The sequence below is a fragment of the Streptomyces lancefieldiae genome, from assembly GCF_031845825.1.
Classification (GTDB): Bacteria; Actinomycetota; Actinomycetes; order Streptomycetales; family Streptomycetaceae; genus Streptomyces; species Streptomyces lancefieldiae.
Map to the genome: position 1 here is coordinate 1 of NZ_JAVRFH010000008.1, position 226685 is coordinate 226685.

209 protein-coding genes, 1 tRNA gene, 1 rRNA gene, 5 pseudogenes and 1 riboswitch (1 of these 217 running past the window's edge) are annotated in these 226685 nt (G+C 72.1%); of the genes and pseudogenes, 93 read left to right on the plus strand and 123 right to left on the minus strand.

Annotation, left to right across the window (positions count from 1 at the left end; translation table 11 throughout):
* From RM812_RS10100 to RM812_RS10115, 4 genes and pseudogenes are all read right to left on the minus strand, one after another.
* Positions 1-92, minus strand: a 16S ribosomal RNA gene (locus RM812_RS10100); the annotation flags it as partial.
* 529 nt (positions 93-621) lie between these two features.
* Positions 622-765: pseudogene (locus RM812_RS10105) on the minus strand (DNA-3-methyladenine glycosylase); the annotation flags it as partial.
* Entirely contained in the window at positions 752-1363 is a 612-nt protein-coding gene (locus RM812_RS10110; protein WP_311572096.1) for a DNA-3-methyladenine glycosylase, read from the minus strand. The pseudogene RM812_RS10105 and the gene RM812_RS10110, both read right to left, overlap by 14 nt.
* Positions 1364-1392: 29 nt before the next feature.
* Positions 1393-1533, minus strand: a pseudogene (locus tag RM812_RS10115) (DNA-3-methyladenine glycosylase); the annotation flags it as partial.
* 147 nt (positions 1534-1680) lie between these two features.
* Between RM812_RS10115 and RM812_RS10120 the strand changes: the two are divergent.
* The 3 genes from RM812_RS10120 (at position 1681) to RM812_RS10130 (ending at position 3757) form a co-directional block, all read left to right on the plus strand.
* Positions 1681-2463: a sporulation protein gene (locus tag RM812_RS10120; RefSeq protein WP_311572097.1), complete on the plus strand. Its 783-nt coding sequence runs from the start codon at positions 1681-1683 to the stop codon at positions 2461-2463.
* Between the two features lie 49 nt (positions 2464-2512).
* Complete coding sequence (locus tag RM812_RS10125; RefSeq protein ID WP_311572098.1) at positions 2513-3052, plus strand: YbhB/YbcL family Raf kinase inhibitor-like protein; 540 nt, start codon at positions 2513-2515, stop codon at positions 3050-3052.
* Positions 3053-3250: 198 nt separating this feature from the next.
* Positions 3251-3757 carry an HNH endonuclease gene (locus RM812_RS10130; RefSeq protein ID WP_311572099.1) on the plus strand — a complete coding sequence of 169 codons (507 nt, stop codon included), beginning with the start codon at positions 3251-3253 and terminating at the stop codon, positions 3755-3757.
* Positions 3758-3890: 133 nt separating this feature from the next.
* On the opposite strand, the gene RM812_RS10135 is transcribed toward RM812_RS10130, so the two are convergent.
* From RM812_RS10135 to RM812_RS10145, 3 genes are all read right to left on the minus strand, one after another.
* Positions 3891-4844 (minus strand): SPFH domain-containing protein, encoded by a 954-nt coding sequence (locus RM812_RS10135; protein WP_311572100.1) that lies wholly within the window; start codon positions 4842-4844, stop codon positions 3891-3893.
* Between the two features lie 155 nt (positions 4845-4999).
* The gene (locus RM812_RS10140) at positions 5000-5431 is read right to left on the minus strand and encodes an NfeD family protein (RefSeq protein ID WP_311572101.1); all 432 of its coding nucleotides are present in this window, start codon (positions 5429-5431) and stop codon (positions 5000-5002) included.
* A gap of 53 nt (positions 5432-5484) precedes the next feature.
* Entirely contained in the window at positions 5485-6282 is a 798-nt protein-coding gene (locus tag RM812_RS10145; RefSeq protein WP_311572102.1) for an ABC transporter ATP-binding protein, read from the minus strand.
* Positions 6283-6434: 152 nt separating this feature from the next.
* Between RM812_RS10145 and RM812_RS10150 the strand changes: the two genes are divergently transcribed.
* On the plus strand, positions 6435-7214 hold the full coding sequence (locus RM812_RS10150; RefSeq protein ID WP_311572103.1) for a hypothetical protein: 780 nt from the start codon (positions 6435-6437) through the stop codon (positions 7212-7214).
* 314 nt (positions 7215-7528) lie between these two features.
* Here the strand turns inward: RM812_RS10150 and chpE are convergent, their stop codons facing one another.
* The 3 genes from chpE to RM812_RS10165 form a co-directional block, all read right to left on the minus strand.
* Complete coding sequence (chpE, locus tag RM812_RS10155; protein ID WP_311572104.1) at positions 7529-7774, minus strand: chaplin ChpE; 246 nt, start codon at positions 7772-7774, stop codon at positions 7529-7531.
* 166 nt (positions 7775-7940) lie between these two features.
* Positions 7941-8582, minus strand: coding sequence for a response regulator transcription factor (locus tag RM812_RS10160; RefSeq protein WP_311572105.1), 642 nt, complete (start codon positions 8580-8582; stop codon positions 7941-7943).
* On the minus strand, positions 8575-9720 hold the full coding sequence (locus RM812_RS10165) for a GAF domain-containing sensor histidine kinase (protein ID WP_311572106.1): 1146 nt from the start codon (positions 9718-9720) through the stop codon (positions 8575-8577). The genes RM812_RS10160 and RM812_RS10165 overlap by 8 nt, the downstream gene beginning before the upstream one ends.
* A 218-nt stretch (positions 9721-9938) precedes the next feature.
* Between RM812_RS10165 and RM812_RS10170 the strand changes: the two genes are divergently transcribed.
* From RM812_RS10170 to RM812_RS10180, 3 genes are all read left to right on the plus strand, one after another.
* Positions 9939-10637, plus strand: coding sequence for an SDR family NAD(P)-dependent oxidoreductase (locus RM812_RS10170; RefSeq protein WP_311572107.1), 699 nt, complete (start codon positions 9939-9941; stop codon positions 10635-10637).
* Complete coding sequence (locus tag RM812_RS10175) at positions 10634-11791, plus strand: S-adenosylmethionine:tRNA ribosyltransferase-isomerase (protein WP_311572108.1); 1158 nt, start codon at positions 10634-10636, stop codon at positions 11789-11791. The genes RM812_RS10170 and RM812_RS10175 overlap by 4 nt, the downstream gene beginning before the upstream one ends.
* Before the next feature lie 352 nt (positions 11792-12143).
* Positions 12144-12857 (plus strand): transglycosylase SLT domain-containing protein, encoded by a 714-nt coding sequence (locus RM812_RS10180; protein ID WP_311572109.1) that lies wholly within the window; start codon positions 12144-12146, stop codon positions 12855-12857.
* Positions 12858-12978: 121 nt separating this feature from the next.
* On the opposite strand, the gene RM812_RS10185 is transcribed toward RM812_RS10180, so the two are convergent.
* The gene (locus tag RM812_RS10185; protein ID WP_311572110.1) at positions 12979-15573 is read right to left on the minus strand and encodes an ABC transporter ATP-binding protein/permease; all 2595 of its coding nucleotides are present in this window, start codon (positions 15571-15573) and stop codon (positions 12979-12981) included.
* A 241-nt stretch (positions 15574-15814) separates the two neighbouring features.
* Between RM812_RS10185 and RM812_RS10190 the strand changes: the two genes are divergently transcribed.
* Entirely contained in the window at positions 15815-18013 is a 2199-nt protein-coding gene (locus RM812_RS10190; protein WP_311572111.1) for a streptophobe family protein, read from the plus strand.
* An 82-nt stretch (positions 18014-18095) separates the two neighbouring features.
* A complete protein-coding gene (gene serB / locus RM812_RS10195; RefSeq protein WP_311572112.1) occupies positions 18096-19340 on the plus strand; it encodes a phosphoserine phosphatase SerB in 1245 nt (414 codons plus the stop codon).
* 140 nt (positions 19341-19480) lie between these two features.
* Here the strand turns inward: serB and RM812_RS10200 are convergent, their stop codons facing one another.
* The 4 genes from RM812_RS10200 to RM812_RS10215 form a co-directional block, all read right to left on the minus strand.
* Positions 19481-19999 carry a SixA phosphatase family protein gene (locus tag RM812_RS10200; RefSeq protein ID WP_311572113.1) on the minus strand — a complete coding sequence of 173 codons (519 nt, stop codon included), beginning with the start codon at positions 19997-19999 and terminating at the stop codon, positions 19481-19483.
* Between the two features lie 122 nt (positions 20000-20121).
* Positions 20122-20328: a hypothetical protein gene (locus tag RM812_RS10205; protein WP_311572114.1), complete on the minus strand. Its 207-nt coding sequence runs from the start codon at positions 20326-20328 to the stop codon at positions 20122-20124.
* Positions 20329-20520: 192 nt separating this feature from the next.
* Complete coding sequence (locus tag RM812_RS10210) at positions 20521-20637, minus strand: SGM_5486 family transporter-associated protein (protein WP_311572115.1); 117 nt, start codon at positions 20635-20637, stop codon at positions 20521-20523.
* 34 nt (positions 20638-20671) lie between these two features.
* Positions 20672-22075 (minus strand): CynX/NimT family MFS transporter, encoded by a 1404-nt coding sequence (locus tag RM812_RS10215; protein WP_311572116.1) that lies wholly within the window; start codon positions 22073-22075, stop codon positions 20672-20674.
* 70 nt (positions 22076-22145) lie between these two features.
* Here RM812_RS10215 and RM812_RS10220 point away from each other — a divergent pair, with 70 nt between their 5' ends.
* The gene (locus RM812_RS10220; protein ID WP_311572117.1) at positions 22146-22838 is read left to right on the plus strand and encodes a FadR/GntR family transcriptional regulator; all 693 of its coding nucleotides are present in this window, start codon (positions 22146-22148) and stop codon (positions 22836-22838) included.
* 103 nt (positions 22839-22941) lie between these two features.
* Here the strand turns inward: RM812_RS10220 and fabI are convergent, their stop codons facing one another.
* A complete protein-coding gene (gene fabI / locus RM812_RS10225) occupies positions 22942-23709 on the minus strand; it encodes an enoyl-ACP reductase FabI (RefSeq protein WP_311572118.1) in 768 nt (255 codons plus the stop codon).
* Positions 23710-23714: 5 nt separating this feature from the next.
* Entirely contained in the window at positions 23715-24419 is a 705-nt protein-coding gene (gene fabG, locus RM812_RS10230) for a 3-oxoacyl-[acyl-carrier-protein] reductase (RefSeq protein ID WP_311572119.1), read from the minus strand.
* A 275-nt stretch (positions 24420-24694) separates the two neighbouring features.
* Between fabG and RM812_RS10235 the strand changes: the two genes are divergently transcribed.
* The 3 genes from RM812_RS10235 to tyrS all read left to right on the plus strand — a co-directional run bounded on the left by RM812_RS10235 (position 24695) and on the right by tyrS (position 28940).
* Complete coding sequence (locus tag RM812_RS10235; RefSeq protein ID WP_311572120.1) at positions 24695-26218, plus strand: TldD/PmbA family protein; 1524 nt, start codon at positions 24695-24697, stop codon at positions 26216-26218.
* Positions 26215-27609: a metallopeptidase TldD-related protein gene (locus tag RM812_RS10240; protein WP_311572121.1), complete on the plus strand. Its 1395-nt coding sequence runs from the start codon at positions 26215-26217 to the stop codon at positions 27607-27609. The genes RM812_RS10235 and RM812_RS10240 overlap by 4 nt, the downstream gene beginning before the upstream one ends.
* Positions 27610-27671: 62 nt before the next feature.
* On the plus strand, positions 27672-28940 hold the full coding sequence (tyrS, locus tag RM812_RS10245; RefSeq protein WP_311572122.1) for a tyrosine--tRNA ligase: 1269 nt from the start codon (positions 27672-27674) through the stop codon (positions 28938-28940).
* 78 nt (positions 28941-29018) lie between these two features.
* Here the strand turns inward: tyrS and RM812_RS10250 are convergent, their stop codons facing one another.
* Positions 29019-29300 carry a GlsB/YeaQ/YmgE family stress response membrane protein gene (locus RM812_RS10250; protein WP_311572123.1) on the minus strand — a complete coding sequence of 94 codons (282 nt, stop codon included), beginning with the start codon at positions 29298-29300 and terminating at the stop codon, positions 29019-29021.
* A 259-nt stretch (positions 29301-29559) separates the two neighbouring features.
* Here RM812_RS10250 and RM812_RS10255 point away from each other — a divergent pair, with 259 nt between their 5' ends.
* Together RM812_RS10255 and RM812_RS10260 are read left to right on the plus strand one after the other, a co-directional pair.
* The gene (locus RM812_RS10255; protein WP_311572124.1) at positions 29560-29958 is read left to right on the plus strand and encodes a DUF3099 domain-containing protein; all 399 of its coding nucleotides are present in this window, start codon (positions 29560-29562) and stop codon (positions 29956-29958) included.
* Between the two features lie 210 nt (positions 29959-30168).
* Entirely contained in the window at positions 30169-30411 is a 243-nt protein-coding gene (locus tag RM812_RS10260) for a hypothetical protein (protein WP_311572125.1), read from the plus strand.
* A gap of 93 nt (positions 30412-30504) precedes the next feature.
* On the opposite strand, the gene moaA is transcribed toward RM812_RS10260, so the two are convergent.
* The 3 genes from moaA to RM812_RS10275 form a co-directional block, all read right to left on the minus strand.
* A complete protein-coding gene (gene moaA, locus RM812_RS10265) occupies positions 30505-31494 on the minus strand; it encodes a GTP 3',8-cyclase MoaA (RefSeq protein ID WP_311572126.1) in 990 nt (329 codons plus the stop codon).
* Positions 31495-31673: 179 nt separating this feature from the next.
* Positions 31674-33311, minus strand: a complete 1638-nt coding sequence (locus RM812_RS10270; protein WP_311572127.1) for a solute symporter family protein — start codon at positions 33309-33311, stop codon at positions 31674-31676.
* The gene (locus tag RM812_RS10275; protein WP_311572128.1) at positions 33308-33664 is read right to left on the minus strand and encodes a DUF485 domain-containing protein; all 357 of its coding nucleotides are present in this window, start codon (positions 33662-33664) and stop codon (positions 33308-33310) included. Before RM812_RS10275 ends, RM812_RS10270 begins: the two co-directional genes overlap by 4 nt.
* 265 nt (positions 33665-33929) lie before the next feature.
* Here RM812_RS10275 and RM812_RS10280 point away from each other — a divergent pair, with 265 nt between their 5' ends.
* The 3 genes from RM812_RS10280 to RM812_RS10290 all read left to right on the plus strand — a co-directional run bounded on the left by RM812_RS10280 (position 33930) and on the right by RM812_RS10290 (position 38616).
* Entirely contained in the window at positions 33930-35474 is a 1545-nt protein-coding gene (locus tag RM812_RS10280) for a S8 family peptidase (RefSeq protein WP_311572129.1), read from the plus strand.
* Between the two features lie 53 nt (positions 35475-35527).
* The gene (locus RM812_RS10285) at positions 35528-37051 is read left to right on the plus strand and encodes a S8 family peptidase (RefSeq protein WP_311572130.1); all 1524 of its coding nucleotides are present in this window, start codon (positions 35528-35530) and stop codon (positions 37049-37051) included.
* Positions 37052-37224: 173 nt separating this feature from the next.
* Complete coding sequence (locus RM812_RS10290; RefSeq protein WP_311572131.1) at positions 37225-38616, plus strand: CoA transferase; 1392 nt, start codon at positions 37225-37227, stop codon at positions 38614-38616.
* 170 nt (positions 38617-38786) lie between these two features.
* On the opposite strand, the gene RM812_RS10295 is transcribed toward RM812_RS10290, so the two are convergent.
* Positions 38787-39434 carry a TetR/AcrR family transcriptional regulator gene (locus tag RM812_RS10295; RefSeq protein WP_311572132.1) on the minus strand — a complete coding sequence of 216 codons (648 nt, stop codon included), beginning with the start codon at positions 39432-39434 and terminating at the stop codon, positions 38787-38789.
* 127 nt (positions 39435-39561) lie between these two features.
* Between RM812_RS10295 and RM812_RS10300 the strand changes: the two genes are divergently transcribed.
* From RM812_RS10300 to RM812_RS10330, 7 genes are all read left to right on the plus strand, one after another.
* Positions 39562-41007: an amidase gene (locus RM812_RS10300; protein ID WP_311572133.1), complete on the plus strand. Its 1446-nt coding sequence runs from the start codon at positions 39562-39564 to the stop codon at positions 41005-41007.
* Positions 41008-41127: 120 nt separating this feature from the next.
* Complete coding sequence (locus RM812_RS10305) at positions 41128-42135, plus strand: CopD family protein (protein WP_394816438.1); 1008 nt, start codon at positions 41128-41130, stop codon at positions 42133-42135.
* 284 nt (positions 42136-42419) lie between these two features.
* Positions 42420-43406: a DEDDh family exonuclease gene (locus tag RM812_RS10310; RefSeq protein WP_311572134.1), complete on the plus strand. Its 987-nt coding sequence runs from the start codon at positions 42420-42422 to the stop codon at positions 43404-43406.
* An 89-nt stretch (positions 43407-43495) separates the two neighbouring features.
* The gene (locus tag RM812_RS10315) at positions 43496-43729 is read left to right on the plus strand and encodes a hypothetical protein (RefSeq protein WP_071528763.1); all 234 of its coding nucleotides are present in this window, start codon (positions 43496-43498) and stop codon (positions 43727-43729) included.
* Between the two features lie 149 nt (positions 43730-43878).
* Positions 43879-44670: an SURF1 family cytochrome oxidase biogenesis protein gene (locus RM812_RS10320; protein ID WP_311572135.1), complete on the plus strand. Its 792-nt coding sequence runs from the start codon at positions 43879-43881 to the stop codon at positions 44668-44670.
* Positions 44671-44792: 122 nt separating this feature from the next.
* Positions 44793-46580, plus strand: coding sequence for a glycoside hydrolase family 15 protein (locus RM812_RS10325; protein ID WP_311572136.1), 1788 nt, complete (start codon positions 44793-44795; stop codon positions 46578-46580).
* 5 nt (positions 46581-46585) lie between these two features.
* Positions 46586-47341 (plus strand): SDR family oxidoreductase, encoded by a 756-nt coding sequence (locus tag RM812_RS10330; RefSeq protein WP_311572137.1) that lies wholly within the window; start codon positions 46586-46588, stop codon positions 47339-47341.
* A gap of 224 nt (positions 47342-47565) precedes the next feature.
* On the opposite strand, the gene amaP is transcribed toward RM812_RS10330, so the two are convergent.
* Genes amaP through RM812_RS10355 form a run of 5 tightly spaced genes read right to left on the minus strand, consistent with a single transcriptional unit; the run spans position 47566 to position 49903 of the window.
* Positions 47566-48153: an alkaline shock response membrane anchor protein AmaP gene (gene amaP / locus RM812_RS10335; RefSeq protein ID WP_311572138.1), complete on the minus strand. Its 588-nt coding sequence runs from the start codon at positions 48151-48153 to the stop codon at positions 47566-47568.
* Positions 48150-48803 (minus strand): DUF6286 domain-containing protein, encoded by a 654-nt coding sequence (locus RM812_RS10340; protein WP_311572139.1) that lies wholly within the window; start codon positions 48801-48803, stop codon positions 48150-48152. The genes amaP and RM812_RS10340 overlap by 4 nt, the downstream gene beginning before the upstream one ends.
* The gene (locus tag RM812_RS10345; protein ID WP_311572140.1) at positions 48800-49183 is read right to left on the minus strand and encodes a hypothetical protein; all 384 of its coding nucleotides are present in this window, start codon (positions 49181-49183) and stop codon (positions 48800-48802) included. Before RM812_RS10345 ends, RM812_RS10340 begins: the two co-directional genes overlap by 4 nt.
* Positions 49180-49365 (minus strand): hypothetical protein, encoded by a 186-nt coding sequence (locus RM812_RS10350; RefSeq protein WP_311572141.1) that lies wholly within the window; start codon positions 49363-49365, stop codon positions 49180-49182. The genes RM812_RS10345 and RM812_RS10350 overlap by 4 nt, the downstream gene beginning before the upstream one ends.
* A 55-nt stretch (positions 49366-49420) precedes the next feature.
* Positions 49421-49903, minus strand: coding sequence for an Asp23/Gls24 family envelope stress response protein (locus tag RM812_RS10355; protein WP_311572142.1), 483 nt, complete (start codon positions 49901-49903; stop codon positions 49421-49423).
* Positions 49904-49989: 86 nt separating this feature from the next.
* On the opposite strand from RM812_RS10355, the gene RM812_RS10360 reads away from it, so the two are divergent.
* Positions 49990-50742, plus strand: coding sequence for a nucleopolyhedrovirus P10 family protein (locus tag RM812_RS10360; RefSeq protein WP_311572143.1), 753 nt, complete (start codon positions 49990-49992; stop codon positions 50740-50742).
* A gap of 25 nt (positions 50743-50767) precedes the next feature.
* Here RM812_RS10360 and RM812_RS10365 read toward each other — a convergent pair whose 3' ends face one another.
* From RM812_RS10365 to RM812_RS10375, 3 genes are all read right to left on the minus strand, one after another.
* Positions 50768-51571 (minus strand): enoyl-CoA hydratase/isomerase family protein, encoded by an 804-nt coding sequence (locus RM812_RS10365; RefSeq protein WP_311572144.1) that lies wholly within the window; start codon positions 51569-51571, stop codon positions 50768-50770.
* A 158-nt stretch (positions 51572-51729) separates the two neighbouring features.
* Complete coding sequence (locus tag RM812_RS10370) at positions 51730-51951, minus strand: helix-turn-helix domain-containing protein (protein ID WP_003976983.1); 222 nt, start codon at positions 51949-51951, stop codon at positions 51730-51732.
* A gap of 334 nt (positions 51952-52285) precedes the next feature.
* A complete protein-coding gene (locus RM812_RS10375; protein WP_311572145.1) occupies positions 52286-53884 on the minus strand; it encodes an ABC-F family ATP-binding cassette domain-containing protein in 1599 nt (532 codons plus the stop codon).
* 300 nt (positions 53885-54184) lie between these two features.
* On the opposite strand from RM812_RS10375, the gene RM812_RS10380 reads away from it, so the two are divergent.
* Positions 54185-54598 carry a VOC family protein gene (locus RM812_RS10380; RefSeq protein WP_311572146.1) on the plus strand — a complete coding sequence of 138 codons (414 nt, stop codon included), beginning with the start codon at positions 54185-54187 and terminating at the stop codon, positions 54596-54598.
* A 34-nt stretch (positions 54599-54632) separates the two neighbouring features.
* Here RM812_RS10380 and RM812_RS10385 read toward each other — a convergent pair whose 3' ends face one another.
* From RM812_RS10385 to RM812_RS10395, 3 genes are all read right to left on the minus strand, one after another.
* Positions 54633-55940: a hypothetical protein gene (locus RM812_RS10385; protein ID WP_394816439.1), complete on the minus strand. Its 1308-nt coding sequence runs from the start codon at positions 55938-55940 to the stop codon at positions 54633-54635.
* Positions 55941-56259: 319 nt separating this feature from the next.
* Positions 56260-57387 (minus strand): alpha/beta hydrolase, encoded by a 1128-nt coding sequence (locus RM812_RS10390; protein WP_311572148.1) that lies wholly within the window; start codon positions 57385-57387, stop codon positions 56260-56262.
* A 759-nt stretch (positions 57388-58146) separates the two neighbouring features.
* Positions 58147-58818, minus strand: a complete 672-nt coding sequence (locus tag RM812_RS10395) for a class II aldolase/adducin family protein (RefSeq protein WP_311572149.1) — start codon at positions 58816-58818, stop codon at positions 58147-58149.
* Positions 58819-59021: 203 nt separating this feature from the next.
* On the opposite strand from RM812_RS10395, the gene RM812_RS10400 reads away from it, so the two are divergent.
* From RM812_RS10400 to cobI, 9 genes are all read left to right on the plus strand, one after another.
* Positions 59022-60293 carry an inorganic phosphate transporter gene (locus tag RM812_RS10400; protein WP_311572150.1) on the plus strand — a complete coding sequence of 424 codons (1272 nt, stop codon included), beginning with the start codon at positions 59022-59024 and terminating at the stop codon, positions 60291-60293.
* 33 nt (positions 60294-60326) lie between these two features.
* Positions 60327-60548, plus strand: coding sequence for a hypothetical protein (locus tag RM812_RS10405; RefSeq protein WP_311572151.1), 222 nt, complete (start codon positions 60327-60329; stop codon positions 60546-60548).
* Positions 60549-60687: 139 nt separating this feature from the next.
* Positions 60688-60828: riboswitch (cobalamin riboswitch) on the plus strand.
* Positions 60829-60930: 102 nt separating this feature from the next.
* A complete protein-coding gene (locus RM812_RS10410; RefSeq protein ID WP_311572152.1) occupies positions 60931-61896 on the plus strand; it encodes a cobalamin biosynthesis protein in 966 nt (321 codons plus the stop codon).
* A complete protein-coding gene (locus RM812_RS10415) occupies positions 61893-63401 on the plus strand; it encodes a cobyric acid synthase (RefSeq protein ID WP_311572153.1) in 1509 nt (502 codons plus the stop codon). The genes RM812_RS10410 and RM812_RS10415 overlap by 4 nt, the downstream gene beginning before the upstream one ends.
* Positions 63398-67054 (plus strand): cobaltochelatase subunit CobN, encoded by a 3657-nt coding sequence (gene cobN, locus RM812_RS10420; RefSeq protein ID WP_311572154.1) that lies wholly within the window; start codon positions 63398-63400, stop codon positions 67052-67054. Before RM812_RS10415 ends, cobN begins: the two co-directional genes overlap by 4 nt.
* Positions 67051-69057: a putative cobaltochelatase gene (locus RM812_RS10425; protein WP_311572155.1), complete on the plus strand. Its 2007-nt coding sequence runs from the start codon at positions 67051-67053 to the stop codon at positions 69055-69057. Before cobN ends, RM812_RS10425 begins: the two co-directional genes overlap by 4 nt.
* The gene (gene cobO, locus RM812_RS10430) at positions 69057-69656 is read left to right on the plus strand and encodes a cob(I)yrinic acid a,c-diamide adenosyltransferase (protein ID WP_311572156.1); all 600 of its coding nucleotides are present in this window, start codon (positions 69057-69059) and stop codon (positions 69654-69656) included. The genes RM812_RS10425 and cobO overlap by 1 nt, the downstream gene beginning before the upstream one ends.
* Positions 69653-71059, plus strand: coding sequence for a cobyrinate a,c-diamide synthase (locus RM812_RS10435; RefSeq protein WP_394816440.1), 1407 nt, complete (start codon positions 69653-69655; stop codon positions 71057-71059). Before cobO ends, RM812_RS10435 begins: the two co-directional genes overlap by 4 nt.
* Positions 71056-71805: a precorrin-2 C(20)-methyltransferase gene (gene cobI / locus RM812_RS10440; protein WP_311572158.1), complete on the plus strand. Its 750-nt coding sequence runs from the start codon at positions 71056-71058 to the stop codon at positions 71803-71805. The genes RM812_RS10435 and cobI overlap by 4 nt, the downstream gene beginning before the upstream one ends.
* Positions 71806-71825: 20 nt before the next feature.
* Here cobI and RM812_RS10445 read toward each other — a convergent pair whose 3' ends face one another.
* On the minus strand, positions 71826-72554 hold the full coding sequence (locus RM812_RS10445) for a ZIP family metal transporter (protein WP_311572159.1): 729 nt from the start codon (positions 72552-72554) through the stop codon (positions 71826-71828).
* An 86-nt stretch (positions 72555-72640) separates the two neighbouring features.
* Here RM812_RS10445 and cobM point away from each other — a divergent pair, with 86 nt between their 5' ends.
* The 6 genes from cobM to cobC are packed head-to-tail and all read left to right on the plus strand — an operon-like array spanning position 72641 to position 78961.
* The gene (gene cobM / locus RM812_RS10450) at positions 72641-73492 is read left to right on the plus strand and encodes a precorrin-4 C(11)-methyltransferase (protein ID WP_311572160.1); all 852 of its coding nucleotides are present in this window, start codon (positions 72641-72643) and stop codon (positions 73490-73492) included.
* The gene (gene cbiE / locus RM812_RS10455; RefSeq protein WP_311572161.1) at positions 73489-74721 is read left to right on the plus strand and encodes a precorrin-6y C5,15-methyltransferase (decarboxylating) subunit CbiE; all 1233 of its coding nucleotides are present in this window, start codon (positions 73489-73491) and stop codon (positions 74719-74721) included. The genes cobM and cbiE overlap by 4 nt, the downstream gene beginning before the upstream one ends.
* Positions 74718-76400, plus strand: a complete 1683-nt coding sequence (gene cobJ, locus RM812_RS10460) for a precorrin-3B C(17)-methyltransferase (protein WP_311572162.1) — start codon at positions 74718-74720, stop codon at positions 76398-76400. The genes cbiE and cobJ overlap by 4 nt, the downstream gene beginning before the upstream one ends.
* Entirely contained in the window at positions 76397-76981 is a 585-nt protein-coding gene (locus tag RM812_RS10465) for a precorrin-8X methylmutase (protein ID WP_311572163.1), read from the plus strand. Before cobJ ends, RM812_RS10465 begins: the two co-directional genes overlap by 4 nt.
* Entirely contained in the window at positions 76978-77895 is a 918-nt protein-coding gene (locus RM812_RS10470) for a sirohydrochlorin chelatase (RefSeq protein ID WP_311572164.1), read from the plus strand. Before RM812_RS10465 ends, RM812_RS10470 begins: the two co-directional genes overlap by 4 nt.
* Positions 77867-78961 carry an Rv2231c family pyridoxal phosphate-dependent protein CobC gene (gene cobC, locus RM812_RS10475; RefSeq protein WP_311572165.1) on the plus strand — a complete coding sequence of 365 codons (1095 nt, stop codon included), beginning with the start codon at positions 77867-77869 and terminating at the stop codon, positions 78959-78961. Before RM812_RS10470 ends, cobC begins: the two co-directional genes overlap by 29 nt.
* 151 nt (positions 78962-79112) lie before the next feature.
* Here the strand turns inward: cobC and RM812_RS10480 are convergent, their stop codons facing one another.
* The 3 genes from RM812_RS10480 to RM812_RS10490 form a co-directional block, all read right to left on the minus strand.
* Positions 79113-80090, minus strand: a complete 978-nt coding sequence (locus RM812_RS10480) for an SCO1860 family LAETG-anchored protein (protein WP_311572166.1) — start codon at positions 80088-80090, stop codon at positions 79113-79115.
* Between the two features lie 186 nt (positions 80091-80276).
* Positions 80277-81374: an amidohydrolase family protein gene (locus RM812_RS10485; RefSeq protein ID WP_311572167.1), complete on the minus strand. Its 1098-nt coding sequence runs from the start codon at positions 81372-81374 to the stop codon at positions 80277-80279.
* The gene (locus RM812_RS10490; protein WP_311572168.1) at positions 81371-81892 is read right to left on the minus strand and encodes a hypothetical protein; all 522 of its coding nucleotides are present in this window, start codon (positions 81890-81892) and stop codon (positions 81371-81373) included. Before RM812_RS10490 ends, RM812_RS10485 begins: the two co-directional genes overlap by 4 nt.
* A gap of 168 nt (positions 81893-82060) precedes the next feature.
* On the opposite strand from RM812_RS10490, the gene RM812_RS10495 reads away from it, so the two are divergent.
* The 5 genes from RM812_RS10495 (at position 82061) to thpD (ending at position 86838) form a co-directional block, all read left to right on the plus strand.
* Positions 82061-83191, plus strand: a complete 1131-nt coding sequence (locus RM812_RS10495) for a pyridoxal-phosphate-dependent aminotransferase family protein (protein WP_311572324.1) — start codon at positions 82061-82063, stop codon at positions 83189-83191.
* A 328-nt stretch (positions 83192-83519) separates the two neighbouring features.
* Positions 83520-84035: a diaminobutyrate acetyltransferase gene (ectA, locus tag RM812_RS10500; RefSeq protein ID WP_311572169.1), complete on the plus strand. Its 516-nt coding sequence runs from the start codon at positions 83520-83522 to the stop codon at positions 84033-84035.
* A gap of 136 nt (positions 84036-84171) precedes the next feature.
* Entirely contained in the window at positions 84172-85443 is a 1272-nt protein-coding gene (gene ectB / locus RM812_RS10505; protein ID WP_311572170.1) for a diaminobutyrate--2-oxoglutarate transaminase, read from the plus strand.
* 90 nt (positions 85444-85533) lie between these two features.
* Positions 85534-85932, plus strand: coding sequence for an ectoine synthase (locus tag RM812_RS10510; RefSeq protein WP_043374438.1), 399 nt, complete (start codon positions 85534-85536; stop codon positions 85930-85932).
* Positions 85933-85938: 6 nt separating this feature from the next.
* Positions 85939-86838: an ectoine hydroxylase gene (thpD, locus tag RM812_RS10515; protein ID WP_311572172.1), complete on the plus strand. Its 900-nt coding sequence runs from the start codon at positions 85939-85941 to the stop codon at positions 86836-86838.
* Positions 86839-86957: 119 nt separating this feature from the next.
* Here thpD and RM812_RS10520 read toward each other — a convergent pair whose 3' ends face one another.
* From RM812_RS10520 to RM812_RS10535, 4 genes are all read right to left on the minus strand, one after another.
* On the minus strand, positions 86958-88043 hold the full coding sequence (locus RM812_RS10520; protein ID WP_311572173.1) for an aminotransferase class V-fold PLP-dependent enzyme: 1086 nt from the start codon (positions 88041-88043) through the stop codon (positions 86958-86960).
* 60 nt (positions 88044-88103) lie between these two features.
* A complete protein-coding gene (locus RM812_RS10525) occupies positions 88104-88823 on the minus strand; it encodes a DsbA family oxidoreductase (RefSeq protein ID WP_311572174.1) in 720 nt (239 codons plus the stop codon).
* Positions 88824-88899: 76 nt separating this feature from the next.
* Positions 88900-89403: a GNAT family N-acetyltransferase gene (locus tag RM812_RS10530; RefSeq protein ID WP_311572175.1), complete on the minus strand. Its 504-nt coding sequence runs from the start codon at positions 89401-89403 to the stop codon at positions 88900-88902.
* Positions 89404-89628: 225 nt separating this feature from the next.
* Positions 89629-91158 carry an aldehyde dehydrogenase (NADP(+)) gene (locus RM812_RS10535; protein ID WP_311572176.1) on the minus strand — a complete coding sequence of 510 codons (1530 nt, stop codon included), beginning with the start codon at positions 91156-91158 and terminating at the stop codon, positions 89629-89631.
* A 141-nt stretch (positions 91159-91299) separates the two neighbouring features.
* Between RM812_RS10535 and RM812_RS10540 the strand changes: the two genes are divergently transcribed.
* The 7 genes and pseudogenes from RM812_RS10540 to RM812_RS10570 form a co-directional block, all read left to right on the plus strand.
* Positions 91300-92073 carry an IclR family transcriptional regulator gene (locus RM812_RS10540; RefSeq protein WP_217144721.1) on the plus strand — a complete coding sequence of 258 codons (774 nt, stop codon included), beginning with the start codon at positions 91300-91302 and terminating at the stop codon, positions 92071-92073.
* Positions 92074-92076: 3 nt separating this feature from the next.
* Positions 92077-92547 (plus strand): GNAT family N-acetyltransferase, encoded by a 471-nt coding sequence (locus tag RM812_RS10545; RefSeq protein ID WP_311572177.1) that lies wholly within the window; start codon positions 92077-92079, stop codon positions 92545-92547.
* Between the two features lie 98 nt (positions 92548-92645).
* The gene (locus tag RM812_RS10550) at positions 92646-94100 is read left to right on the plus strand and encodes a peptidoglycan D,D-transpeptidase FtsI family protein (protein WP_311572178.1); all 1455 of its coding nucleotides are present in this window, start codon (positions 92646-92648) and stop codon (positions 94098-94100) included.
* Between the two features lie 150 nt (positions 94101-94250).
* A complete protein-coding gene (locus RM812_RS10555) occupies positions 94251-94817 on the plus strand; it encodes a SigE family RNA polymerase sigma factor (protein ID WP_311572179.1) in 567 nt (188 codons plus the stop codon).
* Positions 94814-95656, plus strand: coding sequence for a hypothetical protein (locus RM812_RS10560; RefSeq protein ID WP_311572180.1), 843 nt, complete (start codon positions 94814-94816; stop codon positions 95654-95656). The genes RM812_RS10555 and RM812_RS10560 overlap by 4 nt, the downstream gene beginning before the upstream one ends.
* 86 nt (positions 95657-95742) lie before the next feature.
* Positions 95743-96576 (plus strand): pectate lyase, encoded by an 834-nt coding sequence (locus tag RM812_RS10565; RefSeq protein WP_311572181.1) that lies wholly within the window; start codon positions 95743-95745, stop codon positions 96574-96576.
* Between the two features lie 264 nt (positions 96577-96840).
* Positions 96841-98163, plus strand: a pseudogene (locus RM812_RS10570) (glycoside hydrolase family 43 protein); the annotation flags it as partial.
* Positions 98164-98175: 12 nt separating this feature from the next.
* Here the strand turns inward: RM812_RS10570 and RM812_RS10575 are convergent.
* From RM812_RS10575 to RM812_RS10650, 16 genes and pseudogenes are all read right to left on the minus strand, one after another.
* Positions 98176-99300 carry a dienelactone hydrolase family protein gene (locus tag RM812_RS10575; protein WP_311572182.1) on the minus strand — a complete coding sequence of 375 codons (1125 nt, stop codon included), beginning with the start codon at positions 99298-99300 and terminating at the stop codon, positions 98176-98178.
* Positions 99287-100411 carry a pectinesterase family protein gene (locus tag RM812_RS10580; protein WP_311572183.1) on the minus strand — a complete coding sequence of 375 codons (1125 nt, stop codon included), beginning with the start codon at positions 100409-100411 and terminating at the stop codon, positions 99287-99289. Before RM812_RS10580 ends, RM812_RS10575 begins: the two co-directional genes overlap by 14 nt.
* Before the next feature lie 76 nt (positions 100412-100487).
* The gene (locus RM812_RS10585) at positions 100488-101834 is read right to left on the minus strand and encodes a pectate lyase family protein (protein WP_311572184.1); all 1347 of its coding nucleotides are present in this window, start codon (positions 101832-101834) and stop codon (positions 100488-100490) included.
* Positions 101835-101867: 33 nt separating this feature from the next.
* Complete coding sequence (locus RM812_RS10590) at positions 101868-102668, minus strand: rhamnogalacturonan acetylesterase (protein ID WP_311572185.1); 801 nt, start codon at positions 102666-102668, stop codon at positions 101868-101870.
* A gap of 109 nt (positions 102669-102777) precedes the next feature.
* Complete coding sequence (locus RM812_RS10595; RefSeq protein WP_311572186.1) at positions 102778-104142, minus strand: ABC transporter substrate-binding protein; 1365 nt, start codon at positions 104140-104142, stop codon at positions 102778-102780.
* Between the two features lie 67 nt (positions 104143-104209).
* Positions 104210-105262: pseudogene (locus RM812_RS10600) on the minus strand (pectate lyase family protein); the annotation flags it as partial.
* Positions 105263-105295: 33 nt separating this feature from the next.
* Positions 105296-106813, minus strand: a complete 1518-nt coding sequence (locus RM812_RS10605; RefSeq protein ID WP_311572187.1) for a glycoside hydrolase family 43 protein — start codon at positions 106811-106813, stop codon at positions 105296-105298.
* Positions 106810-107655 carry a DUF6807 domain-containing protein gene (locus RM812_RS10610; protein ID WP_311572188.1) on the minus strand — a complete coding sequence of 282 codons (846 nt, stop codon included), beginning with the start codon at positions 107653-107655 and terminating at the stop codon, positions 106810-106812. Before RM812_RS10610 ends, RM812_RS10605 begins: the two co-directional genes overlap by 4 nt.
* Positions 107652-108812 carry a Gfo/Idh/MocA family protein gene (locus RM812_RS10615; protein ID WP_311572189.1) on the minus strand — a complete coding sequence of 387 codons (1161 nt, stop codon included), beginning with the start codon at positions 108810-108812 and terminating at the stop codon, positions 107652-107654. The genes RM812_RS10610 and RM812_RS10615 overlap by 4 nt, the downstream gene beginning before the upstream one ends.
* Positions 108809-110107 carry a pectate lyase family protein gene (locus tag RM812_RS10620; RefSeq protein WP_311572190.1) on the minus strand — a complete coding sequence of 433 codons (1299 nt, stop codon included), beginning with the start codon at positions 110105-110107 and terminating at the stop codon, positions 108809-108811. The genes RM812_RS10615 and RM812_RS10620 overlap by 4 nt, the downstream gene beginning before the upstream one ends.
* Entirely contained in the window at positions 110104-111000 is an 897-nt protein-coding gene (locus RM812_RS10625) for a carbohydrate ABC transporter permease (RefSeq protein WP_311572191.1), read from the minus strand. Before RM812_RS10625 ends, RM812_RS10620 begins: the two co-directional genes overlap by 4 nt.
* A complete protein-coding gene (locus RM812_RS10630) occupies positions 110997-111932 on the minus strand; it encodes a carbohydrate ABC transporter permease (protein ID WP_311572192.1) in 936 nt (311 codons plus the stop codon). The genes RM812_RS10625 and RM812_RS10630 overlap by 4 nt, the downstream gene beginning before the upstream one ends.
* A 102-nt stretch (positions 111933-112034) precedes the next feature.
* Positions 112035-113774 (minus strand): L-arabinonate dehydratase, encoded by a 1740-nt coding sequence (gene araD, locus RM812_RS10635; RefSeq protein ID WP_311572193.1) that lies wholly within the window; start codon positions 113772-113774, stop codon positions 112035-112037.
* Positions 113771-114679 (minus strand): dihydrodipicolinate synthase family protein, encoded by a 909-nt coding sequence (locus RM812_RS10640; RefSeq protein ID WP_311572194.1) that lies wholly within the window; start codon positions 114677-114679, stop codon positions 113771-113773. Before RM812_RS10640 ends, araD begins: the two co-directional genes overlap by 4 nt.
* Positions 114676-115377: a GntR family transcriptional regulator gene (locus RM812_RS10645; protein WP_311572195.1), complete on the minus strand. Its 702-nt coding sequence runs from the start codon at positions 115375-115377 to the stop codon at positions 114676-114678. Before RM812_RS10645 ends, RM812_RS10640 begins: the two co-directional genes overlap by 4 nt.
* A 204-nt stretch (positions 115378-115581) precedes the next feature.
* Complete coding sequence (locus tag RM812_RS10650) at positions 115582-116193, minus strand: TIGR03086 family metal-binding protein (protein WP_311572196.1); 612 nt, start codon at positions 116191-116193, stop codon at positions 115582-115584.
* A gap of 140 nt (positions 116194-116333) precedes the next feature.
* On the opposite strand from RM812_RS10650, the gene RM812_RS10655 reads away from it, so the two are divergent.
* Positions 116334-117599, plus strand: a complete 1266-nt coding sequence (locus RM812_RS10655; RefSeq protein WP_311572197.1) for an MFS transporter — start codon at positions 116334-116336, stop codon at positions 117597-117599.
* A 49-nt stretch (positions 117600-117648) separates the two neighbouring features.
* Here RM812_RS10655 and RM812_RS10660 read toward each other — a convergent pair whose 3' ends face one another.
* Together RM812_RS10660 and RM812_RS10665 are read right to left on the minus strand one after the other, a co-directional pair.
* Positions 117649-118815 carry a hypothetical protein gene (locus tag RM812_RS10660; RefSeq protein WP_311572198.1) on the minus strand — a complete coding sequence of 389 codons (1167 nt, stop codon included), beginning with the start codon at positions 118813-118815 and terminating at the stop codon, positions 117649-117651.
* Positions 118812-119768: a 5-dehydro-4-deoxyglucarate dehydratase gene (locus tag RM812_RS10665; RefSeq protein WP_311572199.1), complete on the minus strand. Its 957-nt coding sequence runs from the start codon at positions 119766-119768 to the stop codon at positions 118812-118814. The genes RM812_RS10660 and RM812_RS10665 overlap by 4 nt, the downstream gene beginning before the upstream one ends.
* A 193-nt stretch (positions 119769-119961) precedes the next feature.
* Between RM812_RS10665 and RM812_RS10670 the strand changes: the two genes are divergently transcribed.
* The 7 genes from RM812_RS10670 (at position 119962) to RM812_RS10700 (ending at position 127422) form a co-directional block, all read left to right on the plus strand.
* A complete protein-coding gene (locus tag RM812_RS10670; protein WP_311572200.1) occupies positions 119962-120771 on the plus strand; it encodes an NAD-dependent epimerase/dehydratase family protein in 810 nt (269 codons plus the stop codon).
* A 261-nt stretch (positions 120772-121032) separates the two neighbouring features.
* On the plus strand, positions 121033-121803 hold the full coding sequence (locus tag RM812_RS10675) for a DeoR/GlpR family DNA-binding transcription regulator (protein ID WP_311572201.1): 771 nt from the start codon (positions 121033-121035) through the stop codon (positions 121801-121803).
* Positions 121804-121880: 77 nt separating this feature from the next.
* Positions 121881-123251, plus strand: a complete 1371-nt coding sequence (locus RM812_RS10680; protein WP_311572202.1) for an ABC transporter substrate-binding protein — start codon at positions 121881-121883, stop codon at positions 123249-123251.
* Positions 123248-124192 (plus strand): carbohydrate ABC transporter permease, encoded by a 945-nt coding sequence (locus tag RM812_RS10685; RefSeq protein WP_311572203.1) that lies wholly within the window; start codon positions 123248-123250, stop codon positions 124190-124192. Before RM812_RS10680 ends, RM812_RS10685 begins: the two co-directional genes overlap by 4 nt.
* On the plus strand, positions 124189-125037 hold the full coding sequence (locus tag RM812_RS10690) for a carbohydrate ABC transporter permease (protein ID WP_311572204.1): 849 nt from the start codon (positions 124189-124191) through the stop codon (positions 125035-125037). Before RM812_RS10685 ends, RM812_RS10690 begins: the two co-directional genes overlap by 4 nt.
* On the plus strand, positions 125034-126023 hold the full coding sequence (locus RM812_RS10695) for a zinc-dependent alcohol dehydrogenase family protein (protein WP_311572205.1): 990 nt from the start codon (positions 125034-125036) through the stop codon (positions 126021-126023). Before RM812_RS10690 ends, RM812_RS10695 begins: the two co-directional genes overlap by 4 nt.
* A 190-nt stretch (positions 126024-126213) precedes the next feature.
* Complete coding sequence (locus tag RM812_RS10700) at positions 126214-127422, plus strand: TerD family protein (RefSeq protein WP_311572206.1); 1209 nt, start codon at positions 126214-126216, stop codon at positions 127420-127422.
* A 58-nt stretch (positions 127423-127480) separates the two neighbouring features.
* Here RM812_RS10700 and RM812_RS10705 read toward each other — a convergent pair whose 3' ends face one another.
* The 5 genes from RM812_RS10705 to RM812_RS10725 form a co-directional block, all read right to left on the minus strand.
* On the minus strand, positions 127481-128050 hold the full coding sequence (locus RM812_RS10705; protein WP_311572207.1) for a TetR/AcrR family transcriptional regulator: 570 nt from the start codon (positions 128048-128050) through the stop codon (positions 127481-127483).
* 102 nt (positions 128051-128152) lie between these two features.
* Positions 128153-129736, minus strand: coding sequence for a TROVE domain-containing protein (locus RM812_RS10710; protein WP_311572208.1), 1584 nt, complete (start codon positions 129734-129736; stop codon positions 128153-128155).
* A 359-nt stretch (positions 129737-130095) separates the two neighbouring features.
* Positions 130096-130165 (minus strand) — tRNA-Ile (locus RM812_RS10715).
* A 45-nt stretch (positions 130166-130210) separates the two neighbouring features.
* Positions 130211-131689 carry an alkaline phosphatase PhoX gene (locus RM812_RS10720; protein ID WP_311572209.1) on the minus strand — a complete coding sequence of 493 codons (1479 nt, stop codon included), beginning with the start codon at positions 131687-131689 and terminating at the stop codon, positions 130211-130213.
* A 328-nt stretch (positions 131690-132017) separates the two neighbouring features.
* Entirely contained in the window at positions 132018-133445 is a 1428-nt protein-coding gene (locus RM812_RS10725; protein WP_311572210.1) for a hypothetical protein, read from the minus strand.
* Positions 133446-133755: 310 nt separating this feature from the next.
* Between RM812_RS10725 and RM812_RS10730 the strand changes: the two genes are divergently transcribed.
* Complete coding sequence (locus RM812_RS10730) at positions 133756-135582, plus strand: endonuclease/exonuclease/phosphatase family protein (protein ID WP_311572211.1); 1827 nt, start codon at positions 133756-133758, stop codon at positions 135580-135582.
* A 22-nt stretch (positions 135583-135604) separates the two neighbouring features.
* Here RM812_RS10730 and RM812_RS10735 read toward each other — a convergent pair whose 3' ends face one another.
* From RM812_RS10735 to RM812_RS10745, 3 genes are all read right to left on the minus strand, one after another.
* Positions 135605-136309 carry an antibiotic biosynthesis monooxygenase gene (locus RM812_RS10735; RefSeq protein WP_311572212.1) on the minus strand — a complete coding sequence of 235 codons (705 nt, stop codon included), beginning with the start codon at positions 136307-136309 and terminating at the stop codon, positions 135605-135607.
* 143 nt (positions 136310-136452) lie between these two features.
* Positions 136453-136980 (minus strand): DUF3618 domain-containing protein, encoded by a 528-nt coding sequence (locus RM812_RS10740; protein WP_311572213.1) that lies wholly within the window; start codon positions 136978-136980, stop codon positions 136453-136455.
* Positions 136977-137396, minus strand: coding sequence for a phage holin family protein (locus RM812_RS10745; RefSeq protein ID WP_311572214.1), 420 nt, complete (start codon positions 137394-137396; stop codon positions 136977-136979). The genes RM812_RS10740 and RM812_RS10745 overlap by 4 nt, the downstream gene beginning before the upstream one ends.
* 169 nt (positions 137397-137565) lie before the next feature.
* Here RM812_RS10745 and dapA point away from each other — a divergent pair, with 169 nt between their 5' ends.
* Positions 137566-138483 (plus strand): 4-hydroxy-tetrahydrodipicolinate synthase, encoded by a 918-nt coding sequence (gene dapA / locus RM812_RS10750; protein WP_311572215.1) that lies wholly within the window; start codon positions 137566-137568, stop codon positions 138481-138483.
* Here dapA and RM812_RS10755 read toward each other — a convergent pair.
* The 12 genes from RM812_RS10755 to RM812_RS10810 form a co-directional block, all read right to left on the minus strand.
* Complete coding sequence (locus RM812_RS10755) at positions 138468-138698, minus strand: hypothetical protein (RefSeq protein WP_311572216.1); 231 nt, start codon at positions 138696-138698, stop codon at positions 138468-138470. The genes dapA and RM812_RS10755 overlap by 16 nt on opposite strands.
* Before the next feature lie 209 nt (positions 138699-138907).
* Positions 138908-139897, minus strand: a complete 990-nt coding sequence (gene dapD / locus RM812_RS10760) for a 2,3,4,5-tetrahydropyridine-2,6-dicarboxylate N-succinyltransferase (RefSeq protein ID WP_311572217.1) — start codon at positions 139895-139897, stop codon at positions 138908-138910.
* 110 nt (positions 139898-140007) lie between these two features.
* Complete coding sequence (locus tag RM812_RS10765) at positions 140008-140553, minus strand: TetR/AcrR family transcriptional regulator (protein ID WP_311572218.1); 546 nt, start codon at positions 140551-140553, stop codon at positions 140008-140010.
* A complete protein-coding gene (locus tag RM812_RS10770) occupies positions 140553-140873 on the minus strand; it encodes a DMT family transporter (RefSeq protein WP_311572219.1) in 321 nt (106 codons plus the stop codon). The genes RM812_RS10765 and RM812_RS10770 overlap by 1 nt, the downstream gene beginning before the upstream one ends.
* Positions 140874-140957: 84 nt before the next feature.
* Positions 140958-141290: a metal-sulfur cluster assembly factor gene (locus RM812_RS10775; RefSeq protein WP_311572220.1), complete on the minus strand. Its 333-nt coding sequence runs from the start codon at positions 141288-141290 to the stop codon at positions 140958-140960.
* Entirely contained in the window at positions 141287-141757 is a 471-nt protein-coding gene (gene sufU / locus RM812_RS10780) for a Fe-S cluster assembly sulfur transfer protein SufU (RefSeq protein ID WP_311572221.1), read from the minus strand. The genes RM812_RS10775 and sufU overlap by 4 nt, the downstream gene beginning before the upstream one ends.
* 17 nt (positions 141758-141774) lie before the next feature.
* Positions 141775-143031, minus strand: a complete 1257-nt coding sequence (locus RM812_RS10785; RefSeq protein WP_311572222.1) for a cysteine desulfurase — start codon at positions 143029-143031, stop codon at positions 141775-141777.
* Positions 143028-143819: a Fe-S cluster assembly ATPase SufC gene (sufC, locus tag RM812_RS10790; protein WP_311572223.1), complete on the minus strand. Its 792-nt coding sequence runs from the start codon at positions 143817-143819 to the stop codon at positions 143028-143030. Before sufC ends, RM812_RS10785 begins: the two co-directional genes overlap by 4 nt.
* 7 nt (positions 143820-143826) lie before the next feature.
* The gene (locus RM812_RS10795; RefSeq protein ID WP_311572224.1) at positions 143827-144144 is read right to left on the minus strand and encodes a non-heme iron oxygenase ferredoxin subunit; all 318 of its coding nucleotides are present in this window, start codon (positions 144142-144144) and stop codon (positions 143827-143829) included.
* A complete protein-coding gene (sufD, locus tag RM812_RS10800) occupies positions 144141-145325 on the minus strand; it encodes a Fe-S cluster assembly protein SufD (RefSeq protein WP_311572225.1) in 1185 nt (394 codons plus the stop codon). The genes RM812_RS10795 and sufD overlap by 4 nt, the downstream gene beginning before the upstream one ends.
* 60 nt (positions 145326-145385) lie before the next feature.
* Positions 145386-146807: a Fe-S cluster assembly protein SufB gene (gene sufB / locus RM812_RS10805; protein ID WP_311572226.1), complete on the minus strand. Its 1422-nt coding sequence runs from the start codon at positions 146805-146807 to the stop codon at positions 145386-145388.
* Positions 146804-147562, minus strand: coding sequence for a helix-turn-helix transcriptional regulator (locus RM812_RS10810; RefSeq protein WP_311572227.1), 759 nt, complete (start codon positions 147560-147562; stop codon positions 146804-146806). Before RM812_RS10810 ends, sufB begins: the two co-directional genes overlap by 4 nt.
* A 160-nt stretch (positions 147563-147722) precedes the next feature.
* On the opposite strand from RM812_RS10810, the gene RM812_RS10815 reads away from it, so the two are divergent.
* The 4 genes from RM812_RS10815 to RM812_RS10830 all read left to right on the plus strand — a co-directional run bounded on the left by RM812_RS10815 (position 147723) and on the right by RM812_RS10830 (position 151654).
* On the plus strand, positions 147723-148511 hold the full coding sequence (locus tag RM812_RS10815) for an aminoglycoside N(3)-acetyltransferase (protein WP_311572228.1): 789 nt from the start codon (positions 147723-147725) through the stop codon (positions 148509-148511).
* A gap of 353 nt (positions 148512-148864) precedes the next feature.
* Positions 148865-149788: an ABC transporter ATP-binding protein gene (locus RM812_RS10820; protein ID WP_311572229.1), complete on the plus strand. Its 924-nt coding sequence runs from the start codon at positions 148865-148867 to the stop codon at positions 149786-149788.
* Entirely contained in the window at positions 149785-150561 is a 777-nt protein-coding gene (locus RM812_RS10825; RefSeq protein WP_311572230.1) for an ABC transporter permease, read from the plus strand. Before RM812_RS10820 ends, RM812_RS10825 begins: the two co-directional genes overlap by 4 nt.
* Positions 150562-150583: 22 nt before the next feature.
* The gene (locus RM812_RS10830; RefSeq protein ID WP_311572325.1) at positions 150584-151654 is read left to right on the plus strand and encodes a COX15/CtaA family protein; all 1071 of its coding nucleotides are present in this window, start codon (positions 150584-150586) and stop codon (positions 151652-151654) included.
* Here the strand turns inward: RM812_RS10830 and RM812_RS10835 are convergent.
* The 4 genes from RM812_RS10835 to RM812_RS10850 form a co-directional block, all read right to left on the minus strand.
* Positions 151609-152346 carry a nucleotidyltransferase domain-containing protein gene (locus tag RM812_RS10835; RefSeq protein ID WP_311572231.1) on the minus strand — a complete coding sequence of 246 codons (738 nt, stop codon included), beginning with the start codon at positions 152344-152346 and terminating at the stop codon, positions 151609-151611. The two genes, RM812_RS10830 and RM812_RS10835, sit on opposite strands and share 46 nt — an antisense overlap.
* A 111-nt stretch (positions 152347-152457) precedes the next feature.
* Positions 152458-153564: an amidohydrolase family protein gene (locus RM812_RS10840; protein WP_311572232.1), complete on the minus strand. Its 1107-nt coding sequence runs from the start codon at positions 153562-153564 to the stop codon at positions 152458-152460.
* A 67-nt stretch (positions 153565-153631) separates the two neighbouring features.
* On the minus strand, positions 153632-153976 hold the full coding sequence (locus RM812_RS10845; protein WP_311572233.1) for a hypothetical protein: 345 nt from the start codon (positions 153974-153976) through the stop codon (positions 153632-153634).
* Positions 153977-154062: 86 nt separating this feature from the next.
* Positions 154063-155016 carry a heme o synthase gene (locus tag RM812_RS10850; protein ID WP_311572326.1) on the minus strand — a complete coding sequence of 318 codons (954 nt, stop codon included), beginning with the start codon at positions 155014-155016 and terminating at the stop codon, positions 154063-154065.
* Positions 155017-155392: 376 nt separating this feature from the next.
* Between RM812_RS10850 and tkt the strand changes: the two genes are divergently transcribed.
* The 5 genes from tkt to pgl are packed head-to-tail and all read left to right on the plus strand — an operon-like array spanning position 155393 to position 162003.
* Complete coding sequence (gene tkt / locus RM812_RS10855; RefSeq protein WP_311572234.1) at positions 155393-157495, plus strand: transketolase; 2103 nt, start codon at positions 155393-155395, stop codon at positions 157493-157495.
* A 34-nt stretch (positions 157496-157529) separates the two neighbouring features.
* A complete protein-coding gene (gene tal, locus RM812_RS10860) occupies positions 157530-158648 on the plus strand; it encodes a transaldolase (RefSeq protein WP_311572235.1) in 1119 nt (372 codons plus the stop codon).
* A 3-nt stretch (positions 158649-158651) separates the two neighbouring features.
* Positions 158652-160175 carry a glucose-6-phosphate dehydrogenase gene (zwf, locus tag RM812_RS10865; RefSeq protein WP_311572236.1) on the plus strand — a complete coding sequence of 508 codons (1524 nt, stop codon included), beginning with the start codon at positions 158652-158654 and terminating at the stop codon, positions 160173-160175.
* Entirely contained in the window at positions 160172-161224 is a 1053-nt protein-coding gene (opcA, locus tag RM812_RS10870) for a glucose-6-phosphate dehydrogenase assembly protein OpcA (RefSeq protein WP_311572237.1), read from the plus strand. The genes zwf and opcA overlap by 4 nt, the downstream gene beginning before the upstream one ends.
* A complete protein-coding gene (pgl, locus tag RM812_RS10875; protein ID WP_394816441.1) occupies positions 161221-162003 on the plus strand; it encodes a 6-phosphogluconolactonase in 783 nt (260 codons plus the stop codon). The genes opcA and pgl overlap by 4 nt, the downstream gene beginning before the upstream one ends.
* Positions 162004-162117: 114 nt before the next feature.
* Here the strand turns inward: pgl and RM812_RS10880 are convergent, their stop codons facing one another.
* The 12 genes from RM812_RS10880 to uvrC all read right to left on the minus strand — a co-directional run bounded on the left by RM812_RS10880 (position 162118) and on the right by uvrC (position 177616).
* The gene (locus tag RM812_RS10880; RefSeq protein ID WP_311572238.1) at positions 162118-163104 is read right to left on the minus strand and encodes a hypothetical protein; all 987 of its coding nucleotides are present in this window, start codon (positions 163102-163104) and stop codon (positions 162118-162120) included.
* Positions 163105-163190: 86 nt separating this feature from the next.
* The gene (gene pgi, locus RM812_RS10885) at positions 163191-164843 is read right to left on the minus strand and encodes a glucose-6-phosphate isomerase (RefSeq protein WP_311572239.1); all 1653 of its coding nucleotides are present in this window, start codon (positions 164841-164843) and stop codon (positions 163191-163193) included.
* A 185-nt stretch (positions 164844-165028) separates the two neighbouring features.
* Positions 165029-165364, minus strand: a complete 336-nt coding sequence (locus tag RM812_RS10890; protein ID WP_003976875.1) for an RNA polymerase-binding protein RbpA — start codon at positions 165362-165364, stop codon at positions 165029-165031.
* Positions 165365-165564: 200 nt separating this feature from the next.
* Complete coding sequence (gene secG / locus RM812_RS10895; protein WP_311572240.1) at positions 165565-165795, minus strand: preprotein translocase subunit SecG; 231 nt, start codon at positions 165793-165795, stop codon at positions 165565-165567.
* A gap of 107 nt (positions 165796-165902) precedes the next feature.
* The gene (gene tpiA, locus RM812_RS10900; RefSeq protein ID WP_311572241.1) at positions 165903-166679 is read right to left on the minus strand and encodes a triose-phosphate isomerase; all 777 of its coding nucleotides are present in this window, start codon (positions 166677-166679) and stop codon (positions 165903-165905) included.
* A gap of 5 nt (positions 166680-166684) precedes the next feature.
* Positions 166685-167896 carry a phosphoglycerate kinase gene (locus tag RM812_RS10905; RefSeq protein ID WP_311572242.1) on the minus strand — a complete coding sequence of 404 codons (1212 nt, stop codon included), beginning with the start codon at positions 167894-167896 and terminating at the stop codon, positions 166685-166687.
* Positions 167897-168038: 142 nt separating this feature from the next.
* Complete coding sequence (gene gap, locus RM812_RS10910) at positions 168039-169046, minus strand: type I glyceraldehyde-3-phosphate dehydrogenase (RefSeq protein ID WP_311572243.1); 1008 nt, start codon at positions 169044-169046, stop codon at positions 168039-168041.
* 227 nt (positions 169047-169273) lie between these two features.
* Positions 169274-172234 (minus strand): M14 family metallopeptidase, encoded by a 2961-nt coding sequence (locus RM812_RS10915; protein WP_311572244.1) that lies wholly within the window; start codon positions 172232-172234, stop codon positions 169274-169276.
* 207 nt (positions 172235-172441) lie between these two features.
* The gene (whiA, locus tag RM812_RS10920; protein ID WP_311572245.1) at positions 172442-173431 is read right to left on the minus strand and encodes a DNA-binding protein WhiA; all 990 of its coding nucleotides are present in this window, start codon (positions 173429-173431) and stop codon (positions 172442-172444) included.
* Complete coding sequence (locus tag RM812_RS10925; RefSeq protein ID WP_311572246.1) at positions 173422-174513, minus strand: gluconeogenesis factor YvcK family protein; 1092 nt, start codon at positions 174511-174513, stop codon at positions 173422-173424. The genes whiA and RM812_RS10925 overlap by 10 nt, the downstream gene beginning before the upstream one ends.
* A complete protein-coding gene (gene rapZ / locus RM812_RS10930) occupies positions 174510-175526 on the minus strand; it encodes an RNase adapter RapZ (protein ID WP_311572247.1) in 1017 nt (338 codons plus the stop codon). Before rapZ ends, RM812_RS10925 begins: the two co-directional genes overlap by 4 nt.
* The gene (gene uvrC / locus RM812_RS10935; protein WP_311572248.1) at positions 175523-177616 is read right to left on the minus strand and encodes an excinuclease ABC subunit UvrC; all 2094 of its coding nucleotides are present in this window, start codon (positions 177614-177616) and stop codon (positions 175523-175525) included. Before uvrC ends, rapZ begins: the two co-directional genes overlap by 4 nt.
* 534 nt (positions 177617-178150) lie before the next feature.
* On the opposite strand from uvrC, the gene RM812_RS10940 reads away from it, so the two are divergent.
* Positions 178151-179101: a hypothetical protein gene (locus RM812_RS10940; protein WP_311572249.1), complete on the plus strand. Its 951-nt coding sequence runs from the start codon at positions 178151-178153 to the stop codon at positions 179099-179101.
* 51 nt (positions 179102-179152) lie between these two features.
* Here RM812_RS10940 and RM812_RS10945 read toward each other — a convergent pair whose 3' ends face one another.
* Positions 179153-179578: a Rieske (2Fe-2S) protein gene (locus RM812_RS10945; RefSeq protein WP_311572250.1), complete on the minus strand. Its 426-nt coding sequence runs from the start codon at positions 179576-179578 to the stop codon at positions 179153-179155.
* A gap of 239 nt (positions 179579-179817) precedes the next feature.
* On the opposite strand from RM812_RS10945, the gene RM812_RS10950 reads away from it, so the two are divergent.
* Positions 179818-180909 (plus strand): LacI family DNA-binding transcriptional regulator, encoded by a 1092-nt coding sequence (locus RM812_RS10950; protein WP_311572251.1) that lies wholly within the window; start codon positions 179818-179820, stop codon positions 180907-180909.
* On the plus strand, positions 180906-181814 hold the full coding sequence (locus RM812_RS10955) for a carbohydrate kinase family protein (protein ID WP_311572252.1): 909 nt from the start codon (positions 180906-180908) through the stop codon (positions 181812-181814). The genes RM812_RS10950 and RM812_RS10955 overlap by 4 nt, the downstream gene beginning before the upstream one ends.
* Positions 181815-182011: 197 nt before the next feature.
* Here RM812_RS10955 and uvrA read toward each other — a convergent pair whose 3' ends face one another.
* Positions 182012-185071, minus strand: a complete 3060-nt coding sequence (gene uvrA / locus RM812_RS10960) for an excinuclease ABC subunit UvrA (RefSeq protein ID WP_311572253.1) — start codon at positions 185069-185071, stop codon at positions 182012-182014.
* A gap of 223 nt (positions 185072-185294) precedes the next feature.
* On the opposite strand from uvrA, the gene RM812_RS10965 reads away from it, so the two are divergent.
* Positions 185295-185981 (plus strand): maleylpyruvate isomerase family mycothiol-dependent enzyme, encoded by a 687-nt coding sequence (locus RM812_RS10965; RefSeq protein ID WP_311572254.1) that lies wholly within the window; start codon positions 185295-185297, stop codon positions 185979-185981.
* 40 nt (positions 185982-186021) lie between these two features.
* Positions 186022-186678: an MBL fold metallo-hydrolase gene (locus RM812_RS10970; protein WP_311572255.1), complete on the plus strand. Its 657-nt coding sequence runs from the start codon at positions 186022-186024 to the stop codon at positions 186676-186678.
* A gap of 82 nt (positions 186679-186760) precedes the next feature.
* Here the strand turns inward: RM812_RS10970 and aroQ are convergent, their stop codons facing one another.
* The 7 genes from aroQ to RM812_RS11005 all read right to left on the minus strand — a co-directional run bounded on the left by aroQ (position 186761) and on the right by RM812_RS11005 (position 195829).
* Positions 186761-187234, minus strand: a complete 474-nt coding sequence (gene aroQ, locus RM812_RS10975) for a type II 3-dehydroquinate dehydratase (protein ID WP_311572256.1) — start codon at positions 187232-187234, stop codon at positions 186761-186763.
* Positions 187235-187412: 178 nt separating this feature from the next.
* Positions 187413-188513 (minus strand): calcium:proton antiporter, encoded by a 1101-nt coding sequence (locus RM812_RS10980; protein ID WP_311572257.1) that lies wholly within the window; start codon positions 188511-188513, stop codon positions 187413-187415.
* Positions 188514-188652: 139 nt separating this feature from the next.
* Positions 188653-189651, minus strand: a complete 999-nt coding sequence (locus RM812_RS10985) for a TerC/Alx family metal homeostasis membrane protein (protein ID WP_311572258.1) — start codon at positions 189649-189651, stop codon at positions 188653-188655.
* Between the two features lie 254 nt (positions 189652-189905).
* Positions 189906-191945, minus strand: coding sequence for a TerD family protein (locus RM812_RS10990; protein ID WP_311572259.1), 2040 nt, complete (start codon positions 191943-191945; stop codon positions 189906-189908).
* A 94-nt stretch (positions 191946-192039) separates the two neighbouring features.
* Positions 192040-192618 (minus strand): TerD family protein, encoded by a 579-nt coding sequence (locus RM812_RS10995; RefSeq protein ID WP_311572260.1) that lies wholly within the window; start codon positions 192616-192618, stop codon positions 192040-192042.
* A 141-nt stretch (positions 192619-192759) separates the two neighbouring features.
* Complete coding sequence (gene uvrB / locus RM812_RS11000) at positions 192760-194910, minus strand: excinuclease ABC subunit UvrB (RefSeq protein WP_311572261.1); 2151 nt, start codon at positions 194908-194910, stop codon at positions 192760-192762.
* A 40-nt stretch (positions 194911-194950) separates the two neighbouring features.
* Positions 194951-195829 carry an MHYT domain-containing protein gene (locus RM812_RS11005; protein ID WP_311572262.1) on the minus strand — a complete coding sequence of 293 codons (879 nt, stop codon included), beginning with the start codon at positions 195827-195829 and terminating at the stop codon, positions 194951-194953.
* A 291-nt stretch (positions 195830-196120) separates the two neighbouring features.
* On the opposite strand from RM812_RS11005, the gene RM812_RS11010 reads away from it, so the two are divergent.
* Both RM812_RS11010 and RM812_RS11015 read left to right on the plus strand, forming a co-directional pair.
* On the plus strand, positions 196121-197017 hold the full coding sequence (locus RM812_RS11010; protein WP_311572263.1) for a glycerophosphodiester phosphodiesterase: 897 nt from the start codon (positions 196121-196123) through the stop codon (positions 197015-197017).
* 80 nt (positions 197018-197097) lie between these two features.
* The gene (locus RM812_RS11015) at positions 197098-197652 is read left to right on the plus strand and encodes a methylated-DNA--[protein]-cysteine S-methyltransferase (protein WP_311572264.1); all 555 of its coding nucleotides are present in this window, start codon (positions 197098-197100) and stop codon (positions 197650-197652) included.
* Between the two features lie 27 nt (positions 197653-197679).
* On the opposite strand, the gene RM812_RS11020 is transcribed toward RM812_RS11015, so the two are convergent.
* Positions 197680-198108 (minus strand): VOC family protein, encoded by a 429-nt coding sequence (locus tag RM812_RS11020; protein WP_311572265.1) that lies wholly within the window; start codon positions 198106-198108, stop codon positions 197680-197682.
* A gap of 121 nt (positions 198109-198229) precedes the next feature.
* Between RM812_RS11020 and RM812_RS11025 the strand changes: the two genes are divergently transcribed.
* Complete coding sequence (locus RM812_RS11025; protein WP_311572266.1) at positions 198230-199138, plus strand: pseudouridine-5'-phosphate glycosidase; 909 nt, start codon at positions 198230-198232, stop codon at positions 199136-199138.
* Positions 199135-200052 carry a carbohydrate kinase family protein gene (locus RM812_RS11030; RefSeq protein ID WP_311572267.1) on the plus strand — a complete coding sequence of 306 codons (918 nt, stop codon included), beginning with the start codon at positions 199135-199137 and terminating at the stop codon, positions 200050-200052. Before RM812_RS11025 ends, RM812_RS11030 begins: the two co-directional genes overlap by 4 nt.
* A 75-nt stretch (positions 200053-200127) precedes the next feature.
* Here RM812_RS11030 and RM812_RS11035 read toward each other — a convergent pair.
* Positions 200128-200238, minus strand: a pseudogene (locus RM812_RS11035) (SAM-dependent methyltransferase); the annotation flags it as partial.
* 217 nt (positions 200239-200455) lie between these two features.
* Here RM812_RS11035 and RM812_RS11040 point away from each other — a divergent pair.
* A complete protein-coding gene (locus tag RM812_RS11040; RefSeq protein WP_311572268.1) occupies positions 200456-201583 on the plus strand; it encodes a magnesium and cobalt transport protein CorA in 1128 nt (375 codons plus the stop codon).
* 61 nt (positions 201584-201644) lie between these two features.
* Here RM812_RS11040 and RM812_RS11045 read toward each other — a convergent pair whose 3' ends face one another.
* Positions 201645-202277: a nucleoside/nucleotide kinase family protein gene (locus RM812_RS11045; protein ID WP_311572269.1), complete on the minus strand. Its 633-nt coding sequence runs from the start codon at positions 202275-202277 to the stop codon at positions 201645-201647.
* A 163-nt stretch (positions 202278-202440) separates the two neighbouring features.
* Between RM812_RS11045 and RM812_RS11050 the strand changes: the two genes are divergently transcribed.
* Positions 202441-202920 (plus strand): anthrone oxygenase family protein, encoded by a 480-nt coding sequence (locus RM812_RS11050; RefSeq protein ID WP_311572270.1) that lies wholly within the window; start codon positions 202441-202443, stop codon positions 202918-202920.
* Positions 202921-203089: 169 nt separating this feature from the next.
* On the plus strand, positions 203090-204580 hold the full coding sequence (locus RM812_RS11055; protein ID WP_311572271.1) for a glutamate synthase subunit beta: 1491 nt from the start codon (positions 203090-203092) through the stop codon (positions 204578-204580).
* Between the two features lie 82 nt (positions 204581-204662).
* Here the strand turns inward: RM812_RS11055 and RM812_RS11060 are convergent, their stop codons facing one another.
* The 3 genes from RM812_RS11060 to RM812_RS11070 all read right to left on the minus strand — a co-directional run bounded on the left by RM812_RS11060 (position 204663) and on the right by RM812_RS11070 (position 206694).
* Positions 204663-205466 carry an SAM-dependent methyltransferase gene (locus RM812_RS11060; RefSeq protein ID WP_311572272.1) on the minus strand — a complete coding sequence of 268 codons (804 nt, stop codon included), beginning with the start codon at positions 205464-205466 and terminating at the stop codon, positions 204663-204665.
* A 91-nt stretch (positions 205467-205557) separates the two neighbouring features.
* A complete protein-coding gene (locus tag RM812_RS11065) occupies positions 205558-205833 on the minus strand; it encodes a DUF397 domain-containing protein (protein ID WP_311572273.1) in 276 nt (91 codons plus the stop codon).
* A complete protein-coding gene (locus tag RM812_RS11070) occupies positions 205834-206694 on the minus strand; it encodes a helix-turn-helix domain-containing protein (protein ID WP_311572274.1) in 861 nt (286 codons plus the stop codon). It lies immediately after the preceding gene.
* A gap of 222 nt (positions 206695-206916) precedes the next feature.
* On the opposite strand from RM812_RS11070, the gene RM812_RS11075 reads away from it, so the two are divergent.
* Together RM812_RS11075 and RM812_RS11080 are read left to right on the plus strand one after the other, a co-directional pair.
* Positions 206917-207570, plus strand: coding sequence for an ATP-binding protein (locus RM812_RS11075; RefSeq protein ID WP_311572275.1), 654 nt, complete (start codon positions 206917-206919; stop codon positions 207568-207570).
* Complete coding sequence (locus RM812_RS11080; RefSeq protein WP_311572276.1) at positions 207561-208001, plus strand: hypothetical protein; 441 nt, start codon at positions 207561-207563, stop codon at positions 207999-208001. The genes RM812_RS11075 and RM812_RS11080 overlap by 10 nt, the downstream gene beginning before the upstream one ends.
* Before the next feature lie 126 nt (positions 208002-208127).
* Here RM812_RS11080 and RM812_RS11085 read toward each other — a convergent pair whose 3' ends face one another.
* The 5 genes from RM812_RS11085 to RM812_RS11105 form a co-directional block, all read right to left on the minus strand.
* Positions 208128-208310, minus strand: a complete 183-nt coding sequence (locus RM812_RS11085) for a hypothetical protein (RefSeq protein WP_311572277.1) — start codon at positions 208308-208310, stop codon at positions 208128-208130.
* Between the two features lie 155 nt (positions 208311-208465).
* Positions 208466-209155, minus strand: coding sequence for a DUF899 domain-containing protein (locus RM812_RS11090; RefSeq protein ID WP_311572278.1), 690 nt, complete (start codon positions 209153-209155; stop codon positions 208466-208468).
* A 129-nt stretch (positions 209156-209284) separates the two neighbouring features.
* Positions 209285-210670, minus strand: coding sequence for an amidohydrolase (locus RM812_RS11095; protein ID WP_311572279.1), 1386 nt, complete (start codon positions 210668-210670; stop codon positions 209285-209287).
* A 52-nt stretch (positions 210671-210722) separates the two neighbouring features.
* Positions 210723-212615, minus strand: a complete 1893-nt coding sequence (locus RM812_RS11100) for an FUSC family protein (RefSeq protein WP_311572280.1) — start codon at positions 212613-212615, stop codon at positions 210723-210725.
* A gap of 277 nt (positions 212616-212892) precedes the next feature.
* Positions 212893-213669, minus strand: a complete 777-nt coding sequence (locus RM812_RS11105; protein WP_311572281.1) for a nucleotidyltransferase domain-containing protein — start codon at positions 213667-213669, stop codon at positions 212893-212895.
* A 149-nt stretch (positions 213670-213818) separates the two neighbouring features.
* Between RM812_RS11105 and RM812_RS11110 the strand changes: the two genes are divergently transcribed.
* Positions 213819-214256, plus strand: coding sequence for a RidA family protein (locus tag RM812_RS11110; protein WP_311572282.1), 438 nt, complete (start codon positions 213819-213821; stop codon positions 214254-214256).
* Positions 214253-214729 (plus strand): GNAT family N-acetyltransferase, encoded by a 477-nt coding sequence (locus RM812_RS11115; RefSeq protein ID WP_311572283.1) that lies wholly within the window; start codon positions 214253-214255, stop codon positions 214727-214729. Before RM812_RS11110 ends, RM812_RS11115 begins: the two co-directional genes overlap by 4 nt.
* A 116-nt stretch (positions 214730-214845) precedes the next feature.
* Here the strand turns inward: RM812_RS11115 and RM812_RS11120 are convergent, their stop codons facing one another.
* Positions 214846-215559, minus strand: a complete 714-nt coding sequence (locus tag RM812_RS11120) for a uracil-DNA glycosylase (protein ID WP_311572284.1) — start codon at positions 215557-215559, stop codon at positions 214846-214848.
* Between the two features lie 180 nt (positions 215560-215739).
* Between RM812_RS11120 and RM812_RS11125 the strand changes: the two genes are divergently transcribed.
* The gene (locus tag RM812_RS11125; protein WP_311572285.1) at positions 215740-216291 is read left to right on the plus strand and encodes an RNA-binding S4 domain-containing protein; all 552 of its coding nucleotides are present in this window, start codon (positions 215740-215742) and stop codon (positions 216289-216291) included.
* Between the two features lie 40 nt (positions 216292-216331).
* On the opposite strand, the gene RM812_RS11130 is transcribed toward RM812_RS11125, so the two are convergent.
* Together RM812_RS11130 and RM812_RS11135 are read right to left on the minus strand one after the other, a co-directional pair.
* Entirely contained in the window at positions 216332-216799 is a 468-nt protein-coding gene (locus RM812_RS11130) for a DoxX family protein (RefSeq protein ID WP_311572286.1), read from the minus strand.
* A 113-nt stretch (positions 216800-216912) separates the two neighbouring features.
* Positions 216913-217593: a class I SAM-dependent methyltransferase gene (locus RM812_RS11135; protein ID WP_311572287.1), complete on the minus strand. Its 681-nt coding sequence runs from the start codon at positions 217591-217593 to the stop codon at positions 216913-216915.
* A 152-nt stretch (positions 217594-217745) separates the two neighbouring features.
* Between RM812_RS11135 and RM812_RS11140 the strand changes: the two genes are divergently transcribed.
* Positions 217746-218003 carry a DUF6343 family protein gene (locus tag RM812_RS11140; protein WP_311572288.1) on the plus strand — a complete coding sequence of 86 codons (258 nt, stop codon included), beginning with the start codon at positions 217746-217748 and terminating at the stop codon, positions 218001-218003.
* 70 nt (positions 218004-218073) lie between these two features.
* On the opposite strand, the gene RM812_RS11145 is transcribed toward RM812_RS11140, so the two are convergent.
* The 4 genes from RM812_RS11145 to rpsA form a co-directional block, all read right to left on the minus strand.
* Complete coding sequence (locus RM812_RS11145; RefSeq protein WP_311572289.1) at positions 218074-218454, minus strand: tetratricopeptide repeat protein; 381 nt, start codon at positions 218452-218454, stop codon at positions 218074-218076.
* Between the two features lie 90 nt (positions 218455-218544).
* Complete coding sequence (gene coaE, locus RM812_RS11150; protein ID WP_311572290.1) at positions 218545-219150, minus strand: dephospho-CoA kinase; 606 nt, start codon at positions 219148-219150, stop codon at positions 218545-218547.
* Between the two features lie 58 nt (positions 219151-219208).
* Positions 219209-220147 (minus strand): PAC2 family protein, encoded by a 939-nt coding sequence (locus RM812_RS11155; RefSeq protein ID WP_311572291.1) that lies wholly within the window; start codon positions 220145-220147, stop codon positions 219209-219211.
* 188 nt (positions 220148-220335) lie between these two features.
* Positions 220336-221835, minus strand: a complete 1500-nt coding sequence (gene rpsA / locus RM812_RS11160; protein ID WP_311572292.1) for a 30S ribosomal protein S1 — start codon at positions 221833-221835, stop codon at positions 220336-220338.
* 317 nt (positions 221836-222152) lie between these two features.
* On the opposite strand from rpsA, the gene RM812_RS11165 reads away from it, so the two are divergent.
* Together RM812_RS11165 and hrpB are read left to right on the plus strand one after the other, a co-directional pair.
* Entirely contained in the window at positions 222153-223034 is an 882-nt protein-coding gene (locus tag RM812_RS11165) for a class I SAM-dependent methyltransferase (RefSeq protein ID WP_311572293.1), read from the plus strand.
* 79 nt (positions 223035-223113) lie between these two features.
* Positions 223114-225654 carry an ATP-dependent helicase HrpB gene (gene hrpB, locus RM812_RS11170; protein WP_311572294.1) on the plus strand — a complete coding sequence of 847 codons (2541 nt, stop codon included), beginning with the start codon at positions 223114-223116 and terminating at the stop codon, positions 225652-225654.
* An 85-nt stretch (positions 225655-225739) separates the two neighbouring features.
* Here the strand turns inward: hrpB and RM812_RS11175 are convergent, their stop codons facing one another.
* Positions 225740-226685: the 3' portion of a lytic transglycosylase domain-containing protein gene (locus tag RM812_RS11175; RefSeq protein WP_311572295.1), read on the minus strand. It continues 815 nt past the right edge of the window; 946 of the gene's 1761 nt are visible here — the last part of the coding sequence; its start codon lies beyond the right edge, outside the window — the gene reads right to left on this strand; the stop codon is at positions 225740-225742.

Consider the following 226685-nt stretch of genomic DNA (forward strand, 5'->3'; position numbering starts at 1 on the left):
CTAATCCCCACCGAAGTGGTTCATCGTTCGACTTGCATGTGTTAAGCACGCCGCCAGCGTTCGTCCTGAGCCAGGATCAAACTCTCCGTGAATGCTTGCCGGTAATCCGGCGTACACCACGAGAGCGGAACAGTCGGAGGAATGATCCGACCGTTCACAGCGTCCTCGCTGTGTTTTTTCAAAGGAACCTCGTCCCGACCGTGCGGCCGGAGACGGGGTATCAACATATCTGGCGTTGACTTTTGGCACGCTGTTGAGTTCTCAAGGAACGGACGCTTCCTTTGTACTCACCCGATTCTCTCGGGCTTTCCTCCGGGCGCTTCCCTTCGGCCTTGCGTTTCCGACTCTATCAGATCCTTTTCCGATCCGATTCCCTGTCGGCGGGATTTGCCGTGGCCTCCGGGCTTTCGTCCGTTGGCCTTTCGACATTCACTACGTTAGCCGATTTCTCCTGGGACTCATAATCGAGTCCCTCGAGTTCGAATTCAGGCATGCGGGCACGCCGAAATCGTTCCCGCTGAGGGGAAGTCGTAGGTAGTGGGTTGGCCGCTTCCGGCTGCAGGCGATTGCCGTACCCGGGTCAAGCGGCTCGGGCCACGTTACGCGTTCCCCAGGGGAGAGTCAACTTCGACGCCGCCTCGGCACATGGGCTCGATACGGGCTGACCGTCGGGTCGTCGGCGACCCGGTAACGCCATGGATGGACGCCGCCCTCGCCGGCCACGCCGGTGCGCGGGCCGTTGCGTACCCGGTCAGGCTCCGGCGGACGGTTTGGCTCTCGGGCTCAGTCGGTACGCCGAGACCGTCGGATCACCGGCGAGGTAGAACCGGTGCTGCCAGTCGTGGGCCTTGCTCACGCCTACCCGAGGTCCAACCTGGATGAGCGCGGCAGGTGCAGACTCGCCCTCGGACAACATGACCGAGGTACCTGTCAGGAGGTCTGCGCCGTTGTGCTCGCCCGTGATGCCGAGTGCCTGACAGAAGTTCCCCGGACCTCGGGCAAGGCGTGGACTCTCGACCTTCTCCCCTCGCCGCTTGCGTGCCAGGTCTTCCCCCTCGATGACCCTGCCTGCCCGGATGAGGACAGCCGAGGCGATGCCGTCCGTCCCCGTGACGACGTTGGCGCACCAGTGGAGACCGTGGGACCGGTAGACGTACAGGTGTCCTGCGGGTCCGAACATGACGGCGTTACGGGGTGTCCGGCCTCGGTAGGCATGGGAGGCCGGGTCAGCCGTACCGGAGTACGCCTCGGTCTCCGTGATGGCGATGCTCACGGTTCCCTCGGGGGTCTTGCAGGTAAGGACGCTCCCGAGCAGCTTGGGGGCGACCTCTTCAGCAGGATGAGCGAGAAGATCAACATTCATGCCGACTGCCCTGACATGCCGTAGGCCTCGACCTCCGTCAGACGGAGGGCGAGCGGACCGTCCGGGGTGTCGCGTACCAGGACGCGGCCCAGGCGGTCGGGGGCGACATCGAGGATGGGGCGGTCGAAGATGTCCCTGGAGAGGGGCGTACGGTCGGGGCTCGCGAACATGCCGTCCGAGCCTAACGCAGGCGGGCCCGCGCGCGGGGCGGGCAGGGGGCGTCCGCCTCGCCGGGGTGGGGGACACGGAACCGGCTACGGCCGAATCGCGTTTGTAGGGATCAAGGGTTCACACGCAAAGCCTGAAGAGGGAGAGACATGGCGTTCAAGAAGCTGCTCGCGAGCCTGGGAGCCGGCGGGGCCTCGGTCGAGACCGTGCTGAGCGAGGACAACGTCGTGCCGGGCGGCGTCGTCCAGGGCGAGGTGCGGATCCAGGGCGGGTCCGTGGACCAGCAGATCGAGGCGCTGTCGGTCGGGCTGCAGGCCAAGGTCGAGGTGGAGAGCGGGGACCAGGAGTACAAGCAGGACATCGAGTTCACGAAGGTGCGGCTCGGTGGTGCCTTCGAGCTGAAGGCCGGCGCCGTGCACGCGGTGCCGTTCGGGCTGGAGATCCCCTGGGAGACGCCGGTCACGATGATCGACGGGCAGGCGCTGCGCGGGATGAACATCGGCGTCACCACGGAGCTGGAGATCGCGCGTGCCGTGGACTCCGGGGACCTGGACCCGATCAACGTGCACCCGCTGCCGGCGCAGAAGGCCATCCTGGACGCGTTCATCCAGCTGGGCTTCCGCTTCAAGAGCGCGGACATGGAGCGGGGGCACATCCGGGGCACGCGGCAGAAGCTGCCCTTCTACCAGGAGATCGAGTTCCTCCCTCCGCAGCAGTACCGGGGGCTGAACCAGGTCGAGCTGAGCTTCGTGGCCGACGCGCAGGCGATGGACGTCGTGCTGGAGATGGACAAGAAGCCGGGGCTGTTCAGCGAGGGCAGCGACACCTTCCGCTCCTTCAAGGTGGGGCTGAACGACTACCAGGGCACCGACTGGACGGCGTACCTCAATCAGTGGCTGTCCGAGGTCGGCAGCAAGCGGAACTGGTTCTAGGGGATCTAGGCTCGGTCGTCTCTGCACCAGACGATCAGGAGGTACCGAGGTGACCGAGCTCAAGCGGCGACCGCTCCCGCATGACTTCCACCCGCCCGTGCCGTCGTTCACGGTCACGAGCGAGGACGTCCAGGAGGGGGCGACACTCAAGGACGCTCAGGTCCACGCGGCCGGCAACACCTCTCCGCATCTGCGATGGGAGGGCTTCCCCGCCGAGACCAAGAGCTTCGCCGTGACGTGCTACGACCCGGACGCCCCGACGGGCAGCGGGTTCTGGCACTGGGTGGTGTTCGACATCCCTGCCTCGGTGACGGAGCTGCCCGCGGGTGCGGGCAGCGGCAGGTTCGAGGGGCTGCCCGAGGGCGCCGTACAGGCGCGCAACGACTACGGCAGCAAGGACTTCGGCGGTGCCGCCCCGCCGGCCGGCGACGGGCCGCACCGGTATGTGTTCACGGTGTACGCCGTGGACCAGGAGAAGCTGGGGCCGGACGCGGAGGCCACCCCGGCGTTCGTCGGCTTCAACCTGCGGTTCCACGCGATCGCGCGGGCCCAGGTGATCGGTGAGTACGAGGTGCCCGCCGAGGGCTGAGTGTTCCCGTCGTTCATGGAACGTTTGCCCGCGCCTGGTCTTGGAATGGATCAGGGGCGGGCATTTTTGTTTCCGGGGGCTACGGGGGCGCACCCCCGTAGGAGCAGCAGATATTGCGTTGTCCATCTCGGCGTGCCCGGCCAGAGTTGATCCCAGCCCGCCACGGGGTGGGCCGGTGCACACGGGAGGTGGGCTGGTATGCGGGACACGCTGGTACTGAACGCGAGCTTCGAGCCGTTGTCGACGGTGACGCTGAATCGAGCCGTCGTTCTGGTGCTCCAGGACAAGGCCGTCGTCGAGCAGGCCCACCCCGAACTGCGGATGCGCGGAGCCGCGCTCGACATACCGGCGCCCCGGGTGATCAGGCTGTGCCAGTACGTGCGGGTGCCCTTCCGAAGACGCGCCCCGTGGTCGAGGCGGGGGGTGCTGGTCCGGGACCGGCACCGGTGTGCGTACTGCGGGCGGCGGGCGACGACCGTGGACCACGTGGTGCCGCGGTCGCACGGCGGGCAGGACACGTGGCTGAACACGGTGGCGTCCTGCGCGGAGGACAATCACCGCAAGGCGAACCGGACGCCTGAGCAGGCCGGCATGCCGCTGCTGCGGAAGCCGTTCGAACCGACGCCGGCCGATGCGATGTTGCTGGCACTGGCCCGGGACGACCTTGAGGCGCTGCCGGAGTGGTTGGCGTTGGACGCCGCGTAGAGCGTCTGCCGGGTTCGTTTGCCGTTCGGCTCACGGTCGTATGTGGCTGGTCGCGCCCACGCGGCGGAGCCCCGTGTCGACACAGCCCCGCGCCCCCCGAGAGGGGCGCGGGGAACGTCGTTTCCGGGGTCCGTCAGTCGATGCTCGGCTTTTCGCGGCGCTCCTGGGCCGGGACGCTGGCGCCGCCGTTGCCGGAACCCGAACCGCCGCCCATGCCGCCGAAGTTGCCCATGGCACCGGACAGGCCCTTGAGGGCGTCGCCGATCTCGCTGGGGACGATCCAGAGCTTGTTGGCGTCGCCCTCGGCGATCTTCGGGAGCATCTGCAGGTACTGGTAGGAGAGCAGCTTCTGGTCGGGGTCGCCGGCGTGGATGGCCTCGAAGACCGTACGGACGGCCTGGGCCTCGCCCTCGGCGCGCAGGGCGGCGGCCTTGGCCTCGCCCTCGGCGCGCAGGATCTGGGACTGCTTCTCGCCCTCGGCGCGCAGGATCTCGGACTGCCGGACACCTTCGGCCTGGAGGATCGCGGCGCGCTTGTCACGGTCGGCGCGCATCTGCTTCTCCATCGAGTCCTGGATGGAGGTGGGCGGTTCGATGGCCTTGAGCTCGACGCGGTTGACGCGGATGCCCCACTTGCCGGTCGCCTCGTCGAGGACGCCGCGCAGGGCCGCGTTGATCTCCTCGCGGGAGGTCAGGGTGCGCTCCAGGTCCATGCCACCGATGATGTTGCGCAGGGTGGTGACGGTGAGCTGCTCGATGGCCTGGATGTAGCTGGCGACCTCGTACGTGGCGGCGCGGGCGTCGGTCACCTGGTAGTAGATGACGGTGTCGATGTTGACGACCAGGTTGTCCTGGGTGATGACCGGCTGCGGCGGGAAGGGGACGACCTGTTCGCGCAGGTCGATGCGGTTGCGGATGGTGTCGATGAACGGGACCACGATGTTGAGGCCCGCGTTCAGCGTCCGCGTGTAGCGGCCGAAGCGCTCGACGATGGCCGCGCTGGCCTGTGGGATGACCTGGATGGTCTTGATCAGGGCGATGAAGACCAACACCACCAGGATGATCAAGACGATGATGACCGGTTCCATCGTGGTTGTCCGTCCCCTTCTCCGCCTCGGCGCTCTGGCAGATCCTATTGACCCTGACGACTGCTGATCTTACGGCTGTTGAGGATCTTGCTGGTCGAGTCTGACAGACCGTCGCACGCCTCGGGGGGCGTTCGGTCCACTTGCGTCCGGCGAGGTCACATGACGATGGCCGTGGCTCCCTCGATGTCGACGACGTCCACTTCCTCGCCCGCCTCGTAGGCGCGACCGGTGTCGAGTGCGCGTGCCGACCAGACCTCCCCGGCGAGCTTGACCCGTCCGCCGGTGCCGTCGACCCGTTCCAGTACGACGGCCTGTCTGCCCTTCAGGGCGTCCACGCCGGTGGCGAGTTGGGGCCGTTGGGAGCGGTGCCGGGCGGCGATGGGCCGTACGACGGCGATGAGGGCGACCGAGACGATGGCGAAGACGAGTACCTGGACGACGAGGTCCGCGCCGAACCCGGAGGCGACGGCGGCGGCGACCGCGCCGACAGCGAGCATCCCGAACTCCGGCATCGCGGTCACGACGAGCGGGATCCCGAGCGCTGCCGCGGCGACGAGCCACCACACCCATGCGTCGATGTCGTTCACGTGGTCATGGTAGGTCCGTGACACGTGCCGGGGACAGGGCGCACAGGGGGCGGTCAGGACAGGGGGAGCCCCTGGGCGGTCCAGCGGTCGCCGACCTGCTCCACGACGAGCGGGAGGCCGAAGCAGAGGGACAGGTTGCGGGAGGTGAGCTCGAGCTCCAGCGGGCCTGCCGCGAGGACCTTGCCCTGACGGATCATCAGGACGTGGGTGAAGCCGGGGGCGATCTCCTCGACATGGTGGGTCACCATGATCATCGAGGGGGCGATCGGGTCGCGCGCGAGGCGGCCGAGGCGGCGGACCAGGTCTTCGCGGCCGCCGAGGTCGAGGCCGGCGGCCGGCTCGTCCAGGAGCAGCAGCTCGGGGTCGGTCATCAGGGCGCGGGCGATCAGCGTGCGCTTGCGCTCGCCCTCGGAGAGGGTGCCGAACTTCCGGTCGAGGTACTCGGTCATGCCGAGGCGGTCGAGGAAGGCGCGGGCGCGCTGCTCGTCGATGTCCTCGTAGTCCTCGTGCCAGCCCGCCGTCATGCCGTACGCGGCGGTCAGCACGGTCTGCAGGACCGTCTGGCGCTTGGGCAGCTTCTCGGCCATGGCGATGCCGGCCATGCCGATGCGCGGGCGCAGTTCGAAGACGTCGGTCCCGGGGGTGCCGAGGGTCTCGCCGAGGATGGTGGCGGTTCCGTTGCTGGGGTAGAGGTAGCTGGACGCGACATTGAGGAGGGTGGTCTTGCCGGCTCCGTTGGGGCCGAGGATCACCCAGCGCTCGCCCTCCTTGACCGACCAGGAGACCTGGTCCACGAGAGCCCGGCCCTCGCGGACCACGGATACGTCCTGAAGCTCCAGAACATCGCTCATGAGCGCGTTGTCTCCCCTTGCAGTGTGGCCGGTCTCGGCTGTCGCGTACGCCTGTGGCTCGGGCCGCCGCGCCGGTGGGCGCAGGCCCTCCAGGAAATCTACGCCACCGGTCGGCTTCACTGTTCCATCGGTCCGGTCCTTAGGGTGGGGGCATGCTCTCGGAACCACGCGCAGGGCGCCTTGCCGCCTGGGGAAATGCCCTTATTGCCGGAATGGTCTCGCCGGATGACGCCGCGATCGCGATCGTCGGCGAGGACGCGGTGCACCGGGTGGAGGGGCTGCCGGGCGAATCGTCGCCGGTCGGCCTCACCTTGGCACTGGGGCGCCTGCGGGCGCTCGGGGCGACCGGGCTGCGGGTCGCTCTGCCCGCGCCGGGGCACCCCCTGGGGCTGAGCGGGCCGCCGGACTTCAACGCGCGGGCGCTGGAGGCGGAGGAGGCCGTGATCTGTCACGGTGCCGCGCTCGGGCTGGTGCCGGAGGTGTACGAGGCCGGGCCCGAGGGAGACGTGCACGTCGAGGTCGTCTGGCACTGCCTGCCGGTGCGGGAGGCGCCACCGGCGGACGTGCCCTCGCTCGGGGAGGCGGAGCGGGAGCTGGCGGAGGCGCTCCGGGACGCGACGGAGGTGCTGACGCGGTTGGACGTCGCCGGGTCGGGGCCGGTGGCGGAGGCGGCGGTCGCGGCGTACCGGGCGCGGGCGGAGCGGGGACGGGAGGTGCTGGCGCCGGGGTATCCGCCGCGGGCGGTGCGGGTGCTGGAGCTGGCGCAGCGGGTGGGGGCGTTGGTCTCACTGGCGTATGAGAACGGGCACGGAGGTGCGGTGAGCGCGTCCGAGATGGCGGCGCGGGGGGATGCGTTGCGGCCGGTGGAGCGGACGGCTCGGCGGGCGCAGGTCGCGGCGTACAACTCCGTTGTGGAGGAGCGGGAGCGGTGACGTCCCTTGCTGGGGGTGCGGTGACGTTGCCCGGTGGGTGCGGTGCGTTGGTGTGGCCGGGGGTGGGTCGCGCGGCCCTGCGCTGACGGGGTGCCTCCCCCACTCTCGGCTGCGCTCGAGCGGGGGGAACCCCCACCGCCCACCCGTGCCGCCCTGGGGGTACCTCCCAGGCCGTTCAGGCACTGGGGAGGCACGACTGCCCGCAGCTGGGGCGACATGCGACTGTCTGCGGCTGTGCGGGGTGCAGGTGGGCGACGACCGGCCTCCCGGGTGGGGCCGGGAGGCCGGGGGTCGTCGTGGCCGGGTGGCCTCGGTCAGCGGTTGATGCCGAGGTTGCCGAAGGCCGGGTTCAGGACACCGATGACGTTGACGCTGTTGCCGACGGCGTTCACCGGGATGTGGACCGGTACCTGGACGACGTTGCCGGAGGCGACGCCCGGGGAACCGATGGCCTCGCCGTGGGCGTGGGAGCCCTCGGTGGCGGAGGCCATGCCCGCGCCGGCGGCGATCAGCCCGCCGGCCACCATCGTCACGGCCGCTGCCTTCTTCAGGTTCTTCACTTGCAGACCCTCCCTAGCGATTGCCGCGGCAGTCGCCGCGGCACGCACTGGAGAACGGCCGGACCCGGCGGAGGATGCGCCGTATGGGGGACATTCCCACGACAGTATGAATCTCGGATCGGAGGGGAACCCTCCGGGTTGCCGCCGCGTACAGGGACGGCCGGTCTCAGCCGGTCACTCCGTGGCGTACGGCCCACAGGGCGGCCTGGGTGCGGTCCGCGAGGTCGAGTTTCATCAGGATGTTCGAGACGTGGGTCTTCACGGTCTTCTCGGAGAGCACCAGGGAACGGGCGATCTCCCGGTTGGAGCGGCCGTCCGCTATCAGGCCCAGCACTTCCCGCTCCCGCTCCGTGAGGGAACCGGCTCTCCCCTGCCCGGAGTTGCTCTCCTCCTGGGACAGCAGGGCGCCCGCGACCTCCGGCTGGAGCAGGATGTGGCCCGCGTGGACGGAGCGGATGGCACCGGCCAGCGCGTCGGGGTCGACGTCCTTGTAGACGTAGCCGGCCGCGCCCGCTCGCAGGGCCGGGATCACCGTGCGCTGCTCGGTGAAGCTGGTGACGATCAGCACACGCGCGCGGTTGTCCAGCTCCCGGAGTCTGCGCAGCGCCTCGACGCCGTCCATGCCCGGCATCTTGACGTCCATGAGGATCACGTCGGGCGTCAGCTCCTCGGCGCGGTCGACCCCCTCGGCGCCGTCCGCGGCCTCACCGACCACCTCGATGTCGTCCTGCACCTCCAGGAAGGTGCGCAGGCCCCGGCGGACCACTTGGTGGTCGTCGACGAGCAGCACCCTGATTGCGTCAGCCACCGGGGACCTCCATCTCGATCGTGGTGCCCTTGCCGGGCGCCGATTCCACGGTCAGCTTGCCGCCGACGCCGTTCGCCCGGTCCCGCATGGAGACCAGGCCCAGGTGGCGTCCCGCGCGGCGCACCGTGCGCGGGTCGAAGCCGGTGCCGTCGTCGGTGACGCGCAGCACGGCTCCGGCGCCGCGCCGGTGCAGGGTCACGTCGACGTGCTCCGCCGCGGCGTGGCGCAGGGCGTTGTGCAGCGCCTCCTGGGCGACGCGCAGCACCGCCTCCTCCTGGGCGGCTGGCAGGGCCTTGACCCCGTGGCCGGTGAAGGTCACGTGTGCGCTGTGGGCGCGGTCGAGGACCTGGATCTGGGTGCGGAGGGTGGCGACGAGGCCGTCCTCGTCCAGGGCGGCGGGCCGCAGCTCGACGACGGCGGCGCGCAGCTCGTCGGTGGCCTCCGCGGCGAGCGCGGCGACCTGCTGCAGCTCGCCCTTGGCGCGCACGGGGTCGCGGTCGACCAGGGTGGCGGCGGCCTGGGCGGTCAGGCGCAGCGAGAAGAGCTTCTGGCTGACCGCGTCGTGCAGCTCGTGGGCGAGGCGGGAGCGTTCCTCGGCGATGGTCAGCTCGCGGCTGCGTTCGTACAGGCGGGCGTTGGTGAGGGCGATCGCGGCGTGCTGGGCGAGGATGCCCAGCAGTTCCTCGTCGTCCGTGGTGAAGCCGCAGCCGCCCTCGGGCTTCACACAGTTCTTGTTGGCGAGGAAGAGGGCGCCCATCACCTCGTCGCCGTCGCGGATCGGCAGCCCCAGGAAGTCGACCAGGTCGGGGTGGGCGGACGGCCAGCCCCCGAAACGGGGGTCCTTGCGGACGTCGGCCAGGCGCTCGGGCGTGGCCTCCTGGAGCATCGCGGCGAGGATGCCGTGCTGGCGGGGCAGGGGGCCGATGGCCTTCCACTGCTCGTCGCTGACGCCGTCCACCACGAACTGGGCGAAGCCGCCGTGGTCGTCGGGGACGCCGAGCGCCGCGTACTGCGCGTCGAGCAGCTCGCGGGCCGAGGCGACGATCGTCTTGAGGACGTCGCGCACCTCGAGGTGTCTGCTCATGGCCAGCAGCGCGGAACTCACCGCGGCGAGGCCGGTCCGGGGGCCGTGACTCATGTCCTCACGGTACCGGCGGGGCGCGAGGGCGGGATCGGCCCTGTGACCGCCGCCGCCTAGGGCGGTGGGCCTAGGACCGAGGTCCCGCCCGTCGGTCCTAGGGCGAAGGGCCCCGCACGGTTGGGGCCCGTGCCCGAGGCGGCCGGCGCGGCCCCGTTCCTACGTTGAGGATCACGCCGCTCCGGTCGGGCGGCGCGGACGACGAGAGGACGTGCGTCATGCCGGTTGCGATCATCACCGGGGCTTCGAAGGGACTGGGGCGGGCGGTCGCCGAGGCCCTGGCGGCGCGGGGCTGGGACCTGGTGCTCGACGCCAGGACCCCGGAGGTGCTCAAGGGGACGGCGGCGGCGCTGGAGGAGTACGGCACACGCGTGACGGCGCTGCCGGGGGACGTCACGGACGCCGGGCACCGGGCCGCTCTGGTGGCGGCCGCCCGTCGGCTCGGTGGGGTGGACCTGCTGGTCAGCAATGCGAGCGCGCTGGGCGCGGAGCCGCTGGTGCGACTGGAGGAACTGTCGCCGGCCGGCCTGCGGAGGGCGCTGGAGGTGAACGTGGTGGCCGCGCTCGGTCTGGTGCAGGAGGCGCTGCCGCTGCTGCACGCGGCTCCGGCGGGCGCGGTGCTGACGGTGAGCTCGGACGCCGCGGCCGAGGCGTACGAGACGTGGGGCGGTTACGGGGCGTCCAAGGCGGCCCTGGACCAGCTGGCAGCGGTGCTGGCCGCCGAGGAACCGGGGCTGCGGGTCTGGGCGGTCGATCCCGGGGACATGGCCACGGACCTGTACGCGGCGGCCGTACCGGACGACGACGATCCGCGGCCCGATCCGGTGAGTGTCGTTCCGGCGTTGCTGAGGCTGTTGGACGAGCGGCCGGCCAGCGGGCGCTACGGGGCTCCGGCGCTGCTGGAGGGGCGGCGATGACGCCGGGCCCGCACGTCCCCGAGGAGCTGTCGGCCCGGGTGCCGGTCGAGCAGCGGGGCCCCGGGCTGGACCGGGACGACGTACGGCTGCTGGTGTCGCGGGGCTCCGAGGTGTCGCACCACCGGTTCGGGGAGCTGCCGGGGCTGCTGCGGGCCGGTGATCTGCTGATCGTCAACACCTCCCCCACGCTGGCCGCCGCCGTGGACGGGTGGGTCGGGCACGCGCGCGTGGTGGTGCACTTCTCCACGCGCGGGGACGACGGCAGGTGGGCGGTGGAGTTGCGGGACCCGGACGGGAGGGGCACCACGCGCGCGCGTGCGGAGGTGAGGGGGAGCACGCGCGCGCGTGCGGGAGGAGGGGGAGGGACCACGCGTACGCGGGCGGAAGCCGGGCGCGGAGCGCTTCGGGCGCCGGGCGGCGGTGGGAGACCGGCGGGAGGGCCGAAGGGGACCCAGGTGCGGCTGCCGGAGGGCGCGCGGCTGGTGCTGGAGGAGCCGTTGAGTGCGCGTGGGGAGCGGTTGTGGTGGGCGCGGGTGTCGGGGACGGAGGTGCCCGCGGTGCTGCGCGGGCACGGGCGGCCCATTCGCTACTCCTATACGGAACGGGATCAGCCGCTGTCCGTGTACCAGACGGTGTTCGCTCTGCCGTCGGCCGACGGGTCGGGCAGCGCGGAGATGCCGAGCGCGGGGCGGCCCTTCACCGCGCGGATGGTGGCGGAACTGGTGAGCCGGGGGGTGCAGTTCGCGCCGGTGACGCTGCACACGGGGGTGGCTTCCGCCGAGGCGCACGAGCCGCCGTATCCGGAGCGGTTCTGCGTGCCGGAGGCGTCGGCGCGGTTGATCAACGCCGCGAGGGCAGCGGGGAGGCGGGTGGTGGCCGTGGGGACGACGGCCGTGCGGGCGGCGGAGTCGGCGGCCGGCGCCGACGGGGTCGTACGGGCCCGGGCGGGGTGGACCGATCTGGTCGTGACTCCGCAGCGCGGGGTGCGGGTGGTGGACGGGCTGCTGACGGGGCTGCACGAGCCCGAGGCCTCGCATCTGCTGATGCTGGAGGCGGTGGCGGGGCGGGCCGCGATCGACCGCGGGTACGAGGCGGCGGTGCGTGAGCGCTACCTGTGGCACGAGTTCGGGGACGTCCATCTCCTCCTGCCGTGAAAGAGCCCCGTTCAGCCCCTCACCCATCGCGTTGCTTCAGCAACTATCGGTGAGATGGATGCGGGAGCGATGTGAGCCCGCGCATAGGGCGCACGTCACGTACGAAGGGGGGTAGGAGACCGACCCGTCCGTTTTGAGCGGGGCAGATAGACCGATCTGCCCCGTTTTACCCTTCCCTGATCCACTATCCGGGATCGTACGTCACACCTTTGCCTCCGGATTTTGCGGCCGCTAAGAATTGCTCTCGTCGCTCAGCGCCGTGGGCATCCCCCGCGGCGTTTGTGCCGGAAGCACCACCTGTCCCCACCGGACGAGAGCGACCTCCGCGCTACACGAAGAGGTCTATCCCGCCATGCTCAAGAACATCCTTTCCCGTGGTCCCAGTCGTTCCCTGAACCGCACCCACAAGGTCGCGATAGCCGGTGTCGGCACGCTCGGCGCAGCCGCCGTCGCCTTCACCGCCGTCCCGGCCAGCGGCCACACGACCACGAGCGAGGCCGCTCCCACGGCCAAGGTGGCGTACAGCACCAAGCCGATCCAGGACGTGCACGCCGGCGTCACCGGCCACCTCGCCGGTGCCGACCAGAAGGTCGCCTCCATCGAGGCGAAGAAGGAGGCGGCCGCCAAGACCGCCGCCGCGAAGACGGCCGCCGCCGAGAAGGCCGCGCAGCAGCGTGCGGCCAAGGAGAGCGTGAGCCGCTCCGCCCAGCGTGTCGAGGTCAAGCAGGTCTCGACGAAGAGCTACGCCAACAACCTCGACGGCTGGATCCGCGAGGCCCGGGCCATCATGGCCAAGCACGACATCCCGGGCAGCTACAGCGGCATCCACCGCAACATCATCCGGGAGTCCTCCGGCAACCCGACGGCCATCAACGACTGGGACATCAACGCCATCAACGGCATCCCGTCGAAGGGCCTGCTCCAGGTGATCCCGCCGACGTTCAAGGCCTACCACGTGCCCGGTACGTCCTGGGACATCTACGACCCGGTAGCCAACATCGCCGCCGCCTGCAACTACGCCGCGGACAAGTACGGCTCCATGGACAACGTCAACAGCGCGTACTGAGGTCGGCGCGGACCTCTTCACGCCGACGTTCGACCGAACGCCGAACGCCGAACGCCGAAGGGCGGCACCCTCTGACGGGTGCCGCCCTTCGGGGCGTACGGCGCGGTGTGTCCGGCCACGGCTACTTGCGCATGACCTCGGGCTCGTGGCGGCGCAGGAAGCGGGCCACGAAGAAGCCGCAGATCACGCCGAGGGCGATCAGGGCGGCCATGTCGAGCCCCCAGGCGCCGACGGAGTGCTCCCACAGCGGGTCCGTCCCGGCGCCCGCCTCGGGTGGGCTGACCTTGTTGAAGTCCAGCGTGGCGCCCGCGGCGGCGACCGCCCAGCGTGACGGCATCAGGTACGAGAACTGGTTGACGCCGACCGCGTCGTTCAGGGCGAAGAGGCAGCCGGTGAAGACGACCTGGATGATCGCGAACATGACCAGCAGCGGCATGGTCTTCTCCGCGGTCTTCACCAGCGCCGAGATGATCAGGCCGAACATCATCGAGGTGAAGCCCAGCGCCATGATCGGCAGGGAGAGCTCGATCAGCGTGGCACTGCCGAGGATCAGGCCCTCCTGCGGGATCTCCCGGCTGGCGAAGCCGATCACGCCGACCAGCAGCCCCTGGAAGACCGTGATCATGCCGAGGACGAAGACCTTGGACATCAGGTACGCGGAGCGCGACAGCCCGGTCGCGCGCTCCCGCTCGTAGATGACCCGTTCCTTGATCAGCTCGCGGACGGAGTTCGCGGCGCCGGCGAAGCAGGCGCCGACCGCGAGGATCAGCAGGACCGTGGTGGCGGTGCCGTTCGGGATGATCCGGCCGGTCTTCGGGTTGGCCGGGTTGGGCAGCAGGCCCTTGTCCGCGTCGATGAGCAGGCTCACCGCGCCGAGCACGGCCGGCAGGATCACCATCAGGGCGAGGAAGCCCTTGTCGGAGACGATCACCGAGACGTAGCGCCGCACCAGCGTCATGAACTGCGACATCCAGCCCTGCGGCTTCGGCGGCTTCATCGCCTGCATCGGCGGGACCTGTACGGCCTGCGGCGCGACGGCGTCGATGTCCGCGGCGTACATCTGGTAGTGCTGCGAGCCCTTCCAGCGGCCCGCCCAGTCGTAGTCGCGGTAGTTCTCGAAGGCGGAGAAGACGTCGGCCCAGGTGTCGTAGCCGAAGAAGTTCAGCGCCTCCTCGGGCGGGCCGAAGTAGGCGACCGAGCCGCCCGGCGCCATCACCAGCAGCTTGTCGCAGATCGCCAGCTCGGCCACCGAGTGGGTGACGACGAGGACGGTGCGGCCGTCGTCGGCGAGGCCGCGCAGCAGCTGCATGACGTCGCGGTCCATGCCCGGGTCGAGGCCGGAGGTCGGCTCGTCCAGGAAGATCAGCGACGGCTTGGTCAGCAGCTCCAGGGCGACGGACACGCGCTTGCGCTGGCCGCCGGACAGGGAGGTGACCTTCTTGTCCTTGTGGATGTCGAGCTTGAGCTCGCGCAGCACCTCGTCGATGCGGGCGTCGCGCTCGGCGCCGGTGGTGTCGGCCGGGAAGCGGAGCTTGGCCGCGTACTTCAGGGCCTTCTTGACGGTCAACTCCTTGTGCAGGATGTCGTCCTGCGGGACCAGACCGATGCGCTGGCGCAGCTCGGCGAACTGCTTGTAGAGGTTCCGGTTGTCGTAGAGGACCTCGCCCTGGTCCGCCGGCCGGTAACCGGTCAGGGCCTTGAGCAGGGTCGACTTTCCGGAGCCGGACGGGCCGATGACCGCGATCAGCGACTTCTCGGGCACACCGAAGGAGACGTCCTTCAGGATCTGCTTGCCGCCGTCGACCGTCACGGTCAGGTGCCGGGCGGAGAAGGAGACCTCACCGGTGTCGACGAACTCCTCGAGCCGGTCGCCGACGATCTGGAACGTCGAGTGGCCGACGCCCACGATGTCGGTGGGACCGAGCAGTTGGGAGCCGCCCTTGGCGATCGGCTGACCGTTGACGTACGTGCCGTTGTGGGAGCCCAGGTCGCGGATCTCCATGCGGCCGTCGGGCGTCGCGTGGAACTCCGCGTGGTTGCGGGAGACCTGGAGGTCGGAGACGACCAGGTCGTTCTCCAGGGCGCGGCCGATGCGCATCACGCGGCCGAGCGAGAACTGGTGGAACGTGGTCGGGCTGCGGTCGCCGTGGACCGGCGGCGCCCCCGCCGCGCCACCGGGTCCCTGCTGCTGGGGGAAGTGCGGTGCGCCGTGCTGCGGCTGCTGCGGTTGCTGCTGCCAGCCGGCCTGCTGCGGCACCTGCTGTTGCGGCACCACCTGCTGGTGCGGCTGCTGATGCGGTTGCGGCTGCTGCGGCACCTGCTGCTGCGGCTCCTGGGCGGGTGCCTGCTGGGCCCAGCCGGCGTTCGCGCCCTGCGCGGCGTACGGCTGCTGAGGCTGGGCCTGCGGCGTGCCGGAGGCGGCCTCGGCGGCCGTCAGGTTCACGCGCGGTCCGTCGGTCGCGTTGCCCAGGTTCAGCACCGTTCCGGCACCGAGCTCCACCTGCTGGATCCGCTGCCCGTGCACGAACGTGCCGTTGGTGCTGCCGTGGTCCTCGACGACCCAACTGCGGCCGTTGAAACTGATCGTGGCATGCCGCCAGGACACCCTGGCGTCGTCGAAGACAAGCTCCCCCTGCGGATCGCGTCCGAGCGCGTAAGACCGGGACGGATCGAGCGTCCAGGTCCGTCCATTAGATTCCAGTACGAGTTCCGGCACTCCATGCCCCACTGAGTTGTCCCCCGATTTACCCCCGTCGCGGGGAGTCTAGGGATGTCGAACATCGGGGGGAACTATTTCAGGCTCGGCCCCCTGACCGAAAGTCGGGCCTTGTGAAAACCGCGTAGGCGCCCACCGGCCGTTCCCGTTGACGGGGTTGAAACCTGCCCGGAGAGTGGTAATCCACGCGAGAGGGGACATGCGCGGCAACGCCGCCGCGCCGCGGATCGGGGGGTCTGCCATGAGCGCGTCCACGAGCGTCGGAACCGGGGGGTTCGGCACCAGGGTGCCGTGGGGCGACGTCCTGATGTCCGCGATCGCCTCCGTGAGCTGGGCGTTGACCGGGATGGCGGGAACGGCGGCGCTCGGTCTGCGCCTGCTGGACGCGGACGAGGCGGGCTCGTCGGGGCCGATGACCGCGGCGGTCGTGGCCCTCGGGGCGGGAGGTTCGGTCACGCCGGCCGGGGACGCGTCCGCGTTCGGGCTGAAGGGGGCTCAGGCGCACACCGCCCTCGAGATCACGCCACTGGGCGTCGGGCTGGTCGGTGCCCTGCTCCTGTCGTTCTTCTTCCTGCGGTCACTGCGCGCCGCCGGAGTCGTGGTCGCGCCCGCCGAACTCCTCGCGCGTGCGGGCTCGGTCGTCGCCCTGTTCGTGGCGATGCTGGGCGGACTGGCCTGGGCGGGGCACGACGTCGTCGCGATCGACGGCGGCTCGCTCGGGCTCGGGGACCTGCCCGGAGGCGGAGGCGGAGGCGCAGGGGACGGGAGCGGAGGGCACGGGGACGGGAGCGGAGGGCACGGGGACGGGAGCGGAGGTCTCGAGATTCCGGGACTCGGTGATGTGGGGGACATCGGTGGGCTGCTGCCCGACCGGATCGGTGACCTCGTCGACGCCGAGGCCGCCGTCGGCTTCACCGTCGACACCGCGCCGACACTGCTGGGCGGGCTGGCCTGGTCCGCCGGGGTCCTGCTGATCGCGCTGCTCGCCTCGCGCCGCACTCCCCTGCCGCGTGGGTGCGCGGCCGTGCACCGGGTGGTGCGGCCGGTCGTGTCCGCCCTCGTCACGGTGGCGCTGACGGCCGTGGCGGCCGGCTGGGCGGCGGCGGCGTACGCGGCGATCGGCGACGACCACCCCCGGCGGATCGCGGGAGCGGCGCTGCTGGGGGCGCCGAACGGCGTCTGGCTGGGTGTGCCGATCGGCCTGTTCGTGCCGTGGGACGGGCAGGCCACCGGTGAGCTGGTCCGGGTTCTCCCGGATCCGCTGGACGAACTGCTGAGCGCCGGCGCCGGTGAGCCGGTCACCCTGGCGCGGCTGGCGGCGTTGGACGGGCGGGTGTGGCTGCTGGGGGTGGCGGCGGCACTGCTCATGCTGCTGGCCGGGGTGCTGACCGCGGTGCGGACGCCGGTGGCACGGGACGAGGGGGGCCCGTACGGATTCGCGGGGCGGTGTGCGCTGCGGCTGGGCCTGGCGACCGCGCTGGCGCTGCCGCTGCTGGCCCGGCTGGCGGAGGTGTCCGTGGATGCCTCGCTCTCGGTGCTCGGCGTCGACGTGTTCGGGGCGGGCATCGACCTGCGCGGGCACCTCGGCACGGCGCTGCTGCTGGGTGCCGTGTGGGGCGCGGGCGCGGGGGGTGCCGGGGCGTTGCTCGCACGGGCGAGCGGGGCGGCGGGCCGATGGGCGACGCCGTTGGCACGGAGTGCAACCGGGGTGGCGGGGGGTGGGGTCGGGGGCATGGGCGCGGGCGCGGGCATGGACATGGGCACGGACTCGGGCATGGGCTCGGACTCGGGCATGGACTCGGACTCGGGCATGGACTCGGACTCGGGCACGAGTGCGGGTTCAGGCCATACGTCGGGGGACGAGCCGTGTCCCGGGCCGTACCGGCCGGGCTCGCCGTACCGTCCGCCCGACCCCGGTACCAATCCGTACCTGCGGCTGCCGCAAGGGGCGCGGGAACCGGAGGACGCGCCGCCCGGCCGTCCGGGGGCACCGCCCGGTGCGGGGCAGGCGCGGGCGGCGGGGAGCGGGCGCCACTCCCCCGGAACCCGGCCGCCCGGCGGCACGGGGCCTCGCCGGGACGGCACGGGACATCGGCCCGATGACGACCACGGCGACGCCGGACGGCGAACCGACGACGCAGGACCGCGACACGACGACGCAGGACCGCGACACGACGACACGGGACAGCGACACGAGGACGCGGGACAGCGATCCGAGGACGCGGGACAGCGATCCGAGGACGACACGTACGACGACCTGCACGGCGCCCCCACGGTGGCCGGACCGCTGGAGCCGCCTCCGGGAGCGCCGCGGCGGCCTCCACGACCCGGAGAAGGAGAAGGGCCCGGGAGCCGGCCCTCGCCCCGCTGGGGCGAAGGCCCGCCGCCCCCGCCTCCCCCGCCACCGGCGCCGCCCCGGCGCCCCAGGGGCGGACAGTGACCCAGCCGGGTCCGCGGGCCCGTGTCCGTCAGGCGGACCTCGGGCGCGAAAGGCACGGGGTGCCGGATACGGTTGGAACACCATGAGCGCTTCGCAGACCTCTGACGTTCCCACTCTTCTCGTCAAGATCTTCGGCAAGGACCGGCCCGGCATCACGGCCGGCCTGTTCGACACCCTCGCCGCCTACTCCGTCGACGTCGTCGACATCGAGCAGGTCGTCACCCGCGGCCGGATTGTGCTGTGCGCGCTCGTGACCGAGCCGCCCCGGGGCCTGGAGGGCGATCTGCGAGCGACCGTCCACAGCTGGGCGGAGTCACTGAAGCTGCAGGCGGAGATCATCTCCGGCATCGGCGACAACCGGCCGCGCGGTGTCGGCCGCTCCCTGGTCACGGTGCTCGGCCACCCCCTCACCGCCGAGGCGACCGCCGCCATAGCGGCCCGGATCACCGAGTCCGGCAGCAACATCGACCGTATCTTCCGGCTGGCCAAGTACCCGGTGACCGCCGTCGAGTTCGCGGTGTCCGGTGTGGAGACCGAGCCACTGCGCACCGCGCTGGCCACCGAGGCCGCGGCGCTCGGCGTGGACGTCGCGGTCGTCGCGGCCGGGCTGCACCGGCGGGCGCAGCGCCTGGTCGTGATGGACGTGGACTCCACGCTGATCCAGGACGAGGTGATCGAGCTCTTCGCCGCGCACGCCGGCTGCGAGGACGAGGTCGCCGAGGTGACCGCCGCCGCGATGCGCGGGGAGCTGGACTTCGAGCAGTCGCTGCACGCGCGGGTGGCGCTGTTGGAGGGGCTGGACGCCTCGGTGGTGGAGAAGGTGCGCGGCGAGGTCCGGTTGACGCCGGGTGCCCGCACCCTGATCCGTACGCTCAAGCGGCTCGGCTACCAGGTGGGGGTCGTCTCCGGCGGCTTCACCCAGGTCACCGACGACCTGAAGGAGCGGCTGGGGCTGGACTTCGCCCAGGCCAACACGCTGGAGATAATCGACGGCAGGCTGACCGGCCGGGTCACCGGGGAGATAGTGGACCGGGCGGGCAAGGCGCGGCTGCTGCGTCGGTTCGCCGCGGAGGCGGGCGTGCCGCTGTCCCAGACCGTGGCGATCGGTGACGGCGCCAATGACCTGGACATGCTGAACGCGGCGGGGCTCGGGGTCGCCTTCAACGCCAAGCCGGTGGTGCGCGAGGCCGCGCACACCGCGGTGAACGTGCCCTTCCTGGACACGGTGCTGTACCTGCTGGGGATCACCCGCGAGGAGGTCGAGGCGGCGGACACGCTGGACGAGGGCCTCGGCGACGGCCTCGGCACGCACCTCGACCGGCTCTGACCCACCCGCTACCCGGCGGCCGACGCCCGGTGGGGCACGGACGCCCCGGCACTGCAGGGCCCGGATCGCACGGGTACCGGGCCCTGTCGCCTGGTGGCGCGCCCCGGAATGCCCGGAGCCGCCTGGGGGTGGGGGGCGGATCAGTCCGTCGGTGCCCAGTAGTCGACCAGGGAGGCCCTGCCGGGCTCCACGTCCTTCCAGGAGCCCGTGAAGGACAGGACGGCGAAGGCGGCGGTCGGGAACCCGCGGCGGCCCATCCGCTCGCGGACGTGGTCCTCGGCCGAGCCGGCCAGGATCTCGGCGAGTCCCTCCATGCCCGGGTTGTGGCCGATCACCAGCACGTTCCGCAGGTCGTCGGGGGTCTCGTTGAGCACGGCGATCAGCTCGCCGGGCGAGGCCTCGTAGATCCGCTCCTCATAGACGGTTTTCGGTCGCTGCGGGAACTCCTGGACGGCGAGCTTCCAGGTCTCGCGGGTCCGGGTCGCGGTGGAGCACAGGGCCTGGTCGAAGGGGATGCCGGTATCCGCCAGCCGGCGTCCGGCCTCGGCGGCGTCATGGCGGCCCCGGTCGGCGAGCGGCCGTTCATGGTCGTTCACCTGTGGCCAGTCGGCTTTCGCATGCCGGAAGAGAACAATCCTGCGGGGTTCTGCGACGCTCATGGCATCCAGCTTCGCATGAAACAGGCCACGGGGCGCAGGGAGTTGACATGCGGATTCACCGGCGGGAAGAGCGGTCGGGGATCCGTCCGTAACCCCGCGCCCCGGCTTCCGGTGCTCCCGCCTCAGCGCGCTATGAGCTGCTGCAGCCACTCCAGGAGGTGGGTGATCGCGGGATCGTCGGCTGCCGCATGGGCGTCCGCGGGGTTGAGTATCAGCAGGAGCAGGGCGACGAAGGCGAGCGCGGGCAGAGCGAGGGCCCACCAGGGCAGCCGGGTGTCGACGCCTCCCCGGGGCGCCTGGAGAGGCCGGGTGTGGGTAGGGGCCGACATGAGTGCCTCCGCTGGTCTTCGGGCGTCTCCGGCCCGTGCTCCGCGGCCCGCCTGTCGCGGGCACATCTCGAAGCTACGGAATCCGCGGCCCTCAACCCATCCGGAAGTCCACCCACTTGACCCTGACCCTCGCCCCCTAGGGGATGGGGGGTTAACCCCACCATCCCCACCATCGGACGGAGGCGGACGGGATCACGGCGAGGCGATCGTCGCGACGATGCCGATGATCACGAAGATGGCGAGGAAGGAACCGAAGACGATCATCATCTTCTTCTGGCCCTGCTGGGGGTTCGGGTCGAGGACTGGCATGCGCCAAGTCTCGCATCCGTCGCCCGCGCCACGGTCAGCGGGCCGCTTCCTCTTCCACCGTTCGGTCGCGTCCCGCCAGGAAGCCCACCACCATCTGCGGCACCATCAGGGCGCTCATCAGCGTGATCGGCAGGCCCCAGCCGCCGCTGTGCTGGTAGAGCACGCCCACCAGGAGCGGACCCGGGATGGAGATCAGGTAGCCGGTGCTCTGCGCGAAGGCGGACAGCTGGGCGACACCCGTACCCGTCCGGGCCCGCATCCCGACCATGGTCAGCGCGAGCGGGAAGGCGCAGTTGGAGACGCCGAGCAGCACGGCCCAGACCCAGGCGCCGCCGGCCGGGGCGAAGTACAGGCCGGCGTATCCGGCGAGCCCGCACACGCCCAGTACCAGCACGATCGGCCCCTGGTGCGGCAGTCGCGTCGCCACGCGCGGGATGACGAAGGCCAGCGGCACGCCCATCACCATGATGACGGCCAGCAGCAGTCCGGCGGTACCGGCGGACACGCCGGCGTCCCGGTAGATCTGGGCCATCCAGCCCATGGTGATGTAGGCGGCGGTGGCCTGGAGGCCGAAGAAGACGGCGAGCGCCCAGGCCGTACGGCTGCGGGTGATCCGCAGCACGGGCTGCTCGGCGGGCCGCTCCGCCGGCCGGCCCTCGGGCCCGGTCGCGGGCGCGGCGGCGTCGGAGGCGTCCCGCGCGGACGACGGCGGCGTGGACGACGGCGGCGTGGGCGGCGCCTTGCGGTCCCGTACGAACGGGATCCACGGCAGTACGGCGGCCGCCGCAAGCGCGGCCCACACCGCGAGGCCGGGCTGCCAGTCGCCGCCCAGGGCGTTCGTCACGGGCACGGTCGCCGCGGCGGCGATCGAGGTACCGAAGGCGAGGGCCATCGAGTACAGGCCGGTCATGGAGCCGACCCGGTCGGGGAAGAACCGCTTGACGATGACCGGCATCAGGACGTTGCTGACCGCGATGCCCATCAGCGCGAGGGCACTGGCGGCCAGGAAACCGGCCGTTCCGCCGGCGTACGGGCGTATCAGCAGGCCCGCGGTGATGGCCACCATGCCCGCGCAGACCACCGCGCCCGGTCCGAAGCGGCGGGCGAGCCGCGGGGCGGCGACACCGAAGACGGCGAAGCAGAGCGGGGGTACGGAGGTGAGCAGTCCGGCGACGCCGCCGCTCATGCCGAGCCCGTCGCGGACCTCTTCCAGGAGCGCGCCCAGGCTCGTGATGGCGGGGCGCAGGTTGAGCGCGGCCAGGACGATGCCGACGAGGAGCAGGCGGGTCGTCCACGCCGTCCACGCGCGCGTGCCGGGCGCCCCGGGCGCCTCGTCGGACACCGGGGCGCCGTGCGCGGCCGACTCGCCGAGGGCCGCGGACTTCGGGGTTTCCGTCCGAATCTCCGTCCGGGTTTCGTCACTCATGAGACCCATCATAGAATCATAGGATGATTGGTTGTCCATGATCGTCCATGACTGGTTGTCCACTCACGTGCGAAGGTGAGCCATGCCACTGAGCCATCCCCGCCGCTCGGCACTGTCCGAGCAGGTCATCGCCTCGCTGCGGCAGCAGATCACCTCGGGCGAGTGGCCGGTCGGCTCCCGCATCCCCACCGAGCCCGAGCTGGTCGAACAGCTCGGGGTCGCCCGGAACACCGTCCGTGAGGCGGTTCGCGCGCTGGCCCACAACGGCCTGCTCGACATCCGCCAGGGCTCCGGCACGTACGTGGTGGCGACCAGCGAGCTGGCGGGTGTGATGCAGCGCCGGTTCGCCGAGGCCGACCCACGGCACATCGCCGAGCTGCGCTCCACCCTGGAGTCCGCCGCCGCCCGGCTCGCGGCCGAGCGGCGCACGGAGAAGGACCTCAAGCAGCTCGACGCGCTGCTGGTGCGCCGTGCGGAGGTCTGGGAGACGGGCGACACGGAGGCGTTCGTGACGGCGGACGCGACGTTCCACCTGGCCGTCGTGGCCGCCTCCCACAACGACGTGATGACCGCGATGTACGCGGATCTGGGCGAGGTGATGCGGGACTGGCTGCGCGAGGACGTCGGCACCGAGCTGACGCCCGGGACGCACATGGACCACACACGGCTGGTCGACGCCATCCGCGCGGGTGACGCGGAGACGGCCGGGCAGGAGGCGGCCGGCTATCCGTTCCTGTGCCGGCCGGGCCGGACCGGTTCCCCCGGGCGCGGCTGACCCAGGTCGCCCGGTCTCCTTCCGGCGCCGAACGGGTGACACGCCAAGGGCCCGCGTCCGGGACGGACACGGGCCCTTGGACTCCGCTCGCTCAGGCGCGCGGTCAGGCGCCGATGGCGTGCAGACCACCGTCGACGTGGACGATCTCGCCCGTGGTCTTCGGGAACCAGTCGCTCAGCAGCGCGACGACACCGCGACCGGCCGGCTCCGGGTCCTTCAGGTCCCACTCCAGCGGGGAGCGGCTGTCCCACACGGAGGCGAGCTCGGAGAAGCCCGGGATGGACTTGGCGGCCATGGAGCCGAGCGGGCCCGCCGAGACCAGGTTGCAGCGGATGTTCTGCTTGCCCAGGTCACGGGCCATGTACCGGCTGGTGGCCTCCAGGGCGGCCTTGGCCGGGCCCATCCAGTCGTACTGCGGCCAGGCGAACTGCGCGTCGAAGGTGAGGCCGACGACCGAGCCGCCGTTCTGCATCAGCGGCAGGCAGGCCATGGTCAGCGACTTCAGGGAGTACGCCGAGACGTGCATGGCCGTGGCGACCGACTCGAACGGCGTGTTCAGGAAGTTGCCGCCGAGCGCGTCCTGCGGCGCGAAGCCGATGGAGTGCACGACGCCGTCGAGGCCGCCGAGCTCCTCGCCGACGATGTCGGCCAGTCGCCCGAGGTGCTCGTCGTTGGTGACGTCGAGCTCGATGACCTTGGTGGGCTTCGGCAGCTTCTTGGCGATGCGCTCGGTCAGCGTGGGCCGCGGGAACGCGGTCAGGATGACCTCGGCGCCCTGCTCCTGGGCGAGCTTCGCCGTGTGGAAGGCGATGGACGCCTCCGTCAGCACACCGGTGATCAGGACGCGCTTGCCCTCGAGAATTCCGCTCATGGTGATCAGTGACCCATTCCCAGTCCGCCGTCAACGGGAATGACGGCTCCAGTGATGTACGAGGCGTCGTCCGAGGCGAGGAACCGCACCGTCGCGGCGATCTCCTCGGGCTGCGCGTACCGGCCGAGCGGCACCTGCGACACGATGCCCGCCCGCTGCTCGTCGGTGAGCACCTGGGTCATGGCGGTGTCGACGAAGCCGGGCGCGACGACGTTGAAGGTGATGTTGCGCGAGCCCAGCTCACGGGCGAGGGAGCGCGCGAAGCCGACCAGCCCGGCCTTGGAGGCGGCGTAGTTCGCCTGACCCGCGGAGCCGAGCAGTCCGACCACCGACGAGATCAGCACGACGCGGCCCTTCTTGGCGCGCAGCATGCCGCGGTTGGCGCGCTTGACGACCCGGAAGGTGCCGGTGAGGTTGGTGTCGAGGACGGAGGTGAAGTCCTCCTCGGACATGCGCATCAGCAGCTGGTCCTTGGTGACGCCGGCGTTGGCGACCAGGACCTCGACGGGGCCGTGGGCTTCCTCGATCTCCTTGTAGGCCTGCTCCACCTGCTCGCTGTCGGTGATGTCGCACTTGACGGCGAGGAAGCCCTCCGGCGGCTCGCCCGAGCGGTATGTGATCGCGACCTTGTCGCCGGCGTCGACGAAGGCGCGGGCGATGGCGAGGCCGATGCCCCGGTTGCCTCCGGTGACGAGAACCGAGCGGCTCAACGGATCACCCTTTCGATTGCGTTCTGGTACCCGCCCGAACACCCGGTTTTCAGGCGGCGATGACAGGCGGCTTCCTCGAAAACCTATCGGTCCCCGCCCGTCCGCAAAGAATGGGGCACCCACAGTGGCTTACGGGACTCACTGTTGGATCCCTACAGAAATGGGCACGGCCCAGCCGGAAAGGTGTGGTCCCCGTCCGGCCCGACGCGACATGATGCGGCGCAGCCCCCGGTGTCGCTGCAGACGACCGGTCACGTCGACAGGAAGAGACACAGGTGCCTCACAGCATCGACGAAGCCTTCACGGCACTCCCCCTACGCGCCCTCGCCGACGCCGCCCTCGCCCGCGCGCGGGCGCTCGGTGCCGAGCACGCGGACTTCCGGCTCGAGCGGATCCGCAACGCGTCCTGGCGTCTGCGGGACGCCAGGCCCGCCGGGTCCTCGGACACCACCGACCTCGGGTACGCGGTGCGCGTGGTGCACGGCGGCACGTGGGGCTTCGCGTCCGGTGTGGACCTCAGCCTCGACGCCGCCGCCAAGGTCGCCTCGCAGGCGGTGGCGATGGCCAAGCTGTCCGCGCAGGTGATCCGGGCCGCCGGGTCCGACGAGCGGGTGGAGCTGGCCGGCGAGCCCGTGCACGCCGACCGGACGTGGGTCTCGTCGTACGAGATCGATCCGTTCACCGTGCCCGCCGAGGAGAAGTCGGCCCTGCTGGCCGACTGGAGCGCGCGGCTGCTGGCGGCCGACGGGGTCGACCACGTGGACGCCTCGCTGCTCACCGTGCACGAGAACAAGTTCTACGCCGACACCGCCGGAACCGTGACCACGCAGCAGCGGGTGCGGCTGCATCCCGTGCTCACCGCGGTGTCGGTGGACGACTCCAGCGGTGAGTTCGACTCCATGCGCACCCTGGCACCGCCGGCCGGGCGCGGCTGGGAGTACCTGAGGGGCACCGGCTGGGACTGGGACGCCGAGCTGGCCGAGATCCCGGAGCTGCTGGCCGAGAAGATGCGCGCGCCGAGCGTCGAGGCCGGGCTGTACGACCTGGTCGTCGACCCGTCGAACCTGTGGCTGACCATCCACGAGTCCATCGGGCACGCGACGGAGCTGGACCGGGCGCTCGGTTACGAGGCCGCCTACGCCGGGACCTCCTTCGCGACCTTCGACCGGCTCGGCAAGCTGCGCTACGGCTCGGAGCTGATGAACGTCACCGGCGACCGCACCGCCGAGCACGGCCTCGCGACCATCGGGTACGACGACGAGGGCGTCGAGGGGCAGTCCTGGGACCTGGTCAAGGACGGCACGCTGGTCGGCTACCAGCTCGACCGGCGGATCGCGAAGCTCACCGGGTTCGAGCGGTCCAACGGGTGCGCGTACGCCGACTCCCCCGCCCATGTGCCCGTGCAGCGCATGGCCAACGTGTCGCTGCGACCGGATCCCGGCGGCCTGTCGACGGAGGATCTGATCGGGGGCGTGGACCGGGGGGTCTACGTCGTCGGGGACCGGTCCTGGTCCATCGACATGCAGCGCTACAACTTCCAGTTCACCGGGCAGCGGTTCTTCCGGATCGAGAACGGGCGGCTCGCCGGGCAGCTGCGGGACGTGGCCTACCAGGCGACGACCACCGACTTCTGGGGGTCCATGGCGGCCGTCGGCGGCCCGCAGACGTACGTCCTGGGCGGTGCCTTCAACTGCGGCAAGGCCCAGCCGGGACAGGTCGCGGCCGTCTCCCACGGCTGCCCGTCCGCCCTCTTCAAGGGAGTCAACATCCTCAACACCACGCAGGAGGCGGGTCGATGAGCGCGCGCACGAGCAAGCCGCACGAGATCGTCGAGCGGGCGCTGGAGCTGTCCCGGGCGGACGGGTGTGTGGTGATCGCCGACGAGGAGTCCACCGCCAACCTGCGCTGGGCGGGCAACGCGCTCACCACCAACGGCGTCACGCGCGGGCGCACCCTCACCGTCGTCGCCACCGTCGACGGCCGGGAGGGCACGTCGTCCGGGGTCGTCTCGCGCTCGGCCGTGACCGTGGAGGAGCTGGAGCCCCTGGTGCGCGCCGCCGAGGCCGCCGCGCGGGGCGCCGGACCGGCCGAGGACGCCCAGCCGCTGGTCACGGGCGTCCCGGTCTCGCCCGACTTCACCGACGCGCCCGCCGAGACGTCGTCGGCCGTGTTCGCCGACTTCGCCCCGGCCCTCGGGGAGGCGTTCGCACGCGCGCGTACGGGCGGACGGGAGCTGTACGGCTTCGCCAACCACGAGATGACCTCGACGTACGTGGGGACGTCCACCGGGCTGCGGCTGCGGCACGACCAGCCCAACGGGACGCTGGAGGTGAACGCCAAGTCGCCGGACCGCACCCGCTCGGCGTGGGCGGGGCGTTCCACGCGGGACTTCAAGGACGTCGACCCGGCGGCGCTCGACGCCGAGCTGGCCGTGCGTCTCGGCTGGGCCCGGCGGCGGGTGGAGCTGCCCGCCGGACGGTACGAGACGCTGCTGCCGCCGACGGCGGTCGCGGACCTGCTGATCTACCAGCTCTGGTCGGCCTCGGGGCGGGACGCGGCCGAGGGGCGCACGGTGTTCTCGAAGCCGGGCGGCGGCACCCGCCTCGGCGAGCGGCTCGGCGAGCTGCCGCTGACCCTGCGCAGCGATCCGCACGAGCCGGGCCTGGAGAGCGCGCCCTTCGTGATCGCGCACGCCTCCGGCGGTGACCAGTCGGTGTTCGACAACGGGCTGCCGGTGGCCGCGACCGACTGGATCCGCGCGGGCGAGCTGAACCGGCTGACGACCACCCGGCACAGTGCCTCACTGACCGGGCTGCCGGTGGCGCCGGCGATCGGCAACCTCGTCCTGGACGGCGGCACCGACCGCTCGCTGGAGGAGATGGTGGCCGGCACCGGGCGCGGGCTGCTGCTGACCTGCCTGTGGTACATCCGCGAGGTCGACCCGGCGACGCTGCTGCTGACCGGGCTGACCCGGGACGGCGTCTATCTCGTCGAGAACGGCGAGGTCGTCGGCGAGGTGAACAACTTCCGGTTCAACGAGTCGCCGGTGGGTCTGCTGGGCCGGGCCACGGAGGCCGGGCGCACCGAGAAGACCCTGCCCAGGGAGTGGGGCGACTGGTTCACCAGGGCGGCGATGCCCGCGCTGCGCGTTCCCGATTTCAATATGAGCTCTGTCAGTCAGGGCGTATAACCTCGTAGTCGGCTGTCACCCGACTGCCCGAAGATCATGAGCAAGTAGGAGACACGAGAACCGTGACGGACATCGTCGACGAGCTGAAGTGGCGCGGGCTGTTCGCCCAGTCCACCGACGAGGACGCTTTGCGCAAGGCTCTCGCGGACGGTCCCGTCACGTTCTATTGCGGTTTCGACCCGACCGCGCCGTCCCTGCACGTGGGGCACCTGGTGCAGGTGCTCACCGTGCGCCGGCTCCAGCAGGCCGGTCACCGGCCGCTGGCGCTGGTCGGCGGCGCGACGGGCCAGATCGGCGACCCGCGCCCGACCGCGGAGCGCACGCTGAACTCGCCGGAGACCGTCGCGGGCTGGGTCGAGCGGCTGCGCGGCCAGATCGAGCCGTTCCTGTCGTTCGAGGGCGAGAACGCGGCCGTGATGGTCAACAACCTCGACTGGACCGCGAACCTGTCGGCGATCGAGTTCCTGCGGGACATCGGCAAGCACTTCCGCGTCAACAAGATGCTGACCAAGGACTCCGTCGCCCGCCGTCTGGAGTCCTCCGAGGGCATCAGCTACACGGAGTTCAGCTACCAGCTGCTCCAGGCGATGGACTTCCTCCAGCTCTACCGGAGGTACGGCTGCACGATGCAGCAGGGCGGCAGCGACCAGTGGGGCAACCTCACGGCCGGGCTGGACCTGCTGCACCGGCTGGAGCCGGACGCCGGCGTCCACGCCTACGCGACGCCGTTGATGACCAAGGCGGACGGCACCAAGTTCGGCAAGACCGAGGGCGGCGCCGTCTGGCTCGACCCGGAGATGACGACGCCGTACGCGTTCTACCAGTTCTGGCTGAACGTGGACGACCGCGACATCTCGACGTACATGCGCATCCTGTCCTTCCGGTCCCGCGAGGAGCTGGAGGAGCTGGAGCGGCAGACCGAGGAGCGTCCGCAGGCCCGGGCCGCGCAGCGCGCGCTGGCCGAGGAGCTGACGACGCTGGTGCACGGCGCCGACCAGACGGCCGCCGTGATCGCCGCGTCCAAGGCCCTCTTCGGCCAGGGCGACCTCGCGGAGCTGGACGAGAGGACGCTGGCCGCGGCCCTCTCCGAGGTGCCGCACGTCAGGGTCACCGAGCTCGGCCCGGTCGTGGACCTGTTCGCGGAGGTCGGCCTGGTGGCCAGCAAGTCCGCCGCGCGCCGCACGGTGAAGGAGGGCGGCGCCTACGTGAACAACACCAAGGTCGCCGGCGAGGACGCGGTCCCCGCCGAGGAGGACCTGCTGCACGGGCGCTGGCTGGTGCTGCGCCGCGGCAAGAAGAACCTGGCCGCGGTGGAGCTCACGGGGGCCTGAGCATCCGCGGGAGGGGGCGGTCTCCGGTGCCGTGCGGTGCCGGAGGCCCGCCCCTTCGCCGTACGCGTCCCGGGCCCGTCAGGCCCGTTCGCGCCGCCTGTTGCCCCGCACCGCCATGTAGGCCGCGTCGCCGACGCCCACGATGATGATCGCGGCCACGAGCTGGAAGATGTGCCGCATCCAGTCGATGCCGCGGGTCGCCTCCACCCCGACCGCCCGTGCGATCGCGTTGCCGGCGATGGCGCCGAGCATGCCGAAGATGGTGGTCAGCCACAGGGGGCTGTGCTGCTTCCCGGGGATGACCGCCTTGGCGATCAGACCGAGCACGAAACCTACGATGATCGCCCACAACCAGCCCATGGCTGCCTCCTCATACGGCTTACGCGAGCATTGGAGCCAGTTTTCGGCCGTACGGCGTATGGCGCATGCCGGGTACGACCGAACGGGTCACCGGCCTGCGCGGTGCGGCGCACGCCGTGCGCGCGGAACACGGGTGCCCCCGGTCTCGTGGGCGGCGCAGGAGCGGCGTAACGTGGAGTGTTGTCCGGGACCGGAGTCCCCGAGCGGCCGCGGACGGAAGCGGGGCGGGGAGTCCGATGCGGGCGGATGGTGGAACCAGATGCGGAAGCTGAGTGCCGGCGGCAATGCCGAGGTGTTCCGGATCACCGGGGCCCGGGCGGGTCTCCATGACGATGTGCGCGGGCGGCAGCGCCGGTACATCATCTCGATGTCGATCCGTACGGTGTCGGTGGTCCTCGCGGCCTGCCTGTGGAACGTGGAACGGCACGTCGCGATCGTGGCCCTGATCCTCGGGGCGGCCCTGCCCTACATCGCCGTCGTGATCGCCAACGCCGGGCGCGAGAACGCGCCATCGTTGCCGTCGACTTTCGTGACGGTGCCGACGCCGCCGATGATCATGCCGTCGCGCGCCGAGGACGGTTCCGCGGAATCCGTCCCGGAGGACGCCGTGTCCCATCCGGCGCCGGGCGCGGCAGGTGAGCCGCGCGCTCGCTCGTGATCGCGGAGCCCTCGTGGGGGCGGGCGTCGATTCCGCGCCAGGTCCAAGAACTGCTCAGATGAATCATGTTGTTCCGGTGCCGGGCGATGGGTGACCCGTGACATACTTCGTACGCGCTCCGCATCCCCCGTCGGAGCGACGGACCGACGCCGGGCAGCTCCCCCCGTGGCTGCCCGGCGTCGCCTTTTTCCGCGGTTGTGAGACGAACCTGTGAGTGACGAGAACACCCCGACCTGCTCCGCCAAGGGCTGCCGCTCCGCCGCCGTGTGGGTGCTGGCGTGGAACAACCCGAAGATCCACACGCCGGAGCGCCGCAAGACGTGGACCGCGTGCGAGGAGCACCGGGAGCATCTGTCCCAGTTCCTCGGCGTGCGGGGCTTCCTGAAGGACGTGGTCCCGCTGGCCGACTGGGAGTCCGCCGGGAGCTCCGGGAGCGCCCAGGGGCCTGTCTGACCATTCCCGTCGTCCGCCCGGAGGGCGGGCCGCGCGGCATCCGGAGCGTGCGTGCCGGGCGCCGCGCGGCAGGCGGGAATGGTCAGACAGGCCCTAACCTCCGATCGCCGACATCGGCCGGTCGGGCTGCACGAAGGACGGGTCGTCGAGGCCGGCGCCGGCCTTCTTGCCCCACATGGCCAGCCGCCAGATGCGGGCGATCTCCTCGTCGGGAGCGTCGGAGCGCAGGGCGGCGCGCAGGTCGGTCTCCTCGGTGGCGAACAGGCAGGTGCGGACCTGGCCGTCGGCGGTCAGGCGGGTGCGGTCGCAGGCCGAGCAGAACGGGCGGGTGACGGAGGCGATGACGCCGACGCGGTGCGGCCCGCCGTCCACGAGCCAGCGCTCGGCGGGGGCCGAGCCGCGCTCCTCGGAGCCCTCGGCACTGAGCTCGAAACGGGTGCGCAGCGAGGCGAGGATGTCACCGGCGGTGACCATGCCCTCGCGCTTCCAGCCGTGCTGGGCGTCCAGGGGCATCTGCTCGATGAAGCGCAGCTCGTACTCGTGCTCGACGGCCCAGGCGAGCAGGTCGGGGGCCTCGTCGTCGTTGAGCCCCGGCATCAGGACGCTGTTGACCTTCACGGGGGTCAGGCCGGCCTCACGGGCGGCCTGAAGGCCTTCCAGGACGTCCTTGTGGCGGTCGCGGCGGGTGAGGGTCTTGAAGACGTCCGGGCGCAGCGTGTCCAGCGAGACGTTGACCCGGTCCAGGCCCGCCGCCTTCAGAGCGCTCGCCGTGCGCCTCAGGCCGATGCCGTTGGTCGTGAGGGACATCTGGGGGCGCGGCTCGAGGGCGGCGACGCGCTCGACGATGCCGACCAGGCCGGGGCGCAGCAGCGGCTCCCCGCCGGTGAAGCGGACCTCCTCGATGCCGAGCGAGGTGACCGCTATGCCGATCAGGCGGACGATCTCGTCGTCCGTGAGCAGGTCGGGCTTGGCCAGCCACTGCAGGCCCTCTTCGGGCATGCAGTAGGTGCAGCGCAGGTTGCAGCGGTCGGTGAGCGAGACCCTCAGGTCGGTGGCCACTCGGCCGTAGGTGTCGATGAGCACGTGGGCCCCCTCCCTCGACGCGGATCGGAGGAGCGCTTCCCTCCTCCGACACCTGCGAGCCTACGTGACCGGTCCGACAACGGCAGCGGCCCGATCCCACGACGCGGGACGCGGCCGCGTCGTAGGGATCTACGAGCGGCCGCGTGCCCGGTGGCGCGGTGCGTGGCGCGGGGTGCGGCTCAGTGCGCTCCGGTGCCGGTCAGGGACCGCACCTCGAGCTCCGCGTACTTGGCCTTGTCGGGCTCCTCCTTGGACAGGACCGTGCCCAGCCAGCCCATCAGGAAGCCGAACGGGATGGAGATGATGCCCGGGTTCTTCAGCGGGAACCAGGCGAAGTCGACGTCGGGGAACATCGCCTTCGGGTCGCCGGAGACCACGGGCGAGAAGAGCACCAGGCCGACGGCGACGATCAGACCGCCGTAGATCGACCACAGGGCGCCCTGGGTGGTGAACCGCTTCCAGAACAGGCTGTACAGGATGGTCGGCAGGTTGGCGGAGGCGGCGACCGCGAAGGCCAGGGCGACCAGGCCGGCCACGTTCAGGTCGCGGGCGAGGGCACCGAGCGCGATGGAGACGATGCCGATGAAGACGGTCGCCCAGCGGGCCGCCTTCATCTCCTCCTTGTCGGTCGCCCGGCCCCTGCGGATGACGTTGGCGTAGATGTCGTGCGCGAAGGAGGACGACGAGGCGAGGGTGAGGCCGGCGACCACGGCGAGGATGGTCGCGAAGGCGACCGCCGAGATGGTGGCGAGCAGGATCGCGCCCCAGGCCGAGTCGACGCCGCCGACGTGCAGGGCGAGCAGCGGCGCGGCCGTGTTGCCGGACGGGTTGGACGCGATGATCTCGTCCTGCCCGATGAGCGCGGCGGCGCCGAAGCCGAGCGCGATGGTCATCAGGTAGAAGGCGCCGATGATGCCGATCGCCCAGTTGACGGACTTACGGGCGGCCTTGGCGTTGGGCACCGTGTAGAAGCGGATCAGGATGTGCGGCAGGCCGGCCGTGCCGAGTACCAGGGCGATGCCCAGGGAGATGAAGTCCAGCTTGGAGGTGCCGGTGGCGCCGTACTGGAGGCCGGGCTCCAGGAAGGCCGAGCCCTTGCCGCTGTTCTCGGCGGCCGTGCCGAGCAGGTCGGAGATGTTGAAGTCGAACTTCAGCAGCACCAGGAAGGTGATCAGGATGGTGCCGCCGATCAGCAGCACGGCCTTGACCATCTGGACCCAGGTGGTGCCCTTCATGCCGCCGATGGTGACGTACACGATCATCAGGACGCCGACGAGGGCGACGATGAGGATCTTGCCCGCGTCGGAGGTGATGCCGAGCAGCAGCGAGACGAGGACGCCCGCGCCCGCCATCTGGGCCAGCAGGTAGAAGATCGAGACGACGATCGTGGAGGTGCCGGCGGCGGTGCGCACCGGGCGCTGGCGCATGCGGTACGCGAGGACGTCGCCCATCGTGTAGCGGCCGGAGTTCCTGAGCGGCTCGGCGACCAGGAGCAGCGCGACCAGCCAGGCGACCAGGAAGCCGATGGAGTACAGGAAGCCGTCGTAGCCGAAGAGGGCGATCGCGCCGGCGATGCCGAGGAAGGACGCGGCCGACATGTAGTCGCCGGAGACGGCGAGTCCGTTCTGGAAGGCGCTGAACTGGCGCCCGCCGGCGTAGAAGTCGGCGGCGTCCTTGGTCTGGCGGCCCGCCCAGACGGTGATGACGAGCGTCGCGACGACGAAGACCGCGAAGAGCGTGATGATGAGCGGCCGGTGCTCGCTGGCCTCGTTGGCGGCGAGATCGGCGGCGAGGAAGGTGTGCTGTGCGGAGCTCATGCGCCGCCCTCCATCCGGGACTTGATGGCCTCGGCCTTGGGGTCGAGCTTCGCGGCGGCGTGCCGCGAGTACCACCAGGCGATGAGGAACGTGGTGACGAACTGGGCGAGTCCGAAGACGAGCGCGACGTTGATGTTGCCGAACAGCTTGGTGCCCATGAAGCCGCCGGCGTAGTTCGACAGCATCACGTACAGCAGGTACCAGGCGACGAACGCGATCGTCAGCGGGAAGGCGAAGGAGCGGAAGGAGCGGCGCAGTTCGGCGAACTCAGCGCTCTGCTGCACTTCGGAGAACTCCTGGGCGGACGGAAGTGGGCGTTCCTCTTTCGAGGGGGGCGGGGCGTCGGTGGCCACGGAGTCTCCTCGTACGACGGACATGACGGCTTGGACCTCGGTGTTCTCACGGGGGCCTGATCGTGCTCGGGCTCCCTGTCCAACGACACGGCGCCTCGGGGGGACCGGTTCAACCCCGGGGGCACTTTCCGAAGTCACTCGCGGCGGGTCATTGCTGGCCAGTGACTTCGGGAGATAGCTTCGCCCTGCACCACTGCGTCATGTACCTGCCCGAGCAGCACCTGTGCCTCGGGCCGGTCTCGTTTCCGGATGATGTGGAGACCCCATGGTTCATCTGCGTTCCAGACGGCGGCTCGCCCTCGCCGTACCGGTCGTGCTCTCGCTGACCGCGTCGCTGGGCTTCCTGCCGGCCGCCGCCTCGGCCGCTCCACGCGCGCAATCCGCTGCAGAGGCCGCGCAGGCCGACGCCGCGGACGCGCCCGGCCTGGCGTACGTCGTCAACACGAGGACGGACCGACGCACGATCGCGTCGGTGAAGCGGGCGATAGCCGAGGCCGGCGGCGAGGTGGTGGCCGCGTACGAGAAGATCGGCGTGCTCGTCGTCCACTCGGCCGATGCGGGCTTCGGCCCGGAGATACGCAAGGTCCCCGGAGTGCAGTCGGCGGGCGCGACCCGCACCGCGCCGCTGACCGCCGCGGGGACGACGGACGAGGGCGCCGCCGAGCCGCTCTCCGCCGAGCAGGCCGCGAGGACCGCGAAGGCCTCCGCGGCCACGGGGGCCGGCGAGCCGCTGGAGGCGGACCAGTGGGACCTGCGCGCGATAGGCGCCGACAAGGCCGCCAAGATCAACCCCGGCAGCTCCGAGGTCACCGTCGCCGTCATCGACACCGGCGTCGACGACACCCACCCCGACCTCGCCCCGAACTTCTCCGCATCCCAGTCCGCCAACTGCGTCGGCGGCAAGGCGGACACCAGCGAGGGCGCCTGGCGGCCGTACACCGCCGAGGACTACCACGGCACCCATGTGGCCGGCGAGATAGCCGCCGCCCGCAACGGCATCGGCGTCGCCGGTGTCGCGCCGGGCGTGAAGGTGTCGAGCATCAAGGTCAGCGACCCGGACAACGGGCTCTTCTACCCCGAGAACGTCGTGTGCGCGTTCGTGTTCGCCGCCGACCACGGCGTGGAGATCACGAACAACAGCTACTACGTGGACCCGTGGCTGTACAACTGCATGGACGACCCCGACCAGCGCGCGATCGTCGACGCGGTCAACCGGGCCCAGTTGTACGCCCAGCGCAAGGGCACCCTGCACCTCGCCTCCGCGGGCAACTCCAACCACGACCTGGACTCCGACGCGATCGTCGACGACTCCAGCCCCGACGACTCCACACCGGTGACGCGGACCATCGACCCGCACGAGTGCTTCGACGTGCCGACCCAACTGCCGGGCATCGTCACCGTCAGCGCGACGGGCGTGGACAAGGAGAAGTCGTACTACTCCTCGTACGGCCGGGGTGTCGTCGACATCGCGGCACCGGGCGGCGACCGGCGCTACCAGATCCCGGACACGCCGTCGAAGGACGGCCGCATCCTGTCGACGATGCCGAACAACGAGTACGCCTACCTCCAGGGCACGTCCATGGCCTCGCCGCACGCCGCCGGTGTCGCCGCGCTGCTCAAGTCGAAGTACCGGCACGCCTCTCCCGCCACGCTGCAGGCGCTGCTGAAGGCCCAGGCGGACAACCCGGGCTGCCCGGCCTCCTACGACCAGGACGGCGACGGCGCGCAGGACGCGACGTGCGAGGGCGGCAAGCGCGTCAACGGCTTCTACGGCTTCGGCATCGTCAACGCGCTGCGCGCGGTGAAGTGACCGGCGCAGACGGCTTCTTCGGTCCCCTCTCGAACCCACTGGAGACATCGCACATGACAGCGTCCCACCCGCGTCACCGCCGCGCCCTCGCGATCCCGGCCGGCATGGCCGTGGCCGCGTCCCTGGCGTTCCTGCCGGGCGTCCCGGCCTCCGCCGCCGAGCCGGCTCTCCCGGCCACGGCCACGGCCGACGCGTCCTCGCTCAGCTACGTCGTCAACGTCCGTTCCGGACACGGCGTCCCGGCGCAGGTGAAGCGGGCGATAGCCAAGGCCGGCGGCACGATCGTGACGTCGTACGACCGGATCGGCGTGATCGTCGTCCACTCGTCGAACCCCGACTTCGCCAAGACCGTGCGCACGGTGCGCGGCGTGCAGTCGGCCGGTGCCACCCGTACCGCGCCGCTGCCCTCGGCCGCGACGACCGACACGGGCGCGCCGCAGGTGCTCAGCGGCCGGGAACTCGCCGCCGCCGAGGCCGCCGAGGGACAGGACCCGCTGGAGTCCCTCCAGTGGGACCTGCCCGCCATCAAGGCAGACAAGGCGCACGAGAAGTCGCTGGGCAGCAGCAAGGTGACCGTCGCGGTGATCGACACCGGCGTCGACGACACGCACCCGGACATCGCGCCGAACTTCGACCGGCAGGCGTCGGTCAACTGCGTGGCGGGCAAGCCGGACACCACCGACGGCGCCTGGCGGCCGAGCGCGGCGGAGAGCCCGCACGGCACCCACGTGGCCGGGGAGATCGCCGCCGCCAAGAACGGTGTCGGCATGACCGGCGTGGCGCCGGGGGTCAAGGTCGCGGGCATCAAGGTGTCCAACCCCGACGGCTTCTTCTACACCGAGGCCGTGGTCTGCGGCTTCATGTGGGCGGCCGAGCACGGCGTCGACGTGACCAACAACAGCTACTACACCGACCCCTGGTACTTCAACTGCAAGAACGACCCGGACCAGAAGGCGCTCGTCGAGGCCGTCTCCCGGGCCTCGCGGTACGCGGAGAAGAAGGGCGCGGTCAACGTCGCCGCGGCCGGCAACGAGAACTACGACCTCGCGGCCGACGAGATCACCGATCCGGTCTCCCCGAACGACTCCACGCCCTCGGACCGGGTGATCGACCCGTCCGAGTGCTACGACATACCGACCCAGCTGCCGGGTGTCGTCACGGTCGCGTCCACCGGCGCGAAGGGCCTCAAGTCGTCCTTCTCCAACCACGGTCTGGGCGTCATCGACATCGCCGCGCCCGGCGGCGACTCGACGGCCTACCAGACGCCGGCGCCGCCGGCCACCAGCGGGCTGATCCTGGGCACGCTGCCCGGCGGCAAGTGGGGCTACATGGCCGGTACGTCGATGGCGTCGCCGCACGCCGCGGGTGTCGCGGCCCTGATCAAGTCGACGCACCCGCACGCCTCCCCCGCCATGGTCAAGGCCCTGCTGTACGCCCAGGCCGACGCCACGCCGTGCACCAAGCCGTACGACATCGACGGCGACGGCAAGGTCGACGCGGTGTGCGAGGGTTCGAAGAACCGCAACGGCTTCTACGGCTGGGGCATGGTCGACGCGCTGGACGCGGTGTCCCGGTGACCGGTGCCCTGGTGACTGGTGCCTGATGAACACCACGCGCGCGTGAAGCGGGCCGGGGCGGTCGACCGGCCCGCTTCACGCGTACGGGCACGGGACGGGCGCGGGACAGGCGCGGGTATGTCGTGATCTTCGTCATGCCGCGCTGATCCGGCCGATGGCGCATAGTGCCTCCCATGGAAGGCATCGAGGACGTGTGGTCCGCGCTGGGGGGTGACCCCTCGCTGGTTTTCCGGGTGTCGGTGGTCTCACGTTCCGGGGCACTCGACGCGCGGCTTCCGGTACGGGAGTCGGCGCGTGCCTGCGTCGCCGCGTGTGCGCTGGCCGCGGCCGAGCTGGGGGCACGGCGGGCCGGGCTCGCGGAGGTGCCCGGGGTGCGGGTGGACGACGGGGCGGTCGCCGCGGCCTTCACCAGTGAACGGCACCTGCGGGTCGACGGGCGGGAGCCGGTGTCGTTCGCGCCGCTGTCGCGGCTGTGGCGGACGGCCGACGGATGGGTGCGGACGCACGCGAACTACCCGCACCACCGGGAACAGCTGCTGGGCGCGCTGAAGGTGCCTCAGGACGTGGCCGCGGTGGAGTCGGTACTCGCCGAGCGGTCCGCTCCGGAGGTCGAGGAGACCGTGTACGCGGCCGGCGGACTGGCCGTGGCGCTACGGACGCCCGAGCAGTGGGCGGCGTCCGCGCAGGGCGGCGCGGTGGCCCGGCTCCCGTTGGTGGAGCGCGGGCGGCTGGACGCGTCCCCCGCGCGCGTGTTCCCGTCGGTCTCCTCGTCCTCCGCGTCTCCCCTGCCGCCCATGGGCGGGGTGCGCGTCCTGGACCTGACCCGGGTCATCGCGGGCCCGGTCGCCACCCGCACGCTCGCCCTGCTGGGCGCGGACGTGCTGCGCGTGGATCCGCCGGGGCTGCCCGAACTCGCCGACCAGCAGGCCGACACGGGCTTCGGGAAGCGGTCCGCGACGCTGGACCTGACGGCCGACAGGGAGACGTTCGAGGCGCTGCTCGGCGCGGCCGACGTCGTCGTCACCGGGTACCGGCCGGGCGCGCTGGACCGGTTCGGGCTGTCCCCCGAGGCGCTCGCCGGACGCCGGCCGGGGCTGGTCGTGGCGCAGCTGTCGGCGTGGGGTGCCCAAGGGCCGTGGGCCGGGCGGCGCGGCTTCGACAGCCTGGTGCAGGTGGCCACCGGGATCGCCGTCCTCGAGGGGACGGCCGGGCGGCCGGGCGCGCTGCCCGCGCAGGCCCTCGACCACGGCACCGGCTATCTGCTGGCGGCCGGGGTGCTGCGGGCGCTGACCGAGCAGTCGTACGAGGGCGGCAGCCGGTACGTCCGGTTGGCGCTGGCACGGACCGCGGCCTGGCTGACGACCGGGCTCCGGCCGGACGAGGCCGGCGCCGCCGACGACGCCGGTGATACGGCGTACGCGGGGCCGGAGCCCTGGCTCGCCGAGCGGGACAGCAGGCTGGGACGGCTGCGGTACGCCCTGCCGCCGGTCTCCTTCACGGGCGGCCCGGCCGACTGGGTCCGGCCACCGGGTCCCTGGGGCGCGGACGCGGCACGGTGGACGTGACGTGCCGCTCATCGCCTCGGGGATCGAGGAGCCGTCGGGGCACCGGAATGCAGCACTGAGGACCAGGACCAGGACCTGGACCTCGCCGGGCGCCGCTGCCGGGCCGGGCCGCCCTGGGCGATGACCGACGCCGAACACGGGCAGCCCGATACGCCTGTCACTTCTTCGCCTCACCCGGCCCGCTCTGCACGGGGGCTCAAGGTGGTGTGAGGAGGCCGGGCCGGTTGCTCCCAGAGGCCGGCCAGGTGTGCGTGGAGGACGTCGTGTGCCTCGTGCGAGGTGAGGTGGCCGATGAGGACGTGCGAGGTGAGGCCGTCCGCGAGGGCGAGGAGGGTACGGGCCTCGCGTTGTGCATCGAGGGGCACGGCGCGGCCGACGCCCTCGCCCGCTTCCGAGATGAGGCGGGTGAACGTCTCCTGCAGGAGTGCGTAGTTCGCCTTCAGCGTCCTTGCGAGCACCTTGCTGACAGTCGCCTGCGCGACGAAGGCGAGCCAGACCCTGGCCTCGGCGCGGTGCTCCTCCTGGAGCAACGAGATCTCGGTGGCCGCGTGCCCCAGGGCGGTACCGGCCGACTGGGCCGGGCTCCTGACGAGGCGGGCTTGTACGCGCTCCATGATCCGCTCACTGATGTGCTCGAGAGCGAACACGAGCATCCCTTCCTTGGTGCGAAAGCACCGCTGCACGGCGCCCATCGACACCTGCGCGCGGGCCGCGACGTCGCGGAGGGTCACCCCCTCCAGCCCGCGTTCGTCGGCAAGGTGACAGACGGCCTCGGCGATGAGGCGGCGTCGGCCCACGTGATCCACCTGCCTGGGCACGCCCGGTCGCCTCCTTGTTTCGCAGCGCTCTGGTCTCCCGGCACTTTATGCGATGCGCACGTATCGGTTCCAGGGTACGGTCGTTTCCGATGCAAGCGCATCGAAACGTGGACGGGGAGGAAGAGCCATGCAGGACGCCCTGTGGAAGATGCCGGCCGCCGCGCAGGCGGAGGCCGTGCGCAGCGCACGGGTCTCGGCTGTCGAACTGGTCGACAGTCACCTGGATCGGATCGCCGAGATCAACCCTCGGATGAACGCGGTCACGCAGCTCCTGGCGGACCGCGCACGTGAGGCCGCGGCGCGGACGGACCGTCGGCGGGCAGCCGGGGAAACGCTGGGATCACTCGCGGGCGTGCCCTTCACCGTGAAGGAGAGCACCGCCGTCGAAGGCGTGCCGACCACGTTCGGCACGGAGCGGTTCCGCGATCTGGTGGCATCGGCCGACGCACCCCCGGTGGCACGGCTGCGCGCGGCCGGGGCCATCCCCATCGGGCACAGCAACATCCCCACCATGATCCTGGCGGGGATGCACACGCGCAGCGAGCTGTTCGGCGACACGGTCAATCCGTGGGACAGCAGCAGGACCCCGGGCGGCTCCAGCGGGGGCGACGCGGTGGCCGTCGCCACGGGCATGGCGGCGCTCGGGCTCGGCAACGACTCCGGCGGGTCGGTGCGCATCCCGGCCCAATTCTGCGGTGTGGCCGGGCTCAAGCCGTCCACGGGCCGGTTCCCCGCCGACCACCGCGTTCTCGGCCCGGACGATCCCGGCCCGGCGTCCCAGATGCTGGTCACCGACGGCCCGCTGGCCCGGAGCGTGGGCGATCTCCGGCTTGCTTACGAAGTGCTGGCCGGGACCGATCCGCGAGACCCACGCGCCGTGCCGGTGCCCGTCTACGGGGAAAGGCTCCCCGGACGCGTGAAGGTCGCGGTCGTGGTGGACCCCGGCGGGCACGGCGTCCACCCCACGGTTCGCGGAGCCATCGTCACCGCGGCCGACGCCCTGCGTGACGCCGGGTACGACGCGCGCGAGGTGGAGGACGTGCCGCGGATGGACGAGGCCCTCGCGGCCTACGGCCGGATCACCGTGACCGAGTTCGCCCCGACCTGGCCGGTGGTGCGCAAACTGCTCGGCAGAGGCGGGGACCGCTACATCGAGATGATGATGGAGCAGACCCCGCCCGCAAGCGCGGACGAGTTCATGAAGTTGATGGGCACCTGGATGAACATCCGCCGCTCATGGGCCGAATTCCTGGACGCATACCCGCTCTTGCTCGGCCCGGTCTTCACGGAGCCACCGGTCGAGCCGGGGCTGGAGTCGCGTGACGGATCCGGGAGGGACCGGGTCGGCTCGGGAATGCGGCTGTGCACCGTGACCAGCTTCGTGGGCGTACCCGGTGTGGCCGTACCGACCGGGATGGTCGACGGACTCCCCTGCGGTGTGCAGATCGTCGGGCGCGCGTTCCGGGAGGACCTCTGCCTGGGCGCGGCCCAGGCGATCGAGGACCGGCTCGGAGTTCTCACACCGGTCGACCCCCGCGTGGGAGGCCGGGTCGATCGATCCCCCGGGTCATAGAGGGCGCGCACCATCGGCGCCCTCTTGGAGGTGGGGTCATGTCCCCATGTACGGAATGCCGGACCGCCAGTTGTTTTCCGGAACTTGCCCGGATCTGGAGGAGCTGGTGAAGATCTCCGGGTGACCTTGACAAGACGCCTGTCCCGGACCGCCGACACCGGACGGCACGCGCGGCCCTCCGGTACCGGCCGAACCGTGGCCGTCCTGGTGCTGGTGGTGCTGGCCGCGCTGATACCCGTCCTCGGCCCGTCCCCCGCGCTGCAGGGCACCGGGGAGGCGAAGGCACCCGGCACCGGCGGCATCGCCCTGCTGCGCACGGTGCTCTTCGCGGCGCTGAGCGTCCCGGTCGGCGAGCTCTTCGTGAACCGGCTCGCCCGGACGCTCCCCGACGCTCCGGGGGACCGGCCCCGCAGCTGGTCACCGTACGCGGCCGTCGCCGGGTTCCTCGCCTCACTGGGTCTGGCGTCGGTCGTCGCCACGGGCAATCTGGTCCCGGACGGTCTCGCCGCGATCGACGTCGGCGGCCTCTACGAGACCCGTGACGGCAAGCTCGCGCTGCTGGAGGTCAACGCGTTCCTCGCGGCCGGCCTGTGCGCCACCTCGCGCCGGCCGGGACTGCAGGTCTGGCCGTTGGCCGCCGTGATCGTCGCGGAGGCGCTGCGCGCGCACCCCACGACCGAGTACAGCCCGCTGATCGGCTCCGGTCTGACCCTCGTCCATCTGACGTGCGCTTCGCTGTGGGTGGGCGGGCTGCTGTACGCGCTGCGGATCCTGCGGCGGTGGCGGGGCGCCGCGGCGGGCCCGGCCCTGCTGGGGCTCTACGCGCGCGTGGCGGTCGTTCTGCTCGCGGCCATCACGGCGACCGGGGTGTGCAGCTCGCTGCGCCGGATGCCTCCGGGCACGCTCCTGGACCAGCTGACGGACACGGCGTACGGGCGGGTCCTGCTCGCCAAGGTGATCCTGGTGGCCGCCGTCGCCGCTCTCGCCCTGTGGGCCAGGATCCGGCTGGGCCGCGCGGCCGACCCGCTGGCCGCCTGCTCGCCCGCGCGCGCGGAGGTGGTCGTCCTGGGGGTGGTGGTCGCGGTCTCCGGACTGCTGACGGCGCTTCCGGTGCCGATCCGGTGGTGAGCAGGCGACGTGACCGACAGAGAGCATCCCGGGTCGCGTGCCACGGGTCGATTCGCTCGTTCGGGGGCGATCCGACCTCCACGCGCGCGTGGCCTCGGGCGCGTCCCGACGGGTCGGCCGGGAACGGGCAAACCGGACAACATTCCGCCCCGCCCGGTGCGGTCAACCCGGGCTCAGGTGTTCGGGCCGTCGCCCTGCGGAAGTTGACGCGGTGACCGGCCGCCGGGCGCGACGGGGCACCTGGCGGACCGTGCTGTCAGTCGCGGCCCGTATCCTCATGGACCATGCTCGAAGACCGCACGACCGCAGCGTCGTCCGCCACGGTGTGGCCGGCCGCGTATCCACAGGGGTACGCGGTCGTTGACGTGGAGACCACCGGCCTGGCCCGCGACGACCGCATCATCTCCGCGGCCGTCTACCGGCTGGACGCCCGCGGCGAGGTCGAGGACCACTGGTACACGCTGGTCGATCCGGAGCGGGCCCCGGGCCCGGTGTGGATACACGGCCTGACGAGCGAGGTGCTCCGGGGAGCACCTCGCTTCCCGGACATCGCCGAGGAGTTCGCGGCCCGGCTCGACGGGCGCGTGCTCGTCGCGCACAACGCCGTCTTCGACTGGCAGATGATCGCCCGCGAGTACGCACGCGCGAAGCGCGAGGCGCCGGTGCGTCAGCGGCTGTGCACCATCGCGCTCTCCAAGGCACTGTCGCTTCCGCTGCCCAACCACAAGCTGGAGTCGCTGGCCGCGCACTTCGGCGTCGTACAGCAGCGGGCGCACCACGCGCTGGACGACGCGCGCGTGCTGGCGGAGGCGTTCCGGCCGAGCCTGCTCGCCGCGGCGGCGGGCGGCGTACGGCTGCCGCTGCACGAGTGCCGGCCGCTGACCGAGTGGACGGACCGGCCCGCGCCCCGGATCGGGCAGCAGGCGGGCTACGGCGGTCACCGGCAGAGCAGTTGGCGCCCCTCCCGCAAAAGGCCCGCATGCCCCTATCCCAACCCGGGCCGGTATGAAGAGGGCAAACGCCTCAAACAGGGTATGCGGGTCGCCTTCTCGGGGGACACCTCCGTCGAACGGGATCTGCTGGAGGACCGCGCCGCCGAGGCCGGGCTGCACGTCGCCACCAGCCTGTCCCGGCTGACCAGCCTGCTGGTCACCAACGACCCGGACTCCGGCACGTCCAAGGTGGTCAAGGCCCGCCAGTTCGGCACTCCGGTGGTGGACGAGGCGGCGTTCGGACAGCTGCTCGCGGACGTCGAGCCCGCGGACGGCTGAGCCGCGGTGAGCCGTACGGACGGGTGATTCCGGGCGACTCGCCCGGCGCCCGCTCGCCCGCGTCGCGGCGACGGCTCACCCTGTGGCGCATGGCGACATGCGAAGTCTGCGGCAACAACTACGGAATGACCTTCGAGGTCCACGCCCAGGGAGCGGTGCACGTCTTCGACTGCTTCTCCTGCGCGATCCACCGGATGGCCCCCATCTGTGAGCACTGCCGGGTGCAGATCATCGGGCAGGGCGTCGAGGTCGAGGGCCACTGGTACTGCGGCGCCCACTGCGCCCGCGCCGAGGGAAGGGCGGGGATCGTCGACAAGGTCTGAGGCCACGCGTGACCACCGGGCGAAGCCGCCGTTGACCACCGCGCCGCCGCGGCAACGACGTCGAACGTGCTCCCCGCCGACGCGGGGATACGGCCCCCAGCGGGACCCCTCCCCCGCTGGAGCCGATCCCCGCAAGGTACCGTCGTGGGGTGTACCGCTTCCTGTTGTCCCGCCAGTGGGTGATCCTCACCCTCGTGGCGCTCGCGCTCATCCCGACGATGATCGAGTTGGGCTTCTGGCAGCTGCACCGCCACGAGCACAGGGTCGCGCTGAACAAGGTGATCGCCGACTCGTTGGCGGCGGAGCCGGTGCCTGCCGAGTCCATGACCTCGCCGGGAGCGGAGGTGGAGGACGAGGACCTCTACCGCCGGGTGACGGCGAAGGGCCGCTTCGACCCGGCCGACGAGGTCGTCGTACGCCGCCGCACCAACGCGGACGACAGGGTCGGCTACCACGTCCTGACCCCCTTCGTCCTCGACGACGGCAAGGTCCTGATGGTCAACCGGGGCTGGATCCCGTCGAACGGCGCGAGCCAGACCGCGTTCCCTGAGATCCCGGCGCCCCCGAAGGGCGAGATCACCGTCACCGGCCGGCTGATGCCCGACCAGACGACCGAGGACAGCGGCATCAAGAACGTCGAGGGCCTGCCGGACCGCCAGGTCATGCTGATCAACAGCGAGCAGCAGGCCGAGCGGCTCGGCAAGCAGGTCCTCGGCGGCTACGTCGAGCTGACCTCCCCGAAGCCGCAGGGCGACACGCCCGAGCTGATCGCGGCCCCCGACCACGACAGCATCGGCAACCACATGGCGTACGCCGTCCAGTGGTGGCTCTTCTCCGCGGGCGTCCCGATCGGGTGGTTCGTCCTGGCCCGCCGCGAGGCGCGGGACCGGGTGACGGAGGACGAGGGGGAGACCGCGGAGGCGGAGCCCGCGGCGGTGTAGCCCGCGGCGGTGCGGTCGGCAGTGGTGCGGCCCGCGGTGGTGCGGCCGGGACGGGGCCGGACGGGCGTCGGCCGCGCAAGGGGATCCGATTGTTCCGCCCCCGGTCGGGAAGACGGAAATCCGTGCACCCCCGCATCGAGGACTACGCGCTCATCGGCGACCAGCAGACCGCGGCCCTGGTCGGCACGGACGGTTCCGTGGACTGGCTCTGCCTGCCCCGCTTCGACTCCGCCGCCTGCTTCGCCAAGCTCCTCGGCGACGAGGACAACGGACACTGGCGCATCGCCCCCAAGGGCGCCGAGCGCTGCACACGGCGTGCCTACCGGCCCGACACCCTCGTCCTGGACACCGAGTGGGAGACCGAGGACGGCTCGGTGCGGGTCACCGACCTGATGCCCCAGCGCGACCGCGCCCCGGACCTCGTGCGCGTCGTGGAAGGTCTGAGCGGTGAGGTCACCGTGCACAGCGTGCTCCGGTTGCGCTTCGACTACGGCTCGGTCGTCCCGTGGATGCGCAGGGCCGACGGGCACCATGTGGCCGTCGCCGGACCGGACTCGGCGTGGCTGCGCAGCGAACCCGAGGTGCGCAGCTGGGGCCGGGACTTCGCGACCCACGCTGAGTTCACGATCGCCGCGGGCGAGAAGGTCGCGTTCGTGCTCACCTGGCACCCCTCGCACGAGCCGCGCCCGCCGCTGATCGATCCGTACGTCGCGCTGGAGCACAGCGTCGAGGACTGGCGGGCCTGGGCCGCCCACTGCCGCTACGACGGTCCCTGTCGGGACGCCGTCGTCCGCTCCCTGATCACCCTGAAGGCGCTCACCTACAAGCCCACCGGCGGCATCGTGGCCGCTCCCACCACCTCACTGCCCGAGGAACCGGGTGGCGTGCGCAACTGGGACTACCGCTTCTGCTGGCTGCGCGACTCCACCCTCACCCTGGGCGCCCTGCTGGCGGCCGGGTACCTGGAGGAGGCCGAGGCCTGGCGCGACTGGCTGCTGCGCGCGGTCGCGGGCAGTCCGGAGGACCTGCAGATCATGTACGGCCTCGCCGGCGAACGGCGGCTGCCCGAGTTCGAGCTGCCGTGGCTGTCCGGTTTCGACGAGTCGACGCCGGTGCGGGTCGGCAACGACGCGGTGAACCAGCTCCAGCTGGACGTGTACGGCGAGGTCATGGACTCGCTGTCGCTGGCCCGGCTGGCGGGCATGCACCCCCAGCCGCAGATGTGGGAGCTGCAGTGCGCCCTGATGGACTTCCTGACAACGGCGTGGCGGCAGCCCGACGAGGGGCTGTGGGAGGTGCGCGGCGGACGTCGGCAGTTCGTGCACTCGAAGGTGATGACGTGGGTCGCCCTGGACCGGGCGGTGCACACGCTGGAGGAGCATCCCGAGCTGGGCGGCGGTGACCCGGACGGCTGGCGCGCGCTGCGCGAGGAGGTGCACCGCGAGGTGTGCGAGAAGGGCTACGACCCGGACCGCAACACCTTCACCCAGTCCTACGGTTCGCGGGAGCTGGACGCCTCTCTGCTGTTCATCCCGCGCGTGGGATTCCTCCCACCGGACGACCCGCGGGTCGTCGGCACGGTCGACGCGATCGGCGAGGAGCTGACCCGGGGCGGCCTGGTGCGCCGCTACAGCACGGAAGGGGACCCGGTCGACGGGTTGCCGGGCAGCGAGGGGACGTTCCTGGTGTGCTCGTTCTGGTACGCGGACGCGCTGCACGCGACCGGCCGGACGAAGGAGGCCAGGGAGCTCTTCGAGCGGCTGGCGGGGCTCGCCAACGACGTGGGGCTGCTCGCCGAGGAGTACGACCCGGCGGCCGGCCGTCAGCTCGGCAACTTCCCGCAGGCGTTCAGCCACATCGGACTGGTGAACACGGCCCTCGCCCTGTTCGGGGACGAGGGGGCAGGATAGGGGCCATGGATCTTGGACTGAAGGACCGGGTGTACGTCGTCACGGGAGCCACCCGGGGCCTGGGCAACGCCGCCGCGCGCGAGCTGGTCGCCGACGGGGCGAGGGTGGTCGTCACGGGACGGAACGAGAAGAGCGTCGCCGACGCGGCGGCCGCGCTGGGGCCGGACGCCGTCGGGGTGGCCGCCGACAACGCCGACCCCGAGGCCGCCGGCCGGCTGATCGCGACGGCCCGTGAGCGCTTCGGCCGCTTCGACGGCGTCCTGATCAGTGTGGGCGGGCCGCCGCCCGGCTTCGTCGCCGACAACACGGACGAGCAGTGGCAGGCGGCGTTCGAGTCGGTGTTCCTCGGCGCGGTGCGGCTGGCCCGGGCGGCGGCGGCCGAGCTGGTGGACGGCGGCGTGATCGGCTTCGTGCTGTCGGGTTCGGTGCACGAGCCGATCCCGGGCCTGACCATCTCCAACGGCCTGCGGCCGGGGCTGGCCGGCTTCGCCAAGTCCCTCGCCGACGAGCTGGGTCCGCGCGGCATCCGTGTCGTCGGCCTGCTGCCGGGCCGCGTCGACACCGACCGCGTGCGCGAGCTGGACGGCATGTCCGCCGACCCGGAGGCGACCAGGGCGGCGGCCGAGTCCCGCATCCCGCTGCGCCGCTACGGTGCCCCGGAGGAGTTCGGCCGGGCGGCGGCGTTCCTGCTGTCCCCCGCGGCGTCGTACGTGACGGGCGTGATGCTGCCGGTGGACGGCGGGGTCCGGCACGGCTTCTAGGCCTGTCGGCGTGCCGGGCGCAGAGCCTCGTACGGGATGTACTCGGCTCTGCGCCCGGTGCGGCGAGAGTGCGTGCATGGCGTCGCGAGGCAGGCGGGAATGGTCAGGCAGGCCCCAGGCCGACGGCCGCTGACGTCCCGCCGACGACCCGGCGACGTCCGGCGATCGGGCTCCCGGCTGTTCGGCCACCCGCGGCGGGAGCCCGGCGGCCTCGCCGCCCGGAGTCAGCCGACCCGCTCCGCCCGGTGCCGCACGCCGTGGAGGCGGACCTCCGCCGGGAGCGCCGTGAGGCGCGCCGAGTCGCGGGCGTGGGTCAGGGCGCGGGTGGTGAGGTCGTCCAGGGCGGTGCCGGGGTCTACGTGCGGGGCCAGCAGCAGCCGGACACGGGCCGCCGGTGTGGTGCGGCGGCCGGTGAGCCGGACCTTGGCCCGTTCGACCCCGTCCACCCGGCCCGCCTCCTGGCCGAGGACGCCCTCCAGGGCGCGGCCGCGCAGCACCGCGCCCTCCCCGTCGCCGGTGTCGACGAGGACCTCGGCGAGCCGGCGGCGGCGCACCACGGCGACCAGCCACCACAGGGCGAGCAGCAGCAGGACGGCGAGTACGGCGATGACGACCGGCCACCACCAGCCGGCGTCCCGCCACCGGGTCCGCTCGGCGTCGCCGAGGAGCACGTCGTGCGGCCCGTCGTGCAGCCACCAGGAGGGCGCAAAGGCGCCGAACCCGACGGCGAGCACGGCGCCGCCGAGGACGAGCAGGACCAGGCCCACGAGCCCCAGCAGCACACGGTCGGCGGTCCTGAGCACCCCCCTCACCCCTTCCGTCCGGGCCGCGCCACCCGCACCGACACGGCGGGCGGCCGGGCCAGCCCCAGCCCGCGCACCGCGTCGTCGAGCACGACGTCCAGATCGGCTCGTACGTCGTCCGGTTCCCGGAAGTGCGCCAGCGCGCGCACCCGGGCCTTCCTGCGGCGCATCCGCACCCGCGCCGACCGCACCCCGGCGACCTCCATGGCCCGGTCGCGCAGCACCGTGGCGGCGGCCTTCCGGTGGAGTCCCGCGCGTACGTCCGGGTGGGTGCGCCGCATCGGCAGCAGCTTCCGCAGGCCGGGAGTCAGGGCCAGCGCGAGCAGCCAGAGCCCGAGGGCCGCGACGACGCCCGCGCCGACCCGCACCCAGGTGTCGTCGAGGGGGCGTTCGGCGAGCTGCCCGGCCAGCTCCCGGCGCCATCCGAGGGCGGACCGGCCGGCGCGCACGGCGACGACGTCGTAGAGGAAGGCGCCCGCGAGGAGCAGGAGCAGCAGCGCGACGGTGCCCGCGGGGACGCGGCGCGCGGACCAGAAGCGGCCGGCCGGTCCGGTCCCGGCGCCGGACGCGGAGGGTGGCGGGGGACCGGCGCCGGCCGCCTCCTTCTCCAGGACGGGCAGCCGCCCGGTGCCGCCTTCGGTGTCCCGGGGCTCGCTCATCGCGTCCTCCCCTGTCTCGCGTCGTATTCCGCCGCCAGGTGCAGCCGCTCCACGTGGACGGCGACCTCCGGCACCGCCATGCCCACCAGTCCGCGCACCCGGTGGACGACTTGGTGACGCACCTGTCCGCACCGGGCGCCGACGTCGCAGGGGTAGTCGAGTTCGAGATGGACCCGGACGTGGGCGGTGTCGTGGTGGACGACCACGGTGGCGTACGGGCGCGCGGCGTCCGGGTGGAGCGCGCCGACCGCCTCGAGCGCCGCCCGGGCGGCGACCTTGGCGACGACCCGGTCGGCGATCCGGGTGGCGCCTCGCTCGCCCGGCGGCACGACGGTCCGGGGTTCGAGGAGCTCCCCGGCCCCACCGCTCACGCCGGTCACCGCCGCCGGTCGTCGCGGGTGCGGAAGAAGTCACCGAAGTCCATGTCCCCCTCCAGCAACCGGCCGACGACGAACCCGACGGCTCCCAGCGCGGCGACCAGCAGGAAGGCGCCGAACCCGCCGAAGTACCCGGCGAAACCCAGCGCCATGCCGGCGATCATGCCGACCACGGCCATGCTCATTGGTGCGCTCCCGTCACTCAGTACGCGCGGTCAGTACCCGCGGTCCGTGCTCGCGTCACTTGATCCGAGGCTCCGGCTCCTCGTCCTCCTCGTCGGGCAGCTTCACGTCGCTCACCGCGATGTTGACCTCGACGACCTCGAGGCCGGTCATGCGCTCCACCGCGGACACCACGTTCTCCCGTACGTCCCGGGCCACGTCGGCGATCGACACGCCGTACTCGACGACGATCTCCAGATCGAGCGCGGTCTGCTTCTCGCCGACCTCGGCCTTCACCCCGCGCGTCACCGACTTGGCGCCGCCGGGCACCCGGTCGCGCACGGCGCCGAAGGTGCGTGCCATGCCGCTGCCCATGGCGTGCACACCGACGACGTCGCGTGCGGCCATACCGGTGATCTTCTCCACGACGCCGTCGGCGATGGTGGTACGTCCCCGGGTCCCGGGGTCGCCGCCGCCGCGCCGTACCGTCTGCGCCCTGACCGTCCCGGCGGACTCCGCCGTGTCCTGCCCGGTCCGGTGGCTCTCCGTCATGTCACTCATCGCGGTACGTCCTTCCGGTGGTCGTCCTGCCACCACCGTAAGTCGGGTTGCGCCGTCGCGCGCCGGGGATGGGGCAGGCTGGGGGAATGACGACGGCGGACCGGTGGACGCGGACGGTGCGGGAGCAGTTGGGGCTCGGCAGACTTCTGCCGCTGGGCGGTCCGGGTGACGGCGCGTGGATCGCCGAGCGGGCGGCGCGTGAGGTACTGCTCGCCGCGGCCCGGGGGGTGGCGGGCGTACGTCCGAAGGAACTGCGCATCGCGCTCGCCGATCCCGGTGGGGCGTACGAGCCGGCCGTGCCGCCGCCACCGAGCGCCCTGCCGCCCGGCCCGCTGCGGGTGACGGCCGACTTCGCGGCGACGCTGGCGGAACCGCTGCCGGCGACGGCCGCCCGGCTGCGGGCGGCGCTGGCGACGGCGACGCGGCGGCTCGGTCTGACGGTGACGGACGTGGATCTACGGGCGACGGATCTGCTGGAGACGGCCTCGGCCCCGGAGTCGGGCACGGCTTCGGAAACGGGCACGGCTCCGGAGGCGGCCACCGGCGGCGGGCCGCGGCCTTCCCCGGCCGTCGACCGGAAGAACGGGGACGAGGGCCGCGCGGCCGACGCCGCGCTGGCGGTGGTGGGCGTGGCCCGGCTGACGGACGTGCTGGGCCGCCCGGTCGACGTCACGGAGTCGTCGCTGGAGTCGGCACTGCCGCGCCGCCATGTCCGGGTGGAGCTGGCGGTGGACGCGGACCACCGGGCCGTGGAGGTGGCCCGGCAGGTCCGCGTGGCGGTCTCGGGCGCCCTGGCCGACCGTCCGTCCGTGGCGGTACTGGTGACGGCGGTCGGCTGAGGCGTCTGCGGCCGCGGCGCCCGGGTTACTCCCCGAGTCCGGCCAGGTCGCGCAGCCGGCGCGCCTGCGCCGCCCGCTCGGCGGCCCGCTGGGCCTCGTGGTCCCGGCCCTGGGCGCCCTGGAGCAGCGCCTTGGTCTCGACGACCGCGTCGCGCGGCGCGGCCAGGACCGCCGAGGCCAGGTCCCGTACGGCGCCGTCGAGCTGGTCCGCGGGCACGGCGAGGTTGGCCAGCCCGGTGCTCACCGCCTCCTCGGCCATGACGAAACGCCCGGTCGCGCAGATCTCCAGCGCGCGGGCGTATCCGACCAGGGACACCAGAGGGTGTGTGCCGGTCAGGTCCGGGACGAGGCCGAGGCTGGTCTCGCGCATGGCGAACTGCACGTCGTCCGCGACGACCCGCAGGTCACAGGCGAGGGCCAGCTGGAAGCCCGCCCCGATGGCGTGTCCCTGCACGGCGGCGATCGACAGGATGTCGCTGCGTCGCCACCAGGTGAACGCCTCCTGGTACTCGGCGATGGTCGCGTCCAGCTCGGCGTCGCCGCCCCGTGCGAGGTCGAGGAACGACGGTTCGCCGTCGAAGCCCTCGGGCGTGAACGCCTGCCGGTCGAGCCCGGCGGAGAACGACTTGCCCTCGGCCCGCAGGACGACGATCCGGGCGGAGCCCGGCAGCAGCCGGCCGGCCTCGGTGAGCGCCCGCCACAGAGCGGGGCTCTGGGCGTTGCGCTTGGCCGGGTTGGTCAGCGTCACCGTGGCGATCGCGTCGTCGACGGTGAGCCGCACGCCGTCCTTGTCGAGTGCGGGACCAGGGTCGTGAGCGGGCGAAGCCATGGGGCGCCTCCGAGGGGTGCGGTCGTCGTCCCCGCCGTGCGCACGCTGTTGCGCCGTACGACGGCGAAGCTAAGTGACTGCACAGTAACCACCCGGACGGTTGGACGACCGGCCGGGTGACCACCTTCACCTTCGGAGTCGAGAAGCCACCCGGGGCGTCAGGCCGATGTGGCCTTTTTGCCCCGGGTCGCCCCGCCACGCCCTCGCAGCGTGACACCCGACTCACTGAGCATGCGGTGCACGAAGCCATACGAGCGGCCGGTTTCCTCGGCCAACGCCCGGATGCTCGCACCGGCGTCGTACTTCTTCTTCAGGTCTGCCGCGAGCTTGTCGCGCGCGGCGCCGGTCACCCGGCTGCCCTTCTTCAGAGTCTCGGCCACCCGTGCCTCCTCATGGGAAGTGCGCTCTGGTCTCCTCATGATCACCCCTTGAGGGCTTCATGGCCACCCATTCGGCAAGGTCGATGAGACAAGCTTGTGACGACAGGAGCGAGTCCCCACATACGGAATCTGCCATTCCGGAGGATCGCGTCCGTACGGCCGAACGAGTTCCTTCGAGAAGTTCCAGGTCAGAAAGGTGTCGCGGCCGAGCCTTCGCAAAGGAGGGCTCGGCCGCGAAATCGATGTAGGACACACCTCTTGATGAGGAGATCTCACACAGATGGGGGATCACGGATCGGCCGAATGATCCATACACAGTGGATCATTCGTTCGATCAAGCAAGGGCGACGAGATCCGCGTAGTCGGCGCCCCACAGGTCCTCGACACCGTCCGGAAGCAGAATGATCCGCTCCGGCTGGAGCGCCTCGACGGCGCCCTCGTCGTGGGTGACCAGAACGACCGCGCCCTTGTAGGTGCGCAGCGCGCCGAGGATCTCCTCCCGGCTGGCGGGGTCGAGGTTGTTGGTCGGCTCGTCGAGCAGCAGCACGTTCGCCGAGGACACCACGAGGGTGGCCAGCGCGAGGCGGGTCTTCTCGCCGCCGGACAGGACACCGGCGGGCTTGTCGACGTCGTCACCGGAGAACAGGAACGAGCCGAGTGTCTTGCGCACCTCGACCAGGTCCAGGTCGGGGGCGGCCGAGCGCATGTTCTCCAGGACCGTGCGCTCCGGGTCCAGGGTCTCGTGCTCCTGCGCGTAGTAGCCGAGCTTGAGGCCGTGGCCCTCGATGACCCGGCCGGTGTCGGGCTTCTCGGCGCCGCCGAGGAGGCGGAGCAGGGTGGTCTTGCCCGCGCCGTTGAGGCCGAGGATGACGACGCGGGAGCCCTTGTCGATGGCCAGGTCGACGTCGGTGAAGATCTCCAGTGAGCCGTACGACTTCGACAGGCCCTCCGCCATCAGCGGGGTCTTGCCGCACGGGGACGGCTCGGGGAAGCGCAGCTTGGCGACCTTGTCGGACTTCCGCTCGGCCTCCAGGCCGGCCAGCAGCTTGTCCGCCCGGCGGGCCATGTTCTGCGCGGCGACGGTCTTGGTGGCCTTGGCGCGCATCTTGTCGGCCTGCGAGTGCAGCGCGGAGGCCTTCTTCTCCGCGTTCTGCCGCTCGCGCTTGCGGCGCTTCTCGTCCGCCTCGCGCTGCTGCTGGTACAGCTTCCAGCCCATGTTGTAGACGTCGATCTGGGCGCGGTTGGCGTCCAGGTAGAACACCTTGTTCACGACCGTCTCGACCAGGTCGACGTCGTGGGAGATGACGATGAATCCGCCGCGGTAGGTCTTGAGGTAGTCGCGCAACCAGATGATCGAGTCGGCGTCGAGGTGGTTGGTCGGCTCGTCGAGCAGCAGGGTGTCGGCGTCCGAGAACAGGATCCGGGCCAGCTCGATACGGCGGCGCTGACCGCCGGAGAGCGTGTGCAGGGGCTGGCCGAGCACCCGGTCGGGCAGGTTGAGCGCGGCGGCGATGGTGGCGGCCTCGGCCTCGGCGGCGTATCCGCCCTTGGTGAGGAACTCGGTCTCCTGGCGCTCGTACTGCCTGAGCGCCTTCTCGCGGGTGGACCCCTGGCCGTTGGCGATGCGCTGCTCGTTGTCGCGCATCTTGCGGATCAGGACGTCCAGGCCGCGCGCGGAGAGGATGCGGTCGCGGGCGAGCACGTCGAGGTCGCCGGTGCGCGGGTCCTGCGGCAGGTAGCCGACCTCGCCGGAGCGGGTGACGGTGCCGCCCGCGGGCATGCCCTCGCCGGCCAGGACCTTGGTGAGGGTGGTCTTTCCCGCGCCATTGCGGCCGACCAGGCCGATGCGGTCGCCCTTGGCGACGCGGAAGGTGGCGCTTTCGATGAGGACGCGGGCACCGGCGCGCAGCTCGATGCCGGAGGCGGAGATCACGGTCAGACTCCTGGGCGGGTGGGGTGGCGGGGTGGGCGGCTGGAGGACGTTCCCGCCGTCTAATGCGCGAGGAGAATGGCCATGGGAGCCAGTCTAACGGGGCCGTGCAAGCACTTTTCCCGGGTTCCCGTCTTCACGGTCCCCTGTTCGGCAATCGTGTGTTCGAAAGCGCGGGTCCGGGGCGTTGTCAGTGGGCGGTGCGATGCTGGGCGCCAGGGTCGGATTCCGGGATCCCCCGGGCTCCGGGGGGTCTTCTCGGCATCCGGCCCTTCGACACCGGCTCACAAAGGAGTGATCGGCATGGCAGGCATGGACGGCGGCCGCCCGAGCGTCTACCCGACACTGCTGTACGCGGACGCCAAGGCGGCGGTCCGGCAGCTCACCCAGGCCTTCGGCTTCAAGGAACTGGCCGTGTACGAGGGCGAGGACGGCTCGGTGGCCCACGCCGAGCTGGCCCAGGGCAACGGCGCGATCATGCTCGGCTCGAAGGGCACCGGCAGCCGCTTCGCCGAGGCGATGAAGAACGCCGGCACGACGGGGGTCTACGTCGTCGTGGCCGACGTCGACGCCCATCACCGGCGGGCCGTGGAACACGGTGCGGAGATCCTCATGCCTCCGACGGACCAGGACTACGGCTCGCGCGACTACATGGCCCGGGACCTGGAGGGCAACGTCTGGAGCTTCGGGACGTACGCGCCGGAGGTACGGGGGTAGCCTCCGGCGGTTCGGCCGTCGGGGTCGGCCCGGGTCAGCTGCCTCCCGTGTGCACCTGGAAGGCCGCCCTGCGCACGGCCTTGGCCAGGGCGGGATCGGGGTGCGCGGCCGCGAGGGCGACCAGGACCTGGACGGTGCGGGGGTGTCCCACGGCCCGGACCTCGTCCAGCAGGGCCGGGACGGTGGGCTGCACCGCGGACTCCAGGTGCCGGACCAGCAGCGGGGCCTCGCCGTGGTCGGCGACGGCGGCCGCGGTGTCCACCCACAGCCACGTGGCCTCCTGGCGGGTGAGGACCTCGTGGGCGTCCTCGGCGTCGGCGCCGTCGTGCTCGGCCAGCCACAGCAGGGCGTACGGCCGCAGTGTCGGCTCGTCGAGCACGGCGCGCACGTCGGGCTCGGCGGGGGCTCCGACGACGCGCAGCGCCTCGAAGGCCAGGCCGCGCAGCAGGGCGTCCTCGCCGCGGGCGCCGTCGAGGAGTTCGGCGACGGCACTGCCGACGGGGCGGGCGGCGAGCCAGGCGCGGTACTCGGCGCGGGCCGCGTTCGGGCGGAGCTGCGCGCAGCCGCGGAGCATGTCCTCGGCCGACTGCTCGATGTTGCCGGCGGGGCTCTGCGCGGCGACGCAGATCTGCTCGAGCTTGACCCAGACCGCCCAGCTGCCGAGCGGGGTGAGCGTGGCGTGTCCGTCGCCGCAGGTGAGGGCGCCGACGGAGGCGAGGGCGTGCAGGGCCCAGTCGAGGAGGGGGGCGAGCGGGGTGTCGGCGGTGCCGTCCGGCGCCTGTGGGAGCGGAGGGGTGTGGGTCTGGTTCCTGGGTTTGTGGGGGGTCTGCGGGGTTCCCGGCTCGAGCCGGGGGCCGTAGGGGACCTCGCAGCGTTCGGTGCGCAGTTCGGTGACGCGCTGTTCCAGCAGGTCCAGCAGCTGCGCCACCGGGACCGGTCCGGCGGACAATTGGAGGAAGGAGAGCACCTGGGGCATCGCGGAGATGACCTCGGCGACAGCGGCCGGCTCCTGCCCGGCGGGCTCGGGGTGGGCGAGCGACCAGGCGTCGAAGAGGGCGACCCAGCCACGCAGCACGGCGCTGTCGTCGCGGTTCCAGGCGCGCAGCCGCCAGCCGGGGCGGGCGGTGTCGCCGTGCACCTCGACCAGTCCGGCCAGGCGGGCGGTGTCCCAGTCGGCGCGGACCTTGGCCGCGGTCAGACCCAGTTCACGGGCGGCCTGTTCGGCGGTCGCGTCGGAGAGCGTGGCCTTGCCGTCGGCGGTCGCGCTGCCGCGGCCGGGGCCGAGGGCGGCGTCGGCCCAACGGGCGACGCGGGCCGCGTCGGCCAGACCGGAGCGCGCCATTCTGGCCAGCTCCGAGCGGGCCGGTGTGCCCTCCGGGGGGCGCGGCGCGGCGCGGTTCGGGCGTCGCTGATTCACCGCTCGGGGGGCAGCGGCCAGGGGTCGCGGGCGGACGAGTCGAAGCCTGGAGTCGCGCGGGATACGGGACGTCACGGGTGCAGTCTTCCGGTTGACGGTCCGAAAACCCAAACGGAATGCCGCGGCGGCCGTCCGGGACGGCGGGTGCGGGGCTCCGGTGCGCTGCCCGGGCATCGGAACAGGCCAGTGGTACGCCGTTAAACGGAACCGGAGGAGCGGGCGGTGGAGCGGAGTCGTGCCGGTGTCACACCAGGGGGGTCAGGAAGCGTCGCAGGGTCTCTTCGTAGTCGTCGGGGTCGGCGTTCCACATGGCGGCGTGCGGTGCGCCGTCGACCGCGTGGAGGGCGACCAGGCGCGGGTGGGTGTCGGCCAGCCGTCGGGAGAGCCGCCACGGGGCCACGACGTCGTCGGGGCCGTGGAAGATCAGGGTCGGGACCGCGGGGCGGTGCAGGCCGGCCGTGGCGGCGTCGTGGTCCCCGTGCAGCCCGGCGCGGCCCTGGGCGGCGCGGACGGCGAGTGGCAGGAGCGGGCCCGGTGTGCGGCGGGCGGCCGCCAGGGCGCGCAGGGTGGTCTCCCAGCTGAGGACCGGGGAGTCCAGGACGAGCCCCGCGATGCGTTCGCGCACGCCGGAGAGTGCGGCGGTGCGCAGGGCCATGGTGGCGCCGGTGGACCAGCCGAGCAGGACGACCTGGCGGGCGCCGTGGTCGAGGGCGTAGCGGACGGCCGCGTCCACGTCGCGCCATTCGGTCTGGCCGAAGTGGTGCAGGCCGTCCGGCGAGGGCGGGGCACCGGCGTCGCCGCGGTAGGCGAGGGCGAGCACCGGGACGTGCCGACGGTGCAGGGGGGCCATCACGTTCAGGGCGTGTTCGCGGGTGGCGGCCAGTCCGTGCACGGCGATGACCCACGTCGGCCGGGCGCCGGGCAGGAACCAGGCCGGCAGGGGGCCGAGGTCGCCGGGGACGTCGACATCGGTGTATTCGAGGTCGAGGGCCGTGCCCGGGTTGCCGACGTACAGGTTCGGGGTGAACCACACCCGGTCACCGGAGACGAGGGTCCCGTGCGTGACGCGTTCGAGGCGGCGCACGACGGTGTCGGCGCCGTGCTGGGCGGCGCCGACGACCGGGCCGACGACCGCGTGGGAGCCGTCGCCGGCGAGACCGTACCGGCCGGGGCGCAGCGCGGCCAGATCCCGGGTGAGGGTGATCTGCCCGGCGGCGGTGCCGTGCACGGTCAGCCGGGGTTCGGTGGGCAGGGGCCGGCCGGGGGGCGTCTTGAGCGCGGCGTCGCTGGCGAGCCGGCCGGCGGCGACGCTCGCCGCGCCGGCCGCCAGTGCTGCGGTGACGGTGGCGGCCGTGGCTGTGACAGTGCGCATGGGGCCAGTGTCCTGGTGGTGTCCGTGGGCGGCCAGTGGACGGACGGCGGGGGGTGACGAGGCCCCGCCGACGGCACCCGGCCGGGCCGGGCGCAGTGGGTCGGTCTCGCTGCCGATACCCCCGAAGCGGTGCGGTACGCCCCGCCGGCCGCGGGTTCCACCGGAAGGGACAGCGGTCGTGCCCGGCACCGGCGTGCGGTGGCGGTCGTGCCCGGCACCGGCGCGCGGTGGCGGGCGGTCGTGCCCGGCACCGGCGCGCGGTGGCGGGCGGTCGTGCCCGGCACCGGTGCCCGGTGGGCGCCCTGAGCCGGCACTCCATCGCCCGCGCCCCGAAGGCCGTCGGCGCTCGCCTCAGCCGGCCGGGGCGTGGTGGGCGGGCGTGGGCCCCTGCACGCCCGTGGTCGGCCGGTCCTCCGCCCCTCCCTCGCCGACGGGTGAGGTCGGCCGCCGACGCGGGGGTCGTGCGCTCACCCGGACTCACCCTTGCCCGAGGTGCGGCACAGTCGCGCCCCCGCCCCTGACGCCGCCAGGCACCGGCACCCGGGCCCGCAACGCGCAGCCGGGGGCAGGGCGGGGGGCGGGGCGCCGGTCGGGCCGGCTGCCGCCGGCCCGCAGCCTGGGGACCAGGGCACGGAGCGGGCCTCCGCTCAGACCTGCTACGCCGGCCCGCAGCCCGGGGCCGGAGCAGGAAGCGGGCCTCCGGTCAGGCCCCTCCCCCCAGCTCGCAATCTGGACGGCGGGGCCGGGGCGGGGCGCTGGTCAGGTCCGCCGGCCGTAGCCCCGGAGTCGTTCCGTCGCCTCCGCCAGTTGGCCTTCCGTCAGGAGCGACGGGGTGTGGCCGGGCACCGAGGAGGCCGTCAGCCAGAGGCGGCACATCCACTCCAGTTGGGCGGTTCGGTCGTAGGCCTGGTCCAGGGAGGCGCCGTAGGTGATCGTGCCGTGGTTGCGGAGCAGGCAGCCGGAGCGGTCGGTGAGGGCGGCGAGCATGTTGCGGGCCAGTTCGTCGGTGCCGTAGGCCGCGTAGGGGGCGACCCGGACGGGGCCGCCGAGCTCGGCGGTCATGTAGTGCACCGGTGGGAGCTCGGGGACGAGGAGCGACACCGCCGTCGCGTGCACGGCGTGGGTGTGGACCACGGCCCGGGCGTCGGTGGTGCGGTACACGGCGAGGTGCATGGGCAGCTCGCTGGTGGGGACCAGCGTGCCGCGCACCTGCCGGCCGTCGAGACCGACGCCGGTCACGTCGTCCGGGGTCAGCCGGTCGTAGGGCACGCCCGAGGGGGTGACCAGGACCGTGTCGCCCACGCGCACCGACACGTTGCCGGAGGTGCCGACCACCAGCCCGTCGGCCACCGTCCGCCGGGCCGTGGCGACGAGTGCCTCCCAGGCCCGTTCCTCGTCCGGGCGCACCCGTCCGACCTGCGATTCGGTCACAGTCCATGCCTCCTGTCGTCGTGCCGCCGACCGGCCTCGCGGTGATCCTGCCAGGCACGTCTCCGGAGAGCATCGGACCGGGCACGCAGAGGGAGGCGCCGGCACCGGTTCCGGTCACCGTGGAGCCCGGCTCAGTTCACCTTCCGTTCACCCTGGTTGCCTACGTTCGTCCAGCCAATGACCTCGAACGATTGCCTGGGTAAATGGAAAGCTTCTCGCTGATCCTCGCGATTGTGGTGGTAACCGCACTCGCGTTCGATTTCACGAACGGTTTCCACGACACCGCGAACGCGATGGCAACGACCATTTCGACCGGTGCGCTCAAGCCCAAGGTGGCGGTGGCCATGTCCGCCGTTCTGAACCTTGTCGGCGCCTTCCTCTCGGTGGAGGTCGCCAACACGATCTCCAAGGGTCTCGTCGACGAGACCGGCATCCGTCCCGAGGTCATCTTCGCCGCCCTGGTCGGCGCGATCCTCTGGAATCTGCTGACCTGGCTGGTGGGTCTCCCGTCCAGCTCCTCCCACGCCCTCATGGGCGGTCTGATCGGTGCCGCCATCGCCTCGGCGGGTGTCGGCGCGGTCCACGGCGACGTGCTCGTCACCAAGGTGCTGCTGCCGGCCGTCGCCGCCCCGATCGTCGCGGGCGTCGCGGCGATGCTCGCGTCGCGGATGACGTACACGCTCGGCCGCAAGGCCGACGGCAAGGCCGCCGCGAAGGGCTACCGCGCCGGGCAGATCGCCTCCGCAGGCCTGGTCTCGCTGGCCCACGGCACCAACGACGCGCAGAAGACGATGGGCATCATCACCCTCGCCCTGGTCGCCGGCGGCTCGCTCGCCCCCGACTCCGACCCGCCCGTGTGGGTCATCCTGTCCGCCGGCCTCGCGATCGCGCTGGGCACCTACCTCGGCGGCTGGCGCATCATCCGCACGATGGGCAAGGGCCTGACCGACCTCCAGCCGCAGCAGGGCTTCGCCGCCCAGACCAGCGCTGCCACGGTCATCCTGGCCTCCTCCCACCTCGGCTTCTCCCTCTCCACCACGCACTCGGTCTCCGGCGCGGTGATGGGCGCCGGCCTCGGCCGCAAGGGCGGCGTGGTGCGCTGGTCCACGGCCACCCGGATGTTCGTCGCCTGGGGTCTGACCCTGCCGGCCGCGGCCCTGGTCGCCGCGCTGGCCGAGTGGGTCTGCGGCTTCGGCGACTGGGGCACGGCGCTCGTCGCGGTCTTCCTGATCGCCTCCAGCGCCGCCATCTGGAAGATCTCCCGGCGCGAGGTCGTCGACCACACCAACGTCGTGGACGTCGACGAGCCCGAGCAGGCCGGCGTGGTGACCACGGCGATGGCCGCCGTGTCCCCGCCCCCGACGGGCGTGACCGAGGAACTGGCGGCCACCCTCCCCGCCACCGCCACCCTCCCCGCCACCGCCACCGCCACGGCGCCCGACGCCAAGGCCCCGTCGGCCGCCACCACCGTCTGAGCCCGCGCCCCGGTACGAAGGAAGAGAACCTCCATGAGCATCGACTGGGCAGCCCTCGGCTCCGTCTTCGGGGTCAGCCTCGTGGTCACCGTGGCCCTGGTGGGCCTGTTCACCCTCGGCATCGTCGGCCTCTCCCGCCAGGAGCGGGCGTCGGCCGAAGGCGGCTCCGCGGCCCTCGCGGTCACCGGCGCGTACGCGTGCTTCGCGGCCTGCGCGGCGGCGGTGGCGTACGGGATCTACCTGATCGTCGCCTGAACCACCGCGCACGCCCGTGAGGCGGGGTGCGGGACGGACTGCAACCGTCCCGCATCCCGCCTCTCTTCGTGCCGGCGCACACCGCTCGTGTGTGGGCCTTCGCACACTCCCCCGCCGCAGGTCAACGCCAGGTTGACGGGTGTTCGCGGGCCGTGGTGGACTTCCGGAGCCATCTACGGCGGCAGGAGAGGAAGCCCGGTGCGAATCCGGCGCGGTCCCGCCACTGTGACCGGGGAGCGGATCCCCGGGAGCCAGGAACTCTCACCGCCGGTCTCTTCGAACCAGGGCGTGGACACCCTGAGTGAGGACACGACGCCATGCTCGGCTGCCGATCGACGTTCAGCTCCAGGTACTTCCCTGACCGCGTGACCGGCTGAGCCCCATGCGAGCCGAACGCGTCTTCGCGTACGGCGCCGCCGCCGGCCTTCTCGGTGACCTCCTCCTCGGCGACCCGCGCCGCGGACACCCGGTCGCCGCGTTCGGCCGTGCCGCCGGTGCCGTGGAACGGGTGCTGTGGCGGGACCACCGAGGCTGGGGCGCGCTGCACACCGCCGTGTGCGCCGGTGGCGCCGCCCTTCTCGGAACGGCCGCCGCCCAAGCCGTGCGCCGCTCCCCCGCCGCCTCCGTCGCGCTGACCGGCGCCGCCACCTGGGCGGTCGTCGGCGGCACCTCGCTCGCCCGCGAGGCGCGTGCCATCGGGCGGGCCCTGGAGACCGGGGACGTCGAGGCGGCCCGGGCCCGGCTGCCGCACCTGTGCGGGCGGGACCCGCAGGCGCTGGACGCCGACGGGATCGCCCGGGCGGTCGTGGAGTCCGTCGCCGAGAACACCTCGGACGCGGTGGTGGGCGCCCTGGTGTGGGGCGCCGTGGCCGGGGTGCCCGGGCTGCTCGGCTTCCGGGCCGTGAACACCCTGGACGCCATGGTCGGCCACAAGTCCGCCCGATACCGGCGCTACGGCTGGGCCTCGGCCCGGCTCGACGACCTGGCCGGCTGGCCGGGGGCCCGGCTGACCGCCGTTCTGACGACGGTGGCCGGCGACGACCCCCGCGGGGCCGTACGCGCCTGGCGGGCCGACGCCGGCCGGCACCCGAGCCCCAACGCCGGCCCCGTGGAGGCGTCGTTCGCGGGCGCCCTGGGCGTGCGGCTCGGCGGAACGCTCTCCTACGGCGGGCGGGTGGAGCACCGGCCCGTCCTCAACGGGGCGGCGGGACGCGCCGTCCGGGCAGGTTCCGGCGACATCGACCGGGCCGTACGGCTGTCCCGGCGCGTGGGCTGGCTGGCGCTGGGCGTGTGCGCGGGCGCGCGGCTGCTCGCCCGCCGGGTGAGCAGGAAGGGACGTACGTCATGAACGGTGGCCTCCTCGTCGCCGGCACCACCTCCGACGCCGGCAAGAGCGTCGTCACCGCCGGGATCTGCCGCTGGCTGGTGCGCCAGGGCGTGAAGGTCGCGCCCTTCAAGGCCCAGAACATGTCGCTCAACTCCTTCGTCACCCGCGAGGGGGCCGAGATCGGGCGGGCGCAGGCGATGCAGGCCCAGGCGTGCCGCGTCGAGCCGACCGCGCTGATGAACCCGGTGCTGCTCAAGCCGGGCGGCGAGCGGAGCAGCCAGGTCGTGCTGCTCGGCAAGCCGGTCGGCGAGATGAGTGCCCGCGGCTACCACGGAGGACGGCAGCGGCAGTTGCTCGGCACGGTGCTCGACTGCCTGGCCGAACTGCGGGGCACGTACGACGCGGTGATCTGCGAGGGGGCGGGCAGTCCCGCCGAGATCAACCTGCGCCGCACGGACATCGTGAACATGGGGATCGCCCGGGGCGCCCAGCTCCCCGTCCTCGTCGTCGGCGACATCGACCGCGGGGGCGTCTTCGCGTCCTTCTTCGGCACGGTGGCGCTGCTGTCGCCCGAGGACCAGGCGCTGGTGGCCGGGTTCCTGGTCAACAAGTTCCGGGGCGACGTGTCGCTGCTGGAGCCGGGGCTGGAGATGCTGCACGGCCTCACCGGGCGGCGGACGTACGGCGTCCTGCCGTTCCGGCACGGTCTCGGCATCGACGAGGAGGACGGGCTGCGGGTCTCCCTGCGGGGAACGGTGCGCGAGTCGGTCGTCGCTCCGCCGGTCGGCGAGGACGTGCTGCGGGTCGCCGTCTGCGCGGTCCCGCTGATGTCCAACTTCACGGACGTGGACGCGCTCGCCGCCGAACCGGGCGTCGTGGTGCGGTTCGTGGACCGGCCGGAGGAGCTGGCCGACGCCGACCTCGTGGTCGTGCCGGGGACGCGCGGGACGGTCCGGGCGCTTCAGTGGCTGCGGGAGCGGGGCCTGGCCGACGCCCTCGTCCGGAGGGCCGCCGAGCAGCGGCCCGTCCTCGGCGTCTGCGGTGGCTTCCAGCTCCTCGGCGAGCACATCGAGGACGACGTCGAGTCGCGCGCCGGGCACGTCGACGGGCTCGGGCTGCTGCCCGTGCGGGTGCGGTTCGCCCGCGAGAAGACCCTCACCCGGCCCGTGGGCGAGGCCCTCGGCGAGCGCGTCGAGGGGTACGAGATCCACCACGGGGTCGCCGACGTCGCAGGCGGTCACCCCTTCCTGGACGGTTGCCGGGTCGGACAGACCTGGGGCACGCACTGGCACGGTTCGCTGGAGTCGGACGGCTTCCGGCGGGCCTTCCTGCGCGAGGTGGCCGCCGCCGCGGGCCGCCGCTTCGTGCCGGCCCCCGACACCTCGTTCGCCGCGCTGCGCGAGGAGCAGCTCGACCGGCTCGGCGACCTGATCGAACAGCACGCGGACACGGACGCGCTGTGGCGGCTCATCGAGTCCGGCGCGCCGCAAGGACTGCCCTTCATTCCACCGGGAGCGCCCGCATGAGCACAGTGTTGTTGTTGTCGACCGCCGACACGGATCTGCTGGCGGCCCGCGCCGCGTCCGGTACCTCGTACCGGATCGGCAACCCGACCCGGGTCGACGTCCGCGAGGAACTGCCCGCGCTGGTCGAGGGCGTGGACCTCGCCGTCGTACGGCTGCTCGGCGGCAAGCGGGCCTGGGAGGACGGGCTCGCCGCGCTGAAGGCGTCCGGCATCCCGACCGTGCTGCTCGGCGGCGAGTCCGTGCCGGACGCGGAGCTGATGGCGGAGTCGTCGGTGCCGGCGGGGGTCGTGGCGCAGGCGCTGCGCTATCTGGTCGAGGGCGGCCCGGACAACCTCACGCAGCTCGCCCGGTTCCTGTCGGACACCGTGCTGCTGACCGGCGAGGGCTTCGACGAACCGCAGCGGATGCCGGAGTACGGCGTCCACGGCTCCCGGACCGTCGAGGAGGGCCGCCCGACGGTCGGCGTGCTGTTCTACCGGGCCCATGAGCTCAGCGGCAACACCGCCTTCGTGGACACCCTGTGCGACGCGATCGAGGCGAAGGGCGCCAACGCCCTTCCGGTGTACTGCGGTTCGCTGCGCGGCGCGGACGCCGGGCTGTACGAGATCCTCGGCCGGGCCGACGCCCTGGTCGCCACCGTCCTCGCGGCCGGCGGCACGCACGCCTCGCAGGCGTCGGCGGGCGGCGACGAGGAGGCGTGGGACATCGGCGCGCTGGCCGATCTGGACGTCCCCGTGCTGCAGGGCCTGTGCCTGACCTCGTCCCGCGCCGCCTGGGAGGCGTCCGACGCCGCCCTCTCCCCCATGGACGCGGCGATGCAGGTCGCGATCCCGGAGTTCGACGGGCGGCTGATCACGGTGCCGTTCTCCTTCAAGGAGCAGGGGCCGGACGAGGTGCCCGTGTACGTGGCCGACCCCGAACGGGCCGGGCGGGTCGCCGGGATCGCCGTACGCCACGCGGCGCTGGGGCACAAGGCCAACGCCGAGAAGAAGGTCGCGCTGGTCTTCACGGCGTACCCGACCAAGCACTCGCGCGTCGGCAACGCGGTGGGGCTGGACACGCCGGCGTCGGCGGTGCGGGTGCTGGACGCCCTGCGTGACGCGGGGTACGCGGTCGACGGGTACCCCGACAACGGCGACGAGCTGATCCACCGGCTGATCGAGGCCGGCGGTCACGACGTCGAGTGGCTGACGGAGGACCAGCTCGCGGCGGCCCCCGCGCGGGTACCGCTGGCCGACTACCGGACGTGGTTCGAGAAACTGGACCCGCAGCTGCGAGACGCGATGACCGAGGCGTGGGGCGAGCCGCCGGGGTCGCTGTACGTCGACGGGGACGACATCGTGCTGGCCTCCCTCCGGTTCGGGAACGTCGTGGTCCTGATCCAGCCGCCGCGCGGCTTCGGCGAGAACCCGATCGCGATCTACCACGACCCCGACATGCCGCCGTCCCACCACTACATGGCCGCGTACCGCTGGCTGGACAACAGCTTCGGCGCCGACGCGGTCGTGCACATGGGCAAGCACGGCACGATGGAGTGGCTGCCGGGCAAGGGCCTCGGGCTGAGCGCCGGGTGCGCGCCGGACGCCGTCCTCGGGGACCTCCCCCTGATCTACCCGTTCATCGTCAACGACCCCGGCGAGGGCACCCAGGCCAAGCGGCGCGGGCACGCCACGGTCGTCGACCACCTCGTCCCGCCGATGGCCCGCGCCGACACCTACGGCGACCTGGCCAAGCTGGAGCAGCTCCTGGACGAGTACGCGCTCGTCTCCGACCTGGACCCGGTGAAGGCACCGGCGGTCCGGGCGCAGATCTGGACGCTGGTCAAGGCCGCCGAGCTCCACCACGACCTGCACGTGGACGACCAGCCGGACGACGACGCGTTCGACGAGTTCGTCATGCACATCGACGGCTATCTGTGCGAGATCAAGGACGTGCAGATCCGCGACGGCCTCCACATTCTGGGCGGCGGCCCGGTCGGCGAGCCGCGCGTCAACCTCGTGCTGGCGGTGCTGCGCGCCTCGCAGGTGTGGGGCGGGCGGGCGAACGCGCTGCCGGGGCTGCGGGCCGCGCTGGCCGCGCACTTCGGGCTGGTGGAGAAGGAACTGCTGGCGGAGCCCGGCGCGGCGGTGAAGGTGCCGGTGGAGCTGAGCGAGCTGGTGGAGGGCCCTTCCCGTACCGGTGCCGACGCGATCGATCTGCTGGAGCAGCTGTGCCGGCGGTTCGCGGAGGGGATGGAGGCGCGGGACTGGGACGCCACGGCCGTACCGGGTCTGGTGCGGGAGGTGCTGGGGGCCGAACTGCCCGACGCGGTCGCCGTGCTGGAGTTCGCCTGCGTCGAGGTCGTACCGCGGCTGGCCCGGACCACGGACGAGATCGGGCACATCCTGCGGGCCCTGGACGGCGGCTACGTGCCTGCCGGACCGTCGGGCTCCCCGACCCGCGGACTGGTCAACGTCCTGCCTACCGGCCGGAACTTCTACTCCGTCGACCCGAAGGCGATCCCGTCCCGGCTGAGCTGGGAGGTCGGGCAGTCGCTGGCGGACTCGCTGATCCAGCGGTACCTCGACGACACCGGCGCGTACCCGAAGTCCGTCGGCCTCACCGTCTGGGGCACGTCCGCGATGCGTACCCAGGGCGACGACATCGCCGAGATCCTGGCGCTGCTGGGGTGCCGTCCGGTGTGGGACGACGCCTCGCGCCGGGTGACGGGCTTCGAGGTGGTGCCGTCGGCGGAGCTGGGCCGGCCGCGCGTCGACGTCACGGTGCGCATCTCCGGGTTCTTCCGGGACGCGTTCCCGCACGTCGTCGGGCTGATCGACGACGCGGTGCGGGCGGTCGCGGAGCTGGAGGAGCCCGCGGAGTCCAACTACGTGCGGGCGCACGTGGAGGAGGACGTCGCCGCGCACGGTGACCGGCGGCGGGCCACGGCCCGCATCTTCGGCTCCAAGCCGGGCGCGTACGGCGCCGGTCTGCTGCCGCTGATCGACGCCCGCAACTGGAGAAGCGACGCGGACCTGGCCGAGGTGTACGCGGTGTGGGGCGGCTACGCCTACGGGCGCGGGCTCGACGGGCGGGCGGCGCGCGGGGACATGGAGACGGCGTTCCGGCGGATCGCGGTGGCGGCGAAGAACGTGGACACGAGGGAGCACGACCTCGTGGACGCGGACGACTACTTCCAGTACCACGGCGGCATGGTCGCCATGGTGCGGCATCTGACGGGGTCGAGCCCCGAGGCGTATGTCGGGGACTCCGCCACCCCGGACCAGGTGAAGACGCGGACGCTGGGCGAGGAGACGCACCGGGTGTTCCGGGCCCGCGTGGTCAATCCGCGCTGGATGGCGGCGATGCGGCGGCACGGCTACAAGGGCGCCTTCGAGATGGCGGCCACCGTGGACTACCTCTTCGGGTACGACGCCACGGCGGGCGTGGTCGACGACTGGATGTACGAGAAGTTGTCGGCCGAGTACGTCTTCGACGCCGAGAACCAGGACTTCATGCGGAAGTCCAACCCCTGGGCCCTGCGGGGCATCACAGAACGGCTGCTGGAGGCCGCCGACCGCGGGCTGTGGGCCGAACCGGACGCGGAGACCCTGGAGCGTCTGCGCGCCACCTATCTGGAGCTCGAAGGCGACTTGGAGGGCGACGACAAGTGAGTACCCCGTTCCCGTTCACGGCTGTCGTCGGTCAGGACGACCTGCGGCTCGCGCTGCTGCTCAACGCGGTCTCCCCGGCGGTCGGCGGTGTGCTGGTGCGCGGCGAGAAGGGCACCGCGAAGTCCACCGCCGTGCGTGCGCTGTCGGCGCTCCTGCCGGAGGTGGACGTCGTCTCCGGGTGCCGGTTCTCCTGCGACCCCGACTCCCCCGACCCCGCCTGCCCGGACGGCCCGCACGAGCCGGGGGCCTTCGCCTCGCGCCCGGCGCGCATGGTCGAGCTGCCCGTCGGCGCCTCCGAGGACCGGCTGGTGGGCGCGCTCGACATCGAGCGGGCGCTGGCGGAGGGCGTGAAGGCCTTCGAGCCGGGACTGCTGGCCGACGCGCACCGCGGGATCCTCTACGTCGACGAGGTCAACCTGCTCCACGACCACCTGGTCGACCTGCTGCTGGACGCCGCCGCGATGGGCGCCTCGTACGTCGAGCGCGAGGGAGTGTCGGTGCGGCACGCCTCGAAGTTCCTGCTCGTCGGCACGATGAATCCCGAAGAGGGCGAGCTGCGGCCGCAGTTGCTCGACCGGTTCGGACTCACCGTCGAGGTCGCGGCCTCGCGCGAACCCGACCAGCGGGTGGAGGTCGTGCGGCGCCGGCTGGCGTACGACGACGATCCGGCCGGTTTCGCGGCGCGCTGGGCCGACGAGGAGGCCGCCGTACGGGCGCGGATCGTGGCGGCACGGGAGCTGCTGCCGTCGGTGCGGCTCGGCGACGGGGTGCTGCGGCAGATCGCGGCGACCTGTGCGGCCTTCGAGGTGGACGGCATGCGGGCCGACATCGTGATGGCGCGTACGGCGACCGCGCTGGCGGCCTGGGCCGGGCGGACCGACGTGCTCGCGGAGGACGTGCGGCAGGCCGCGCTGCTGGCCCTTCCGCACCGGCGGCGGAGGAACCCGTTCGACGCGCCGGGGCTGGACGAGGACAAGCTCGACGAGACGCTGGAGGAGTTCGGCGGGCAGGGCGAGGACGGCGACGACGATCCCGATCCGGGGCCCGGCGGGCCCGGCGGTGGGCAGCCGGAGCCCGACGATGCCCCGCAGGGTGACGGTGACACCGCCGCGCGGCCCGAGGCCGGGGAGGGCGGGGAGCCGCAGGCGGCCTCCGGCGGCGCCGGCGAGCAGTCCCCCGTGCGGGCCGGTGAACCGTTCCGCGCGAAGGTGCTGAGCGTGCCCGGTCTCGGCGAAGGTGCCGCCGGGCGCCGCTCCCGCGCCCGGACCGAGCAGGGGCGGACCACCGGTGCCCGGCGGCCGCAGGGGGCGCTGACCAAGCTGCACCTCGCCGCCACCGTGCAGGCCGCCGCCCCGCACCAGCGGGCGCGGGGGCGCAGCGGGCCCGGGCTGGTGGTGCGCCGGGACGATCTGCGGCAGGCGACCCGCGAGGGGCGCGAGGGCAACCTCGTGCTGTTCGTCGTGGACGCCTCCGGGTCGATGGCGGCGCGGCAGCGGATGAGCGCCGTGAAGGGTGCCGTGCTGTCGCTGCTGCTGGACGCCTATCAGCGGCGGGACAAGGTGGGGCTGGTGACCTTCCGGGGGTCGGCGGCCGAGGTGGCGCTGCCGCCGACGTCGTCGGTGGACGCGGCGGCGGTCCGCCTGGAGTCGCTGCCGACGGGCGGGCGTACGCCGCTCGCGGCCGGGCTGCTGCGCGCGCACGAGGTGCTGCGGGTGGAGCGGCTGCGGGACCCGGCGCGGCGGGCGCTGGTCGTGGTGGTGACGGACGGACGGGCCACCGGGGGCCCGGAACCGGTGGCGCTGGCGGGGCGGGCGGCGCGGCTGTTCGCGGCCGAGGGCACCGCTTCGGTGGTCGTGGACTGCGAGTCCGGGCCCGTGCGGCTGGGGCTGGCCGGGCAGCTCGCGGGTGAGCTGGGCGGGACGGCGGTGACGTTGGACGAGCTGCGGGCGGACTCCATCGCCGGGCTGGTGAAGGACGTACAGGGACGTAGGAGGGCCGCGTAGTGCCGCAGGGGCAGCCGAGTGTCGTACCGGACGACGGCCTGACGACGCGTCAGCGGCGCAACCGTCCGCTCGTGGTCGTGCACACCGGGATCGGCAAGGGCAAGTCGACCGCCGCCTTCGGGCTGGCGCTGCGCGCCTGGAACCAGGGGTGGCCGATCGGGGTGTTCCAGTTCGTCAAGTCGGCGAAGTGGAAGGTCGGCGAGGAGAACGCCCTGCGGGTGCTGGGCGCCAGCGGTGAGGGCGGGTCCGTCGACTGGCACAAGATGGGCGAGGGCTGGTCCTGGGTCCAGCGCGACGCGCAGCTGGACAACGAGGAGAAGGCCCGGGAGGGCTGGGAGCAGGTCAAGCGGGACCTGGCCGCGCAGACGTACCGGCTGTACGTGCTGGACGAGTTCGCCTACCCGATGCACTGGGGGTGGGTCGACACCGACGAGGTCGTGTCCGTGCTGCGGGACCGGCCGGGGACGCAGCACGTCGTGATCACCGGGCGGAACGCGCCGGAGAAGCTGGTGGACTTCGCGGACCTCGTCACCGACATGTCCAAGGTGAAGCACCCGATGGACGCCGGGCAGAAGGGGCAGAGGGGCATCGAGTGGTGACCTCTTCGTCGTCCTCGTCCGTGCCCCGGCTGGTCGTCGCCGCGCCCTCGTCCGGCAGCGGCAAGACCACCGTCGCCACCGGGCTGATGGCCGCACTCACCGCGCGGGGCCTCGCCGTGTCCCCGCACAAGGTCGGGCCCGACTACATCGACCCCGGGTACCACACGCTCGCCACCGGGCGGACGGGTCGCAACCTCGACGCGTACCTGTGCGGGCCCGAGCTGGTCGGGCCGCTGTTCCTGCACGGGGCGCGCGGGTGCGACATCGCCGTGGTCGAGGGTGTGATGGGGCTGTACGACGGGGCGGCGGGCGAAGGCGAGCTCGCGTCCACCGCGCAGGTCGCCAAGCTGCTGCGGGCGCCCGTCGTGCTGGTCGTGGACGCCTCGTCCCAGTCGCGGTCGGTGGCGGCGCTGGTGCACGGGTTCGCGTCCTGGGACCCGGAGGTGCGGGTCGGGGGCGTGATCCTCAACAAGGTCGGGTCGGACCGGCACGAGGCGTTGCTGCGGGAGGCGTTGGAGTCGGCCGGGGTGCCGGTGCTCGGTGTCCTGCGGCGGGCCGCCCAGGTCGAGACGCCGTCGCGGCATCTGGGGCTGGTGCCGGTCGCCGAGCGGGGCTCGCGGGCGGTGGAGGCCGTTGCGGCGATGGCCGCCCAGGTGGCCGCCGGGTGCGACCTGGAGGCGTTGGTCGCGCTGGCGCGCGGTGCGGGGGCGCTGTCCTGCGCTGCCTGGGCCGCCGGTGAGGTCCTGGATTCCTCGCCTCCGCCGCCTCTTCCTGTCCCGCTCCCGGGGGCTGCCGGCCGGGGTGTCAGGGTTGCCGTGGCCGGTGGGGCCGCGTTCACGTTCTCCTACGCCGAGCACTCCGAGCTGCTCGCCGCCGCCGGGGCCGAGGTCGTCGGCTTCGATCCGTTGCGGGACGAGGAGCTGCCCGAGGGGACCACCGGGTTGGTCATCGGCGGAGGGTTCCCCGAGGTGTACGCCGCCGAGCTGTCGGCCAACGAGGGGCTGCGCGAGAGCGTCGCCCAGCTGGCCCTGAGCGGTGCTCCCGTCGCCGCCGAGTGCGCCGGACTGCTGTATCTGTGCCGGGAGTTGGACGGGTTGCCGATGTGCGGGGTGCTGGACGCCTCCGCGCGGATGTCCGAGCGGCTCACCCTGGGCTACCGGGACGCCGTGGCCGTGACCGACAGTGCGCTGGCCGTCGCGGGGACGCGGATGCGGGGGCACGAGTTCCACCGGACGGTCGTCGAGCCGGGGGCCGGGGCGGCACCGGCGTGGGGGATGCGGGCGCCCGAGCGGCGCGTCGAGGGATTCGTGGAGCGCGGTGTGCACGCGAGCTATCTGCACACGCACTGGGCGTCCGAGCCCGGTGTCGCCCGTCGGTTCGTGGAGAGGTGCCGAACGTCATGAGCAGCCATCTGGTCGGGGTCGGGGTCGGTCCCGGTGACCCGGAACTGGTGACCGTCAAGGGGGTGAACGCCCTGCGGGCAGCCGATGTCGTCGTCGTGCCCGTCATGGCCGCACCTGACGGGAAGGACGGTGGCGAGCGGGGCCGGGCCGAGGCGACCGTGCTGCACTACGTGCCCGCCGAGAAGGTCGTCCGGGTCGTGTTCGCGCTCAACGAGCGCACCGACCGGGCCCGGCGCGAGGCGGCCTGGGACGCGGCCGGGGAGCGGGTGGCCGGGTTGCTGCGCGCGCACGGTTCGGTCGCCTTCGCGACCATCGGCGATCCCAACGTGTACTCCACGTTCACGTATCTCGCGCAGACCATCGGCGAGCTGGTGCCGGGCACCGTCGTGGAGACCGTGCCGGGCATCACCGCCATGCAGGACCTCGCCGCGCGGTCGGGGGCCGTGCTGACGGAGGGCACCGAGCCGCTGACGCTGGTGCCGGTCACCGCGGGGGCCGCCGTGCTCAAGGACGCGTTGCGGGGTCCCGGGACGGTCGTCGCCTACAAGTTCGGCCGGCAGGCGGCCGAGGTCGCCGAGGCGCTGCGGGAGACCGGGCGGCTCGAGGACGCGGTGTGGGGGTCGGCGTTGGGGCTGCCGGAGGAGTCCGTACGGTCGGCCGGCGAGCTGGACGGGGCGCCGCTGCCGTATCTGTCGACGCTCATCGCGCCCGCCCGGCGCGAGGGTGGACGGGGCGGGAAACTGTGAGCTGCCCGGCAGGCCGCCGCTCACTCGGCGATGCCCACCACCAGCCAGATGAACACCACGCCCGCGACCGTGCACAGCAGGGTCGAGCGTGCCGGGTGCTCATGGTGGGCCTCGGGGAGGATCTCGGCCGCGGCGAGGTAGAGCAGTACGCCGCCGAAGAGGCCGAGATAGGCGCCGAGCGGGCCTTCCGGGATCGTGAAGAAGAGGGTCGAGGCCGCGCCGGCCACCGGTGCCAGGGCGTCGGCCACCAGCATCGCGATCGCCCGGCGGCGGGCGTTGCCGTACAGGCTGGTGAGCGTGTAGGTGTTGAAGCCGTCCGCGAAGTCGTGGGCGATCACGGCCATCGCGACCGCCGCGCCCATGCCGCCGCCGACCTGGAAGGCCGCGCCGATCGCCACGCCGTCCATCGCGCTGTGCCCGACCATCGCGGCGGCGGCCGTGAGGCCCACCTGGGGCGAGCGCTGTCCGTGCTCGTCGGCGCCGTGCGCGGCGCGGCGGGCGGCCAGCAGGCGCTCCACCAGGTGGGCGAGCAGGAATCCGGCAACGAAGAGCAGCAGTGCCTCGGGCACGCCGAACACCTCGTCGCCCGCGGCCTCCAGGGCCTCCGGCAGCAGGTCGAGGCCGACCACGCCCAGCATCAGGCCGCCGGCGAGGCCCAGGACCAGGTGGCGCCGGTCGGTCACGCGCTGTGCCGTCCAGCCACCGGCCAGCGTCATCAGGAACGCGCCGAGCGCGACGAAGACCGCCATGGGCCCTTGCTATCCGATCAACGGGCGCTCACGCGCGTACGACAGCAGCAACCGCAGTAAATATGCGTAGGAGAGGACCGATTTCCATGGACCCCGTGGCTCCCGTGGCTCCCGTTGCCCCGGCCGGTACGCCCGCCGGCAAGGTGACCTTCGTCGGTGCCGGTCCCGGCGCCGCCGATCTGCTGACGTTCCGCGCCGCCCGCGCCATCGCCGAGGCGGACGTCGTGATCTGGGCGGCGAGCCTGGTGCAGGCGGAGGTGCTGCAGCACGCGCGGGAGGACGCGGAGATCCTGGACTCGGCGACGATGTCGCTGGAGGACGTCGTCGCGGTCTACCGGCGGGCCCGGGAGGAGGGGCTGCGGGTGGCCCGCATCCACTCCGGTGATCCGGCGTTGTGGGGCGGCACGCAGGAGCAGCTGGACCGGTGCTCGGGGATCGGCATCGCGACCGAGGTCGTGCCCGGCGTCTCCGCCTTCTCCGCGGTCGCGGCGCTCGCGCAGCGGGAGCTGACGATTCCGGAGGTGGCGCAGTCCGTCGTCCTCACCCGGCTCGGTGGCGGCAAGACGCCGATGCCTCCCGGGGAGGAGGTCCGCGAGTTCGCCAAGCACGGCACGACCATGGCGGTCTTCCTGTCCGCGGCACGCAGCGGCCAGTTGGTGCGGGAGCTGCTGGAGGGCGGCTATCCGACCCAGACCCCGGTCGTCGTCGCGTACCAGGCCACCTGGCCGGAGGAGCTGGTCGTGAAGTGCACGATCGGCACGCTGGAGGAGACGGTCAAGGAGCACAAGCTCTGGAAGCACACCCTGTTCCTGATCGGTCCGGCGCTCGACGCGCACGGCACCCGCTCGCACCTGTACCACCCGGGGCACTTCCACGGCTACCGCAAGGCCGACCCCGAGGCCCGCAGGGCGCTGCGCGCGCGGGGTGCGAGCACGTGATCACGGTGGTCGGGGCGGGGACCGGTTCCCCGCTGCCCGAGGACGTGGCGGACGGTGCCGAGCTGGTCGTCGGCGGGCGGCGGCACCTGGACGCCGTACGGCTGCCGGACGGGGCCGGGCGGGTCGTCCTCGGTGCGTTGGCGCCGGCCCTCGACACGGTCGCGGAGTACGTCGCCGAGCAGCGGCCCGTGGTCGTGCTGGCCTCCGGCGACCCGGGGTTCTTCGGGATCGTGCGGGCGCTGGCCGAGCGGTTCGGGCCGGAGCTGCTCGACGTGCGGCCCGGTGTCTCCTCCGTCGCCGCCGCGTTCGCGCGGGTCGGGCTGCCGTGGGACGACGCCGTGGTGGCCAGCGCGCACGGGCGGGACCTGCGGACGGCGGTGAACGTGTGCCGGGCCCATCCCAAGGTGGCCGTGCTGACCGGGCCGGGGGCGGGCCCGGCGGAGCTGGGGGCCGCGCTCGGGGCCGACGCGCGGGTGCTGGTCGTCGCCTCCGCGCTCGGCTCCGGTGCGGAGCGGGTGGAGCGGGTGACGCCCGCCGAGGCCGCCGCCCGGGACTGGGGTGCGGCGGTGAACGTGGTGCTGTGCCTGGACGAGGCACGGGCGCTCGGACCGGTGCGCTCGGTGGCCGGGCCGCGGCCGGGGCCCGCCGGGTGGGCGCTGGACGAGGCGGAGTTCGCGCACCGTGACTCGATGATCACCAAGTTCGAGGTGCGGGCGCTGGCGCTGGCCCGGCTCGGGCCCCGTCCCGGTGACCTGGTCTGGGACGTCGGCGCGGGTTCCGGGTCCGTGGCCGTGGAGTGCGCGCGGCTCGGTGCCGCCGTCACCGCCGTCGAGAAGACGCCGGACGGCGTCGGGCGCGTCCGTGCCAACGCCGCCGCGCACGGTGTCGACGTCCGGGTCGTGCACGGGGCGGCGCCCGCGGCGCTGTCCGGCCTGGACGACCCGGACGCGGTGTTCGTCGGGGGCGGCGGGCGCGAGCTGCCCGCGATCGTCGCGGTCTGCGCGCGGCGTGCCCGGCGGGCCGTGGTCGTCGCCCTGGCCGCGCTGGACCGGGTGCCGGCGGCCCGCGAGGCGTTGCTCGACGCCGGTCTGGAGTGCGACGGGGTGCTGCTGCAGTCGTCCCGCCTCGCGCCGCTGCCGGGGGACGTGACCCGGCTGGCGGCGACCAATCCCGTTTTCGTGCTGTGGGGCACCAGGCCCCGCACCCGTACTGAAGGAGTCCGCCAGTGATCGGCCTCATTTCCGCCACCACGGCGGGAGCGGCTGCGCGGGACCGGCTGGCCGCGGCGTGGCCGGACCGCACGCGTGTGTACGAGGGTCCCGTCGCGGACGCCGTACGGTCCGCGTTCGCCGAGTGCGAGCAGCTCGTGTGCTTCCTGGCCACGGGCGCCGTGGTCCGGCTGGTGGCACCGCTGCTGGCGGACAAGCGGACCGACCCGGGCGTGGTGTGCGTCGACGAGGGCGGACGGTTCGCCGTGTCGCTGGTCGGCGGGCACGGCGGCGGCGCCAACGAACTCGCCCGCGCGGTCGGCGGGGTGCTGGGCGCCGAGCCGGTGGTGACGACGGCGACGGACGCCGTGGGACTGCCCGGCCTGGACACGCTCGGCCTCCCCGTGGAGGGCGATGTCGCCGGGGTCTCGCGGGCCCTGCTGGACGGTGAGCCGGTGGCGCTGCGGGCGGAGGTGGGCTGGCCGCTGCCGCCGCTGCCGCTCGCCGCGGAGGGTGCGTACGCGGTCCGGCTGACGGACCGTCTGGTGGAGCCGGCCGAGCGCGAGGCCGTGCTGCGTCCGCCGTCCCTGGTCGTCGGCGTCGGCGCCTCGAAGGGGGCGCCGGTGGACGAGGTGCTCGCTCTGGTGGAGGCGGCGCTGCGGGACGCCGGGCTGTCGGCGGCGTCGGTCGCCGAGCTGGCCACCGTGGACGCCAAGGCCGAGGAGCCGGGGATCGTCGGGGCGGCCGAGCGGCTGGGCGTGCCGCTGGTGACGTACGCCGCCGGGGAGCTCGCGGGCGTCGAGGTGCCCAACCCCTCCGACGCGCCGCTCGCCGCCGTCGGCACCCCGTCGGTCGCGGAGGCCGCGGCGCTGGTGGGCGGGGGCGAACTCCTCGTGCCCAAGCGCAAGTCGGCGGCGGTGCCCGCCATGGCGACCTGTGCCGTCGTACGGCGTCCGGGGCGCGGGCGGCTCGCGGTGGTCGGGCTCGGGCCGGGCGCGCGGGACCTGCTGACGCCGCGTGCGCTGGCGGAGCTGCGGCGGGCGTCCGTGCTGGTCGGTCTCGACCAGTACGTCGACCAGATCCGCGACCTGCTGCGGCCCGGCACCCGGGTCCTGGAGTCGGGGCTCGGGGCGGAGGAGGAACGGGCGCGGACGGCCGTGGCCGAGGCCCGGCGCGGGCAGGCCGTGGCGCTGATCGGCAGCGGGGACGCGGGCGTGTACGCCATGGCCTCGCCGGCGCTGGCCGAGGCGTCCGACGACATCGACGTGGTCGGGGTGCCGGGCGTGACGGCGGCGCTGGCGGCCGGCGCGATCCTGGGCGCGCCGCTCGGCCACGACCACGTGTCGATCAGCCTGTCCGACCTGCACACGCCGTGGGAGGTCATCGAGCGGCGGGTGCGGGCGGCGGCCGAGGCGGACCTCGTCGTGACGTTCTACAACCCGCGCAGCCGGGGCCGGGACTGGCAGCTCCCGAAGGCCCTGACGATCCTCGCCGGGCACCGGGAGTCGACGACGCCGGTCGGTGTCGTCCGCAACGCCTCCCGCGCCGACGAGTCCAGCCGCCTGACCACGCTGGCGGCGCTGGACCCGGCGAGCGTCGACATGATGACGGTCGTGACGGTGGGCAACACGGCGACCCGCGAGATCGCGGGCCGCATGGTCACCCCGCGCGGCTACCGCTGGCAGGAGGCCTCCCGGTGAATCGTGTGGTCCACCCCATCGAGGAGGAGTCCTACCGGCGGCTGCGCGCCCGCCTGGACACCTCCCACTTCCCGCCGCTGACCCGGGCGGTGGTGGAGCGGGTCATCCACTCCGCCGCCGACCTGGAGTACGCGACCGACCTCGTCATGGACGAGGGCGAGCTGGAGGAGGCACACGCGGCGCTGCACGCCGGGGCGCCCGTCGTCGTGGACGTCGAGATGGTCGGCGCGGGCATCACCCGGCGGGAGACCGTCTGCCGGCTGAAGGACGCCGTCGCCGGGCCGGGACTGACCCGCTCGGCGCACGGCATCCGGCTGGCGTACGAGCGGGTCGGGCCCGGTGCCCTCTGGGTGATCGGCAACGCGCCGACCGCGCTGGAGGAGCTGCTGACCCTGGACGCCTCGCCCGCGCTCGTCGTCGGCCTGCCCGTCGGTTTCGTCGGGGCGGCCGAGTCCAAGGCCGCGCTGCGCGAGAGCGGGCTGCCCGCCGTGAGCAACGTGTCCGAGAAGGGCGGGTCGGCGGTGGCCGCCGCCGCGCTCAACGCCCTGCTGTACCACCCGATCTCCGAGGAGAAACTGTGACCACCCCGCCCGCCCTGCTCATCGCCGGCCACGGCACCCGGGACGAGGCCGGAGCCGAGGCGTTCCGCGACTTCGTGCGCGAGCTGGGCCGCCGCCACCCAGAACTGCCCGTCGCGGGCGGCTTCATCGAGCTGTCCCCGCCTCCGCTGGGCGACGCGGTCGCCGAGCTGGTGGAGCGGGGCGTACGCCGGTTCGCCGCCGTGCCGCTGATGCTGGTGTCCGCCGGGCACGCCAAGGGCGACATCCCGGCGGCGCTGGCCCGGGAGAAGGAGCGGCACCCCGGGATCTCGTACACGTACGGGCGTCCGCTGGGCCCGCACCCCGCGCTGCTGCGGGTGCTGGAGCGGCGGCTCCAGGAGGCCGTCGACCCGTCCTGGGACCCCTCCGAGGTGACCGTGCTGCTGGTCGGGCGCGGGTCGACGGACCCGGACGCCAACGCCGAGGTGTTCAAGGCGGCGCGGCTGCTGTGGGAGGGGCGCGGGTACGCGGGCGTGGAGACGGCGTTCGTGTCGTTGGCGAAGCCGGACGTGCCGGGCGGTCTGGACCGGTGCGTGCGGCTGGGTGCGCGGCGGGTCGTGGTCCTGCCGTACTTCCTGTTCACCGGCATCCTCCCGGACCGGGTCCGGCAGCAGACCGAGGAGTGGGCCGCCGCGCATCCGGAGACCGGGGTGCGGTCGGCGGACGTCGTCGGGCCGGAGCCGGAGCTCCTCGACCTGGTGTGGGAGCGGTACGAGGAGGCGGTCAAGGGCGACCTGCGGATGAACTGCGACTCGTGCGTGTACCGGATCGCGCTGCCGGGCTTCGAGGACAAGGTGGGGCTGCCGCAGCAGCCGCACTTCCACCCCGACGACGACGGTCACGACCACCACGGGCACCATCACGGGCATGGACACGCACACACCCATGCGCACTGAGCCCGGGGGCGGGGCCGGGGGCCACGACCTGCGGCACCACGGGGACGTCGAGGTCCGCGACGACGGTTCGGCGCTGGTGGACCTCGCGGTGAACGTCCGCGCGGACACACCCCCGGCCTGGCTGCGCGAGCACGTCGCCGCCTCGCTCGGCTCCCTCGCGGCCTACCCGGACGGGCGGGCCGCGCGGGCGGCGGTGGCGGCGCGGCACGGGCTGCCGGCGGAGCGGGTGCTGCTGACGGCGGGCGCGGCGGAGGCGTTCGTGCTGCTGGCGCGGGCGCTGAAGGTGCGGTGCCCGGTGGTGGTGCACCCCCAGTTCACGGAGCCGGAGGCGGCGCTGCGGGACGCGGGGCACACGGTCGGCCGGGTGGTGCTGCGGGAGGCGGACGGCTTCCGGCTCGACCCCGCGGCCGTCCCGGAGGACGCCGACCTGGTGGTGATCGGCAACCCGACGAACCCGACGTCCGTGCTGCACCCGGCGGCCGCGGTCACCGGTCTCGCCCGCCCGGGGCGGACTCTGGTGGTGGACGAGGCGTTCATGGACGCGGTGCCGGGCGAACGGGAGGCGCTGGCCGGGCGGACGGACGTGCCGGGTCTGGTCGTCCTGCGCAGTCTCACCAAGACGTGGGGGCTGGCCGGGCTGCGCATCGGATACGTCCTGGCGGCCCCGGAGACGATCACCGATCTGGAGCGCGCCCAGCCGCTGTGGCCCGTGTCCACGCCCGCGCTGGCGGCGGCCGAGGCGTGTGTGGCGCCGCGCGCGCTGGCGGAGGCCGCCCACGCCGCCCACCGCATCGCCGCGGACCGGGCCCATCTCGTCGCCGGACTGGCGGAGTTCGCCGGAGCCGGCCTGCGGGTCGTCGAACCCGCCGAGGGGCCTTTCGTCCTCGTCCGGCTCCCGCACGCCATCGCCGTCCGCGACCGGCTGCGCGACCTCGGGTACGCGGTGCGGCGCGGGGACACGTTCCCGGGGCTGGACGGACAGTGGCTACGCCTGGCGGTACGGGACCGGACCACCACGGACGCCTTCCTGCGCGCACTGGAACAGGCGGTGACGACCCCGGCCTGAGGCGTACACCCGGGCCCTCCGAGGGGACCCGGCGCACAGTGGCCACGCCTGGCCGTACGGGACCCGGGCCACCACGGACGCTGTCGTTCGGGGACGGGCGATGCGACCCCGGCCCGAGGCGTACGGGTCCGGTCCGTCGACGCCGTCGGGGTCAGCCGCGCCTGCGGCGGGACAGGAGCAGGGTTCCGCCGCCCGCCAGGACCAGGGCGGCGGCGCCTGCCGCGACGTACGGGGTCGCCGAACTGCCGCCCGTCTCGGCCAGGCCGGCCTCGGCGCGGGCCCCCTGGGCCTTCACGTCGGCCGCGGGGCCGGCAGCCGGTCCGGAGTCCCGCTCGGCGGCCTGGTCGGCCTGCGCCGCGGGCGGTTCCCCGGCCTTCGCCGGGGGCTGCCCGGCCTCGGCCGCCGGGGCCGACGGCGCCTCGCAGGTCGCCTGGGCCAGGGTCACGGTGCCGTCGACCTCGGCGACGTTCAGCTTCAGGGGGTTGACGGACACCTTGAGCTCGAGCGCGGTGGCGGCGGCCGTGCGGGAGGTGGTCTCCGTCTTCGAGAGGTCGAGCCGCACCTCGCCGACGTCGGGCACCTTCACCTCCGTCGTCCCGCCGGCGGTCAGCGTGACCTTCTTGCCGAGGACCGTCACCGGTCCCAGCAGGTTCGCCTCGGCGACGGGCTTCTTCCCGGCCTCGCAGGTCGCCCTGGAGGTGACCTCCTCGACCTCGACGACGGACAGCAGGGGCAGGCCGGGGACGTGGAGCTTCGCGTGCGCCAGGTCGGTGCGGCCCTCGGACTTCTCCGCGGTCGCCGTCGCCTCGGCGTCGGCCACGTCGGCGCGCAGGACGCTGAAGGGTTTGCCACGGTCGACGCCGTCCAGCCGGGCGGTCAGCGCGGTCTTCCGGGCGCTCTCGGGTGCCCGCACCTCGTTGAGGGTGACCGTGAGCGGGACGTTCACGGTCCTGTTGAGCAGGGACACGTCGAGCCCGGTGCGCAGGACGGTGGCGCTCGCGCGGCCGTGGTCGTCGGTCGCCCGGGCGGTGCCCGCGCCGGCCAGGACCGCGGGGCCCGCGGCCAGGGCCGTGGCCGCCGCGACGGTGACGAGGCGGCGTGCGGGCATGCGGAAGGTGTTGCCGTTCAAGGTGGTGGGACCCCCAGTAAGACATGCGTGCGGGACACGCATGAGCGACATGCTTGGGACCCGGAAAGAATGACCCCGCGCACACCCAACCGTCAGCGATCCAAGGGCACTTCACCCCTTCGTGGGGTTTCCGCCAGTCTTTTCGAATGCGCCGGTACGGGTGTTCCCCGGGCTCACCCGTGTCGGCTACCCGACGACCCGCCCGTTCAGCACCACCCGGCGCGGAGCACCGAGCACGCGCACATCCGCGCGCGGGTCCTGGTCGTACACCACCAGGTCCGCCGGCGCGCCCTCGTCCAGGCCGGGACGGCCGAGCCACCGCCGGGCGGCCCAGGTCGTCGCGGCCAGTGCCTCGACGGGCGGGATGCCGGCGGTGACCAGTTCCCCGACCTCGGCCGCCGCCAGGCCGTGGGCCAGAGAGCCGCCCGCGTCGGTGCCGACGAAGACCGGGACCCCGGCGTCGTAGGCGTTGCGCACGGTGTCGTAACGGCGTTCGTGGAGCCGGCGCATATGGGCCGACCAGCGCGGGAACCGTGACTCGCCGCCGTCGGCGAGCGCGGGGAAGGTGGCGATGTTGACCAGGGTCGGCACGATGGCGACGCCCCGCTCGGCGAAGAGGGGGATCGTGTCGTCCGTCAGCCCGGTCGCGTGCTCGACGCAGTCGATGCCTGCCTCGACCAGGTCGCGCAGCGAGTCCTCGGCGAAGCAGTGCGCGGTGACGCGGGCGCCCAGCCGGTGGGCCTCGGCGATCGCCGCCTCGACGGCGCCGCGCGGCCAGCAGGCGGACAGGTCGCCGAGGTCGCGGTCGATCCAGTCGCCGACCAGCTTCACCCAGCCGTCGCCGCGCCGGGCCTCCTGGGCGACGTACGCGACGAGGTCCTCGGGCTCGATCTCCCAGGCGTAGTTGCGGATGTAGCGGCGGGTGCGGGCGATGTGCCGCCCGGCCCGGATGATCTTCGGGAGATCCTCGCGGTCGTCGATCCAGCGGGTGTCGGAGGGGGAACCCGCGTCGCGGATGAGCAGGGTGCCCGCCTCACGGTCGGTCAGCGCCTGCTTCTCGGCGACGTCCTCGGGGACGGCGCCGTGCTGGTCGAGGCCGACGTGGCAGTGCGCGTCGACCAGGCCGGGCAGCGCCCAGCCCTCGACGGTGCGGATGTCACCGGCCCCGGCGGGGCGGTCGTACGAGATCCGGCCGTCGATCACCCACACCTCGTCGCGGACGTCGTCGTCCTCCGGCCCGACGAGCACCCGACCCTTCACGTGCAGCACCGTGCGATCGCTCATGCCCCGCACCTTAGACGGGGCCGCCGGGGCCGTTCGAGTGCCCGGTCACGGCCGCCGCCCGCGCGGGCGCGCCGCTCGGTCGCGTACCCGGCCGCGATCGCGCTGCCGGCGCCGGTCAGGGCCAGGACGGCGACGGCGGGGTTGACGTACCCGGGGACATCGTCGGTGGTGTACCCGTCGCCGTCCGAGGTCTCGCAGACGAAGCCCGGCGGGAGGAAGGAGACCGACTGGTCGACGACGTGGCGGGCCCGGTCCTCGTGGCCCGGCATGCGGCAGGGAGGCGCCGGGGCGGAGTCGGCACCGCCGTTCGACTCCATGACGGCGCCCGTCACGTGCAGCAGACCCCAGGCGTACGCCGTGAGCGCGGCCGCGCCGGCGAAAGCGGCGAGCGCGTGGAGGGGGGTCCCGGCACCCGGGCCCCGGGCGGGGCGGGCGGCGAGGACGCTGCCGCCGTGGCCGGCCAGGGCGACGGCCGACACCACGGCGACCAGGACGGCCGGCAGGAGGACGAAGAACACAAGGGACAGTCCATCAGCCGGTGACCGCTCCGGCTGTGACGGAAGCCACGATTCCGGGCGTGGGGGTGTCGCAACGGACGGCCTCCCCCGCGAGTGGCGGCCAGGGGCACGGTTACTCTCGACTCCGTACGCGTCGTACACCTGACCGTGAGTGAAGAGAGCACCGCCGTGACCCACCCCTTCCTGGACCTCGCCCCGCTGAGCGCCGCCCGTTTCGCCGCGATCGAGGACCGGGTCGCGCGCCTGCTCGACACCGAGCAGGACGTCGTGATCACGCAGGGCGAGGCGCTGCTGCCGCTGGAGGGCGCCATCCGCGCCGCCGCCGGGCCGGGCACGGTCGCGCTGAACGTCATCACGGGCCCGTACGGGCAGACGTTCGGCAACTGGCTGCGGGACTGCGGCGCGACCGTGCACGACCTCGCCGTGCCGTTCCACACGGCCGTGACGGCCGACGGGATCCGCGCGGCCTTCGCCGAGCACCCGGAGATCGACTTCGTGTCCCTGGTGCACGCGGAGGCGGCGACCGGGAACACCAACCCGGTCGCGGAGATCGGCGAGGTGGTGCGGGCGCACGGCGCGCTGTTCTACCTGGACGCCGTGGCCTCGGTGGGCGCCGAGCCGGTGCTGCCGGACGCGTGGGGCGTGGACCTGTGCGTCATCGGCGCGCAGAAGGCGATGGGCGGCCCGGCCGGGGTGTCGGCGGTGTCGGTGAGCGAGCGGGCGTGGGCGCGGATGGCGGCCAACCCGCGGGCGCCGCGCCGGTCGTACCTCTCCCTGCTGGACTGGAAGGAGCGGTGGATCGACGGCGGGCGCAAGGCGCTGCTGCACGCGCCTGCGCAGCTGGAGATGCTGGCGCTCGAGGCGTGCGTCGAGCGGATCGAGGCGGAGGGCCTGGACACCGTGATGGCGCGGCACGCGTCGGCCGCGGCGGCCACCCGGGCCGGTGCGCTCGCGCTGGGCGGCGGCCTGGAGCCGTACGTGCACGAGGCCCGCGAGGCGGCGCCGGTGGCGACGACCCTGCGGGTCCCCTCGGACCTGGACGCCTCCCAGCTGGTGGCCCGGGCGCTGGAGTCCGACCCGGCGCTGCCGCTGGCCGCGGGCGGGGGCGCGCTGGCCAAGGAGATGATCCGCGTCAACCACTACGGGCCGGACGCGACGCCCGGGACCGTGCGGGGCTGTCTGGCGGCACTGGGTGCCGCGCTGGCCGAGAAGGGCTTCACGACCGACCCGGAGGCGGCCCGTCGGGCCGTCGAGGGCGCCTGGGACCGGCGCTCCGCCACCGGCTTTGCGGGAGCGTGAATTCGAGGTAATTACCGGAGCTCACGGAAAGTGAATTCGGTAATTACCCCAGACAAACTCCCAGTATTCTCCTGCCCGGTTTCCGTGACCCTAAACCCATCGATTTCCTGAAGCCCGGACGTCGGGTCCGGGGGCACGCCCCGACGGGTTACATGATTGTGACCCGTTGCACATGCAGTCCGTTTTGCACTTTATACACCGGTCATTTACCACCAAATCGCCGCCCTCTCGCGCGGAAGCACGCGCCCGCGCGATAACACATCACGCGCCCATACGTAACCCCTTCCGGCGATGCATTTTTTAATTCCACTGGGTAAATTCAATTTGCATGACCGCCGCGCAAGCAGACCTGCGAATCGATCGCCCGGAAGTCGCCGACGGAGCCGCCCTGTGGCGGATAGCGAGGGATTCCAAGGTCCTCGACCTGAACTCGTCCTACAGCTATCTGCTCTGGTGCCGTGACTTCGCGGCCACGTCGGCCGTCGCCCGCGACGGGCACGGCGTGCCGGTCGGCTTCGTCACCGGCTACCTGCGGCCGGACCGGCCGGACACGCTGCTCGTGTGGCAGGTCGCGGTGGACGAGGCTTACCGTGGACGAAAGCTCGCGGCTGCACTGCTCGACGAGCTGGCCGCCCGGACTGTCGCGGAGTGCGGGACGGCGACCGTGGAGACCACGATCTCCCCCGACAACACCGCGTCCCAGCGGTTGTTCACCTCGTTCGCCGAGCGGCACGGCGCCCGGCTGGAGCGCGAGGTGCTGTTCGACACGGGTCTGTTCCCCGACGGGCCGCACGAGCCCGAGGTCCTGTACCGCATCGGACCCCTGTCCGCCACCGGCCTCTGACGCCCGGCCCTCCGGACGGCCGGACCCGCACCTCTGATCGTCCGGCGCCCCAGACTTCCCGGCCGGGACCGCGCCGGTTCCGCCGGATCCGTACGACCTTCCTCTCCCACCCTCACCCCACGAGGAGCGATTCGTCGTGACCATCACCCAGCCCGACCTCAGCGTCTTCGAAACCGTCGAGTCCGAGGTGCGCAGTTACTGCCGCGGCTGGCCCACCGTCTTCGACCGTGCGCACGGCAGCCGCATGTACGACGAGGACGGCCACGAGTACCTCGACTTCTTCGCCGGAGCGGGTTCGCTCAACTACGGGCACAACAACGCCGTCCTGAAACGGGCGCTGATCGACTACCTGGAACGGGACGGCGTCACGCACGGGCTCGACATGTCGACCACCGCCAAGCGCCGCTTCCTGGAGACGTTCCAGAACATCGTCCTGCGGCCCCGCGACCTGCCCTACAAGGTCATGTTCCCGGGTCCGACGGGCACCAACGCCGTGGAGTCCGCGCTGAAGCTGGCGCGGAAGGTGAAGGGACGCGAGTCGATCGTGTCGTTCACCAACGCCTTCCACGGCATGTCGCTCGGCTCGCTCGCCGTGACCGGCAACGCCTTCAAGCGGGCCGGTGCCGGCATCCCGCTGGTGCACGGCACGCCCATGCCGTTCGACAACTACTTCGACGGCACCGTCGAGGACTTCCTCTGGTTCGAGCGGCTCCTGGAGGACCAGGGCTCCGGCCTCAACAAGCCGGCCGCCGTGATCGTCGAGACCGTGCAGGGCGAGGGCGGCATCAACGTCGCCCGGCCCGAGTGGCTGCGCGCCCTGTCCGAGCTGTGCGCGCGCCAGGACATGCTGCTCATCGTCGACGACATCCAGATGGGCTGCGGCCGTACCGGCGCCTTCTTCTCCTTCGAGGAGGCGGGCATCACCCCGGACATCGTCACCGTATCCAAGTCGATCAGCGGCTACGGCCTGCCCATGTCGCTGTGCCTGTTCAAGCCCGAGCTGGACGTGTGGGAGCCGGGCGAGCACAACGGCACCTTCCGCGGCAACAACCCCGCCTTCGTGACGGCGACCGCCGCGCTGGAGGCCTACTGGGCCGACGGGCCGGCGATGGAGAAGCAGACCCGCACCCGCGGTGAGCAGGTCGAACAGCACATGATCGCCATCACCGAGGAGAACCTCGCCGACGTCAAGGAGTACCGGGGCCGCGGACTGGTCTGGGGCCTGGAGTTCCACGACAAGGAGCGCGCGGGGAAGGTCGCCAAGCGCGCCTTCGAGCTCGGGCTGCTCATCGAGACGTCCGGGCCCGAGAGCGAGGTCGTCAAGCTGCTCCCGGCGCTCACCGTGACGCCCGACGAGCTGGACGAGGGGCTCAAGACCCTCGCCCGGGCCGTCCGCGAGACCGTCTGACCCGACACCTGCTTCCGGGGCCTTCGGCCCGTGCGGCCGGGGGCCCCGGGGACCCTTGCACATCCTTCACCTAGGAGGCATCGCAGCACCGTGATCGTCCGTTCGTTCAAGGAGATCGAAGGCACCGACCGGCACGTGAAATCGGCGTCCGGCACGTGGGAGAGCAAGCGCATCGTCCTCGCCAAGGAGAAGGTCGGCTTCTCCGTGCACGAGACGATTCTGTACGCGGGTACGGAGACGTCCATGTGGTACGCCAACCACATCGAGGCCGTCGTCTGCACCAAGGGCGACGCCGAACTGACCGACCGTGAGACGGGGAAGACGTACCACATCACGCCGGGCACGATGTACCTCCTGAACGGCCATGAGCGGCACACGCTCAAGGTCAAGGAGGACTTCCACTGCATCTGCGTCTTCAACCCGCCCGTGACCGGACGGGAGGACCACGACGAGAACGGCGTCTACCCGCTGCTCACCGAGGAGGTGTGAGTCACCGTGACCATCACGACCACGAACATCACCGATCTCTACCCCACCCGCGGTGCCACCGAGATGGCCACTCCCCGGCAGGACCCGGTGGTCTGGGGCAGCCCCGACACCCCCGGTCCCGTGTCGGCCGGTGACCTCCAGGCGCTGGACCGCGACGGCTTCCTCGCCATCGACCGGCTCATCGGGCCGGACGAGGTCGCCGTCTACCAGCGGGAGCTGGAGCGGCTCGTCACCGACCCGGCCATCCGGGCGGACGAACGCTCGATCGTGGAGCCGCAGTCCCAGGAGATCCGGTCCGTCTTCGAGGTGCACAGGATCAGCGAGGTGTTCGCGAATCTGGTGCGCGACGAGCGGGTGGTCGGCAGGGCCCGGCAGATCCTCGGCTCGGACGTCTACGTCCACCAGTCGCGGATCAACGTCAAGCCGGGCTTCGGTGCCAGCGGCTTCTACTGGCACTCGGACTTCGAGACCTGGCACGCCGAGGACGGCCTGCCGAACATGCGCACGATCTCGGTCTCGATCGCGCTCACCGAGAACTACGACACCAACGGCGGTCTCATGATCATGCCGGGGTCGCACAAGACGTTCCTCGGGTGCGCGGGGGCCACGCCGAAGGACAACTACAAGAAGTCCCTGCAGATGCAGGACGCGGGGACGCCGTCCGACGAGGCGCTGACGAGGATGGCCTCGGAGTACGGCATCAAGCTGTTCACCGGCAAGGCCGGCTCGGCGACCTGGTTCGACTGCAACTGCATGCACGGTTCCGGCGACAACATCACGCCGTTCCCGCGCAGCAACGTGTTCATCGTGTTCAACAGCGTGGAGAACACGGCGGTCGAGCCGTTCGCGGCGCCGATCCGGCGGCCGGAGTTCATCGGGGCACGGGACTTCACGCCGGTGAAGTGACCGCCGCTGAACTCGGGCAGGGGCCTTCTCGTGTGGGACGGGAGGCCCCTGCCCGATACTGTCCCGGCCCGACCTCCCGGCCCGGCTTCTCGCCCCGGCTGTCCTCGGCCCGGCCGTCCTCAGCCCGCCAGCACGTCCAGCAGCCGGTCGACGTCCGCCGCCGTGTTGTAGAGGTGGAACGCGGCCCGCAGGTTTCCCGCCCGGTCCGAGACCTGCACGCCCGCCCGGCTCAACTCGCCCTGGCGGTGGCCGAGCCCGGGCACGGAGACGATCGCCGACCCCGGCGCGGGGACCACCTGGTGGCCCAGGGAGGCCAGGCCCTCGCGGAACCGGTCGGCGAGGGCGGTGTCGTGGGCGTGCACGGCGTCCACGCCGAGTTCCTCGATCAGGGCCAGGGAGTGCCGGGCGCCCGTGTAGGAGAAGAGGGCGGGGCTCTCGTCGAAGCGCCGCGCGGAGTGGGCGAGTTCCGCGACGGGGCCGTAGCAGCTGTCCCAGGGGTGCTCGCCCGACGCCCACCCGGCGAACAGCGGCGTCAGTCCGCCCAGGTCCTCCGGGACGACGAGGAAGGCGACGCCGCGCGGGCACAGCACCCACTTGAAGGCGACGGCGACCACGTAGTCGAAGTCGTCCGCGGCCAGCGGCAGCCACCCGCTCGACTGGGAGGCGTCGACCAGCGTCCGCGCGCCGTGCGCCCGGGCGGCGTCCCGCAGCGCCGCGAGGTCGGCGATCCGCCCGTCGGCGGACTGCACGGAACTGACCGCGACGAGGGCGGTGCCCGGCCCCACCGACTCGGCGATCCGCTCCAGCGGCACGCTGCGCACCTTCAGATCGCCCCGCATGTGGAGCGGGTTCACCAGGGAGCTGAAGTCGGCCTCCGCGGTGAGGACTTCGGCACCCGCGGGCAGTGCGGCCGCGACGAGCCCGCTGTAGGTGGCGACCGACGCCCCGGCCGCGACCCGGGTGGCGGGGACACCGAGGAGCCGGGCGAAGGCGGACCGGCACGCCTCGACGTCGGCGAACATGTCGAGGGGCTGCCCGGCCGCCGCGGACTGAGCCGCGTCACGCATCGCCGCGAGGGTACGGGCGGGGAGCAGGCCGGTGCTGGCGGTGTTCAGGTACGTGGTCTTCGGATCGAACTCGGCACGGACGAGGGTCTCGAAGCTCTCCATGGCACCACTGTGCGGCCCCGGGACCTCCCCGTCCATCGCGTATTTCTGCGCGATATCCCCAAGTACTGCTTATGCGAGCCCCGCCACCTGGGCTTTTCAGTCCTGCGGCACCGCGCAGCCGTCCGGGCCGCACGCGTCCGCGGCCCCGTCCCCGCCGTCGACGATCTTCAGCGGCGTGCGCTCGCCCCAGGCCTGCGTCAGCGCCTGGGCGAAGACCTCGGCGGGCTGGGCGCCGGAGACGCCGTAGGCGCGGTCGAGCACGAAGAACGGCACTCCCGTGGCGCCGAGCTGCGCGGCCTCGCGCTCGTCGGCGCGCACGTCGTCGGCGTAGGCGGTGGGATCGGCGAGCACGCGGCGGGCGGCGTCCGCGTCCAGCCCGGCGGCCACGGCCAGTTCCACGAGCCGCTCGTCGTCGTTGAAGACCGAGCGCTCGTCGGCGAAGTTGGCCCGGTAGAGGGCGTCCAGCAGCGCCTCCTGCCGGTCCTGCTCCTTGGCGAGGTGCAGCAGCCGGTGCATGTCGAAGGTGCTGCCGTGGTCGCGGTCCCGGGTGCGGTAGTCCAGGCCCTCGGCGGCGGCCTGCGCGCCGAGGTTGTCCTCACCGGCCTGCGCCTGCGCCTCGCTCATGCCGTACTTGGCGGTGAGCATCGTCAGCACGGGCTGGACGTCGTCCTTGGCCCGCCCCGGGTCCAGCTCGAACGACCGGTGCACCACCTCGACCCCGTCGCGGTGCGGGAAGGCAGCCAGCGCCTTCTCGAAGCGGGCCTTGCCCACGTAGCACCACGGGCAGGCGATGTCGCTCCAGATCTCGACGCGCATGTCTCGGCTCTTCTCCAGGTCGTACGGCTGCGGAGGCCTTCTTGGCCCTGGGGCGTGAACCTTCGACCGGTCGGTCTCATTCCCCCGGCACGTCGAAGCGCAGGAACAGGTGGTGGTCACCCCGCGCCGGCGGGTTCTCCGGGTCGGGGACCCAGCCCCGGCGGGCGTAGAAGGCCTGGGCGCGCCGGTTGTCGACGTGCACGTCCAGGACGGCCGTCCGCCTGCCGTCGGCCCGCCACTGCTCCACGCAGGCCGCGTGCAGGGCGGTACCGATGCCGGAGCGCCAGTGGTCGGGGTCGACGTGGAACTGGAACAGCTTGACCGAGTCCGCCGGGCCGCCCTCCGGAACCCGGAAGGAGGCGACGGCGACGACGCTTCCCCGCTCCACGGCGCACAGCACGTGCCCTTCGGGCCGCGCGAGGGCGCCGCGCCAGGAGGCGAGCCAGTCGTGGCCGTCGTCGGGCGGCCCGTCGGGGTAGTAGGTCGCCCGCGCGCGGGAGTGCAGTGCGGCGATGGTCTCCACCTCGGCGGACACGGCGCTGCGGATCACCCGGTTGCCGGTCACACGGTCGTTGATCATGCACCGGAGGACGCGGGAACCGAGGCGTCCGGTTGCGTCGGCTTCCGTCGCGCAGGTCGGCCGGCCGGTCCTCCCCGGAACTCCAGGAGGTCGTACGTCACGGAACTGCCCCACGCGGTGAAGGAGTTGCCGTCGCTGGAGTGCCCCGGCCCTGGCCACCGTGCAGACGGTGGTATCGGGGCCGGGAAGCACTCCGGGCACAGCTCGGCCGCAGGCCGCACGGCGTTACCGCTCGAGAACTCCGTTGAACCGGCGGGGAAGCCCCAGCGGGTTGTCGTCCCGCAGCTCCGGCGGCAGCAGCGCTTCCGGCGCCCCCTGATAGGCGACCGGCCGCAGCCACCGCTCGATCGCCGTCCCGCCCACCGACGTGGACGTCGACGTCGTGGCCGGGTAAGGGCCTCCGTGGTGCTGGGCCGCCGCCACCGCGACCCCCGTCGGCCAGCCGTTGACCAGCACGCGTCCGGCGAGCGGCGTCAGCTCCGCGAGGATCTCCGCCCCGCGCCCCTGGCCGGCCGCCTCCTCGGCGGAGAGCTGCACGGTCGCCGTGAGGTTGCCCGGCAGCCGGGACAGCACGCCCCGCACCTCGGTCTCGTCCTCGTAACGGGCGACCACGGTCACCGGCCCGAAGCACTCCTCCAGGAGCAGGTCGTGCTCGCCCTCCGCGGCCAGCCGCCCGGCCGGCACGGTGAGGAAGCCGGCGCTGACGGTGTGCTCGCCGCCCGAGCCCGGCGTCACCGGAGCCTCCACGTCGGGCAGCGCCGCGCGCTCGGCGACCCCGGCCACGAAGTTGTCCCGCATGCGGTGGTCGAGCAGCACACCGGCGTCGGTGCCGCCGACCACGTCGGTGAGGGACTTGACCAGGCCGTCACCGGCGGCACCGGACGGCACGAGGACCAGGCCGGGCTTCACGCAGAACTGACCGACGCCCAGCGTCATCGACCCGGCCAGCCCCGCGCCGATCGCCTCCGCCCGCTCGGCGGCCGCCGCCTCCGTGACGACGACCGGGTTCAGCGAACCCAGCTCGCCGTGGAAGGGGATCGGGACCGGACGCGCCGCCGCCGCGTCGAACAGCGCGCGGCCACCGCGGATGGACCCGGTGAAGCCGGCCGCGGCGACCAGCGGGTGCTTGATCAGTTCGATGCCGGCCTCGAAGCCGTGCACCAGGCCGAGGACGCCCTCGGGGAGGTCGTGCCGGGCGGCGGCGCGGCGCAGCACCTTGGCGACCAGCTCGGACAGCGCCGGGTGGTCGGGGTGGGCCTTGACGACGACCGGGCAGCCGGCCGCGAGCGCGCTCGCGGTGTCACCGCCGGCGACGGAGAAGGCGAAGGGGAAGTTGGAGGCCGAGTAGACGGCGACGACGCCGAGGGGCACCTTGTAGCGGCGCAGGTCCGGGATCGGCGGGGTCGCGGTGTCGTCGGGGTGGTTGACGACGACGCCGAGGAACTCGCCCTCGTCGACGATGTCGGCGAAGGCACGCAGCTGGTAGCAGGTGCGGGCGAGTTCGCCGGTGAGCCGGACCGGGCCGAGCGCGGTCTCCGCGTCGGCCACCTCGACGAGCGTGCTCTCGGCCGCCTTCAGCTCGTCGGCGGCGCTGCGCAGGAAGGCCGCGCGGACGGTGCGGTCGGCGAGGGCGTCCCGGGCGGCCTGCGCGGCGCGCACGACGGCGTCCACTTCGTGGGCCGTGGCTTCCACCGCGACCTGTTCGCGCTGCTTCCCGGTACGGGGGTCGACACTCCAGACTGGTGCTGCTGCCACCGCGGGTCCCTCCACGTGCTCTGCATCGGAAAACGTGCTCTGCATCGGACTCGTTCGATATACTGAACGCTGTCTCTGATGATGAATATGCTGTTGGAGACTATATCTTCAGCTTCTCGTCGAACGAAGGGGTCAAGGGCGATGTCGGCTGGCGAGACGGGGGGCGGAGCGCAGGTCAAGTCCGCCGTGCGGACGGTTGAACTGCTCGAGTACTTCGCCGGACGCCCCGGCATGCACTCCCTCGCGTCGGTCCAGGAGGCCGTCGGCTATCCCAAGTCCAGTCTCTACATGCTGCTGCGCACGCTGGTCGAGCTCGGCTGGGTGGAGACGGACGCGACGGGCACGCGGTACGGCATCGGCGTACGGGCGCTGCTGGTCGGTACCTCGTACATCGACGGCGACGAGGTGGTCGCGGCGGCACGCCCGACGCTGGACCGGCTCTCCGACGACACCACGGAGACCATCCACCTCGCCCGGCTGGACGGCACGAACGTCGTCTACCTCGCCACCCGCCAGTCGCAGCACTACCTGCGTCCCTTCACCCGGGTCGGCCGCCGGCTGCCGGCGCACTCGACGTCGCTGGGCAAGGCACTGCTGAGCACGTACACCGACGAGCAGGTCCGCAAGATGCTGCCGGAGACGCTCCCCGCGCTGACCGAGCACACCATCACCGACCGGGAGAAGCTCATCGAGGAGCTGCACCAGGTGCGGGAGCAGGGCTTCGCCGTGGACCGCGAGGAGAACACGCTGGGGCTGCGCTGCTTCGGCGTGGCGGTCCCCTACCGCACCCCCGCGCGGGACGCGATCAGCTGCTCGGTACCGGTGGCGCGGCTGACGCCCGCGCACGAGCAGATGGTGAAGGACGCGCTGTTCGACGCGCGGGACCGGCTGACACTGGCCACGCGTAGGCTCTGAGCCATGCTCATCGCACTGCGCGAGGTACACGACAGCGATCTGCCCGTCTTCTTCCGGCAGATGAACGATCCCGAGGCCCTGCGCATGGCGGCCTTCACCCCTGCGGATCCGGCCGACCGGGACGCCTTCGAGGCCCACTGGAGGAAGATCCGGGCGTCGTCCGACGTCGTACGGACCATCCTCGGCGACGGTGACGTCATCGGCAGCGCGGCGGTGTACGGGGAGCCGGGCGAGCGCGAGGTGACGTACTGGGTCGACCGGGCCTACTGGGGGCGGGGCGTGGCCACGGCGGCGCTGCGGGCCCTGCTCGCCGAGGTGACGGACCGCCCGCTGTACGCGCGGGCGGCGGCGGACAACGCCGGGTCCCGGCGCGTGCTGGAGAAGTGCGGCTTCGTGACCAGCGCCCACGCCCGGGGTTTCGCCCGGGCCCGGGGCGAGGAGATCGACGAGGTCGTGCTGCACCTCGCGGGCTGAGCCGCGAGCCCGTCCGGTGGCGCCGGTTTCATGAACGGACGATGAGAAAACGGGCGCACGGGAACGTTTCGCCCCCGCCCGTTCGTCCTGTGGGCGGGATGAACAAGACGATCAGGCGCGCATCGGTCTTCACGCTGCTCCTGGTGTTCGCTCTGCTGGTCAGGGCGACCTGGGTGCAGTTCTACGAGGGCCGGGCGCTCGCGGACGACAAGGACAACCGGCGCAACGCGATCGAGACGTACGCGGAGCCGCTCGGGAACATCATCGTGGCCGGACGGTCGGTCACCGGCTCGGCGTCGACGGAGGGCGGCGACCTCGCGTACAAGCGCACGTACGAGGACGGCAGGCTGTACGCGTCGGTGACGGGCTACGCCTCGCAGGCGTACGCGCCGACGCAGCTGGAGGGCATCTACCAGGACGTGCTCAACGGCACCGACCCGCGGCTGAGAACCGTGATGGACACGGTCACCGGCACGCGGGCCGAGCCGGGCAACGTGGTGACGACGATCGACCCGGACGTGCAGAAGGCCGGGTTCGAGGCGCTGGGCGAGACCAAGGGCGCCGCCGTCGCGATCGACCCGAGGACGGGCAGGATCCTGGCGGTCGTGTCGACCCCGTCGTACGACCCGACGGCGCTCACGGACGCCAACACCGCGGGTGAGGCGTGGAAGAAGCTCACCGCGGACCCGGACAAGCCGCTGACCAACCGCGCGCTGCGCCAGCCACTGCCGCCGGGCTCGACGTTCAAGCTGGTCGTGGCGGCGGCCGCGCTGGAGGACGGGCTGTATTCGTCGGTGGACGAGAAGACCGACAGCCCGGACCCGTACCGGCTGCCGGGCACCGTGACGGACCTGTCGAACGAGAACCCCGCCGCCCCGTGCGAGAACGCCACGATCCGCACCGGGCTGCAGTACTCGTGCAACAACGTCTTCGCGAAGATGGCCGTCGACCTCGGCCAGGACAAGCTGCGGGCGACGGCCGAGAGGTTCGGCTTCAACGACGCGTCGCAGGACGTGCCGGTGCGGGCCTCCACCAGCGTGTACCCGAAGGACATGGACCGGTCGTCGACGGCCCTGACGGGCATCGGCCAGTTCGACGTGACGGCGACCCCGCTCCAGATGGCGATGGTCTCGGCGGCCCTCGCCAACGGCGGCGAGCTGGTCTCGCCGCACATGGTGTCGCAGATCACCGACAGCGGCGGCGACGTCCTGGAGGACCACACCGACGCGGACTCGAAGCGGATCGTCAGCTCCTCCACCGCACAGCAGCTGCAGTCGGCCATGCGGACCGTCGTCGAGGAGGGCACGGGGTCGAACGCGCGGATCTCCGGCGCGACCGTGGGCGGCAAGACGGGCACGGCTCAGCACGGCGAGAACAACAGCAAGACCCCGTACGCCTGGTTCACCTCGTACGCCAAGTCCGACTCCTCGGACGAGGAGGTCGCCGTGGCGGTCGTCGTCGAGCAGTCCGACGCGGCCCGCTCCGAGGTCAGCGGCAACGGGCTGGCGGCCCCGGTGGCCAGGGCGATGATGGAGGCGGCGCTCAAGGGCTGACTCCATGGGCAACACCTCGGCGGGTTCGGCCTGTCACACGGCGTTCGACGCACCGTACGGGCGGTGCGTCGGACGCTGCTACAGTTCCGGGTTCCGGCCCGGCGCACGGCCGTTCGACGCCGGGGAAGCCGCTGCGAGGAGAGTCCGCCCGTGGGCACAGTCGTCGACGACGCCGCCTCCGTGGAGTTCCACGCCTTCTTCGAGCGCCACTACGCCGAACTGGCCCGGCTCGCCCATCTGCTGACGGGCGAACCGGACGCCGCCGACGACCTCGCGGCCGACGCCCTGCTGGCCCTGTGGCACCGCTGGGACCGGGTGCGCGCGGCCGACCATCCGGCGGCGTACGCCCGCGGTGTCGTCGCCAACCTCGCCCGTACCCGCATCCGCACCGCCGTGCGCGAGCGCAGGCGGATCGCCCTGTTCTGGTCGCAGCGCGAGGAGAAGACGGAGAACCCGGACGTCGCGGGGGTGGTGGACGTGCAGGAGGCGCTGCGCCGGCTGCCGTTCCGCAAGCGGGCGTGCGTGGTGCTGCGCCACGCGTTCGACCTCTCCGAGAAGGACACGGCGCTCGCCCTGGGCGTCTCGGTGGGTACGGTGAAGAGCCAGACGTCGAAGGGAGTGGCCGAACTGCAGCGGCTGCTCGGGACGCAGGGAGCTCCGAAGCAGGTGCACGCGGTGATCGCGCGCAGCGGTGAGGCCGTGGGAAGGAACCGATGACCGGGCAGCGGGACGTGGACGAGGAGCTGCGCGCCCGGCTGCACGAGGCGGCCGGCGCGCACGAGCCCGACCGGGCGCGCATCCTGGCCCGGGTCGAGCGCGGCATGGCCGGGCAGGAACGCCCCGGGCTCCACCGGGCGACGCGACCGCCGCTGCTGGGCTGGGCACGGGTGGCCGGTGCGACGGCCGCGGTGGCGGGCGTGCTGGCGATCGGCGGCTACGCGGTCGCGTCCGCCGTGAAGGACGACGCTCCCCCGCAGCGCTCGGTCGCCGCCTCGCCGACCCCCACGCCGTCCCCGGACGGCACCACCAGCCGGGCGCCCGTCCCGCCGGCCGACCCGACGCCGAGCACCCCGCCCGGGTCGACGGCCCCGGACACCCCCGCGTCCTCCTCGCCGCCGTCCTCGACGGCGACCGCGACCGCCCGGCCGCCCGCCTCCGCCGTCGAGGACGGCCCGCTGTGGTCGGACGGCTCGGTGGACCCGCACAGCAACGACTTCTGGGCACAGAGCAACGTCACCCTGAAGACCGGTGAACCCCTGACCGCGCTCACCGTCGAGCTGAAGGTGGCGCAGACCGGCTCGGTCACCTCCACCGGCGCCTGGCGTTCCCTGCCCGAGGACGACTTCACGTTCACGGTCGACGAGCGGGACGGCTTCCTCGTCTACCGGTGGACGCTCAAGCAGGGACGTACGGTCCCGGCGGGCGAGTGGCTGTTCGCGGGGCAGTACAACCACGAGCGCGGCGGCCGGGACGCACGCGCCGACCGCTATGGCGCGACGGCCACCGCCCCGTCCGAACGGCTCTCGGTGGAGGGCGACTTCGCGCCCCGTCCGTGAAAAGACCTTGAAGGCACGGCAACCCTTTCCGCACCCGTGGCGACCAGGAAGCGCAAAGATCCTCTCCCCACGCAAGGAACATGGGCATGACTGCACGAGCTGAACAGCGCGTCCGCCACCGCCGCCGGGTCACCAAGCGGCGGGCGGTGATCGCGGGCACCGCCGCCCTCGGACTCACGGGTGCGGCGATCGTCACCACGACGATGCTGTCCACCGCGGGTGCCGCGTCGTCCTGGCCCAAGGACACCGGCAGCAAGCCCGTCTCGTCGACGATCCCGGTCAAGGGGACCTACGACGGCGGGATGAAGAAGTTCTACGGCACCGGCGCCCTGGGCGGCGACAGCCAGGACGAGGGCCAGGACCCGGTCTTCGAGCTGGCGGACGGCGCCACGCTGAAGAACGTCATCATCGGCACCCCGGCCGCCGACGGCGTCCACTGCAAGGGCTCCTGCACGCTGCAGAACGTGTGGTGGCTGGACGTCGGCGAGGACGCCGCCAGCTTCAAGGGCACGTCGGCCTCGGCGGTGTACACGGTGGACGGCGGCGGCGCGAGGAACGCCGACGACAAGGTGCTCCAGTTCAACGGCGCGGGCAAGCTCGTCGTCTCGAAGTTCCAGGTCGAGAACTTCGGCAAGCTGGTGCGCTCGTGCGGCAACTGCAAGAAGCAGTACAAGCGCACGATCGTCATCAACGACGTGGACATCACCGCGCCCGGCAAGTCGATCGTCGGCATCAACGAGAACTACGGCGACACGGCGTCCCTGCGCAACGTACGCGTCCACGGCGACAGCAAGAAGAAGATCGAGACCTGCGTCCGCTTCCAGGGCAACAGCACCGGCAAGGAGCCCAAGAAGCTCTCCCCGGTCGGCCCGTACGGCAGGACGTGCGACTTCACGGGCTCGGACATCCGCTACGAGTGATCGCCGAACGCCCCTGATCCGCCGGCCCGCCCCCCGGGCCGGTGCGCCGTCCGAGCCCCCACTCGGCCGGCCCGTCGAACGCCCCCGCCGGTGACGACCGGGCGGGGGCGTTCCCCTGTTCTTCTGCCGACCGGGCCGATATTCCCCTCCCGGCCGGGCCGAAACTTTCGGGCCCCGCCGTCCCGTTGACGCCCCGCTTCCCGCTGGTGACACTCCGAGGGCACGCCATCCAACAGAAACCCTCAGACTCCCACAGGAAGTGCCATGCGCCGCCACACCGTCCGTCGCACGCTTCTGATCCCCTTCCTCGCCCTCCTCCTCGCCCTGTCGGCCGCCCCTTCGGGCACCGCGCACTCCGGAGCGCCACCCCTGAAGAAGCCCGCGTACGCCGGTTATCTCTTCGCCTACTTCACCGGTGAGGGCACCGCCGACGGCGAACAGATCCGCTACGCCCTCAGCCGCGGCAACGACGCCCTGCACTGGCGCGAGCTGAACTCCGGCAAGCCGGTGCTGACCTCCACGATCGGCGAGAAGGGCCTGCGCGACCCGTTCGTGATCCGCTCCCCCGAGGGCGACCGGTTCTACATGATCGCCACCGACCTGCGGATGTACCGCGGCAGCAGCGGCAGCTGGGACGAGGTCCAGCGGCACGGCAGCAGGTCGATCATGGTCTGGGAGTCCACCGACCTGGTCCACTGGACCGACCAGCGCCTGGTGGAGGTCTCCCCGGGCAACGCGGGCAACACCTGGGCGCCGGAGGCCTACTGGGACGACGAGCTGGACGCGTACGTCGTCTTCTGGGCGTCCAAGCTCTACGCCGACGACGACCCGGACCACACCGGCTCGACGTACAACAGGATGCTCTACGCGACCACGAGGGACTTCCGCACCTTCAGCGAGCCGAAGGTCTGGAACGACCCGGGCTACTCGGTCATCGACTCGACCGTGGTCAAGCACAAGGACACCTACTACCGCTACACCAAGGACGAGCGCGACCCGTCCTCCGGCTCGCCCTGCTCGAAGTTCATCACCGGCGAGAAGGCGACGTCCCTGACCGACACCTCGTACGACTTCGTCTCCGACTGCATCGGCAGCGGCGCGATGGCCCGCGGCGAGGGGCCGACGGTGTTCAGGTCCAACACCGAGAAGAAGTGGTACCTGTTCGTCGACGAGTACGGCGGCCGCGGCTACCTCCCGTTCGAGACCACCGACCTCGACTCGGGCAGCTGGACGCCGTCGACCGACTACCAGCTCCCCGCGAGCCCGCGGCACGGCACGGTGATCCCGGTGACGCGGGCGGAGTACGACCGGCTGCTGGCCGCCTACCCCGAGAGCCCCGCGTCGATCGTGGACGCCACGGCACGCGGGCAGCAGGGCCACGCGGTCGTCAGCGAGGAGACGAGCAGGGTCGTCCTGCCGATGGAGCCCCGCGCGAACCTGCGGCACCTCGCCCCGAGGCTGTGGGTCGGCGAGGGAGCGACGGTCAGCCCGCGGTCCGGCACCCGCCGGGACTTCCGCGGGCCGCAGACGTACACGGTGACGGCCGCGGACGGCACCGAGCGCACCTGGACCGTGGAGGCGGTGCCGGCCGCTCCGGGTTCACCGTGACGTTCCGGGGCGTGTCGGTCGGGCCGGCGCGGCGGTGACCGACGCCAGCCACGCGAAGGCCTCGTCCTGCATCCGCCGTGGAAAGGAGTGCCCGACGTCCGGCCAGGTCTCGGTCCGCAGCCGGTCGGCGGCGCCGCGGGAGTGCCAGACGGCGCGCAGCCTGTCGTGGGCGGTGCGGACGCCCTCGGCGGTGAACAGCGGGTCCTGTTCACCGCCGAGGAACAGCATCGGTTTCGGCGCGGCGATGCTCGCCACGTCGGGGAGGTCGAGGTGCCGGGCGAGCCCCGGGTGGAGCATGTGGAACGCCGACTGGCCGCGCAGGGTGTTGTTGCCGGGCACCAGCATCCCCTTCAGGCCGGTCATCCAGCACACGCTCACCGCGGCGGCGACGTCGTCGCTCAGGGCGGCGGTCTGCCAGGCGCGGTAACCGCCCATGGAGAAGCCGACGGCAGCGACCCGCCGGGCGTCCACGCGGTCGAGGCCGGCCAGGAAGCCGGCGGCGCGCTGGTCCTCGCGGGCCAGGAGCCCGGCGAGGGAGCTGCCGAGGTGGAAGAGGTTGCTCGCGAGGGCCTGTTGCCGTTCGTAGGTGAGCGGGTCGCGGTCGCCCCAGCCCAGGGCGTCCAGGCAGAGCACCACGTACCCGCACCGGGCCAGTTCGTCGCCGAGGAACCGCCCGTCGAAGTGCCGGCCGGCCCACTCCTCGGCGGCGGCGAGGCGGGTGTCGTCGTACCAGGGCCGGACCAGTTTCTCCTTGCCGATGTCGAACCGGGAGCCGTGGTCGTGCAGGAGCAGGACGCCCGGGAAGGGCCCGGTGCCCTGCGGGGTGAGCAGGGCGCCGCGGACGCGTCCGTAGCGGGTGAGGGAGAGGGTGACCAGCTCACGCGAGTACCCGTCGCCCGCCGAGCGCGCGGCGAACTCCGGGGCGTACGGCGTGTCGTCCTGCCGGTCGACGAAGAGGTGCTCCTCGACCTTGGCGCGGGCCGCCCGCCGCCACGCCCCGAAGTCCCGCACCGGCGACGTGCCCCAGGCGAGCGGGAAGGTCAGCTCGTCCTTGAGCGCCGGGTGGAAGCCGGGCAGGGCACCGGGCGGAGCACCGGTCGGGTCACCCTCGGGCATACGGTCGCCAGTCGCCGAGGTAGGCCTCCCGGGTGTGCGACGCGGCCTCGGCACGGGTGAGCCGGGGCCGGTTCTCCGGGACGGTGATCGCGGCGCCGGGACCGGTGTTGCGGTACTCCCGGAACCGCTGCTCCTGCCAGGGGTACGCGTCCCGCATGTTGGCGTAGGGCGCGAGGGCGTCGATGCCCGCGCCGAGGTGGGTCTCGCGCACCGTGAGCATCGGGCGGGCGGTGGTGTCGGAACTGGGCACCCAGGGGCGGGCCAGCTTGTAGTAGCCGTCGGGGGCCTCGCTGCTGACGCGGCCGTGGGTCACCAGGTAGCCGCGCGGGTTGGCGCCCGCCGTGGACGGCGCGAACACGAAGCCGTAGGGAGCGGCGTCGAGGTCGGTACGGACCAGGGTGCGGAAGTGGCAGTGCTCGTACACGGCCGTCGCCCGGCCGAAGACGAAGTCGACGTCGCCCTCGACGTAGCAGTGGTCGTAGTACTGGCGGGCGAAGAGGCCGAGGTCGCGGGTGTCGGCGTAGAGGGTGTCCTGGTGGCCGAGGAAGCGGCAGTGGTGGAAGGCGGAGCGGTCGCCCATGACCTTGGCGGCGACGGCCTGGGTGCCGGTCCAGCCGGGGTGGTCGGCGCGCAGCCAGTCGTTGGCGAAGGTGATCCAGCGGGCGGTGAAGCCGTCGGCCCGCACAGTGACGGTGGCCGAGCCGCTGGTGCCGTAGGTGCCGGAGCCGTCCGGTTTGGGGGTGCCGGCGGCGTTGTCGTAGGCGATGACGACGTCGCGCGGGTCGTGGGAGGCGCCGATCCAGGTCGCCTCGGTGCGGTCGGCGTCCACGGACACCGTCTCGCGGTAGGTGCCCGGCGCGAGGACCAGCGTCCAGCCGCTGCCCCGCGTCGCGGCCACCGCGGCCTGGACGGAGGTGAAGTCGCCGCGGCCGTGCGGGTCGACGTACAGGGTCTTCGGGGTGCGGCGGTCGGCCGGTGAGCCGTACCGGCCGAAGGGGCGCGGGCGCGGTCGGGTGCCGGCGACGGCGGGGCCTGCCGCGAGGCCGAGGGCGGCGCCCGCGCCGGCGGCGGTCAGGAGGAAGCCTCTGCGGGTCGGGGCGGGTCGGGGCATGCCGTGCTCCTTGAGGGGATGGCGGTGCGTGGGGTGGGCCGGGGCGGTGCGGGCGCCCCGGCCCGGTTCGGGGGTGTCAGCGCAGGCGGCCGGCGCCCGCGCCGTGGTCGACGACGACGGGGACCGCCCGGGCCGGCAGGACCGCGGTGCGCAGGGTGGGGGTCCAGCCCGCGCCCGACTGGAGGGTCTCGCCCGGGATCTCCTCGTTGTGCACGGCGATCAGGTCGACGGTGCGGCCGTTGACCCGGTTGTGCGCCGCGGTGACCGGCGCCTCGCTCCACTTCTTGAGGACCTTCGCGGGGCTGACGCCGTCCGGCAGGGTGAAGGCGTTGTGCTCGGCGACGAGCTGGGACTCCTTGCCGACGCCGAAGCTGTAGGCGTAGTCCTCGCCGGCCACGAAGTGGTTGTTGTAGACGTCGACCTGGCCGAAGCGGACGCGGGGCGCGCGCTCGACGAGGTTCTTGAACAGGTTGTGGTGGAAGGTCACCTTCAGGTGTCCACGGTCACCGACGGCGGTGGACTCGCCGTCGCTGTTGCCGATCAGGATCGTCTTGTCGTGCTCGGTGAAGACGTTCCAGGAGGCGGTGACGTAGTCGGCGCCCTTGACGACGTCCAGCTGGCCGTCGTGCTGCTGGTAGAGCATGCCGAAGTAGGTCGGGGCCGCGCTGTCCGGGTGCTCGCCGTCGGTGAAGGTGTTGTGGTCCAGCCAGACATGGGTGGAGCCGTACACGACGGCGCTGTCGTACTCGGAGTTCCAGTTGCCCTTGTCGCCGTCCGTGGGGTCCCACTGCGGGAAGCAGTCCACGGGGCTCTCGAAGGTCAGGTTGCGGACGATGACGTTGTCCACGCCCTTGATCTGCAGGCTGGCGCCCTTGAGTCCGGCGTCGCGCCCCACTCCGATGATCGTGGTGTTGGCGGGGACGTTCGCCTTGATGGACTGGTTCTGCTGGGCGGCGGAGGCGCGGCGCAGGCCCTCGGGGCTGTCGTCGGGCTCGGCGCTCAGGTCGGTCGCCAGGCCCCAGTTCTCGGGCGAGTACTTCTCGAGGTAGGCGTCGAAGTCGTAGCCGGGCGCGGCGAAGGCCTCGCAGCCCTCGGCGACGGCGTCGATGGTGCCCTTCACCTTGATGATCCTGGGCGCGGTGCCTCCCGCGGCGAGGGCGGCCCTGAACTCGGCCCAGGTGGTGACGGTGTACACGTGTTCCGCGTCGGCGTCGGCCCCGCCGGTGGTGCCGGTGCCGTGGGACGCCCAGCCGTCCTTCGCCGGCAGCGTCTGCCGGGCGGTGTCACGGTGTTGGTGGTGGCCGGGGCGGGCCTCGGCGGTGGCGGCGGTCAGGCTCAGCACGAGGGCGGTGCAGCCGACCAGTGCGGCGACCCTCTTTGTGGCATGCATTGTGGCATGCCCATGCCATCTCTGTGTGCTCATGGTGCGGCTCTCCCTGTCTCGGGGTCGGGGGTGTTACACGGCGGCCGGTGCGGGCCAGCTGATCCAGGACTCGGCGATCTCCTCGTCCAGTCGGCGCACGTCCCGGTGCGCCAGCACCCGCGTGCGCAGCAGCTCCCGCGCGACGAGCCGGGCGACCGCGATCGCACCCGGCGGATTGAAGTGGGTGTTGTCCTGCTCGGTGGCGGTCCAGTTGAAGTAGGCCTTGGTCTCCTCGACACCGAGGCGCTGCCACAGCGCGAGCGACAGCGCCTGGACGTCGAGCAGCGCCACGCCCTCCTCCCGCGCGAGCGCGCGCATCGCCGCCGGGTACTCCCCGTGGCTGGGCCGCGCGGTTCCGGCCGCGTCGAACCGGCGCCGCTCGACGGGCGTGGCCAGCACCGGCCGCGCCCCGCGGGCCCGGGCACCGTCGACGTACAGGCGCAGGTGGTCCTGGTACGTGGTCCAGGGCTCGGTGTAGCGGGTGGGGTCCGCCTCCTTCTCGTCGTTGTGCGCGAACTGGACGAGGAGGAGATCGCCGGGCCGGATCACGTCGAGGACGGCGTCGAGCCGCCCCTCGTCGACGAAGCTCTTCGAACTCCGCCCGTTCACTGCGTGGTTGGCCACGGGCCGGTCCTTGTGGAGGAAGAACGGCAGTGCCATGCCCCACCCGGTCTCGGGCGCGGCGTCGGCGTACTTCTGCGCGGCGGTGGAGTCGCCGGCGATGTGGAGGGTGCGGGAGCGGCGCCCGCCGGCCTGTGCCGTGCCGGTGGCGGCGAACGCCAGGGGAACGGCGGCGACGGCGGCTGTGGTGACTTGCCTTCGGCTGAGTGACACGCCGGTGTGCCTTTCAGGAGAGGGGACGGTCCGTGGTCCGCGGACCACGGACCGTCCCACGGCGAAACCCGGGGAAACCTGGGGAAACCTGGAGAAACCCGGGAAACGACTAACCCATCTGCTCGGTCCACTCGGCCTGCGCCTCGTTCAACTGCTCGGCCATGTTGTCCAGGAAGTCCTTGGCGCTCATCTTCCCCAGCAGCACCTTCTGGAGGTTCGGCTCGTTGTCCGCCTTGGAGATCGTGTTCCAGTCCGGCAGGTAGTACGGCAGCTGGACGATGGTCGTGGACCCGTCGTTCAGGGCCTCGGCCGCGAGCTTCGTCGGCTCGGCCTTCTGGATCCACGCGTCCTTCGCCGCCTCGGTGTTCGACGGCACCTGTCCCGCCGACTCGTTGAACCTCGAGTTCTGCTGGTGCGAGGTGGCGAACTCGATGAACTTCCAGGCGGCTTCCTTGTTCTTGGAGCTCTTGAAGATCCCGAGCCCGTCGACCGGGTTGGACACCTGGACGCGCTTTCCGGAGGCGCCGACCGGCTGCGGAATGCCGCGGAACTTGTCGACGCCGAGCGCCTTCACGTGGTCCTGGTAGGAGCCCAGGTTGTGGTTGAGCATGCCGATCGTGCCCGAGTCCCACTGGGCGACCATCTTGGCGAAGTCGTTGTTCACGTCGGCGGCCGGCGTGACCTTCTTGAAGAGGCCCGCGTACTTCTCCAGCGCCTCGACGTTCTTCGGGGCGTTGACGGTGGTCGTCTTCTTGCCGGCGTCCCAGAACGAGGTGATGCCGGACTGCCCGTACATCGCGTCGAGCGCCTGGGCGACGGAGCCGGAGCCGCCGCGGATGGTGTAGCCGAACTCGTTCTTGTCCGCGTTGGTGAGCTTGTCGGCGGCCTTGTAGAAGGCGTCCCAGGACGTCGGCGCCTCCAGGCCGGCCTTGTCGAACAGGTCGGTGCGGTAGTAGAGGACGCCGTTGTTGGCCGAGGTCGGCACCGAGTACAGCCGGCCGTCGCCGCCGCCGGCGGCCCGCAGGGACTCGATCATGTCCTTGTTGACCCTGCCGTTCAGGGACGACCCGGTGAGCCGGTTGTCCAGCGGCTCGAGGGCCTTCTGGGCGGAGAACCCGGCGAGCATCGCCGCGCCGACACCGCCGACGTCCGGCAGGCCGCCGCCCTGGATGGCCGTGTCGACCTTCGACTGGTACTCGGTGGCGGCGATCCCGACGTACTCGACGTCGATGTCCGGGTTCGCCTTCTCGAAGTCGGCGATGATCTCCTTCCAGACGGCCGTACGGATACCGCCGTTGTTGTCCCAGAAGACGATCTTCCCCTTGCCGCTGCCCTCGGCACCCTTGTCGCCGCCCGCCCCGCTGCCGTCGTCACCGCAGGCGGTGGCGGTCAGCGCGAGAACGGCCCCCAGGGCGACGGCGGCGGTCGTCCGGCGCCTGCCTGTGCTTTTGCTGCTGCGCATGCTGATCTTCATTGGTCGGCTCTCTTCTTCTGGATCCAACGAAAGAGGTGAACGTGCTGAAAGCGTGGGGGGGTCAGTGGGTGCCGATCTGCTTCTGCGGGCCGGAGAAGCGCTTCACCAGCGCGGGCACGGCCGCCGCCGGGTCGAGCCGGTAGGCGTAGAAGTCACGCGGGTCGAAGGCGGTGCCCCACTCGTCGTGGCGGCCCGTGGTGTTGCGCAGGATCGACCCGCGCTCCACCAGCTCCGCGGTGGCGTCGGCCTGGTACGGGTGCTGGACGTCCCGGTAGTAGCTGTTCTCGATGACCATCTTCGTGGCGCCGCGCGACCAGTTCCCGTACGTCCACACGGGGTCGCCCGGATCGGCCTGCGCCGTCAGGTAGTTGTTGTACAGGTGCGCGTAGGCGGCGTTGTCCACGGAGGGGTTGCGCTGCTTGGTGCCCGCGAACCAGTTGTGGTCGATGGTGATCTGCGTCCTGACGTTCTTCGTCCAGCCCAGACCGAACGTCTTGTTGTTGTTCTCGAACCGGTTGTACGACACGGTCACGTACTCGCTGTCCTTGCGGACGTCCAGCTGCCCGTCGCAGATGTTCGAGAAGCGGTTGTGATCGACCCACACGTGGTGGACGGTGTCCATCTGGATGCCGTCGAAGTCGGTGTCCTTGCAGTCCCAGTTCCCCGCGACCGCCGAGTCGCGGATCGTCAGGTTGCGGATGATGACGTTGTGCGTGCCGGGCTTCAGGTTCAGCTCGCCGTGGACGATCTCGCCGGTGTCGCCCACCCCGGTGATCGTCTTGTTCGAGGCGACGACGATCTCCGCCCCGAAGGGCTCGACGTCGATCGCACCCGCGACCCGGATGACGTACGGCTCCTCGGCCGCCGCGTACTTCGCCAGCGCGGCCTGGTCGGTGACGGTGACGACCCTGCCGCCCGCACCGCCGGTGGTGCCGCCGGCGAGGGAGGCGAAGCCGTGCGGCCGGTCGTCCAGGTGCGGGTTGCCGGCCGCCTGCCCGCCCGGTGGAGCGGCGGCGTGCGTCTCCCCGGCCGTGCCGAGGGCCAGGGCCGTGACCAGGCCCAGGACCGCGGCGAGGGTGCGGCCGGCGCCCGGCAAGCGCTTGCTACGGAGGTGCGTCATTGCGACTCCCAACAGGCCTGTGAATGAGGCGGGTTACTGGGGGGTGATCCGGAACTGCGTGAACTCGGCGGCACCGGCGTGTCCCTGGCCGGCGGGCGCGAGCGCGAACAGGCCGAGCAGGGCGCCGACCCAGCGCCAGGGGGTGGCGGCGAAGACCTGGCCGGTGGGCCGCGGGCCGTCGCCGAGGTCGTAGGAGAAGCGGCAGCGCGCCCCGGGAGCGGTCTCGATCCGCAGCCGTACCCGTCCCCGGGGTGCGGGCCGGGGGTGGTCGGCGTCCCGCTCGGCGTCCGCCACCGACTCGGCGAACCGGTGCACCAGGTGCGCCACCCCGTCCGCGTCCCGCTCCAGCCCGATCCAGCGGTAGGCGTCGCCGAGCACCGCGAGCCCGGCCCGGGCGCCCGGCTCCTCGCTGTCCAGGCGCAGCTCCACCTCGACGGCCGACGGCATGCCGGGCAGCCGCTGCGTGAGGATGTTCGGCAGTTTGCGCAGGTCGTGCGCGTCGGCCGAGCGGACGCAGGTGAGCCGCAGCCCGTCCTCGGAGTGCTGGGTGGCCCAGCCGTCGCGGGGGTTGGCCGTCCACGACCACTGGCGGCCGAACCGTCCGCCGGGAAAGTCGTCGTCGGTCGCGGGCGCGGCGGCGGGCTGCGGCGGCAGGGCGGGGCGCCGGTACTCGGTGACCGGGGCGCCTTCGTCGCCCAGCACGGGCCATCCGTCCGACCCCCACCGCATCGGCTGGAGGTGGACCACTCGCCCGTACGCACCGCGCTGCTGGAAGTGCAGGAACCAGTCCTCCCCCGCGGCGGTCCGCACCCAGCCGCCCTGGTGGGGGCCGTTGACGTCGGTGTCCTTCTGCTCGAGGACGACCTTCTCCTCGTAGGGCCCGAAGAAGTCGCGGGAGCGGAAGGCGCCCTGCCAGCCGGTCTCCACCGAGCCGGCGGGGGCCAGGATCCAGAACCAGCCGTCGTGCCGGTAGACCTTGGGGCCCTCCAGGGTGAACCAGCCGGGGAGGCGGTCCGCGTTGACGATCACCTTGCCCTCGTCCAGGAGCCCGGTGCCGTCGGGGCGCATGCGGTGGCCGGTGAGGCGGTTCTTGATCCCGGAGCGGGACCGGGCCCAGGCGTGCACCAGGTAGGCCTCGCCGGTCTCCTCGTCCCACAGCGGGCAGGCGTCGATCAGGCCCTTGCCCGCCTTGACCAGGTGGGGCGCGGTCCACGGGCCCCGGATCTCGGGGGCGTTGACCTGGAAGACGCCGTGGTCGGGGTCGCCCCAGAAGATCCAGAAGCGGTCGTCGTGGTGGCGCAGGGACGGCGCCCAGACCCCGCAGTCGTGACGGGGCGTCGCGAACGCCTCCGCCGGTTCCAGGCGGGTCAGGGCGTGGCCGACCAGGGTCCAGTTGACCAGGTCGCGGGAGTGCAGCAGCGGCAGCCCGGGGACGCGGCCGAAGCTGGAGGCCGTCAGGTAGAAGTCGTCGCCGACGCGGACGACGTCCGGGTCGGACCAGTCCGCGTTCAGGACGGGGTTCGTGTAGGTGGGCGCGGCCTCGGAGGTCACGGGCTCACCGCCTTTCGTACGAGGGTTGCGGCGCCGTCGGCGTCGAGGCGGCCGTCGGCGACGACGGTGACGATCCGGCGGACGAGGGTGTCGTCGGGGGCGACCACCAGCCGTTCGTCGTGGGCCAGGGAGGAGCCGACGCCCGGATACTCCTCGGTGCGCACGAACCACGGATCGCGCCGGGTCCGCTCGGTGGCACCGGCGAACACCAGCGTCCAGGTGTCGCCGGCCAGGGCCAGCCAGTCGGCGCGGGCGCCGTGCACCTCCGGCTCGCCCTCGCGGTCGGCGGTGAAGACGCGCGGGGCCGCGCTCTCCTTGCGGGCCCGCCAGAAGAAGCCGCCGTAGGCCGCGCCGGGGCGCCCGTTGGTGGCGGGGCTGCCGATGGTGAGCGGGTCGGGGGTGACGTTGGTGAGGGAGAAGGTGAAGTCCAGCGCCCACGCGGTGGCGGTCAGCTCGGTGGCCGCGACCGTACGGCGCTCGCGCAGCAGCTCGGTGCCGGCGGCGACCCAGCGCAGCTCCTCGACGAAACCGTCGGGGTCGCGGAGCTGGAACGCGGCATGCCGCTGGGCACCGTGGTTGTCCAGCTCGGTCGGACCCTGGTCGCGGACGTAGGTGCGCCCGCCCCAGAAGTTGTGGCCCTCGACGTCGGGAACGGCGACACCGACGCCGAGGTGATGGAGGTGGTCGGCGGGGCTGAACTCGGTGACAGCGGTGCCGGCCAGGGTGGTGACGGGGTGCAGGTAGGGGCGCGGGGAGAGCCGGGGCGCCAGCTCGGGCCGGGTGACGTACCGGCCCACGGGGCGGCCCGCCACGCGCAGCACCGGGGAGTCGGTGCCGGTCATCGGGTGCTCACCTCTTTCAGCGGGTGCTCCGTGCGCGGTGCCCAGGGGGCACCCAGTTCGGAGTACAGGGAGAGGGTGTCGGCTGCGGCGGCAACGAGTGAGTCGATGCCGGGGACCACGCGACGGTTCTCGCCGGCCACGCGGTGCCAGGCGGCGGCGGGCAGCGGGGCGGGGTCGGGAGCCCGGCGGATCGCCTCCACGACCTTCATGAAGGCGCCCGTCCCGTCCGGCGGGACCAGCAGCGCGGCGCCGGTGGTGAGGTGGTCGACCAGGTTCTCCAGCAGGTCGGTGCGGCCGTGGTCGTACTCCTCGGGGCCGTGGTCGGCGCGCTGGAGCAGGACGCGGTCCTGCTTGTACCAGAAGGTGATGCGGCCGCTGCTGCCGTGCACCAGGACGTACGGCTCGTCGGCCCGCTCCGCGCACAGGGTCGCGGCGACGGTGACACGGTGGCCGTGGGCGGTGGTGATCCGTACGCAGGACGTGTCGTCGGCCTCGATGTCGTTGGCGTGGCTCAGCTCGGTCTCGATGTCCGTGACGTCCTCGGCGCGGGTGCTGCCGCCGAGCGCGAGGGCGGTGGCGACGGCGTGCGCGAGGGGGTTGGTCAGCGCGCCGTCGATCACGTCGACGCCGTCCATCCGCCGCCGGCCCGACCAGGGTGCCCGGCGGAAGTAGGCCTCGTCGCGCACCCAGGCGCCGGCCCCGCCGATGCCCATCACGTCGCCGACCGCGCCCTGGGCGACCAGCTCGCGGATGGCGGGCACCGCGTGCGAGCCCAGCGACTGGAACCCGACCTGGCAGGCGACGCCGGCCTCGGCGACCCCGTCGGCCATGCGCCGGAACTCGGCGTACGACGGTGCCGGGGGCTTCTCGAGGAGCAGGTGCACGCCCCGGCGGGCGGCGGTCAGCGCGAGGTCGGTGTGGGTCGGGATCGGCGTGCAGATCACGGCGATCCGGGCGCCGGTGGAGTCGAGCAGGGCGCCGAAGTCGGCGGACTGCTCGGGGAGTTCGCCTCCGGCCTCTTCCTCGGTCAGCGGGGTGAGCTCGCAGATGCCGGCCAGGCGGACGAGGCCCGCCCGCTCCAGGCGGCGGATGTTGGCGACGTGCCAGCGGCCGTGGCCGCGGGCGCCGGCGAGGACGACGGGCAGGGGTGCGTTCACCGCAGCCTCCCCGCGCCCGCGCCCCTCGCCACCGCCCGGTCGGCCGCGGCGGCGCTGTCGACCGTGCCGTGCAGGACGGGCGTCCAGCCGACGTCGGCGGTCAGGTCGCGCTCGCTGCCCGAGTTGTAGGCGTTGTGGAGGGTGAGCAGGTCCACCGGGTAGCCGTTGAAGAGGCTGCCCTCGGCGTGCAGAGCGCTGCCGTTCCAGCTCTTGACCAGGTCGGCGGCCTCGACGTGGCCCGGCGTGGTGAAGGCGTTGTTCTGCGCGTATATGGCGGACTCGGTGGAGACGCCGAGGGAGTAGCGGTAGTCCGCGTCCCCCTCCTCGACGACGTACCGGTTGTTGTAGAGGTGCACCTGGCCGAAGCGGACGCGCGGGGCGCGCTGGGCGACTGACCGGAACTCGTTGTGGTGCAGGGTGACCCGGAGCTTTCCGCGGTCGCCGGTGACCGAGTCGCCGTTGCCGATGAGCATCGCCTTGTCGTGGTCGGCGAACCGGCTCCAGGAGACGGTGACCAGGTCGGAGCCGCCCGTGATGTCGAGCAGGCCGTCGTGGCGCAGGTAGTTGCGGGCGAAGTAGGTGGGCTCCTTCTCGTCCGGGTGGCCCTTGTCGCTCGCGGTGACGTGGTCGACCCAGACGTGGGTGGCGCCGTTCAGCCAGAGGTTGTCGTACGCCGTCTTCCAGTCGCCGAGGCCGCCGGTGTTGGGCTGCCAGACGGGGAAGCAGTCGTAGGCGTCGCGCAGTTCCAGGTTGCGGACGATGACGTTGTCCGCGTTCTTCACCTGGAGGCTCGCGCCCTTGAGGACGGCGTCGTCGCCGAGGCCGACGAGGGTGGTGTTCGAGCCGACGGGCAGCACGACCCGTTCGGCCTGCCGGGCGGCGGAGGCCTTGCGGGCCTCCTCCTGCGGGCCACTGGGTTTGGCCGCGCCCCAGGTGCGGGGGTCGTAGACGGCCAGGTACTTCTTCACGCCGTAGCCGTCGGTCGCGTAGTCGGCGCAGTCCAGCCGCCGCCCGTCGTCGTCGGTGTTGGCGTCGATGGTCCCGGCGACCCTGATGATCTTCGGGGTGTCGCTGCCTCCGTCGAGGGCGCGGACGAGTCCGGCCCGGTCGGTCACGGTGTACACGTGGGCGTCGTCGGCCGCGGCGCCTCCCGTGGTGCCGCCTTCCGCCGCGGCCCAGCCGTCGTGCGGGGCGAGGGTCTCGCGGCCGAGGTCACGGGTGTTGTCGTCGGCCTGGGCGGGGACGCAGAGCAGGGTCAGGAGTCCGGCGGCGACCGCCGCATGGCGCAGTCTCATCCCTTCACCGCCCCCGCGCTGAAGCCGGTGATCAGCCACTTCTGGATGAAGGCGAACACGATCACCACGGGGACGGCCGCGATGATGCCGCCGGCGGCGAGCGCGCCGAGGTCGACACTGTCCGCGCTCATCAGGGTGTTGAGGCCGACCGGGATGGTCTGCTTGCCCTGGTCGTTGAGGAACATCAGGGCGAACAGGAAGTGGTTCCAGGAGTGCACGAAGGCGAAGGAACCGACGGCGATCAGGCCCGGACGCAGCAGCGGCAGCACGACGATCCGGAAGGCCCGGAACCGGCCGCAGCCGTCGACCCAGGCGGCCTCCTCCAGGGAGTAGGGGACGTTCTTGATGAAGTTGCTGATCAGGATGATCGACAGCGGTAGCTGGAAGACCGTCTCGGCGATGATGACGCTGCCGAGCGAGTTGATCATCTGCAGTTCGGCGAAGATCTCGAACAGCGGGACCAGCAGCAGCGCGCCGGGCACGAACTGGGAGCAGAGCAGGCCCAGCATGAAGACCCGCTTGATCTTGAAGTCGAACCGGGCCAGGGCGTAGCCGCCGGCCAGGGCGACGAGCGTGGTCATCACCAGGGTGGCGAGACCGACCAGCACGCTGTTCTGGAAGAAGGTGCCGAAGCTGCGGTCGGTCCACACCTTCTCGAAGTGGTCGAAGGTCATCGGCCAGGGCACGAGCGAGGTCGAGCCGGCCGGGCGCAGCGCGAAGAGCAGGATCCAGTAGAAGGGGACGAGGGTGAAGATCAGGTAGATGCCGAGCGGCAGGTAGATCTGCCAGCGGGGCACCTCGTCCCAGGCCAGGCGCTTCTTGGTGTTCCGCGGCGGCGCGGGGGCGACCCGCGCGGGGGCGGGGGCGGCCACGGTGGCCTCCTTGGTGATCACTTGTTCTCGCCTCCGAACTTGCTCAGCCGCAGATAGACGATCGAGCAGAAGAGCAGAATCACGAACGCGACCGTGGTCAGGGCCGACGCGTAGCCGAAGTCGTGCGCGTCGACACTGGTGTTGGCGATGTACAGCGGCAGCGTCGTGGTCTCGCCCGCGGGTCCGCCGCCGGTCAGGGTGTAGAGCAGGTCGACGTTGTTGAACTCCCACACCGCACGCAGCAGCGTGGACAGGATGATGGCGTCCTTCAGGTGGGGCAGGGTGATGTGCCAGAACTGCTTGATCCGGCTGGCCCCGTCGACCTCGGCGGCCTCGTACAGGTCCTTAGAGACGGACTGGAGGTCGGCGAGGATGAGGATCGCGAAGAAGGGCACGCCGCGCCACAGGTCGGCGACGACCGCCGCGGAGAACACGGTGGAGGTGTCCGACAGCCAGCTGGTGCCGTACGAGCCGATGCCCATGTCTGCGAGGTAACGGGTGATGCCCGTCTGGGAGTTGTAGAGCAGCACCCAGATCGCCGAGGTCAGCACGCCGGAGACGGCCCACGGCGAGAAGACCATGGCGCGCCCGATGCCGCGGCCCACGAAGGTCTGGTTGACGATGAGCGCCAGCGCCAGACCGAAGAGCAGTTGCAGTCCGACCTCGACGAAGACCCACTTGGCGCTGAAGACGAGGGTGTCCCAGAAGACCGGGTCGTCGGTGAAGATCTTGACGAAGTTGTCGAAGCCCGCGAAGCCGTCCCGCCAGGGCTTGGTGGGGTTGTAGTGCTGCAGGCTGTAGTAGAAGACGCTGATGACCGGGTAGGCGATGAAGCCCAGCATCAGCAGGGCCGCCGGTCCGATCAGCAGGTACGGGAGCCTGCGCGGCGTGGCGGAGGCACGGCGCCGCCGGGGTGGCGCGGGCGGTTTCGCCACGGCTGCGGCTTGGGCCATGACAGTTCTCCGTTCTGGTACGTCGTGCGTTGTTCGTGCGGGGTGAAGCGCTTTCTAAGGGCGCGGGGTCCACGGCCGTTTCCGTGAACGTGGTGGGCTCCTTCAGCCCGCGTACGGGTCCTGCACCTTGCCCGGACGGGCCAGGAACTCGAAGTCGCAGCCGGTGTCGGCCTGGGTGATCTGTTCGTTGTAGAGGGCGCCGTAGCCGCGCTCGTAGCGGGCGGGCGGCGGTGTCCACTCGGCCCTGCGGCGCTCCAGCTCCTCGTCGTCCACGCCCAACTGGAGGGTGCGCGCCTCGACGTCGAGGGTGATCGGGTCGCCGGTGCGCACCAGGGCCAGCGGTCCGCCGACGTGCGACTCGGGCGCCACGTGCAGCACGCACGCGCCGTAACTCGTGCCGCTCATGCGGGCGTCGGAGATCCGGACCATGTCGCGCACGCCCTGCTTGAGCAGGTGGTCGGGGATGGGCAGCATCCCGTACTCGGGCATGCCCGGGCCGCCCTTGGGGCCGGCGCCCCGCAGCACCAGCACGCTGTCCGCGGTGATGTTCAGCGACGGGTCGTTGATGGTCCGCTGCATCGTCCGGTAGTCGTCGAAGACGACCGCCGGGCCGGTGTGCTTGAGCAGGTGCGGTTCGGCGGCGATGTGCTTGATGACGGCGCCGTCGGGGCAGAGGTTGCCGCGCAGGACGGCGACCCCGCCCTCGGGCGCCACGGGGTTGTCCCGGGGGCGGATGACGTCGTCGTGGTGGACGAGGGCGCCTTCCAGTTGTTCGCGCATCGTGTCGTGCGAGACGGTGGGCCTCTCCAGGTGGAGCAGGTCCGGGATGCGGGAGAGGAAGCCGGGCAGGCCGCCGGCGAAGTGGAAGTCCTCCATCAGGTACGTCTGTCCGCCGGGGCGGACGTTGGCCAGGACCGGGACGGTGCGGGCGATGCGGTCGAAGTCGTCGAGGGTGAGGGTGACGCCGGCGCGGCCCGCCATGGCGATCAGGTGGATGACGGCGTTGGTGGAGCCGCCGAGGCCGAGGACCGTGGTGACGGCGTCCTCGAAGGCGTCCGCGGTGAGGATGTCGCTGAGCTTGCGGTCCTTGTGGACGAGTTCGACGATGCGCAGCCCGGCCGCGGCGGCCATCCGGTCGTGCCCGGAGTCGACGGCCGGAATGCTGGAGGCGCCCGGGACCGTGACCCCGAGGGCCTCGGCGGCGGCGGTCAGCGTGGAGGCCGTGCCCATCGTCATGCAGTGGCCGGGCGAGCGCGCCAGGCCGCTCTCCAGCTCCTGCATCTCGCAGTCGCCGATGAGGCCGGCCCGCTTGTCGTCCCAGTACTTCCACATGTCAGTGCCGGAGCCGAGCGTCTCGCCGCGCCAGTGACCGGGGAGCATCGGCCCGGCGGGCACGAAGACCGCGGGCAGGTCCACCGAGGCGGCGCCCATGAGCAGGGCGGGGGTGGACTTGTCGCAGCCGCCCATCAGCACGGCGCCGTCGACCGGGTAGGAGCGCAGCAGCTCCTCGGTCTCCATGGCGAGCAGATTGCGGTAGAGCATCGGGGTCGGCTTCTGGAAGGTCTCGCTGAGCGTGGAGACCGGGAACTCCAGCGGGAAGCCGCCCGCCTGCCAGACCCCCCGCTTGACCGCCTGGGCGCGGTCGCGGAGGTGGACGTGGCAGGGGTTGATGTCGGACCAGGTGTTGAGGATGGCGATGACCGGCTTGCCGAGGTGTTCCTCGGGCAGGTAGCCGAGCTGGCGGGTGCGGGCGCGGTGGCTGAAGGAGCGCAGGCCGTCGGTGCCGTACCACTGGTGGCTGCGGAGGTCTTCGGGGCGCTTGCGGTCGGTCGTGCCGGTCATATCGACCACCCGGCGGCGATGGCGGCGACCTCGGCGCGCTCGCCCTCCGGCAGCGGCTTGCTCGGCGGGCGGACCTCCCTGCGGCACAGGCCCAGGGAGGCGAGGGCCTCCTTGACCACGGTGACGTTGTTGGCGGAGCCGTTGGCGGCGCGCAGCTCCTCGAAGCGGCGGATCTGCTCCCAGACCTTCATGGCGGCCGTGTAGTCGCCGGCCCGAAGGGCTTCGATCATGTTCAGCGAGACGGCCGGGGCGACGTTCACCAGCCCCGAGGTGAAGCCGGTGGCGCCCGCCGAGAAGTACGAGGGCGCGTAAGGCTCGGCCAGTCCCGCGACCCACACGAAGCGGTCGAGGCCGGCGTCGCGGGCGAAGGCGGCGAACCTGGCGGCGTCCGGGACGGCGTACTTCACGCCGATGACGTTGGGGCAGGCGTCGGCGAGTTCGGCGAGGCGGGCGCCGGTGAGCTGGGCGTTGCGGATGTAGGGCACGACGCCCAGCTCGGGCACGGCCTCGGCGACGGCGCGGTGGTAGTCGACCCAGCCGCCCTGGGAGACGTAGGGGTGGACGGGCTGGTGGACCATCACCATGGAGGCGCCGAGCTCGCGGGCGTGCCGCGCGGAGGCGACCGCGGTCGGCACGTCGTGCCCGACCCCGACCAGGATGTCCGCGCGGTCGCCGGCCTCCTCGACGGTCAGTTCGGTGACGAGGCGGCGCTCGGCCGGGGTGAGGGCGTAGAACTCGCCGGTGTTGCCGTTGGGGGTGAGGGTCGTGATGCCGCCGTCGAGGAGGCGACGCAGCAGGGCCCGGTAGGTGGCGGGGTCGACGCTGCCGTCCTCGGCGAACGGGGTCACCGGGATCGCCACCACGTCGGCCAGAGCCGCCCGCTGGGTCTCGAACGTCGTCGTCATGCCTGACCGTCCTCTTCCTGGGCTTCCCGGGCCTGTGTCGCCCGGACGTCCTGGTTCTCGGTTTCCGCGTGCGGGAAGGCCCGCTCGACGAACGACCCGATGTGCGCGTGCAGGGCGCGGGCGGCGCCGTCCGCGTCGCCGGCGAGGGCGAGGCGCAGGATCTCCTGGTGCTCGCGGGCCTCCCGCTCCCAGGAGGGGTCGGCGGCCCAGGCGACGGCGGAGACCAGCGCCGCCTGGTCGCGGACCTCGTCGAGCATCCGGGCGAGCAGCGGGTTGCCGCACGGTACGTACAGGGCGCGGTGGAACTCCCGGTTGGCGAGCGAGCGTTCGGCCGTGTCCGTGGCCTGGTCGGCCCGGGACAGCGCGTCGCGGGCGGCTTCCAGGGAGGCCCCGCGGCCGACCGCGCGCCTGAGCGCCTCGGGCTCCAGCAGCAGCCGCACGTCGTAGACCTCGCGCGCCATGTCCGCGTCCACCATGCGCACCGTGACGCCCTTGTACTGGCTCATCACGACCAGTCCGGTACCGGCCAGCGTCTTGAGCGCCTCGCGCACCGGTGTCTTGGACACACCGAACTGTGCGGCGAGGTCGGTCTCGACCAGAGCCTGACCGGGCGTCAGCCGGCCGGTGAGGATGCGGCGTTTGATCTCCTCCAGCACGTACTGCGTGCGGGAGGGGATCGGCGTGGGCACAGAGGTCATGCGCGCCTCTCGGAATCTCGCGTCGGATGCGCGGGCCGGATGCCGCGGACCCGGATCCGCTGGTACGGATCGGGCGTCTCGCGTATCTGATCTCACGTATCGCGTCTCATATATGACGTACGGAGTACGACGCGTTGAAGGTAGGAGGGGCGCTGGGCCGCGTCAATGGTTCTGACAAAGAAAGTTGAGGTTGTTGTGCCGCCGCTACACGGGCCGCGTCCAGCCCGGGTCGCGCCCGCTCAGTCCCACCGCCCGGTCCAGCAGCGGTGCGTCGGCGGGGACGGGGACGACCGGGCCGAACATGCCGGCGCCCCGGTCGGACTCCTCGGCGGCGGCGGAGAGGAGGCCGTACGACGTCTGGAGTGCGGCCGGATCGGGGTGGTAGTCCTGCCCGGTCGCGCGGGCCAGGTCCCAGCCGTGGATCACCAGCTCGTCGGCGGCCACGGCGCCGGCGACCGCGCCGGGCAGGTCGACACCGCCGGCCCGGGTCACGCCGGTCCAGGCCTCCGGGGCACGCCATGCCTCGGCGAGCTCGCCGAGCACCTTCAGGAGCTGCTCGCGCCAGCCGGGGCCGATGTCCGGCACGGTCGCTTCGGGGCTGGTGTCGGTGGTGACGCCCAGGTCCTTGCGGGCGGCGTCGCGGAAGGCGATGGCCAGGCCGGTCAGATGGCCGAGCAGGTTGCGCACGGCCAGGTCCGGGCACGGGGTCGGGTCCGCGAGCCGCGCGTCGCTCACGCCCTCGGCGAGGCGTGCCAGGATCCGCGTCTGCGGTCCGAGGTCGAGGGTGGGGGTGGGGGTGGGGGTGTCGTGGGTCATCGGTGGCTCCTTGTGGACGCGCGGCCGGCTCTCTGAGGAGGTGGACCGATCGCGGCAGCGAAACTCATCGGTCGCCGAGCCCGGCGCTGAGGCACCTGCCCGATGCCCGTCCACCCGCCTTAGATCCACGATGGCCAGGCATGACGTCAGAAACGACACCTACGAGCAAGAGCACGCGGGGGCCCTGGCCCGTGGCCCGCGTCCTGCGCGACCGCAACGCGGGCCTGTATCTCGCCGGGGTGGTGGTCTCCGGTTTCGGCACCTCGGCGCTGTGGCTGGCGTCCGGCGTGTGGGTGAAGGACCTCACCGGCTCGGACGGTCTCGCGGCCCTGTCCATGCTCGCGATGTGGGCGCCGACGCTGGTGGGTCCGGCGCTGGGCACGCTCGCCGACCGGGTCCGCCGCAAGCCGCTGCTGATCGCCACGAACCTGCTGCTGGCCGCCCTCCTGCTCTCCCTCTTCACCGTGGACTCGCCGGACGCGCTGTGGCTGCTGTTCGCGGTGCTGCTCGTGTACGGCGCGGCGGGCGTCGTCCACGACGCGGCCGAGTCGGCGCTCGTCGCCACCGCCGTCGACCCCCGCCTGCTCGGCGACTTCAACGGGCTGCGCATGACCGCGAGCGAGGGCATGAAGCTCGTGGCGCCGCTGGCGGGGGCGGGCGTCTACGCGGCGTACGGCGGCGCGAGCGTGGCGGCGCTGGACGCGGTGACGTTCGTGCTGGCCACCGGGTTGTACACCGCTCTGCGGGTGCGGGAGGCACCGCCTCGGCGGCCCGTGGTGAACTGGCGGCGGCGGACGGCCGAGGGCGCCCGGTACCTGTGGGGGCATCCACACCTGCGTCCGCTCGTCCTCGCGGGCGGCGCCACGATGCTGTGCGCGGGCGTCAACGGCGCCACGGCCTACGCCGTCGTGGACGCCCTCGGGCACTCCCCGGCGTACGCCGGTGCGCTGTACGCCGTCCAGGGCGCCGGGTCGGTGGTGGTCGGGCTGCTGGCCGGACCGGCCCTGCGGCGGCTGGGCGGGCGGCGGTTCGCCGCGGCCGGGATCGCGCTGCTGGCCGTGGCGGTGACGGTGCGGGCCGCTCCGTACGACGCGGTGGCGATGGCGTCCAGCGCGGCGATCGGGGCGGGGCTGCCCGCGGTGCTGATCGCCGCCCTGACCGCCGTACAGCACGAGACGCCGGAGCGGCTGCTGGGCCGGGTCACCGCGACGGCCAACTCCCTGGTCTTCACGCCGAACGTGGTCGGACTGGCCGCGGGCGCGGCCCTGGTGGAACTGGCCGACCTCCGCCTGCTGCTGGCCGCTCTGGGCGCCGCGCTGCTGGCGACGGCGGTACCGCTCGCCCGGCGACCGGCGCGCGCCGACGGCATCGCCTCCGGGGCGCCGTCCACCACCGACCCGGCATGACACGCCCGGGAGGCACCGCACGCACCTCACCAGGTCCACCGCACCGCGCTCACCGCCCCGCGAGTGCCGACCGCACCTCCTCCAGGTCCCCGTCCGTCGCCAACCCGGCGTGGTACAGCCGCAGTTCCGTGGCGCCCAGCTCGCACGCGCGGGCCGCGTCCGCGGCGAGCGTGTGCGGGCTGCCGCCCATGCCGGAGACCACGGTCAGGTTGGCGGCGAGGACGGCCCCGGCGCGGCCCTGCTCGGCGAACGGCGCCAGCAGGCCCGCGCCGCCCGTGCAGGGCACGACCACGCCGTCCGCGACGGACAGGACGTGCGCGGGGTCGACACCCGCGTTGGCGCCGCAGTGGTAGGACACCGGGTCGGCGTGCAGCAGGACCTGGAAGCCGTCGGGCGCGGCGGCGCGGACGGCCGCGACCGCGGTCTCCTGGAGGGTACGGGCGGTTTCGTCCCGCCACGCGCGCGTGGCGTTCGCCGGCGCCTCGCCCAGCAGCTTCTCGACGCCCGCCCAGCCTCCGTCGGACGGCACCGCGCCCCGCCACACCGGCTCCAGCGCGGCACGTACGGCGGCGGCCAGGGCGTCGGGGTCGAGGCCCTGGCCGCCGTACCCCTCCCGGCAGTGGGGGCAGAAGCACAGCGACATCAGGTACTGCCCGGCGTCCCCGAGGGCGACCGGGCCGGTCTTGTCGTGGGCGTGCAGGTGGGCGAGCCCGTACCAGCCCAGGGACTCCAGCTCGGTGCCCCGGGCCCCGGGCCGCACGGCCGCCTCGGCGGCCAGGTCGGTCAGGTACGCGCGCGTGGCGGGCTGCGCGATGCACGGCGCCCAGGGGTAGCGGTCGCCGTAGGCGTTGACGACGGAGGTGTGGGGGTGCTCGGCGCCGAGGCGGGAGTTGTGGGCGAGGACGACCCAGGTGTGCACCTCCAGGCCCGCGTCCGCGAGGGCGGTGGCGGCCTCGCCCCAGGCGTCGCCGGGCGCCCAGTCACCGGCCTCGTACGGGCGCAGGTCCCGGCCCTGCCAGCGGGCGTCCGGCGGGTAGAGGACGGCGGCGTACTCGGCGGTGACGACGCGGTGGCGCGGGTGTCGGGGGGTGAGGGCCCGGGTGGAGTGGTAGGCGGCGGCCAGCGTCACCTGTTCCACGCCGGTGCCCGCGACGAACCCGGCCGCTCCCGGGTCCCCGTTGACGTCCCAGGGGTAGACGAACGCCGAGGCCTTCACTCGCCCTCCTCCCCGCCCTCGTCGTCGAGCAGCGCGTAACCCCGCTCGATCACCTGGGCGAGCTGCTTGACATGGTCGTCGGTCGGCTCCTGCAACGGCGGCCGCACCTCCCCCACGTCCAGGCCGCCCAGCCGTACGCCCGCCTTGACCAGGGCGACGGCGTACCCGCGGCCCTGGGCGCGCAGTTCGACGAACGGACGGTAGAAGCCGTCCAGCAGACGGTGCACGAGGGCCTCGTCACCCGAGCGGAGCGCCCGGTGGAAGGCGAGGGCGATCTCGGGGGCGAAGCAGAACACGGCGGACGAGTACAGGGTGACGCCGAGGGCCCGGTAGGCGAGCTGGGTCTGCTCGGCGGTCGGCAGCCCGTTGAAGTAGAGGAAGTCGCCCAGGGCCTCGGTGCGCACCGCGCTGACGACCCGCTGCATGAGGTCGAGGTCGCCGAGCCCGTCCTTGAGGCCGATGATCCCGTCCGTGCGGGCCAGTTCGACCACGCTGCGAGGCGTGAACACGGCGTTGTCGCGCTGGTAGACGATCACGGGCAGCGAGGTCGCCGCGGCCACGTCCCGGTAGTGCCGCAGCAGCCCCTCCTGTCCGGCGAGCACCAGGTACGGCGGCATGGCGAGCAGGCCGTCGGCCCCGGCCTCCTCGGCGAGGCGCGCGTAGCGCACGGCGAGGGCGGTGCCGTAGCCCGCGCCCGCCACCACGGGCACCCGCCCGGCGGTCTCCTCCACGGCCGCCCGCACGCAGGCCTGGAACTCCTCGGGGGTGAGCGCGTGGAACTCGCCGGTGCCGCAGCAGGCGAACACGGCGGCGGCCCCGGCGTCGACCCCGCGGCGCACATGCGCGCGGTAGACGGCGAGGTCGACCTCGCCGTCGGGCGCGTACGCCGTGACGGGGAAGAACAACGGCCCGCTGGGCACGGTGAGCCGGGCGGCGAGAGGGGCTGAGGTCACGGGCGCTCCCCATTCCATATCCATGATCTGCGTCTATATTTCTGAACGCGTCCACGCTAAGCCGCCCCGCGAACACCGTCAAGCAGGCCACCTCTTGACGGGTGACCACCGGTTCTTTAGCGTGTCCACGCATATGAACGCCAAGCGCTCATACGCACGGCTGCCGATTCAGGAGACCCTAGGAGTCCCGAGGATGCCCGCTCCACGCACCGTCCTGCTCACCGGCGCCGCCGGCGGCCTCGGCACCCTGATGCGGGACCTGCTCCCCGACCACGGCTACCGGCTGCGCCTGCTCGACCTGCGCCCGATCGAGGGCGAGCCGGACGCGATCGTCGCCGACCTCGCCGACCGGGAGGCCGTGCGCGAGGCGGTCCGGGGCGTCGACGCGATCATCCACCTGGCGGGCATCTCCCTGGAAGCCCCGTTCGAGAAGATCCTCAGGGCCAACATCGAGGGCACGTACAACCTGTACGAGGCCGCCCGCGAGGAGGGGGTCGGGCGCGTCGTCTTCGCCTCCTCCAACCACGCCGTCGGCTACACCCCGCGCCCGCAGGGCGACGACCCCCTCATCCCGACCGACACCCCGCGCCGCCCGGACACCTTCTACGGCCTGTCCAAGTGCTTCGGCGAGGACCTCGCCCAGCTCTACTGGGACAAGCACGGCATGGAGACCGTCTCCGTCCGCATCGGCTCCTGCTTCCCCGAGCCGACCAGCGTGCGCATGCTCTCGGTGTGGATGAGCCCCGCCGACGGCGCCCGCCTCTTCCACGCTGCCCTCACCGCCGAGAACGTCGGGCACACCGTGGTCCACGGCTCCTCCGCCAACACGCGCCTGTGGTGGGACCTGACCTCCGCGCGGGCGCTGGGTTACGAGCCGCAGGACGACTCCGAGCCGTACGCCGAGAAGCTCGTCGCCGAACAGGGCGAACTCGACCCGGACAACCCGGCGCACGCCTGCCTGGGCGGCCACTTCGTGACCGACCCGCCGATCTGGCCGTACTGACCGGAACTCATCGCGCGAAGAGGCGGACGGGCACCAAACGGGCCCGTCCGCTTCCACATGCGGGCACACACGCTGCCCGTTCTCACCCCGCCCCCCGCTGCGGCCCAGGTCCGAGACGGGCACCCGACGGCCGGAACGGGCCCAAACGGGCAGCATCGGGTCCGCAACAGGCCTGGTCAGTGCCGCGCGCCCGCTGTAGAACTTCCCCCAAGGGCGACACGGGCCCGAACGGGCAACAAGGCGGTGAGGCAGGTGTTCGACATGGGCGCACGGACGGCGGAAGAGCGCCAACGCGAGATCGTGCGGATCGCCCGCGCCGCCGGCTCGGTCGACGTCACCGCGCTCGCCGCCGACCTGGGCGTCGCCAAGGAGACCGTACGGCGGGATCTGCGCGCCCTGGAGGACCACGGCCTGGTCCGCCGCACCCACGGCGGCGCCTACCCCGTGGAGAGCGCCGGGTTCGAGACCACGCTCGCCTTCCGCGCCACCAGCCACGTCCCCGAGAAACGCCGGGTCGCCACCGCCGCGGCCGAACTGCTCGGCGACGCGGAGACGGTCTTCGTCGACGAGGGCTTCACCCCCCGGCTCATCGCCGAGGCCCTTCCCCGGGACCGGCCGCTGACCGTGGTCACCGCGTCCCTGCCCGTCGCCGGCGCGCTGGCCGAGGCCGGTGACACCTCCGTCCTGCTGCTCGGCGGCCGGGTCCGCCCGGGCACGCTCGCCACCGTCGACCACTGGACGACGAAGATGCTGGCCGGATTCGTCATCGACCTGGCGTACATCGGCGCCAACGGCATCTCCCGCGAACACGGCCTCACCACGCCCGACCCGGCCGTCAGCGAGGTCAAGACACAGGCGGTCCGGGCCGCGCGCCGCACGGTGTTCGCCGGGACGCACACCAAGTTCGGGGCGGTCAGCTTCTGCCGGTTCGCGGAGATCGGCTCCCTGGAGGCGATCGTCACCAGCACGCTGCTGCCCGCGGCCGAGGCCCACCGCTACTCACTGCTCGGGCCGCAGGTCATCCGCGTCTGAAAACCCACGCACGTCCCCGCAGGGCACCCTCACGCCCCGCGCTGCCCCATACCTCCCCATATGTTCAGGAGCGATCCATGCGAACCCAGAGCCGACGGAGGCCGCGAGCCACGCTCGCCATGGCCGCCGCAGGGACGCTGCTCGCCCCGCTGCTCTCCGGCTGCTGGGTCGGGGCGGGCGGAGCCGGATCCGGCGGCAACTCCCTCAACGTCCTGATGGTCAACAACCCCCAGATGGTCGAGCTGCAGAAGCTCACCGCGGACCACTTCACCGAGGAGACCGGCATCAAGGTGAACTTCACCGTCCTGCCGGAGAACGACGTCCGCGACAAGATCAGCCAGGACTTCGCCAACCAGGCCGGCCAGTACGACGTCGCCACCCTCTCCAACTACGAGATACCGATCTACGCCCGCAACGAGTGGCTGCACGAGATGGGCTCCTACGTCGCCGAGGACCCCGCGTACGACGAGAAGGACATCCTGGGGCCGATGCGCGAGTCCCTCACCGGCGACGACGGCAAGCTCTACGGCCAGCCCTTCTACGGCGAGTCGTCCTTCCTGATGTACCGCAAGGACCTGTTCGCCGAACACGGCCTGACGATGCCCGAGCACCCCACCTGGACCCAGGTGGCCGGCCTCGCCGAGCAGCTCGACGGCGCCGAGCCCGGCATGAAGGGCATCTGCCTGCGCGGACTGCCCGGCTGGGGCGAGCTGATGGCACCCCTGACGACGGTCGTGAACACCTTCGGCGGCACCTGGTTCGACCAGGACTGGCAGGCCCGGCTCGACTCGCCCGAGTGGGAGAAGGCGACGAAGTTCTACGTCGACCTCGTCCGCGAGCACGGCCAGTCCGGCGCCGCCCAGTCCGGCTTCGCCGAGTGCCTGAACAACATGACCCAGGGCAAGGTCGCCATGTGGTACGACGCCACCTCCGCGGCCGGCTCCCTGGACTCGGCCAAGTCCCCGGTCAAGGGCAAGGTCGGCTACGCGCCGGCCCCCGTGGAGAAGACGGACGGCTCCGGCTGGCTCTACACCTGGGCCTGGGGCATCCAGAAGGCCTCCCGCAACGCCGACAAGGCCTGGAAGTTCGTCTCCTGGGCGTCCAGCAAGGAGTACGAGCAGCTCGTGGGCGACGAGATCGGCTGGTCCAACGTCCCGGCCGGCAAGCGCGCCTCGACGTACGAGAACCCGGCCTACCGCGAGGAGGCCGCCGCCTTCCAGGAGATGACCAGGGAGGCCATCGAGGGCGCCAGGCCCAAGGACCCCGGCGTGCAGCCGCGCCCCGCGCCCGGCATCCAGTTCGTCGGCATCCCCGAGTTCACCGACCTCGGCACCAAGGTCTCCCAGGAGATCAGCGCGGCCATCGCCGGACGCCAGTCCGTCGAGGAGGCCCTGAAGAAGTCCCAGCAGCTCGCCGAGAAGATCTCCGAGGAGTACGAGGGACGATGACCGCCACGACAACGGCCCCCTCGGCCGCCCCCGACCACGTCCGCCCCGCCGTCCGCCCGCCGTCCTCCCGGCTGCGCGCCTGGGCCACCCGGGCCCCCCTCCTCCCCGCCCTGATCTTCATGATCGCGGTCACCCAGCTGCCCTTCGTGGCCACGCTGGTGATCTCCTTCTTCGACTGGAACGCCCTCTACCCCGACGCCCGTCACTTCACCGGCTTCGCCAACTACGGCGACGTCCTCACCGACCCGGACCTGCGCAAGTCGGTGTGGACGACGATCCTGCTGACGGTCGCGGTGGTCCTCGCCAGCCTGGTCCTGGGCCTCGCGCTCGCGCTGCTGCTGGACCGCCGGTTCAAGGGCCGGGGCGTGGTCCGCACCCTGCTGATCGCCCCGTTCCTGGTCGTCCCCGTGGCCGCCGCCCTGCTCTGGAAGCACGTCCTCTACAACCCCGAATACGGCCTGCTCAACGGCCTGTTGCACTACGTCGGCGGACCGCAGCCGGACTGGATCTCGAACACCCCGCTGCTCGCCGTCGAGGCGTCACTGGTCTGGCAGTGGACACCGTTCATGATGCTGATCCTGCTGGCCGGCCTGCAGAGCCGGGACCAGCAGCAGATCGAGGCCGCCCGGGTGGACGGCGCGAGCGACTGGCAGATCTTCGTCCACCTCACCCTCCCCCACCTGCGCCGCTACCTGGAACTCGGCGCCCTGCTGGGGTCGATCTACATCGTCCAGAACTTCGACGCGGTCTTCACCCTCACGTCCGGCGGCCTGGGCACGGCCAACCTGCCCTACACCGTCTACCAGAGCTTCTACCAGGCCCACGAGAACGGCCTCGCCTCGGCCGCGGGCGTCCTGGTCGTCATCGGCTCGATCATCATCGCGACCTTCGCCCTGCGCGTGGTCTCGTCCCTGTTCCGCGAGGAGGTGTCCCGCGCATGAGCACCGCGGCCGCTGTACGAGTCCGCCGCAAGGGCGGTGCCGGTCTGGGCCTGGTGGCCTGGCTGGCCGGAATCGTCTTCTTCCTGCCCATCGCGTGGATGGCCCTGACCTCCTTCCACTCGGAGGAGGACGCCGCCACCAACCCGCCGTCCTTCGCGGCGTCCCTGACGCTGGACGGCTACCGCGAGTTCTTCGGCGCGGGCGGCGGCGCGAGCCCCTGGCCGGCCCTGATCAACTCGGCGGTGGCGTCGGTCGCCTCGACCCTGTTCGTCCTGGTCCTGGCCCTCCCCGCCGCGTACGCGCTCTCCATCCGCCCGGTGAAGAAGTGGACGGACGTCCTCTTCTTCTTCCTGTCCACCAAGATGCTGCCGGTGGTGGCGGGCCTGCTGCCGATCTACCTGTTCGCCAAGAACACGGACATGCTCGACAACATCTGGCTGCTGGTCATCCTCTACACCTCCATGAACCTGCCGATCGCGGTGTGGATGATGCAGTCCTTCCTCGCCGAGGTCCCGGTCGCGATCATCGAGGCGGCACGGGTGGACGGCGCGAGGCTGCCGACGATCCTGGCCCGGGTGGTCGCCCCGATCGCCCTCCCCGGCATCGCCGCGACGTCGCTCATCTGCTTCATCTTCAGCTGGAACGAGCTGCTCTTCGCCCGGGTGCTGACGGGTGTGGTCGCCGAGACCGCCCCCGTCTTCCTGACCGGTTTCATCACCAGCCAGGGCCTCTTCCTGGCCAAGGTGTGCGCCGCGTCGCTCGTCATCTCCCTGCCGGTGCTCGCCGCGGGGTTCGCCGCCCAGGACAAACTGGTCCAGGGCCTGTCGCTTGGAGCCGTGAAATGAAGGCCGCCGTCATCGAGTCCGTGGGCCGCGCCGTCGTCACCGAGGTCCCGGACCCGACGCCAGGGCCGCGCGAGGTCGTCGTCGAGGTCGCCGCCTGCGGCCTGTGCGGCACCGACCTGCACATCCTCCAGGGCGAGTTCGCGCCCAAGCTCCCGATCACGCCCGGCCACGAGTTCGCCGGCGCGGTGGTCGGCGTCGGCGCCCAGGTCACCGAGGTGTCCGTCGGCGACCGGGTCGCCGTGGACCCCTCCCTCTACTGCTACGAGTGCCGCTACTGCCGCACCGGCCACAACAACCTCTGCGAACGCTGGGCGGCCATCGGCGTCACGACGGCGGGCGGCGCGGCGCAGTACGCGGTGGCCCCGGTGGCGAACTGCGTGAAGCTGCCCGAGCACGTCCGCACCCAGGACGCGGCCCTGATCGAACCGCTCTCCTGCGCGGTCCGCGGCTACGACGTCCTCCAGTCCCGCCTCGGCGCCCACGTCCTGATCTACGGCTCCGGCACGATGGGCCTGATGATGCTGGAGCTGGCCAAGCGGACCGGCGCGGCCGTAGTCGACATGGTCGACGTGAACCCGGCGCGCCTGGAGACGGCCCGCCGCCTCGGTGTCTCGGCGTCGGCCGCGAACCCGGACGAGCTGGACCGACCCCAGGGCTGGGACCTCGTCATCGACGCCACGGGCAACGCGGCGGCGATCCAGGACGGCCTGGAGCGGGTCGCCAAGGCGGGCACGTTCCTCCAGTTCGGCGTCGCCGACTACGCGACGCGCGTGCAGATCGACCCGTACCGCATCTACAACCAGGAAATCACCATCACGGGCTCGATGGCGGTCCTGCACAGCTACGAACGCGCGGCCGAACTCTTCGCGAACGGCGTCCTGGACCCCGACGTCTTCATCAGCGACCGCATCCCCCTGGACCGCTACCCCGAGGCGCTGGAGCAGTTCGCGGCGGGGGTGGGACGGAAGATCGTGGTGGTGCCGTAGCCGTTCGGCCCGTCCGGCGTTCGAGGACGAGGCCGTTCGGGCCGAAACGGGAGGTCCGGGGGCACAGCGGGGCACAGCCCCCAGGGACGGGAACGGGAAGGGGCGGCGGGGCGAAACGCACCCGCCCCCGATTGCCCCCCGGGTAAGGGAACGGTAAAACGCCCTCGCTCGTTCACCCGGCATGACAGCTATGACCCCCGGCTCGAACATCCCCCTCTCCGCCGCCCGCGTGACGGTGGACGTCGCCGCGCCCGTGCGGCTCGACGTATCGGGCCTGCTGCTCACCGCCGACGGCAAGGTGCGCTCCGACGACGACTTCATCTTCTACAACCAGCCCTCCGGCCAGGGCGTGACCTACCGCTCCGGCGGCGGCACCGCCCCGGACGCGATCGTGGTCGACACCGCCGCCGTCCCGCCGGGCATCGAGAAGATCGTCGTCACCGCCAGCCCGGACGCCGCCGGCCAGACCTTCCAGGGCATCGAGCCGACCGCCACCATCCGCAACGCGGACGACAACTCCGTCCTCGCCACCTTCACGCCCCCGCAGCTCGGCACCGAGACGGCGCTGGTGATCGTCGAGGTCTACCTGCGCAACGGCGCCTGGAAGGCCCGCGCGGTCGGCCAGGGCTACGCCAACGGCCTCGCCGGCATCGCGACGGACTTCGGCGTCTCCGTCGAGGAGCCGGCCGCCCCGGCCCAGCCGGTGGCCCCGCCGCAGCCCCAGGCGGCCACCCCGCCGCCCCCGCCGGCCGCCGCGCCCACGATGCCCGCGGCCCCGCCGGCGGCACCCGCCGCGCCGCCCGCCCCCGCCCCGGGCGCCGGCAAGATCAACCTCGACAAGGGCCGGGTCAGCCTCCAGAAGAACCAGACCGTCTCCCTCGTCAAGGGCGGCCGTCCGGTGCTCTCGCAGGTCAAGATGGGCCTCGGCTGGGAGCCGGCCTACCGCGGCAAGGACATCGACCTGGACGCGTCGGTCATCGCCTACGGCCCGCAGCGCAACCACATCGACAGCTGCTACTTCGGCAAGCTCCAGATCGTGAACGGCGCGATCAAGCACTCCGGGGACAACCTCACCGGTGAGGGCGGCGGCGACGACGAGGTGATCACCGTCGACCTGGGCCGGCTCCCCCAGGAGGTCAGCGGCCTGGTCTTCACGGTCAACTCGTTCTCCGGCCAGAAGTTCACGGAGGTCGCCAAGGCCTACTGCCGCCTCATCGACGCCGCGAGCGGGGAGGAGCTGGTCCGCTTCGACCTCACCAGCGCCGAACCGCAGACCGGCGTGATGATGGCGAAGCTGATCCGCCAGTACTCCGGCGAGTGGGAGATGACCGCCATGGGCGAGTTCGTCAAGTCCCGCACGGTCCGGGGCATGGTGAAGCCGGCGGCCAAGGCGCTGTAGGAAACGGGCGGGGCCGCGCCCGGCACCGGGCGCGGCCCCGGGGCCTGTCCGACAGGCCCTACGCCCGCAGTCCCTCCATCAGCAGCGCCAGATACCGCGGGATGGCCGTCCCGCGCTCCCCGTCGGTCAGCTCGGACGCCGTCACGACCCCGTGCACCAGCCGCAGCACCTCGATCGGCTCGACGTCCCGTCGCAACGCGCCCTCGTCCTGCGCCGCCCGCACCAACCGGGTCGCCGCGCCCCGCACGCAGTCACCGCACGCCCGGTCCGCCGCCGCGCCACCGTCCGTGACGGCCGTGCCGAGCAGCGCCTTCAGCCCCCGCACCTGGAGCGTCCCGGCGGCGAGCTCGTCGAGCCAGGCGACCAGGGCCGCGCCCGGCGCCAGCTCCCCCGCGATCACGTCCGCACGCGCCGCGATCGCCTCGACCCGCTCCAGGTAGGCGGCCTCCAGCAGGGCCTGCCGCGTCGGAAAATGCCGGTACAGGGTGCCGACGCCCACCCCGGCGCGCTTGGCGATGTCGTCCAGCGAGGCACCCTCCCCGCGCTCGGCGAAGGCCTCCGCCGCCACCGCGAGCAACCGCTCACGATTGCGCCGGGCATCCGCGCGCATGGGCCTGACCTGTGCCATCCCGCCACTCCCTGCCCACCAGGCAACCTTGCGCGCACCCTACCCCGCGGGCTCCGCAACCCGGCCCGCACTCCCTGCCGGGGGTGCGGGCCGGCGGTCGGCTCAGGCCGCCCAGGGCCAGTCGGCGTTCCGGGCCGCTTCGAGCAGCGGGACCATCCGGAAGGCGGCGTCCGAGAGGCCGCCGAAGGTGTGCCGGTTCGCCCGGCCCGAGGGACCGTGGCCCGCCCGGTGGCCGGCGAGGTTCCAGGTGTAGACCGGCACGTGCTGCGGGACCTGTTCGGTCGGGTCGCCGTGCCGGTTGTACGCGTACTGCTCGTCGGTGACGATCAGCACCCGGTCGTGCTTCCTGTAGTGCCGGCGGACCGCGTCGGTCGTGTCGGTACCGCCCAGGTCGCCGAAGCGCTCCAGGATCTTCAGCACCGACTCGCCCTTGCGGAACCGCACACGGTTGCTCGTCGTACCGAACTCGACGAGGTCCGCCTTCGCCGCCCGCGTTGCGAGCGCCGTACCGAAGACCGCCGCCGCGTCGGCCCGGTTGAGCTCCGAGCGGTCCGACATCCGGGAGTGGAACATCGAGCCCGAACGGTCCACCAGGACCAGCGTCCGGCCGGGCAGCGCGGGCACGTTGGCCAGCGAGTGCCCGAGCGCCTGCTCCAGCGGGTACGACCAGCGCAGCGACGGCGCGTGCCGGTACGCGGCGAGGTAGCGGAACGGGAACTGCCGCGAGCGCGCCACCTCGGCCGGGTCGCTGATCCGCGCCGCCACCCGGGCCGCGACCTCGTCGGAGACCCCGGCCTCGTCGAAGTTGCGCAGGTTGCGGACGAGCGCCATGGCCCCCATGGACGGAATCACGGCCTCCCAGGCCGCCTTGTCCATCGGCCCCTGGAGCCACCCGGCCAGCATCTCCCAGGTGATGCCGGCCGCCGCGAGCCGCTCGGCACCGTCGGGCGCGGTGACGACCGCCCGCCGCTGGTCGACGGGCAGCGCCATCAACTCGCGGTGCGCGGTCAGGACGCGGTTCGAAGCGGGCGGGACCGCGGTCTCCGGGTTGTGACGGCGGTCGAGGGCGTACTGGAACAGCTCGCCCTGCCACGGCTTGTCCGGGTCCGGCGCCGCGTGCACCAGGTTGAGGACGTCGCCGAAGCGGTAGCCCTTGGACGCGGTGTCGTACTTCAGCAGGGACTTGCCGTGGTAGAGCCGCCGCACGGCGTCGGCGATCCCCCGCTTGACCGGCTTGGGCACGGCACGCCCGTACGTCGACGTCCAGTACGCGAGCAGTTCGCCGGGCTCGTCGGGCCGCTGGAGGACGGAGGCGACGACCTGCCGGTTCGTCGGGCCGTCGGTGGCGCCGACGTCGAGGCGGGCCTTGACGTACTCGGCGGCGCCGACGATCGAGGCGGTGCGCAGGTTGCCCTCGCCGCGCAGCCAGCCGAGCAGGCCGGCCGTCCACGACGGGTCGGTGAGGGCGAGTTCGCGCACGAGCGTGGTGAACCGGTCGTCGCGGGCGACGCCGGTCTCGTAGAAGTCCCGCTGCGACACGAAGTTGGCGACCGACAGCAGGAAGAGCTCGGAGCGCGGGTCGCGCTCGTGGCCCCGGCCGCCCTGGTGGGTGGTGAGGACGCGGCCCGTCGACGTCACGCGTGAGGTGGGCTGTGCCTTCGCGGCCTTGGTGTTGAATCGCGCCATGGTGAATTCCCCCGAATTCCTCCGGCGGGCGGCACGGCAGAAGGAGGGTGCCCGAGGTCGGAATCGGCGACGGGAACATCCGGATGCTCTTCCCTTTGAGCTACACCGACCCGAAGTCGGTGACGGGACTCGAACCCGCAACCATCCGGTCAAGGAAGTATCCGCTGCCTGCGCACCGGGCACCCTGGCCATCTGCTGCGCCTCCCGAGGTCAGGTGGACGGCGGCATCGGGTTCTTTTGAGAGAAGAAGTAGCCGCGGTCCGCGCACCGGGAGGTGCGTGAAGTTCTGGGTGTCCAGAGTTCAGGTCGGCGGAACCGACAAGGTGCTCCAACCCCTGAGCTACACCGGCATGTCGTGCCGATGGCGGGACTCGAACCCGCGACCGCCCCATTATCAGTGGAAGTAGGTCCTGCCTTCGCACCTGGACGTTCATCACTCTAGAAGGGCGGCCGCCGGTCGGGCGAGCGAATAAATCACCGGCGCTTCTGCCGCTTCCAGGGTCCGGTGATCGCGAGCATGATGCCGGGCGTCTGGATGTTGGCGTACAGGGTCCGGCCGTCGGGCGAGAAGGTGACGCCGGTGAACTCGCTGTACTCGGGCTCGTCCTCGGAGCCGATGTTCAGTTCGTTGCGGGCGATGGGGTACGTGCGCCCGCTGTCGGTGGCGCCGAAGAGGTGCTGGACGCCGTCGCCGTCCTCGGCGATGACGAGGCCGCCGTACGGGGAGACGGTGATGTTGTCGGGGCCGTCGAAGGCGCCGTCCGCCGACGAGTCCGCCGGGTCGGCGTTGACGCCGAGGAGGACCTTGAGGGTGAGGGTGCGGCGCTTGGGGTCGTAGAACCAGACCTGGCCGTCGTGCGGGCGGCCGGGGCTCTCGTCCCGGGCGAACGAGGAGACGATGTAGGCGCCGCCGTCGGCCCACCACATGCCCTCCAGCTTGCGGGCGCGGGTGACCTGTCCGCCGGTGAACTGCTTGCGCACGGACGTGGTCCTCGCGTCGCGGTCGGGGACCTCGACCCAGTCGACGCCGTAGACGGTGCCGGTCTTCGTGGCGCGGGAGAGGTCGTCGACGAACTTGCCGCCGGAGTCGAAGCACTTGAACGCCTCGAGGACGCCGGCGTCGTCGGCGAGGGTGCGCAGCCGGCCCCTGCCGTGCCGGAAGCCCTCCGGCGGGGTCCAGCGGTAGAACAGGCCGTTGGGTCCGGAGGCGTCCTCGGTGAGGAAGAGGTGACCGCGCCTGGGGTCGACGACGACGGCCTCGTGCGCGTAGCGGCCGAGCGCCTTGACCGGCTTGGGGTCGCGGTTGGCGCGCCGGTCCTCGGGGTCGACCTCGAAGACGTAGCCGTGGTCCTTGGTCATGCCGTTCTTGCCGGCCTTGTCCTCGGTCTCCTCGCAGGTCAGCCAGGTGCCCCACGGGGTGCTGCCACCCGCGCAGTTGGTGGCGGTGCCGGCGATGCCGACCCACTCGGCGACCTGGCCGCCGCGGCGGACCTCGACGACCGTGCAGCCGCCGGCGGCGGCGGGGTCGTAGACGAGGCCCTCGGTGAGCGGGACGGGGTGGTCCCAGCCGTCGCGGTGGCCGCCGAGTTCATGGTTGTTGACGAGGAGGGTGGTGCCGCGCGGGCCGTCGAAGGTGGCGGTGCCGTCGTGGTTGGACGGGGTGTGCTCGCCGGACTCCAGTCTGGTCCGGCCGGAGTAGGTGATGATCTCGTACCGGAAGCCGGCGGGCAGGGCGAGGATGCCGTCCGGGTCGGGGACCAGCGGTCCGTAGCCGACCCCGCCGTGGTCGTGACCGTGCCCGTGGCCGCGGTCGTGCTCCTCCCCCGCGCTCTCGGTGTCCGTGGACGCGAGGGCGTTCGGCGCGGTGGCGAGGGCGCCGACGCTGCCCGCCAGCACGACTCCGGCGCCGGTGAGCGCGGATCGGCCGGCGAAGTCCCTGCGGGTGAGCGACATGGTGTCTCCTGTGACGGTGGGCCTGGCGTGGAGGATGGCGGGCCTCGGTTCCGCGTCACGGTTGCGCCCACGCCTGAACAGCAGTTGAACTGGGCGCGGCCACCTGCCGCCCACTTGCGTGAATCCGCACGGCGCGTACGGAGAGAGCCTCGTCACCGCGGGCCTACGTGCCGACCGGACGGCGCGGGTGCGCGAGGGGGCCCCGCTCGGGCGAAGCCGGAAGTGGGGAAGGCGAAGGCACCCCGCGGGCACCGGGCCGCGCCACGCCCAACCCCGGCCAGGTGCGCGCCGGGTCCGCCGGGGCCGGCCCGAGCGGGCGGGCCCGGCGTCAGCCGCCGTGCTGCGAGCGGGCCTTGAAGGCCGCTTTGCGGGCCTCCTTGGCGATCTTCTTGTCGGGGTGCAGCCGCCCCATCGCCTCCAGGACGTCCGCCGTGGCCGGGTGCTCGACCCGCCAGGCCGTGTCGAAGAAGCCGCTGTGCTGCCGGGCCAGGCCCTGCACCAGGGCGCGCAGTTCCTCGGAGTTGCCCTCCGCCGCGAGCTGCGCGGCCACGGTGTCGATGGTCAGCCAGAAGACCATCTCCTGCGGCGGCGGGGGCACGTCCCCGGCACCGTGTTCGGTCAGCCAGACCCGGGCCAGACCGCCCAGCTCCGCGTCGTCGAGGACTTCCCGCAGCGCGGGTCCGGCCTCCGCGCCGACGAGCGAGAGCGCCTGCTGGCAGCGGAGTCGGCGCAGGGGCGCGCCGGCGTCCGAGCCGCGGGCCGCGGCCAGCAGTTCGCGCGCCGCGGCGAGCGGCTCGCGGTGGGCCAGCCACAGCTCGGTCTCGGCGTGGGCCGACGCGGGCGGGAAGGGGGCCGTGCCGTCGAGCAGCGCGTCGGCGCCCTTGCCGGCGAGGTCGCCGACGGCGGGCGCATCGAACCCGGCCTCCAGCAGCCGGGTACGCAGGCCGTACAGCCCGAGCGGGGTGAGCCGCACCATGCCGTAGCGGGCGACGTCGGCCTCGTCGACGGGTGCCGCGGGCTCGTCGTCCGCGTCGGCCATCAGGGCCTCGTCCATCGGCTGGTAGGCGACGAGGCCGATGGGCTCCAGCAGCCGGAACTGGTCGTCCAGCCGCATCATCGCGTCGGACACCTGCTCCAGCACGTCGTTGGTGGGTTCACCCATGTCGCTGGGCACGATCACGGACGCGGCCAGCGCGGGCAGCGGCACCGGGGTGCCGCCGGCGCCGTCCTCACCGACGGTGAGCAGGTAGAGGTTGCCGAGCACGCCGTCGAGGAGCTCCGACTCGGCCTCCGGGTCCCAGTCGAGGGACGACAGGTCGACCTCGCCGCCCTCGGCCATGGCGTCGACGACGGCGTCGAGGTCGGGCACGCTCGCGTCGGCGAGCACCGCCTCCAGGGCGGTGAGCCACACTCCGAGCACGTCCTGCGGGGAGCCGCCCGTGAGCAGGGCGAGGTCGTCACCCGCGACGACGGTGCCCGCCTCCTCGTCGGCGATCTCGACGAGGCCCGTGTCCACGGCGATCCGCCAGGCCTCGCTCGCGTACGCCGCGGCGTCGTCCCCGCTCAGCCCGAGTTCCCCGGCCGCCGCCGGCACCTGCTCCTCGACGAGCCCACCCCCGGCGTCGACGCGGGTGTCCGGACCGGCCCAGCGGGCCAGCCGGGCGGCCCGGGCGAGCACCGGCGCGGACAGCGCGTCGCGGGCCAGCTCCGCTTCGGGGCGCAGCCGTACGGGCGGCAGGGTGGAGCTGTCTGACATCGGCTGTTTCTCCTCGCGCGCCTTGACCGCCGTACGGCCATCCGGGCGCCGTACGGCTCAGCCGCTCAGCCTAGACGGGTTTCCACCCATGCCGCCCGGTTCATCTCCCCGTCGGGTGCCGTACATGGCCGAAACCTTGACAACTGACCTGAACAAGCAGGAGATTGACGCGCGTAGAAAGCGGGGGGACAAGTGTTCACCCACGTCCGTGTGAACCCTGCGGCCCCTCGTGCCCCACTCTCGCCCCATCACGCCCCATCCTCGTTCCGCCCTCGTCCCGGCGCTCTGTCACGTCCCCGGAGGGATCCCGTTGCCCAGCAAGTCCTCCGCGCGCCTCGCCGCGCTCACCGTCGCCGCCGTCTGCTCGGCGGCGTCCACCCTCGTCCTCACCTCGCCCGCGCACGCGGACTCCGTGCGCGTCCACGACATCCAGGGCAGCACCCGGCTGTCGCCGTACGCGGGCAAGCAGGTCACGGACGTGCCCGGAATCGTCACCGGCGTCCGCGGCTACGGCTCCTCCCGAGGCTTCTGGGTGCAGGATCCGCAGCCGGACGCCGACCCGGCCACCAGCGAGGGCGTCTTCGTCTTCACCAGCTCCACCCCGAAGGTCGCCGTCGGTGACGCGGTCACCGTCTCCGGCACGGTCTCGGAATACGTCCCCGGCGGCACCTCGTCCGGGAACCAGTCGCTGACCGAGATCACCCGTCCGACGGTCACCGTCGTCTCCAGCGGCAACGCGGTCCCGGCCGCGACGGCCGTCTCCGCCCGGTCCGTGCCGCGCGCGTACGCCCCCGAGGGCGACGCGGCCGCGAACGGCTCGGTCAACGGCCTGACCCTCCGCCCGACGAAGTACGCCCTGGACCACTACGAGTCCCTGGAGGGCATGAACGTCCGGGTCACCGACGCCCGCGTGGTCGGCGCCTCCGACCCGTACACCGAGCTCTGGGTCACGGTGAAGCCCTGGGAGAACGCCAACCGCCGCGGCGGCACGGTCTACGGCTCCTACGACTCCCAGAACACCGGCCGGCTCCAGATCCAGTCCCTGGGCAAGCCGGCCGACTTCCCCGACGCCAACGTGGGCGACACCCTCACCGGCACGACCGCGGGCCCGCTGGACTACAACCAGTACGGCGGCTACACGCTGGTCGCGAGCGAGATCGGCACCCTGGAGAGCGGGAGCCTGGAGCGGGAGTCGACGCGCCCGCAGAGCAGCCGTGAACTGGCGGTGGCGACGTACAACGTCGAGAACCTCGACCCGTCCGACGACACCTTCGCGGCGCACGCCGACGCGATCGTGCACCACCTGAAGTCGCCCGACATCGTGTCCCTGGAGGAGATCCAGGACAACAACGGCGCCGAGGACGACGGCACGGTGGCCGCCGACGTGACGGTCGGCCAACTGATCGACGCGATCGTCGCGGCGGGCGGCCCGCGCTACGAGTGGCGTGGCATCGACCCGGTCGACAGGGCGGACGGCGGCGAGCCCGGCGGCAACATCCGCCAGGCGTTCCTGTTCAACCCGGAGCGGGTCTCCTTCACCGACCGCGGGGCCGGCGACGCGACCACCGCCACCGGGGTGACGAAGGTGCGCGGCAAGGCGGCGCTCACACACTCCCCCGGCCGGGTCGACCCGGCGAACCCCGCCTGGGAGAACAGCCGCAAGCCGCTGGCCGGCGAGTTCGTCTTCCGCGGCCGGACGGTCGTGGTCGTCGCCAACCACTTCAGCTCCAAGGGCGGCGACCAGGGCCTGACGGCGCAGTACCAGCCGCCGTCGCGCGGTTCGGAGACCCAGCGCCACCTCCAGGCGAAGGCCGTGAACACCTTCGTCAAGGAGGTCCTCGCCGCCCAGAAGAACGCGGACGTCATCGCGCTCGGTGACATCAACGACTTCGAGTTCTCGGGGACGACCCGCCTCCTGGAGGACGACGGCGCCCTGTGGTCGGCGGTCAGGTCGCTGCCGCGGAGCGAGCGTTACTCGTACGTCTACCAGGGCAACAGCCAGGTCCTCGACCAGATCCTGGTCAGCCCGTCGATCCGGCGCAGCGGGCATCTGTCCTACGACAGCGTGCACATCAACGCCGAGTTCCACGACCAGGTGAGCGACCACGACCCGCAGGTGCTGCGGTTCCGTCCGTAACCGGCGCCGCTCGGGGGCGCGTTCAGCGGGGTACGAGGCCGAGGGCGTGGTCGTAGCGGTTGACCGTGCTGCTCTTCAGGCCCGGCCAGGTCTGCACCCGCTCCCACTGCGCCGTCGCCGAGCCGACGCCGTCGCCCGGTGCGGCGAGGGCGTCGATGTGGGCCTGGGCGCTCTCCCACTCGGCGTAGTTGAGGACGCGGGTGCCGTCGGTGCTCAGGTGGAAGTGGGCGGAGATGCCGCCGGGGCGCGGCTCCGGCTCGCTCGCCAGGGCCTCGAAGACCGCGTCGACCCAGGCGCGCTGCCGGTCGGGGTCCGGGCCCTCGAACTCGACGTCGACGATGACGACGCAGCCCGGGACGGGCGCCGTCCCGTTCTCGCGGGTGCCGCTGCGGTAGCGCCGGTACCGGCCGAGGCCGAGCCGCTCGATGCCGGGCACGGCGATGTCGATCTCGTCGACGCGCTCCTGCCGGTGCGACGTGACGAAGGCTTCGTACGCCTGCTCGCTCGTCCACTGCGAGTGGTGCAGCAGCGTGCTGCCGTCGCCCCCGGTGTAGACGTGGTAGCTCAGCAGGTCGTCGGCCGGCCAGGGGCGGCTCTCCCAGGTGCGGGCGATGGCGTCGACGGTCTGCCGCTGCCGCTCGGGGGTGCCCACCCGCCAGGTGCTGAAGAAGGGGGCCTGGACGTCCGGGCGGACGAGTTCGGGATGGGCGTCGGTACGGCGGGTCATGCCGGCCTCCAGTGATCGGTGGTCGTCGGGTGCACGCACCACTCTCCGACCTCAACCATGATTGAGGTCAAGCCCTCACCGGCGCCGATGCGCAGCGCGCGACGAGGGGCCCCGCAGCCGGGGCCCCTCGTCGCGCCGCGCCCTCAGCAGCGCCCGTGCCGACGGCGCCGCAGCACGCCCACCGCGACCACCGCGCCGGCCGCCGCGCCGACAACAAGCACCGCACGCGGATGCCCGAACCCGGTCCGGACCGCCCCGCGCACCCGCCCCGGCCCACGCTGCTCCGTGGTGCTCCCGCCCCGCCCCGCCTTGTCGTGCGCGGCGTGACCGTCCCGGCTCACCTTGTGCTGCACCGTGTGCCCGGCCCGGCCGGCCTTGTGCTGCACCGTGTGCCCGGCCCGGCTCGCCTTGTCCTGTGCGGTGTGCCCGGCCTGCGCGGCGGAACTGCGCAGTTGCACGGTCATGGCACCGGCCTTGTCCCTGAGGTCGGCGGCCCGGGCCTTGGCGCGGCCCTTCACATCCGCCTTCCCCGCCAGTTCCTCCACGGTGTCGCCGAGTTGACTGCGGGTCTGTTCGATCTGCCGTCGCAGCTCGTCGGGCCCCTTGGCCCCGCCGGCCGGCTGCGCGGTGGAGCCGGTCCTCGCGCCGTCCCCGCTCCTGGCGTCGGTCATCGATGTGCCCTTTCCCTGATCACGTCCACGTCGGCCCTGACGCTGCCGAGGGTCTCCTCGGGCTTGGGCGGCACCGCCCGGCGGAGCTGGGCTCGACCGGTGAGGGCCAGTACGCCCGCGATCACGAAGAGCACCGCCGTCACGATGAGCGCCGCGGCCCAGACGGGCAGCACCAGCGAGAGCGCGGCGGTGGCCGTGCCGGCCAGGGCGAACAGGCCGACGTAGGCGATGGCGCCCGCGGCACCGAGCATCCCGCCGCCACGCCCGGCACGCTTGCCTTTCTCGGCCAGCTCGAGCTTGGCGAGGGCCACTTCCTGGCGCACGAGCCGGGAAAGCTGTTCGGTGGCCTGACCGACGAGTTCGCCCACGGAGTGGTGCCCGTCGTGCACCGGCCTGGTGTGCATGGTCCCGGTCACGGTGTTCCGCCTCCTCTCGGTTCGGGAGCCCCCCGGGTACCCCCGGCCGAGCGGCGCTACCCCTGCCCTCGCCGACCCCCGCACACAACCCCACGCCTCAGTGTTACTTACCAATACCTCGTAGCAGAATTAAGTGGAGCTACGCGGTCTGTCGGCCGACACTGCTTCCATGACGACAGACGACCGCCCCGCCCCGTTCGGCCGGGCCCTGTGTGCCATGGTCACGCCCTTCACCGAGGCGGGCGCACTCGACCTGGACGGTGCCCAGCGGCTCGCCGACCGGCTGGTCTCGCGGGGCTGCGACGGCCTGGTGCTGTCCGGCACGACGGGCGAATCACCGACCACGACGGACGCCGAGAAGTCGGCGCTGGTCACCGCGGTGCGGGAGGCGGTCGGGGACCGGGCGGCACTCGTCGCCGGGGTGGGCACCGCCGACACCCGGCACACGGTGGAACTGGCGCTGGCCGCGGAGAAGGCCGGCGCGGACGGACTGCTGGTGGTCGCGCCGTACTACAGCAGGCCCCCGCAGGACGCCCTGGAGGCACACTTCCGGGAGGTCGCGGACGCCGCCGGGCTGCCCCTCGCCCTCTACGACATCCCCGGCCGCACCGGCACCCGCATCGAACCCGACACGCTCGTCCGCCTCGCGGAACACCCGCGGATCGTCGCCGTCAAGGACTGCTCCTACGACCTCTTCGGCACGCAGCGGGTGCTGGCGCGCACGGATCTGGCGTACTACGCGGGCTGCGACGAGCAGATCCTCGCCCTGTACGCGATCGGCGCCGCGGGGTACGTCAGCACGGTCGCGAACGTCGCGCCGGAACCGCTCCGCGCCGTCCTGGACGCCTTCGACGCGGGCGACACACAACGGGCGGCCCGCCTCCAGCGGCGGGCGATCCCGCTCATCGAGCTGATGATGGCGGCGGGCCTGCCCGGCACGGTCACCGCCAAGGCGCTGCTGGGCACACTGGGCCTGCCCGCGGGCCCGGTCCGCGCCCCCCTGCGGCCCGCCGACCGCGGGACGGCCGACGGACTGCTGCGCGCCCACCGGGAACTGGTCGCCGACGCCGGTCAGTCCCAGGCGTAGCCGTCACCGAACAGCAGCGTGTGCTCCAGTACGTCCTCCGCCGGGTCGTCGATCTGCCCCACATGGGCGTTGACCAGCCCCACCCGGGGCCCGTTGTGCGAATCGGTGGTCGTCTCGTCGGCGTGCGCGACCCCCGCCGGGGCCCAGCACACCAGTACCGCGGCCCCCGCCCCGGCCATCCAACGCGCCACGTTCCTCACCCGCTCGTTCGTCATGCCAGGCCCCTCATTCCGTCGGATCGGCGTCTGATCGGACACTGCGTCCACCCGTTCATCCGCCAAGACCACCGGAAGGTCACGGCCAGTCATCCGTACGTGCGGGGGGCGCTCGGGGCAGGACGCCCCCGTTCCGCGCGCCGGGACACCGACCGCCCTGCGACGGCCCGGTACGGACCGTCGCAGGGCGGTGGGGTGAGGACCGGTGATCAGTTGTGGCTGTGCAGGATCTCGTTCAGGCCGCCCCACACCGCGTTGTTCGGGCGGGCCTCCACCGTGCCGGTGACCGAGTTGCGGCGGAAGAGGATGTTGGAGGCGCCGGAGAGTTCGCGGGCCTTGACGATCTCGCCGTCGGGCATCGTCACGCGGGTGCCCGCGGTGACGTAGAGGCCGGCCTCGACCACGCACTCGTCGCCCAGCGCGATGCCGACGCCCGCCTCGGCACCGATCAGGCAGCGCTCGCCGATGGTGATGCGCACGTTGCCGCCGCCGGAGAGGGTGCCCATGGTGGAGGCTCCGCCGCCGATGTCGGAGCCGTCGCCGACGACGACGCCCGCGGAGATGCGGCCCTCGACCATCGAGGTGCCCAGCGTGCCGGCGTTGAAGTTGACGAAGCCCTCGTGCATGACCGTGGTGCCCGCGGAGAGGTGCGCACCGAGGCGGACCCGGTCGGCGTCGGCGATGCGGACGCCCTTGGGGGCGACGTAGTCCGTCATGCGGGGGAACTTGTCGATCGAGGTGACCTGGAGGTGCAGGCCCTCGGCGCGGGCGTTGAGGCGGACCTTCTCGATGTCGTCGACGGCGACCGGGCCGAGGGAGGTCCAGGCGACGTTGGCGAGGAAGGCGAACTGGCCCTCCAGACTCAGGCCGTGCGGCTTGACCAGGCGGTGGGAGAGCAGGTGCAGGCGCAGGTAGACGTCGTGCGTGTCGACCGGCTTCTCCTCCAGCGAGGCGATGACCGTGCGGACCGCGATGACCTCGACACCGCGACGGGTGTCCGGACCGATCGCCGCGGTGGCGCCGCCGCCGAGGAGTTCCGCGGCCTGTTCCGCGGTGAGCCGCTCGGTGCCGGAGGGGCCGGGCTCGGCGGACAGTTCGGGGGCCGGGAACCAGGTGTCGAGAACGGTGCCGTCGGCGGCGATCGTGGCGAGCCCGGCGGCCACGGCGCCGGTGGTGCGGGGAGCAGTCGTGTCGGTCATGAGGGCAACCTAACCGGCCGCCGCCGGTGGAAGCGAGTCGGCCCCTCGGCCGTCTCGCGTGCCGGGCGGTGCGGCGCCCGGGACGCCACCCGCCGCGTCGGCCGCCGCGGTCACGGGGCCGGAGGGACCACCCGCGCCAGCACCTCCCTCGCGTACTCCTCGTCGTACGGCGTCCCCGTCAGCAGGACCTGGAGGCAGATCCCGTCCAGCAGGGCGACCAGCGCCCGCGCCGTCACCGGGTCCGTGCGGCGCGCGAGGAGGCCGGCGACGCCGTCCGCCCACTCCGCGGCGACCGGGCGCAGGGCGGGACGGCGCAGGGCGGCCAGGTACAGCTCGTACTCCAGCTCGACGCCCGTGCGGTCGCCGGCCAGCCACTCGCCGAGGACGCGGGCGAGTTCGCCGGGCAGGTCGGCGCGGGGGTCCGCCAGGGCGGGGTGCGCGGCGACGACCTCGGCGAAGCCCGCGTTGGCCTGGCGCAGGGCGGCGACCAGGAGCTCGTCCAGCGTGGCGAAGTGGTACGTCGTGGAGCCGAGGGGCACGTCGGCCTCGGCGGCCACGGTGCGGTGGCTGAGGCCGGCGATGCCGTTGCGCCCGACGACCCGGATCGCCGCGTCGATGATGCGCTGTCGCCGTTCGGGGTCGTGGCGCCGGGACATCAGTGCGCGCCGCCCAGGTTCAGCACCACCACGCCGACGATGATCAGCGCGATGCCGGCGGCCTTGGTGACCGTCATCCCCTCCCCCATGAAGGCCACCCCGATCGTGGCGATGGCGGCGGTGCCCACCCCGGACCAGATGGCGTAGGCGGTGCCGACGGAGAGGGTGCGCAGGGTCTGGGCGAGGAGTGCGAAGGAGATGACGTAGCAGAGCGCCGTCAGCAGGGACGGCAGCAGTCTGCTGAAGCCCTCGCTGTACTTCATGGCGGTGGTCCCGGCGACCTCGGCGGCGATGGCTCCGGCCAGGAGCAGGTATCCCATGTGTACGAGCGTACATAACGAGGGTGCCGCGGAGACGAGAACGGCGACGCCGGTGAGGCGTCGCCGTTGTCGGTGGTGTGTGGCTCAGACGTTGAAGCCGAGCGCGCGCAGCTGCTCGCGCCCGTCGTCCGTGATCTTGTCCGGGCCCCACGGCGGCATCCAGACCCAGTTGATCCGCAGCTCGCTGACGAGGCCGTCCGTGGCGGACTTGGCCTGGTCCTCGATCACGTCCGTCAGCGGACAGGCCGCCGACGTCAGGGTCATGTCGACGGTCGCGATGTTCGCGTCGTCGATGTGGACGCCGTAGATCAGGCCCAGGTTGACGACGTCGATGCCCAGCTCGGGGTCCACGACGTCCAGCAGGGCCTCGCGGACCTCCTCCTCGGAGGCCGGCTTCATTTCCACGGTCTCACTCATGCCGTCGTCTCCTTCTCGGCGTCGGCGCCGTCCAGTGCCTGGGCCGTCGCGTCCTTCCAGGCCATCCAGCTCAGCAGGGCGCACTTCACCCGAGCCGGGTACTTCGAGACCCCGGCGAACGCGACGGCGTCCTCCAGGACCTCCTCCATCGCGTCGTCGGGCTCGATCCTGCCCTTGGACTGCATCAGTTCCAGGAAGGTCTCCTGGATCCGCTGTGCCTGGGCCAGATCCTTGCCGACCAACAGGTCGTTCAGCACGGAGGCGCTCGCCTGGCTGATCGAGCAGCCCTGGCCCTCGTAACTGACGTCGCTGATCGTCGTGCCGTCGTACTTCACGCGGAGCGTGATCTCGTCGCCGCATGTCGGGTTGACGTGGTGGACCTCGGCGTCGCCATCCCGCAAGCCCCGCCCGTGCGGGTGCTTGTAGTGGTCCAGGATGACTTCCTGGTACATGGAGTCCAGCTTCATGCTCTTCGCTCGTCCCGTCAGCCGAAGAAGTTCCGTACGTGCTCCAGGCCGTCGACCAAAGCGTCGATCTCGGCCGGCGTGGAGTACAGATAGAACGACGCCCGCGTGGTCGCAGGAATTCCGTACCGCAGGCAGACCGGTCGTGCGCAGTGGTGACCCACACGGACCGCTATGCCCTGCTCGTCCAGCACCTGTCCCACGTCGTGGGGGTGGATGTCACCGAGCGTGAAGGAGATCGCCGCGCCCCGCTCCTCGGCCGTGGTGGGCCCGATGATGCGCAGGTCGGGCACCTCCAGCAGCCGCTTCACCGCGTACTCGGTGAGCGCGTGCTCATGGGCGAAGACCTTGTCCATGCCGATCGCCTGGAGGTAGTCGATCGCCGCGCCGAGCCCGACCGCCTGCGCGACCGGGGGCGTGCCCGCCTCGAACTTGTGGGGCGCCGGGGCGTACGTCGACGAGTGCATCGAGACCGTCTCGATCATCTCGCCGCCGCCCAGGAAGGGCGGGAGGTCCTCCAGGAGTTCCTGGCGGCCCCACAGAACGCCGATGCCCGTCGGACCGCACATCTTGTGACCGGTGAAGGCCACGAAGTCGGCCTGGAGGGCCTGTACGTCCAGCGGCATGTGCGGCGCCGCCTGGGAGGCGTCGACGCAGACGAGGGCGCCGACCTCCTGGGCGCGGCGCACGATCGCCTCGACCGGGTTCTGGGTGCCCAGGATGTTGGAGACCAGCACGAAGGAGACGACCTTGGTCTTCTCCGTGATGACCTCGTCGATGTTGGACAGGTCCAGACGGCCGTCGTCCGTCAGGCCGAACCAGCGGAGCTTCGCGCCGGTGCGCTGCGCCAGCAGCTGCCACGGCACGATGTTGGAGTGGTGCTCCATCTCCGTGATGACGATCTCGGTCTCGTGGTCCACGCGGTAGGGCTCGTCCGCCCAGCCCAGCATGTTGGCCACGAGGTTGAGGGACTCCGAGGCGTTCTTGGTGAAGATCACCTCGTCGCGCGACGGCGCGTTGATGAACTCCGCGACCTTGTCGCGCGCGCCCTCGTACAGCGCCGTGGCCTCCTCGGCGAGGACGTGCACCCCACGGTGGACGTTGGCGTTGTAGCGCTCGTAGTACTCGCTGAGGGCGTCGAGTACCTGGCGCGGCTTCTGCGAGGTCGCCGCGTTGTCCAGGTAGACGAGCTTTCGGCCGTCGTGGACCGGGCGGTCCAGGATGGGGAAGTCCTTGCGGATCGCCTCGGTGTCGAGGAGGCCCGGCAGCTGTGTCACGCCACGTCCTCCTCTGAGTTCGCTCCGCTCACGGGGCCACCCTTCGTGTATGCCTCGTAGCCCTCTTCCTCCAGCTTGTCGGCGAGCTCGGCGCCGCCGGACTCCACGATGCGGCCGGCCGAGAAGACGTGGACGTAGTCGGGCTTGATGTAGCGCAGGATGCGCGTGTAGTGGGTGATCAGCAGGGTGCCGACCTCGCCGGTCTCGCGGACGCGGTTGACGCCCTCGGAGACCACACGCAGCGCGTCGACGTCCAGTCCGGAGTCGGTCTCGTCGAGGATCGCGACCTTCGGCCTGAGCAGCTCGAGCTGGAGGATCTCGTGGCGCTTCTTCTCACCGCCGGAGAAGCCCTCGTTGACGTTGCGCTCGGCGAAGGCGGGGTCCATGTTGAGGCGCTCCATGGCCTCCTTGACCTCCTTCACCCAGGTGCGCAGCTTGGGGGCCTCGCCGCGGACGGCGGTGGCGGAGGTGCGCAGGAAGTTGGAGACCGAGACGCCGGGGACCTCGACCGGGTACTGCATGGCGAGGAAGAGGCCGGCGCGGGCGCGCTCGTCGACGGACATCTCCAGGACGTCCTCGCCGTCGAGGGTGACGGTGCCGCCGGTGATCGTGTACTTGGGGTGACCCGCGAGCGAGTAGGCGAGGGTCGACTTGCCGGAGCCGTTGGGGCCCATGATGGCGTGCGTCTCGCCCTGCTTCACGGTGAGGTCGACGCCCTTGAGGATCTCCTTCGTGGCGTTGTCGGCCTCGACGGTGACGTGCAGGTCTCGGATTTCAAGCGTTGCCATGGGTGCCTCAGGACTCCTGGGTGAGGGAGACGAGCACGTCGTCCCCTTCGATCTTTACGGGGTAAACGGGGACGGGGCGCGTCGCCGGAAGACTGTCGGGCTTGCCCGAGCGGAGGTCGAAGCGCGAGCCGTGCAGCCAGCACTCGATGTGGCAGTCGTCGACCTCGCCCTCGGCGAGCGAGACGTTCGCGTGCGAGCAGATGTCGTGGATCGCGAACAGCTCGCCCTCGGTGCGCACGAGGGAGATCGGCGTGCCGTCGAGTTCCACCCGCTTCGGGGTGTCCTCCTCCAGCTCGTCCGCTCCACAGACGCGTACGAAGGTCATGCGACCGACGCCTCCAGCTCCTCGTCGATCTTGGCGATCAGACGCTCCTCGATGTCCGCGACGCCGATCTGCTGGACCAGCTCGGCGAAGAAGCCGCGGACCACCAGGCGGCGGGCGTCGATCTCGGGGATGCCGCGCGCCATCAGGTAGAAGAGCTGCTCGTCGTCGAAGCGGCCGGTCGCGGAGGCGTGGCCGGCGCCGACGATCTCGCCGGTCTCGATCTCCAGGTTCGGCACGGAGTCGACCCGCGCGCCGTCCGTGAGGACGAGGTTGCGGTTCATCTCGTAGGTGTCGGTGCCCTCGGCCGCGGCCTCGATGAGCACGTCACCGATCCACACCGCGTGCGCGTCGTCGCCCTGGAGCGCGCCCTTGTAGACGACGTTCGACTTGCAGTGCGGGACGTTGTGGTCGACCAGGAGGCGGTGCTCCTGGTGCTGGCCCTGGTCGGTGAAGTACAGGCCGAACAGCTCGGCCTCGCCGCCGGGGCCGGCGTAGGCGACGCGCGGGTGCAGGCGCACCAGGTCGCCGCCGAAGGTGACCACGAACGACTTGAAGGTGGCGTCCCGGCCGATCAGGGCGTTGTGCTGGCCGACGTGCACGGCCTTGTCGTCCCAGTCCTGGACGGAGACGACGGTCAGCTTGGCGCCGTCGCCCAGGACGTAGTCGACGTTGGCGGCGAGGACCGCGTCACCGGTGTGGTCGATGACGACCACGGCCTCGGCGAAGGCACCCAGCTCGACGACCTGGTGGGCGTAGGCGGTGCCGCCCTCGCCGTGCACGGCGATGCGGATCGGCTCGGTGAGCACCGTCTCCTTGGGGACGGTGATCACGCCGGCCTTCTCGAACGCCGAGTAGGCCTGGGCGGCGACCCGGTCCACCGGGGTGCCGGCCCTGCCGATGCGCGCGTCGTCACGGCCGACGGTCTCGACGACGACCGCCTCGGGCGCGTCGACGTCGACCTTCACTCCGTCGCCGGTGGCGGCGGCGGTGCCGTCGTGCAGCCCGCGCAGCCGCTCCAGCGGCGTGAACCGCCACTCCTCCTCGCGGCCGTGCGGCACCGGGAAGTCCGCCACGTCGAAGGACGCGGGTGCGCTCATGCGCGTGGCGACGGTCGACTCCGCGGCCACCGCGATCTGGCCCGCGGTGGTGGACCCCACGGGGATGTTCTGAGCCTCAGCCATGGCTGTCGGTCTGCTCTCTTCCTACGTCAGAAATCTGGCGACTGCTTCGGGGGCGGGTCGTTAACCGACCGCGCCTTCCATCTGCAGCTCGATCAGCCGGTTGAGCTCCAGGGCGTACTCCATGGGCAGCTCCTTGGCGATCGGCTCGACGAAGCCGCGCACGATCATCGCCATCGCCTCGAACTCGCTCAGACCGCGGCTCATCAGGTAGAAGAGCTGGTCCTCGGAGACCTTGGAGACGGTCGCCTCGTGGCCCATGGACACGTCGTCCTCGCGGACGTCCACGTACGGGTACGTGTCGGAGCGCGAGATCGTGTCGACGAGGAGCGCGTCGCAGAGCACGTTCGACTTGGAGCCGTGGGCGCCCTCGCCGATCTCCACGAGACCGCGGTAGGAGGTGCGGCCGCCGCCGCGCGCCACCGACTTGGAGACGATGTTGGAGGAGGTGTTCGGCGCCATGTGGACCATCTTGGAGCCGGCGTCCTGGTGCTGGCCCTCGCCCGCGAAGGCGATGGACAGGGTCTCGCCCTTGGCGTGCTCGCCCATCAGGTAGACGGCCGGGTACTTCATCGTCACCTTGGAGCCGATGTTGCCGTCGATCCACTCCATGGTCGCGCCCTCGTACGCCACGGCGCGCTTGGTGACCAGGTTGTAGACGTTGTTCGACCAGTTCTGGATGGTCGTGTAGCGGCAGCGGGCGTTCTTCTTGACGATGATCTCGACCACGGCGGAGTGGAGCGAGTCGCTCTTGTAGATCGGAGCCGTGCAGCCCTCGACGTAGTGCACGTAGGCACCCTCGTCGACGATGATCAGGGTCCGCTCGAACTGGCCCATGTTCTCCGTGTTGATACGGAAGTAGGCCTGGAGCGGGATCTCCACGTGCACGCCCTTCGGCACGTAGATGAAGGAGCCGCCGGACCACACCGCGCTGTTCAGCGACGCGAACTTGTTGTCACCGACGGGGATGACGGTCCCGAAGTACTCCTTGAAGAGCTCCGGGTGCTCCTTCAGCGCGGTGTCGGTGTCGAGGAAGATGACGCCCTGCTCCTCCAGGTCCTCGCGGATCTGGTGGTAGACGACCTCCGACTCGTACTGGGCCGCGACACCGGCGACGAGGCGCTGCTTCTCCGCCTCCGGGATGCCGAGCTTGTCGTAGGTGTTCTTGATGTCCTCGGGCAGGTCCTCCCAGGACTCCGCCTGCTTCTCCGTGGAGCGCACGAAGTACTTGATGTTGTCGAAGTCGATGCCCGACAGGTCCGAGCCCCAGTTCGGCATGGGCTTCTTCTCGAAGAGGCGCAGGCCCTTGAGGCGGAGCTTGGTCATCCACTCCGGCTCGTTCTTCTTCGCGGAGATGTCGCGGACGACGTCCTCGTCGATGCCGCGCCTGGCAGAGGCGCCGGCCGTGTCGGAGTCGGCCCAGCCGTACTCGTACTTGCCCAGGCCCTCGAGCTCAGGGTGAGCAGTCTCCGTGGGGAGAGTCATGCGGGGTTCCTCCCGGCCGTGCTTGCAGATGCGTTGTCGGTGTTCGTGGACGTGTGCGACGTGTTCGACGCGTGCGAGGTCTTCGGAATGAACGTGGTGCAGACCCCGTCGCCGTGCGCGATGGTCGCGAGCCGCTGCACATGAGTACCGAGCAGCTCGGCGAAAAATTCCGTCTCCGCCTCGCACAGCTGCGGAAACTGCTCGGCGACATGGGCGACCGGGCAGTGGTGCTGGCACAGCTGCTCGCCCTGCTGGGGGCGGGGTGCGCTCCGCGCGGTAGCAGCGTACCCGTCCGCGCTCAGGGCCTTGGCCAGCGCTTCTGTGCGCTTGTCGGGGGCGGCGGACTCGACCGCCCTGCGGTACGCGCCCGCCTGGCCGGCGATCCGGGCACGGGCGAAGGCGGCGATCGCCTGCTCCCCGCCCTCCTGCTCGGCGATCCAGCGCAGGGCGTCCGCGGCCAGCTTGTCGTACGACTGGTCGAAGGCGTCCCGGCCGCAGTCGGTGAGCGCGAAGACCTTGGCGGGCCGCCCGCGCGTGCGCGTGCCGTAGACCCGCTGCTCACGGGCTTCGACCACGTCGTCGGCGACCAGCGCGTCGAGGTGGCGCCGGACCGCGGCCTGGGTCAGACCCAGGCGCCCGGCGAGCTCGGCGACGGTCGACGGCCCGTGGTCCAGGATGGAGCGCGCGACACGGTTGCGGGTGGACCGCTCACCGGTCGCGAGTTCCTCCTGCGGAGCCTCGCCAACGTTTTTCACAACGCCATTGTTGCGTAATTCCGCCGAGACGGGCAAGCCGCGTTCCGATCATCGGACGGTGCCCTGCGTCACTTAGGCAAACCTAATCCGACCTGCGGAAATGATCTCTGATCGATCAATCCGGTGGCGGCCCGGACGGGCCTGCGGGACACTCCCCGGCATGTCCACACCCCCTCCCACCGGCCCACTCGTCACCCGCGGCACGATCGCCGCCGGGCTGCGCGAGCTGGGCGTGCGGACCGGCGACACCCTTCTCGCGCACTCCTCCCTCAGCTCTCTCGGCTGGGTCTGCGGCGGGCCCGTCGCGGTCGTCCAGGGTCTGCTCGACGCGCTCGGTCCGGACGGCACCCTGGTGGTCCCCACCCAGACCGGCGACCTCTCGGACCCGGCGCTGTGGCGGAGCCCGCCGGTGCCCGAGGAGTGGTGGGACCGGGTGCGGGCCGCGATGCCCGTCTACGACCCGCTGATCACGCCCTCACGCGGGGTCGGGGTGGTCCCCGAGACCGTGCGCACCTGGCCGGGCGCCCTGCGCAGCGCCCATCCGCAGACGTCCTTCGCGGCCCTGGGCGCGCGCGCCGCCGAGGTGGTCGCGGGGCACGCGACCGACTGCCGGCTGGGCGAGCGGAGTCCGCTGGCGGCCCTGGAGCGGCTGGACGCCCGGGTGCTGCTGCTGGGCGCGGGCTTCGAGGCGTGCACCGGCTTCCACCTCGCCGAGTACCGGATCCCCTCGCCGCTGGTGGAGGTGGGGCGTCCGGGGCCGGTGGGCTGGGAGCGCGTGACCGAGGTGTCGATCACGTCGGAGCGGTTCGACGAACTGGGGCACGACTTCGAGCGGGACCGGCCCGTCGTACGCGGCCGGGTCGGTGCGGCCGTGGCCCGGCTGTTCCCGCTGGCGGACGCGGTCGCCTACGCGCAACGGTGGCTGCCGGTGCACCGGCCCCGGGAGTGAGGGCGCGGACGACCGCGAGTGCCGTGACCGCCCGCGCACGGTCCCGTGAGCGCCCCGCGCACGAACCGGCGAGCACCGCCGTACGCCGATCCAGTGAGCGCCGCACGACCAACCCCCTGCAAGCACCCCCGGACACGGACCTGCGCCCCCCGGACACGGACCTGCGCGAACGCAGCACACCACCCCGCGAGCGCCCGCGCACGCACGCCGTGGGCGGCGTTCACCGACCCCGTACGCGTCGCACTCCGGCCTGTGACGTCGCCCACCCGCCGGCCCCGTGCGCCCGGTACCTCCGAAGGAGATGCCGCACCCCCGCACCGGAGGACTCGCCCGCGTACCTAGACTCGTGTCCCATGCGAAGCGAGCCCGTCGTCCAGGTCCAGGCCCTGGTGAAGCGGTACGGCACGAAGACCGCGGTGGACGGCCTCGACCTGGCGGCCCGGGCGGGTGTCACCGCCGTGCTCGGCCCCAACGGGGCGGGCAAGACGACCACGGTCGAGACCTGTGAGGGATACCGGAAGCCTGACTCCGGGACCGTGCGCGTCCTCGGTCTGGACCCGCTGCGAGAGGGCCCCGAGCTGCGGCCCCGGATCGGCGTGATGCTCCAGTCAGGCGGTGTGTACTCCGGTGCCCGCGCCGGCGAGATGCTGCGCCACGTCGCGAAACTGCACGCCCACCCGCTGGACGTCGACGCGCTGATCGAGCGGCTCGGCCTGGGCTCGTGCGGCCGGACCACGTACCGCAGGCTCTCCGGCGGCCAGCAGCAGCGGCTCGCCCTCGCGATGGCCGTCGTCGGCCGCCCGGAGCTGGTGTTCCTGGACGAGCCGACCGCCGGCCTGGACCCGCAGGCCCGCCGCGCCACCTGGGACCTGGTACGGGAGCTGCGCGGCGACGGCGTATCGGTGATCCTCACCACCCACCACATGGACGAGGCCGAGCAGCTCGCCGACGACGTCGCCATCATCGACGCCGGCCGGGTCATCGCCCAGGGCTCGCCCGAGGAACTGTGCCGCGGCGGTGCGGAGAACACGCTGCGCTTCTCCGGCCGGCCCGGACTCGACGTCGTCTCCCTGCTCAAGGCCCTCCCCGCGGACTCCTCGGCCGCCGAGCTGACGCCGGGCTCCTACCGCGTCGACGGAAAGGTCGACCCGCAACTGCTCGCCACGGTGACGTCCTGGTGCGCCCAGCACGGCGTGATGCCGGACCGCATCTCGGTGGAGCGGCACACCCTGGAGGACGTTTTCCTGGAACTCACGGGCAAGGAACTGCGCGCATGACGACGACAACCACCGGCACGTACGCGCCGAAGCCCGGCACGGCGCCGCTCGGCCGCATGATCGCCGCCCAGGCCGCGCTCGAGACGAAAATGCTCCTGCGCAACGGCGAGCAGCTGCTGCTGACGGTGATCATCCCGACGCTGCTGCTCGTCCTGTTCAGCTCCGTGGACATCATCGACACCGGCTCCGGAGAGGCCGTCGACTTCCTCGCCCCCGGCATCCTCGCGCTCGCCGTGCTGTCGACGGCGTTCACCGGGCAGGCCATCGCCACCGGCTTCGAGCGCCGGTACGGGGTGCTGAAGCGGCTGGCCGCCTCGCCGCTGCCGCGCTGGGGACTGATGACCGCGAAAACGGTGTCCGTGCTGGTCACCGAGGTCCTCCAGATCGTGCTGCTGACCGTGATCGCCCTCGGGCTGGGCTGGTCGCCGCACGGCAACCCGTTCGCCGTGCTGCTGCTCCTGGTCCTCGGCACGGCCGCCTTCTCCGGGCTCGGGCTGCTCATGGCGGGCACGCTGAAGGCGGAGGCCACGCTGGCCGCCGCCAACCTCGTCTTCCTGCTGCTCCTCGTGGGCGGCGGCGTGATCGTGCCGCTGGAGAAGTTCCCGGACGCCGCGCAGGGCGTGCTGGGGCTGCTGCCGATCTCCGCCCTGTCGGAAGGGCTGCGGGACGTCCTCCAGCGCGGGGCCGCCATGCCATGGGGCGACCTGGGGATTCTCGCCGTGTGGGCGGTCGCCGGGCTCGCGGCGGCCGGGAAGTTCTTCCGCTGGGAGTAGGAACGCGATGCCGGAGACCGCGATGCCGGAGACCGACCCTCGTGAAAGCGTGCACAAGCGGCCGCCTACGATGGACGGCGTGCCAAACGTGACCCGCGCCGATGCCGCAGCCGCTGTGCGCAACCCGCTCGCCTTCATCGCCGCACGCTGGACCCCGGAACCCCGGACGGTCCAGCGCGCGGCCCTCGTGTCGCTCGTCATGTCGGTGATCATCGTGATCACCGGCGGTGCCGTCCGGCTCACCAGCTCCGGACTGGGCTGCCCGACCTGGCCCAAGTGCACCGACGACTCGCTCACCGCGACCAGCGAGATGGGCCTGCACGGCGTCGTCGAGTTCGGCAACCGCCTGCTGACGTACGTGCTGTGTGCCGCGGTCGGCTGGGCGATCATCGCCGCGCGGTCGCAGAAGCCGTACCGCCGCAGCCTCACCCGGCTGGGCTGGGCGCAGTTCTGGGTCGTGATGAGCAACGCGGTCCTCGGCGGGATCGTCGTGCTCGTCGGCCTCAACCCGTACACGGTCGCGGCCCACTTCGCGGCGACGACGGCGCTGATCGCCCTGGCCACGGTGATGTGGCAGCGCACCCGGGAGGGCGACGCGGCACCGCGCCCCCTGGTGGGCAAGGCCGTCCAGCAGCTGGTATGGGTGCTGATCGCCGTCTCCGTACTGCTGATCCTGGTCGGCACGGTGGTCACCGGTGCCGGCCCGCACGCGGGTGACTCCAGCGACGTCCCGCGGATGCCGGTCGACTGGGAGATGGTGAGCAAGGCGCACGCCGTGCTGGCGTGGATCGTGGTGACGCTGACGTTCGCCCTGTGGTTCGTGCTGAAGGCGGTCGACGCGCCCAAGGGCCCGCTGGCCCGCACCCGCGACCTGTTCCTGGTGCTGCTCGCCCAGGGCGTCATCGGCTACGTCCAGTACTTCACCGACCTCCCCGAGGTCCTGGTCGGCCTGCACATGTTCGGCTCGTGCCTGGTGTGGATCGCGGCCCTGCGGGTGCTGCTGGCGCTGCGCGAACGGCCGGAGGAGACGGCGCCCGGGCTGCCGGTTCAGGAGTACGAGGCCACCAGCGTGTCGATGGCCGGACCCAGGTAGCTCCGGGTCAGCTCGCTCCGGCGGGCGGTCCACTCCTCGGTGGGCCGGGCGGGGTTCCCGTACCGGCGCCGCGTGATGTCCTCGACGACCTCGCCGGGCGCGCCCAGGGCGGGCAGCTCGTCCAGGGCCTCCCGCTTGGTGATCAGGCGGTCCTCGCGCAGCGTGACGGTGGCGCGGGCGAAGGTGAGCAGGCCCAGGTCGACCCAGACGTCCTGCCGCCACAGCTCTGCCCTGCGCACGCTCGGCCGCCAGAATTCCCGCTGGTCGCGGACGACGAACCCCGCCAGTTCCGGCTCCGCCACCGGCGGCAGCAGCTGCGCGGGCGACGCGCCGTGCAGGACGCGGCCGAAGCTGTGGAGTTCGCGCCGGGTGACCGGGGTGACCGTCCGTTTGAAAAGCTGCTGGTGGGCCCAGGTGAGGTGCCGCGCCTCGGGGTCGGCGGCGGTGTCGGGCGACAGGTAGGTGCAGTGCAGCAGCCCGGCCAGCGGGTGGGTGCGCAGGCGGGCGTGGAGCAGCCCGAGCCGCCAGGCCGTGCGGGCCGTGGCCGGTCGGGGCAGGACCGCGATCAGGTCCAGGTCGCTGCGGCCCTCCTGGTAGTCGCCGGCGCCCAGTGAACCGTGCGCCCAGACGGCGACGGGGTCCAGAGGCGTGAGGCCGGTGAGGAAGCGGTCGAGCAAGGCGTCGGTCTGCATTCGCCCAGTGTCGCCGACGCCCTCCGGTCCGTACACCCGTCACCGTCGGCCGTACGCCCGTCGCTCATTCCGGTCCGTACGCCCGTCTCCTCACTGCGGGCCGTTCATCCGTCACTCCAGGCCGTACACCCGTCCGGCGTTGTCCGAGGCGATCAGTCCCGCCACCCGCTGCGCGTCCCCGAGGGACCACGCCCCCTCGGCCACCCAGGCGCCCAGCACCCGCCCGAGGGCCTCGCGGAACAGCCGGGCGGCGACCACGTGCAGCTCGGGCAGGCCCTGGGCGCCGCTGGAGAACAGGATCTTGCCGAAGGGGGCCAGTTCCAGGATCTCGGCGAGGACGGTCGCGGCCCGCGCGCCGGTGCGCACCAGGGCGGCGCCCGAGTCGGCGTAGACGTGCGGGAAGACGCCGGCGAGGTGGGCGGCGTGGCGGTGGTAGGGGTAGCCGTGCAGGAGGACCAGGTCGGTGCCGAGTCCGGCGGTGGCCCGTACGAAGTCCGTGAGCAGGACCGGGTCGGTGCGGTCGATGCGCAGACCCGGCTCGCCGAGACCCGCGTGGAGCTGGAGCGGCCGGCCCGAGGCGACGGCGATCCACAGCAGGTGGCGCAGCAGCACCGGGTCGCTCAGCTCGCCGCCGACCTCACGTCCCGTCAGCCAGCGGGCCGCGGCGCCGCGCACCTCCCCCGGACCGGGCGGTTCCGGTGCGAGCGCCAGACCGTGCCGTACGCCCGCGACCGAGGTGAAGGCGACCGCGCCGGCGGCGGCGCCGTGCACGGCCTCGGCGAGGTTGGCGAGGAAGGAGTCGACGGTGCCGGAGGTGTCGGCGACCTGCTCGGCCAGCAGTTCCAGGCGGACGATCTCGTGGGCGTCGGCGGCCGCGGCACAGGCCATCTCCGCGGGGCCGGTGAGGTCGCCGGGCAGACCCGCGTCGACCAGGTAGGTGGTGATGCCGCTGCCCCGCAGCAGTCTGCGGTCGGCCTCCATGACGCCGAGCTCGCGGCGCCGGGCCAGATAGCGGGCCGGCGGGCAGTGCGGTTCCAGACCGAGCAGGGGCGGGCACCAACGCCGTACCGCGAAGCCGGTCTGGGTGTCGAACAGGGTGGTGCCCGGCGCGGGCGGACCCTCGGTGCGGGCCAGCTGGGCCTCGAAGGTGCCGAGACCCAGCTCCGTTCTCAGGACGCCGTGGCAGTACTGGTCCACCAGGGACGGCGTTTCGATCATCCGGACTCCCCGTGATGGGACCGTGCGCCTTACGGCTTTCCTACGGTCCTAACGGGTGAACCCGGCGTCAGGTGTTGCTCGGCCCGCCCACCTGGATGCCTGCCATGCGGGACCACTCGTAGGGGCCCGTCGTCACCTTGGCCGCGAACTCGCCGTCGAAGTCCTCGTGGACGGTGACCCCGGACTTCTCCACCGCCTTGCGAGCCGTGTCGTAGGAGCGCGCGACGAGGTCGCCCCAGCCGCCGTCCTCGCCGACGAGCACGATCCGGGCACCGCGCTCACCGAGGTGGGCCACCTGGGCCTCGGCGCCGCCGTGCGCCTTGGAGAAGGAGTCGATCCACCGGGCGAGCCTGGCCGCCTGGCGCTCGGCCCTCCGGTCGGCCCTCGCGTCAACCTGCTGCGTGTCTGCCATGAACAGGATGCTACCGACGGGTAGATCAAACGGCGACGGGCGGGGTGCGTGGCCTTGACCACGCACCCCGCCCGTCCCGGTGGTCCTCAGCGGAGGAAGGGATCCACCGCGACCGCCAGGAACAGCACCGACACGTAGGTGATGGACCAGTGGAACAGCCGCATCTCCTTGAGCTTGCCGCCCGTCACCTCGGCCTTGGCACGGTTCTGCAGCCCGTGCGCCTCCCACAGCCACATGCCGCCGGCCAGCAGGGCGACCGCCGTGTAGAACCAGCCGGTGTAACCCAGCGGCGTCAGCAGCAGCGACACCACGACCATCACCCAGCTGTAGATGACGATCTGCCGGGCCACGACCTTGTTGGAGGCGATGACCGGGAGCATGGGCACGCCCACGCGCGCGTAGTCCTCCTTGACCTTCATGGACAGCGGCCAGTAGTGCGGCGGCGTCCAGAAGAACATCACCCCGAAGAGGATGACGGGCGCCCAGGACATCGAGTTGGTCACGGCCGACCAGCCGATGAGCACCGGCAGACAGCCCGCGATGCCGCCCCAGACGATGTTCTGCGAGGTACGGCGCTTGAGGATCATCGTGTAGACGACGACGTAGAAGAGGAGCGCGCCGAGCGAGAGCCAGGCCGACAGCCAGTTGACGGTGAACCCGAACAGCAGGGTCGAGACGATGGCCAGGGTGATGCCGAAAGCGAGGCATTCGGCCGGACTGACCATGCCGGTCACGAGCGGGCGCTGCGACGTGCGGTCCATCAGCGCGTCGATGTCGCGGTCGATGTACATGTTCAGCGCGTTGGCGCCGCCCGCGGACAGGTAGCCGCCGACGCAGGTCAACAGCACCAGCTTCAGATCCGGAACACCCTGCTCGGCGAGGAACATCACCGGAACGGTGGTGATCAGCAGAAGCTCGATGATCCGTGGCTTGGTCAGCGCCACGAACGCCTTGACACGGGCCCCGAACGGCCGGTGACTCGGGCTCTGGCTCGTCCCGATAACCCCCGCAGGACGGGATTCAACGGCCGTCACGCACACCCCTGACAGAGACATCCCAGCGAACCCTCCCCGTATGAAGTGACGGTAAAGGCTCGCGCGTACCACGCCACTTTAGACGTTGCCCATACCTCGGCCTTCGCGGGGGTGGGGTCGTGTTGGCGGACGTGCTCCGACGTGCGTTCGGGGCGTCGATCGAGCAGTCAGATGAGCGGCTCCGTATTCACTTGCCAAATGCCGTTTCGCCCAGTCGACAGGCGGATCCAGGAGAGTCCCGGCAGTCTGGTTTCCAGGGGAAAAACGCTCGTACTCACGGGGGTAGGCTCAACAACGGCCGGCCGCCGCACGGACGCGCCGGCAGCCGGTGGGCGCCCACGTGCACCGGCATCCGACATGTGGAGAGGAGCCCTGACTCAGGGTGAGCACCAAGCCGACCACCACAGACCTCGAGTGGACCGAACTGGACCAGCGGGCCGTGGACACCGCCCGCGTCCTGGCCGCCGATGCCGTACAGAAGGTTGGCAACGGCCATCCGGGTACGGCGATGAGCCTGGCGCCCGCCGCCTACACCCTCTTCCAGAAGGTGATGCGGCACGACCCGGCCGACGCGAACTGGGTCGGACGCGACCGTTTCGTGCTGTCCGCCGGCCACTCGTCCCTGACCCTCTACACCCAGCTGTACCTGGCCGGCTTCGGCCTGGAGCTGGCGGACCTGGAGTCCTTCCGCACCTGGGGCTCCAAGACCCCCGGCCACCCGGAGTACGGCCACACCACGGGCGTGGAGACCACGACCGGTCCGCTGGGCCAGGGTGTCGCCAACGCGGTGGGCATGGCGATGGCCGCCCGCTACGAGCGCGGTCTGTTCGACCCGGAGGCCGCCGAGGGCACCTCCCCGTTCGACCACTTCGTCTACTGCATCGCCGGTGACGGCTGCCTCCAGGAGGGAATCTCCGCCGAGGCGTCCTCCCTCGCGGGCCACCAGAAGCTCGGCAACCTGGTCCTGCTGTGGGACGACAACCACATCTCGATCGAGGGCGACACCGAGACCGCCGTCTCCGAGGACACCGTCAAGCGGTACGAGGCCTACGGCTGGCACGTGCAGCGCGTCGCCCCGAAGGCGGACGGGGACCTGGACCCGAACGCGATCTACGCGGCGATCCAGGAGGCGAAGAAGGTCACCGACCGTCCGTCCTTCATCGCCATGCGCTCGATCATCGCCTGGCCCGCCCCGAACGCGCAGAACACCGAGGCCGCGCACGGCTCGGCGCTCGGCGACGACGAGGTCGCGGCCACCAAGCGCGTCCTCGGCTTCGACCCGGAGAAGTCCTTCGAGGTCTCCGACGAGGTCATCGGCCACACCCGGCAGGCGCTGGAGCGCGGCCAGGCCGCCCGCGCCGTGTGGGAGAAGACCTTCCAGCAGTGGCGGGACAACAACCCCGAGCGCGCCGCCGAGTACGACCGGATCGCCAAGGGCGAGCTGCCCACGGGCTGGGAGGAGAAGATCCCGGTCTTCGAGACCGGCAAGGGTGTCGCCACCCGTGCCGCCTCCGGCAAGGTCCTCCAGGCGCTCGGCGCGGTCATCCCCGAGCTGTGGGGCGGCTCGTCCGACCTGGCCGGCTCGAACAACACCACGATCGACAAGACGTCGTCGTTCCTCCCGGCCGGCAACCCGCTGCCCGAGGCGGACCCGTACGGCCGCACCATCCACTTCGGCATCCGCGAGCACGCGATGGCCGCGGAGATGAACGGCATCGCGCTGCACGGCAACACCCGCATCTACGGCGGCACCTTCCTGGTGTTCTCCGACTACATGCGCAACGCCGTCCGCCTGTCCGCGCTGATGCACCTGCCGGTGACGTACGTGTGGACCCACGACTCCATCGGCCTCGGTGAGGACGGCCCGACCCACCAGCCGGTCGAGCACCTCGCCTCGCTGCGCGCCATCCCGGGCCTGAACGTGGTCCGCCCGGCCGACGCCAACGAGACCGCCGTCGCCTGGCGCGAGATCCTGCGCCGCTGGACGAAGGAGTTCGGCAAGGGCCAGCCGCACGGCCTCGCCCTGACCCGCCAGGGCGTGCCGACGTACGAGCCCAACGAGGACGCGGCCAAGGGCGGCTACGTGCTGTTCGAGGCCGAAGGTTCCGAAGGGCAGAGCGCGGAGCCCCAGGTCGTCCTGATCGCCACCGGCTCCGAGGTGCACGTCGCCGTCGAGGCGCGCGAGCGGCTCCAGGCCGACGGTGTGCCCACCCGCGTGGTGTCCATGCCGTGCGTCGAGTGGTTCGAGCAGCAGGACCAGGGGTACCGGGACACCGTCCTGTCCCCGTCCGTGAAGGCCCGTGTCGCGGTCGAGGCCGGCATCGGTCTCACCTGGCACAAGTACGTCGGGGACGCCGGCCGCATCGTTTCCCTGGAGCACTTCGGTGCTTCGGCGGACGGCAAGCTCCTCTTCCAGGAGTTCGGTTTCACTGCCGAGAACGTGGCCGCCGCTGCCCGGGAATCGCTGACCGCGGCTCAGCGCTGACGCTCACACACGACACGTAGGAGATGCATTTTCCATGACAGACGCACTCAAGCGCCTCTCCGATGAAGGCGTCGCGATCTGGCTGGACGACCTGTCGCGCAAGCGGATCACGTCCGGCAACCTCGCCGAGCTGATCGACCAGCAGCACGTCGTGGGCGTCACCACCAACCCGTCGATCTTCCAGAAGGCGATCTCCCAGGGCGACGGCTACGACCAGCAGCTCTCCGACCTCGCCGCCCGCGAGGTCACCGTCGAAGAGGCCATCCGGATGATCACCACGGCGGACGTCCGCGACGCCGCCGACATCCTGCGCCCCGTCTTCGACAGCACCGGGGGCAAGGACGGCCGGGTCTCCATCGAGGTCGACCCGCGCCTGGCGCACCACACCAAGGCGACGGTGGCCGAGGCCAAGCAGCTCGCCTGGCTGGTGGACCGGCCGAACACCTTCATCAAGATCCCGGCCACCGAGGCGGGCCTGCCGGCGATCGCCGAGACCATCGGTCTGGGCATCAGCGTCAACGTCACGCTGATCTTCTCGCTGGAGCGCTACCGCAAGGTCATGGACGCCTTCCTCACCGGCCTGGAGAAGGCCAAGGAGCGCGGCCTCGACCTGTCGCGGATCCACTCGGTGGCGTCCTTCTTCGTGTCCCGCGTGGACACCGAGATCGACAAGCGGATCGACGCGCTCGGCACCGACGAGGCCAAGGCCCTGCGCGGCAAGGCCGCCGTCGCCAACGCCCGCCTCGCCTACCAGGCGTACGAGGAGGTCTTCGCCTCCGACCGCTGGGCCGCCCTGGAGAAGGCCGGCGCCAACAAGCAGCGTCCGCTGTGGGCGTCGACCGGCGTGAAGGACAAGGCGTACAGCGACACCATGTACGTCACCGACCTGGTCGCACCCAACACGGTGAACACCATGCCGGAGGCCACGCTGCTGGCCACCGAGGACCACGGCGAGATCACCGGCGACACCGTCGCCGGCACCTACGCGCAGGCCCGCGCCGACCTCGACGCGGTCGAGAAGCTCGGGATCTCCTACGACGAGGTGGTCCAGCTCCTGGAGGACGAGGGCGTCGAGAAGTTCGAGGCGGCCTGGAACGACCTGTTGAAGTCGACGGAGGCGGAGCTCAAGCGCCTCGCTCCCTCGGAGGGCTAGAAATTGTCAAGCAGCAACCCGCTGCGTGACCCCGCAGACCGACGGCTCCCGCGTATCGCGGGGCCGTCGGGTCTGGTCATTTTCGGCGTCACCGGTGATCTGTCCCGCAAGAAGCTCATGCCCGCCGTGTACGACCTCGCCAACCGGGGTCTGCTGCCGCCGGGCTTCTCGCTCGTCGGGTTCGCCCGCCGCGACTGGGAGCACGAGGACTTCGCCCAGGTCGTGCACGACGCCGTCAAGGAGCACTCCCGTACTCCGTTCCGCGAGGAGGTCTGGCAGCAGCTCATCCAGGGAATGCGCTTCGTCCAGGGCACCTTCGACGACGACGAGGCGTTCGAGCGGCTGCGCGGCACCATCGAGGAGCTGGACAAGGCGCAGGGCACGGGCGGCAACTTCGCCTTCTACCTCTCGGTGCCGCCGAAGTCCTTCCCGGTGGTCATCCAGCAGCTGAAGAAGCACGGTCTCGCCGACCAGTCGAGCGGCTCCTGGCGCCGCGCGGTGATCGAGAAGCCGTTCGGCCACGACCTGAAGTCGGCCGAGGAGCTCAACGCGATCGTCCACGAGGTCTTCGGCTCCGACCAGGTCTTCCGCATCGACCACTACCTGGGCAAGGAGACCGTCCAGAACATCCTGGCGCTGCGGTTCGCCAACACGATGTTCGAGCCGATCTGGAACCGGTCCTACGTGGACCACGTGCAGATCACCATGGCCGAGGACATCGGCATCGGCGGCCGGGCCGGCTACTACGACGGCATCGGCGCGGCCCGCGACGTCATCCAGAACCACCTGCTCCAGCTGCTCGCGCTGACCGCGATGGAGGAGCCCGCCTCCTTCGACGCCGACGCGCTGGCCGCCGAGAAGACCAAGGTGCTCGGCGCGGTCCGCCTCCCCAAGGACCTGGGCCGGGACACCGTGCGCGGGCAGTACGCGGCCGGCTGGCAGGGCGGCGCGAAGGTCATCGGCTACCTCGAAGAGGACGGCATCGACCCCAGGTCGAAGACCGACACCTACGCCGCGATCAAGGTGGGGATCGACAACCGCCGCTGGGCGGGCGTCCCCTTCTACCTGCGCACCGGCAAGCGCCTCGGCCGCCGGGTCACGGAGATCGCGGTCGTCTTCCAGCGCGCCCCGCACTCCCCCTTCGACACGACGGCCACCGAGGAACTCGGGCAGAACGCGATCGTCATCCGCGTCCAGCCCGACGAGGGCGTCACCGTCCGCTTCGGCTCCAAGGTGCCCGGCACCTCGATGGAGATCCGGGACGTGTCGATGGACTTCGCGTACGGCGAGTCCTTCACGGAGTCCAGCCCCGAGGCGTACGAGCGCCTCATCCTCGACGTGCTGCTGGGCGACGCGAACCTCTTCCCGCGCACCGAGGAGGTCGAGCTGTCCTGGAAGATCCTCGACCCGATCGAGGAGTACTGGGACCGGCACGGCACCCCGGCCCAGTACCCGGCCGGTACCTGGGGCCCCGAAGAGGCGGACGACATGCTCGAGCGAGACGGACGGAGCTGGCGCCGGCCATGAAGACAGACCTCACGGACACCACGGCGAGCAAGATCAACAAGGCGCTGGTGCTGGGCCGCCGGGCCATCGGCACGCCGGCCATCGGCATGGTGCTCACCCTGGTCATCGTCACCGACGAGGAGAACGCCTACGACGCGCTGAAGGCCGCGAGCGACGCCGCGCACGAGCACCCCTCGCGCACGCTGGTGGTCATCAAGCGCGTCTCGCGCTCGCCCCGGGACCGCACCCGGTCCCGGCTGGACGCCGAGGTGCGCCTCGGCACCGACGCGGGCACCGGCGAGACGGTGGTGCTCCGGCTGTACGGCGACGTGGTCGACCACGCCCAGTCGGTGGTCCTGCCGCTGCTGCTGCCGGACGCGCCGGTCGTGGTCTGGTGGCCGGTGAACGCGCCGCTGGACCCGGCCGGGGACCCGCTGGGCGCGCTGGCCCAGCGCCGGGTCACCGACACCTACGCCTGCGAGGACCCCGTACGGGAGCTGGCCGCCCGGGCCGCCGCCTACACGCCCGGCGACACCGACCTGTCCTGGACCCGCATCACGCCGTGGCGCTCGATGCTGGCGGCGGCCCTGGACCAGGTCGACTGCCAGGTGCAGGAGGTCGAGGTCGAGGGCGAGGAGCACAACCCGAGCTGCGAACTGCTGGCGATGTGGCTGGCGGACCGGCTGGACGTGCCGGTGCGGCGCACCGCGTCCGGCGGACCGGGTCTGACCGCGGTCCGGTTGGACACCGACTGCGGTCCGGTCGTCCTGGACCGGGCCGACGGTTCGCTCGCGACCCTGTCCATCCAGGGCCAGCCGGCCCGCGCGGTGGCGCTCAAGCGCCGCGAGACGGCCGAGCTGATCGCGGAGGAGCTGCGGCGCCTCGACCCGGACGACACGTACGCCTCGGCGCTGCGGTTCGGGGTGGACCGGCTGAACGCACCGGCCAAAGGGGAGGCCGGGACCGAGCGCGCGGTCGCGGTCACCGCTCCCGTCACGACGGCTGCGAAAGCTCCCGCGAAGGACGCGGCGCAGGAGAAGGCACCGGTGAGGAAGGCGGCGGCGAAGTGAGCACCCCCCAGCTGGTCGTGCACCGCGACAAGGAGCTGATGGCCGAGGCCGCGGCGGCCCGGCTGATCACGAAGATCGTGGACGCGCAGGCCTCCCGGGGCTCGGCGTCCGTGGTCCTGACCGGTGGCCGCAACGGCAACGGGCTGCTGGCCGCGCTCGCGGGGTCACCGGCCCGGGACGCCGTCGACTGGAGCCGCCTCGACCTGTGGTGGGGCGACGAGCGCTTCCTGCCGGAGGGCGACCCGGAGCGCAACATCACCCAGGCGCGCCAGGCGCTGCTGGACTCCGTGCCGCTGGACCCGAAGCGGGTGCACGCGATGGCGGCGTCGGACGGTCCGCACGGTTCGGACGTGGAGGCCGCGGCGGCGGCCTACGCGGCGGAGCTGGCCGGCGCGGCCGTCCCCGAGAACCACGCCGCGGTGCCCAGCTTCGACGTCCTGCTGCTGGGCGTCGGCCCGGACACGCACGTGGCGTCGCTCTTCCCGGAGCATCCGGGGGTGCGGGAGACCGAGCGCACGGTGATCGGCGTCCACGGCTCCCCCAAGCCGCCGCCGACCCGCATCTCGCTGACCCTGCCGGCCATCCGCGCGGCCCGTGAGGTGTGGCTGCTCGCGGCGGGCGAGGACAAGGCGAACGCGGTCGCGATGGCCCTCTCGGGCGCGGGCGAGATCCAGGCCCCGGCGGCGGGGGCGCGGGGCCGCGCCCGCACCCTGTGGCTCCTGGACACGTCAGCGGCCTCGCAGTTGCCGAGGTCGTTGTATCCGCCGGCGTCGGCCTGAGACCGCTGTCCCCTGGCGAGGAACGCCGGGTCCCCGCGTGACGGGGGCCCGGCGTTCTGCCTTCGGCCTCGGGGACCGGTTGCCCTCCCGGAGGCCGGTCGTGGAGGGCGCGGGTCAGGGGGCGCCGGGGCCCGGGTGGTACGGCCTGCCGTGGCCGTACGGGTTCGGCGGCGCCGGCGGCGCGTAGGGGTGGCTCGGCGGAGGCGGCGTGTGGGGCGCGTACGGGTTGCCGTGCGGAGGCATGGGGGGCGGCGCGTACGGGGGGTGGCCCGGCGCCGGGGGGTGCGGCGCGTACGGGTTGCCCTGCGGCGGTACGTGAGGTGCCGTGGGCGGGATGGGCCCGGGCGCGCCGGGGACCGGGGGCTGGGCGGCCGGATGGGTACCCAGGCGGATGCCGTAGCGCCGCTTGAGCCGCCCCATCTCCAGCAGCGCGATCGTCGTGACCGTCACCGGCGCGCCCAGGATGAAGACGATGCCCATCGTGAGGCTCAACCCGTGCAGGTCTCCCGTGATCAGGTCAGGGAGGGCCATCAGCCAGGTCGTCACCGTGGCCAGCAGCGGCGGCAGGCAGCGGTGCACGACCGCGGTGCCGAAGAAGTTGCCCGAGATCCGGAAGGCCCCGGCACCCACGAACCCGACCATCCACAGCGCGATGAAGCCGACCGGCAGGGCCGCCACTCCGCCCATCGAGCCGGTCCACTGGAGCAGCACGACCGTGGCGACGACCGAGCCGATGAACAGCAGGAGCAGCTTCAGTGAGTTCAGCAGTGGTTCCCGCAGCCGGCGCACGGTGCCGGTGCGCCGCCAGACGTAGAGCATCACGCCGACGGTCAGCGGAGTGAGGAGCAGCAGGACGGCGGACGCGGTCAGGGCGTTCTCCAGCAGCTCCGTGAGGGCGAAGCCGCCCTCGACGAAGGTGTAGACCCCGAGGGAGGCAACGGCCCCGGCGATGACCCGGACGCGCTTGAGCTGTTCCACCGACGGGTCCACGGCCTCCGGGATCCAGGCCGGATGGAACATCGCCCGCGCCACGCGGTGGGGTTTCAGGAAGGACCGGGTGGTCAGTGTTCCGCCTGTCCAACTTCCCTGCGTACGTGTCACCTTGTGCTCCCCCGAGCGAACGCGGTCATGATCGCCGGGGATTCTACGGGAAGCGGACGGCGTACCGCCGCCCGCTTCCCGCCCGCTCAACTCCGGCCGCGCAGCTCCCGGTAGGCGGTGACCAGCGCCTTGGTGGAGGGGTCGAGCCCGGGGACGTCGGCGCCTTCGGTGAGGGCGGGTTCGACGCGCTTGGCCAGCACCTTGCCGAGCTCGACGCCCCACTGGTCGAAGGAGTCGATGTTCCACACCGCGCCCTGCACGAACACCTTGTGCTCGTACAGCGCGACGAGCTGGCCGAGCACCGAGGGGGTCAGCTCGCGGGCCAGGATCGTGGTCGTCGGGTGGTTGCCCCGGAACGTCTTGTGCGGGACCAGCTCCTCCGGCACGCCCTCGGCCCGCACCTCGTCGGGGGTCTTGCCGAAGGCCAGCGCCTGGGTCTGCGCGAAGAAGTTGGCCATCAGCAGGTCGTGCTGGGCCTTCAGTTCGTCGCTCAGCTCGGCGACCGGCTCGGCGAAGCCGATGAAGTCCGCCGGGATCAGCTTGGTGCCCTGGTGGATCAACTGGTAGTAGGCGTGCTGCCCGTTGGTGCCCGGCGTGCCCCAGACCACCGGCCCGGTCTGCCACTGCACCGGACGCCCGTCGCGGTCGACGGACTTGCCGTTGGACTCCATGTCGAGCTGCTGGAGGTAGGCGGTGAACTTCGACAGGTAGTGCGAGTACGGCAGCACCGCGTGCGACTGGGCGTCGTGGAAGTTGCCGTACCAGATACCCAGCAGGCCCAGCAGCAGCGGCACGTTGGACTCGGCGGGGGCGGTGCGGAAGTGCTCGTCGACGAGGTGGAAGCCGTCGAGCATCTCCCGGAAGCGGTCCGGGCCGATGGCGATCATCAGGGACAGGCCGATCGCCGAGTCGTAGGAGTACCGTCCGCCGACCCAGTCCCAGAACTCGAACATGTTGGCCGTGTCGATGCCGAAGTCGGCGACCTTCTCGGCGTTCGTCGACAGGGCGACGAAGTGCTTGGCGACCGCCTTCTCGTCACCGAGCGCGTTCAGCAGCCAGGTCCGGGCGGAGGTGGCGTTGGTGACCGTCTCGATGGTGGTGAAGGTCTTGGAGGCGATGACGAACAGCGTCTCGGCCGGGTCGAGGTCGCGGACCGCCTCGTGCAGGTCGGCGCCGTCGACGTTGGAGACGAAACGGACCGTCAGCTCGCGGTCGGTGAAGGCGCGCAGCACCTCGTAGGCCATGGCGGGGCCCAGGTCGGAGCCGCCGATGCCGACGTTGACGACGTTCCTGATGCGCTTGCCGGTGTGGCCCTTCCACTCCCCGGAGCGGACCCGGTCGGCGAAGTCGGCCATCTTGTCGAGCACGGCGTGGACCTTGGGGACGACGTTCTCGCCGTCGACCTCGACGACCGCGTCACGCGGGGCGCGCAGCGCGGTGTGCAGCACGGCCCGGTCCTCGGTGGTGTTGATCTTCTCGCCGCGGAACATGGCGTCGCGCAGTCCGAACACGTCGGTGGCGGCGGCCAGCTCCCTCAGGAGCCGCAGGGTCTCGTCGGTGACGAGGTGCTTGGAGTAGTCGACGTACAGGTCGCCCACGCGGAGGGTGAAGCCGGTGCCGCGGCCCGGGTCGGCGGCGAACAGCTCGCGCAGCCGCACCTCGCCGAGCTTCTCGCGGTGCCCCGCCAGCGCGGTCCATTCGGGCGTCTGGTCGAGCCTGGTACGGCCGTCTGCGTTCATGTCGGACTTCAGCCTTCTTCCTTTGTGTCCCAGCTGTCCCGGCTGTTTCCAACCTAGTTGATCAGCGGTGAGAAGGCCGAAGGAGACAGACGGCGCCGGACAGGGACGGAAGGAGGGGGAAGGCGGCGGAGTGCGGCGGGCGGCGAATCCGGCGGCGGCCGGAGCGGGGCCGCCGGGCGGTACCGCTAGATCTCGCCCCGCAGTTTGGCGAGCGCCTCGGCGAGGATCGCCTCGCCGTCCGCGTCGCTGCGGCGCTCGCGCACATACGCCAGGTGGGTCTTGTAGGGCTCGGTGCGCGGCGGGTCCGGCGGGTTGTCCCGGTCCTGTCCGGCCGGGAAGCCGCAGCGCGGGCAGTCCCAGGTCTCCGGGACCTGTGCGTCGCTCGCGAAGCTCGGCTGCGTCTCGTGTCCGTTGGAGCACCAGAAGGAGATGCGCAGACGCGGTGCGGACTCGCCGCGCTCGGCCTCGCCCATCGGCCCCGCCCCGACCCGGCTTCCCCGGATCGCGTTGCCACTTGCCACGGTCGTAACTCCCTGCGTGATGGTGCCGCAAAGCGAGTCGGCGTCTCGCTTCGCTGCGAGCGCCTCAGTCTACGTAAGGCCCAACGCGCGTCCAGTGATTGGAGTTACAAGGGGACTCGCTCAGGCGCAAGCCCCATGATAGGCGGCGCCGTGGAGCGCGTACCGAACATGGGGCTTTACGTGCGGAAGTGCGTGCCGGGTCAGGTGTTCGCCTTCATCAGAAGGGCGAGCACGATGATGCACGCGAACCACAGCAGACCGACCACCACGGTGATCCGGTCGAGGTTGCGCTCGGCGACCGAGGAGCCGCCGACGGACGACTGCATGCCGCCACCGAACATGTCGGAGAGGCCGCCGCCCTTTCCCTTGTGCATCAGCACCAGCAGCATCAGCAGCCCGCTGAAGACGATCAGGGCGATCGAGAACCCCATAACCACGGCTGGACCAACTTCCTCGGCTTCGGATGAACGACGGGGGCACGGTGACAGCAGGCCACCATGCCCCCGCAAGGGTACGACGTATCGCCGCTACCGCATACTCACTGGTCGCGGAAGCGCACGATCTTGACGAACTCGTCCGTGTCCAGGGAGGCGCCGCCGACCAGGGCACCGTCGATGTCGGGCTGCGCCATGATCTCGGCGACGTTGCCGGACTTGACCGAGCCGCCGTACTGGATGCGGACCTTGTCGGCCAGCTCCTGCGAGTACAGCTCGGCGATCTTGCCGCGGATGGCCGCGCAGACCTCCTGGGCGTCCTCGGCGCCGCAGACCTTGCCGGTGCCGATGGCCCACACGGGCTCGTACGCGATCACGATCGTCTCGGCCTGCTCGGCGGTGAGGTCCTTGAGACCGCCCTCGACCTGGGCGAGGGTGTGGGCGACGTGGTTGCCCGCCTCACGGACGTCCAGCTCCTCGCCGACGCACAGGATCGGGGTCAGGCCGTGCTTGTAGGCGGCCTTGACCTTGGCGTTGACCAGCTCGTCCGTCTCGGCGTGGTACTGCCGCCGCTCGGAGTGGCCGATCGCGACGTAGGCGCAGCGGAGCTTGGCCAGCATCGGGCCGGAGATCTCGCCGGTGTAGGCGCCGCCGTCGTGGGCGGAGACGTCCTGGGCGCCGTACTTGATCTTGAGCTTGTCGTGCTCGACCAGGGTCTGCACGGAGCGCAGGTCGGTGAAGGGCACCAGGACGGCGACCTCGACGGCGTCGTAGTCCTTGTCCGCGAGGGCGAAGGCGAGCTTCTGGACGTGGGCGATGGCCTCGAGGTGGTTGAGGTTCATCTTCCAGTTGCCCGCCATCAGCGGCGTGCGGGTGGTCATTGAGGTCAGTCCTCCAGTGCGGCGAGGCCGGGGAGCGTCTTGCCCTCGAGGTATTCGAGGGAGGCGCCGCCGCCGGTCGAGATGTGGCCGAATGCCTTTTCGTCGAAGCCGAGCGTACGCACGGCCGCGGCGGAGTCGCCGCCGCCGACCACGGTGAAGCCCGGGGCGTCGACGAGGGCCTGGGCGACCGCCTTGGTGCCCTCGGCGTAGTCGGGGTGCTCGAAGACGCCCATGGGCCCGTTCCAGAAGACGGTGGCGGCGTCGGCGAGCTTGGACGCGTACAGCTTGCGGGTCTCGGGACCGATGTCCAGACCCTCCTGGTCGGCCGGGATGGCGTCCGCGGCGACGGTGGTGGGGTGGGCCGGGGCCTTGGTCTTCAGGTCCGGGAACTCGGTCGAGACCAGGACGTCGACGGGGAGGACCAGCTCGACGCCGTTCTTCTCCGCGCGCTCCATGTACTCCTGGACGACCGGGATCTGGTCCTCCTGGAGGAGCGAGATGCCGACCTCGTACCCCTTGGCCTTGAGGAAGGTGTACGCCATGCCGCCGCCGATGAGGAGCCGGTCGGCCTTGTCGAGCAGCTGGTCGATGACGGCGAGCTTGTCGGAGACCTTGGCACCGCCGAGGGCGACCACGTAGGGCCGCTGGACGTCGTCGGTGAGCTTCTTCAGCACACCGACCTCGGTGGCGATGAGGTAGCCGGCGTAGTGCGGCAGCCGCTTGGGCAGGTCGAAGACCGAGGCGTGCCCGCGGTGCACGGCGCCGAAGCCGTCGCCGACGTAGACGTCCGCGAGGCCGGCCAGCTTGTCGGCGAAGGCCGCGCGCTCGGCGTCGTCCTTGCTGGTCTCGCCGGCGTTGAAGCGCAGGTTCTCGATGACCGCGACGCTGCCGTCGGCGAGGCCCGCCACCGTGGACTCGGCGGAGGTGCCGACCGTGTCCTCGGCGAAGGCGACCTCGGAGCCGAGGAGTTCACCGAGGCGGGCGGCGGCCGGGGCGAGGGAGAAGGCCGGGTCGGGGGCGCCCTTGGGGCGGCCCAGGTGCGAGGCGACGATCACGCGCGCGCCCGCGTCGGCCAGGGCCTTGACGGTGGGCACCACGGCGCGGATACGGCCGTCGTCGGTGATGGTGGTGCCGTCCAGCGGCACGTTCAGGTCGGCGCGGACGAAGACGCGCTTGCCCGCGACGCCTTCGGAGAGCAGTTCGTCGATCGTCTTCATGCAGAGGGCTCCTGGGTTCTCGTGATCGCTCGTGATCCTACGAGGGCTGGTCGCTGCGGACGCGACGCAGGGCTCGGACGGCGCGACCTTGCGCTGTCCGAGCCCTGCTACCGCATCGAGGTGCCTGCTGAGTCTGAGTCGATCAGAGCTGGTTGCCGACGAAGACCGTGAGGTCGACGAGGCGGTTGGAGTAGCCCCACTCGTTGTCGTACCAGCCGATGACCTTCACGTTCTTGCCGTCCTGGACCATGGTCAGGGACGAGTCGAAGGTGCAGGACGCCGGGGCGTTGACGATGTCGGAGGAGACGATCGGGTCCTCGGTGTACTCGAGGATGCCCTTGAGCTCGCCCTCGGCGGCCTTCTGGAAGGCGGCGTTGATCTCTTCCTTGGTGACCTCGCGGCCGAGCTCCAGGACGAGGTCGGTGACCGAGCCGGTCGGGACCGGGACGCGCATGGCGATGCCGTCCAGCTTGCCCTTGAGCTGCGGGAGGACCAGCGCGGTGGCCTTGGCGGCACCCGTGGTGGTCGGGATGATGTTCTCCGCGGCGGCACGGGCGCGGCGCAGGTCCTTGTGCGGGAAGTCCAGGATGCGCTGGTCGTTCGTGTACGCGTGCACCGTCGTCATCAGGCCCTTGACGATGCCGAAGTTCTCGTCGAGGACCTTGGCCATCGGCGCCACACAGTTGGTGGTGCAGGAGGCGTTGGAGATGACGTGGTGGTTCGCCGGGTCGTACTTGTCCTGGTTGACGCCCATCACGATGGTGACGTCCTCGTCCTTGGCCGGAGCCGAGATGAGGACCTTCTTCGCGCCGCCCGCGATGTGCTTCTCGGCGTCGGCCTTCTTGGTGAAGATGCCGGTCGACTCGATCACGATGTCGACACCCAGCTCACCCCACGGGATGTCGGCGGGGTTGCGCTCGGCCAGGACCTTGATGGTCTTGTCGCCGACGGTGATGGTGTCCTCGGTGTGCGAGACCTCTTGCTTGAGGCGTCCGAGGATGGTGTCGTACTTCAGCAGGTGGGCGGTGGTCGCGGTGTCACCCAGGTCGTTGACAGCCACGATCTCGATGTCTGCACCCTGCTCCAGCAGCGCGCGGAAGTAGTTACGACCGATGCGGCCAAAGCCGTTGATGCCTACGCGGATCGTCACGAACCGATCTCCTCGTTGGTACGCCGGCCCGTTGTGCCGGCGAGCTGTGTTTGGGATGTCCCCGACCACCTCCGACCCTACCTCTCCGAGGCGTCGGGGGTGACATCGAGACGTCCCATACCCGGCACGGCGGTCCGTACCCGCCGGTAGGGGTACGGACCGCCCGGGGCCTCGGGGTCCGATCACCCGATTTCGCTACACCGTGTCAGTCCCCGTTGATCCTGGATTCACTCGTCCAGGGCACGCAGTGCCGCGCGGACGAGGGCCGCCCGGTCGGCCGGCGCGGTGAGGTGCTCCAGGCCGAAGCCCAGGAGCACGGTGTCGTCCGTGGTGACCGCGCCGTGGGTCTGGAACAGGGTTCCGGTGCGGGTCCAGTTCTTCAGGACGGCCGGGCTGCCCGGGGGCGGCCCGGTGACCCGCCAGGCGCCCAGCGAGGTCTCGAAGCCCTCGGTCCCGGTCGCGGTGCCGCCGACGACCAGCGAGGCCTCGTCGGCGAGGACACCGCGTCCGCCGTTGCCCGGGTCGGTGACGTAGGCGATCGACACGTCCACGGACTTCCCGGCGTAGGCGCTCAGGTCGAACTCGACCTGCCGCCAGCCCTCGGAGGAGCCGGTGAGGCTGTTCCACTTCCCGCTCGTGCCGGTCGCGACGCAGCCGTCGTCGGACAGGGTCAGGTAGTGCTCCAGCCAGGGGTGCTCGCCCATGTAGTAGCCGGCCGCGCACTCCGCGGGCACGGCCGTGCGGGTGGCACCGCCCGCTTCGGGGAGCGTGGTCCAGTCGTCGGCGCCGGTGGTGTGCGCCTCGACCAGGGCGTGGTCGAAGCCGCGCTCGGTGTCCCACAGGAGCTGGGCGCGCAGCGTGGGCCGGTCCGACGCGCTGACACCGGTGAGGTCGATGGTGCGGGTGAGCCGCTTGTAGGCGTCGTTGGTGTGGCGGGCGGCGGCCATCCAGTCGCCCGCGTGGGGCCCGTACGGGTTGACCGCCCCGGCGAACTTCCCGGCGCCCTCGCTCGCGAACTGCGGGTAGGTGTCGGCGGGCAGCTCGTCCGAGGTGACGCTGTAGGTTCCGGCCTGGTCCAGGGGGTTGCCGGGGGCGTCGCCGAGGGGGCCGGCGGCTCCGTCGAGCGGGCCGGAGCCGGTGAACCGGGTGGCGCCGGTGGTCGAGGTGCGGGTGTAGGCGCCCAGGTAGTACTGGGCGAAGTCGTCGGAGGGGGTGCCGCCGCCGAGGTCGACGCTGCCGCCTGCCTCTTCACCTGCCTCGATCAGTCTGCCGCCCTCGTTGAGGAAGGCGCGCAGTTGAAGCTGGGTGGCGTTGCCGGGCACCGCGGCGCCGGTGTGGTGGACGACGGTGTCGAAGTGGCCGAGGACGCCGAGCGCGTCGGGCGTGCCCTGCGTGGCGACGTCCCATACGGCTGCCCGGCGGCCGTTCGCCTTCAGCGCGTCCACGTACTTCTGCGCCTGCGTGGCCTTCGCGCCCTCCTCGGCGACGACGAGGACGTCGGCGCGGGGCCGCTCGGCGATCGTGTACGTGAAGTGCTCGCTCTCGGTGGGCCTGCCCTGCTTCGTCTCGCCGGTGAACCAGACCTCGACCTTGTCGCCGAGGTCGCCGTCCGCGACCTTGGCCCGGTACTCGTCGAAGTAGAGGTTGTCCTCACCGCCGTAGGTCTCGCCGCCGCGCCAGGGCCGCAGCGCCACGCCGTGCGTGTGTCCGCCGTTGACGCGGTACTTCAGCTCCTTGTCGCGCACCGACTTGCGGACGACGACGGAGACCTCCTGGTCGGCGCCGCGTGCGTAGGAGGTGGTGAACTCGGCCGGGGTGAAGTCCGCGGCCTCCAGGCCGACCGAGGAGGACGGCCGGTCGGGGTGGGCGGCGGTCTCGGCGACCGAGAGCGCGAAGGGGATGTTCTTGGCGAACTCCTGCTGGATCAGTCGCTCGTCGTCGGGGAAGTTGAAGCCCGACTGGCAGTCGGCCGGGTTCCACTCGTCGTCGGGGTCCACCTCGGAGACGGTCTGGCAGGTCGACATCTCCGGGGTGAACATCGCCATGCCGTTGACGTTGGCCGCGTGGCCGTCCGCCTCGCCGTTGGTGGTGTACAGCTCCGAGGAGACCTGCGGGCGGTAGCCGGGGATCGCGGAGTTGTCGGGCGTGCCGGCGAGCGCCCTGTAGAGGACGTCGTCCGGGGTGTTCGTGGCCACCTGCCAGCCGACGCCGTAGAGGAGGAGTTCGGCGGCGGAGTGGTAGTTGATGCCGTAGGTGAAGCCGATCCGCTTCTGGAAGGAGTCCAGCGCCTGGGTCTCGGGTTCGGAGTTGGGGCCGGCGCCCCGGTAGGTCTGGCTGGTGGGGTGGGGGGACGAGCCCTCGTCGTCGTAGCCCCACTTGTAGGCGAAGTTGCGGTTGAGGTCGACGCCGTCGCCGATGCCGATGGCGCCGTCGCCGTTGACGTCGCGCAGGTTCTTGCGCCACAGGCGGTTGTCGGTGTCCGCGAACGTGTAGTCGTAGCCGTCGGGGTTGGCCGACAGGAGGAACCACAGTTCGGTGGAGTCGACCAGCTCCCTGATCCGCCGGTCCTTCGTGTAGTTGTCCAGGTAGTGGTGCATCAGCCGCCGGGTCATCTCCGGGGTGATCCACTCGCGTGCGTGCTGGTTGGACATGTAGAGGACGGCCGGCTTGGAGCCGTCCTTCGTCTTCTTCGCGTTCCTGGTGAGCTTGAGCGCCAGGATGTCCTGGCCGTTCACCGTTCTGCCGATGGAGACGACCTTGGTGAGACCGGGGTTCTCCTGCGCGGTCCGCAGGATCTCCTCCTTGAGGCCGCCGCTGCCGCTGTACGGGCGGAAGACGCCCTCGTCGGCGTCCTCGACGCGCTTCTCGGCCTGGCTGGAAAGGGTGTGCTCCGTGAGGTCGACGCCCTGCTTCTCCAGCTTCCCGGCCTGCTGGTCGGTGAGGTAGACCTCGACCGTGGCCGTTCCCCTGTCGGGGACCCGCTCGCCGAGTTCGTGGCCGTCCTGGCCGGCGGCCAGCAGCAGGGGTACCTGCTCCTGGGTGACGGCGGCGCGGAAGACCTTCACCGCGTCGGCGTCCGCCTCCGCGGTCGTGCGGTCCGCCGGTTGGGCCTGGGCGACGGGTGCGTAGCCCGCTCCGCCGATCAGGAGCGCGCCGACAGCGAGGATGGCTCTCGCTCTTGGTCTCATGAACCCCCCTGGGGATGGGTCCGCCATGGGAAGGCCACAGCGGCGACAGATGCCAGGCTCATGACACCTCACGATCGGGTCAAGAGCGCCGGACGGACACGCGCGAGCCGGTGCGGATCACCCGAGTGGGCGTCGGCACCGGCTTCTCGACGGCGCGTGCGGGGGCGGTCGACCCGGGCGGGGCGGGGCCGCGGACCCGGGTTCCGGTCAGCCGACGAGGTTGTCGGCCAGATCCTCGCTGAGGTTGGCCTCCGTGCTCGGGATGCCGAGGTCCGCGGCCCGCTTGTCGGCCATGGCCAGCAGTCGGCGGATGCGGCCGGCGACCGCGTCCTTGGTCAGCGGCGGGTCGGCGAGGGCGCCCAGCTCCTCCAGTGAGGCCTGCTTGTGCTCCATGCGGAGCCGACCCGCGGCGGCGAGGTGCTCGGGCACGTCGTCGGCGAGGATCTCCAGGGCCCGCTGGACCCGCGCACCGGCGGCGACGGCGGCGCGGGCCGAGCGGCGCAGGTTGGCGTCGTCGAAGTTGGCGAGGCGGTTGGCGGTGGCGCGGACCTCGCGGCGCAACCGCCGCTCCTCCCAGGCCAGCACCGACTCGTGGGCGCCGAGCCGGGTGAGCAGGGCGCCGATCGCGTCCCCGTCGCGGACGACGACCCGGTCCACGCCGCGCACCTCGCGGGCCTTGGCGGCGATCGACAGCCGACGGGCGGCGCCGACCAGGGCGAGCGCGGCCTCGGGACCCGGGCAGGTCACCTCCAGGGAGGAGGAACGGCCGGGCTCGGTGAGCGAGCCGTGCGCCAGGAAGGCCCCGCGCCAGGCGGCCTCGGCATCGCAGGTGGCCCCCGAGACCACCTGCGGCGGCAGGCCGCGGATCGGGCGGCCACGGCCGTCCACCAGCCCGGTCTGGCGGGCCAGCTGGTCACCGCCCGCGACCACCCGAACGACGTAACGCGAGCCGCGGCGCAGCCCGCCCGGCGCCATCACGATCAGCTCGGAGCTGTGCCCGAAGATCTCCAGGATGTCCTGCTTGAGCCGACGGGCCGCCCTCGCGGTGTCCAGCTCCGCCTCGATCACGATGCGCCCGCTCACCAGGTGAAGGCCGCCGGCGAACCGCAGAATGGCGGAGACCTCCGCCTTTCTGCAGCAGGTCCGGGTGACGGGGAGCCGGGAGATCTCGTCCTTCACCGCTGCCGTCATCGCCATGGGCCGATCCTTCCATGCATCCGAAAAATACGGTCGTACGCGGCGGCCAGCAGCTCCGGGTCGTGCCTCGGGGTCCCGTCGGTCCGGGCGACCGGAGCCAGCTCGACCGCGGCGCCGAACCGTTTCGCGGCGTCGGTGAGCGAGTCACGGTCGGGCACGGCGGCCTCGTCGGCCAGCACCACGTCCAGGGCGAGTTTAGGGGCGTGTCGTCCCAAAACCTCCAAATGACGCTGCGGGGAGAAGCCCTCGGTTTCTCCGGGCTGCGGGGCGAGGTTCAGCGAGAGCACCCTGCGCGCCTTCGTCTCGACCAGCGCGTCCAGCAGGTCGGGCACGAGCAGGTGCGGGATGACCGAGGAGAACCACGAGCCGGGACCCAGCACCACCCAGTCCGCGTCCAGGACGGCTTCGACCGCCTCGGGGACGGCGGGCGGGTCGTTCGGCACCAGGTGCACGGACTGCACCTCGCCGGGCGTGAGCGCCACGGTCGCCTGCCCGAGCACGGTGTCCACCTCCTCGGGCCGGTCCGGGTCGTGGCCCCGGACCAGGGCCTGGAGCTCCAGCGGCACCGCGGACATGGGCAGCACCCGCCCGTGCGCGCCGAGCAGCTTGCCGACCAGGTCCAGCGCCTGGACATGGTCGCCGAGCTGCTCCCACAGGGCGACGATCAGCAGATTGCCGACCGCGTGTTCGTGCAGGTCGCCCTGGGACTGGAAGCGGTGCTGGATGACGCGGGCCCAGGTCTGGCCCCAGTCGTCGTCGCCGCACAGCGCGGCCAGCGCCTTGCGCAGGTCGCCGGGCGGCAGGACGCCCAGCTCGTCGCGCAGGCGCCCGCTGGAGCCGCCGTCGTCGGCCACCGTGACGACGGCCGTGAGGTCGCCGGTGATCCGGCGCAGTGCGGCGAGCGAGGCGGACAGGCCCATGCCGCCGCCTAGGGCGACGACCTTGGGCTGGGTGCCCCGGCGGCGCGGCTTGCCGCCGCGCGCCTGCTCGGGCCGGGCGGCGCGGGCGTCGGCGGGTCTGCCGCCGCGTCCCTCGGGCACCACCCGGCGCAGCCTGCTCAGCCGCGGAGTACGTCCTGTCATTCCCGTCCCATGTCCCGGTGGACGACCACCGTCTCCACGCCCTCGGCAGCGAGCCGGGCGGCGAGTTTCTCCGACACGGCCACGGACCGGTGCTTGCCGCCGGTACAGCCGACGGCCACGGTCACGTAGCGCTTACCCTCCCGACGGTAGCCCGCGGCGATCAGCTGGAGGAGCTCGGCATAGCGGTCGAGGAACTCCTTGGCCCCGGGCTGGTTGAGGACGTACGACGACACCTCCTCGTTCAGGCCGGTGAACGGGCGCAGCTCCGGGACCCAGTGCGGGTTGGGCAGGAAGCGCATGTCCACGACCAGGTCGGCGTCGACCGGGAGGCCGTACTTGAAGCCGAAGGACATGACGGTCGCCCGCAGCTCGGGCTCCTCCTCCCCGGCGAACTGGGCGTCCATCTTGGCGCGCAGCTCGTGCACGTTGAGGCTGGAGGTGTCGATCACCAGGTCGGCGTCGCCGCGCAGCTCGCGCAGGAGTTCCCGCTCGGCGGCGATGCCGTCGACGATGCGGCCGTCGCCCTGGAGGGGGTGCGGGCGGCGCACCGACTCGAAGCGGCGCACCAGGGCGTCGTCGGAGGACTCCAGGAAGACGATCCGCCGGGTGACGCCGCGGGCGTCGAGGTCGGCGAGGGATTCGCGCAGGTTGTCGAAGAAGCGCCGGCCGCGGACGTCGACGACGACCGCGATCCGCGCCACGTTGCCCTGCGAGCGGGCGCCGAGCTCCACCATGGTGGGGATCAGCGCGGGCGGCAGGTTGTCGACGACGAACCAGCCCAGGTCCTCCAGACACTTGGCGGCCGTCGAGCGGCCGGCCCCGGACATGCCGGAGATGATCACCAGCTCGGGGATGGCCGCCTCGGACGCCCCGGCTGTTTCCTTGCCCGTACTCACCTGTGCTCCGTTGTCCTGGCGCCGGTCGGAACGGGCCGTCCGCATGCCCGTGTCCTGGCCGGTCGTGCTGTGGGCCTGTTCTCGCCCCGCTGTGGGCTCTGCCTCGTGCTCGGTCATCTCTCCTGCCCCCGTCGTTCGTCCGGGGTGCCCGCGGACACGGGCTCCCCCGGGGCATCCGCCGTCGTCTCGGGTGCCCCGTCCTCGTCATCCATGATCTCTCCGGTCGCCGTGTTCACGGCGGGCGCGGCCGGGGTGGCCCGGGCGAGGGCCACGGCGACGGTCTCGGCCGTCTTGCGGCCTATGCCGGGCACCTCGCAGATCTGGTCGATCGTCGCCGACCTCAGCTTCTTCACCGAACCGAAGTGCTTGACCAGTGCCTGCTTGCGGGTCTCCCCCAGGCCGGGCACGTCGTCCAGGGGGCTGGAGCGGAAGCGTTTGGCGCGCTTGGTGCGCTGGTAGGTGATCGCGAAGCGGTGGGCCTCGTCACGGACCCGCTGCAGAAGGTACAGGCCCTCACTGGTGCGGGGCAGGACGACCGGATCGTCCTCGCGGGGCAGCCAGACCTCCTCCAGGCGCTTGGCGAGGCCGCAGACGGCGATGTCGTCGATCCCGAGCTCGTCCAGGGCACGCTGGGCCGCCGCGACCTGCGGCTGCCCGCCGTCGACGACGACGAGCTGGGGCGGGTAGGCGAAGCGCCGGGGGCGGCCGTCGTCGTCCTTCAGGGCCGAGCCGTCCGAAGGGGCCCGGCCGTCGGTGAACTGATCGCCGACGGTGGTGTCCTCCCCGTCCGCCCACTCGCCGGTCTTCTCCTTCTCGGCGAGATAGCGGCGGAAGCGGCGGGTGATGACCTCGTGCATGGACCGGACGTCGTCCTGTCCCCGGAAGCCCTTGATCTGGAAACGGCGGTATTCGCTCTTGCGGGCCAGTCCGTCCTCGAAGACGACCATGGAGGCCACGACGTCGTCGCCCTGGAGGTGTGAGATGTCATAGCACTCGATCCGGAGCGGGGCGCTGTCCAGACCGAGGGCGTCGGAGATCTCCTCCAGCGCACGCGAGCGCGTGGTCAGGTCGGAGGCACGCTTGGTCTTGTGCAGGACGAGCGCCTGCTGGGCGTTGCGCTGCACCGTCTCCATCAGCGCCTTCTTGTCGCCGCGCTGCGGGATGCGCAGCGACACGCCCGACCCGCGGCGCTCCGTCAGCCACTGCTGGACCGGCTCCACCGGGTCGGGAAGGGCGGGGACCAGGACCTCCTTGGGGACCGCGTCGCCGGTCTCCTCGCCGTACAGCTGCTGGAGGGCGTGCTCGACGAGGGCGCCGGTGGTGATCTCCTCCACCTTGTCCGTGACCCAGCCGCGCTGGCCTCGCACGCGTCCGCCGCGCACGTGGAAGATCTGGACGGCCGCCTCCAGCTCGTCCTCGGCGATCGCGATCAGGTCGGCGTCGGTGGCGTCGGCGAGGACGACCGCGCTCTTCTCCATGGCCTTCTTCAGGGCCCCGATGTCGTCGCGCAGGCGCGCCGCCCGCTCGTACTCCATCTCCTCGGCCGCCTCGGCCATCCGCTGCTCCAGGCGGCGCAGGTAGGTGCCCGTACGGCCGGCCATGAAGTCGCAGAACTCCTCCGCGAGCTCCCGGTGGTCCTCGGCGGAGATCCGCTCCACGCAGGGCGCCGAGCACTTGCCGATGTAACCGAGCAGGCAGGGGCGGCCGGTGCGGGCGGCGTTCTTGAAGACGCCGGCGGAGCAGGTGCGCACCGGGAAGACGCGCAGCAGGAGGTCGACCGTGTCGCGGATCGCCCAGGCGTGCCCGTACGGCCCGAAGTAGCGCACGCCCTTCTTCTTGTGGCCGCGCATCACCTGCACGCGCGGGAACTCCTCGTTCATCGTCACCGCGAGGTACGGGTAGCTCTTGTCGTCGCGGTACTTGACGTTGAACCGGGGGTCGTACTCCTTGATCCAGGAGTACTCCAGCTGCAGTGCCTCGACCTCCGTGGACACCACCGTCCACTCCACGGACGCGGCCGTGGTGACCATGGTGCGGGTGCGGGGGTGGAGGTTCGCCACGTCCTGGAAGTAGTTCGCCAGGCGCTGGCGCAGGCTCTTCGCCTTTCCGACGTAGATCACCCGGCGGTGCTCGTCGCGGAACCTGTACACCCCCGGGGAGTCCGGGATCTCACCCGGCCTGGGGCGGTAGCTGGAGGGGTCGGCCATGTCTCACACCCTACTGGCGGGGACCGACACTCCGGCGGGGCTGTGGACGACGAGTCGGGGTCCTGTGGACAACCGGCCGCGGGTCCCGGCGGTCGCCCGTTCGCGGGGACCTGCGATCGCCGTCGCGGGGACCTGCGGACGACGCGTCGCGGAGACCTGCGGTGGCCTGTCGCGGGTCGGCGGGGGACGCGTAGTGCAGACCTGCGGTCGCCTGTCGCGGGGTCGGCGGAGGACGCGTGGCGCGGACCTGCGGTCGCCTGTCGCGGGGTCGGCGGGGGACGGTCCGGGGCCGACCGGTCACGCCGGGTGCCCCCGGGGCGGGGTGTGCCGGTGCGTTCTCGGCCAGGAGCGGGCGTGGTCCGGCCTCAGGTGTTGTCGGGACTTGGTCAACACGCTTCAATGCGGGGGGACTCGGGGCCCTGAAGCACGGCGTACGGATGTGAAGACCTCTGCGCCGCGACCGGGGGGGCGGCCCCGACCGATCCGCGTCGAACGGTCCGACCAGCCGTTGTGGACTCACAGAAAGGCCCCTGCATGCCGCACGCCACACCGCACGCGGACGCCGCCACCGCGGAACTCGACTCGGCCCTGCGCGGTGGCCCCTTCCACGTCGCCCTGCGCGCCGCGATCGCCGCTCGCGGACTGCCGCTGCAGCGGGTCAGGCACCATTTGTCGCGCCACGGGGTGACGGTGGGCGTCACGAGTCTGAGCTACTGGCAGCAGGGCGCCCGGCGTCCGCAACGTCCGGAGTCGCTGCGTGCCGTGCGGGCCCTGGAGGAGATACTCCAGCTGCCCGAGGAGTCGCTGATCCGCCTGCTCGCCGAGACCGGCGAGGACACCTCGGCGCAGGGGCCCGCGGCCCGCTCCCACCGCGTCCACCTGGAGGCTTCCGGCGTCCTGGACCGGCTGCTGGCCGAGCTGGACCACCCGTCCTCGGACGTCGGGGTGCATACTCTCGGACATCACGAGCACGTCCGGATCGGACCACGGCGCGAGCTCGCCGGGCACGAGTCGCACCTCATCCTCCGCGCCCGGCGCGACGGCGTCGACCGCTTCGTCGCCGTCCACCACGGCGACCCGGGATGCGTTCCCGCGCGGATGACCGTCCACGCGCTGGAGAACTGCCGCACGGGGCGGGTGCGCACCCACCACGACACGGGCGTACTCGTGACCGAGCTGCTGTTCGACACGTGTCTGCGGGCCGGGGACACCCATCTCTTCCGCTACGGCGTCGAGGACGGCACGGCCGGAGTGTCGCGCGAGTACGTCCGCGGGTTCGGTACGGCGGGTGGGCAGTACGCGCTCCAGGTGCGGTTCGACGCCGCGGCCCTCCCGGTGCGCTGCCACCGGTTCACCCGGCACTCGCCGGCGGCACCGCGCGGCGGCCGGCAGGAGCTGGCCCTCAGCGGGCAGCACCGCTCGGTGCACCTCGTGGAGCCGCGGGTGCGGTCGGGCATGCTGGGGATCGGATGGGACTGGGAGTAGTCGCGCGCCGGGAAGTGAGCGGCCGCACCCGAGTCCCGTCGGTGAGCGGCGTCAGGTCCCGGGGCTCGCGACGATCCTGCCCTGCTTCACCTCGACCGGCAGTTGGATGAGGGGCGCGTCGGCCGGGGCGTGCAGCACCTCACCGGTCCGGGCGTCGAACTCGCTGCCGTGGCACGGGCAGACGAGTTTGGTCCCCTCGAGCTTCTTGATGGGGCACCCCGCGTGCGTACAGACCGTGCTGAACGCCTTCAGGGAGCCGTCCTCGGCGCGACTGACCACCACGTTCTGGTCCCGGTAGAGCTTGGTCGCACCCTTGGCGACCTCGCCGTCCTTCCCCAGGTCGACGGGTGCGGTCGGCCTGGCGGGCACGGCACCGTCGTCGCCCGGCGAGCAGGCGGCCAGCCCGATTCCGGCGACGGGTGTGAGGGCCGCCGAGCGCAGGACGGTACGACGGCTCGGGACAGGGCGGCCGGGCATGGGAGGTCTCCACTGGTCAGGGGGCGTGCAGGGTGACGATATCCGGTGCCTGCGACCGCCCCGCGAGGTGGGTCTTCCTGGGCGGCGGCATGGGGAGGCGGCATCGGGAGGCGCACATAAACGCTTGCGCAAGCGTTTACGTGCGCCTCCCGATGGGATACGGTCCCGGCCAGGGCGCGCGGCGCGAGCACCGCGCGGGGGCCGATGCGCGGCAGTACGCGAAAGGGGGGTGCACGCCCATGGCGACCATGGCCGATGTCGCCCGGAGCGCCGGGGTCTCCGTGGCGACCGTCTCGCACGTGCTCAACGACACCCGTCCGGTACTGCCGCACACCCGCCAGGCGGTGCTGGACGCCATCGAGGAGCTCGGCTACACCCCGAACACCCTTGCCCGCTCCCTGGTGACCTCGCGTACCCGCTCGATCGGGCTGGCGGTGTCGGCGATCAGCAATCCGTACTTCACCGAGATCCTCCAGGGCGTCGAGGCCGCCGCCCTGGAGCACGGCTACAGCCTGCTCATCGCCGACCCGCACGACGATCCCGGGCACGAGCGCAAGGTCGCCCAGCTGCTGCACGAGCGGCGCGTGGACGGCATGATCGTCGCGCCCTCCGCCGACCCGCGCGAACTGGTCGCCTACCTCGGACGCCACCGGGTGCCGGCCGTGTTCCTCGACCGGCTCGTGGACACCCCGGACGGCGATCACGCCCCGCGCTTCGACCAGGTCTGCGCCGAAAGTGCCGAGCCGACGACCCGGCTGGTCACCCATCTCGCCGGGCTCGGCCACGGTCGGATCGGCCTGGTCGCGGGCCTGCCGGGGCTCAGCACGACGCGCGAGCGGATCACCGGCTACCGGCACGGCCTCGCCGCCGCCGGGCTGCCGTACGACGAACGGCTCCTGGTGCACGGCGACTCCGAGGCGGCCGGCGGCGAAAGGGCCACGGCGACCCTGCTGTCCCTGGCGGTGCCGCCCACCGCGCTGGTCACCGCCAACAACGCGATGACCATCGGCGCGCTGCGCGCCCTGCGGGACCGCGGTCTGTCCGTGCCGGACGACCTCGCGCTCTGCTGCTTCGACGACTTCGCCTGGGCGGACCTCTTCTCACCCCGGCTCACCGCCGTCGCGCAGCCCAGCCGGGAGCTCGGCGCCCGGGCCGTCCGGCTGCTGCTGGACCGCCTCGCAGCGCCGGAGCGGCCCGTACGGTCCGTGCGGCTGCCCTGCGTCTTCGTCCACCGCACCTCGTGCGGCTGTCCCGAGCGGTCCGACCGGTGCGAAGAGGCCGAGCATGTCGAACAAGCCCCAGCCAAGGCCCAGGAAGGGAACCTGCCGTGATCGTCGTCGCCGGTGAGGCACTGATCGACCTGGTACCGCAGGGCACGGGTGCCCTCGCCGCGCTGCGGCCGGCGCTCGGCGGCGGTCCGTACAACACCGCCGTCGCGCTGGGCCGCCTCGGCTCCCCCACCGCCTTCTGCTCCCGGGTGTCGTCCGACGCCTTCGGCGAGGCGCTGCTGGACCGGCTGCGCGCGACCGGCGTGGACGTCTCGCCGGTGCAGCGCGGGGCCGAGCCGACGACACTCGCCGTGGCCTCGGTCGGCGCGGACGGCTCGGCGGCCTACTCCTTCTACGTGGAGGGGACGGCGGACCGGCTGTTCACGGTGCCCACCGCGCTGCCCTCCGGTACCCGGGCCGTCTCCTTCGGGACCTGCTCGCTGGTGCTGGAGCCGGGGGCGAGCGCGTACGAGGAACTGCTGCGAGAGACGGCCGCGCGGGGCGTGTTCACCGCGCTGGATCCGAACATCCGGGCCGGACTGATTCCGGACGCGGACGCCTACCGGGCCCGGTTCAAGAGCTGGCTGCCGTCGGTTTCGCTGCTGAAGCTGTCGGCCGAGGACGCCGAGTGGCTCGGCGGCACCCCCCAGGAGTGGCTGGCGGCAGGACCGTCGGCGGTCGTGGTCACCCGGGGCGGTGCCGGGCTGACGGCGTACACCCGCGACGGCGGCGAGTACGCGGTGCCGGGCCGGCGGGCCGAGGTGGTGGACACGATCGGCGCCGGCGACACGGTGAACGCGGCGCTGCTGCACGGCCTCGCGGTACGGGACGCCCTCGGCGAAGAGGCGGTGACCGCTCTGGGCCCGGAGGGCTGGGCGGGTCTCCTGGACTTCGCCGCCCGGGCGGCGGCCATCACCTGCTCACGCGCGGGCGCGGAACCGCCGTACGCCCACGAGATGCCCCTCTGACGGTCGACGGCACCGGGGCTGCTCGGAGGGATGGTGAAGATCCAGCACGGCACGCAGCTCGTGGAGCCGGCGGGCGCCTGAGCGTCGGCGGACACGCGGACGCGCCGGGTCCCACGGAGTGGTCCGTGGGACCCGGCGCGTCGGTGCGCGGGCACTGCCCGACCGGGTGGGTCCCGGTCGCCCCGGCGTGGGCCGGGTCAGGCCTTGCTCGTCCGCGTCGTCTTCTTCGCGGCGGGTGTGGCGGGCTTGGTGGCCTTCTTGGCCGTCTTGGCCGTCTTGGCCGTCTTGGTGGCGGTCTTCTTCGTAGCCGTACCGGTGACCGCCTTGGTGGCGGTCTTCCTGGCGACGGCCTTGGCGGCCACCGTCTTCGCCGCCGCCTTGCGCGGGGCCTTCACCGGGGCCGCGTCGCTGACCCGGTCGGCGCCGAGGACCTCCCGCAGGAACTTGCCGGTGTGGCTGGCCGGAACGCCGGCGACCTCCTCGGGCGTGCCCTCGGCGACCACCAGGCCACCGCCGGCGCCGCCCTCGGGGCCCATGTCGACGACCCAGTCGGCGGTCTTGATGACGTCGAGGTTGTGCTCGATGACGATGACCGTGTTGCCCTTGTCGACCAGACCGGCCAGGACCGTCAGCAGCTTGCTGATGTCCTCGAAGTGCAGACCGGTGGTCGGCTCGTCCAGGACGTAGACCGTGCGCCCGGTGGAACGGCGCTGCAGCTCACTGGCGAGCTTCACGCGCTGGGCCTCGCCGCCGGACAGGGTGGTCGCGGACTGACCGAGCCGGACGTAGCCGAGGCCGACGTCCTTCAGCGTCTTCATGTGCCGGGAGATCGCGGGGACGGCCTCGAAGAAGTCGGTCGCCTCCTCGATCGGCATGTTCAGGACGTCGGCGATGGACTTGCCCTTGTAGTGGACCTCCAGGGTCTCCCGGTTGTACCGGGCGCCGTGGCAGACCTCGCACGGGACGTAGACGTCCGGGAGGAAGTTCATCTCGATCTTGATCGTGCCGTCGCCCGCGCAGTTCTCGCAGCGGCCGCCCTTGACGTTGAAGGAGAACCGGCCCGGCAGGTACCCGCGGACCTTCGCCTCGGTCGTCTCGGCGAACAGCTTGCGGATGTGGTCGAAGACGCCGGTGTACGTCGCCGGGTTGGACCGCGGGGTGCGGCCGATGGGCGACTGGTCGACGTGGACGACCTTGTCGACGAGGTCGTCGCCGTCCACGCGCGTGTGCCGTCCGGGCACGTTGCGGGCGCCGTTCAGCTCGCGCGCCAGGTGCGTGTACAGGATGTCGTTGACCAGGGTCGACTTGCCGGAGCCGGAGACGCCGGTGACCGCCGTGAACACGCCCAGCGGGAAGGACACGTCGATGTCCTGGAGGTTGTTCTCGCGGGCGCCGTGCACCGTGAGCTGCCGGGACGGGTCGCGGGGGCGCCGGACGTCGGGCAGGGGGATGGCTTTCCTGCCGGACAGGTACAGGCCGGTCTGCGACTCGGCGTTGTCCAGCAGCTCCTTGAGGGAGCCGCTGTGCACCACCTTGCCGCCGTGCTCACCGGCGCCGGGGCCGATGTCGACGATCCAGTCGGCGACCTTGATGGTGTCCTCGTCGTGCTCGACGACGATGAGCGTGTTGCCCATGTCCCGGAGCCGGACGAGGGTCTCGATCAGCCGGTGGTTGTCGCGCTGGTGCAGACCGATGGACGGCTCGTCGAGGACGTACAGTACGCCGACGAGCCCGGAGCCGATCTGGGTGGCCAGGCGGATGCGCTGGGCCTCGCCGCCGGAGAGGGTGCCTGCCGCGCGGTTCAGCGAGAGGTAGTCCAGGCCGACGTCGACCAGGAACCGCAGCCGCTCGTTGACCTCCTTCAGGACGCGCTCGGCGATCTTCTTGTCGCGGGCGCTGAGCTTCAGCTCGCCCAGGAAGTCCGCGCAGTCGCTGATGGACATCGCCGACACCTCGGCGATCGACTTGCCCATGACCGTGACCGCGAGGACGAGCGGCTTCAGGCGCGTGCCCTCGCAGGTGGGGCAGGGCACCTCGCGCATGTAGCCCTCGAAGCGCTCACGGCTGGCGTCGCTCTCGGCCTCGCTGTGCCGGCGCTTGACGAAGGGGATCGCGCCCTCGAAGGCCGTGGTGTACCGGCGCTCGCGCCCGTACCGGTTGCGGTAGCGGACCTCGACCTGGGTCTTGTGGCCGTACAGCAGGGCCTTGCGGGCGCGCAGCGGCAGGCCCCCGAAGGGGATGTCCGTCCGGAAGCCCAGCGCGTCGGCGAGGGCACCGATGAGGCGGCCGAAGTAGTCCTTGGTGTGCCCGTGCGACCAGGGGTGGATGGCGCCCTCGTCGAGGGACTTGTCCTCGTCGGGGACGATCAGCTCGGCGTCGACCTCCATGCGCGTGCCGATGCCGGAGCAGTCGGGGCAGGCGCCGAAGGGCGAGTTGAAGGAGAAGGAGCGGGGCTCCAGCTCTTCGAAGGACAGGTCGTCGTACGGGCAGTACAGGTGCTCCGAGTACATGCGCTCGCGCTCGGGGTCGTCCTCGGGGAGGTCGACGAAGTCGAGGACGACCATGCCGCCGGACAGGCCGAGCGCGGTCTCCACGGAGTCGGTGAGGCGGCGCTTGGCGGAGTCCTTGACCGTGAGGCGGTCGACGACCACCTCGATGGTGTGCTTCTCCTGCTTCTTCAGCGTGGGCGGGTGGGAGAGCTGGACGGTCTCGCCGTCCACCCGCGCGCGGGAGTAGCCCTTGGTCTGGAGGTCGGCGAAGAGGTCGACGAACTCGCCCTTGCGCTCGCGCACCAGCGGCGACAGCACTTGGAAGCGGCTGCCCTCCGGAAGCTCCAGCACCTTGTCGACGATGGCCTGCGGCGACTGGCGCGAGATCGGCCGGCTGCACTCCGGACAGTGCGGCTTGCCGATGCGGGCGAAGAGCAGGCGGAGGTAGTCGTAGACCTCGGTGATGGTGCCGACCGTGGAGCGCGGGTTGCGCGAGGTCGACTTCTGGTCGATGGAGACCGCCGGGGAGAGGCCCTCGATGAAGTCGACGTCCGGCTTGTCCATCTGGCCGAGGAACTGCCGGGCGTAGGAGGAGAGCGACTCCACGTAGCGCCGCTGGCCCTCGGCGAAGATCGTGTCGAAGGCCAGGGAGGACTTGCCCGACCCGGACAGGCCCGTGAAGACGATGAGCGAGTCACGAGGCAGGTCGAGCGAGACGTTCTTCAGGTTGTGCTCGCGCGCGCCACGGACGATGAGACGGTCGGCCACGCCGGTCCGCACCTTTCTTGAGAGAAGTGACAGGGGCGAGGCCCCCGTCTTTCCCAGACTAGGGGGAGCCACTGACAACGCCGGTCGGATTCACCGGTTGTCAACAAACCCCGACTTCCCAGCATGCCCGACGCCACGACCGACCATATAGCACGTGCATTCGATTTACGGGCGTCGTCCACCACCTTCACCCGAAGGTGTGGCGCGGTCTAGGGTCGGCGGCATGATTGATCACGCGCATGACCTGGCGTCTGTACGTGACGCTACCGAGCGGCTGCTCACCGCGGTCGGGAAACTGGACAACGCGTCCGTGACGGAGTCGTCACGGCTCCCCGGCTGGACCCGCGGCCACGTCCTCGCCCACCTCGCCCGCAACGCGGACGCCCTCGTGAACGTCCTGGAGGGACGCCCCATGTACGTCTCCGGCGAGGTCCGGGACACCGACATCGAGCGGGACGCCCCGCGCCCCCTGGACGCGCAGCTCACCGACGTGCGCGAGAGCGCGGCCCGGTTCCAGGAGGCGGGGGCGGTGCCCGCCGACTGGTCGCGCACGGTGGAACTGCGCAACGGCGTCACCGACTCCGCCTCCCGCGTGCCGTTCCGGCGGTGGGCCGAGGTGGAGCTGCATCACGTGGACCTGGGGATCGGGTACGAGCTGGAGGATCTTCCGGCGGAGTTCACACAGCGGGAGACCGAGTTCCTCGCCGCCCGGTTCACCGGGCATCCGGACGTGCCGCCCACCCGGATCACGGACGGCACGCGCGCGTGGAGCACGGGCCGGGAGGCGACCGAGCCGGAGGTGACCGTCACCGGTCCGCCGGCCGACCTCCTCGGCTGGCTCGCCGGCCGCCGCGAGGGGTCCGCTCTGACCGTGCGAGGCGGCCCGCTGCCCGTGCTGCCCCCGCTGTAACGGGCGGTCCGGGGCCGCCTCCGGCGCTAGGCTGGCCGTCATGACGTACAGCGGAGAGGTGCGGGTCGGCGGCCCCGCCGACGTGCACGAGCTCAAGGACCTGATGATCACCAAGGTCGCGGTCGGCCCGATGGACAACAACGCCTACCTGCTGCGCTGCCGGGCCACCGACGAGCAGCTGCTGATCGACGCGGCGAACGACGCGGAAGCGCTGCTCGGCACGATCGGTGACGGCGGCATCGCGTCCGTCGTCACCACCCACCGGCACGGCGACCACTGGCAGGCGCTCGCCGAGGTGGTCGCGGCCACCGGCGCCCGCACCTTCGCGGGCCGGTACGACGCGGAGGGCATCCCCGTACCCACCGACGTCCCGGTCGACGACGGCGACACGATCCGGGTGGGGCAGGTGGAGCTCACCGCGCGCCACCTGGTCGGGCACACGCCGGGCTCCATCGTCCTGGTGTACGACGACCCGCACGGGCATCCCCATGTGTTCACCGGGGACTGTCTCTTCCCGGGCGGTGTGGGCAACACCCACAAGGATCCGAAGGCGTTCGCGAGCCTGATGCACGACGTGGAGACCAAGGTCTTCGACGTGCTCCCGGACGAGACGTGGGTCTACCCCGGGCACGGCAATGACACCACGCTCGGCGCGGAACGGCCGCACCTGCCGGAGTGGCACGCGCGCGGCTGGTGAACGCCGTACGGCTCCTGGGCGGCACGGGCCGCCGGTCCTTCGGTCCCCGCCCCGCGCCCGACCGCACCGGCGCCGGCGCCTCTCAGGTCCGGACCCGTCCCGCCCCGGCCAGCGCGGCGACCCGCTCCACACCGAACGCGTACCCCTGCACCCCGCACCCCGCGATCACGCCGTCGGCACGCTGCGAGACGTAGGAATGGTGACGGAACGGCTCACGCTGATGGATGTTGGAGATGTGGACCTCCACCACGGGCAGCCCGTCACAGGTGTTGAGCGCGTCCAGGATGGCGACGGACGTGTGCGAGTAGGCGGCTGGGTTGATCACGATCCCGCAGTGGTTCAGCCGGGCCTCCTGGATCCAGTCGACCAGTTCGCCCTCGTGGTTGGACTGCCGGAAGTCCACCGTGCCACCGTGGGCCGCCGCCGCCTTCACGCACAGGGCCTCGACGTCGGCGAGGCTGTCGGAGCCGTAGATCTCCGGCTGGCGCCGGCCCAGCAGGTTCAGGTTGGGGCCGTTGAGGATCATGATCGGGGCGTTGGCCAGGGTGCGGGGCACGGTTCCTCCGGTCCGTTCGAGGCGCGGCGGTCCTTGCACGACCGCTGCTCGGTCCCCGGTCTATCACGGTGCCGGACACCGGCGGTCACCGCGGGTGAACCCGACGGCACCGCCCGGCCCCGGGACGGCATGGCGGCCGCGCTCGGGGCCTTCGGTCTCCGGGCCGACGCACCCGACGCTACGGATTGACGGCGAGTTCCAGATAGGCCGCGAACAGCACCAGGTGAACGCCTCCCTGCAGGGGCGTGGCACGGCCCGGCACGACCGTCAGCGAGGCCACCACCACGGTCAGGGCGAGCAGCACCATGTGGGTGGAGCCCAGGCCGAGGACCAGCGGCCCGGAGAGCCACACGGAGGCCAGGGCGACCGCCGGGATGGTCAGGCCGATGCTGGCCATCGCCGAACCGAGCGCGAGGTTCAGGCTGGTCTGCACCCGGTCGCGGCGCGCGGAACGCAGCGCGGCGATGGTCTCGGGGAGCAGCACCAGCAGGGCGATGATGACGCCGACGACGGCGTGGTGCAGCCCGGCTGCCGCCACTCCGTCCTCGATGGTGGGCGACACCCCTTTCGCCAGGCCGACCACGCCGATCAGGGCCAGGGCCAGCAGCCCCAGGCTGACCAGTGCGGTGCGGACCGACGGTACGTCGGCATGGGTCTCGACGGTGATCACCTGGCCCTGCCGGGTGATCGGCAGGAAGTAGTCGCGGTGCCGCACGGTCAGGGTCGCGATGAACAGGGCGTACAGGACGAGCGAGGAGAGCGCGGCGAAGGTCAGCTGCACGGTGGAGAACTCCAGGCCGGGCGCACTGGTGGTGAACGTCGGCAGCACCAGGCTGAGCGTGGCCAGGGTCGCCACCGTCGCGAGGGCGGCGCCGGTGCCCTCCGGATTGAACACCGCGGTGCCGTGCCGGAGGGAGCCGACCAGCAGGCTGAGGCCCACGACGCCGTTGCAGGTGATCATCACGGCCGCGAAGACCGTGTCCCTGGCCAGGGACGCGCTCTTGTCGCCGCCGTCCGCCATCAGGGTCACGATGAGAGCGACTTCGATGACCGTGACGGCGACGGCGAGAACGAGAGAGCCGAAGGGTTCCCCGACCCGGTGGGCGACCACCTCGGCATGGTGCACGGCGGACAGGACGGACGCCGCGAGGACCACCGTGAGCAGCGCGACGACCGCGCCGGGCAGATCGCGGCCCCAGGTGATGACCAGCAGCACGACCGCGACCACGGGCGTGACGGTCGTCCACTGTGTGAGAAACGCCCTGGGACGACTGACCATGCGGCGATCGTCGCAGAGGGCGACGGGCCTCGCACTCCCTGCGCATGGACCGCAGAACGGATGCGGCGGGCAGCTCATCGCCACCCGCCGCTCCCTGTTGAGGGCTGACCACGCCCGACCGGAGGCCGGTCCTACGGGGTCAGGCCTCGATGCTGTCCTTCGCGTCGCCGCTCCTGGCGTTCGCCGCTTCCGCCTCGGCCTGCTTCTTGGAGGCCCTGAGGCTGGTGATCGTGGTGACGATCAGGACGGAGCAGATCACACCCAGCGAGACCGGGATGCTGATCTCGGGGACGTGGACCCCGGACTCGTGCAGGGCGTGCAGCACCAGCTTGACGCCGATGAAGCCCAGGATGACCGACAGGCCGTAGGAGAGGTGCACCAGCTTCCTCAGCAGACCGCCGAGGAGGAAGTACAGCTGTCGCAGACCCATCAGGGCGAACGCGTTGGCCGTGAACACGATGTACGGGTCCTGGGTCAGGCCGAAGATCGCCGGGATGGAGTCGAGTGCGAAGAGCACGTCGGTGGTGCCGATCGCGAGCATCACGACCAGCATCGGGGTCATGACGCGCTTGCCGTTTTCCTCGATCCACAGCTTGGTGCCGTGGTAGCGGTCGGCGACGCCGAAGCGGCGCTCGGCCGCCTTGAGCAGCTTGTTCTCGTCCCACTCCTCGTCATCCTCCTCGGCGCGGGCCTCCTGGATGAGCTTCCAGGCGGTGTAGATGAGGAAGGCGCCGAAGATGTAGAAGACCCAGGAGAAGTTGGCGATGATCGCGGCACCCGCCGCGATGAAGATCGTCCTGAGGAGCAGGGCTATGAGGACACCAATGAGGAGCACTCGCTGCTGGTACTGCGAGGGCACCGCGAACTTCGCCATGATCAGGATGAAGACGAAGAGGTTGTCCACGCTCAGGGACTTCTCGGTGATGAAGCCCGCGAAGAACTCGCCGGAGGGCTGGCCGCCGCCGAAGATGAACAGGCCGAGTCCGAAGAGGCCCGCCAGGGCGATCCAGACGGCCGTCCAGATCCCCGCTTCCTTGATCGACACGTCATGCGGCTTGCGGCCGATGAAGAAATCGGCCCCGATCAGGGCGGCAAGGCCCACGACGGTCAGGACCCACAGGGTCACAGAAACTTCCACTACTACGCCTCCGACAGTACGTCACACGGCAGATGTCAGCGTCGTCGCTGCCGGAGGTCTCTTCCACCCGGGTCCGGGACGCCTGACGCGTTCGGAACCCACGGGCCGACGCCCCGGGATCTGGCCTGATCCGTATTGACGGGTACGCCGCACAGACAGGGAGTACTCCCCTCCGTACGGACGACAGTACCCCATTCCCCAAGGAATGGTAAAGAGATTTGCAAATTAAGCTCAAAAGCCCAGCTCGTGAGCGGTCACCGGTCCCACGAGCGGCGGGCCGCGGCGACCTGGGTGAGCACCTGCCGGAGCACCTGACTGCCGGGGGGCACGAGCGGGGGCTCGTACGTCCAGGCATGCCCGACCCACGGGTCGGCGAGGTGGTCGTCGGCCACCGGCGTCAGACGCAGCAAGGAGCGCCACAGCGGGTCGAGCAGGGGCCCGTACCCGGCGGACTCCTCGCGGTCGGCGACCATCATCAGGTGGACGCCGACAGTCGGCCCCTCGTCGGCGAGGTAGCGCAGCTGGTTGACCGCCCGGTCGTCGAAGCCGTGCGGGAAGTCGTTGACGATCAGGAGTTGCTGGGACGTGTCGAGGCCGGGCGGGAGCGCGTCGGGAGCGCCTGCGCGCAACGCCATCTGCACCAGGTCGACGCGCTGGGTGAGGCGGGCGAGCACGTCCGCGGTCCCGGCGGCACCCAGGGCGGGCGGAGCGGCGAGCACTCCGGTCTGCACCAGGGGGGCCAGTGCCTGCGCACCCGATCCGGCCGGGTCGATGACATGCACGGTGAACTCGCCCGCCGGGTGGACGGCGAGCAACCGGGCCGCGTGCGCGACCGCCGTCTCCAGCCCCAGGCGCCGCATCTCGTGGGAATCGGCGAAGGAACCGTCGAGGGAGCCGGAACGTCCGCTGTCGATCCACAGTCCGCGTTCCAGCGGCAGTCGGACCAGCAACGGAATGCGTATGCGGTCGGCCTCGGACAGATGGAGATCGCCCAGCCGCACGGCCATGGGGATCTCCATGGGCACGCGGTAGGCGTGCCAGACGGGGTTGTCCCAGCGCGCGTAGGCTGCCGGCAGGGCCGGCTCGACGACCTCGGCCTCGGCGAGCAGCTGGGCGACGTCCCGGTCCAGGACCTCCCTGGCCTGGGACACGAGCTGACCGTGCCGGGCGCGTGCCGCCTCCCGTGCGGCGTCGCCCTGCCCGCCGATCCGGCTGCGCGGGTCGGACAGGGCCTGGTCGAGTTCCTTCTCCATGCGCGAGTCGGCGAAGTCGACGGCACTGCGATACGCGGCAGTGGTGCGGGCCAGGTCCTCGAACATGCCCCACACCTGGTTGTAGAGCCGCTCCTCCATGGACCAGCCGGTGGCGTCACCCGCGACGGGCCGCGTCGGCTGCCCCGGTGCGGCGGGAGGCGCGGCCGGCGGGGGCGGAGGCGGGGCCGCGTTCCGCCGGCGCGGGTGGCTGTAGTCGATCGGGCCGCCGCCACCGGGCGCGGACGACTGGTCGGCGGAGGGCTCCCCCGGTCCGCCCGGGTGGGGCTGCTGCGTTCCGTGCTGTCCCGGGGCGGCGGACGTCTGCGGGCCGGACGCGGCCCGGACGTCGTACGGGGACACCGGCGGTACGGAGCCGGTGGCGCCCTGGGGCGCGGCGGCCCCGAGGTCCGGATCGTGCGCCGGAGCGGCGGCCTGCCGGGCGCGGTCGCCGTCGGCCGTCCGTGCCGGAGGCGCAGGCACCGAACGGGCCAGGCCGCGGGCCACCGCCTCGTGGATGTCCCCGGCCAGCTGATGCGCCTGGGGCAGGTCCTGGTCGCCGAGGAGCGCGGCGAGGCCGCCCGCGTAGCCCTGACCGACGGCGCGCACCTTCCAGGCACCCTGCCGTCGGTAGAGCTCCAGCGCGACGACGGCGGACTCGGCCTCCAGGCCGGTGATGGTGTAGCTGGCGACCTCGCTGCCGTCGAGGCCCGTGACGGCGACGAAGGGGGCGGCGACGGCGCCGAAGCGGGCCGGGGCCGTCCCAGCGGTGGGCAGGGCGAGCAGCACACTGACGCGGTGCACGGCGTCCGGTACGGCGTCCAGGTCCACCGCGAGGCGATGGTCGGGGGCGGCCTGCCGGGGGACCTCCAGACCCGGCAGGGTCGGTGTGCCCGGGTGGGCCACCCGCTCGACGCCGTGGACCTTGCCGTTCTCGTCGCCGAGCGTGGCCGCGGCCACGACCGGCGTGTCGGCCGAGACCCGGATCTCCAGACGAGCCCGGGGAAGCGGGTGGTTCTGTCCCCGCGTCAGCTCGGCCGTCATCGCCTTTCCCCCTGTGTCACTCGTGCGCACTCGTGATGGGTCGTGCGCCGCTCACCCGTCCCGCCCACGGGACCGTCCGGTCGGCGTCGGCCTGCTACAGGACCGGCAGGATCGTCGGCATCAGGTCCTGGAAGGTGCGGCCGTTGGCCGGGGAACCGAGGGCCGTCATCGACCAGCCCTGCCCCACCCGGTGCACCTTCGCCATGATCTGAGCCGTGTAGGCGCCACCGCCGGCCAGCGTGTAGCGGGCGAGTTCCTGGCCGTTGGTCTCGTCGACCAGACGGCAGAACGCGTTCTGCACTTCCTGGAAGGTCTGGCCCGTAAAGGAGTTCACGGTGAAGACGATCTGATCGATGTGGACCGGGACGCGCTGCAGGTCCACGAGGATCGCCTCGTCGTCGCCGCCCTGGCCGACACCGCCGACCAGGTTGTCGCCGGTGTGGCGCACCGAGCCGTCGTCGCTCACCAGGTGGCGGAAGAAGACGACGTCGACCGGCTGCTTGTCCGCGAACAGGACGGCGGAGGCGTCCAGGTCGATCTCCCGGGTGCGCGAGCCGAACAGCCCGCGCCGGGGAGCCGCCTGCCAGCCGAGACCCATGCGCACCGACGTCAGGCTGCCGCCGTCGTTCTTCTGCAGACTGATGGCCTGACCCTTGGTCATGTTGACGGTCACGCGCTGATCCCCTCTCGAGCTGTCCCCTGTTGCCGCGGCGCCCGCGGTTGACCAGAACCCTACGCAGGGGCGCTGACAGTGCCCCACCCCGGTCCGCACTTTGTGTCGGTCTTGCAACACAGCGCGTGCCGGTGCGGGCCGTCAGGCCAGGCCGGCCTCCTTCATCTGGCGCAGTTCCTTCTTCATCTCGGAGACCTCGTCGCGCAGCCGGGCGGCGATCTCGAACTGCAGGTCCGCGGCGGCCGCGCGCATGCGGGTGGTGAGGTCCTCGATCTGCTCGGCGAGCTCGGCCGCGGGACGGTCGGTCGGCACCGTCTCCTTGCCCTTGCCCTTGCCCCTGCCCCTGGCCGGCTTGGCACCGGCCGCACCCTGGCCGCCGAGGGAGGGCACGGGAGCCTTGGCGCCCTTGCCCTCCTTGGCCTGGCGGTAGCCCGAGCCGAGCAGCTGCTCGGTGTCGATGTCCTCGCGGGCGATCTGGGCGACGATGTCGTTGATCTTCTTGCGGAGCGGCTGCGGGTCGATGCCGTTCGCCTTGTTGAACGCGACCTGCTTCTCGCGGCGGCGGTTGGTCTCGTCGATGGCCTTCTCCATCGCCGGCGTGATCTTGTCGGCGTACATGTGGACCTGGCCGGAGACGTTGCGCGCCGCGCGGCCGATGGTCTGGATCAGGGAGGTGCCGGAGCGCAGGAAGCCCTCCTTGTCGGCGTCGAGGATCGCCACCAGGGAGACCTCGGGCAGGTCGAGTCCCTCCCTCAGCAGGTTGATGCCGACCAGGACGTCGTACTCGCCGGCCCGCAGTTCGCGCAGCAGCTCGACGCGGCGCAGGGTGTCGACGTCGCTGTGCAGATAGCGGACCTGGATGCCGAGCTCCAGGAAGTAGTCGGTGAGGTCCTCGGCCATCTTCTTGGTGAGCGTGGTGACCAGGACGCGCTCGTCCTTCTCGGTCCGCTTGCGGATCTCGTGCACCAGGTCGTCGATCTGGCCCTCGGTGGGCTTGACGACGACCTCCGGGTCGACGAGGCCGGTGGGGCGGATGATCTGCTCGACGGCGCCGTCCGAGCGGGAGAGCTCGTAGGCGCCCGGGGTCGCCGACAGGTACACGGTCTGTCCGATGCGCTTCTGGAACTCCTCCCACTTCAGCGGGCGGTTGTCGAGCGCGGAGGGCAGCCGGAAGCCGTGGTCGACCAGGGTCCGCTTGCGGGACGCGTCACCCTCGTACATGGCGCCGATCTGCGGCACGGTGACGTGCGACTCGTCGATGACGAGCAGGAAGTCGTCCGGGAAGTAGTCCAGCAGGGTGTTCGGCGGGGAACCGGGCAGGCGGCCGTCGAAGTGCATCGAGTAGTTCTCGACGCCGGAGCAGGAGCCGATCTGGCGGAGCATCTCCAGGTCGTACGTCGTGCGCATCCGCAGTCGCTGGGCCTCCAGGAGCTTGCCCTGCTTCTCCAGCTCGGTCAGGCGCTCCGCCAGTTCCTTCTCGATGTCGTTGACGGCCCGTTCCAGTCGCTCGGGTCCGGCGACGTAGTGGGAGGCCGGGAAGACGTACAGCTGCTGGTCGTCGCTGATGATCTCGCCGGTGACCGGGTGGAGCGTGGACAGGGCCTCGATCTCGTCGCCGAACATCTCGATGCGGACGGCCAGCTCCTCGTAGACCGGGAAGATCTCGATCGTGTCGCCGCGCACCCGGAAGGTGCCGCGGGCGAAGGCCATGTCGTTGCGCGTGTACTGGATGTCGACGAAGCGGCGCAGCAGCTCGTCCCGGTCGTGCTCCTCGCCGACCCGGAGCGGAACCATGCGGTCCACGTACTCCTGCGGGGTGCCGAGGCCGTAGATGCAGGAGACGGAGGCGACCACGACCACGTCACGGCGGGTGAGCAGTGAGTTGGTCGCGGAGTGGCGCAGGCGCTCCACCTCCTCGTTGATCGAGGAGTCCTTCTCGATGTAGGTGTCCGACTGGGGGACGTAGGCCTCGGGCTGGTAGTAGTCGTAGTACGAGACGAAGTACTCGACGGCGTTGTTCGGCAGCAGTTCGCGGAACTCGTTCGCCAGCTGGGCGGCCAGTGTCTTGTTCGGCGCCATCACGAGGGTCGGGCGCTGGAGCTTCTCGATCATCCACGCCGTGGTGGCGGACTTGCCGGTGCCGGTGGCGCCGAGCAGGACGACGTCCTTCTCGCCCGCCTTGACACGCCGGGCCAGCTCGGCGATGGCCGCCGGCTGGTCGCCGTTGGGCTGGTAGGGGCTGACGACCTCGAAGGGCGCCACCGTACGTTCGATCTGGGAAACGGGCCGCATGCGTTCCACCGTACGACCCCGCACTGACAACGGGTCGGGATCAGCGGTTCTGCGGGGTGCGGGGACGCCGGTGGCCGAGGGGGCGCCGCGTGCGGTGCGACGGGTGGTGCGCCGGGTGGCGGACCGGGCGCGGGGCCTGGGCGCGGGCGGGAATGCCGGGCTTGCGCTCGACGGGGACCACTACGGGCTTTCCCATGACCATCAGGGGGTCGAACAGCACCACGACGCCGGCGAGGAGGAGGAAGGCGAGGGGACCGATCAGCATGGGGGCCAGCAGCTCCGCGGGCGACCCGCCGGAGGAGGGATCGGTCGTGCCGTGGAGATGGACCTCGAGGGCGGCCATGCCCGTGTAGTGCATGCCGGTCACGGCCAGCCCCATCACCAGGCTGGCACCCACGCTCCACAGGAAGCCCCGCACCTGTCCGGCCGCCCACAGGGCGGCGGTGGCGGCGGCCATGGCTATGGCGACGGACACGGCCACAGTGAACGTGTTGTACGTCAGCTGCCCGTCCAGGCGCATACCGGCCATGCCCAGGTAGTGCATCGAGGCGATGCCCAGTCCGGTGATGGTGCCGCCGGTGAACAGGGCCGTGCCCCGCACGCCCCGGTAGCCGACGATGAAGATCCCCACGCCCACCATGACGACGGCGACGGCCAGGCTCGCGAACGTCATCAGCCAGTCGTACCGGATCGGCGTGTGTTCGATCGTGAACCCCATCATGGCGATGAAGTGCATGGTCCAGATGCCGGAGCCGATCGCCGCCGAGCCGAGGGCGAGCCACCCGGGACGCCAGGACCGGGTGACCAGCATGGACCTGGTGGTGCAGCGCAGACCGAGGGCACCGCCCAGGCAGGCCATGAGGTAGGCCACCAGCGGTGTGACGAGTCCGTAGCTGAATCCGTCGACCGTGCCTTGCATGTGCGGCTGCCCTTCCGCCTTCTTACGCCCGGTTCACGTCCCGGATTTCCCTGATGCACACCCCTTGCCCGAGGCCGTGCGAACGGTCAGGGGCGAGGCAGAGAGTATGACTCCCACCGGAATGGTCGAACGATTCTCCGGCAAAGAATCACGGGTTTGCCCCAGGTGTGCGGCCCCGGTGAGCGGAGTTGAGCAACTCCATTCAACCTGTGGCCATTCTGCACCCCCCTTTCGTTGACTCTCTGATGTCACAGTAGTGCTGTCCGTGATCGCTCGACGCGAGGAGTACGCATGCACGCGCGCGCAGTTGCCGTCACGACCACCGCGCTCTTGGGGGTCGCCCTGCTGGCCCCCCTCTCTCACGCCCGCGCCGCGCACGGCGGCGACGCCGACGGGCCCTTGGTCGTCGCCCACAGGGGCGCTTCCGGATACGCGCCGGAGAACACGCTGGCCGCCGTCGACAAGGCGGCCGAGCTGGGCGTCCGCTGGGTGGAGAACGACGTCCAGCGCACCAGGGACGGCGAACTCGTCGTCCTCCACGACGACAACCTGCGGCGTACGACCGACGTGGAGGAGGTCTTCCCCGACCGGGCGCCCTGGAAGGTGCAGGACTTCACCGCCGCGGAGATCGCGCGGCTGGACGCGGGGAGCTGGTTCGGGGCCGAGTACGCGGGTGCGCGCGTGCCGACGCTGAAGCAGTACGTGGACCGCGTGGAGCACAACCACCAGAAGCTGCTGCTGGAGCTGAAGAACCCCCAGCTCTACCCGGGCATCGAGCGGGAAACCCTCAAGGTCCTCGCCAACGAGGGTTGGCTCGACCGGCCGCATGTGGCCGGCCGGCTGATCGTGCAGAGCTTCAGCGCGGACAGCGTCCGGACCGTTCATGAGCTCAAGCCGGCCGTCAAGACGGGGTTCCTGGGAACGCCTCCCGTGTCGGAGCTGCCCGAGTACGCGAAGTTCACCGACCAGATCAACCCCTCGTACGGCACCCTCTCCGCGAGCTACGCCGCCTCGGTCCACGCGTTCAAGGGGCCGCACGGCCGGCGCATGGAGGTCTTCACCTGGACCGTCAACGACGCGGACACCGCCCGGAAGGTCGCCGCGTACGACGTCGACGGCATCATCTCCAACCGGCCCGACGTGGTGCGGGAAGCCGTGCGCGAGACGGTGGACTCCACCGGCCGGTGATCCCGCCGCGCCCGGGGCAGGGGGCGGTCGCGTCCGCCGCCGTCCCGGGCGTTGTCAGTGGCCGGCCGTACCGTGGGCGCATGGACAGCCATGGGCAGTACGAACAGCGGGTCGTGTGGACCGTCGTCGCCACCGGCATCGGTCCGCTGCTGCTGGCCGCCACCGGAGACGGTCTGGTCAACGTCGTGTTCCACGCCACCGACACCACGCGCGACCGAGCGCTCGAACGACTCGCGGCCCGGCTGGGCACGGAACCCGTCGAGGCGCCCGGCTCCCCGCTGCTGGCCGAGGCGATCCGGCAGGTGGAGGCGTACTTCGCGGGCAGGCGGCGCGACTTCGACCTGCCGCTGGACTGGTCGCTGATATCGGGCTTCAACCGGGAGGTGCTGCGGGAGCTGGCGTCCGGCGTCCCCTACGGCTCGGTCGTCGGCTACGGCGACCTCGCCGGCCGGGTGGGCCAGCCGGGCGCCGCCCAGGCGGTGGGCATGGCGATGGGGGCCAATCCACTGCCGGTCGTCGTGCCCTGCCACCGGGTCGTCGAACGCGACGGGGGCATCGGCGGTTTCGGGGGCGGCGTGGACACAAAGCGGCAGTTGCTCGCGCTGGAGGGCGTGCTCCCGGAGCCGTTGTTCTGAGGGGCCTGACGCTCGGGGTCGCGGGGGCTACGCGTAGTGCCGCGCCTCGATGATGTTGCCGTCCAGGTCACCGAAGTAGAAGCTGCGCCTGGCCGGGCCGCGGGCGCCATAGGAATCGTACGAGAGTTTCGAGACCGGAATCGACTGTTCTTCCAGCCGTGCGCGCAGCGCGTCGAAGTCGTGCGGCGACAGGGACAGACAGATGTGGTGGACGGGATGGCCCGCGCTGGCGGCGTCGCCGGGGACCACCCGCATGCGCTCCGCGAAGGAGTGTGGCGCGAGGTCGAGAATGGTCTCGTCGTTGAGGCGCACGGAGGGGAAACTCACGGTGCCCGCGGCGTACTCGGTGACCCGCAGGGGCTCCATTCCCAGGACCTTCTCGTAGAAGCCGGCTGCGGCGACCGGGTCGCGCACCCAGAGGACGACATGGTCGAGGCGTGTCGTGTTGTCGGTCATGGTTTCCAGACTCGTGGCCTCCCACGGGCGCCGCAAGGGACCGGGGCGGGCCACCTCCGGGTTTGGCCCGGTCCTCCGCCCGCCAGAGATGAGGGAGAACCGACGGACAGGAGGCAGATGCGTGATGCTGGTGGTGTCGGAAGAGGTACGGACCGCGCTCGACGCGCGCCGCCCGGTGGTGGCGCTGGAGTCCACGATCATCGCGCACGGGTTGCCACGTCCGCGCAATCTGCTGGTGGCGCGGGAGCTGGAAGAGATGGTGCGGCGGGAGGGCGCGACACCTGCGACGATCGCCGTGCTGGACGGTCGGCCTCACGTCGGCCTGGACGAGGAGCAGCTGAGCCGGGTCGCGAACGAGGACGGTGTCCGCAAGCTGGGGCACCGGGACCTGGCGCTCGCGGTTGCCTCCGGCGCGAGTGGGGCGACCACCGTGTCGGCGACCGCCCTGCTGGCGTTCCTGGCGGGCGTACGCGTGTTCGCGACCGGCGGGCTCGGCGGCGTGCACCGCGAGTGGACGGTGACGCAGGACGAGTCGGCCGACCTGGGCCTGCTGGCACGCACCCGCATCACGGTGGTCTGCGCCGGCGTGAAGTCCATCCTGGACGTGCCGGCCACCCTGCAACGGCTGGAGACGCTGGGTGTCGCGGTGGCCGGTTACGGCACGGACCGCTTCCCCGGCTTCTACCTGTCCGACTCGGGGCATCCGGTGGACTGGAGGCTGGACACCCCGGAGCAGGTGGCGGCGGCCATGCGGGCGCAGGACTCGCTGGGCGGGCCGCCGTCCGCGCTCGTCGTCGCCCATCCCGTTCCCGAGGAGGAGCAGCTCGATCCCGCCCTGCACGCGCGGGTGCTCGCCGACGCGCTGCGCGCGTGCGAGGAGGCGGGGATCACGGGCCAGGCGGTCACCCCGTTCCTGCTCGGCCACCTGGTACGGCACACCGACGGCGCCTCACTGAGCGCCAACCTGGCAGCCGTGCGGGGGAACGTGCGACTGGCGGCACGCGTCGCGGCGGCCTGGACCGCGGCGTGAGCGCGGGGCCGGGAGGCGCGCTGCTGGTGGTCGGGGACGTCGTCACGGACGTCGTCGCCCGGCACCGGGGACCGCTGGCCGCCGGCACGGACACGGCCGCCTCGATCCGGCGGCTGCCCGGCGGGGCGGGGGCGAACGTGGCCTGCTGGGCCGCGTACGCGGGGTGCCGGAACGTACGGCTGCTGGGGCGGGTCGGCATGGACGCGGCGGACTGGCACGAGCGGGAACTGGTCGCCCGGGGCGTGCGCCCCGCCCTGGTCGTCGACGCGGCGGCACCGACGGGGACGGTGATCTGCCTGGTCGACACGCGCGACTCGGCCGAGCGGACGTTCCTGACGGACAGCGGGGCGTCGCTGCGGCTCGGTCCCGGCGACTGGTCGGACACGCTGCTGGACGGCGTCGCGCGGCTGCACCTGTCGGGTTACCTCCTGTTCTCGCACACGAGCCGCGCCCTGGTGACCGTGGCACTGGCCGCGGCACGCGCGCGTGGCGTACCGGTCAGCCTGGACCCGGCGTCCGCGGGTTTCCTGGCGGAGCTGGGCGTCGACCGTTTCCTGGGCCTGGTCGAAGGGGTGGACGTCCTGCTGCCCAGCCGTGACGAGGCGTGTCTGCTCACCGGACTGCCCGACGCGGCGGACGCGGCGGCGAAGCTGAGCCGGTACGTCCCGCTGGTGGTCGCCAAGCAGGGCGCGGAGGGGGCGCTGGTGGCCCGGTCCGGCACCGTGCGCGCGCGTGTCCCCGCCGCGCCCGCGTCCCCCCGGGACAGTACGGGCGCCGGCGACGCCTTCACCGGCGCGTTCCTCGCCGCGCTGATCGCGGGCGCCGAGCCCGAGGATGCGGCGGCTGAGGGATGCGCGGCGGGGGCGAGGGCGGTCGAGCGGGTGGGCGGGAGGCCCCCAGGGCCGGCCGGCTGACGGCCGCACGGCCGGTGGTCTGCCGGCACCCTCCTCGGGTCCCTCGGGGCCGACCGGTCTCCCCCCTCTGCTACGCCTGCGCCCCCAGGCGGAGATCATCGGCGCCGTCGCGAGGTCCATGCCGCCGGACTCGACGTTCGCGAGGTGGCGGTCGATGTCCTCGTGCGTGGCGACTCCGGCCTCGACCGACCGGTAGCTCCGTGCGACGGGCTCTCGGAGCCCGTGCCGTGCGCCCCGACGGGATGCGAGGCCGCGCCCGGGTGCGAACGGCCCCGTCCACAGGCGGGAACAAAGCGGAACACTCCGTTCCCACAGGCCCGTTCGCCGCTCCCGCCGACCTGGCAGACTGGCGCGTCAAGGCGCGGGAAGCACGGCGCGAGGGGACCCACGCGAGGAGATCCGGATGTCGAGGGCAGGGAATCTGAGGAAGGTCACGGGTCTGGGCAGGGTGGGCGGCCTCCGCAAGGTGGCGCGGCTGACCCGGCGGCGCCCGCGTGTGGACCTCAGCCACCCGGCCCGCTCTCCTCTGGGTTCCTCGGTGGTGAACTGCGTGACCTACCGGGACGGGGTCCGCACCCCCGACGGGGGCGATCCGGTCGACGCCGTGGAGCGGATGCGGGGGCACGGAGCCGGTTTCGTCTGGCTCGGCCTGCACGAGCCGACGGACCAGGAGTTCGCGGGCGTCGCGGAGCTCTTCGACCTGCACCCGCTGGCGGTCGAGGACGCCATCGAGGCCCACCAGCGGCCGAAGGTCGAGCGGTACGGCGAAACGCTCTTCGCCGTGTTCAAGACGGTCTGCTACGTGGAGCACGAGGAACTCACGGCCACGAGCGAGGTGGTGAGCACCGGCGAGATCATGGTGTTCGTCGGCCGGGACTTCGTGATCACCGTGCGGCACGGGCGGCACGGCTCGCTGGGCCCGTTGCGCGAAGGGCTGGAGGCCGATCCCGCGCAGCTCGCCAAGGGGCCGTCGGCGGTGCTGCACGCGATCGCGGACCACGTGGTGGACGACTTCCTGTCCGTCATCGAGGCGGTGCAGGAGGACGTCGACCATGTCGAGACGGAGGTGTTCGCGGAGCACGGCGCACGGGTCGACCCGGGGCGGATCTACCAGCTCAAGCGGGAACTCCTCGAGCTGAGGCGGGCCGTGGTGCCGCTCGGCCGACCACTGGAGGAGCTGGCCACGCGGCCGTTTCGAGTGGTCGAGCCGGAGATACAGGCCTACTTCCGGGATGTCGCCGACCACCTGCTGCGGGCCACGGAGCAGATCGCGGCGTTCGACGAACTCCTCAACTCCATCCTCCAGGCGCACCTCGCCCGCGTGACGGTCGCGCAGAACGAGGACATGCGGAAGATCACCGCCTGGGCCGCGATCGTCGCCGTACCCACCATGGTCTGCGGGATGTACGGCATGAACTTCGACCACATGCCGGAACTGCGCTGGCGGTACGGCTACGGTCTGGTCATAGGCGTGATAGCCGTCGCCTGCCTGGCACTGCACCGGAGCTTTCGGCGCAACGGCTGGCTGTGACGACGTTCGTGCCCGCGCAGGCACAGGAAGTGTCGCGTGAACCGGCCGTCCAACAGGCGTGTCAGCCGTTCCACGCGGGATGCCGTGGGTCGTCGGCACGCACCAGGACGTCGGCGGCACCGAACGGGTCGGCCTCCTCCTCGTAGCGTTCGAAGGCGGGCAGGGTCCAGTGCTCGGTCTCGGGGGTGCGGCGGCGCAGGGCGCCGGGGGTGAGGACGAGGTGGACGCTCAGATCGAGGGGGAACCAGTGGCGCAGCAGGAAGGGACCGTGCAGCAGCAGGGCACCCCCCGGCGGGAGCTGGACGTAGGGGCTACGGGTGGCGCGGTCGGTGACCGGGTCCCACAGATCGGGCAGGACGCGCCCGTCGCCGTCGGGCCCGAGCGGGTCGAAGACCTCGCGCCACAGGGCGCCGGTGTCGTGCCAGCCGTTGTAGTAGGCCTCGACGTCCTGCCGTCCGTACTCCAGGCGGAGGGAGGCGGGGCGCAGGAAGCCCTCCGTCCCGACGACGAGGGAGGGGCGGCCGCGGACGCGCAGCGCCTCGGAGACCCGCTGCGCGAGGTCGCCGGGCCGCGAGGCCGGGGCGCCGTCGAAGGCGACGCGCGGCCAGGGGCTGCCGTCGGCCGGCTCCAGGCCGAGCAGGCGCTCGGCGAGCAGGTCGCCGAGCCTGTCCCAGGTGATCGGTTCCAGTCGCACCCGCCCATGATGCGTCAGCCGCCGGTCCGCCCGCGTGGACGCCCGCGTATGCGCTCGCGTCGCTCGGCCATGGTCACCGTGCCCGTGCGGAGGTTGACTTGGGGTGATCGACGACCGGTGGTGCCGAACGGGTACCGACTCGACGGGTGGGGGCTGACACGACATGAGCGAGGGGCCGTACTTCGTGCTGACGGTGCTGGGTGTGCTCGGGACCGGTCTGACGGCCGGCGTCTTCTGTGCCTTCTCGGCCTTCGTCATGCGGGGGCTCGCCGCGCTGCCACCCGCTCAGGGAGTCGCCGCGATGAACGCCGTCAACACGGCCGCGGTGAGACCGCCCTTCATGCTCGTGTTCCTCGGGACGGCGGTGCTGGCAGCGGTGATCGCCGTGGTGACGTTCGTGCTGTGGCCCGAGGACGCCGCGACGGAGCTGCTGGTGGGCAGCGCGCTGTACCTGGTCGGGTCGTTCGGGGTGACCGCGGCCGCCCATGTGCCGCGCAATGCCGCACTGCTCCGGCTGGAGCCGGGCACCGCGGAGGCGGCGGGCCGATGGCCCGGGTACGTGCGCGAGTGGACGGCGTGGAACCACGTGCGTACGGGTGCCTCGGCCGCGGCAGCGGTGGCGTACGTGCTGGCCCTCGCCTGAGGGCCCGGTGCCGCCGCGGCCCGCGGCGGCCCGCGGCGGCACCGGGGGACGGCGCTGGACACAGGGGCGTCCCGTGCCCTGCGCACGGGACGGGCCGGACGTATCGTGGGCCGCAAGAGCGCCGCCCGACGACGCACGGCCTGCCACCCCGCACGCAAGGAAGACGGCCATGGCCGATCCCAAGGGTTTCCTCACCACGCCCCGCGAGGAGTGGCCCCGCAGGCCCGCCGGGGAGCGGGTCCGGGACTGGAGCGAGGTGTACGTCCCGGGCGCGCTGCTGCCGATCGTCGGCGAGCAGGCCGACCGCTGCATGGACTGCGGCATCCCCTTCTGCCACGACGCCTGCCCGCTCGGCAACCTGATCCCGGAGTGGAACGACCTGGTCGCCCGGTCCGACTGGCGGGTGGCGAGCGAGCGGCTGCACGCCACGAACAACTTTCCCGAGTTCACCGGCCGGTTGTGCCCGGCACCGTGCGAGGCGGGCTGTGTGCTCGCCATCAACCAGCCGGCCGTCACCATCAAGAACGTCGAGTGCGCGATCGCCGACAAGGCCTGGGAGGAGGGCTTCACCCCGCCGTGCCCACCGGACCGGCTGTCCGGGAGGACGGTGGCGGTGATCGGTTCCGGGCCCACCGGGCTCGCGGCGGCACAGCAGCTGACCCGGGCCGGGCACACGGTCGCCGTCTACGAGCGGGACGACCGGATCGGTGGACTGCTGCGGTACGGCATCCCCGAGTTCAAGATGGAGAAGCACCATCTGGAGCGACGCATCGACCAGATGCGGGCCGAGGGCACGAAGTTCCGTACGTCGACGACGGTCGGGCGGGACGTGGCCGCCGCCGAGCTGTGCGCCCGCTACGACGCGGTGGTGATCGCCACCGGGGCGACCGCGTGGCGCGAACTGGCCGTGCCGGGCCGGGAGCTGGCCGGCATCCACCAGGCGATGGAGTACCTCCCGCTGGCCAACCGGGTGTGCGAGGGCGATCTGGAGAGCTCCCCGCTGACCGCCGCCGGGAAGCACGTCGTCATCGTCGGCGGCGGCGACACGGGCGCGGACTGTCTCGGTACCGCGGTGCGGGAGCGGGCCGCGTCCGTGACCCAGCTGGACATCTACGCCCAGCCGGGTTCGGTGCGGGACGAGACGGCCGAGCCCTGGCCGACGTATCCGAGGCTGTACCGGCTGTCGGCCGCGCACGAGGAGGCGCGTGACCTGCGGTCCGCGCCGGCGGCGGACGCGGACGCGCGACTGTTCGCCGCGTCCACCCTCCGCTTCACCGGTGACGCGGAGGGACACGTCCGGGCACTGCACCTGGTCGGGGTGGACGCCGGTCGCCGTCCGCTGCCCGGCACCGAACGGTCGCTCCCCGCCGACCTGGTCCTGCTCGCCCTCGGGTTCTCCGGGCCCGACCTGAAGGACGGGCTCGTCGAGGGGCTGGGACTGGCGTTGGAGCCCCGTGGCACGATCGCCCGCGACCGGGGCTTCGCGACCAACGTCCCGGGGGTGTTCGCAGCCGGAGACGCCGCTCGCGGGCAGTCACTGATCGTGTGGGCGATCGCGGAGGGGCGTGCGGTGGCTGCGGCCGTCGACCGCCACCTGTCGGGCGGCAGCACACGGCTGCCCGCGCCGGTCGGCCCGTACGACCGGCCGATGACGGCGTGAACGCTCCCGCCGCTCCCCCGCCGTTCCTCTGTCACTCCCCCGTCACTCCCACGGCACCGGCCTGCGGTTCAGGGCTTGCGGTTCAGGGCTTGCGGGCCACCGCCCCGTACCCCGGAACGACCCCGTCCTCCTGACCGGCGACCGGCTCGCCCAGCTCCGGGTGCCACAGGTGGGGCACCTCGACGCCGGGCTCGACCAGGTCGAGGCCCTCGAAGAACCGGGCGAACTCCTCGCGTGAGCGCAGGGCCAGGGTCACACCGGCGGCCCTGAGTTTCTCGGTGGCCGCCCGCGATTCCTCGGGCGTGAAGTCTGCCGTCGCGTGGGTCATCACCAGGTGGCTGCCGGAGGGCAGCGCGGACAGCAGCCGGCGGACCAGGTCGTGCGCACCGTCCTCGTCGGGGACGAAGTGCAGCAGCGCGACCAGGGACAGCGCGACGGGCCGGTCGAAGTCCAGGATCTTCCTGGCGCCGTCCAGGATGGCGTCCGGGTCCCGCACGTCCGCCTGGAGGTACTCGGTCGCCCCCTCGGGCGTGCCGCGCAGCAGGGCGGCCGCGTGGGCCGGCACGATCGGGTCGTTGTCGCAGTAGACGACGCGGGAGTCGGGCGCGATCTCCTGGGCGACCTGGTGGAGGTTGGGCTCGGTGGGGATGCCGGTGCCGACGTCCAGGAACTGCCGTATGCCGTGGCCCGCCAGCCATCGGGTGGCCCGGTGCATGAAGGCGCGGTTGACCCGCGCCATCACCGGCACCCTGGGGTCGAGCGTGAGCATCTGCCGGCCCATCGCCTCGTCGACCGGGTAGTTGTCCTTGCCTCCGAGACACCAGTCGTACATCCGCGCGGGGTGCGGCTTGCTCGTGTCGATCTCGGCGCGGCCCTGCCCGGTCATGACGCGCTCCCAGGTGTTGAGTCCTCGTCGTGGTGGGTGATCTACTCAGTGCCAAACAGCTTAAAAAACAACAATCAACAGGTCGCACGACTCAGGACAGCAGGAAGTCCGCCTCTCCCGCCTTCGCTCCCTCGATGAAGGCCGTCATCTCGGCGGAGGTGTAGATCAGCGCGGGACCGTCGGGGTCGGTGGACTGCCGGACCGCGATCCGGCCGTCGGCGAGCTTCATCGCCTCCAGGCAGTTGCCCCCGTTGCCGCCGCTCCACGGCTTGTGCCAGCCCTCGCTGCCCAGTTCACGAGCGGGCATGCCGTTGTATATCCGCTGCCCGCGGGTCCGCGGCGGGCGCTGGGGCTTGATGCGATTCATTCACAACTCCTTGCGGAGATCCTGGAGGATCTCCTTCGTGCGATGTGCTGTGGCGGCCTGCGCCGCCATGCGGTCCATGACCTCGAGATGGGTCGCCACCTCGGCGCGCGCGTCGAGGTAGACGGCTCCGGTCAGGTACTCGCTGTAGACCATGTCCGGCAGTTCCGGCATGGCGAATCGGAACAGCACGAAGGGCCCGTACGTGCCGGGGTGCGGTCCGTTGGAGAACGGGGCGACCTGCAGCGTCACGTTGGGCAGCTCCGTGGCCTCGAGCAGCCTGTCGATCTGGGCGCGCATCACCTCCGGACCCCCGACGGGGCGGCGCAGCGCGGTCTCGTCCATCACGACCCACAGCCTGGGCGCGTCCTTGCGGGTGAGCAGCTCCTGGCGTTGCATGCGCAGGGCGACATGGCGCTCGATGTCGTCGGGCTGGGTCTGTCCGATGGCGCCCGAGCGGAGCACTCCGCGCGCGTACTCCTCCGTCTGCAGCACTCCGGGGACGAAGTGGGGCTCGTAGGAGCGGATCAGGGAGGCCGCGCCCTCCAGGCTGACGTACATGGAGAACCAGCCCGGCAGGATGTCGTGGAAGCGCTGCCACCATCCGGGCCGGTTGGCGTCCTCGGCCAGGTGGACGAAGGCCTCGGCCTCCTCGTCGTCGACTCCGTAGGCCTTCAGCAGGAGCTGGAGATACGGGATCTTGAGGGCGACCTCGGCCATCTCCATCCGGCGGACCGTGGCGGGCGCCACGCGCAGGATGCGGGCGGCTTCCTCGCGCTTGAGACCGGCGCGTTCCCGCAGGTCCAGCAAGCGCCGGCCGAGGACGACCTGGCCGACCGTCGGCGCTGACCGCGGCTCGCTCACCGCCCACCTCCTGAAGAGTCCCGAAGAATCCTGGTGTCCTCGTGCGGACAGCCCGGCGGCGCCATCCGAAGTCCCGTTCGAAAGCCTGGGGGGCTTTCGGCGATCCGAAGTGGCGCCGCTCGACGTGCTGTTGCGAGCAGTGTGCCACGGCCGTCCAGACCGTCACACAGCACTCTGCATTTTTCAGAGTGACACTTGCCAAGTGTTCACGGCGGGGCGATAGTGGCAAGCGTGATTCCGTCCGCGCCCTTAGGAACAGACGCCGCCGCGGGCTCCCTGGGCCTCGGTGGCGCCATGGGAGCCGGCCTTTCGGGGGCCGCCGCTGCCGAGCGCCGGTTCCGTTTCGAGCTGGCCGCACACCCGGGCTCTCCCGCACAGGCCAGACGCCTGACCCGAGCCCGGCTGAACGGCTGGTCGGTGTGCGAGGACACCTGCGACACCGCGGCCCTGGTCGTCTCCGAGCTGGTGACCAACGCGATCGTGCACACCGCCAGCACACACATAGTGTGCGAGCTGCACGACGGTGACGACCTGGTCCGCATAGCCGTACGCGACGAGGGCTGCGCCCCCGGTCAGCCCCATCCGTCGGCCGATCAGCAGCCGGAGGACGAGCACGGCAGGGGACTCCTCCTGGTCGACGCCCTGTGCGACGCCTGGGGCGCCCACGAGCACGGTCCCGGACTGCTGGTCTGGGCCGAGCTGCCGCGCCGGGCGGACGGGTCGTGCGACCGGTCCGAGACCCACAACGACCTGGGCTGGGGCGCCCGTCCGAAGCCCGGCCCCGCCGACGGCACGGGTGACGGCACAGGTGACGCCGGCAAGACGGAAGGACGCCTTCCGCAGGCGCGTCGCGGAACGGGGACCGCATGGCTGTGAGGGCTTCGTCCGGCAACCGACCGCTCGGCCTCGACACGCTGGTCCGCCTCCAGCGCGGGCGACGCGCCCCCGGAACACCCCGGCGGCTGCCCGTGCCGGAAGGCATGACGGTCCCGCTGGGCTGCGACGCGGTGGCGGTACCCGCCCGTTTCGGCCCCCTGGTGATGCCCCGGCTGCCACGTGTGGGATGCGTCTACGCCGACGACGCGCACTGGTGGTGGATCGTTCCGTCCGACTCCGACTACGCCCTGGAATGGCCCGCGCCCGCGCGGTACGCCACCGGTGCGGTGGTGCCCGACACCCCGGACCTCCCCTGCCTCATCCACCGCCCGGACGGCACGGTTCCCTACACTCCGCCCATACCCCTCTATCTGGCGCTGTGCCGGCTGACGGACACGACGCCGACCTGGTCGCGGCCGGTGAGCGCGTAGGCGCCGCCGGGGCCGGGGCCGAGCCGGAGGTTTTCGAGCAGGTCCGGACCTTGGCCGACGGCGGACGGGCCGTCGTTCTCACCGCCCACCGGCCGACGTCCGTGCGACCGCACCAGGGCGACCGTCTCAGGCTGCCGCGTCACCGGCGGCGTCGCCGCGGACGATGACCAGGAACATGTCCGTGGCGAGGTCCATGACGACCTCGGCGGGCAGGCCCTCCAGACGCCGCGCGTGCGCGAACTCCTCCGCGGGCCAGGATCCGCGCGGTCCCCCGGCGGGAAAGCGCTCGAGCACCGTTCGCCCGTTCACCCTGCACCTCCATGTAGCGCTGTACTCGTAGAGTTGAACGCCAACCATGGAGCGAACGCCTCGTGCGGTGATGGTATTGAGACATGGTTGACACTCATTCACCGCAAAGTGTGAGCGCCGTCTCAGCCGTTCGGCCTCTGTCGCTACGGTGCGTGTCAGTCCTCGTACTCGTCGTGGTACCGGATTCTCCCGCTTCCCGCAGGCGCCCCGAGAGCTGAAGCACGCCCCTCGGGCTTCTCCCACGGCTCCCGCCGGCCGAGCGCGGTCAGGTCGAGCAGGCTGGTGGTCGAGCCGAGTCCGTCGAGGCCGCGCTCGTACGTCGAGTAGGTGTGGAAGACCCGGTCGCGGTCCCGCAGGAAACAACTGAGGCCCGGACGCTCGACCAGCTCGCCCTCGTGCTCGAGGGTCACCTCGAAGTCGGCGTTGAAGTCGCTGACGTACGACGAGTACCAGGGCAGGGTCCAGCCCATCCGCGCCTTGAACGGCAGGATCCTCGGATACGGCGCCCGGGACACGACCGCGAACGACGTACCGCGGGCCCTCAGGTGCGCGAGGTGCCCGATCTGGTCCAGGAACGCGGAGCAGCTGCGGCAGCCGGCGTCCCACTCGGGCGCGAACATGAAGTGGTGGACGACCAGCTGGTCGCGCCCCTCGAAAAGATCGAGCAGCGTGGCCTTGCCGTCTCCGCCCTCGAACACGTACTCCTTGTCGACCTCCACCATGGGCAGCCCACGCCGCTCGGCGTTGAGCGCGTCACGCGCGCGCGTGGCCGCCTTCTCCTTGGCCAGTAAGGCCTCGCGCGCCGCGCGCCAGTCCGCGCGCGAGACGATCTCGGGAAGCGACATGGGCTCCAGCTCCTCCTGTGCAACAGGCAACGGTCCGTCGGGGGTGGTGACCGGCCGGAGGAGCGGAACTCATCGCGGCTCGCCAAGATTCTTTCGGGCAGGCGCCGGCAAGCCGCTGACCTCGGTTTCTCAGGTGTCGTACTCCTGGACGCGGCGACCGTGGCCGCGGTCGGTCAGGGCCGGCAGCCGCTCCGTCAGTTCCCGCACCACCGCGGGAACGTCGAGGGTGAGCAGCTCGCGGTCCCGCATGAGGACCCGCCCGTCGACGATCGTCGTGCGCACGTCGGCGGAGCGGGCGCTGTGCACGAGGGTGGCGGCGAGATCGTGCACGGGCTGGGTGTGCGGGCCGCTGAGGTCGACGAGGACGAGGTCGGCCCGACGTCCCGGCGCGATGCGGCCGACGGTGCCGCCGAGCCCGACGGCTCGGGCGCTCTGCAGTGTCGCGTGGTGGAGGGCCTGGCGGGAGGTCAGCCAGCGGGGGTCGCCCTCGGAGGACTTCTGGATCAGGGACGTGAGCGCCATCGTCTCCCACACGTCGAGGGAGTTGTTGGAGGCGGCACCGTCCGTGGCGAGCCCCACGGGGACGCCGATGTCGCGCAGGGCGCGCACGGGTGTGGTGGTGGGCCAGGCGAACTTGAGGTAGCCGCGGGGCGCGGTCGCCACCGCCGTACGGCCGCCCGCGCGCGCGAGGAGCGGCAGGTCGCGCTCGACGATGCCGGTGCCGTGCGCGATGAGCACGTCGGTCTCGAGGATGCCGGTGCGCTCCAGGACCTCGATCGGGGTGACCCCGTGCCGGGCCAGGCTGGTGTCGGTCTGGTCGCGGTTCTCTGCGGCGTGGAGGTGCACGGGCAGACCGTGGGCGTGGGCGAGTTCGGCGGTCGCGGCGAGGTCGGCGTCGGTCACGGTGTAGGGAGCGTGCGGGGCGAGGGCGGTCGTGACGCGGCCGTCGGCGACGTCCCGGTGCCGCAACGCGAACTCCAGTGACCTCTCGCGGCCTTCGGAGCCCTGCGAGGAGAAGTACGCCTGCCCCAGCAGTGCGCGCATCCCGCATTCCGCGACGACGGCGGCGACGGCGTCCATGGCGAAGTAGTGGTCCGCGAAACAGGTCACGCCCGCGCGGATCATCTCGGCGCAGGCGAGCCGGGCCCCCAGTTCCACGTCGCGTTCGGTGAGGTTGGACTCGACGGGCCAGACGACGTCGTTGAACCACTCGTCGGTGGGCAGGTCCTCGGCGAGGCCCCGCAGGGCGACCATCGGCGCGTGGGTGTGGCAGTTGATCAGACCGGGGAGGGCGAGCTGACCACGGGCGTCGATGCGATGGACGGCGGTGAGGCCGACGACCGCGGCGGCGGTCGTCACGGAGTCGACGACTCCGTCGCGTACGACGACGGCCGCGTCCTCCTCGAAGCCGATCCGTTCCCGGTCGTCGTGCACGAGGACGGTGCAGCCGGTAATGACGAGATCTGCGGGCTTCTCACGCACATCGGTGGGCTTCCCACGGGAAGAAGGCGTCATCACGCCAACGTACGGCGCCGGCGGCGGGGTGGGTGCGACCCGAACGGGACGCTCACCCGGCGAGCGGCAGTCGGCGGGGCCGGCGCACCCCCACGCGCCCCCGCCGCTCGCCCAGTTCGTCCCGCAGCCCGGCGAGCCGCTCGGTGTGGCGGGGCGTGAGCCGGCCGGTGTCGTCGAGATGCACGGCGCACGCGGTGACGGTGTCGACGAGCCGTTCGAGGACGGCGGCGAACTCGTCCGCGCCCGCGGAGTGCCGGGCGAGGGGTGGCAGCTCGGCGGCGGCGAGTGCGACGGCGGCGCGGGCCTCGGCGAGCGCGCGGTAGGCCTCGCGGCGCAGTGTCCACCGGGTGGCGCGGTCGTCGGACTCGCTCAGTACGTGGGCGAGGTAGGCGTGCGCGGCGGCGTCCGCGGCCCCGATCCGGGCACGGACCGCACCACCGCGCTGCCCCGGCACCGGCAGATGCCCGACGACCAGGACGATCGCGCAGGCCAGCAGCGTCTCCCCGATGCGGCTGACGGAGGCCTGCGGTTCGCCGCCGACCATGACCAGGGCCAGGACGAGGACGGTGACGACGGCGGTCTGGGCGGCGAAGTGCCGCGCGGCGACGGGCACCAGGGCACCGCAGACGGCGACGAGCGCGACGAGCCCCTCCGGCCGGGGCAGCACGGCGGCGAACCCGGCGAAGACGAGCGCCCCGAGGACGGTGCCGGCCGCCCGGCACAGCACCCGGGACACGAGCGGGCCGAGGTCGGGCTTGACCAGGAAGACGGCGGTGGCGGGCAGCCAGTACCAGTGCGGGTGCGATCCGTACCAGTGCCCGTGGTGCAGCACCTGGGCGACGGCGGCACTGGCCCCGAAGCACAGGCCGACACGTAGCCCGTACTCCCGTCCGCCGGCGCCGAGGGCGGTGCGTGCCAGGGACCCGAGCGACCGCCTGCGGGTGTGCAGGTCCCGGCCCCTGCCCCGGTCGAAGGCCTCGGCGGCGTGCAGGAGGGCGTCGTCCAGGGCGCGCAGGGCGGGGTCGGTGCGGCTGGGTGCGGGCAGCGGACCGGTGTGGGTGTTGCCGCGGACGGCCGCGGCGAGTCGCCGGGGGCCCTCGGCGGCTCGCGCGGGCACGGTCTGCTCGGCCCAGGCGAGCGCGGTCGCGGCCTCGCCGAGAGGCAGGGCGGCGGCGTACTGGGCGTGCAGTCGCCGTTCGGCCGCGGACGAGGCGTAGCGCCGCAGCCGAGGTCCGGCGAGCGCGTCCTGCGCGTGGTCGAGGGCGGCGGTGAGCGCGGCCCGGCGGGCCACGGCCTGCTCCGTACCGACCGCGTCCAGGAGCGCGGCGACGGCGTCGTAGACGTCCGCGACGGCGGCCCGCTCCCCGTCGAAGCGGAAGTCGAGGCGGGAGTCGCCGACGGGGGACCCGGGCGTGGGCAGGGCCAGCCGCAGCGTGAGCAGCCACCCGGCGCCGGCGAGGAAGGCCAGCACGCTCTGCCACCCGGGGTCGGGCAGCGGCATCCCGGCCCCCACGGCGCCGCCGACCAGCAACTGCGTCCCGGCCCCCGACGCCACGGTCCCGACGGCGCTGATGCCTCCCGCGACCAGCCCGAGCACGGTCAGCAGCAGGGTCAGCGGCACGGCTGCCAGGTGCTGCCCGGCGTACGTCCCGACGAGCAGCCCGGCCGCTCCGGCGAGCGCCGGAACGCCGATCCGCCGCACGGAGGTACGGCGACTGCCGGGCCGGTCGTTGAATCCGGCCAGCATGGCGGCGATCGCGGCGACGACCCCGAGGGAGGCCCGGCCGGCGAGCACCGCGGCCAGCAGCAGCGGCCCACCGGCCAGCGCACCCCGCGTGACCGCGGGCCAGGGCACGGGCCCGCGCTGGGCCCGCAGGGCATGGGCGAGCCACGGCGGAAGCGCGAGGGCGACGGGGCGGGCGGTGCTACGGCTGGCGCGGGACACGAGGCGCGGGCTCCTGTCGTCTCGTCGAGGGCGGGGGCGAGCCTTCGGGCGACGGTGGCCGGGCTGTGACGCATTGCGGGGGTCGTCACGCAATGCGGGCGGTCGTTACCTGTTGCGTGCGGTCGTTACGTGTTGCGTGGATCGTGTTGCGTGGTGTCCACGGTAACGCGTGGCCTTTGAAGAAAGAGGACGGGCGTGTTTCGGGGAGGTGACGTCCGCCCGGAACCGCGCGTTCTTTATGAACGCAACCGATCCGTCCCCACCCGTCGTGGCCGTCCTAGCCTGCCCTCACCCCCTCCACCGCCGCCCGCAGGAGCGCCTCGGCGTCCGTGACCGATCGCGCCAGGTCCTCGGGCCGGGGCGTCAGGTGCGCCAGAAGCCCGTCCACCCCGTCCAGTCCGGCCCGTTGGACGACGCCCTTCTCATTGGTGACCCACTCCCCCCGTGCCGCCAGTACCGCGTGCGCCGTCTGCGTGGTGGCGAGGGCGATCGCGCCCGCGACCTGGGTGACGGCGCCCTTGGGGGCATGACCGGCCTTGGCGTAGGCGAGGGTGGCGGTGGCCGCGCCGTACCAGTGCTCGGGGGCGGTGCGGCGCAGGGCCTCCGGGTAGGCGGGGCGGGGCAGTTCGCCGCGCAGTACCTCGTTGATCGCGAGCTCCGCGACCACCAGGTACGTCGGGATGCCCGCCAGGTGGAACATCAGCGGCTCGACGCCGAAGCGTCCCGCCCCTGCCTCCGCGACCTGGTGCTCGACCACGTCGAGGTCGCGGTAGTGCACGTCGACCCGGCGTTCGTCGATCGTCAGCCAGGCGCCCCCGTTGAAGACACCACCGCCCCACTCGCCGAGCTCGGAGACCTCCCCCGCCCAGCCGAGGGCCCGAAGGTCGGCCGGGTCGAAGGCGCCCCGGTAGTAGATCGCCAGGTCCCAGTCGCTGTCCGGCCCGTGGGTGCCCTGGGCCCGGGAGCCGCCGAGGGTGACCGCACGGACGGTGGGCAGGGCGGCGAGCCGGTCGGCGGTCGTGTCGAGGAAGGTCTGGTCCGTGAGGGAGGGCACTGCTTCGGGCTCCTGACGGTAGGGGGAGGGCTGGAGGTTGCCGGAAGCCTAGGCGGCCGGTCTGCGGGCCGCGAGGGAAAATCGGATGCGCAGGAGCCCCGGAGAACGGACGATCGGGAGGTTGCCCCGTCGTCGCACCAGGAGCCCACGTGATTCAGCGCGTCACCGTCCCCGGTCTGTTCCCGCCGCCCGTCTACTCCCACGCCTCCGTCGTCGAGGCCGGGGCCAGGCTCGCCTTCCTGGCCGGGTCCGTCCCGCTCGACGCGGAGGGGAAGCTGGTCGGTGAGGGTGATCCGGTCCGTCAGGCCGAGCAGGTGATCGCGAACCTCACCGAGCAGTTGCGCGCTGTCGGCAGCGAGTTGAGGCACGTCCTGACGACCGATGTGTACGTCGTCAGCGACGAGACCGCCACGCTGTCCGCCGTCTGGGACGTCGTCGAGGCGTCCGGTCTCAGTACCGGCCCGCATTCCTCGACGCTGCTCGGGGTGAGTTGCCTCGGATACCCGGGACAGCTCGTGGAGATCACGGCGACGGCGGTCGTGCCGGACGACGCGCCCGCGGACGTGGCGCGGGAGACGGGTGCGTGAGCCGGTCGGACACCGAGTCGGTTCTGCTGCGCCGCGCGACGGCGACGGACGCCCGAGCGGCGGCCGACGTCTGGCTGCGTTCCTTCGCCGCCGCGCTGCCCACGGTCGTCAGGCCCCACTCCGACGACGAGGTGCGGGACTATTTCCGCCACGTGGTGGTGCCCCTGCGGGAGACATGGGTGGCGGAGACGCCGGGCGGCGAGGTCGTCGGCGTCATGGTGCTGGAGGGCGAGGAGCTGTCGCAGCTGTACCTCGCCCCCGGCCGGCGCGGACGCGGGATCGGTGACCGGTTCGTCGCACTGGCGAAGGAACGCCGCGCCGAGGGACTCTCGCTGTGGACCTTCCAGGTCAACGCGCCCGCGCGCCGCTTCTACGAGCGGCACGGTTTCACAGCCGTGGAGTGGACGGACGGCGCCCGGAACGAGGAGCGGGAGCCGGACGTGCGGTACGTGTGGCTGCCCCAGGTGTACTGACCCGCGGCGTTGTTCACGCGGATGACGGGTGGCCGGCCGCCGAGTGCGGTGCGGCAGCGGCGCATGCCGTGGTCCCCTCGACGACGTGGATGTCACACCGCTCTTCTCATGGCACTTCACGCCGTGTGCAGCCCCGCCGCCTCGGCCGCCGTGCGCAGTACCTCCCGGAGCATCTCGGGGGTGAGCCGGCCGGTGAACGTGTTGCGCTGGCTGACGTGGAAGCAGCCGAAGAGGTCCAGGCCGGGCTCGTCGGGGGCCTCCAGCGTGACGCGACCGCCGTGCGCGAAGGCGGGCCGGGGCCGGGGCACGGTCCAGCCCGCCGCGGCGAACGCGGGCAGCGCGGCCTGCCAGCCGAAGGCTCCGAGTACGACCACGGCGCGGAGCGTCGGCCGCAGCAGGCCCAGCTCCTGGACCAGCCAGGGCCGACAGGTGTCCCTTTCGGTGGGGGTGGGCTTGTTGGCGGGCGGGGCGCAGTGCACCGGCGAGGTGACGCGCACGCCGTACAGCTCCAGGCCGTCGTCGGCGCGGACCGCGGTGGGCTGCGACGCCAGGCCCACGTCGTACAGCGCCTGGTACAGCACGTCTCCGGAGCGGTCGCCGGTGAACATCCGGCCGGTGCGGTTGCCGCCGTGGGCCGCGGGGGCGAGCCCGACGATCAGCAGACGCGCGTCCGGCGGGCCGAAGCCCGGCACCGGCCGGCCCCAGTACGTCCAGTCGGCGAACGCGGCCCGCTTCGTCCGGGCCACCTCCTCCCGCCAGTCGACCAGCCGCGGACAGGCCCGGCACCCCGCGATCCGCTGGTCGAGTACGGAGAGGCCACCGGTGTCCATGCCTCCACCGTAAGACCTTCCCCGGTGCGTGAGGGAATGCGGAACCACCGAGCCCTCCGGCGCGCGTACCTGAGCTCCTGGTCTCCTTCCCTCTCCGGTTTCCCCCCTCCAGTTCCCCCTCCGGGAGGGGCCGCGGAAATTGCTGCCTCTGTCTCCGGTCGGGGCGGTTAAGGTCGAACCATGGCTTCCGAGCATGACGAAGGCAGGAGCGGCGGGGTGGCCGCCCCACAGGACGGCACCGCTGCCGAGCCCCAGGCCCCGGACCCGAAGACCGCCGCCGCGATCACCGCCGCCGAGGCGGCCGGGCCGCAGAACGGTGAGAGCGTCCGCGTCGACAGCTGGATCTGGGCCGTACGCCTCATCAAGACCCGCTCCCTCGGCGCGACCGCCTGCCGGGGCGGCCACGTCCGGGTGAACGGCGAGCGCGTGAAGCCCGCCCACTCCCTGCGCGTCGGCGACGAAGTGCGCCTTCGGCACGAGGGCAGGGAACGGGTCGTCGTCGTGAAGCGCCTGATCCGCAAGCGCGTCGGTGCCCCGATCGCCGCCCAGTGCTACATCGACAACTCTCCGCCGCCCCCGCCCCGCGAGGCCGTCGCCCCGGCCGGCATCCGCGACCGCGGCGCCGGCCGCCCGACCAAGCGCGACCGCCGCGAGCTGCAACGCCTGCGCGGGCTGGAGGGCCTGAGCCGCTCCCGGAAGGACGCCGAGATGAGCCCTGACAGCAGGCCATGACGCCAGGCCCCGGCAGCGGGCACCCACTCCCCGCGGGTGGTCAGGCGTGCCGGCCTCGTACCCGTCGGAGCAGCTCCTCGTTGTGCCTCCGACGGGCCCGGGCGATGAGCAGGAGCGGCACCATCAGGATGAGCGGCGTCACCGCGTTCTCACCGTCGAAGTAGGTGAGCTGGATGACGAACGCGCCCGCCATCAGCGCGCTCAACGCCGTAGCCGCCGCCGACTGCAGGACCGGGATCAGCAGGGCGACCGCCCCGGCCAGTTCCAGGACGCCGATGGCGTACATCCCCGCGTCGCCCCAGCCCATCTCGGCGAAGGTGTCGGACGCCGAGGAGTGCGCGATCAGTTTGGGCAGGGCGCTCGCGACGGCGAAGAACAGCGCGAGGACCACCTGCACCGTGCGCAGGGCGATCCGGGCACCCCGCCCACGGGTCGGCGTCGCGGCGGCCGTGGAAGCCGTGGAGGCGACGGAAGCCCTGGGTGCGGTGGAAGCGGCGGTCTCGGACATGGGGATCTCCTGGGTCGCGCGGCCCGTGATGCTGTCGGGAAGGCAGACCGCTCGTCGGCCCGGAACTCATCGCCGGATCCCCTGATCGGCCGAGGAATGCCCGGCCGGGCCCTCTAGGCCACCGGAATCGCTCTCACCCACGTCCCGTCATCGGTCAGATACCGGTCCACCCGCAGCCCCGCCTCCCCCAGCGCCTCCTCGAACTGCTCCTTGGTCAGCGGCCGCGCCCGGAAGGTCTGCGTCCAGGCCGCGTCCGGGAACTCGTACTCCGCGCGCACCGAGTTGACGCCGTCCCCGACCGGCTCCGCCGACACGATCCGGACGGTGAAGCCGCTGGGGTCCACCCGCTCACGCGGCACGTTCGTGTGGTAGTCCTCGCCCTCCCGCTGGATCAGTACACATCCGTCCGCCGCGACGTGCCGGGCGCAGGTGCTGAGCAGCCCGCGCCGCACCTCGAGGTCCGCGGTGTGCACGAGGAACGACGCGAGCATCACCACGTCGTAGCTCTCGCCCAGGTCGAGGTCCTCGATCGGGCTGCATATCGTCCGTGCCCCGCGCACGTGCTCCAGCATCTCGGCGGACTCGTCCACCGCCGTGACGGCGAACCCCCGCTCCAGCAGCGGATGGGTCATGCGCCCCACCCCACTGCCGAGCTCCAGGATGCGCGCGCCCTCGGGCGCGGCAGCGGCGACGATGTCCGGCTCGGCTCCGGCGGGCAGCCGTGAGTAGAGCTCGACCGCGCAACCGTCCGGGGTGATGGCCCCGGGTCCTGTCCCCTGGTGTCCCTCTCGCATTTTCCGCTCCATGCCCGTCCAACGGGCCGCTCCCGCACGCCCGTTCCCACCCCGCCTTGGTTCACCCGACCGAGTGACGGCTCGGGCGGTGGCACGGCTCGTTTCACCCTCGCGGTCTCCTGGAGTACGTTTTTCACAGGAGTGATGATCCGATGCGTACCGGCAGTGAACCGGCCACCGCGCGCAGTGCCCTGCGGGCGCGGTTCTGGCTGAGCCTGTGGGGACTGGCCTGGGCGATCTTCGGAACGGCGGCCTTCGCGCTCATCGGGCGACCCGGCTGGGCGGCCGCGTGCGGGATGCTGTGGCTCGTCGCCACGGTCGATCTGGCGGTGATCCTCCGGCACATCCACCAGGGTCCGCACTACCAGCCCGGCCCGAGCGTCCCGCCGTACCGGCCGCCGAAGGCCTGAGACCTGGGCCGCGCACCCGCACCCGCCCCACCCCCAACGCCCGCGTCCGCGTCCGCGTCCGCCACGACGATCAGGAGTCGAACCGCGCCTGCTGCAGATACTCCGGGTTCGGGTCCAGAGCCGCCGCCAGCCGGAAGTGGCGCCGGGCCTGGTCGGGACACCCTCGGCGCTCATACGTACGGGCGAGTGCGAAGTGCGCGAACGCGTTGTCCGGCTCGCGCTCCAGGACGATGGTGAACTCCAGCTCCGCCGGACGCAGCTGCGCCGCCGCGAAGAAGGCACGCGCGCGCAGCAGCCGCGCGGCGGTGTTCTCCGGGTGCGCGGCTATGACGCCGTCGAGCAGCTTCACCGCGCCCCGCGGGTCCCGCGCCGCGAGCAGTTGCTCGGCGGCGCGGAAGTCGATGACATCCGTCTCCGGAGTACGTCCGGTCGAACCGCTGGTGTCGGGCACGGCAGAGTCCTTCCCTCAATGAAAGGGATCAACGCGCACGCCAGGGCCGCTATTCCTGGGCCGACCGGGGCGCACGGTGCGGGAAGGCGCTCAGCGCGGCGCGTGCGCCCTGCGGCTCAGCTCGGCCCACACCTCTTTCACCCGGCGCCGCAGCTCGTCCAGCGGCACGTCGTTGTCGATGACCACGTCCGCGATCCGCCGGCGCTGCTCGCGCGAGGCCTGGGCGGCCATGCGCGCGCGTGCGTCCTGCTCGGTCATGCCGCGCAGCCGTACCAGCCGGTCGAGCTGGGTGGCAGGGGCGACGTCCACGACGATCACGACGTCGTACAGGGGTGCCAGGCCGTTCTCGGTGAGCAACGGGACGTCGTGGACGACGACGGCGTCCTCGGCGGCGGCCTCTTCGAGAGCGCGGGACCGGGCGCCGACCAAGGGGTGCACGATCGCGTTCAGCGCGGCGAGCTTCTCCGGGTCGGCGAACACGATCGAACCGAGCTTCGGCCGGTCCAGGCCACCGTCCTCGGTGAGCACCTCCGCGCCGAACGCCTCGACGACCTCGGCGAGCCCCCGGGTTCCCGGCTCGACGACCTCGCGCGCGACCCGGTCCGCGTCGATCAGTACGGCGCCGCACTCGACGAGCAGACGCGACACCTCGCTCTTGCCGGCGCCGATCCCGCCGGTCAGACCCACCTTCAGCATGACCGGAAGCCTAGGCCCTGGAGGTGCCGGGGAGGTCGGCAGGGCGGCCGGGAGGACGTCAGACGTCGCCCTCCCGCTCCGCCAGGAACCGTTCGAACTCACGGCCGATCTCGTCCGCGGACGGGATCTCGACGGGCTCGGCGAGCATGTTGCCCCGGGTCTCCGCGCCGGCTGCGGCGTCGTACTGGTGCTCCAGGCCCTGGACGAGGGCGGTGAGTTCCTCGTCGCCCTCCTGGATCTGCCGGTCGATCTCCGTCTGCGTGCGGTGGGCTTCCGTGCGCAGGGAGTGCGCGATGCCCGGCAGGACCAGGCCGGTCGCCGCGGTGATCGCCTCCAGGGCGGTCAGCGCCGCGTCCGGGTACGGGGAGCGCGCGATGTAGTGCGGGACGTGCGCGGCGACGCCCAGCACCTCGTGACCGGCCTGCATGAGCCGGTACTCCACGAGCGCCTCGGCGCTGCCCGGGACCTGCGCCTCCTCGAAGGGGCTGCGGTGGCCCGGCACGAGGTCGGTACGGGTGCCGTGCGGGGTGATGCCGACGGGGCGGGTGTGCGGGACGCCCATGGGGATGCCGTGGAAGGCCACCGACAGGCGCACACCCAGCCGCTCCACGATCTGCCGCACGGCCGCGGCGAAGCGCTCCCACTCGACATCCGGTTCGGGGCCCGACAGCAGCAGGAAGGGCGCCCCGGTGGCGTCCTGGACGAGCCGCACCTCGAGGGTGGGCTCTTCGTAGTCCGTCCAGGTGTCGCGCTTGAAGGTCAGCAGTGGCCGGCGCGCGCGGTAGTCCACGAGCCGGTCGTGGTCGAAGCGGGCGACGACCTGGTGGGGCAGCGAGTCGAGCACCTGGTCGACGATCTGGTCGCCGGTCTCACCGGCGTCGATGTATCCGTCGAAGTGGTAGAGCATGACCAGTCCGGCCGACTCCTGGGCCAGTGCCATGTCGACGACGGCCAGTCCCTTCGGCTCCCATTCGTACAAGCCCTGCGGATCAAGCACAGTGACCGCTCCCCTCCTCGAGTTCGTAGGGGACAACGCGGTTTCCGGCCCGGGCATTCCCGTGTGCGGGCCCGATCAGGGCTTTCCGCGGCGCTGGTGAACGCGCCGAGGGCCCGCACCCCGGAAGGGGTGCGGGCCCTCGGTCTCACGAGCTATCGCTCGATGAGGAGCTTGCGCTCAGCGCGCGGTCAGCTCTGGCCGCCGGCCAGCTTCTCGCGCAGCGCGGCCAGCGCCTCGTCCGACGCCAGGGCGCCGGAGTTGTCGCCACCCTCGGAGGAGTACGAGCCGCCACCGGACGCGGCCGGAGCCGCACCCGCGGTGTCGGCACCCTCGGCAGCGGCCTTCTCGTCCGCCTCGCGGGACTTGATGACCTGCGCCTGGTGCTGCTCGAAGCGCTGCTGCGCCTCGGCGTACTGGGTCTCCCAGGCCTCGCGCTGGGTCTCGTAGCCCTCGAGCCAGTCGTTGGTCTCGGGGTCGAAGCCCTCGGGGTAGATGTAGTTGCCCTGGTCGTCGTAGGACGCGGCCATGCCGTACAGGGTCGGGTCGAACTCGACCGCCGACGGGTCGGCACCGAAGGCCTCGTTGGCCTGCTTCAGCGAGAGGCTGATGCGGCGGCGCTCGAGGTCGATGTCGATGACCTTGACGAAGATCTCGTCGTTGACCTGGACGACCTGCTCCGGGATCTCCACGTGGCGCTCGGCCAGCTCGGAGATGTGGACCAGACCCTCGATGCCCTCGTCCACGCGGACGAACGCACCGAACGGCACCAGCTTCGTGACCTTGCCGGGCACGACCTGGCCGATCTGGTGGGTGCGGGCGAACTGCTGCCACGGGTCTTCCTGGGTCGCCTTCAGCGACAGGGAGACACGCTCGCGGTCCATGTCGACGTCGAGGACCTCGACGGTGACCTCCTGGCCGACCTCGACAACCTCAGAGGGGTGGTCGATGTGCTTCCAGGACAGCTCGGAGACGTGGACCAGACCGTCGACGCCACCCAGGTCCACGAAGGCACCGAAGTTGACGATCGAGGAGACGACGCCGGAACGGACCTGACCCTTCTGGAGGGTCGTGAGGAACGTCTGGCGGACCTCGGACTGGGTCTGCTCCAGCCAGGCACGGCGGGACAGGACCACGTTGTTGCGGTTCTTGTCCAGCTCGATGATCTTGGCCTCGAGCTCCTTGCCCACGTAGGGCTGGAGGTCGCGAACACGGCGCATCTCGACCAGGGAGGCCGGGAGGAAGCCGCGGAGGCCGATGTCGAGGATGAGACCACCCTTGACGACCTCGATGACGGTACCGGTGACGATCCCGTCCTCTTCCTTGATCTTCTCGATGGTGCCCCAGGCACGCTCGTACTGGGCGCGCTTCTTCGAGAGGATCAGGCGGCCTTCCTTGTCCTCCTTCTGGAGAACAAGGGCCTCGATCTCGTCACCGACGGCGACGACCTCGTTGGGGTCGACGTCGTGCTTGATCGAGAGCTCGCGGCTCGGGATAACGCCTTCGGTCTTGTAACCGATGTCGAGCAGGACCTCGTCCCGGTCGACCTTCACGATGACGCCGTCGACGATGTCGCCGTCGTTGAAGTACTTGATCGTCTCGTCGATCGCGGCGAGGAAGGCTTCCTCGTTACCGATGTCGTTGACCGCTACCTGCGGGGTGGTGGCGGTGGTCTCGGTGCTGCTCGTCATGTGGGAAAGGGCTCCGGTACGGACATTGAAGTCGTAGGTACTGCTTGCGCCGGGAGCCCGTTTCGCTCTGCAGAAGCCGGACAGCCAAGGAAGCGTCACCGAAAACCGCTGGTGGCGCCTCGAAAACCGAGGGGACATACAACAGATGCGAGCGCGACCTGCTACGTCTGAGGTGCGCAGGCCCGCAGCGCAACTTGTAGCATACGGGGACGGCCGGGCAGGGTCAATGCGCGAAGCCGCACACCCGGGGCGGATCCTCGCATACCCGGCACAAAAGCCGTCTCCCGAGGCCACGCGGACCCCCGGACGTCCCGTGCGTGACACGCGGGGTGGGCGGCACGGAAGAGCCGCAGACTAGTACGAGGGAGCCGGTCATCCAAGAGCCCGTAACGTCCGAAGCAGAGGGAGCCGAACCCGAGGCCACCCGGCGCGCCGCCGGTGTCACCGAGAGTTCCCGCGCCAACCGCGGCTGGTGGGACCGGAACGCGGACGAGTACCAGACCGAGCACGGCACCTTCCTCGGCGACGACCGCTTCGTGTGGTGTCCCGAGGGCCTGGACGAGGTGGAGGCCGAGCTGCTCGGCCCGCCGGAGGACCTGAAGGGCAAGGACGTCCTGGAGATCGGCGCCGGCGCCGCCCAGTGCTCACGCTGGCTGACCGCCCAGGGCGCCCGTCCGGTGGCCCTGGACCTCTCGCACCGCCAGCTCCAGCACGCGCTGCGCATCGGCTCCTCCTTCCCCCTGGTCTGTGCCGACGCGGCCGTGCTGCCGTTCGCGGACGCCTCCTTCGACCTGGCGTGCTCCGCGTACGGGGCGCTGCCGTTCGTCGCCGACCCGCGGCTGGTGCTGCGCGAGGTGCGCCGGGTGCTGCGGCCCGGGGGCCGCTTCGTCTTCTCGGTCACGCACCCGCTGCGCTGGGCGTTCCCGGACGAGCCGGGCCCCGAGGGACTGTCGGTGGCCGCCTCGTACTTCGACCGCACCCCCTACGTCGAGCAGGACGACGAGGGCCGCGCGGTGTACGTCGAGCACCACAGGACGCTCGGCGACCGCGTCCGGGACGTCGTGACGTCGGGGTTCCGGCTGGTCGACCTGGTGGAACCGGAGTGGCCGGAGTGGAACACCTCCGAGTGGGGCGGCTGGTCGCCCCTGCGGGGGCATCTGATCCCGGGTACGGCGATCTTCGTGTGCGAGCGCGACTGAGCCGCTCCCCCTGTGCACGCGCGTCCCTGCGCGCACGCGCGCGTGGAGCGTGGTTTCCCCGTCGTACGACACTGGGGGCGTGATCCGTTACGACGCCCTGGCCGCACTGCCCGTACGCGGTGCCCTGCCCGCTCTGCACGACGCCCTGGAGGGGCACGGCACCGCGGTGCTGGTCGCGCCGCCCGGCACCGGCAAGACGACGCTGGTACCGCTCGCGCTGGCCGGGCTGCTGGGCGAGGGCCCCGCGCGGCGCGTGGTCGTGGCCGAGCCGCGGCGGATCGCGGCGCGGGCCGCGGCCCGGCGGATGGCGTGGCTGCTGGGCGAGAAGCCCGGCGCGAGCGTCGGGTACACCGTGCGCGGTGAGCGGGTCGTCGGGCGGCACACGCGCGTGGAGGTCGTCACCACCGGTGTGCTGTTGCAGCGGCTGCAGCGGGACCAGGAACTGACGGGCGTCGACGTGGCGGTGCTCGACGAGTGCCACGAGCGGCATCTGGACGCGGACACGACGGCGGCGTTCCTGTGGGACGTACGGCAGGCGCTGCGGCCGGAGCTGCGTCTGGTGGCCGCGTCGGCGACGACCGACGCGGAGGGCTGGGCCCGGCTGCTGGGCGGGGCGCCGGTCATCGAGGCGCGGGGCGTGTCCTACCCCGTGGAGGTGGTGTGGGCACCGCCGGCACGGCCGGTACGGCCGCCGCACGGCATGCGGGTGGACCCGGCGCTGCTCGCGCACGTGGCGTCGGTGGTACGGAGGGCGCTGACCGAGCGGGACGGTGACGTGCTGTGTTTCCTGCCGGGTGTCGGGGAGATCTCCCGGGTCGCCGGGCAACTGGGGGCGCTCCGGGACGTCGACGTGCTCCAGGCGCACGGGCGGGCGCCGGCGGCCGTGCAGGACGCGGTGCTGTCGCCCGGGGCGCGGCGCCGGGTGGTGCTGGCGACCTCGGTGGCGGAATCCTCACTGACGGTTCCGGGCGTGCGCGTGGTCGTGGACGCGGGGCTGGCGCGGGAGCCGCGGGTCGACCACGCGCGCGGGCTGAGCGCCCTGACGACGGTGCGCGCCTCGCGGGCGGCTGCGCGGCAGCGTGCGGGGCGTGCCGGGCGCGAGGCACCGGGCACGGTGTACCGCTGCTGGGCGGAGGCGGAGGACGCCCGGCTGCCGCGGTTCCCGGCGCCGGAGATCAAGGTGGCCGATCTGACGGCGTTCGCGCTGCAGGCGGCCTGCTGGGGTGATCCGGACGCGTCCGGGTTGGCGCTGCTGGATCCGCCGCCGGGCGGGGCGATGGCTGCGGCCCGGTCGGTGCTGACGGCCGTGGGCGCGGTGGACCCCGCCGGACGGGCCACCGAACGGGGCGTACGGCTGGCGCGCCTGGGCCTGCATCCCCGGCTGGGGCGGGCGTTGCTCGACGCGGGGGGCTCGGGCACGGGGGCCTCGGGCACGGGGGTGGCGGGGGCGGGCGGCCCGGATGGCGTGGCCGAGGTGGTCGCTCTGCTCAGTGAGGAGCCGCCGCGGGAGTACGGGGACGACCTGGTGTCCGCCCTGCGGGCCGCCCGGCGCGGGGGCGACGCCTACGGGGCGCGGTGGCGGGCCGAGACGCGGCGGCTGCGGGCCACCCTGGGGGAGGGGGACGGCCGGCGGGCGCACGGCGTCCCCGAGGACAGCCTTGCCGGGCTGGTGGCCGCCCTGGCCTTTCCCGAGCGGGTGGCCAGGAAGGACGGCGGCTCGTACCTGATGGTCTCCGGCACCCGGGCGGAGCTTTCGGAGGCGTCGGCGCTGCGCGGGGCGCCCTGGATCGCCGTCGCCGTGGCCGACCGGCCCGTGGGGAAGGGGCACGCGCGCGTGCAGTTGGGGGCGGTCGTCGACGAGGCGACGGCGCGGCTCGCGGCGGGCGCGCTGCTGGCGGAGCGGGAGGAGGTGCACTGGGCCGACGGCGATGTCGTGGCCCGGCGCGTCGAACGGCTCGGCGCCGTGGAACTGGCGGTCCGGCCGCTCAGGGACGCCGACCCCGGTCTCGTACGGGGTGCGCTGTTGGAGGGGCTGCGGCAGGAGGGGTTCGGGCTGCTGCGCTGGTCGGCCGGGGCGGACGTGCTGCGCAAGCGGCTCGCCTTTCTGCGGTGGCATCTCGGCGAGCCCTGGCCGGACGTCCGCGACGACGCGCTGCACGCGCGCGTGGACGAGTGGCTGGAGCCCGAGCTGGGCCGGGCGCGGCGGCGGGCCGACCTGGCGCGGATCGACGCCGGGCAGGCGCTGGCACGACTGCTGCCCTGGGCCTCCGGTGAGGCGGCACGGCTCGACGAACTCGCCCCGGAGCGGATCGTCGTACCCAGTGGGTCCAGGATCCGGATCGACTACGACGACCCGGGGCAGCCGGTCCTCGCGGTGAAGGTGCAGGAGATGTTCGGGCTCCAGCGCTCCCCCGAGATCGCCGGGGTGCCGCTCCTCGTCCACCTCCTCTCCCCGGCCGGCCGCCCTGCCGCGGTCACCGCCGACCTGGCCTCCTTCTGGAAGGACGGCTACAAGGGCGTACGGGCCGAACTGCGGGGCCGGTACCCGAAGCATCCGTGGCCCGAGGACCCGGCCACGGCGGAGCCGACGCGGCACACCAAGGCCCGGCTCGGGAAATGACGAGAAAGTGACGAGGGGCGCCCCGCAGCCGCAGCTCGGGGCGACCCTCGGCCGATCCCGCAGGACATCGTGCGGGAAGGTGTGGCTACGCCTCGGGCTCGGTCGACGGCTTCGCCGCGGCCGCCACGTTCAGACGGACGTCGAGCGTGGCGCCACCCGCCGTCGTGAGGCGGAGCACGAACGTGCCGGTGGTGTCGTCCGCGTACAGCTCGGGCAGCTCCAGCAGGCCCTTGGCGTCGGTCTTCAGGCCGGTCAGGGTGCGGACGGCCTTGCCGTCGGTGTCCTTGAAGTAGGGGCCCTTGTCGTTCTCGGTCGGGTCGAGCACCGACTTGACGAGCGTGGCGGTGACGGCGACCTTGTCCGCCGCTGCTCCCTTGTGCGTGGCCTTGACCTGGACCCGGTCGGCGAACGCGCCGCCAGGGGTGCAGGTCAGGTCACCCTCGCCGGTGCGGGTGAGGGCGTCGGCGACGCGCTCGGTGACGGTGGCCTGGTAGGTGAGGCCGGCGACCATGCGGCCGGCGACGCTGGCACGGACCTTGAACTCGCCGGTCTTCTCGCCCGCGACCAGCGCCGGCGCGGTGGCCACGCCGGAGCTGTCGGTGAGGACCGTGGCGACCTTCTCGCCGCCGGTGAAGGTGGCGTCCGTGTCGCCGATGACGGTGAAGCGGATCCGCACCTTGGCGACGGCCTTTCCGGCCTTGGTCTCGGCGCGGGTGCTGATCCTCTTGGCGAACGTGTCGCCCGCGATCGCGGTGAGCCCCGTGGTGCCGGCGTCCTCCAGGTGGTGCACCGTGTCCGTGGGGGTCTCGGTGGTGGGCGGCGACTCCGGGTCGGACGGGTTGGGGATCGGGGAGCCGGTGCCGGGCGGGGAGGGCTCGGCGGGGGTGGTGGGCTTGCCGGGGCCAGTGGGCTTGCCCGGGTTCGGCTTCGGCGTGCCGGGGGCCTGGGACGTGGAGGACTGGCCGGGGCCGCGGGTACCCGGGGACGACGGGTTGGTCCCGCTCCCGCTGGTGCCGTTGTCGCTGCGGCCC

Excerpts from the sequence above, each read along its gene's own strand:
- RM812_RS10110 (WP_311572096.1), bottom strand. The coding sequence starts at position 1,363 with ATGAATGTTGATCTTCTCGCTCATCCTGCTGAAGAGGTCGCCCCCAAG.
- RM812_RS10120 (WP_311572097.1), top strand. The coding sequence starts at position 1,681 with ATGGCGTTCAAGAAGCTGCTCGCGAGCCTGGGAGCCGGCGGGGCCTCG.
- RM812_RS10130 (WP_311572099.1), top strand. The coding sequence starts at position 3,251 with ATGCGGGACACGCTGGTACTGAACGCGAGCTTCGAGCCGTTGTCGACG.
- RM812_RS10135 (WP_311572100.1), bottom strand. The coding sequence starts at position 4,844 with ATGGAACCGGTCATCATCGTCTTGATCATCCTGGTGGTGTTGGTCTTC.
- RM812_RS10145 (WP_311572102.1), bottom strand. The coding sequence starts at position 6,282 with ATGAGCGATGTTCTGGAGCTTCAGGACGTATCCGTGGTCCGCGAGGGC.
- RM812_RS10150 (WP_311572103.1), top strand. The coding sequence starts at position 6,435 with ATGCTCTCGGAACCACGCGCAGGGCGCCTTGCCGCCTGGGGAAATGCC.
- RM812_RS10165 (WP_311572106.1), bottom strand. The coding sequence starts at position 9,720 with ATGAGTCACGGCCCCCGGACCGGCCTCGCCGCGGTGAGTTCCGCGCTG.
- RM812_RS10170 (WP_311572107.1), top strand. The coding sequence starts at position 9,939 with ATGCCGGTTGCGATCATCACCGGGGCTTCGAAGGGACTGGGGCGGGCG.
- RM812_RS10175 (WP_311572108.1), top strand. The coding sequence starts at position 10,634 with ATGACGCCGGGCCCGCACGTCCCCGAGGAGCTGTCGGCCCGGGTGCCG.
- RM812_RS10180 (WP_311572109.1), top strand. The coding sequence starts at position 12,144 with ATGCTCAAGAACATCCTTTCCCGTGGTCCCAGTCGTTCCCTGAACCGC.
- RM812_RS10190 (WP_311572111.1), top strand. The coding sequence starts at position 15,815 with ATGAGCGCGTCCACGAGCGTCGGAACCGGGGGGTTCGGCACCAGGGTG.
- serB (WP_311572112.1), top strand. The coding sequence starts at position 18,096 with ATGAGCGCTTCGCAGACCTCTGACGTTCCCACTCTTCTCGTCAAGATC.
- RM812_RS10200 (WP_311572113.1), bottom strand. The coding sequence starts at position 19,999 with ATGAGCGTCGCAGAACCCCGCAGGATTGTTCTCTTCCGGCATGCGAAA.
- RM812_RS10205 (WP_311572114.1), bottom strand. The coding sequence starts at position 20,328 with ATGTCGGCCCCTACCCACACCCGGCCTCTCCAGGCGCCCCGGGGAGGC.
- RM812_RS10210 (WP_311572115.1), bottom strand. The coding sequence starts at position 20,637 with ATGCCAGTCCTCGACCCGAACCCCCAGCAGGGCCAGAAGAAGATGATG.
- RM812_RS10215 (WP_311572116.1), bottom strand. The coding sequence starts at position 22,075 with ATGATGGGTCTCATGAGTGACGAAACCCGGACGGAGATTCGGACGGAA.
- RM812_RS10220 (WP_311572117.1), top strand. The coding sequence starts at position 22,146 with ATGCCACTGAGCCATCCCCGCCGCTCGGCACTGTCCGAGCAGGTCATC.
- fabI (WP_311572118.1), bottom strand. The coding sequence starts at position 23,709 with ATGAGCGGAATTCTCGAGGGCAAGCGCGTCCTGATCACCGGTGTGCTG.
- RM812_RS10240 (WP_311572121.1), top strand. The coding sequence starts at position 26,215 with ATGAGCGCGCGCACGAGCAAGCCGCACGAGATCGTCGAGCGGGCGCTG.
- RM812_RS10250 (WP_311572123.1), bottom strand. The coding sequence starts at position 29,300 with ATGGGCTGGTTGTGGGCGATCATCGTAGGTTTCGTGCTCGGTCTGATC.
- RM812_RS10255 (WP_311572124.1), top strand. The coding sequence starts at position 29,560 with ATGCGGAAGCTGAGTGCCGGCGGCAATGCCGAGGTGTTCCGGATCACC.
- RM812_RS10270 (WP_311572127.1), bottom strand. The coding sequence starts at position 33,311 with ATGAGCTCCGCACAGCACACCTTCCTCGCCGCCGATCTCGCCGCCAAC.
- RM812_RS10280 (WP_311572129.1), top strand. The coding sequence starts at position 33,930 with ATGGTTCATCTGCGTTCCAGACGGCGGCTCGCCCTCGCCGTACCGGTC.
- RM812_RS10285 (WP_311572130.1), top strand. The coding sequence starts at position 35,528 with ATGACAGCGTCCCACCCGCGTCACCGCCGCGCCCTCGCGATCCCGGCC.
- RM812_RS10290 (WP_311572131.1), top strand. The coding sequence starts at position 37,225 with ATGGAAGGCATCGAGGACGTGTGGTCCGCGCTGGGGGGTGACCCCTCG.
- RM812_RS10300 (WP_311572133.1), top strand. The coding sequence starts at position 39,562 with ATGCAGGACGCCCTGTGGAAGATGCCGGCCGCCGCGCAGGCGGAGGCC.
- RM812_RS10310 (WP_311572134.1), top strand. The coding sequence starts at position 42,420 with ATGCTCGAAGACCGCACGACCGCAGCGTCGTCCGCCACGGTGTGGCCG.
- RM812_RS10315 (WP_071528763.1), top strand. The coding sequence starts at position 43,496 with ATGGCGACATGCGAAGTCTGCGGCAACAACTACGGAATGACCTTCGAG.
- RM812_RS10330 (WP_311572137.1), top strand. The coding sequence starts at position 46,586 with ATGGATCTTGGACTGAAGGACCGGGTGTACGTCGTCACGGGAGCCACC.
- RM812_RS10340 (WP_311572139.1), bottom strand. The coding sequence starts at position 48,803 with ATGAGCGAGCCCCGGGACACCGAAGGCGGCACCGGGCGGCTGCCCGTC.
- RM812_RS10350 (WP_311572141.1), bottom strand. The coding sequence starts at position 49,365 with ATGAGCATGGCCGTGGTCGGCATGATCGCCGGCATGGCGCTGGGTTTC.
- RM812_RS10355 (WP_311572142.1), bottom strand. The coding sequence starts at position 49,903 with ATGAGTGACATGACGGAGAGCCACCGGACCGGGCAGGACACGGCGGAG.
- RM812_RS10360 (WP_311572143.1), top strand. The coding sequence starts at position 49,990 with ATGACGACGGCGGACCGGTGGACGCGGACGGTGCGGGAGCAGTTGGGG.
- RM812_RS10365 (WP_311572144.1), bottom strand. The coding sequence starts at position 51,571 with ATGGCTTCGCCCGCTCACGACCCTGGTCCCGCACTCGACAAGGACGGC.
- RM812_RS10380 (WP_311572146.1), top strand. The coding sequence starts at position 54,185 with ATGGCAGGCATGGACGGCGGCCGCCCGAGCGTCTACCCGACACTGCTG.
- RM812_RS10385 (WP_394816439.1), bottom strand. The coding sequence starts at position 55,940 with ATGGCGCGCTCCGGTCTGGCCGACGCGGCCCGCGTCGCCCGTTGGGCC.
- RM812_RS10390 (WP_311572148.1), bottom strand. The coding sequence starts at position 57,387 with ATGCGCACTGTCACAGCCACGGCCGCCACCGTCACCGCAGCACTGGCG.
- RM812_RS10400 (WP_311572150.1), top strand. The coding sequence starts at position 59,022 with ATGGAAAGCTTCTCGCTGATCCTCGCGATTGTGGTGGTAACCGCACTC.
- RM812_RS10405 (WP_311572151.1), top strand. The coding sequence starts at position 60,327 with ATGAGCATCGACTGGGCAGCCCTCGGCTCCGTCTTCGGGGTCAGCCTC.
- RM812_RS10410 (WP_311572152.1), top strand. The coding sequence starts at position 60,931 with ATGCGAGCCGAACGCGTCTTCGCGTACGGCGCCGCCGCCGGCCTTCTC.
- RM812_RS10415 (WP_311572153.1), top strand. The coding sequence starts at position 61,893 with ATGAACGGTGGCCTCCTCGTCGCCGGCACCACCTCCGACGCCGGCAAG.
- cobN (WP_311572154.1), top strand. The coding sequence starts at position 63,398 with ATGAGCACAGTGTTGTTGTTGTCGACCGCCGACACGGATCTGCTGGCG.
- cobI (WP_311572158.1), top strand. The coding sequence starts at position 71,056 with ATGAGCAGCCATCTGGTCGGGGTCGGGGTCGGTCCCGGTGACCCGGAA.
- RM812_RS10445 (WP_311572159.1), bottom strand. The coding sequence starts at position 72,554 with ATGGCGGTCTTCGTCGCGCTCGGCGCGTTCCTGATGACGCTGGCCGGT.
- cobM (WP_311572160.1), top strand. The coding sequence starts at position 72,641 with ATGGACCCCGTGGCTCCCGTGGCTCCCGTTGCCCCGGCCGGTACGCCC.
- cobC (WP_311572165.1), top strand. The coding sequence starts at position 77,867 with ATGGACACGCACACACCCATGCGCACTGAGCCCGGGGGCGGGGCCGGG.
- RM812_RS10485 (WP_311572167.1), bottom strand. The coding sequence starts at position 81,374 with ATGAGCGATCGCACGGTGCTGCACGTGAAGGGTCGGGTGCTCGTCGGG.
- ectA (WP_311572169.1), top strand. The coding sequence starts at position 83,520 with ATGACCGCCGCGCAAGCAGACCTGCGAATCGATCGCCCGGAAGTCGCC.
- RM812_RS10520 (WP_311572173.1), bottom strand. The coding sequence starts at position 88,043 with ATGGACGGGGAGGTCCCGGGGCCGCACAGTGGTGCCATGGAGAGCTTC.
- RM812_RS10525 (WP_311572174.1), bottom strand. The coding sequence starts at position 88,823 with ATGCGCGTCGAGATCTGGAGCGACATCGCCTGCCCGTGGTGCTACGTG.
- RM812_RS10530 (WP_311572175.1), bottom strand. The coding sequence starts at position 89,403 with ATGATCAACGACCGTGTGACCGGCAACCGGGTGATCCGCAGCGCCGTG.
- RM812_RS10540 (WP_217144721.1), top strand. The coding sequence starts at position 91,300 with ATGTCGGCTGGCGAGACGGGGGGCGGAGCGCAGGTCAAGTCCGCCGTG.
- RM812_RS10545 (WP_311572177.1), top strand. The coding sequence starts at position 92,077 with ATGCTCATCGCACTGCGCGAGGTACACGACAGCGATCTGCCCGTCTTC.
- RM812_RS10550 (WP_311572178.1), top strand. The coding sequence starts at position 92,646 with ATGAACAAGACGATCAGGCGCGCATCGGTCTTCACGCTGCTCCTGGTG.
- RM812_RS10560 (WP_311572180.1), top strand. The coding sequence starts at position 94,814 with ATGACCGGGCAGCGGGACGTGGACGAGGAGCTGCGCGCCCGGCTGCAC.
- RM812_RS10565 (WP_311572181.1), top strand. The coding sequence starts at position 95,743 with ATGACTGCACGAGCTGAACAGCGCGTCCGCCACCGCCGCCGGGTCACC.
- RM812_RS10575 (WP_311572182.1), bottom strand. The coding sequence starts at position 99,300 with ATGCCCGAGGGTGACCCGACCGGTGCTCCGCCCGGTGCCCTGCCCGGC.
- RM812_RS10580 (WP_311572183.1), bottom strand. The coding sequence starts at position 100,411 with ATGCCCCGACCCGCCCCGACCCGCAGAGGCTTCCTCCTGACCGCCGCC.
- RM812_RS10585 (WP_311572184.1), bottom strand. The coding sequence starts at position 101,834 with ATGAGCACACAGAGATGGCATGGGCATGCCACAATGCATGCCACAAAG.
- RM812_RS10595 (WP_311572186.1), bottom strand. The coding sequence starts at position 104,142 with ATGAAGATCAGCATGCGCAGCAGCAAAAGCACAGGCAGGCGCCGGACG.
- RM812_RS10610 (WP_311572188.1), bottom strand. The coding sequence starts at position 107,655 with ATGACCGGCACCGACTCCCCGGTGCTGCGCGTGGCGGGCCGCCCCGTG.
- RM812_RS10620 (WP_311572190.1), bottom strand. The coding sequence starts at position 110,107 with ATGAGACTGCGCCATGCGGCGGTCGCCGCCGGACTCCTGACCCTGCTC.
- RM812_RS10630 (WP_311572192.1), bottom strand. The coding sequence starts at position 111,932 with ATGGCCCAAGCCGCAGCCGTGGCGAAACCGCCCGCGCCACCCCGGCGG.
- araD (WP_311572193.1), bottom strand. The coding sequence starts at position 113,774 with ATGACCGGCACGACCGACCGCAAGCGCCCCGAAGACCTCCGCAGCCAC.
- RM812_RS10640 (WP_311572194.1), bottom strand. The coding sequence starts at position 114,679 with ATGACGACGACGTTCGAGACCCAGCGGGCGGCTCTGGCCGACGTGGTG.
- RM812_RS10645 (WP_311572195.1), bottom strand. The coding sequence starts at position 115,377 with ATGACCTCTGTGCCCACGCCGATCCCCTCCCGCACGCAGTACGTGCTG.
- RM812_RS10650 (WP_311572196.1), bottom strand. The coding sequence starts at position 116,193 with ATGACCCACGACACCCCCACCCCCACCCCCACCCTCGACCTCGGACCG.
- RM812_RS10655 (WP_311572197.1), top strand. The coding sequence starts at position 116,334 with ATGACGTCAGAAACGACACCTACGAGCAAGAGCACGCGGGGGCCCTGG.
- RM812_RS10670 (WP_311572200.1), top strand. The coding sequence starts at position 119,962 with ATGCCCGCTCCACGCACCGTCCTGCTCACCGGCGCCGCCGGCGGCCTC.
- RM812_RS10675 (WP_311572201.1), top strand. The coding sequence starts at position 121,033 with ATGGGCGCACGGACGGCGGAAGAGCGCCAACGCGAGATCGTGCGGATC.
- RM812_RS10680 (WP_311572202.1), top strand. The coding sequence starts at position 121,881 with ATGCGAACCCAGAGCCGACGGAGGCCGCGAGCCACGCTCGCCATGGCC.
- RM812_RS10685 (WP_311572203.1), top strand. The coding sequence starts at position 123,248 with ATGACCGCCACGACAACGGCCCCCTCGGCCGCCCCCGACCACGTCCGC.
- RM812_RS10690 (WP_311572204.1), top strand. The coding sequence starts at position 124,189 with ATGAGCACCGCGGCCGCTGTACGAGTCCGCCGCAAGGGCGGTGCCGGT.
- RM812_RS10695 (WP_311572205.1), top strand. The coding sequence starts at position 125,034 with ATGAAGGCCGCCGTCATCGAGTCCGTGGGCCGCGCCGTCGTCACCGAG.
- RM812_RS10700 (WP_311572206.1), top strand. The coding sequence starts at position 126,214 with ATGACCCCCGGCTCGAACATCCCCCTCTCCGCCGCCCGCGTGACGGTG.
- RM812_RS10705 (WP_311572207.1), bottom strand. The coding sequence starts at position 128,050 with ATGGCACAGGTCAGGCCCATGCGCGCGGATGCCCGGCGCAATCGTGAG.
- RM812_RS10710 (WP_311572208.1), bottom strand. The coding sequence starts at position 129,736 with ATGGCGCGATTCAACACCAAGGCCGCGAAGGCACAGCCCACCTCACGC.
- RM812_RS10720 (WP_311572209.1), bottom strand. The coding sequence starts at position 131,689 with ATGTCGCTCACCCGCAGGGACTTCGCCGGCCGATCCGCGCTCACCGGC.
- RM812_RS10725 (WP_311572210.1), bottom strand. The coding sequence starts at position 133,445 with ATGTCAGACAGCTCCACCCTGCCGCCCGTACGGCTGCGCCCCGAAGCG.
- RM812_RS10735 (WP_311572212.1), bottom strand. The coding sequence starts at position 136,309 with ATGACCCGCCGTACCGACGCCCATCCCGAACTCGTCCGCCCGGACGTC.
- RM812_RS10740 (WP_311572213.1), bottom strand. The coding sequence starts at position 136,980 with ATGACCGACGCCAGGAGCGGGGACGGCGCGAGGACCGGCTCCACCGCG.
- dapA (WP_311572215.1), top strand. The coding sequence starts at position 137,566 with ATGACGACAGACGACCGCCCCGCCCCGTTCGGCCGGGCCCTGTGTGCC.
- RM812_RS10755 (WP_311572216.1), bottom strand. The coding sequence starts at position 138,698 with ATGACGAACGAGCGGGTGAGGAACGTGGCGCGTTGGATGGCCGGGGCG.
- dapD (WP_311572217.1), bottom strand. The coding sequence starts at position 139,897 with ATGACCGACACGACTGCTCCCCGCACCACCGGCGCCGTGGCCGCCGGG.
- RM812_RS10765 (WP_311572218.1), bottom strand. The coding sequence starts at position 140,553 with ATGTCCCGGCGCCACGACCCCGAACGGCGACAGCGCATCATCGACGCG.
- RM812_RS10770 (WP_311572219.1), bottom strand. The coding sequence starts at position 140,873 with ATGGGATACCTGCTCCTGGCCGGAGCCATCGCCGCCGAGGTCGCCGGG.
- RM812_RS10775 (WP_311572220.1), bottom strand. The coding sequence starts at position 141,290 with ATGAGTGAGACCGTGGAAATGAAGCCGGCCTCCGAGGAGGAGGTCCGC.
- sufU (WP_311572221.1), bottom strand. The coding sequence starts at position 141,757 with ATGAAGCTGGACTCCATGTACCAGGAAGTCATCCTGGACCACTACAAG.
- sufC (WP_311572223.1), bottom strand. The coding sequence starts at position 143,819 with ATGGCAACGCTTGAAATCCGAGACCTGCACGTCACCGTCGAGGCCGAC.
- RM812_RS10795 (WP_311572224.1), bottom strand. The coding sequence starts at position 144,144 with ATGACCTTCGTACGCGTCTGTGGAGCGGACGAGCTGGAGGAGGACACC.
- sufD (WP_311572225.1), bottom strand. The coding sequence starts at position 145,325 with ATGGCTGAGGCTCAGAACATCCCCGTGGGGTCCACCACCGCGGGCCAG.
- sufB (WP_311572226.1), bottom strand. The coding sequence starts at position 146,807 with ATGACTCTCCCCACGGAGACTGCTCACCCTGAGCTCGAGGGCCTGGGC.
- RM812_RS10815 (WP_311572228.1), top strand. The coding sequence starts at position 147,723 with ATGTCCACACCCCCTCCCACCGGCCCACTCGTCACCCGCGGCACGATC.
- RM812_RS10820 (WP_311572229.1), top strand. The coding sequence starts at position 148,865 with ATGCGAAGCGAGCCCGTCGTCCAGGTCCAGGCCCTGGTGAAGCGGTAC.
- RM812_RS10825 (WP_311572230.1), top strand. The coding sequence starts at position 149,785 with ATGACGACGACAACCACCGGCACGTACGCGCCGAAGCCCGGCACGGCG.
- RM812_RS10830 (WP_311572325.1), top strand. The coding sequence starts at position 150,584 with ATGCCGGAGACCGACCCTCGTGAAAGCGTGCACAAGCGGCCGCCTACG.
- RM812_RS10835 (WP_311572231.1), bottom strand. The coding sequence starts at position 152,346 with ATGCAGACCGACGCCTTGCTCGACCGCTTCCTCACCGGCCTCACGCCT.
- RM812_RS10840 (WP_311572232.1), bottom strand. The coding sequence starts at position 153,564 with ATGATCGAAACGCCGTCCCTGGTGGACCAGTACTGCCACGGCGTCCTG.
- RM812_RS10845 (WP_311572233.1), bottom strand. The coding sequence starts at position 153,976 with ATGGCAGACACGCAGCAGGTTGACGCGAGGGCCGACCGGAGGGCCGAG.
- tal (WP_311572235.1), top strand. The coding sequence starts at position 157,530 with ATGACAGACGCACTCAAGCGCCTCTCCGATGAAGGCGTCGCGATCTGG.
- opcA (WP_311572237.1), top strand. The coding sequence starts at position 160,172 with ATGAAGACAGACCTCACGGACACCACGGCGAGCAAGATCAACAAGGCG.
- pgi (WP_311572239.1), bottom strand. The coding sequence starts at position 164,843 with ATGAACGCAGACGGCCGTACCAGGCTCGACCAGACGCCCGAATGGACC.
- secG (WP_311572240.1), bottom strand. The coding sequence starts at position 165,795 with ATGGGGTTCTCGATCGCCCTGATCGTCTTCAGCGGGCTGCTGATGCTG.
- tpiA (WP_311572241.1), bottom strand. The coding sequence starts at position 166,679 with ATGACCACCCGCACGCCGCTGATGGCGGGCAACTGGAAGATGAACCTC.
- RM812_RS10905 (WP_311572242.1), bottom strand. The coding sequence starts at position 167,896 with ATGAAGACGATCGACGAACTGCTCTCCGAAGGCGTCGCGGGCAAGCGC.
- RM812_RS10915 (WP_311572244.1), bottom strand. The coding sequence starts at position 172,234 with ATGAGACCAAGAGCGAGAGCCATCCTCGCTGTCGGCGCGCTCCTGATC.
- whiA (WP_311572245.1), bottom strand. The coding sequence starts at position 173,431 with ATGGCGATGACGGCAGCGGTGAAGGACGAGATCTCCCGGCTCCCCGTC.
- RM812_RS10925 (WP_311572246.1), bottom strand. The coding sequence starts at position 174,513 with ATGACAGGACGTACTCCGCGGCTGAGCAGGCTGCGCCGGGTGGTGCCC.
- rapZ (WP_311572247.1), bottom strand. The coding sequence starts at position 175,526 with ATGACCGAGCACGAGGCAGAGCCCACAGCGGGGCGAGAACAGGCCCAC.
- uvrC (WP_311572248.1), bottom strand. The coding sequence starts at position 177,616 with ATGGCCGACCCCTCCAGCTACCGCCCCAGGCCGGGTGAGATCCCGGAC.
- RM812_RS10940 (WP_311572249.1), top strand. The coding sequence starts at position 178,151 with ATGCCGCACGCCACACCGCACGCGGACGCCGCCACCGCGGAACTCGAC.
- RM812_RS10945 (WP_311572250.1), bottom strand. The coding sequence starts at position 179,578 with ATGCCCGGCCGCCCTGTCCCGAGCCGTCGTACCGTCCTGCGCTCGGCG.
- RM812_RS10950 (WP_311572251.1), top strand. The coding sequence starts at position 179,818 with ATGGCGACCATGGCCGATGTCGCCCGGAGCGCCGGGGTCTCCGTGGCG.
- RM812_RS10965 (WP_311572254.1), top strand. The coding sequence starts at position 185,295 with ATGATTGATCACGCGCATGACCTGGCGTCTGTACGTGACGCTACCGAG.
- RM812_RS10970 (WP_311572255.1), top strand. The coding sequence starts at position 186,022 with ATGACGTACAGCGGAGAGGTGCGGGTCGGCGGCCCCGCCGACGTGCAC.
- RM812_RS10980 (WP_311572257.1), bottom strand. The coding sequence starts at position 188,513 with ATGGTCAGTCGTCCCAGGGCGTTTCTCACACAGTGGACGACCGTCACG.
- RM812_RS10990 (WP_311572259.1), bottom strand. The coding sequence starts at position 191,945 with ATGACGGCCGAGCTGACGCGGGGACAGAACCACCCGCTTCCCCGGGCT.
- uvrB (WP_311572261.1), bottom strand. The coding sequence starts at position 194,910 with ATGCGGCCCGTTTCCCAGATCGAACGTACGGTGGCGCCCTTCGAGGTC.
- RM812_RS11005 (WP_311572262.1), bottom strand. The coding sequence starts at position 195,829 with ATGCAAGGCACGGTCGACGGATTCAGCTACGGACTCGTCACACCGCTG.
- RM812_RS11010 (WP_311572263.1), top strand. The coding sequence starts at position 196,121 with ATGCACGCGCGCGCAGTTGCCGTCACGACCACCGCGCTCTTGGGGGTC.
- RM812_RS11015 (WP_311572264.1), top strand. The coding sequence starts at position 197,098 with ATGGACAGCCATGGGCAGTACGAACAGCGGGTCGTGTGGACCGTCGTC.
- RM812_RS11020 (WP_311572265.1), bottom strand. The coding sequence starts at position 198,108 with ATGACCGACAACACGACACGCCTCGACCATGTCGTCCTCTGGGTGCGC.
- RM812_RS11040 (WP_311572268.1), top strand. The coding sequence starts at position 200,456 with ATGTCGAGGGCAGGGAATCTGAGGAAGGTCACGGGTCTGGGCAGGGTG.
- RM812_RS11050 (WP_311572270.1), top strand. The coding sequence starts at position 202,441 with ATGAGCGAGGGGCCGTACTTCGTGCTGACGGTGCTGGGTGTGCTCGGG.
- RM812_RS11055 (WP_311572271.1), top strand. The coding sequence starts at position 203,090 with ATGGCCGATCCCAAGGGTTTCCTCACCACGCCCCGCGAGGAGTGGCCC.
- RM812_RS11060 (WP_311572272.1), bottom strand. The coding sequence starts at position 205,466 with ATGACCGGGCAGGGCCGCGCCGAGATCGACACGAGCAAGCCGCACCCC.
- RM812_RS11065 (WP_311572273.1), bottom strand. The coding sequence starts at position 205,833 with ATGAATCGCATCAAGCCCCAGCGCCCGCCGCGGACCCGCGGGCAGCGG.
- RM812_RS11080 (WP_311572276.1), top strand. The coding sequence starts at position 207,561 with ATGGCTGTGAGGGCTTCGTCCGGCAACCGACCGCTCGGCCTCGACACG.
- RM812_RS11090 (WP_311572278.1), bottom strand. The coding sequence starts at position 209,155 with ATGTCGCTTCCCGAGATCGTCTCGCGCGCGGACTGGCGCGCGGCGCGC.
- RM812_RS11095 (WP_311572279.1), bottom strand. The coding sequence starts at position 210,670 with ATGACGCCTTCTTCCCGTGGGAAGCCCACCGATGTGCGTGAGAAGCCC.
- RM812_RS11120 (WP_311572284.1), bottom strand. The coding sequence starts at position 215,559 with ATGGACACCGGTGGCCTCTCCGTACTCGACCAGCGGATCGCGGGGTGC.
- RM812_RS11125 (WP_311572285.1), top strand. The coding sequence starts at position 215,740 with ATGGCTTCCGAGCATGACGAAGGCAGGAGCGGCGGGGTGGCCGCCCCA.
- RM812_RS11130 (WP_311572286.1), bottom strand. The coding sequence starts at position 216,799 with ATGTCCGAGACCGCCGCTTCCACCGCACCCAGGGCTTCCGTCGCCTCC.
- RM812_RS11135 (WP_311572287.1), bottom strand. The coding sequence starts at position 217,593 with ATGCGAGAGGGACACCAGGGGACAGGACCCGGGGCCATCACCCCGGAC.
- RM812_RS11140 (WP_311572288.1), top strand. The coding sequence starts at position 217,746 with ATGCGTACCGGCAGTGAACCGGCCACCGCGCGCAGTGCCCTGCGGGCG.
- coaE (WP_311572290.1), bottom strand. The coding sequence starts at position 219,150 with ATGCTGAAGGTGGGTCTGACCGGCGGGATCGGCGCCGGCAAGAGCGAG.
- rpsA (WP_311572292.1), bottom strand. The coding sequence starts at position 221,835 with ATGACGAGCAGCACCGAGACCACCGCCACCACCCCGCAGGTAGCGGTC.